Here is a 230,686-nt window from a genome sequence, read left to right on the forward strand (position 1 = left end):
TAAGACCAGATGACAACAGGATGAGCGCCGCCGAGAAGGAATTCGAGAACAGCATCCGGCCGCGGGAGATCATGGATTTTTCCGGGCAAGACCAGATCATCGAAAACCTCAAGGTGTTCATCAAAGCGGCGAAGATGCGCGACGAAGCGCTCGACCACATTCTTTTCCACGGCCCTCCCGGGCTGGGGAAAACAACGCTGTCGCGCATCGTGGCCAATGAGCTCGGTGTGAACATCCGCGAAACATCCGGCCCCGTCATCGAAAAACCCGGCGATCTTGCCGGCCTCCTCACCAACCTCGAGGAGCGCGATGTGTTGTTCGTAGACGAAATTCACCGCCTCAGCACCGTTGTGGAAGAATATCTCTACTCCGCGATGGAGGATTACCGGATAGACATTATGATCGATTCGGGCCCCAACGCGCGGACGGTCCAGATCAACCTGCACCCTTTCACACTGGTAGGCGCCACCACGCGTTCCGGCCTCCTCACCGCCCCGCTGCTCAGCCGTTTCGGCATCAAAAGCCGCCTGGAATATTATAATTCGGAAACGCTGCAACGCATCCTCTGGCGCGCCGCCGGCCTCCTCGGCACCAAGATCACTTCCGACGCCGCGTCCGAAATCGCCCGCCGCAGCCGCGGCACCCCGCGTATCGCCAACGGGCTCCTGCGCCGGGTGCGGGATTTCGCACAGGTAATGGGCAACGGCGTCATCGACCTCGGCATCGCACAGTTCAGCCTCAAAGCCCTGAGCGTAGACGAATACGGCCTCGATGAAATGGACAACCGCATCCTTTCCACCATCATCGATAACTTCAAGGGCGGCCCCGTCGGCATCACCACCATCGCAACGGCGGTGGGCGAAGAAGCCGGGACCCTCGAGGAAGTGTACGAACCATTCCTCATCCAGGAAGGATTCATCAAACGCACGCCCCGCGGCCGCGAAGTAACGGAAAAAGCCTACCATCACCTCGGTCGGAACCCCAATAGCCGGGGATCGCAACTTCTCTTCTAATCAATTCATTATCAAACGAATAAAAAAGGCCGATCGAACGTTCAACCGGCCTTTTCACATAATATATATTGGCGTCAGTCTTTCACCACGAGGCGGAAACCGTTGCCATGGATGTTCACGATCTCGATATTGGAATCGTCTTTCAGGTACTTCCGCAATTTGGCGATATACACGTCCATGCTGCGGCCATTGAAATACGTATCGCTGCCCCAGATTTTCTTCAGCGCCACTTCGCGGGGAAGGAGGTCGTTCTTGTGCTCGCAAAGCATGTGCAGCAGCTCGTTTTCCTTGGGCGACAGCGTATGCGAATCACTGCCTTTGACGAGGGTGCGCAGGCGGGAATTGAAGTGGTATTGCCCGATGCGGAACTCGAACTGTTCTTCTTCCTTGCTGTTCAATTCCTGGTTGCGTTTCAGGATGGCTTTGATTTTGAGGAGGAGCAGCTCAGAGTCGAAGGGTTTGGAAATATAATCGTCGGCACCCAGTTTATAACCCTGGATGATATCTTCCTTCATGGTTTTGGCGGAGAGGAAAAACAGGGGAATGTCGGGGTCTACGTCCCGGATCTCTTCCGCCAGTTTGAACCCGTCCATATTGGGCATCATGATGTCGAGCAGGCAAATGTCGAACTTGTCCCGGCGGAAGGCTGCCAGCGCGAGGATGCCGTCCCTGCAAAGCTCTACGTCGTAATCGTTGAGTTCCAGGTAGTTCTTTAATACCATTCCGAGGTTGGTATCATCTTCGGCGAGCAGGATCTTGGGTTTGCGTTCTTCCATATTTGAAATAGATTGAGTCAGAAACAAATATAACAGATAAAGACCATTCCGGTTCGGGCTTTAACGTTTCTTTACGAGTGAAGTCAGGGCCCAGCGGAGGTTGGTGAAGCTGATCATGTCTACTTTGATGCTGCCGACGGAAATGGGGGAATCCACGCGGAGGGGGATTTTATTGCCGTCGTCGCTCACCCATACGGTCATTTTTTCGCCGCCTTCGAAGATGGTGCCTTTGATGAGGAGGGGTTTGAACTTGATGGCGCGGAAAGTGCCGTAGCGGGTTTCCACCTGTTCTTTGCCCATGTACCGGATGTAAATGTCGAACACTTCATCGTCGAGGAACATGGAGAAGGGGATTTTATCGCCGGGTTTGTATTTGTTGAAATCGATGTTGCGGGCGTAATAGATGGAGGAGATGACGTCCTGGATGCAGGCGGGCACCTTGAAGTTGCCGAGCGTGCTGGTGGCGATATTGGTTTCGCGGTTGAAGACGACGTTGTTGTATTTCTTGTAGCCGCCTTCGTTGATGTTGCGGATGAAACGCATGGGCAGCATGGTGGCGGTGTCGATATAGCTTTCGTAGCGGTCGCGGACTTTGAAGAACCAGTCGTACGAGCGATACGTTTTCCCGTCGCCTACAACGTGGTAGGCGTCTCTCCCGTTATACTTTTCGAGGGTGGTGGTGAAGGTGGCTTCCCCGGCGCCTACGTAAACGCTGCCGAGGTTATAGAACACTTTGAGGGTGAGGGTTTCGCTGGCCTTGAACGCCGTGTTGACGGTACCACAGAAGTTTTCCTGCGCCCTGGGGGAGGCGGGGTAAAACAACAGGCCGCATAGCAACAGTAAAACATACTTCATCGATCGTTCGCTATTTATCTCTGAAAATCTTCACGCCGAGGAGCAACACGGCACCGATGGCGGCAGGCAGCACCAGGTTGATAAGCCAGATCGCCACCGTGGCGGCCAGTATGCCGGCCGCATTGGCGCTCAGGAGGCCCAGGAAGTGGAGGCTGACACTGCCCCGCAAGCCGATTTCCGCTATGGCTACCGTAGGGATCGCTGCCATGACCAGGTAGATCACACTGATCATGAAAAACCCTTCCCACCACACAAATGCAACTCCCAACGCATATAATAAAATCAAATACTGTGCCGTAAACACGATATACCGGATGGCACTCAAATACAGCAGGGTCCTCAATTCCGAGGGAGAATACCGGACAATCACCATGATGAAAACCTTCACCTTCCGCAGCCACTTCACCCGGTCTACCAGCGAAACGACCCATCGTAACCGAAAATAAAGGAATAAAACGGTGACACAAACCCCTATGAGTAAAGCAAGCGTTAATTTTTCCCTAAAACCCGGTCCAACGGCCGGCAATCCTTCCACATCGAACCGGTATATATAAAATATGGAGCCCGCCAGTCCGAAAAGCAGGGTGGCGATGATCTGTGAAAAGCTGCCCACGATGGTGGCGGCGATGGATTTGAGCTTGCTCGCATTGCTGAGGTACAGCATCCGGCCGCCGTATTCCCCGATGCGGTTGGGCGTGCTTACCGACACGGACACCCCGGTCAGGATAGCCCCGAAGGCCCGCCGGAACGGCACTTCTTCGAGCGGGCGCACCAATATCTGCCACTTCCGCGCCTCGATCCCCCAGTTCACCAGCATCATCCCTATCACCATCAGCAAAAGTACCCAACCCCTGTCGGCCACGATCTCCTGAATGTGCACCCAGGCCGCCGGCAGATTGTCCTGGTGCCGGATTTGCCTGATGATCGCAAAGGTTAACCAGGTGAAGAGCGCCCCGCCGAGGACGTAATTGAGGATTATTTTGGTACTTTTGTTCAGACTTCGTCGAATTTTTGGCAAAAATAGGCTCCGCTTGGCAAACAATACAAAAATAATTCTCGGGATAGACCCCGGGACCATCATCATGGGCTACGGCCTGATCGCTGTAAAAGGCCAGCACGCGGAGATCATCAAGATGGACGTTCTCAAGCTCAATCCTAAAATCGATCACTACGAAAGGCTCCGGAAAATCCACGATCGCATGAACGAAATCATCCGGGAGCACAAACCAGTTTGCTGCGCCATCGAGGCGCCGTTCTTCGGCAAAAACGTGCAGTCTATGCTCAAACTCGGCCGTGCCCAGGGCGTGGCCATTGCCACGGCGATGCAGGCGGGGCTTACGGTTGCGGAATATTCCCCCAAGAAAGTGAAGCAATCGATCACCGGCAACGGCAATGCTAACAAGGAGCAGGTGTGGCAGATGCTGCAACGCATCCTCAAGTTCACCGAAGTGCCCGAATACCTGGATGCCACAGACGCGTTGGCGGTTGCCGTCTGCCATCATTTCCAGGATTCCAGCCCGCTCGTAACCACCGGTAAATCAAAAGGCTGGGAGAAATTCCTTCAGCAGAATCCCGAAAGGCTCTCCAGACCCTGATGCAAATTGAACATAATCCCGCCGGCCGATGTTTGTTAATTGAGAAATTGTACTTATTTTGAACTGAAATAAGGCTGAATAGCGCCCTGAACTAGTACCGCGGGGCGCCTACAAGTGTTACTAATGAAATTTTTTACCTTTTATCACCCCTAATTTTTTTCGTAGATGGATACGAAGGCTAGAATTTTACTAGTGGAGGATGATTATAACCTGGGTGCTATAACCAAAAAACGTTTGGAAGAATCCGGATACGAGGTGACCCATTGCTCTGATGGAGAAATAGCCTGGAAAACGTTTCAAAAAAGCCTGTACGATATATGTCTGCTCGATGTGGTGATGCCCAAGAAAAACGGCTTTGAACTGGCCCGGCAAATACGGCAGAAGAACGATCTGATCCCTATTCTCTTCCTCACTTCCAAGTCGCAGGACGAAGATAAGATCAGCGGTTTCAAACATGGCGCGGACGATTACGTGACCAAACCTTTTTCCATGCAGGAGCTGCTCCTGCGTATCGAAGTTTTCCTGAAACGGACACGGCCCCTCAATGCAGACAAACGCTCCACCTATACCGTCGGCAAAACGACGTTCGACTATGGCGAGCTGAAACTGATGGACAGTTCCGGCAAGCTAAAGGCGAGCCTTACCCAGAAGGAGGCCGATCTTTTGAAGTTTTTCTGCGAGAATGCCAACAAGACCCTTAAAAGGGAAGAAATCCTGTACCACGTGTGGGGGAAAGACGATTATTTCCTCGGTAGAAGCATGGACGTGTTCATTACTAAAATCCGCAAACATTTTGTCGACGACAAAGACGTGAAGCTGGAAACGCTGCACGGCATCGGGTTCAAGTTCTACGTTCCGACCCTTTAAGCGTTACGCTCCAGTTCCGCTACGATTTTTTCCTGGATCGCCTTCAGTTCTTCAGGCTGCAGTTTCAGCTTGGGGCGGGTGAAATTGAGATCGTCGGCCGAGTTGATCGGTACGAGGTGAAGGTGCGCGTGCGGCACTTCGAGGCCCATAACGCTGATGCCTACCCGGTTGCAGGGCACCACGGCTTCGATGGCTTTCGCGATGGGGCGGGCGAAGAGCAGGTACTCCGCCAGGTACGCATCGTCTACATCAAAGAATTTGTCTACTTCCGTTTTGGGGATGACCAGGGTGTGGCCTTCCATCATGGGGAAGATGTCGAGGAACGCGTAAAACTTGTCGTTTTCCGCGATTTTATAGCTCGGAATGTCTCCTTTGATGATTTTTGAGAAGATGGTCATGGGATGGGTCACTTTTTGCTCGGTATAAAGCTACAATATTTGGCATAAAAAAAGGCCCCCGCGCGCGGGGGCCTTTTCTATTATCGCCGCCGCTCTTACACGGTGATGTGGTCGATTTTGAAACGGAGCTTGCCGTTGGGGGCCGTAACATCGGCTTCCTCGCCTACTTTCTTGCCCAGCAGGCCTTTGCCGATGGGGGAAGTAACGGAGATCTTGCCGAGTTTCAGATCGGCTTCCTTCTCGGAAACCAGCTGGTAAGTGATGGTTTTCTTATTCGCGAGATTGGTAATGGTCACTTTACAGAGGATAGACACTTTGGAAGTATCGATATCACCTGCATCCACCACGCGCGCCGTTGCGATGGCGTTTTCCAGCGTGGCGATCTTGGCTTCGTGAAGACCCTGTGCTTCTTTGGCTGCGTCGTATTCCGCGTTTTCTTTCAAATCCCCTTTCTCACGCGCCTCCGATATCGCACGCGCAATCTCCGCCCGTCCTTTGGTCTTGAGTTGCGTCAGCTCATCTCTCATCTGGTCAAGGGTCTCTTTGGTAACGTAATTTACGCCAGACATACCTGAATGTTTTAGTTGTATAGAAAAAAATTAACGCCCTCACTTGCGCAAAGACGTCAATCCGGTATCAGTATTGCAAATATAACTTTTTTTCGTTCGGAACCCTCCCCCTATCAAATATTAAAATGCTTAATATGGAGGGTTTCCCATATGCTACAAGCCCAGTTTTTCCAGCACCACTTTCGCCATTTTGATGCTCGCTTCATGGCTGTAGCCGGCGATGTGCGGGGTCAGCACCGCCCGCGGGTGCGCCAGCAGGAACCTGAACTCCGCCTGCTCCGTTTCGCTGAACGTGTCCAGCTTTTCGTTCTCCAGCACGTCGAGCGCCGCGCCGGCGAGGGCACCGCTTTCCAGGGCTTTCACCACATCGGCTGTTTTCACGACTTTCCCGCGGGAAGTATTGAGCAGGTATACGGGTTTGTGGAAAGATTGGAAGAAGGACATGTTCCCCAGATGCCGGGTTTCTTCCGTGAGCGGCAGATGCAAACTCACGATGTCTGCCTCCCGGAAAATGGCTTCCAGCGAAGCTTCCTGCACGAATTCGTCGCCGAAACCGCTTTTGTATTTATCGAAAGCGAGGATTTTCATGTCGAACCCGCGGAGCCGTTTCGCGAAGGCGCCGCCGGTATGGCCGTAACCAATGATGCCGACGGTTTTGCCGCCCAGTTCCCAGGCCCGGTTGCCGTCGCGCTCCCAAATGCTGTTGCGCAGTTCGAGATTGCTTTTCAAAAGATTATGCATGAGCATGACCAGCATGCCCACGGCCTGCTCGCCCACGGTATCGCGGTTGCCTTCGGGGCTGCTCGCCAGCCGGATGCCTTTCTCCGCGGCATATGCCGTATCGATCAGCTCCATCCCCGACCCCAAACGCCCGATCCATTCCAGCTGCGTGGCCCGGTCGAGCATCGCTTTGTCTACCTTGATCCTTGTGGTCACGATCAGCCCGGAAGCCGTATGGATGGAGGCCGCCAGCTCGTCGTAGGTGATGGAAGGCCGGTAGTCGACCGCAAAGCCCTTCTCCTGTAATTCATTGATCAGATATTCGTGTACTTTGGCCGTGATGATTACTTGCTTGCTCATATCATGTGTTCGGTGAGGGCTACGAAATCAGCTACTGTAAGCTCTTCCGCGCGTTTCGTAAATATGGGTTCCTGTAAATATTCTTTTTTGAACAGTCCTTTCAGGGGGTTGCGCAACTGCTTGCGGCGCTGGCCGAAGGCGGTTTTCACCAGGAGGGTGAATTTCTTCCAGTTCTTCACTTCGTACGGCGTTTCGAGCCGCGTGCAGCGGATGACGCCGGATTTCACTTTCGGCGGCGGGTTGAAGCAGTTTTCGTGCACATCGAACAGGTATTCGATTTTGTACTCCGCCTGCAGCAATACGCTGAGGATGCCGTATTCCTTGTTCCCGTGCCCCGCCGCGATGCGCTGCGCCACTTCTTTCTGGAACATGCCTACCACGAGGGGCACCTGCTCCTTCCAGTCCAGCACGCGGAACATGATCTGGGTGGAGATGTTGTAGGGGAAATTGCCGATGATGGCGAACGGCCCGGTGAAGGGGGCGGCCATTTCCAGGAAGCTTTCGTTGATGAGCTTGCCCTGGATGGCGGGGAATGTTTTTTCGAGGAACTGGACCTTTTCCGTATCGAGTTCCACGGCTTTGAAGCTGATTTCCGGTACTTCCAGCAGGTATTTGGTGATGGCGCCGGCACCCGGGCCCACTTCCAGCAGCTGCATCCCCGGTGTAACGGGCAATGCCTCCACGATCTTGCGGCACATGTTCTCGTCTTTGAGGAAATGTTGGCCTAATGACTTTTTCAGCGTATACATGGAACAGAATAAGCTGCAAATTTAAGGAATCCCCGGCAGTTTGCCCCCGGGGGCCTATCTGTCAACTTTAACACGTATATTTGTTGGATATTTCGTTTACTCATGAGCTCAGCAAACGCACATACGCCCCGCCCGGTAATCGGGATCTCCGCGGGAGACCTGAACAGCATCGGCCTGGAGATCATCATCAAGACTTTTGCCGACAGCCGGATGCTTGAATTGTGCACCCCCGTGGTTTTCGCTTCCAACAAAGCGATCAATTTCTATCGAAAACTGCTCAACGAGAACAATTTCAATTACCAGAGCATCAAGGATTTCAGCAAGCTGAACCCCAAGCAGGTGAGCGTTTTCAACTGCTGGGAGGAAGAAGTCCAGATCACGCCCGGCGTTCTGAACGAAACCGGGGGTAAATACGCGGCCCGCTCCCTCGCGGTAGCCGTGGAAAGCCTCAAGGCCAAACAGATCGAAGGCCTCGTGACCGCTCCCATCCATAAAAAGAACATCCAGTCCAAGGATTTCGACTTCACCGGCCATACCCCCTACCTCCGCAACGCCTTTAACAGCAAGGATGTCCTCATGTTCATGACGGCAGACAATATGCGCGTGGGCCTGCTCACCGAGCACGTTCCCGTTTCGGAAGTCGCCAAATACGTGACCAAGGAAAATATCCTCGCCAAGATCGCCATGATGAAAGACAGCCTCGTGCGCGATTTCGGGATCGACAATCCGCGCATCGCCGTGCTGGGCCTCAATCCGCATGCGGGAGACGAGGGCCTGATCGGCAACGAGGAAATCCAGCACATCGCCCCGGCCATCCGCGAAGCCAAGCAGCGCGGTACTTTGACCTTCGGCCCCTACAGCGCAGACGCATTCTTCGCCCGCGAAATGTACACGAAGTTCGACGGCGTGCTGGCCATGTATCACGACCAGGGCCTCATCCCCTTCAAATCCCTCGCCAGCGGCGAAGGCATCAATTACACCGCAGGCCTCCCCATCGTACGTACCTCGCCCGATCACGGCACCGCCTTCGATATCGCAGGTAAAAACGTGGCAGACGAAGCATCATTCCGGCAAGCCGTTTATTCCTGCCTCGACATCATCGCCCAGCGCAAGGAATACGCGGAAAACACCCGCAATCCCCTGAAGAAAACGGAGATCGCTTCGGAAAGAGGCGCCGTATAATCAGAGGTAAAACGCGATCATCTCCAAAAATCCTTCCCCGTCTTCGTAGAACAGCTCATTGCGGCCGTTCAGCTTGAATTCTATGTCCTGCAGCGAGTCTACGCCCGCCACATCGCCGTGCAGCAGCTCCACCAGCCGGAAAATCTCCCGGCGCTCGTAGGGGTACATCTTTCCCCCGATAAAATTTTCCATCCGCGCCATCAAATCGCGCAACACCGGCCTTTCGGCCGCCGGCACTTTATGTTCGGGCAACAGGTAGTCCATCAGCACCACGTTCGTCTTGTTCGGCGTCCGGAAAGCCTGCATGGTGTTGAGGAACAGTTCGTCGGGAATATAGTGGATAATACCCTCGAAGATGACGAGGGCGGGTTGTTCGGTAGAATACCCCGCATCCCGGAGTTTATCCAGCAGATGCAGGGTATCCGTTATATCCGCCTGAATGAAATGCAGGGCAGGTTCGCCCGGCAGCAGCCGGGCATACAGCGAGGATTTCACGGGCATATGCACCGCGTCCACTTCATAAATCCGGCTGATGGCCTGGCGGTGGTGCTCCAGCAACCAAAGCGATATCGGGTCGAGGCCGGCGCCGAGAATACAAACCTGGACGGGCTTGCCGTCTTGCAGATACGTTTCCAGCAAATGGCGGATAAATCGCTTGCGGTACAATACCACCGTGGAGAAATGCGGCCAGGCGCCCTGGATCCCGGAAGAGAGCTCCCGTACGTCGCCGAAATCGAGCAGGTCGTAATATTGACCGGCGATACCGGAGTCGTACAAAGACCGGGTTTGCAGCAATACGAGCGCAGAAGTGGGCGCCACTTTCAGTTTGTGATCCAGCAGTTCCATCGCGTGCCTTTTAAGGTTTCTAAACCGCCCCGGGCGGACGTTAAAGATACCACGCAACGCTGCATCGGCCCGTCAGTCGTAAATTTCAGGACTTCCCGCCGGTATGGAAATAAGATTTGATGGAGCGAATGTAATTCTCGAAAGCCGCCGATCCTTTTTCGGTGACGCGGCAAATGGTTTGGGGGTAATTATCCTTGAACTGCTTCGTGACTTCGATGTATTCCGCTTCCTTCAGCTTGTTGATCTGCACGCTGAGATTCCCCGCCGTGGCGTTGGTCAACTCCTTCAGTACGGTAAATTCCGCTTCTTTCTCCCGCATCAGCACCGACATCACTGCCAGCCGCAACTGCGAGTGCAAAACCGGGTCCAGTTCTTTAAACACGTTTCACGATTGTTTGGATTACAAAAATTTACGGGCGGAATATGCGCTTCCGCCCGTAAAATATAAAAAATCAAGGCATTTTCAGTAACTCCTTCGTATACACTTCGCCCCAGCGCGGCGCGATGTCGCTTTCCGGTTTGAAGGCCGTGAATTTCTGCAATGCAACGTTCAGCAATTCTTTCCCTTTCGATTTGCTGCCGCCGAAAGCTTCGGGCGTGAACATGAGGTTTTGGCCCTGCAGCAAATACACGCGCGGGTTTTCGGGGTTCTGCGTCTTCGCTTTTTCCAGCAGTTCGGCAGATTCCGTGCCGAATCTGGCGCCCCGCGTCATGGGGTCTACCGCGATGCGGGAAACGGCGATGAGCGACAGCAGGCACGACAATTCGGAATCCTCACCTTTCAACGCCACGGCCTTTTCGGCCAGCAGTGCGGCTTTGTCGGAAATGGGGTCCACCTTGGTTTTGTCCTGCGTCATGAAAGCTTCGTTCACCAGGCAATAAGCGGCATAATAATACGGCAGCCATTGGGTTTGCTCCGCGTTCGCGATGCGCTCGAAGGTGTTGCTGAGGGCGTTGAGCGACGCGGGATTGAAGGTGCTGGCACTGTCCAGCAGACTTACCTGTTGCTTCATGGCGGCCTGGTAACGGTCTTGCGCATTGGCCGTAGCAACGGCGAAGAACAGTAAATAGGCGAGAATGGATTTCATATTTGAATATTGAGGGTTGATGATGAAATTATTGACGGTCGATCATTTCCTGCCGGCGGTCGATGCCGAAGCTCATGAACATGCCCAGGTAAAAGAACCTCGGCGCCATGGGCCCTACCATGCTCCTGCGCATCTTGTCCGACGAATAGCGCCAGCCGTATTGCTGTTCGTTCCCGATCACGTTTGACATGGTGAACACGAATACCGTGAACGCCTTGCCGACGGTGGTCAGGTAGTTGACGTTGATGCCGAGCGTGTTGAGGTTACGCGTGCGGTCGGTCATGAACTCGCTTTGCGGGCGGTTCGGATTGTAATACGGCCGCCCCGTCGCAAAGGTGTAGGTGGCGCCCAGGTTGAGCATCCAGTCGGGGATGAAATGTTTGTATACCAAAGTGGCCGTATGTTCCGCCGCGAAATCGGGCTGTACTTCGTACGGGAAATTCAGGTGATCGCGCTTGGTATCGAGCCAGGAGTAGGAAATCCAGTAATCGGCGTTTTTGATGAGTTTTTTATCGCGCCAGAAAAGTTCCGCTCCTTTCGCATAGCCTTTACCGTTATTGTTGTAGGAAGGAACGGTTTTGATCAGATCGTGATATTGTTTATAGAATACTTCCGTCCGGAATACGCGGAACTGGGAAATATGCTGATAGCTGGCGATGTAGTGCGTGGCGCGCATGTAGCCGAGGTTATGATCGAATCGGAGGTACTGCGGCTCCGGCTTCTGGTAAAACTCGCCGTATGCCAGGGCCACCTGGCTTTTGGCGTCGAGTTTATAGGCGAGCGATGCGCGCGGCGCGATGTTGGGGGACCGCAGCAGCGAGGAATATTCGTAGCGGGTGCCGAGGCGGCCCACGAACCTCGGGGTGATGTACACGTCCGCTTCTGCGAAAGACGCGGTATAGCTGTCTACGAAATCGGCTTCGAGGTTATTGAATTTCGAGGCTTCCGTTCCGTATTGATATTCGCTGCCGAGGCGGAGCACGGAGAATTTGCCGAGGTTTTTCGACAGCATGGCGCGGAACTGCGAAAGATCCTGGCGGGTCTTGATGCGCGTGGGCTCCGGTTGCTTGCCGAGCGTATCCATGGTGATGCGGTCGCGGTTGGTGCTGTAGGAAGTGCCGAGCTGGATCTTCCAGCCGTTGCCCAGGCTTTCTTTCCAGGAAACGTTGGTGTAGACGAACTGGTTGTTGAGGCGGAATTCTTCCTTCGACCCGGGATACTCCAGACTTTCGCCTTTAAATCCGAACCGCCCGGCGGTGCCCATGACGAAGATTTTCAGCATGCCGTTTTTCGAGGTTTTGATGCGGTAGTTGCCGGATGCGTTCAGGTATTCGGGCGCCACCACGGGCTCCTGTTTCTGCTTCATGATCTTGAAGTAGGGCCAGAGATTGGTGTAGTCCATTTCGAAGCCGTAACCTTTCTTTTTGTCTTTCGACAGTTTATCGATGCCGACAGACGGCCCCACAGACCCGAGGCCCACGGTGTAGGAGGAGCGTTCCGGCAGGTCGATGGATTCGAGGACGAGCGCGGAGCTGAGGCCCTGGCCGTATTGCGCGGAATAGCCGCCGCTGCTGAAGGTGGTGCCTTTGAAGAGGAATGGCGAGAACCGGCCGCGCGCTGCGAAGTCGGGCATACCGCTGGAGAAAGGGTTGCGGACGAGCATCCCGTCTATAAAGGTTTGTGTTTCGTACCCGGTGCCCCCGCGCACGAAGAGGCCTTCCTTCTCGCCTACCTGCTGCGCTCCGGGCAGGGTTTTGAGCGCGCTCACGATGTCTGCGTTGGCGCCGGCGGTGGTCACGATATCAAGGGGCTTGAGGACGGTGTTCTTCTTTTCGTCGCTGGCTTCGAAGCTGCCGGCCGAAATGGTGACCATTTTCAGTTCGTTCACGGTTTCTTTCAGGACGAGCAGCAGGGGTGCGCTGGAGGAAAGGTCCGTTTTTACTTCGATGGAAGCGAAGCCGGCGAGTGTGGCGGTGATGAGGCGTTCGCCCTTTTCGGAAGTGGTGAAGGAGAAGCTGCCGTCTTTGGCGGACGTGGCGCCGTCGTAACTCCCGACCAGGGAGATGTTCACGCCTGCCAGGGGCTTCTTGCGGGCGTCGGTCACTTTACCGGTGACCACGGTCTGCGCCTGCATCGCCAGGGGGAACAACAGGCAAACCAGGGGGAGGAATAGCTTGTACATATAAGGTTAGGTCAGAATGATGGATCAAAACTAATTTAGTTTACATTATAAATCAAACTATTTTTCAAATTAAATTACATGTTAAAACATATATCTGCCGGGCAGAACGGTGCGGACGAAGGGAGTGACACAACGGCGGCCGGGCCAGTATTCCAGCCGCCGGCCCACGATCATTCGCTTCCTTTCCATCGTCGCTCCACGAAATTATCGATGGGTTTTGACATACTTAAATGTTGATTTTCGATAAGGATTCCTTTCGTATGCGCACGCGGGAATGGTACAGGACTGTTGACCGACGGGTGTTGATGTGTACCTGGCGTCAGTCGGTTTCCGATGGATGTTGACAAATAAATTCCATCCGCGGACCGCGGATGGAATCGCCGGAAACCCGGTACCCGTAAAGCTGTAAATAAAATCATTTCACCGCGCGCGGCCGGAACTGATCGGCTTTGATGTTTTCCAAATGTTGCCTGCCCCACTCCACCATCGCCTGCACCACGGGGTCGAAAGACTGGCAATATACCGTGACGCGGTAATCGGTATTATCCGTATCGTCGTTCAGCTCGCGGACCACGATCTTATTAAGCTCCAGATGCTTCAGTTCCCGGCTGAGCATGCGCGGTGTGATGCCGGGGATGCTGCGGAGGATGTCGGAAAAGCGGGTGTGGCCCTGCGAAAGCGAGAGCATGATGAGCAGGCGCCATTTGCCGCCGATGACGTAAATAGTGTCCATCAGGTAGCGGGTATCGTCGGGGGTGGGCGTGCGGTGGGTCATGGTATTTTGTTAGGTAAATGATACGCGTGTTTACGGGGCGTTACGGCTTTCGCCCTGCCGGTGATTTTGCCCCACCAGCCTTTCAGCGGCCAGAGGATCTTTTGTTTGAACATGGAAACATCGGCCAGGTAGTATTCTCCTTTCGCCTGCCAGAGAATGTATTTCAGTTCGTAATCGGAAGGCATTTCGGGGAAGGCGCGGTTCAGGGCCAGGATGGTTTCTTCGGCAAGATACTCAAAATTCAGCGCGGGGGTGACGCGGGCTTTCCATTTGGCGGTGCCGGTTCCGGCATTGAAGAAAGCGTGCTGGACGCCGGGCTCCACGGTAAAGGATTCCCCTGGCTGCAGGATGAGCTTTTTCCCATCGGCATACAGGCCCAGCGTGCCTTCTACCGCTTCGAAGTACTCATGCTGCTTCGGGTGGGTGTGCAACGGGGGGCCAGGCTTGCCTTCAGGCAGGGTGACGAGGAATTCCGCATACGCGCCGTTGGTTTCTTTACCGGAGGTGAGGAGCTGCACGGTTTCGCCGGTGGGTTTCATGGTGATGATCTTCCGGCTGGAGATCCGGTCTCCGGAAGTCTGCGCCGCTGCGGGGATGGCGAAGAGCAGGGCGGAAAGTAATGATTTCATTTTTCGTCGTTGTTTCGGGCAAAGCTACTGCGCAGACGAAAGCGTTCGGGAGTTGGTATCATCGATGATACGGCGGGAAAGCGGAAGTGTGCGACGCAACGGCGGATGAAAAATGAACGGAAGATGACGACAAAAAAAGCCCTCCGCAAGCGGAGGGCTTTTAAAAACTATATGCTCAATGGCTTAGGCGAAGCGGGGCTTCAGCTCGTCGGCCAGTGCAACCATTTTCTTGATGCCTTCTTCGGGCAGGTTACCTTTCTTGAATTCGCCGAGCACTTCGGGCAGGCGAACTTCCATTTCGTGCAGGAAGGCGTCCTGGAAAGCGGCTACGTTCTTCACGGGCACTTCGCGGAGCAGGCCGTTGGTACCGAGGTAGATGATCGCTACCTGTTTCTCCACGGAGAACGGGCTGAACTGCGGTTGTTTCAGGATTTCCACGTTACGGGCACCTTTGTCCAGAACGGATTTGGTAGCCGCATCGAGGTCACCACCGAATTTGGAGAAGGCTTCCATTTCGCGGTACATCGCCTGGTCGAGTTTCAGGGTACCGGATACTTTCTTCATCGACTTGATCTGGGCGTTACCACCTACGCGGGATACGGAGATACCTACGTTGATCGCAGGACGGATACCGGCGTTGAACAGGTTGTTCTCGAGGAAGATCTGTCCGTCGGTGATGGAGATCACGTTCGTGGGGATGTATGCGGATACGTCACCAGCCTGTGTTTCGATGATCGGCAGGGCGGTCAGGGAACCACCGCCTTTCACGAGGTGCCTGATAGACTCGGGGAGGTCGTTCATCTGTTTGGCGATATCGTCTTTCGCGATCACTTTCGCGGCGCGTTCGAGGAGACGGCTGTGCAGGTAGAATACGTCACCGGGGTACGCCTCACGTCCGGGAGGACGGCGGAGCAGCAGGGACACCTCACGGTAAGCTACGGCTTGTTTGGACAGGTCATCGTAAATGATCAGCGCCGGGCGGCCGGTGTCGCGGAAGAATTCACCGATGGCAGCGCCAGCGAACGGAGCGTAGAACTGGAGGGGGGCCGGATCGGCAGCGGAAGCTGCAACGATGGTGGTGTAGGCCATGGCGCCGCTTTCCTGCAGCGTTTTCATCACACCGGCAACGGTGGATGCTTTCTGACCGATGGCTACGTATATGCAATACACGGGTTTGCCCGCGTCAAAAAATTCTTTCTGATTGATGATGGCGTCGATGCAGATGGCGGTTTTACCGGTCTGGCGGTCACCGATCACCAGCTCACGCTGGCCGCGGCCGATGGGGATCATGGCGTCGATCGCCTTGATACCGGTTTGCAGCGGTTCCTTTACCGGTTCGCGGTAGATTACACCGGGAGCTTTACGTTCCAGGGGCATTTCGTACAGTTCGCCGGAGATGGGGCCTTTACCGTCGATCGGTTCGCCGAGGGTGTTCACCACGCGGCCAACGAGGCCTTCGCCCACTTTGATGGAGGCGATCTGGCCGGTGCGGCGAACGGTGTCACCTTCTTTGATAGCGGTGGATTCACCCATCAGTACCACACCCACGTTGTCTTCTTCCAGGTTCAGCGCGATTGCTTTTACCCCGTTCTCGAATTCCACGAGTTCACCGGAGCGAACGTTGTTCAGGCCATATACACGGGCGATACCGTCACCCACCTGCAGTACCGTGCCTACTTCTTCCAGTTCCGCGGAAGCGTTGAAGTTGCTCAGTTGCTGGCGAAGTATCGCCGAAATTTCATCTGGTTTAATATCAACCATCGTTATGATTTTTTAAAGAGTCGTTAAGGTTTATTGTTATAACGACAACAGCTTTGCGGTTACGCAGCGGCTGCTGTTAAATTGCTTGGTTAGCGGATTTCAGAAACGTAAATGTTCTTGAGGAACTGTTTCTTGATATCCTTCAGGTCGCGCAGTACGGAAGCGTCGAACAGTTCGTTGCCGGTTTCGAGGACGAAGCCGCCGATCAGTTCGGGGTTTACTGCTGTTTCCAGTTCTACTTTGCGGCCGGCGGAGGTTTCCACCTTGTCGCGGATGAGGTTCAGCAGCTGCGCATCGAGCGGAGCGGCGGAAGTCAGTTTCACGCGAACGATGCCTTTGAGGGCATTGTACTGCTTTTCGAACTCCCCGGTGATCTCGGCCAGCACGCTTTCGCGGCCTTTGAGCGTTACCAGGCGGATGAACGCGGAAGTGATGCCGCTGATCTTACCGTCGAGGATGGCGCCCATGATCTTGATCTTCTTATCGGCCTTGATGATGGGGCTGCGGAGCAGCGCAACCACGTCGGCATTGCTGCGGGTGATGGACTGGAGCAGGAGCATGTCGCCATGTACGGCTTCCAGTTCGTTCTTGGCCACCGCCAGGTCGATCAGCGATTTCGCATACCTGTTTGCTAAACGGGGATTCTGCATATTCTTTTATTCAGCCGTTTTAATTAGTTCAGTTTGATTTCGCCGGCCAGTTGCTTGATGTAAGCTTCCTGGTTGGTTTTGTCGGACAGCTCTTTGCGCAGCACTTTTTCCGCTACTTCGATCACGAGGGTGCCTACCTGGTTTTTAACGTCGGTGAGGGCGGCCATTTTCTGGTTCTCGATGGCTACGGAAGCTTCCGCGATGATTTTTTTGGCTTCGGCCTGTGCTTGTTCCTTGGCTTCGCGAATGATCTGCTCTTTGGCGTCTTTCGCTTCTTTCAGGATAGCGCTGCGTTCGGCTTTCGCCTCGGCCAGCACATGTTCGTGCTCGGCTTTCATTTGCGCCATTTCCTCTTTCACGCGCTCAGCGGTGGCGATGGAGTCGGAGATGGAGTCTTCCCTTTCTTTCAGAACTGCCAGGATAGGCTTCCAGGCAAACTTCACGAGGATCCACAGAACGATCAGGAAAATGATGAAAGAGATGGTGAATAAGCCTAATTGAGGCATCAACAAATCCATATATAGTAATATTTATGCGTTGAGATTGTTCGGAAAATTGAATTTACTGCATCTTTTGCCCTTTGCGCCAGATGCAGTAAAAAGTTTCTGCGATTACAGTACTACCGCCAGCAGACCCGCGATAACGCCGAACAGGGCAACACCCTCTACCAGCGCCGCAGCCAGGATCATGTTAGCACGGATGTCGTTAGCAGCTTCGGGCTGACGAGCGATGGATTCCAGCGCGCTCTTACCGATGTTACCTACACCGATACCAGCTGCGATAGCAGCAATACCAGCACCAACAGCACCACCAGCTTTAGCCAGGCCAGAAGCGGATTCAGCAGCCTGCATCATTACAGTTAAAAGTTCCATGATGAATTGTGTATTTGAATTTTAGATTAAACGTTGTTATTAATGGTGATGACCGCCCTGGTGTTCCATGGCCTGACCGATGAATACAGCGGTAAGGTTGGCAAAGATGAACGCCTGGATGAAAGCCACCAGCAGTTCCAGCATCATCATCACGATGTTGAACACGATCGTAATGGGCAGGAAGCCGTAACCGGCAACTTTATTCAGCGAACCGAATATGAACACGAGGGAGATAATGCTCAGGATGATGATGTGACCCGCCAGGATGTTGGCGAAAAGTCGGATCATGAGGGAAACCGGCTTGGTGAACACACCGATCAGCTCCACCGGCGCCAGGATGATCTTTACACCGCCCGGTACGGGAGGGTTGAAGATATGCGCCCAGAAGTGACGGTTCGTAGCCGCCATCATCGCGATGAAGGAAATCAGCGCCAGCGCCGCCGTTACCGCGATGTTACCGGTTACGTTGGCAGAACCCGGCAGCAGGCCCAGCAGGTTGTTGATGAGAATAAAGAAGAAGATGGTCAGGATGAAAGGAACGTACTTTTCACCTTTCGCGCCCGGGATGTTGGGGCGTACCACTTCGTCGCGCATGAAAATGATCACCGGTTCGATGAGGCTCTGGAAGCCTTTCGGCGCCTGGCGGTGGCCACGTACGCGGTAAGCCTTGGCTACGTTGAGCATCAACACCACCAGGAGCACCGCTGCAAAGAGCATGGACGCAATGTTCTTGGTGATGGACCAGTCGTAGATCTTCTGGCCGGTCGGATTGTCGTTCGCATCCACCTCGATGATGCTGCCTTCAGGATACTGGGCGGCGGTCAGGTGGTGAGACTCGAGGTAATGCGCGTCCACCAGGCGGTACCCGTCGTGCGCGTCGTGCCCGTGGTGGAACTTGGAGGAAGAAAACATCGAAACGCCACGCACCGGGTTATAAATAATAACCGGCAGCGGAGCGGTCAGGTGAAAATCGCCCACGTCCAGCAAGTGCCAGTCGTGCGCATCCTTCACGTGTCCGAGGATGACTTCCTTCGCATTAAAACCTTTCTTTTCTTCATGGCCGTCTGATGCTTGGGCCGTGGTAATTGTGCCGGAAACGGTGATGAAAAACACCGTTATCAGGGCTACCAGCTTATATTTGAACCGATTCAAGGAAAACACAGTTTTCTGAAATTTTGTGCAAAGGTAACCGATTTTATATTAAATAGTATGAGGCATCAAAAAAACTGACGAGGATCATATCCACATACCCCGGTACTCCCAACCCATTCATTATCAATCCAAAAAAGGAAAGGGCACCCCGGCCCGGGGTGCCCTCCTACTTCTTTGCGTACCGCTTGATGGTATTTTACCACCAGGCAGGCGTAGTAGCGTTATTTGAAGGAAATGTATTTCTGCTCCTTCTCTACGATCTTATTAAAAAAAGATTTCATACCTGCAAAGGCAGCCGGTGCGATCTCCGCCCCGGTATCCGCCTGGAACGTCCGCGTCACTTTCAACCGACCCGGCGCCACCTTCTCATAAACGATCCCGTACCGCATCCCCTGGAACTGCTCTTCCATGTTCCCCGGCACCTGGTCAAACACCTTCCCTTCCGGCAACTCGATCGTCAACTCCGTCACATATTTATCGGTATTCTCATAAGACCAATATTGGAAAGGGTATTTCCGTTCTTCATCCGTAAAAATGTTCTGCGTGGCCACCGCTTCCATGAACGCCGGGCGCAGCATGCTGAAATCCCCAACGTTCACCACTTCGTTCTTAACAACGAAGTCGCAGCTCCAATGCACCGTATCCGAATCGCTTTCCAGGTTGCGGAACGCATATTTGCCCAGTTCAACGTGGTTCTTGAAACCATACCCCGCGTGCTCCCGGACCGTTTCGCGCTCCTCATCTGGCGCCTTGTGCAGGTAACGCTCGCGGAAAATAGCGGCCAGGTTGCCGGTGGCTTCACAGCTGGTATTCACCTGCACATCGGTCGATTGGATCTTCACATGCACCTTCCGGGTAAGCGTGGTGTTGGATTTGCCACCGGAAACGGATTGCAGCGACGCGGGCTGTTTTTCGTATTTATAAGGCACACTCAGCATCTGCGCCATTTTCACCGTTTGCGGCAGGGTGCCGAAAGGCAGGTAGCGGTCGGTCAGTTCCAGGAAATTATCCTTCCCGTCTGCCTGGTACTGCACGATGCAATGGTTGAATTCCATGCTGGGCAACGAAATACCCTGCGTACCGTTGTTGCGCGTATTCACCAGCACCAGGTTCGCGGGCAGGTCGGCCTTATGCGCGAAGGCCAGGAAAAGGGCGCTCATGTCCTTACAATCTCCCAGGCGGGTGGCCAGCGTTTTCCCGGCGCGCTGGGGCACGTAGGCGCCCTGGCGGAACGAGACGGAGCTATAACCGATATTCCCCTCAATATATTGATAAATCCTCCGGGCCTTTTCCGTGGCCGAAAGCCCGGCAGCGCCCTTCGGGAACACTTCGCTATAGGCCATGTTCAGATCGTAATCTTCGCGGCTTTGCATGCGGGTGATGTCGCTGTACCATTCGCTGATGTCGTTCCAGGATTTCACGGTGCTCACGGTCAACACTTCCCCGAAGTCGCCCAGCGAAGGCATATACGGCTCGGATTTGAAGGCGGGCACATTACTGCGCTCCCAGGTGTAGAGCTTGAACTCGTCTGCCTGCCTGATGTCTGGCTTGAACCCGGGGTTATTGCGCAGGTTGTATTGCAGCGGCACGCCTTCCGCACAGAGCACGCTGTAGCGGGCGTATTTGGTAGGCACATTGGCGGAGAAATAAAAATCGTCCCAGAATTCGCGGCCCATGCGGCCGATGCCGTAGCTGTTCACTTTATAGTGATAGAAAATCGCATCGCCCGGCTCCAGCTTCGCATATACCACCTGGTTCTGGTACGTTTCAGCGGGGATCTTGCTGCCGTTGGCTTTCACCACTTCGGCTTTCAGGATCGTCATATTGTCGTACACGCTGTTATAGGGCAGGCTTAGCTCCTTCCAGCTTTCGATCCCGCTGTTGTTGCGCACGTATACCGCGGTTTTCACTTCGCGCTCGCTGGCGCCGTCGGCATACAATACCACATTCTTCTCGTCGAAGATATAGCTGGAAGCATAGGCGGTATCCGCCGGCTTCTTCAATGCTTCCTGGATGCGGGCATAATGGTCGCCGCCGGCGAAATAGGTGAACACGTCCTTCTTCCCTTCCAGGGTACGGATCTGGCGGCGGTAATTATCCATCCCCGCATGCAGGGCCAGCGCCTTCCTGAAGTATTCCAGCGCCTTGTCCGTTTTGTTCTGCTGCAGATAGCTATAGGCAATATCTCCGGCCGCTTTATGATAGTACGGGGAGTTGCTGCGCAGCTTTTCCAGGTACGTGATGGCGGAATCGTACTGCTGGCGCGAGAAATAATAGCCGGAGATCTTTTCGTAAGGGTTCATCGAATACCCGGCAAAATCGAACATCTTCCGGTAGATGGCTTCCCCTTTTTCCAGCTCGCCCTTGCTCATGTAAGATTTTATCAAACGGTTGTACAGCTCTTCGTTGTAATTGTCTGCCAGGTACTTTTCCATCATGTCGATGGCCAGGTCGGGCTTGCGGTCCATTTCGGAAGCTTTGTAGCAAAGCATGGACAGGATCTGCACTTCGTCCGGGAACGCTTTGTGGCCTTCTTCGAGCAGGAGGAACATGCTGTCCAGCTTTTCCTGGTAGGCGATGGCCGTGATACGCTTCACCATGGTGCTGGCGGTTTTCCGGCCGATGATCTTATCCATTTTATCGATCATCGCCACTGCCCCGTTATAATCTTTTTCTTCCAGCAGGCGGTCCACCTCCAGGTTCATGATCCAGTAGTTGCCTGGCAGCATCGTTTTCAGCTTTTCCAGTAATTCGCGCAGTTCGGTGGTGTTGTGGCCGCCGTTCAGGTTGATGTAATACTGGAGCAGCAGGAGCCCGCAATCCGGGTACTTTTTCAGGACGGGCTGCAGCACGGCCTTTGCCTTATCATACTCCGCGTTACGGGCGTAAACGCAACCCAGGAGCAGGGGGTTGACGAGGTCTGCGGGCTTTTTGGCGATCAGGTCTTTGAAATATGCTTCCGCGAAATGGGGAATGAGTTTTACCGGCGCGGTGGCCTCGTCTTTCCGGTAATCCTTCGGCTCGCTGACGCTCTTCAATCCCGCAACAGAATTGAATTTATCGTCGGTGAACCTTACGAGGAAGTTCGACCGGGCGCCGGCTCCCGTATAACCGAGCTGTACCAGCACGCGGTTATATCCTTTGTTGAGTTTGCAGCGTACTTTCCAGTAATCGAGCTCCGTCACTTTTTCTTCCGGTTCGCCTATGAGCTGGCGGTCGTTCAGCCAAAGCTTGAAAGCGCCGCTGCCGCCGAGGCAGAGGATCACCTCCTGGTCGGCCGGCGATTCCACGAAAGTCTGCATATACCCGATGCCGCTGGCGGCATTGAAGTACATGAAGGGGAGCACCCATCCCTGCTGGCTTTCGACGGCAGGGGTGAACCAGTCGATGGTGGTATTGTTGTACGCGTTAAACCCTTTGCCTTTCGCTACTTCGGTGATGGGGCCGTAGGGCTTGTCGAACCCGCTGCCGTTGATATTATCGAAGGCGCCCACGTACTGCCAGTTGAGGATGCTTCCCATTTTGGGATAAAGCTGGCTGGCGAGGGCTGTTTTGTTGCTGAACACATAATGCGCGCTTTTAAAATAGTTGGCAGCGGCGCGCATGGAACCGTTGAAGGCGGGGTTTTCCAGCACATAGTCCACATTGGCGAGCCGTACGGCGTCTTTCTTGCCGTAGCTGCCCAGCACCCCGTCATTGAACCAAAGGGCGTACCAGTAAGGATTGGGATCGCTGAACCGGCGTGCGGGATTGTTGTGCTTTGAAATGATGTCTTCGCCGAAACCTTCGTTGTTTTCCAGCAACATCAGGGTGGCGAGCGCGCTATTGCGGCTTTCGCTTTGGTTGACGGCCTTTTGCAGGAGGGCTTTTGCTTTCGCGAAGTCGTTCTTCAGGATCGCCTCCCAGGCTTTTTCATAATCTCCGGCGTATGCGGCCGCGGGCGCCAGGGCCCAAAACAGGCATGCTAACAAACAGCCATGCAATTTTTTTCTCATGGTACAGGGTATGGGATTTAAATATTGGGGCAAAGATAAATAAAATTGTCAGGCTGTATTCGCAGACGCCTGAAACTGCATCATATACAGCTTGTGGTAGTACCCTTCCAGCTTCAGCAGTTCCTCGTGCGTACCCGCCTCCCTGATCTCGCCTTTGTCCAGCACGATGATCTGGTCGGCCTTGCTGATGGTGCTCAGCCTGTGGGCGATCACGATGGCCGTTCTCCCGGCGATCAGCTTATCGATCGCATGCTGGATGAGCATTTCCGACTCGGTGTCTACGGATGATGTGGCTTCGTCGAGGATCAGCACCGCTGGGTCGTACAGCAGTGCGCGGATGAACGAAATGAGCTGGCGCTGCCCCAGCGAAAGGGTGCTGCCGCGCTCCATCACCGGGTAATCGTACCCGCCGGGCAGCTGCATGATGAAATCGTGCATCCCGATAAGCCGGGCCGCCCCTTCTACCTGCTCGCGGCTGATATTGGGGTTCCGCAACGTAATATTTTCGAAGATCGACCCGGAAAACAGGAACACATCCTGCAACACCACCCCTATCCGGCTGCGCAGCTCCGCCAGTTTGTAATCTTCCAACTTCACCCCGTCGATCTCTATCGTGCCTTTCTGGATTTCGTACAGCCGGTTGAGAATGCTGATGATGGTGGTTTTCCCGCTGCCGGTATGCCCCACCAACGCGATCGTTTGCCCGGTTTTGGCGTGGAAACTCACGTCTTTGAGCACGTACCGGTCGTCTTTATACGCAAACCACACATGATCGAATTTGATATCGCCTTTCATGTTGGCCGCCGAATGCGTTCCGTTGTCGGGCATGTATTCGTCGCTGTCCAGCACCTTGAACACCCTTTCACTGGCTACCATCCCCATTTGCAGGGTATTGAACTTGTCGGCCAGGATGCGGAGCGGGCGGAACAGCATGTTCAGGTACATGATGAACGCGATCATCACGCCCTGCGTCACTTCATAATTCAGTACCATGTTGGCGCCCCACCACACCATGAGCCCTAGCGAAATGGCGAGTATGATTTCCACCACCGGGAAAAACACGGAATAGGCGAAAATGGCGTCGATATTGGCTTTGCGGTGATCTTTATTGATGACGCGGAACTTCCCGAACTCGCGGTTCTCGGCCGAAAATGCCTGCACCACCGTCATGCCGGTAATATGCTCCTGCACGAACGCGTTGAGCGCCGCCACGGCATTGCGCACCCGATGGAACGATTTGTTCACCGCCTCCTTAAAGAAGTACGTGGCCAGGATCAGCACAGGGAACGGGCTCAGGCTCACGAGCGTCAGCCGCCAGTCTTCGGCGAACATCACGCCCAGGATCGCCAGGATCATGAGCACATCTGCCACGATGGAAATAATCCCTTCCGAAAAAATATCGTTGATCGCCTCAATGTCGTTGATGGTGCGCGTCGTGAGCGTGCCGATGGGCGTACGGTCGAAGAATCCCAGGTTCAGCCGCACCACTTTCCGGTACACGGCCACCCGCAGGTCTTTGATCACGGATTGCCCCAGCCAGTTGGTGATGTAGCTGAAGAAAAAGCGGACCGCCGTTTCCACGATCAGAATCCCGATCTGCACGAAAGTGATGATCATCAACATCTGCGCCCACTGGTTCGTGATGTACTTATCGACCGTTTGCTGGATGAGCCAGGGCCTCACCGGGGAGATGAGCGCCAGCAGCACCGTCAGGAACATCGACAGGTAAAAATAGCGCCGGTAGGGCCTTGCAAAGGAGAAAACGCGGTTCAGCAGACTGACATCGAAAACCTCTTTGGTCTTGTCTTTATTCATCTCTGTAAAAATAAACGGTAATTCCCAAAACGCAAAAAAGGGAGCCAGGCTCCCTTTTTCACAATCAGTTTTCGTCTTTCATCACCTGCCGGTAGGCCTTGATGAAGATGGCCCCGAGGTTTTTATGCGGCGGAACGTAGTCGTCGAACAGCGCCTTGTTGGCCCCCTCGCCCGCAAACTTGCGGCTGAGGCCGGCCCACATCTGCACCCAGTCTACATTCTTGCCGGCGCGTACCACATCTTCCAGGCTGCGGATGATGGGCTCGTTCACCCAGCGGGTACCCACCTGTTTCGAGGAAATGATGTGCGCTTCGGGCGCTTTTTCCAGTACGGTCGCCAGGTTGTGGTAACCGCCGCAGGAACCCAGCACTACGATCCTCGCCGTGCTCTGCAGGTTATCCAGCGTGGTGTTCACATGGTAACTATGGCCGCGGTGGATGAATATGGTGGGATGGATGTCTTTCTCGTCGAGGAACTCTCCCAGCTTCTCGATCGCCGTTTTATCTTCCGGCTCTTTCAGCGGATTGTTGGCGAAAATGGTGGTGGGCTTGCCTTTGGCGGATGTGATGGTCGTCCAGTACGTATTCTTCGTCACGTTCCACTCCCCTTTCGGGAAATTCCCCATGAAGCTGGCGTAAGAACTGATCCCGTCTTCATCCCCGTAGAAAAACACCTGCTGGTAAATGCGGCCGCTGTCGCTGGGCAGCGTGGCGAATTCCACGTAGTTGATGGGAGGCAGCTGGAGCTTGGAGCTCATGTCAGACGCCCAGGAGCTGTCGCTGCCATGCCCGTCTTCCGTGAAAATGCTGTTGAGGAGGGAGTAAATGGTAACCCCGCGCTTGTCGTGCTTTTGCTGTACGAACGACAGGTTTTTCCGCACCTCTTCGCGGAGGAAGTCCAGCAGTTTGGGATCGCGGATGGAGCCGAAGGAATTGGCCACGTCCACGGCATCTTCCAGGTCTTCCGTTTTTTCGAGGCTCCGCACGAATTTCACCATGAGGTAGTTGGCGTTTTCGGGGTCCATCGATTTGAGGAAGTTGTCAAGCGTATTGAAACCCGCCGCCATGGCGATGAATTTCTTGAAACGGTCGAAGCTCACGAGCATGAGGAGGCTGTCGCCCCGCGGCGGTTTCATGCGCAGCATCATCTGATCGTACAGCCCCATTTTCGCGGCGTTGGTGTAGCTGGAGGTGTATAATTCTTCCTGTCCGTTGATAATGAGGTAATACAGTTCTTCGGGCGTAAAATCTTTCACGATGCGGAAGCGGACGGCGTGCCCTTCTTCGTGCAGGTCGTTCACTTCGCGGATATACCGGAGCGATTTCGCCTTCATGTTTTCCTGCATAGCCTTGAGGCCCAGGATGTTGGCACCTTCCGCGCGTTTTTTCTGGAGCACGATGGAGGTGTGGACCATGAGGCGGAAATAGGTATCGTCGTTGGCTACTTTGCTTTCCAGTTCGGAAAGGGTGGCGGAGCCGTCGAGGAGTTGGTCGATGAAGGGCAGCAGTTTGGTGGACTGGCTGCTTTTGCCGATGGCGACGATCTGCTGCACGAGGGGGTCCTGGTTGCGGCGGATGGCGCTGGCGGTGGGGGTGTAGGAAGTGGCGTAGGTGAGCACCTGGTTGGGGTACTTTTTAGCCACGGCGGCCACGATGGTGTCTACGACGGGGTAGTCGAGATAGGGGCCGAGTTTGGGCATGATCTCTTCGAGATTCTTGAACGCGAACTTGGAGAACATTTCCGCACGGGCCTCTTTGTAGCCGGGGTTTTCCTGGAATGCGTCGATCGTGCGCTCGCCGGCTTCGAAGCTCAGCGTCCGGGCGATGGGGTAAATGCTTTTCCCCTTGATGTCTGCCTGCATCATCTGGTGATACGCCTGCAGCATGGCGGGCGCCTCTTCGGCGTCGATGCGGTTATATGCGCGCTTGACGTTGTAATCGCGGAGGGTTTGGTGGAGGCCGGAAAGGTATTTTACTTTCAGGCGGTGGTCCAGAGACGTATCCAGCTCAATTTCCTGCTGCATATCGTCTACCAGTTTGGTAAGGGCGCTGGTGACCTGGAGGTTCATGTTTTCGTCGTCGCCGACCTTCACGTAACCGTCCTGTTTGCCGTCCAGCTTGTCGGCGTTTACCTGCTCCTTGTCGATGTTATCATGGAAGCCTTGCCGGTTGATGGGGATCTGAACTTTCTGACCATAGCTCCAACCACTGTACACAATGCCTAAAGATATGATTAGTAATGCTTTTTTCATATTGATGTGTTACTCCTATGCTATACTGCAAATTTACTACCAATTATAGTAGATAAGCAATCCCATCGCAGGCATACCGAACAATTTATATGCGTTTTATGTTAAATATCTGAACTGCAACCCGGTATCATGGCCGATCTCCATTTTCCGGGGCTTGAATTCTTTTTGATGGGCGGCGGAAAGGTCTGCCGGATTGGCGGGCGATCGGGCCCGAAAAGGGGCAAAAAGCGTAAATTGCAGGCGGATAAACGATTTCAGACGGCGAAATTAACAATTACATAATGTTATCTTTTCATGAATCGGGAAAGGGCTGATTAATTTTGTGCCGTCTTTAAACACCCAAATTATGTTGATGGAACCAGCAGTAGCAGTAGGAAAAATTCTGGTAGTAGACGATGAGGCGGATATCCTCGAGATCATCAGTTACAACCTGAAAAGCGCGGGTTACGAAACGGTGACGGCGAAAGACGGGCTCGAAGCCATCCAGAAGGCCAAGATCTTCCGTCCGGACCTGATCATGCTGGACATCATGATGCCCAACAAGAACGGGATCGACACCTGCCGCGAGCTTCGCCGGCTGCCGGAGTTCAAAGAAACCATGGTACTGTTCCTCACCGCGCTCAACGATGAAAAGAGCGAGATCGAAGGGCTGAACATGGGGGCAGACGATTACATCGCCAAGCCCATCAAGCCCAGGCTCCTCGTTTCCCGCATCAACGCCCTCTTCCGCCGGCTCAACAAAACGGAAGAACAGCAAATCCACCTGGGAGACCTCATCATCGACCGCGAAAAATTCACCGTCACCTATAAAGGCACCGAGATCATCCTCGCAAAAAAGGAATTCGAGCTCCTTCAACTCCTCGCCTCCAAACCCGGCCGCGTGTTCCTCCGCAACGAAATCCTCAACCAGGTCTGGGGTACGGAAGTGATCGTGGGAGACCGCACCATCGACGTGCACATCCGCAAAATCCGCCAGAAACTGGGCGTAGACCTCATCACCACCGTAAAAGGCGTAGGCTACAAATTCGAACTGTAATAACATTCCCAACCCACCCGAACTTCCCGTATCCGCACCTCTGTGGCCACCGGCACCGTGATTTATGGCATCTACCTCTACAAGTAAAAAATTTAGCTTAATTTCCAGCTATCACAATCTATCCGCTCTCTGGAGTATGCTGAAAGCCAAAAACCTGTCGCCACAGAAACTAGCCGCCTTCACTGCTTTCATCCTGTCGGTCGTAATGGCCCTCGGATGCCTGTTCATCGGCGCCACCCTCAAACAAACGCTCCTCGCGCTCGGCCTCACCTTTATCGTGGCCTATTTCCTCTATCTCTACACCTTGCAGAACTTCATCTACCGAAAGATCAAGCTCATCTACAAGTTCATTTACCAGACAAAGGCCTCCAAGCGCGAAGAATTCTTCAATAAAAACATCCTGCCCCTCAAAACCATCGAGGAAGTAAGCGAAGACGTGGAAAAATGGGCCTCGCAGAAAAAGGAAGAACTGGAAAACCTCCGCCGCAACGAAGCTTTCCGGAAAGAATTCCTCCTCAACCTGTCCCACGAACTGAAAACCCCCATCTTCGCCGTGCAGGGATACATCCATACCTTGCTGGACGGCGCCCTGGAAGACCCCAACGTCAATAAGGACTTCCTCAAGAAAGCGACCAAGAACATCGACCGCCTCTGCCGGCTGATCGACGATCTCGATGAAATCTCCAAGCTCGAAAGCGGGGAAATGACTATCAACAAAGAACAATTCGTTATCCAGGACCTCATCCGCGATGTGTTCGACACCCTTTCCATCAAAGCCCGGCAGAAAGATATCAAGTTCGGTATCAAGAAAGGCTGCGAAGCGCCCGTGCAGGTTTATGCCGACAAGGAAAAGATCCGGCAGGTGCTGATCAACCTCATCGAAAACTCGGTGAAATACGGCAAAACGGAAGGACAAACCATCGCCAGCGTATACAATATGGACGGGAATCGCGCGCTCGTGGAGATTTCCGACAACGGGATCGGCATGGCCGAAGAGCACCTCCCCCGCGTGTTCGAACGTTTCTACCGGACAGACCGTGCCCGCAGCCGAGACATCGGTGGTACCGGCCTGGGACTCGCCATCGTAAAGCATATCGTGGAAGCGCACGATCAGACGATCAACGTGCGCAGCAAGGTGGAAGTAGGTTCCACTTTCGGATTTACCCTGGAACTGGGCCGCGAGAACCTGCTGTAACTTTCTTCATTTAATGTCCGTTTCAATGGGGAACAACCAAACAATTACCCCTCATGAAACACATGCTTTTGTTGTTGCCGTTGATGGCAACCATTATTTTTTCGGCTTGCAAAAAGGACAAATCCCCCAACTATGAAGGTACCCCCAATGCCATCAGCGGAGAATGGAAAATAGACGCGTCCGCCATGCAGTTCACTTCAGATGCCATCCTCCCGGAATGGGGATTCGGTACGGATCACAAGTATGAAAGGAAAGGCGGTACGAAATCCGCGCCCCTCCACGAAAAGGGAACGTATACTTTCGGCCCCGGCCCTGCCGACGGCCTGATCCTCACGCTGAAACCCAACGGTGGCAATAGCTACACCATCAGCGTTTCCGAGCTCACCGCAAAATCGGTCAACTTCAGGGAAACGGCAGACGGGCCTACGAACACCTTCCTCCGGAAATAGCCGGCCACCGCGCTCATTTCGCAGCAAATACTGCCCAGATACCGGTTTCCGGGGCCCGGATGTAACTTTCCGGCCCCGGAAGCCGTTTCGCACATATCAACCAAACAAAACACCCCTCATGAAACACATGATCCTGTTTTTGTCGCTCGCTGCTTCCGTTATTTTCACTTCCTGCAAGAAAGACAAGGCCCCCAATTACGGAGGAGCGCCAAACGCCATTAGCGGCCATTGGGTTTTAGACGCCGGATACATGCAATACCCGGCCGGCACCATCCTCCCGGAATGGGGATTCGGCACGGATTACAAATATGAAAAGAAAAGAGGCCTGGCATTTGCGTCGGCAACCGAGCAGGGAACTTATTCATTAGCGCCCGGCCCGGCCAACGGCTACACCCTCACCTTAAAGCCCCGAAATGGCAACAGTTACACCGTCACCGTTACCGAGATCTCGGCGAAATCCGCCTACTTCAAGGAATCGGCAGATGACCCTACGTTCATTTATCTCCGCAAATAGACCGGCGGCGGCAATTTTGCAGCAACGATAGACAGTCAAGCCTTTCCAGGTCCAGGAAGTAAATTCCACCACCGAAAGCCGTTTATAAAACTATCCACCTAATAATTCCCTTATGAAACAGCTTTTCCTTTTCCTCCTGATGGCTGCCGGCATGGCGGCCGCATCCTGCAAAAAAGACAAGAAACCCGCACCGGCACCGGATTATAACGGTACACCCAATGCCGTGAGCGGCGTTTGGTCGATGGATATTTATACCCTTAGCTCCATCGCACCCTTCCAGTACGACTACGGATTCGGTACCAATAACCTTTACGAAAAGGTGACCGGCTCATCGACCGATAAAAAAACAGAGAAAGGAAGTTACACGCTCACGCCGGTTACAGGCACACCGGGCGCATATACCATTCATTTACAGCCGGTTACCGGCAGTGCATATACGATCAGCGTAACGGAACTTACCGAGACCTACGCTATTTTTGAACAATCGCAGCCATACACTAAATTCGGGTTCAGAAAAATCCCCCGTCGATGAAAAAATCCCTGATCGCCTGTGCCCTCCTGGCCACCACGCTCTTTGGCGCGTGCAAGAAAGACAAATACACCGGCGTCGAATTCGGCGGCACCGCCAACGAAATCTCCGGCGAATGGATGATGAACCCGGTCACCGTTACGGGAGATCCCGCGTCTACCGTGGTCCCCAAATACCAGTTCGGCACCAATTCCAGGTACTCTTTCGTACAGGGCCTGCATACTTTGCCCAAGACGGAAACCGGAAAGTATATGGTGATACAGCGGCCGCCCATCGGTTTTTACGTGGTGGTCTTCACCCCTGATAACGGGGCGGAATACAATGTGGAGCTACATCTCCAGTCGCCCGACGTGGCTATGTTCGGCGCGCGGATGTTCCATCGTTTAAAATGATCAGAAGCGGTACTGGATACGGGTGGTAAACACGTTGTCGGGGATATCGCCCTCGAACCCGTCGATGGAAGTGCTTTCGTTCCAAACGCGGTCGTACCAGATGGTGGCTTTCATGTTTTCGTTGAAGTACAGCACATACCCGAAGCCGAAGGTATCGAAACGGATATCTGCGGGCGTGAGGTATTTTGAAGCGGCGTCGCCGATCTGGCGGCCTTTTACGCTGCGGTTGGGGTCGTACCAGTCGTATTTCATCACGAGTTGGTGTTTGGGGCTGCCGAGGTGCTGGAGGAACGAGAAATAGGCGCCGTCGAACGGCCGGATGTACAGGGGCGCGAAGGCACCGGATTTCTCCATGGGGATCGTTCCGGGCGTTTCGGTATCCAGCGCTGTGGAGGTTTGGGTGCCGCGGATGTATTCCGCACGGAACTGCGTACTGCCGCGCCCTTTGCCGTTGGGGACCACGAATTGCGCATCGCCGCCGAAATATTGCCGGGGGGCGATAACGCCCACATTATGGGCGCTCGAATCCACGGAGAAGTCTTTCTTCCCCCTTCCATCGTATAAATTTTGTTGGTAAACTGCTCCATCCCGCCGTACAGGATGCTGCCGCCGAAGGAAAGCAGCCAGCCGGCCGAATTGACGGGCCGCGGCTTCATGGCCACCCGGGCGATGAGGTCTTTGTGGCTGTCGAAGTCCGACGGGCCGGAGAGGCCCTGTCCGTTAAACAGGCCCACATCTACTTTCAGGAAATGCAAGGGGTGGGATTTGGCGCGCGGCTCGAAGGTGAGCATGCCGCCCATATCGCGCTCGCTGCGCATCAGGATCTGGCTCATCCGCCCGCGCTCGGGCGCCTCGCGGTCGCCGGAGGAAAGGTTCACCTCGTACCCGAACGGCCGGGCGAACATACCCATCGTGAGCGCCATCACGTCCCACTGGCCATCAAACAACCGGCCCCAGAAGTCGCGGATGTTCACGCCGCGCTCGGTGCCGTCGAACTGGAACACGAACTGTACCGTGGGCAGGTCCCGCTTGTTGAAGTGGGCGTAATCGAACCGCACACGGCCGCGGCGGAGCATGAACCTGTTGTCTGACTGTTTATTGAAATCCCCGCCGGAATAGCTTTCTATGCCTTTATGCGATGCGTACTGGAACTGGGGCTGCATGTACCCGCTGATCCGCAGGTGATCGTACCGTTTATAAATGGAAATCATCCCCTTCCCCAGTTCGGTCGTGGTGTCGATCATATCCATCAGGAACTGGGCTTTCGCTGAAAACGCAGCCGTGCTGAGAAATAATGCCAGGAAACCTGTCCGAACGATTGTGCGCATTGCCTTCATCGCGCAAAAATACGGAACCGGATACAGCAAACAAAACGCCCGGGCGGCTGCCCGGGCGCTGTAGATTATAACGATTCGACAGATGCGTGATTAGTACGCCTGCTGACCAGGGTTGAAGTTGGTCCAACCTGCGATCCAGTTGTCGGTACCGAAAGCACCGCGGAAAGTCTCGGTTTTGATACCGGTTGCAGCCTGGAAGGTGCCTTTCAGGGGCTCGGAACCGGTTTTGGGCAGGAAGTTGGGGTTAGCCAGGTTGAACGGATCGGTGAGGCCAACTGCGTCTGCGGAAGCCGCTACGAAGTTATATTGGTTGGCAGCGGTAGCCAGGTCGCGCAGCATGCCGATACCTTCGTTGATCATGGCAGTGCGGTCTGCGCTGGGCATGGGATCAGCAGGGTATTTGTTCCCGGTCAGGAAACGCGCGGTAGCTGAGTCGGTGCTGAAGGGTTTGGCTACAGCGTAAACGATGTTGTTCTGCCATTTGCTCACACCATTCTTGTAATCGTTCCAGCTGGCGGAAGATTCGATAGAGAAACCGCCTTTCTGGTTGCCGAGGAGGATGGAGTTCACGAAAGTGAAATTGGTCGCTCTTCTCCAACGGTTGCCCAGGTTGTGGTTAGAGAGGGTGCCGGTGGCGCCGTTGGGGCCAATGATGGTCATATTGGAAATTACCGGGTGTGTACGGGGAGTTGCGGTGGTACCGGAACCGTCGTTGTCGCACTCGATACCGTTACCAGCATCTCCGGGGTCAACGAAATCGGGTTTGCGGAGCGCAACAGCGTACTGAACGGTGCCGCGGTAACCGAAGTCGAAATCGAAATCATCGTCTGCAGTGGCGAAAGCAACCAGGTGAGTGGGGCTAACGGTACCGCCGAAGAATTCGAAGGCATCGTCGTTAGCGAAAGCAGTCATTACGTGATCGATTTTGGTGCCGCTACCTACAGCGCCCAGGGTGAGGGCGTTGATCTCGGAGTTAGGCTGTGCTGCGATACCAGCGTATTCGATACGAACGTATTGGAGGATACCGGAGTTATCGTTATCATCGTTGCCACCGTAGTAGCGGCCAACACCGCCTTCGATCTGGGGATCGGTGCTGCGGTTGGTCTTGGCTTTACCGAGGATGATGATGCCACCCCAATCGCCGGGGTTACGCTGGCCGGGGGCTTTACCGGAAGTAAACACGATAGGTTTCTGGGCGGTACCGGTCGCGAAGATTTTCGCGCCGCGCTCGATGATCAGCGCGCCTTTTTCAGTAATATCGCTTTTGATCACGGTGCCTTCCTGGATGGTCAGCGTTTTTCCTTCAGGAAAATAAACGTAACCTTTCAGCGTCCATACTTTATCATTGGTGAGGGTCTTGCTCTCGGTTTGAACACCGCTCAGAACGGTTTCTACAACGGGCGTCAGATCATCATCATCGCCATCATTATTACGGCAGGAAGAGAGCGCTATCGCTGTACCTAAAGTAAAAGCAAGGAATTTTACAAGTTTCATTCGAACAGATTTTCAGTGATTGAATTGCAGTGCAAAAGTGCCTTCGTTATGTTATGCGTACTTTAACACGGCGTTATGAAATTGTTACTGTATCGTCGTATTATTTATTCTTTCCCAAACCGAACTGGTAAGTGAAATTCAGCGAAATGTTCGTACCAGGGCGGAGCGTGTTGATAATCTGGTCTACGTTCTTGCTGTACGCCTTCTTGTTGTCGTTGTTCTGATAGAAGATCAGCTTCTGGTTCAGCAGGTCGCTCACGTTCAGGCGCAGTTCACCTTTCTTGTTCATGATCTTTTTACCGATCTGAAGGTCGATCAGATCGCGGCCTTTTTCGTAAATGTGCTCATACCCATCGAAGCCTACGAGGTAAACGCGCTGCCCCATTTTGTTGTACAGCAGTCCGAAAGCGAGGTCGGTTTCAGGATTCACGTACTGGAGGCCGGCGTTGACCAGATAAGGGCTCTGGCCCTGCAGGCCGCGCTGCGACAGCGTTTCAGATGCAATACCCTGAAGGTCTACTGAAGAGTGAATGTAGGAGAAGTTTGCAAATGCGGTGGTATTGGCGAAGAAAGGCTCGCTGGACATGAAATCCAGCTTCTTGCGGAACTCCAGCTCAAATCCGTACGACTGTGCGCTGGGCACGTTCTGGAACAGGATCTGGCGGCGGTTGGGCGTAGAACCCGGGTCAACGATCTGCTCGATCGCGTCTTTGAAGTGCTTGAAGAACACGGAAGCCGTGATAGCCTCTCCTGCACCGGGGTACAGCTCGTAACGGAGGTCAGCGTTGGTGATGAGGCCGCGCTTCAGGTCGGGGTTACCGATCATGGAGCTGAAGGTCACGAAATCGTAGAAGGAAAAGTAGCTCAGCTCGCGAAGCTCAGGACGGGATACCGTTCTGCTGCCGCTCAGGCGGATATTGGACTTCTCGTTCACCGCATAAGAAATGTTGGCGCTGGGCAACACGTCAAAGAAGGTAACATCCTGTTTTACGCGCTTGCCGGAGAAATCGGCGGTGCGAATGAACTGGTAGTACGATTCGCCACGGGCGCCCCATACCACACGTACCTTATCACCGATCTTGTTGTCGAACTGCACATAACCAGCCACGAGGTCGGAAGTAGCTTTGTATTTGTCTGAGTTGTTCGTGATCTCTTCGATACGGAGGCCATTCTCGCGAATGTTGGCGGGAGCGAAAATCTGCCCCGGCTCCATCGACAGGATCGACTGGTCGTAACCGGTCTGGTTGGCGGCATATCCGAGAACGCGTGCGCTGAAGTCGCGCTCGCGGTACAGTTTCTGGCCACCGAGCTTCACGCTTTGTTTAACACCGGCGATGTTAAAAGGAGCGGTCAGCGATCCCATCGCGCCTACGCCATATTCTTCCAGGTTCGACCAGAAGCGGGATACGTTACGGGCCACGGAGTTCACGGGGATCATGGCTTCGTAGATATTCTTGCTTTCGTTCAGCTTATAGGTCAGCACCTTCATGTCGGGCTGGTCGCGGTTGGTCAGCGAGTAGTTTACGTTCCAGTCCAGTCTCCAGTCGCGTGCGTTCAGCTTGTGGTTGCCTTCGAGCTGGGAGTTCAGCATCGTTTTGATCGTCAGGTCCTGGCCGTAAGCTTTCAGGTCGCCGATGTCGGTGCTGTTACCGGAGCGGTAGATATAGTTGTTGTCGAGGATGCGGTTGAAGATATTCTTGAAGGAAATCTTGTTGTTGCGTTTCACGTAAGTGAAGTTGGCGATGGCGCCGAGGCTGGTGTTGTATTTGTACAGATCTTCCGCGAAATTGATGCTGCGCACTTTCCCGTCCTCATAATCCGCTCGCTCACCTTTCTGGATGTTTTCGGAATTCCGGTAGGTAACGGAAATGATGCTGCCGAAAGAACCATCTTTTTTCAGGCGGATGCGATTCCCCCAGGTAACCTGGTAGTTCTGCGCAGGCAATGCTTTCCCCTGGTCGGAAACCGCCCAGTTGTTCTTGAATTCGCGGCTCAGCGACAGTTTCTGATCGAGGTTGAGCGCGCTGTATTTTTGTCTGGATGAAGGGAAGGAATTCGGCAGTTCGCGCAGGCCGTCGTCGAACGTCAGCCAGTCGGTTTTACCACGCTCCATGCCCTGGGTTTCCTTGAAAGTGGTCTGGCTGTTGTAGCCGAGGCCGATATTGAAGGAGATGAAATTTTCGGTAGGGATATCCTTTGTATATACCTGGACCAGGCCACCGGCGAAGTCGGCGGGCATCTCGGGAGATGCGGTCTTGTTGATAATGATGTTATCGATCAGGTTGGAAGGAATGAGGTCGAAGGAGAAGGCCTTACGGTCCGGCTCGGTGCTGGGCAGCATGGCGTTGTTGATGGTGGCGGTATTGTAACGGTCGTTGAGGCCGCGTACGATAATATATTTGTTATCCTGGATGGATGCGCCGCTCACGCGTTTGAGCACTTCTGAAGTATTGCGGTCCGGGCTGCGGCGGATGCTTTCGCCGGAGATGCCGCTGGAAATGCTGGGGTTGTTTTTCTGGGCAACGAAGAGGGCGTTGATGGTTTCCTGTTTGTAGGAACCGCGGATCACCACTTCCTGCAGGTCTTTGGATTTGGGCTCGTCCAGCGCGATGTCGAGGTTGGCGGTTTGCCCGGCCTTTACCACCACGTCTGCGATAGATTTGGTTTGGTAGCCCATGTATTTGAAGTCGAGCGTATAAGTGCCGGGAGCCACCTGGATGAGGTAGCGGCCTTCTACGTCGGTCACGGCGCCTTTTGAGGTATTCTGTACCATCACTGTCACACCGATCAGCAGTTCGCCCGTTTTCTTGTCAGTCAGTTTCCCGGTAATTTTCCCGGACCCGTCCTGCGCGAAAGAAGGAAGGCAGGCGATGCATAAAATCCCGATAATTTGTACAGCAGTAATAATGCGTTTCACGTATTTGTGTGTTGATTACGGCCGCAAAACTACCATGGTCGAATTATGCCAATGTTAAGCCAATATTACCAGAATGTTAATTGTTAAGGAATCATTAAAAAATCATTAACGATGCCCCCGAAGCGCGGTGGATAAGGTTTTCAGCCGCAAAACCGTTTATATGGCGGGGTTTCCGCCCTGGCGCAGGAGCCATTCGATGGAGAGGTCGACGCCGCGGGCGGGCGGTTTTTCGGAACAGGGCGGCAGTTGGAACAGCCGGAGGCTTTTATTCATGAAGGGTTTGGAATCCTGGTTGCACAGTTCGATGGAAAAATGGAATTTTTCTTCGACTTCTTCTTCGAACTCGCGGAGGCTGAGGGTTTCGTCTATAGGGAATTCGATCATGTCCTCTTCTTCGAGGCCGGCTTCACGAAGGGTATTAAAACCGTTTGCCAGGGTATGACGGATATACACCGCGGCGTTGCAGTGGAGGAGCCGCTGTATCTGCATCTGTAACAGGGATATCGTCATGAGTGGGTGTAGCTTGAGCGTCTTCATCTAGTATTCGGATCGGTTACGCAAACTTATCCGTTCAGGGTTACCTGAATATTAAGCAAACGTTATAAATGTGTGAAAATTAACGTGTGAAGGAAATCGAGCGGGCCACGGCGCTCCATTCGAGCTGGAGGGTTTCATCCTCTTCCTCCACCACCGGCGCTTTCTTTTCGGCGTGGCGGTACAGGTCCCACCGCCCTTCCGTGTACTCCAGGGCGGTGAGGCTCTCTACCCAGTCGCCCGAGTTGAGGTACGTCACCGTCCGCCCGTTCACCTGTTCTTCGCGGATCACGGGTTGGTGGATATGGCCGCAGCAGACTACGTCTATTTCCTTGTCTGCCGCGATTTCCACCACCGTCTGCTCGAAATCGGAGATGAATTTGACGGCCTGTTTCACGCCGGCTTTCACTTTCTGGGAGAACGACATTTTTTCGCGGCCCATTTTCTCCAGCATGTGGTTTACGAGGCGATTGAGGATGATGAGGAGGTCGTACCCTTTTCCACCGAGCTTGGCGAGCCATTTGGAGTTTTTCATGGTAACGTCGTACACGTCGCCATGGAAGAACCAGTGCTTCTTTCCGTCTACATCCAGGATTAATTTATTGTCTATCAGGAAGTTACCTAATCCGAACCCGGCATATTTGCGGAGGGCTTCGTCGTGGTTGCCGGTGAGGTAATAGACATCGGTGCCTTTGCCCATCATTTTGAGGATGCGGCGGATGACTTTGGTGTGGGATTTCGGGAAGTAGCGTTTGCTGAACTGCCAGATGTCGATGATATCGCCGTTGAGGATGAGGATCCTGGGCTGGATGGAGTCCAGGTATTGGGCGAGCTCTTTTGCGTGACAGCCGTAGATTCCGAGGTGGACGTCGGAAATGACTACAATATCCAGTGGTCGTTTGTCTGACATTTGTTGGTTTATGGGCGCTTTTTCAACTTTTTTACATAAAAAATGTTAATTATATGATTGAGCTGAAAGGCGCCAGGATTCTATCACAAAGGAAAAAATGCTATATTACTTTCATATTAATTCAATGTTACCAAAACATTAATTCTCTTTTTTTCTGGCGCCATTTCTTTTAGAAAACTAATTTTGCGGCAAATTTTCAACAAACACAAACATTTATGGGAGGCTTTAATTCTATTGTGAAACTGTTCATGCCGAAAGACAGGGTGTTCTATTCACTTTTCGAAGATGTGGCGGCGAACCTGGTGGAAATGGGTAAAGTGCTGGTGGAGCTGGTGGAAACCAAGGACCCGGTGATCCGGAAAGATAAAGTAGTCCTGATCGAGCGGCTGGAGCACAAGAACGATGACCTGACGCATCGCATATTTGTAGAATTGGGGCAGAACTTCATTACGCCTTTCGACCGGGAAGACATTCACTATCTCGCCTCTACGCTGGACGATGTGGCGGATTACATCCATGGTTCGGCCAAGCGTATCGACATGTACAAAGTGGTGGAAATCAATGACAGTGTTCGCAAACTGGCTGATCTGATCAACCAGGGCGTGGCGGAGCTGGCCAAAGCGATCCCCGAGCTGCGCAACATGAACAATATGCGGGCCATCACGGATGCGTGTGTGAAGATCAACAGCCTGGAGAACCATGCCGACGATATTTACGACCGTGCGATCGCGGATTTGTTTGAGCAGGAAAGCAATGCGGTGGAGCTGATCAAGATGCGCGAGATCTATCAGGCGCTGGAAATCGCTACCGACAAGTGCGAAGATTCCGCCAACGTGATAGAAACCATCATCATTAAATATGCTTAGCCGCTAATCCCGACAGCTCATGACATTTCTGGTAGTCATCATTATACTGGCATTTATATTCGATTACATAAACGGGTTCCACGATGCGGCCAATTCCATTGCCACGATCGTGTCCACCAAAGTACTGACGCCGTTCCAGGCGGTGCTGTGGGCCGCGCTCTTCAACTTTGCGGCGTTCTTCGTTTCCAAATACATTTACGGTGAGTTCAAGGTGGGCAATACCATCGCCAAATCCGTGTTCGAGGAGTTCATTACCCTGAAGGTGATCTTTTCCGGACTGGTGGCGGCCATTACCTGGAACCTGCTGACCTGGTGGTACGGCATCCCGTCCAGCTCCTCCCACACGCTGATCGGCGGGTTTATCGGGGCGGCGGTAGCTAACGCCCATGGGTCCTTTGCCGTGATCAACTTTTCCAAAGTATTGCCTACGGTGTATTTCATCGTGCTGGCTCCTTTCATCGGCATGGTGGTGGCATTCATCATTACCGTGTTCATCGTCAACGTCTCCAAACGGGCCAATCCGTACCGTGCGGAAAACTGGTTCAAGCGCCTGCAGCTGGTATCTTCCGCCGCATTCAGCCTTGGCCACGGCGGTAACGATGCGCAGAAGGTAATGGGTATTATCGCCGCGGCGATGGTGGCCCATGGCAGTATCGGTCATTTGAAAGACGTGCCCGACTGGGTGCCGTTCGCCTGCTTTACGGCCATTGGCCTGGGTACGCTGAGCGGTGGCTGGAAGATTGTGAAAACGATGGGTACCCGCATCACCAAGGTGACGCCGCTGGAAGGGGTGAGCGCCGAAACGGCGGGTGCGATCACGCTGTACATGACCGAAAGCCTCGGTATCCCGGTGAGCACCACGCATACCATTACCGGTTCCATCATCGGGGTGGGCGCCACCAAACGTCTTTCGGCCGTGCGCTGGGGGGTGACGGTGAACCTCCTCTGGGCCTGGATCCTCACGATCCCCATCAGTGCAGCCCTGGCCGCGGTGGTGTTCTTCATCGTGAACTTCTTCGTGAAATAAGATTTTCGATCCCTAAATAGAAAAGCCGCCTTCCCGGGCGGCTTTTTTTATGGCCCCGGCTTTTTTTCATGACAGTTCCGCATGACAAATCCCCGACCCAGCGGTGCCCCGGCCCTGCAAAACGGGCGAAGGTGCGTTAGATAATTGCATTAAATCCCAAAATATTAGGGGGAATCCATTTGGTTCGACTATTTTTGTGCCTCCAAAAACCTGATTTTTAAGCCATGAAAGGAATTATTCTGGCAGGGGGCTCCGGGACCCGGCTCCACCCCATCACCTACGCGATCAGCAAGCAGATCATGCCCGTTTATGATAAACCGATGATCTATTATCCCCTTTCCACCCTTATGCTGGCTGGGATCCGGGAAATTCTCATCATCAGCACCCCGCACGATCTTCCTGCCTTTCAACGACTTTTCGGTGATGGCAGCCATATCGGTCTTCAGCTTTCCTATGCGGAGCAACCCGAGCCCAACGGCCTGGCACAGGCGTTCGTCATCGGCCGGGAGTTCATCGGGAAAGATCCCGTGGCCCTGGTGCTGGGAGATAATATCTTTTACGGCGCAGGCCTCGGCGGCCAGCTGGCCAACAACACGGCCCCCGTCGGCGGCATCGTTTACGCCTATCATGTGGCCGACCCCGAGCGTTACGGCGTGGTGGAATTCGACAGCAATATGAAAGCCGTTTCCATCGAAGAAAAGCCGGCAAAGCCGAAATCCAGCTACGCAGTGCCCGGGCTTTACTTTTACGACAACGAGGTGGTGGAGATCGCCGCCAACCTGAAACCCAGCGCCCGCGGAGAATACGAGATCACAGACGTCAATAAGGTATACCTTGAAAAAGGCCGCCTGCAGGTGTCTATCCTCCCCGTGGCACGGCCTGGCTCGATACCGGCACCTTCGATTCCCTTATGCAGGCTTCCCAGTTCGTGCAGGTGATCGAACAACGGCAAGACATCAAGATCGCCTGTATAGAAGAGATCGCCTGGCGGAAGGGCTTTATCGACAACGAACAGCTCCAAAAACTCGCGCAACCGCTGTTGAAAAGCGGTTACGGCACATATTTGATGAATCTGATTAAATAAACGTTATTCTGTATGCAGAAAGTCCTTGTTACGGGCGGTTGCGGATACATTGGGTCCCATACCATCGTAGATCTGATCAACAACGGCTTCGACGTGGTATCGGTCGACAGCAACATTCGCAGCTCCACAAAACTCCTGGAAGGTGTAGAAAAAATCACGGGCCGGAAGATCCGCAATTATAAAGTGGACCTTTGCAACCTGGAAGACACGAACGCAGTTTTCCACGAAAACCGCGACATCGTGGGCGTTATCCACTTCGCGGCCCTGAAAAGCGTCGGCGAATCTGTAAACGAGCCGCTGCTGTATTTCCAGAACAACCTGACCTCCCTCATCAACGTACTGAAATGCATCCGGGAATTCAACGTTCCCAACTTCGTATTCTCCTCTTCCTGCTCCGTGTACGGCAACGCTACCGATCTGCCCGTGGTGGAAACCACCCCGCTCGGCGAGGCCCAGAGCCCCTACGCGCGCACCAAGCAGATGGGCGAACAGATGATCGAAGACTATAGCCGGGTGAACGCGACCAACAGCATCCTGCTGCGCTATTTCAACCCCGTAGGCGCGCATCCCTCCGCACTGATCGGCGAATTGCCCATCGGCAAGCCCGACAACCTCGTGCCGGTGATCACGCAGACCGCCATCGGAAAAATTCCGAAACTGACCGTTTTCGGGACCAAATACAACACCCGCGACGGCTCCTGCATCCGCGATTACATCCATGTGATGGACATTGCCAACGCCCACACCAAGGCGCTGCAATACCTCATCGAAAAACGCAACGCCGGCAACCTGGAAGTTTTCAACCTCGGTACCGGGAACGGTGTTACCGTGCTGGAAGCCATCCAGGCGTTCGAGAAAGTGTCTGGCATGAAGCTGAATTACGAACTGGGCCCCGAGCGCCCGGGAGACGTGATCGCCATCTACGCTAACAATAATAAGGCGAAGACCCTGCTGGGCTGGGACCCGCAGATCACCATCGAAGACTCGATCCGCACGGCCTGGCAATGGGAAGTTGCGCTGCGCGACCGTGTTTTACAGAATTAATTTATTTTATTTTCTAGCTTTGCGACACAAATTTCTGGCATTATGGTAAAAGACATACAAGTACTGAACGAGAAGGAAACCCGCGGCGGATTCGGCGAAGGTATCCTCGAAGCAGGCAGAAGGAACCCCAACGTGGTAGCCCTCACGGCAGACCTGGCCGGCTCCCTGAAACTGCAGGCGTTTATCAAGGAATTCCCCGACCGCTTCGTACAATGCGGTATCGCGGAAGCCAATATGATCGGTGTGGCCGCAGGTATGACCATCGGCGGCAAAATCCCCTACACTACCACTTTTGCCAACTTCTCCACCGGCCGCGTGTATGACCAGATCCGCCAGTCGGTCGCCTATTCCGGCAAAAACGTGAAAATCTGCGCATCCCACGCCGGCCTCACCCTCGGCGAAGACGGTGCTACCCACCAGATCCTCGAAGATATCGGGATGATGAAAATGCTCCCGGGCATGACCGTCATCGTTCCCTGCGATTTCAACCAGACCAAAGCCGCCACGATCGCCATCGCCGATTACGAAGGCCCCGTGTACCTGCGCTTCGGCCGCCCGAAATGGCCCAACTTTACGGCGGAAGACCAGGATTTCCAGATCGGAAAGGCCCAGGTCCTCAACGAAGGCACCGATATTACCCTCTTTGCCTGCGGGCACCTCGTATGGAAGTGCGTGGAAGCCGGCCGCATCCTCGAAGAGAAAGGCTATAGCGTGGAACTCATCAATATCCACACCATCAAGCCGCTCGACGAAGCCGCCGTTATCAAATCCATCACCAAAACCGGCTGCGCCGTTACCGCTGAAGAACATAACGTGCTCGGCGGCCTGGGAGATTCCATCGCGCAGGTAGCAGCCCGTCACAACCCCATTCCCATCGAATACATCGGTACCAACGATACTTTCGGGGAAAGCGGCTCGCCCAAAGACCTCCTCAAGAAATATGGCCTGGACACTCCCCAGATCGTAGCGGCGGCAGAGAAAGCCATCGCCCGGAAAAAGGGATAAAATTCATAGAAGCGTTAAACCTTCGGCGGAAAAAACCATCTTATAGGTGGTTTTTTCTGTTTTTACAGCAAACCCGGACCACGGATTATGGTTATATTAGTTCAATATACCGCATGCTCCAACGGTAACCGCTCATTAGACAACCGCCTATGGCTGTAACGCAAGAAGATAAAGAATTACTGGCGCTATTCGGGCACCCGGACACACGGGAGAAAGGTTTCACCCTCATCGTCAGGAAGTATCAGGAAAGGCTCTACTGGCACATCCGCCGCCTCGTCATCGATCATGACGATGCGAACGACGTGCTGCAAAACGTGTTCATCAAAGTCTGGAAAAACCTCGACAATTTCCGGGAAGACGCGCGGCTCTACACCTGGCTCTACAAAATCGCCACCAACGAGTGCCTCACATTCCTCGACAGCCTCAAGCGGAAAGCCGCCATATCCCTGTCTGACGTGGAATCCGGCCTCAGCAACAAACTCCAGGCAGATCCCAATTACGATCCCGCAAAGATCGAATGGAAACTGCAAAACGCCATCCTCAGCCTGCCGGAAAAACAACGCACCGTTTTCAGCTTACGATATTACGATGAAATGCCATACGAGGAAATGAGCCGCGTGCTCGACACCTCCGAAGGCGCCCTAAAAGCCTCGTATCATCATGCCGTCAAAAAAGTGGAAGAATTCCTAAAAAATAATTGAAATTAAACCATTCGCCTGCCGGATGGTCTCAAATATGTATGTCGCAAAAAGGAAAAGATATCGCTGATGAACTGAACCAGGTGGCTCCCCACCTGCCCGAAATGGGCGGGATGCCGGATTTCTACCTGCCGGACGACTATTTTGCGCAGTTCCCGAAACACCTCCTCAAACGGATGCGGGAAATGGACGGGCACGACGAAGTGACGGAAGAACTGGAAGCCATCGCTCCCTTCCTCGCCCAGCTGCCCCGCAAAACAGCCCCCTTCCACACGCCCCACGGGTATTTCGAAGGGCTCGACCGCGATATGATCCAGGGCAGCGGCAACGAGCCCGTTACCAAAGTGGTTTCCATCAGCAAAAGGATCCGGCTGTTCAAACGCTGCCTCGCCGCCGCAGCCATCGCCGGTGTAGTGGTGGTTTCCGCCATCTGGGGCGCCAAACAATGGACCGGCAACTCCATCGACCGCGAGCTCGCACAGATCAGCGACCAGGAAATCGTAGATTTTCTCCAGTTCCGGTCCGATGAGTTCGACGATGATAATATATTTGCGAACGTATCTTTCGAAGAAAGCATGCCATCCGTGCTGCCGGAAGACCTGAGCAATGAAGAAATTGAAATCCTGCTGGAAGACAACCTTTTGCAGCAGACACAGTTAAATAATTGATAACCAGATGAAACGGATCAAGTTGATTGGGGTATTGTTCGGATTCATCCCCATTTTCATGCTATCGGCTTTAGCCGTGCGCTCGCAGGACGCGCCAAAGGAATCGGGGGAAGATAAAGTGAAATCCCTCGAAATCCTCTACATCTCCCGCGAACTGGACCTCACACCCGAAGAAGCCCAGAAATTCTGGCCGGTTTACAAGCAATATTCGCATGAAGTGAATGACCTGATCTCCGAACGCCGGAAAAAATCGAAAGAGCTCAAAACCAAACCGCGGACCGACGAAATGGCGAACGAAGCCCTCGACCGTGAACTGGGTTTCGAGAAACGCATGCTCGACATCAAAACGAAATATAAAGGCGAATTCCTCAAAGTACTGCCCGCCAAGAAAGTCTCCGGGCTTTACCGCGCGGAAAGGGAATTCCGCTCGATGATGATCCGCCAGCTCAAGGAGCGCCGCGAAAACCGGGCGATCAATAATCCGAAAGGAAACAAACACCGACCATAAAAAAAGCCCTCCGTTCCGGAGGGCTTTTCGTTTTTATTGTTCCTTATAGTGGGCTCTCACTTCCTTCACCTTCCCATTTCCATCCACCACCATCATCTCGGCCGCCAGGCGGTTACCAACGCTTTGGTAATACAGCGTCACGGAATCCACGCTTTCGAGCACATGGTAGAGATCGAAGTGCAGCTCCGGATAAGCCACTAAAGCCCTTTCAAAATAGGCTCTCAGCGCGGCTTTACCGGTAATACGGCCAGAGGGGTCGTTGTTGATGCGCTTGATGAACGGCGAATAGAAAACGATGTCGTCGGCATAGTGTTCCATGATGGCGTCGAGGTCGTGGTTGTTCCACGCCTGCACCCAGGCTTCTGCTAAATGGTTCATATTTGGAATTTTGTGGTGGGTTGTTTCGTATCGTGATAGAACAAAAACGTCCAGTCGCCGGCCTTTCCGCGTTCCATATACTCCTGCCGCAACTCGCTCGCACGCTTGCCGTCGTAATCATATTTGGCTACGAAGCGGCTCCGCATCTGGGAAATCTGCGGCGCTTCGTCTCCCCCGAAAAATACTTTGTCTTCCCCGTCATCTACCAGGAAAACCTGGTGGTAAGGGCAATGCCCGCCCGACCATTCATAATGGATATACCCGTCTATCGTGCCTTTCCCTTCGGTAAACACCACATTGTCCCGCTGTGCGAGGAGGTCAAAATCTTCTTTGTGGTAGGATTTGCCGTCGTTCGCGAAAGCGTAATCCAGCTCGGGTTTGGACACGTAATAAGTGGCGTGGGGGAAGCTCAGGCTGCGTTCGCCCGTTACGGGATCGGTGGAAATGACGCCGCCGGAATGGTCTTTATGCAGGTGGCTCATGAGCACCTTGGTCACTTCCATGGGATTGATCCCGTTATCGATAAGGTTTTGATGCAGTTGTAAAATACCGTCGGGATTGCGGAACCCCAGGCCCGTGTCCATCAACAGAATATCCCGGTCCGTTATCACAAGGAAAGGCTGGATCTCTACCAGCAACGAACCGGCAGGGCGGTCTTTGAGCTGGTCTTTCCGGTCGTCGAAGGGTACAAATTGCTTGGTTCCGTCTACTGTAAAGCTTCCTTCCGAAAGCGGGATAATGCGTGCCATTATACAAATGTAACGATTATGCCCTATCGCAGTACCATCTGCCGGTCTGCATCGAGGCGCAGCATGATGAAGATGAGCATGGTGAACGTCATGAGCGACGAACCGCCGTAACTCACCAGTGGCAAGGGAATCCCGATCACCGGCGCCAGACCGATGGTCATCATGATGTTGATGGCCAGGTGGAAAAAGATGATGGAAGCCACGCTATAGGCATAGACGCGACTGAAGGTACTTCGCTGTCTTTCGGCGATGAAGATGATCCGGAAGAGCAGGGAGACGTAAATCCCCAGGAATATGATACTGCCGACAAAGCCGAAGTCTTCGCCGATGGTACAGAAAATGAAGTCGGTAGATTGTTCCGGCACGAAATCGAACCGGGTTTGGGTGCCTTTGAGGTACCCTTTCCCCCAGAACCCGCCCGAGCCGATGGCGATCATGGACTGGCGGGTGTTGTAAGTGGCCTTGGGGTCGTTTTCCTGCCCCAGCATCACATAAATACGGCGCACCTGGTAATCTTTCAGCACATTGGTGAACACGAAAGGCACCACGTACATGACGAATGAGGCGCAGAACGCCCAGATACCGATGATCAGCGCCAGGCGCGATTTGTTCCTTCTGATCTGGAAGCGGTTGAAATATACGACCAGCGCGGCTACGCCGGTGAAAATGTAGAGGAGGATGAACTTGTCGACCAGCAGGGCGCTCAACACCAGCACGATCCCCGAGAAAGCGATCACGAGCAGCACACCGGGCAGCCCTTCGCGGAACATCACGAGGAAGAACGCGAAATACACGAGCGCAAGACCGGTTTCATCCTGCAGAATGATGATCCCCAGCGGCACCAGTACCATGGCCACGGCGATGAGCCGCGATCGGAGCTTGGTGAAATCCGTTTCCATCGCCGATATGTATTTCGCCAGGGCCAATGCGGTACATAGTTTGGTGAATTCCGCGGGCTGGAACCGGAAACCGCCCAGTTCGAGCCATGAGTTGGAGCCTTTCACCCCCGTTCCTATGGCCAATACCACGAGCAGCAGCAAAATACCGAAGGCGTAGAAAAGGTTGGCAGTGGCGGTGAAGAATTTGGAGTCGGTGAGCCAGATACCTGTTGCCAGTACGATAGACACGCCAAACCACAATACCTGCCTGGCCCAGTTTTTATTCTGGTGCAGGAGGTTTTGGATCACCTGGTCGCCCTCCCGGTATTCCGCGGCGAATATCGCCAGGAAGCCGATGAATACCAGTGCGAGGTACATCCCGAGAACGGGCCAGTCGATGCCTGCGGTCAGTTTCGCTTGTGAGCGGTTCATGTTATGGGTTTGCGCGTTTTGTTTTTAGTGTCCTGTAATTTTCCGCATGATCACGGCTCCTTCGGCGCCAGCGTATTGCACGCTGTTGAGGGAGTCGAGCTTCGATTTATTCTTGATTTCCGACGAGAACGTATTTGTTTCCAGCATCCTTTGCAAGATAGGCCTACGTTTCGCAGAAATAGTATCCGTCAGGTATTTTTCCATGAGAATGCTGGCGATGGGCACGGCGTAGGTGGAGCCGAACCCGGCATTCTCTACTACTACGGCGATAGCGATCTTCGGATTATTTTTCGGTGCGAACGCCACAAACAACGAGTGATCTTTCAGTTTCACCATTTTTCCGTCAACGCGCGTCGTATTCTCCGCCGTTCCGGTTTTTCCGCACACTTCAATCCCTTCGATCTGGGCGCCACGGGCCGTACCATGGGTCACCACATCTCCCATGCCGTCTACTACAGACTGGAATGCCGCGCTCGAAATATGCGCCACCGAGTGTTTTTCCTTATACTTTTTCAGCTTGTCGGACTTATCGTTGTCGATAGATTGAACGAAATGCGGAATATAATACCAGCCGCGGTTGGCGATGATGCACATTGCGTTGGCAAGCTGAATGGGCGTTACGTTGAGTTGCCCCTGTCCCATACCCACATACATTTCGGAGCAGGAATTCCAGACACCGCGATACACGCGGTTCATACGGGCCGTATCCGGTACGATACCGGGTTTTTCGGATGGAATGTCGACCCCGATCCTCCGGCCAAGCCCCATTGCGTAGAGGTATTCCACCCATTTGGCTTGCCCGTTTTTGGTGCCGCCCCATTTCTTGTTATCGACAGACAGGCGGTAAACATGCATGAAATAACTGTTGCAGGAATTCGCCAGGGCGGTCCGCATATTGGCGGCGTGACCTGGGTTGCTGTGGGTACAGCGGGAGAAACGGCCGCAAAGTCCGTACCCACCATGGCAGGGGAACCCGAATTCCGGGCCGATCACACCTTCGTCCAGTGCAATTAGCCCTGTGATGGGCTTAAAGGTAGAGCCCGGGGGATAATATGCCTGGATAGGCCGGTTGTACATCGGCTTCACGGTGTCGTTGAACAGAATGCCCAAGTTACGGGCCCGGTAGGCCCCTGAAAGCAGATTCGGATCAAACGAAGGCCCGCTCACCATAGCGAGGATCCCGCCGGTGGAAGGGTCGATTGCCACGATGGATCCGATCTTTCCTTTCATCATATTTTCTCCCAGTACCTGCAATTCTATATCCAGCGACAACCGCAGGTTTTTGCCCGCTATGGCCGCCGTATCAAAGATACCTCCTTCCAAAGCGCCTTGCGGCCGGTTCAGATTGTCTTTTACCAGGTACTGAATACCGCGTTGTCCCATCAAAATATCTTCATACGTACTTTCCAGCCCCGTCATCCCGATATAATCCCCCTGCTGGTAAGCACCGTATTTGCCGGTGGTATCGCCTAGCATATTGGGCGAAATTTCGCTGATGTACCCGAGGAAGTTGGCGCCCACGCCGTAGGGGTACGAGCGCACGGGGCGCTGAACCAGTTCGAAGCCGGGCTGGAAGAGGTACATACTTTCCTGGAGCTTGCCGTACATGTCGGGCGAAAGCAGGCTGGCGAATACCGACGGGCGGCGGGGCCCTTCGCGGTTCCGCGCCACCTGGATGCGGCGGTTGAATTCCTTCATGTCGATATTCAGGATTTCGCACATGTATGCCGTATCGATCCCTTTAACGTTGATAGGCGTTACCATGAGGTCGTACAGCGCCTCGTTGCGCATCACGGCTCGGCCATGACGGTCGTACACGATGCCGCGGCTGGGGTAGATCACCTTGCGAAGGTGGGCGTTGGCGTCTGCCAGTTTGGAATATTTCGTTTCCACGACCTGCAGATAAAACAGTCTCGCCACGATCACCAATACGGTGCCGAGCATGATGAACTGGATGACGCGCCTCCTGGACTGATTAAAAACGGACATGGCAGGTTCCTGGATTTATGACTTTTATGGCTCCCTATTTCCTGCTGAAAAACAACAGTTCGTAGATCAGGATCAGCAACAAACTGGCTGTGGTAGACAACAAGATCTTCGTCAACAGGTACAGGGGATCAGCAAAACTGAAAACGGACAAACAAAAATACGCGATGTGATGCAAAAGGACCATCACGGTCACATAAATCGCGAACTGGGAAATGCCCATCGTGGTAACGGAGGGCGTGCGCTGGGGGCCTTCGAAGCCGCCCTGCGGGCTGAGGATGTTGAGCACGAACGGGCGCAGGTAAGCGATGAATACGCAGGCTGCGGCGTGGATGCCCATGGAATCGGAAAACATGTCGAGCGTGAGGCCGAGCAACAGGCCCAGGAACTGGAGCGCCGGGCGGGGGATGTTGAAGGGCAGCAGCAGGATGAAGAGCATGTAGAGGTAAGGGTTCACCATCTGGTGCACGAGTATCCGGTCCAGCACCAGTACCTGGAACAGGATCAGCAAAATGAATCGGATGATATTTCTTAACAGTATGCTCATTTCAACATTTTGCGTGTCGAATCCTCCAGCCGCTCCTGCTCGTCGCGCAGCAGGTTCTCGATGACGTACACGTATTGCAGGTTGTAAAAATTAGTGGCCAGTTTGAGGCGGATGGTAAACGAGGTGCTCGCTTTCTCGCCGACGTAAAAGGTGTCGATGTACCCGATGTTCATGTTTTCGGGGAACACGGCCGAGAAGCCGCTCGTCACCACGGTATCGCCCTTGTGCAGCTTGGCGCTGCGGGGCACGTCCTTCATCGTCACATGCCCGCCGTCGTACCCGTCCCAATACACCGTTCCGATCTCGCCGGAGTTTTTGAGGCGGGAGCTGAAGCTGAAGGAAGAGGTGCTGCCGCTGGATTTGGTGAGCAGGGAGATGATCACGGCATAGTTTTCCGAAGCCGTTCTCACCACGCCTACCACGCCGTTAGGCCCGATCACGCCCATGTTGGGGCGGATACCGTCTTTGGAACCGCGGTTGATGGTGATGAAGTTGACGGGCTTGTTGACGGAGTTGTTCACGACTTTGGCGCTGCGGTAGAGGAACTTGCGGACCTCCGTGCTGAGGAGCTTGCGGGCCGTATCGTTGGTAAATTTCCGGAGGGTGTCAAATTTCACCTGGGAAGCCGTGTCTTTTTCCTCGAAGCTGGTAGGCAGTTGCTGGAGCAGCGCGAGGTTTTCCGACACGAGGCTGTCGTTGGTGGATTTGAGGTGGAAATAATACTGGATATCGTTGTAGCGGGTGTACAGTTTGCCGGAGACGCCGTTGGCGGAATTGAGGTAAACGGTACGTTGGAAATTATTGGTCCGGAAAACGAAAATCAAGCAAATCACTTCCAGCAGCAAAAACAGAAAGAAGTTGAAGTACCGCCGTAAGAAAATGATCAGATTGCGCACTGGATACGAGTCTAAGGATTCCGGATATCATCCCGGCATGCCTGGGGCAAGCCGGGATGTGTTTTTTTATTGCATCAGGAAAGGATACTTGCCGATGTGTTTCAGGGCAATGCCGGTGCCTCTTACTACCGCGCGCAGCGGATCGTCTGCTACATGAACGGGCAGTTTGATCTTCTGGCTCAGGCGCTTGTCCAGCCCGCGCAACAGGGCGCCACCGCCGGTGAGGTAAAGGCCGCGGCGGTAAATATCCGCTGCCAGCTCGGGCGGGGTGGTTTCCAGTGCTTTCAGGATGGCTTCCTCGATCTTGAAGATCGACTTGTCCAGCGCTTCGGCGATTTCCTGGTAAGATACCATGATCTGTTTGGGGATACCGGTCACAAGGTCGCGACCGTTCACGGGGATGTCGTCCGGTGGATTGTCCAGCTCTTTCAGGGCAGACCCGATCTGGATCTTGATCTGCTCTGCCGTGCGCTCACCGATGAGCAATGAGTGGTAACGGCGAAGGGCTTCCATGATGTCGGCCGTAAATTCGTCGCCCGCGATGCGGATAGACTGGTCGCACACGATCCCTGCGAGGGCGATCACGGAGATGCCGGTAGTACCGCCTCCGATGTCGATGATCATGTTACCGACCGGTTCTTCCACGTCTATACCGATACCGAGGGCCGCAGCCATCGGTTCGTGGATGAGATACACTTCCTTGGCACCCGCCTGCTCCGCAGAGTCGCGCACCGCGCGTTTCTCCACTTCCGTGATGGACGACGGGATGCAGATCACCATCTTCCAGCTCGGGGCGAACAACGGCTTCTTGGGATAAACCATCTTGATCAGCTCGCGGAGCATCCCCTCTGCCGCATTAAAGTCTGCGATCACACCGTCTTTCAGCGGACGGATGGTGCGCAGGTACTCGTGCGTTTTTTCGTGCATCATCATCGCCTTCTTGCCTACGGCAACGATCTTTCCACTGGCCCTTTCTATAGCCACGATGGAAGGTTCGTCTACCACCACCTGATCGTTATGAATGATCAGTGTATTGGCGGTACCGAGGTCAATTGCAATCTCCTGAGTTAAAAAGTTAAAGAAGCCCATTGTTTGATACGGTCAAAAATATTTGAATGCAAAAATGAATAATTCTAACGAATATACGATGCAATTATTGGATTATTCAAGAAGTTCAGCGGAAATAAATAAAAGAAATGCTATATGCATATTTTCGCTATCCGTGAACCCTGTACGACGAATTACTTAGCTGAATTCATACCCAATGTCGCGACGATAATACTTGCCCCCGAATGAAATGCTGTCGGCAGTCTCCCTGGAATGCGCCAATGCCTGCTGCAAATCGCTTGCCAAAGATGTGATGGCGAGCACGCGGCCGCCGTTGGTAACCGTTTTTCCGCCATCGGCTTTCGAGCCAGCGTGGAAAACGATCTGATCGGCCGTGGGAGCGGGAATGCCGGTGATCTCCTTACCTTTTTCGTACGCTTCGGGGTACCCTCCGCTCACGAGCATGATGGTAGCCGCGGCGCGCGGATCTTCGGTGATGGTCACTTTATCGAGCTGCCGTTCCTTCACGGCGGTGAAGAGCTCCAGCAGATCGTTCTGCAGCCTGGGCATTACGACTTCCGTTTCGGGGTCGCCCATGCGGCAGTTGTATTCGATAACGAAGGGGTCGCCCTCCACGTTGATCAGTCCGAAGAAGATGAACCCTGGGTAAACGATGCCTTCGGCGGCCAGTCCGGCCACGGTAGGCCGCACCACGCGGTCTTCCACTTTTTTCATGAAACCCGCGTCTGCAAAGGGAACGGGCGAAATGGCGCCCATGCCGCCGGTGTTGAGGCCGGTATCACCTTCACCAATTCGTTTGTAATCCTTGGCGGAGGGGAGCAGTACGTAATGCTGGCCGTCGCTCAAAGCGAAGGCAGACATTTCAATGCCGGTGAGGAATGCTTCCACGACCACCTTTTTGCTGGCGTCGCCGAATTTGGCGGATTTGATCATCTCGGTATATTCGGCGATGGCTTCCTCGTGCGAGGCTGCGATCACGACGCCTTTGCCCAGTGCGAGGCCGTCGGCCTTCAGTACCACGGGGAGGGTGTGAGCGGCGATATAGGCGAGGCCTTCTTCGAAGTTGGTTTCGCTGAATTCGCGGTAAGCAGCGGTGGGGATGTTGTGGCGGAGCATGAACTCTTTGGCGAAGGCCTTGCTGCCTTCCAGGCGGGCTCCGGATTTGGAGGGGCCGATCACGGGAATGTGCTGCAGGGCAGGGTCTGCGCCGAAGAAATCGTAGATGCCCAGTACCAGGGGCTCTTCGGAGCCGGGCAGGAGCAAATCGATCTGTTTATCGATACAGAAGGCTTTGATGCCTTCGAAATCGGAGACGGAAAGGTTGACGTTTTCGCCATAGGCGGGCGTTCCCGCATTGCCGGGGGCGATGTAAAGCTTCGTACATGCAGGACTTTGAGCCATCTTCCAGGCCAGGGCATGTTCCCGGCCACCGCTACCTAACAGTAAAATGTTCATAATGGATTGAGACGTAATATATGAGGAGATTCCCTGCGCTCCGGCGAAACCTTGCGCGCGCGGAAATTTTTGCAAAGTAAGGTCAAAAAAACCGGTTTTTGGACGCGATAGTCCGAATTTCTTTATATTGCCTGATTAATTGAACTGTAACTGTATATTTTTTATTCAAAACTAACCATTTATGAATCCATCAGCTGTTGCGCTGGAGTCGGAGCCCCTGCAGAAGAAGGGACATCCGAAGGGTCTCGGTGTGCTGTTTGCTACCGAGATGTGGGAACGATTTAACTTCTATGGGATGCGGGCCCTGCTCTCGCTGTTCCTCGTAAATGCACTGGCTTTCTCTGATGCGGACGCATCTATTATTTATGGCGGCTTCCTCGGCCTGAGCTATCTCACGCCCATGCTCGGCGGATACATCTCCGACCGCTTCCTCGGCAACCGCAACTGCATCCTCCTCGGCGGCCTCATCATGTCTATCGGCCAGTTACTGCTGTTCTTCAGCGGCTGGATGTTCGAGGGCAACGTAGACACCGCCCGCGGCATCATGTGGCTCGGCCTCTTCGTGATCATCATCGGCAACGGCTTCTTCAAACCCAACATCTCCTCCATGGTAGGCCAGCTCTATCCGAAAGGAGACTCCCGCCTGGATTCCGCTTTCACCATCTTCTACATGGGCATCAACGTGGGCGCGTTCCTCGGCATGACCATCTGCCCGCTCCTGGGAGACGTTACCATCAACGAAGGTGAGCGCACCATCCAGGTAGCTTCCGCCTTCAAATGGGGCTTCCTCGCCGCCGGCGCAGCCATGTTCCTCGGCACCGTTCTCTTCTTTTACCTGAAAGATAAATACGTAGTTACGCCCGACGGTAAAGCCGTAGGCGCCAAACCTAAATTCACCAACCAGGCCGTTCAGGCCGGCGGCGAAGCGGAAAAAGCACACTTCACCTCCAAAGCCATCGGCATCGCCGTGGCCCTGCTGGTCATCCTCTTCTTCGCGATCCACTACCTTTCCCTCGATCCCAATGTAACGGTCCAGAACCCCATCAAGGTATGGGTATACCCGTTCATTTACGCAGCAGGCATCAGCCTGGCAGTGCTGATCATGACAGACAAGTCCATCACCAAAATCGAGCGCGACCGTATCCTCGTGCTGTACGCAGTGGCTTTCTTCGTGATCTTCTTCTGGGCGTGTTTCGAACAGGCGGGCTCATCGCTCACCTTCATCGCGAGCTACCAGACAGACCGTCGCCTTTTCGGATGGGAAATGCCGGCCAGCTTCGTGCAAAACGCCAATTCCGCGTTCATCATCATATTCGCCTTCCCCATGAGCTTCCTCTGGTCGTGGCTGCAAACGCGCAAAATGGAGCCTATCTCCCCCGTAAAACAGGCCATCGGCCTGGCTTTGCTGGCGCTTGGCTCCCTGATCATCGGGCTTTCGGTGAAAGGGCTCGGCCAAACCGAGAAACTGGCGGTAATCTGGCTGATCGTGATGTACCTGTTCCACACCATCGGCGAGCTTTGCCTGTCTCCCATCGGCCTTTCGCTCGTGTCGAAACTCGCTCCGCTCCGTTTCTCGAGCCTGCTGATGGGCGTTTGGTTCATCGGCAACGCATCCGGTTACGCGCTGGCGGGCACCCTCGGCACCCTGCTCCCTCCTACCGGCAACAAGTTCCAGGACGCGGCCAAGGCCGGGATCGACCTGCAAGGCATCCTCGACAAAACCATCACGCCCACGGTGGAGCAGCTTTCCCAGCTGAAATCGCTCAACATCCCGGCGCATTACCCCCAGTTCCTGGGCTTTACCATCCATAACCTGTATGAATTCTTCATGGTAATGGTAATCCTCCCCGGCGCTGCTTCCCTGCTCCTTTTCCTGATCTCCGGGATCCTGAAAAAAGGAATGCACGGCGTACGCTAATAAAATACCGTCGACAGACGTTTATACCCTTTCAAAAGGAGCAGGCATTTCCCCTGCTCCTTTTTTACTTATATTTAGGCCAAAACTGATATATATCTAACTGCTTATGTCGTCGAAATTCAAACCTTTCGTTGCCCCCGAAGTTAAAATGAAGGAGCTGACGCTCAAGTCGATCCTCCTCGGATGCCTGGCCGGCATCATCTTCGGCGCCGCCACCGTTTACCTGGCTTTAAAGGCCGGGCTCACCGTATCGGCATCTATCCCCATTGCGGTGATCGCCATTACGTTGGGCCGGAAGTTCTTCAAAACCACCATCCTGGAGAACAATATCATCCAGACCACCGGTTCTGCGGGCGAATCGATCGCGGCGGGCGTGGTGTTCACTTTGCCGGGGTTCCTCTTCCTTTCCGCGGGCGAAATGGGCATCAGCAGCGGTGAGAAATACTTCGATTACCTGACCATCCTCGTACTGGCCATTTTCGGCGGGTTGCTGGGCACCCTGATGATGATCCCCCTGCGGCGGTCGCTCATCGTAAAAGAGCACGAAACCCTTCCCTACCCGGAAGGAACAGCCTGCGCCTCTGTACTGAAAGCGGGGGAAAAGGGCGGCACATTCGCCAAAACGGCTTTCATCGGGCTGGGCGTGGCTTTGCTGTACGCGATGCTGCAAAAAGTGCTGCATGTGATCGCCGAAACGCCGGCCTACATGACCAAACAGGCCAATAAAATCTTCCCGTCCGCCAAGCTTTCCGGAGAAATCACGCCCGAATATCTCGGCGTAGGCTATATCATCGGCCCCAAGATCGGCGGCGTACTCGTGGCAGGCGGCGTGCTCGCATGGCTGTGCCTCATCCCCCTGCTGGCATCCCTCATCCCGGGAGACATTGTAGCCGCGCAGCTCGTGAAACTCGGCATGCTGGCCAATCTCCAGACTCCAGGCGGCCCCGGCGCACTGGGACCCCGCTGCCCATTCGTTCAACGACTGGTCGTCTGCCATCTACCAGGCATATGTGAAGCAAATCGGCGCAGGAGCCGTTGCGGCAGGCGGTTTCATCACCCTGCTCAAAACCATCCCCACCATTATCTCCTCGTTCAAAGACAGCCTCGGTTCCCTGAAAGAAAAAGGCGCCACCGGCGAGGTGCCCCGTACCGAAAAAGACCTTTCCTTTAAATATGTGATCATCGGCAGCATCGTACTGATCCTGCTCATGGCGCTTTTACCGCAGCTCCCGGGCGAATCTATCCTCAACAAACTGCTGGTAGGCCTGCTGGTCGTGATCTTCGGCGCGTTCTTCGTGACCGTGAGCTCCCGCATCGTAGGGCTGATCGGCAGCAGCAACAATCCCATTTCCGGGATGACGATCGCCACCATCATGGGCACCTGCCTCATTTTCATCGCAGTGGGCTGGACAGGCAAAATCTATGAGCCCATGGCCCTCGTCGTAGGCGGCATGATCTGTATCGCAGCGGCCAATGCCGGCGCTACTTCGCAGGATTTGAAAACCGGTTACATCGTGGGCGCCACGCCGCGCAACCAGCAGATCGCCCTGTTCGTGGGCGCGATCGTTTCGTCGCTGGTGATCGGCTGGACCGTCCACTACCTCGATACGCCTACCAAAGCCATGATGGACCAGGGCATTACCCACGCCATCGGCTCCCCCACTTACGCTGCGCCCCAGGCTACGCTGATGGCGACCCTTATTAAAGGTATCCTCGGCGGCGACCTCGACTGGCAGTTCGTGCTCGTGGGCGTGTTCATCGCCATTACGCTGGAACTTTGCGGCGTGAAATCCCTCTCATTCGCTGTGGGCGCTTATCTCCCGCTGTCTACCACCCTTCCCATCTTTATCGGCGGCGCGATCCGCGGGCTGGTTGACTGGAAACAGAAGCGTTCCGGCGTTCAGCTTTCGGCCGAAGAGGAAGAACTGGGCAAAGGCAATCTCTTTGCTACGGGGCTCGTGGCCGGAGGTGCGGTAGCCGGGGTGATCGTGGCCATACTTTCGGTGAACGACGGCATATCCGCCACGCTTGCGAAAGTGAGCGCGCACGAAGGGCTCGAGCGGGCGCTCGGCGCGGGTGGGTATCAGCTGCTGGGCGTGCTGTTCTTCGCCGCAATGGGGTATATGCTGTATCGCATCGGTCGTCAGAAACAGGTTTCTATTGATAAACTCTAAAATACCCGATCCTATGTCCTATTCCACCACAACCCTCGCCCTGCTCGGCGTCCTGCTTTTCAGCGCAGGTTGCAGCAGCGATAAAGATGTGGAGCCCGAGCGCAGGTTCATCTCGTTCCAGATGAACGGAAAAATTATGCTTTCCGAACAGCGGAACATGGTGTATTATGTGCCCGGCGACAAGTCTGACACCGACCCCACGAACGATAAAGCACAGATGCTCATCCAGGGCTACACTTACGATAAGGATGCGGTGCTGATCCACATCATGGGAGACGATGTGGTGATCAAGCCCGGTGTTTACACCAACACCCAGCCCGGCAACGCGTTCACGATCGAGAAATTCCCGACTATGGAATTCATCCGGGCCGATGAAACCACCGGCAACTGGCGCGTCACGATCCACCAGGTTAAAGATAACCCGGTGATCGGGGAGTTCAGCGGAACGGCGGTGTCTATGGATAATGGAACGATCCACCAACTGACACGCGGCTACTTCAAGCTGAAATGCCAGACAAACGGGCCGGCCATACATTAATCCGGATATCAGATTTTCATGATAAAAAAATCCCCCATCGTTTTACACCGATGGGGGATTTCCATTTTCAGGCAACGCGCTCCGATGGCGTGATCCGCAGCTCCACCAGCCGGTTTTGCCGGATCAGCCGGATAAATTGGAACTGACCGATCTTGTCGCGGTCCAGCAGGCGGAAAAGCCCGTCAGACGTTTCCACCGGCTGGTCGTTGAACGACACTACGATGTCTCCGTCTGCTACACCGGCCTTGTTAGCCGGCCCGTTCCTTTCCACCCCGGTCACGAAGAGGCCGGATTTGTTTTTCAGTTCCAGTCCGCTTCTCAGTTTGGGCACCAGGTTCACCTGTTGCAACATCATCCCGAGGTATGCTCTCGACACCTTTCCGTTTTTCATCAGTTCCGCCGCGATCAGACGCGCCGTATCGATGCTGATGGCGAAGCAAAGCCCTTGCGCACCGCGGATCATCGCGGTGTTGACGCCTACCACTTCACCACGGTAATTGATGAGCGGGCCGCCGGAGTTGCCGGGATTGAGGGCCGCATCCGTCTGGATAAGCCCGTCGATCGTACGGCCGTTCTCACTACTCAGCGAGCGCCCGAGGGCACTGACCACGCCCGTAGTTACCGTGTGCTGAAATCCCATGGGGTTGCCGATCGCGATCACCAGCTGACCGATCTGCAGGTCAGACGCGGCGCCCAGTTGCGCCGGCTGGAAGTCGAAGGCGGTCGATTTCAGTATGGCGATGTCGGTATCGGGATCTTCCCCGGCCAGCGTGGCAGGGTATACCGAACCGTCGTGCAGCATCACATTGAAATAACTCCCCTTATGCACCACATGGGAATTGGTGAAGAGATAACCGTCGGACGAAAAGAAGAATCCCGATCCCGTTCCGGTCACTTGCCTGTTGGCATCCAGCCGTTCTATTTTGACGACCGATTTGCCGGCGGCTTCCACCGCCTGATGGATGATCTGGGAAAATGCATCCATAAAACCTCCTTGTTTAGGGTTTCATCCCTTCCAAAAACAAGCCACATCGAAATCCGGCCAAATTGACAGCGAATTCGAAGATGCGAAGGTCATAACTGGTAAATCCGGTCCATGCACACCCATTTTTCATTGCCGCTGGCCCAGGGCAGGGGCTGCTGGTATTTCCACATGAGCTGCTCCCATTCCTGCACATGCGGATTGGCAGCGTCGCGGGCGGCTTTTTCCTCATTGCGGAAATCGTCCAGGGTTTCCATGATCATGAACAGGCGGTTGCCGGTGCGGTAGATTTGCATGTCTACGATCCCGGCGTCCAGGATGCTTTTACGTATTTCGGGCCAACCGTTTTCGGCTTTGTGCCAGTTTTCGTATTCGGCGATGAGGGCCGGATCGTTTTTCAGATCGAGGGCGAAGCAGTGTCTTTTCATATGTCAGGTTCGTAAAGATGGGTTTCCGCAAAATGTTTATCGATGAGGTTTTCCGTCGCCATTCTTTCCCAGCATGCGGGTGGAATGCTGGTTTTCAGGATATCGACCTGGCTACCCGCGCGATAATCCCGCGTCATGTTCAATGCGATGGAACGCACGCCCGGGGCGCTTTTCGCAAAAGCGACGCAGGCTGCCGCCGGAAGGATGCCGAATTCCCGGCAGACGGCGTGCATCTTTTCGCGCCAGCGGTACAACTCCGAATGGGTTTGCGGCGACACCCGGCGGTAATTGTAAAAATCCTGTCCCGTTAAAAATCCGCCGTTGAAAACCGCCGCGTTGATGACGGGAATCCCCTGCGCATCGAGCTGCCGCATGAATGCCACGAGCTCCGCAGGATGGTGATGCATCGTGAAGCTATTGGCGATCATGACCCAATCCATCTCCACCACTTCGCAAATCTCCCTCACCACCGTCCAGTCTTTCGACCCGATCCCCACGCCGGCAACACTTCCTTCCCGCTTCAGGTCTTTGAGCGCCTCGTAGGCAGACAGCACATCTCCGAACCGCCGCGCACGGTCGGCCGGGGAAACGGCCGCCGCGAGGTATTCGTCTGGATCGTGGACAGACACCCAGCCCGCCCGGTACCCGTTCAGCAGGGTGTTCCCCTGTTCGTAACAGGCCACGATCCCATCGTAATCGATCCGCTGCACGGCATCGTGCTCCAAATTTTTCCAGACGCCTGGCTCGAAAGATGGCTCCTTTCCCTTCAGGGCCGTCCGGTACCAGCCGAGCTTGTTGCTGATAACGACTTCCCCGGGATGGGTGCCCTGTTTCCGCAGTCCTTCGCCCAGCATTTCCAATGCCAGGCCCGCGCCATACTTGCCGGCGGTGTCAAAAACCAGCGGGCCCGGGGCCACACGAACGCATTCTTCCACAATCTGCCACTTCGTTTCGGAAGGCCACGCTTCGTAAAGGTTCCCCAGGCCGCTGGTGCCGAAGATCAGCTCCGGCATCGGACATTTCTCTGTGCTTATCATACAAACTTCTTCGTGCTTATCATACAAACGAATGGATGCTTATCATACAAACAATGCAGGGTAGCCGCGGATCAGTAATCCGGGTTTTGTTTCAACGCCGGCGTATTCCGGTCGATTTCCGTTTGTGGAATGGGCCAGAATTGATATTTGTCTTCATATTTCAGTTTGATGTTCGGCGCGAGCGGATTGGCGACGAAGCCGTTCAGCTTCGCCGTAGCGATGCCCCAGCGGCGCAGATCGAAATACCGGATACCTTCCAGTGCAAATTCCACCCTGCGTTCGTGGCGAACCCGGTCGCGCATCTGCGCCTGCGTGAGGTTTGCGGGCAGCCCGGGCATTCCGACACCCGTCCGCGCCCGTACTTCGTTGATTTGTTTATATACCGATGCATCGGCACCCACGGCTTCGTTCTGTGCTTCGGCGTACATCAGCTTCACGTCGGCGAAGCGCAGCAGCACGAAGTCATTATCGACGAGCGTGCCCGTGGTAGGGTCTTCCAGGCCGGGCGGAAACCATTTCCGCGGCGGATAAAACCCTTCGATCCAACCGTCCATCCCCGGCGTGGCAACCGCCAGCTCGCCGGTAAACGGCCAGCCCTGCGCTTTCGTATCTCCCGGGAAGAACCAGGTCATCGTTTTGCGCGGATCGCTGGCTTCATATTCGTTGATGAGGTCCTGGGTGCCGAGGTAGCCCTTCCAGCGGTGCATGGGCGCCACCAGCGGCACGTCCTGGTGCGCGATGTTGGGCAACAGGTATTTCACGGAAAACATGATTTCCTTGCTGCTGTTCTGCGCCGGCTTGTAAAAATTGGCGAGGTAATCGTCGTTGAGGGAAAATTTATTCCCGTCGATGATCTCCTTAGCCAATGCGGCCGCTTCCGCGTACTTCTTCCCGAACAACAGCGCCCGTACTTTATATCCCTGCGCCGTTCCCTTCACGGCATGGCCGGTGGAATAGCCTTCATCGGGTAGTCCGGCGATAGCCAGGTCGAGATCTTCCTGCACGAAAGCGAGCACTTCATCGCGGGTGGATTTCGCCATGACCGTATTATAATCGATGGTAAAAGGGTCCGCCTTCACGATGGGCACATTGCCGTACAGCTGCGCCAGCCAGAAATAGTTGAAAGCACGCAGGAAGTAAGCTTCCGCCTTATAACGCTTGAGCTTGTCGCCGCTCAGCACCTTGTCCACATTGGCGAGGAAGTGATTGGCGGCAGCGATCGCCTTGTAGTTATTTTCGTAATAACTCCGCACATAGGCGCCGGTGTTGGGCGTAAGCCCGGAGCTGCCGGCGCTTCTGCCGCCGCCATAGTCGTGCTGGCCGTACGCGTCGTCGGAATAGGTATCCCAGGCGAACACGTAATATTGCGAGCAAGCCCAGTTGCCGCCCGGCATGTACAGGAAATTGTACAACCCCGTCAACGCGAAATCCGCATCCGCAGCCGATTTCCAGAAAATGGACGCCGGCAGTTTATCCGTAGGCGTTACATTCAGGTCTTTACACGCACCGAACGCAAGGATGCAACCTATCGAGATGTATATTTTTTTAATGATGCTTTTCATGATGGAAAATTTAATGGCCCAGGAATCAGAATTGTACGGACGCGCCGAAGGTGAATGTCCGGATCTGCGGATACGTTACGTACAGCCCGTCGCCGGCACGTTCCGGGTCGAGCCCGGGATAATCGCTGATGGTAAACACATTGTCTGCCGCGAAATACACCCGCAGCGATTTCATGGCGGCCTTGTCCGTTAACCGCGCCGGCAGCGTGTATCCCAGTTGCAGGTTCTTCAACCGCAGGAACGATGCGTCTTTCAGGAAATAGGTGGAAGGATAGCCCTGTACGGGCGCATATCCGTCTGCCATATAGATTTTGGGCATCGTGGTGGAGGGATTGGTGGGCGTCCAGCGGTTGCGCCAGTCGGTGGTTGGCATCGACCCCTGGCGGAAGGGCTCCGCGCCCCAGCCATTCACATAGATTTTCTGCCCCTGGGAGCCATACAGCATGGCGCTGAAGTCGAACTGTTTCCAGTTGAGCCCCAGGTTGGCGGTGTACTGGAAGGAAGGATATTTCCCCTGCACGTACGTCCGGTCGGCGTCGCTGATGATCCCGTCGCCGTTCACGTCTTTGATTTTCAGATCGCCGGGACTGGGCGTGATGGGCTGTTTGGGCGAGCGGTCGATTTCGGCCTGGTTCTGGAAGATGCCGTCCCAGATATAGAGGTAATATTCGTCGAGGGGTTTGCCTTCCTCCCGGATTAGATTGCCGTTGATTTCGCGCTTCCCGTATTTCTCCAGCGTATTCTTATATGCCTGGAAGTTGCCGCCGGCGAAGAAGGACAGGTCTTTGGTGATATGCCCCCTGTACTGCGCGCCCACTTCCACCCCTTTGTTACGAACGGAACCGTTGTTGATCAAAGGCGCCTCCATCCCCAGCCACAGCGGGATTTGCGCCTGGCGGAGAATGTCGAACGTGTTTTTGTTGAACCAGTCGAAGGTGAGCGACAATTTATTATCGAACGCCGTGAGGTCGGCGCCAATGTCCAGCACCTGCGTGGTTTCCCAGGTGAGCGTGGGCTCAACGATCATGGCGGAATTATATCCGGGTATTACCTTTCCGTCGAACGCGTAATCGCGGGCGGTGAGGGTAGACTGGTAAGGATACAACCCGATGTTCTGGTTGCCCAGTTTGCCCCAGGAGCCCCGCAGCTTCAGGTCGTTTATCCAGCTGACGTCTTCCAGGAACGATTCCTTCGAAATCCGCCATCCTGCGGAGAAAGAGTAGAACAATCCCCAGCGGGTATCTTCCGGCAGCCGCGACGTTCCGTCGTAACGGATGCTCGTCCCGAACAGGTATTTATCCTGGAAATCGTAATTGGCATTTCCATAAAACGACCGGATGGCCCATTCAGACGAAGTACCGGAATTGGTCATGCCCGGCTTGGGGCCTGCGTCCAGCTCCTTCAGGAAATTGGTCGTGTATTGCAACCGCGAGCCCGCGATATTGCTGGCCTTGTTGTATTCCTGCTGGTAACCCGCCAGTGCAGACAGCGTATGGTCCCCGAAAGTTCTCCGGAAGTTCAGCTGGCTGTAATACACGCCGTACACGTTATCCGTCCTTCTCGCGTCATAGCCCAGCGGCCCCACGTCCAGCTGGCCGGCGGTGGTCATATCGCTATAATAGAACATTTCCACGACCGGACGGAAATCGCTGAACTTGAATGCGTCAAAATTGCCACCGGCACGGTTTTCCCAGGTGAGGCCCTTGAGGATTTCCACGTCCAGCGAAATATTGCCCTGCACATAATAGTCTTCGCTTCGCGCGCGCACGTTCTCGCCCACGATGGCGGGAATATTCTTGTTGCCCTGCTCGTTGGAATAGGCCTTTTTGATCCAGCGGCCGTCTGGCGCCCGGGGCGGGTACAGGGGTGATTGCGCGAGGGTCGACAGGAAACTGTCGTCTGCGCCTTGCCGCGGATTGAGTTTGTTGCTGTAATTAAGGAGGATATTGGTCCCCAGCGTCACGCGCTTGTTCACTTTCGACGAGAGGCCGAGGTTCACGGTATATTTCTTGAATTCGAACCCGATCATCGTTCCCGGCTGGTCGGTGTACCCGATACCGAGGTTGTAGGTGGTATTGTCTTTACCGCCGGCCATGTTCAGGTAATGGTTTTTCGTGTATGCGGTCACGAAGAGATCGCCGAGCCAGTCGTGGTTCGGGTATTTCACCCGGTCGGTAGCGTTTTCGTACAGATCGATCTGGGCCTGGGTGTAGATGGGCTGCCTTCCGGAGTTGGCGGACGCTTCGTTGGAAAGGCGCATGTATTCGGCGGAGTTCGTCACTACGTCGGGGAGGCTCGTGGGGTTGGAGATGCCGAGGTTGAAATTGTACGTCAGCGAAAATCCGCCGTTTTTGCCTCTTTTGGTTTTGATGACGATCACGCCATTTGCGCCGCGGGAGCCGTAAATAGCTGCCGACGCCGCGTCTTTGAGCAGGCTCACCGATTCAATATCGTTGGGGTTGAGCGAAGCGAGGCTCCCCGGCAGTCCGTCCACGATCACCAGCGGATCGTTTCCCGCGCCGCTGAAAGTGCTCACACCGCGGATGCGCAGATTGATTTTTTCCGCGCCCGGCTCCCCCGATCCCTGTACCACCTGCAACCCGGGCAGTTGCCCTTGCAGCAAGGCCGTGGGATTGGTGGCGATGCGCTTGTTCAGGTCTTCGCCGGAAACAGTGACCACGGCGCTGGTGAGCTTCCGCTTCGACTGGGTACCGTACCCCACCACTACTACCTGGTTGAGTTGCTGATCGGCCGATTCCAGGGCAATGGCGAGCATCGACTGCCCGGCGATCTTCACTTCCTGCGAAGCATACCCGATCGCGCTGACGAGCAGCGTCCCGTTGGCCGGTGCGTTGATGCTGAATTCTCCTTTCTGATTGGTTTGCGTGCCGATGGCGGTGCCCTTCAGCTGGACGGTCACCCCGGAAATGGCCGAATCCGCGGCCGTGACGCGGCCCCTGACGGTTTGTTGTGCAGCAAGTTGCAGCGTGGATAGCAGGATACCACACAACATGGCCCATCTGAGCCGTATGACGGGTACATGCATGAAAATGCCGGGAGGAAAGATCCTCCGTAAAAGTTTGTTCATAACGTTCGATTTTGGTAAAGAAAGGAAGACGTGGATGTCAAAAGTTTTCCCATCCGGCCTGAAAAAGACCGGTCAAATCCATATTGTATATTTCCGACTTGATATTTTTTGAAACGATTACACCACGGCCCCTTCGATCTTCAGCGCAAAAGCCTCCTTTCCGGGCGCCTGTGCCGGCAGTTCCACTTCCAGCCCGCGGTCACTTTGATGGAAAACCAGTTCCCCTTCATGCCCCAGCAGTTTCACGGACGACACTTTCCCTTTGCCCGCAAGACTTTTTACGAGCGTTTTGCCTCCATCCGGCCAGCCCAGCAAAATGGCGTACAGCGTTGTCCCTTTTTTGGTGAAGCGGATATCCTCCGCTGTAAACGGCTTTCCTTTTCCCTCGTTGAAATTCCCCGCGGTGTTCGATGCGGCCGATTCGGTAGCCGCTCCTTCGCCGAAAACCGTCCATGGCCGGGTGCCGTAGATCGCTTCTCCGTTTACCTGCATCCATGCGCCGATCGCTTCCACGATCGCGCGCTCCTTTTCGTCGATGGTGCCATTTCCGCGGACGGGCACGCTCAGCATGAGGTTACCGTTTTTGCTCACCACATCGGCCAGCGTGTGGATGACGGTTTTGGCGGATTTGTAACGATCGTTTTCATACACCCGCCGGTCGTAATGCCAGCCGCCGATGCAGGTATCCGTTTGCCAGGGCAGCGGCTCAATGGCGTGACTTTGCCCCCGCTCGATGTCCCACACCATGCATTTCCGCTGTTCCGCATTCAGCCCTTTGCCCGTGAGCACCGCTTCCAGCCTGCCGTTCTTTTTGATACTGCGGTTGTAAAGGTTGGCGGCGATGCGCAGCCCCACATCGCTGACGGGCCACAGCGGCAGCACGGAATCATCGAAGTAAACAAGCGCGGGATCGTAGTTTTCGATAAGCGCCATCGTGCGCTTGTAGAATTTTTCGGCATAGGCTTTCGAGGGAACGGATGCACCGTCCTGCCAATCCCATTTCTTCAGATGATCGCCGCCCGGCTGGCTCAGGGAATGGTTTTGGGCGTACAGTTCCTGCGGGTCCAGTCCATCCCACCACTGCCCTTTTCCGTCGGCGGCGGTAAGCTTGCCGTCGTAGGGCACGCCGGCGAGGGGACCGTTCTTATCCGCCTTTTGCGCGGCTTCGTACCACGTCCAGGCATGGGAAGCATGCACGCTCACACCGAAGGCGAGCCCGTGTTCCCGCGCTGCGGCGGCCCATCCGCCAACGATGTCTTTGTGAGGGCCTACGCGCGTGGCGTTCCATTTTTGATACTTATTGGGATACAGATCGAGATTATCAGTGATGATTGGCCATGGCCACGAAGAACTTCGCGCCGGCTTTTTTGTAGAGGCCCAGTAGTTCGGAAGGGTCCCATTTTTCCGCTTTCCATTGGCGGATCACGTCTTTGAAACCGAACTTCGAAGGATGGCCGTATTTTTCGCAGTGATATTTGTAAGTGGCGCTGCCTTCGTGGTACATGGATTGCGCGTACCAGTCGCCGTACTCCGGCTCGCATTGCGGGCCCCAGTGCGCCCAGAGGCCGAACTTCGCGTCGCGGTACCAATCGGGGACCGCGTAATTGGACAGCGAATCCCAGTTGGGCTGGAACGGGGCTGCGGAAGCGGGAGACAATACCCCGGAGAAACCCGCCGCACGGCCGACAACGCCGGAAAGCAATAACGAGGGAATACCGGCGAGCGCGCCCTTGACCAATGTCCTTCTATTCATATCAGTTCGATACTTGGATAACGTGAAATGGTGACGTTCCAAACTTACGACCGATCCTCCCCCGAAAACTTGCCTCAAACGGACTTTTTTTTGTATAAATCCGACCTTTTGCTAATTTTTTAATCCTACTTTAGCAGCGATAAGCCGCTCCGATATGATCCAACGAAAATTCCAGCACACTTTCACTCTATTGAATGTAGACCGCGTACAGCTCGATGCACGATGGAATTACCAGCACGTCATCAGTCCATATTACCGGATTTATTATATCCACGACGGCGACGGCTCCCTGTCGGGCGCAGGTGGAACGGTGACGCTGGAGCCAGGGTTCCTCTACATCATCCCCAGCTTTACGTTGTGCAATATGCGGTGCGACAGCCATCTCGACCAGTATTTCGTCCAGTTTTTCGAAGATTCGACGGACGGGATTTCCCTTTTCGCGCAGCAGCGCAGCATTTTGAAAGTGGCGGCAACGGAAATGGATGGATTATTGTTCAACCGCCTCCTGGAAATCAATCCCGGCCGGGGCATCAACCGGTCCGACAATCCGAAAGTGTATGAAAAAGACGTGTATTACCGGGAGTACCAGGAACTGAACAACCTCCAGAACATAGCGGTGTCTATGGAAACGCAGGGCATTCTCTGGCAATTGACGGCCAGGTTCCTCAGCCAGCACGCTACAGACGGGCAGGAGGCAACGCCCATCCCGGGGAAACTCGCCGAAACGCTGGACTACATCGCCCTTCACCTGCATGCAGAACTGACGGTCAATTTCCTCGCATCCCGCGTGAACCTGCACCCGGATTATTTCTCACGTCAATTCAAAGCGTTTACCGGTACCCGCCCCCTCAACCACATCCACGAAAAACGGATCGAACGGGCGCAATATTTAATGGCCACCACGCGGCTGAGTTACGCCGAAATCAGCGCCCAGCTGGGGTTTGGCGATATCTCCCATTTCTCGAAAGCCTTCCGGAAATCGACGGGCATGGCGCCGAGAGACTACCGGAAACAGCTATACCTCGTGGGCTTCCATCATCACCCGAAAAATATATCCGAATAGCCGCGCGATGGGTTTCCGATTGCCGTAAATTGCATACCTAAACCCATCTCCTACCATGCGTTCCTACATCATTTCCGCCACCATCATCACCCTCATGGCTTCCTGCGCCGGCAACCCGAAACAGCCTGCGGCAGACAGTCTCACCGTATCCGCGACCTCCACGTCGCCCACCACCGATTCCCTCCGCCAGCAAATCTCCGCCATCGCCGCGGAAGCAAAAGGTATCGTTGGTGTCGCCATTCAGAATTTTACGACCGGAGACACGCTCACGCTCAACGACACCGCCCGCCTCCCGATGCAAAGCGTCTTCAAATTCCCCATCGCCATGGCCGTCCTCAAACAGGTAGACGAAGGCAAACTGACGCTCGAACAAACCCTCCCCGTTACGCCCGACGATCTGTTCGAAACCTACAGCCCGCTGCAAGACAGCTTCCCGAAAGGCACGAAAGACAAAACCATCGCCAACCTCATTTACCTGATGGTAGCCAAAAGCGACAACATCGCCTGCGACGTGCTCATCCGGAAAGTTGGCGGCTGCAAAGTGATCAATGATTTTGTGCATGGCCTTGGTGTAAAAAATATCGAGATCGTACTAACGGAAGAAGAAATGAACGGCCCTGGCACCGGGTTTGACCTGCAGTTCAAAAACTGGGCGAATGCATCCGCCTATTCCCAATTGCTGGACATCCTCCGAAAAGGCACGGCGCTTTCCAAACCCAGCAACGATTTCCTCATGAATACGATGCTCGCTACCACCACCGGCAAAAACCGTCTGCCCGGCCTGCTGCCCGCCGGCACACCGGTTGCGCACAAAACCGGATCGGGCAGCACGAAAGACGGTTTGGTTTCCGCTACCAACGACGCCGGCATCATCACCCTTCCCAACGGCCAGCTGCTGGCGGTTTCCGTGTTCGTTTCCATGAGCGCGGCAGACGAAGCCACCCGCGACGCCGTGATCGCAAAGATCGCCAAGGCGGCGTACGATCATTATTCCAAATAGTTGATTTACATACACACGAAGGCCTCCCGCAAACGCAGGAGGCCTTTTTCTTTTTTGGGTTTTATACGCGGTTAGATGAAGGATAAATGCTCGTAGGATTGCTGCAGGATGGCGGCATCGTCTGCCCCCAGCCATTTCTTCAGCAGCGTGGCGTACACCGATTTGAAATCGACCTTGAATTGCAGATCGCCGTCTTTCAGGTCGGTAAGGTTGGGGCCGTCGTTAAGGATGCCTTTCTCCTTCAGGCCACCGCCCACGAGGAACATATTGTTCGCCGTTCCGTGATCGGTACCGCCGCTGGCGTTCTGCGCCACCCGCCGTCCGAATTCGCTGAAAGTCATGACCAGCACGTCTTCGAACCGGTGGTTCTTCTTCAGATCGGCCACGAACGGCGCCAGGGCGTCACTGAGTTGTGAAAACAGCCGCTGCTGCTGGTTCTGCTGGCCAACGTGCGTATCGAAACTGCCATGGGAAACGTAATACACGCTCGTGTTGATATCCGTCATGATCAGCTCGGCGATCGTTTTCATGTTTTTCCCCAGCTCCGTGTTCGGATAACTTTCCTTGCTTTTGTACGTTTTGAACTGCTGCTGGATATACCCGGCGGAGGAAATGGTTTCCGCCATGGTTTTGTAGAGGTAATCGACGTTGTGATGCTCGTCGTCGTGCTGCTGTTTAGCGAGCAGGTCACGGAAATATCGGTCGTTGCTGGCGCCGTACAACCTTTGCGGATCGGTGAGGGCCAGCCCCTTCACATCGTTACCTTTCAGCGCAAGGCTGAGGGTATCGTCTATTTCGAGGGCTTGCGTGGGCTTGTCGCAGCCTTTGCATTGCGCGTCGAGGAAACGGCCGAGCCAGCCCGTGCCCCAGTAATCTTTGGAATCGCTGGCGCTTTGCCAGATGTCCATACTGCGGAAGTGGGAACGGTCGGGATTGGGGTAGCCTACGTTGTTGAGGACGCCCAGCGAACCGTCGTCGTACAGGCTTTTGAAGGTTTTGAGGGCGGGATGGATGCCCAGCTCGTCGTTCAGGGCGAGCGCATCGTTTCTCCGGATGCCCAGTTGCGGGCGGAGCTTGTAGTAAATATCGTTGCGGTAAGGGACAACGGTGTTGAGCCCGTCGTTGCCGCCGGAGAGCTGAACCACTACCAGGACCTTATTGCCCGGGGGCACGAAATTCCCCTGTTCCATGGCTTTGAGGAATTTGGGCAGCATGAGGCTGGCCGATGCCAGGGAGCCCACTTGTAAAAAACGACGTCTGTGTATTAGCATGTTACGGTCCGTTTCTTTGTTAGCACATTTGGTACTCCGGCGTGCTCATCACGTCGATCGTTACCGTTTTGATGTAATTCTCGCGCGAGGAGGCGTCGGAATATTTTTCCAGCAATGCCCTGTCGATGCCTTTGCTCCGCACCAGCAGCGACTGCGCGATGGATTCCGCCAGTTCTTCCCGCTTCACTTCCTTGAACCCATCGAGGTACGGCTGCCAGTCTACCTGCGCGTTCACGCGGCGGGCATACTGTTTTTTCAGCAGTTCGTTCACCTGCATCGTCATTTTGTAATTCTGGCCTTCGCCCATTTCAGGGGTGATTTCTTTCGGGCGGATGTTGAATTCCTGCGAATACAAAATGATCTGTGGCACGCGGAGGCGGAACATAAGGCTGGAGCTGTCTATCCAGTTCCTCCCGCCCGGCCAGCCGGCTACGTTCGGCGGATAGAAAAGCGTTTGCCCCAGTACCCGCTGGAACACCAGCATGGCTTCTTCCTGCTCGAAGCGCATGGGCACGGCGCGGCGCAGCCCTACGATGAGCTCTACCGGCGATTTGATCCTGCTGCCCACGATGCTGTCGTCGTAAAACCAGTCGGCCATGAAAATATGTTCCATGAGCGCGCGCAGATCGTACCCACTGCGGTAGAATTTCTCCGCCAGTTCGTGTTCATGCGCTTCGTTGCCGTTTTCGTGAACGAAGTAGCGGTATATTTTTCCGGAGATGAATTTTGCGGTCTGTTTTTGTTCGAGGAGGATGTTGATGACGTCGTCCCCATTATAATTCCCCGTTTTCCCGAGGATGGTTTTGGGGCCGTCGTCGTGCACGTTTTTCCGGAACTGGAATTCGCCCATATCGTTGTATCCCCATCCCGTGAACGCCCTGGCGGATTCTTTCACGTCTTTTTCCGTGTAATTTCCGCGGCCGAGGGTGAAAAGTTCCATCACTTCCCGCGCGAAATTCTCGTTGGGCCTTTGTTTGCGGTTTTGCTGGTTGTTGAGGAAGCCCAGCATGGCGGGGGATTTGGACACTTCGCTGAGGAGCGTCCCGAAATTCCCCAGGCCGTGGCGCCGGATGGTGTCGAGCAACTGCTGGTTAAAAAGGACGTTCTGCGTTCTGCAGGCAAAATGCCCGTGCCAGAACAGCGCCATTTTTTCCCGCAGCGGATGATCGCTGGTGATCATGGCGTGCGACCATAAAACGTTGAGATCTTTGATGCCGTCTGTATTGAGGCGTTGTACCATTTTGCGCTCTTCCGCGCCCATATTGCGCTGGCGCCGGTAGTCGGGGAGATCGGTTTCGTCCACCACGCGGATGGGCGACGGGGCATCTGAGGGGCCGAGGATGACTTTACGCACCACTTCCTTCCGCCGCTTTTTCATCCAGGACCTGATCTCGGGAAGGCCTTCGCCGAAACCGGCCCTCCAGCCCAGGTGCTGCATTTGTGTCTGTAATGGAACAACTGGCATAAACGGAAAAATTTAAGGTAAGACGGGCAAGCAACGGTCAAAGTTTAACCGGCATCGCCGCAACCGCTAAAAATTTCGCAAATACCGTTCCACCCTGTCAATACTGGGCCATAGTGGGGTCGATTTCGCAGGCCCAGGCATGGATGCCGCCCGTCACGTTGTACACGTCCCGGAACCCGGCCTGCAACAGCAATTCGGCCGAAGCGCGGCTCCGTATCCCGTGGTGGCAGATCATCGCCACCGGCGTTTCCCGCGGGAGGTTCGACAAAGACGCCGCCACCCGCCGCAGCGGAATGTGCACCGCCCCTTCGATATGGCAGTATTCCCATTCGTCGCGCTCGCGGACGTCTATCAATTGAAAATCACGGCCTTCGTCCAGCCAATCCTTCAATTCCTGTACGGAAAGGAGCTGGAGCGTGCGGGCGTCGCAAACGGAGTTGCCGTAGCTGTCCTCCAATGCGGTAATATCATGATTGCCGGGTTGCGGCTGGAAAGTGAAGACCTGGTGCGTATTATCGAGCAACTGGATGGTCAGCAGCTGGTTGGCGAGCGGCTCCCCGATGCCGGTGAGCACTTTCACCGCTTCCGAAGCCTGGTAGCAACCGATGATGCCGGGCAACACACCCAACACGCCCACATCGTTGCAATCGGGCGCATTTCCCGGTTCGGGAAAAAGACAGCGATAGGTACCACTGCCGTTGTGGTTCAGTACGCTCACCTGCCCTTCGTACTGGAAAATGGAACCGTAAATGAAAGGTTTTTGGAGGATGACGCAGGCATCGTTGATGAGGTAGCGCGTCCCGAAGTTATCGGAACAATCCACCACCAGGTCGTACTGCGCCACGATGCCGAGCGCGTTGGCAGTGCTGAGATAATGCGGATGCGGGGTAAAAACGGTGTCGGGACTGAGGGCGCTCAACCGGCTGATAGCCGCGCCGATCTTCGGTTTCCCTTCATCGGCCGTGGTATAGATCACCTGTCGCTGGAGATTGGTGACGGAAACGGTATCTTCTTCCGCGATCCCGATCCGGCCCACGCCCATGGCGGTGAGATATTGCAATACCGGCACACCGAGGCCACCGGCGCCAACCACCAGCACGGATGCGTTGCGCAGCATGTCCTGCTTCTCGGGGCCGAAGCCTTCCAGCCTGATCTGTCTGTCGTAGCGATTCATTTTCCCTCCGTTTTTCTCCCTTAAATTTCGTGAATTTTTCTATTTCAAACCAGCCCTGATCTGATCCCACGTTGCTTTCAGCGGAGCGGGAACGGCGGGTTCGGGGTTAGACAACTTTTCCTGTACGTATTCCGCGCGGCGCTCCAGGTCAGGATGCGAGCTGAGCCATTCGGAGGGCGCGGAGCCGCCGCCCTGGCCGAGCGTTTTGAACAGGAGCACGAACCCGTTGCCGGGGATTTCCTGGTTTTTGAGCATGCTCAGGCCGTTGAGGTCGGCTTCCTTTTCGAGCCGGCGGGAATATTCCAGGTTCTTCAGCGAGCTGGCGTTTTCCACCAGTACCGCGCCGATGCCGGTGACGTCGCCGAAAATGAGGCTTACGGCGGTGAAGGTGCCGAGGCTCTGCATGAGCGAGCGGGTGGTATGGCGGAGGTTGACGTGCGAGCTTTCATGCGCCAGCAGCGCCGCCAGCTCTTCAGGATGCTGCATGCGCTTGAGCAGGCCGCTGTACACCACGATGTGGCCGCCGGGAACGGCGAAAGCGTTCGTTTGGTCGAAATCCACCACCGTAATTTGAATGGGATAGGGGGATTTCACGCCCATCTGTTTGTAAAATTTATTGACCTGTTCGGTTTGTTTCGGCAGGATTTTATATTCGGCGATGAGCGATTTATACGCTTCCTCCCCCATCGATACTTCGTATTCCACCGGCAGCGCGTTGGCCGCTTTGCCGGCCAGCCACGGAACGATCCATACGAACGCGGCCACGATCAGCCCCAGGATGATGAGCCCCGTCGTGAAAAAGGTGACCCAGGCAGTGGGGAAATTGCGGCGTTTCTTTTTCATCTGCACATCCACTTCGGCAGCGAATTCGCCGTTGGGAACGATCAGCGTTTGAAGGGGAAGGCCGGTGTGATGGAGCACGCAGCCGCCGGGGCGCTCTTCGCCCCGCACCACGTTTTCCCAGTACCAGTGCACGATGCGCGGATTGCCGTGGGCGTCTTTCAAATGGATTTCGATACGTTTGTTCGTAACTGTGATGTCTGCACCCTGGATATGGTCGGGCGTTTCATAGGAGTAATAACCCTGAAAAGTTTTCATCGGTCTTGTATGGGTTTGATACGTTTGCTCATGACCACCAGGTCTACCAGCGAACCATCCGGCTGGATGATACCGCCGGGGATGCGGCCATGTTCTGTAAAATTGAAATTCCGGTACAGCTGGATGGCCCGTTCGTTATTGGCCAGCACTTCGAAATGGACCACTGCGATGCGGGGATGCCCTTCCGCCCATCGGATGGCCGATGTCAGCAACCGCCGTCCGATGCCCATGTTCCAGTATTTATGCAACACCGCGATGCCCAGCAGCGCCATATGGTGCTGCTTGCGCGTGCGGCCCTGGTTGAGGCTCACCATCCCGGCGATCTCCCCTTCCACATCGGCCACCAGGAACAGGTTGTTCGGATTGTCGATGTAAGAACGGATGAACGCCTCTTCCTTCGCCAGGTTGTACAGCAGGGATTCTTCGTGGGTGTACAGCAGGAAATCCGTTTCCCGCGTAACCGTTTGAAAGGTCGTCAAACAAGCTTGCGCATCCATGACCTGGGGAGGACGGATGATCAGTTGTTTGCCATTGGGAAGGAAGTGTCGCATTCCCGCAAATATAAGGTACAGGTCTGGCTTCCGGGCATAAAAAAGGCGGCTTTTCGGCCGCCGGTCCATTACATACGGAGAGGGATCAGGATGCTTTGGCGTGCTTGGTTACGAACGCCAGCACATCGGATTTCTGATCGTCGTTCAGCTTTGCTTTTTTCGCCATCCGGTCGATGATGCCGGGCCATTTTTCGGCGGTCTTCATTTCAGGGAGTCTGTAATTGTGGCATTTCGCGCATTTCTCGCGGAAGATCGCCTTTCCCTGGGAATCTTCGTACTTGGCGAACGCGGCGTCCACCTTGGCTGTATTGCTGGGGTTGAGGCCACCGGCACATCCCCATAACACAACGGTGATGAGTGATAACTGGATGAGTGTTTTCATAATTTGCATGTTTGACCTGTTGACAAGTTAAGTATTTTTTTCTGTAACGGATCAACGCACTTTAACGAAGCGCGCGCCGAACTGCCGTTTCCCGTCTTCATACACGCCGATCCAATAATTGCCGGCGGGGAGCCCGCCCAGGGGAATTTCCTGCTGGAGGCTTTCCATCCGCAGGCTTTTCCGCACCCGGCCCTGCATGTCCGTCACTACGATCTGCTGCCCGCGCAGCCCTTTCGCCAGGAGCCTTATCCATTCGCCGGCGGGGTTCGGGAAGAGGATGTATTCTTCGGCGCCGGTAACCGCCACGGGCACTGCGTCTGTCAGAATTCTACGGCCATTCGCCAGCTCCAGTTCTGCATAATAATATACGATCCCTTGCGGCGGCCGTTCATCCGTTGCCGCATATACGAAACCATTCCCCGGCGTTGCACTTCCCAACACCATTCCCTGTCTGAACCAGCGGATATTCCGCAAACCGACGGGCGTTCCCAGCTCCAGCTGCAATTGCACGGCCCCGGCAGCATCCAGATCGGCCGTAAAATTGCGGACGTAGCAACCGGGCGCGTTGGCGGAAAAGCGATGCGCCGCGCTGCGGGCGCCTTCCTGTTGCGCAACGGCGCTCACGGCTACGATGCCCGAAACAACCGTAGATGGACGGAAAGCGAATGTCGTATCCACTGTTTCGCCAAGCAGACGGTAAGCATCGTTCTCCAGCGCGTAAACCCGGTACCGGGAAGCGCCCGGGGCCGCGGCCCACCAAACCAGGGCGCTGTCTTCGCAGATGAAGCCGGTTGCGGGCCGGAGGCGCGGCGCTACCAGGAATTGCGGGCCCGTGAACGATTTCCCGGCAACATCCATCCGCAATTGCATGGGCCCGAATGCCGGGGGCGTTTCCCACCCCACCTGGCCTTCTTCCACATTCAGTACGTTGGCCAGCGGCTGCCAGTTGCCCGAATCTCCCTGCCGGTAAAAAATTTTCCCGGGGCCGCCGATGTTCGTACTCCAGCGCAACGTAGCCCGTGCGCGGGCATCCAGCGTTTCGGCGAAGGCGGGCGCGTCCCATTCGAAATAATTGTCGGGTATCCATTGCCAGGCCAGGGCGAAGGTTTGCAGGCCGCTCACTTTGCGGCCCTGAACGTGAATGGTCAATCCACCGGCAGCAGACCGTGCCTGTACCTGCTCGGTATTGTTGAGGCTGTCGCGACCGGGGATCGCGGTGCGGGTAAGACTATCCTTATGCGGAAACGCGGAAAGCGTCCAGGGACCGAAGCGGTTTCCCGCCGCGTCGGTCAGCCACAGGTCGAGGTCGTTGGTGAGGGCGCGGGCGCTGTTGGCCGGCGCTTCCAGGTCGGTGTACCGCATCGTCACGCGGAGTGTTCCCGTTCCTGCCGGAACAGGCATCTGGAAGGCATTCCCTTGCCCCACGCGCCCTGTGGCGTACCTTCGGTCAACGACCGTTCTCGCCGCGGCGCGCGCGTCCACCGCACCAAAGCCTGTAATAAAATCGGGGCCCGGCGCACCGAGGTCTGTGGCGGAATTGATCAGCACGGCGGCCATGAGCGCAGCGGAAGGCGCAGCGCCCGATTGCAGCCGGAATTGTTCCTGCAGCAGCAGCCCGATCCCCGACACGAGCGCCGCCGCGTCGGAGGTGCCGCCTTCACCATACGCCACCAGTTCCGGCTTAATACGCCCGTCGAAAGCGGGGCCCCTGCTGCTGCGGGGGCTGCGGTACGGTTCCCGTCCGTGGCTCCGATCACCAATATGTTTTTCGCTTGTTTGAAACTTCCGCTCAGGTTGGCGAAACCCGTCAAGCCGGCATAAATACCTTCCGCCGGCGCATCCGTACCAATATTCCCGGATGAAAAAACGTGCAGGAAAGTATCCAGTTCCCTGACCTGCGCATCATATGCCACCGCCTCCAGTCCGTAGTAATTTTCGATACCGGTCCCGTAGGAATGGTTCTGGGCGTGGATTTGCAGCGTGGAGAAAATTCCGGCATCGTCTGGCAACAGGCGCGAAAAATCCGAAGAAGCGATCATCGCGCGGGGTGCGGCCCCGAGTGATCCGGGGCCACTGTTGCCGTTTCCGGCGATGAGCGTGGCCATGAGCGTGGCGTGCGTTTCCGTGCGCGCAGGTTCGCCGCCATGGCGTATATGCCGGGGATGGAGATCGATATCGAGCGTATCGTACAACGTTTCCTTCAATGAAATCCGCATGCCATTTCCGCGAAGGGCGGGCATTTCGGCATGGAGGGCGTTGACGCGGTCAACAGACAGGTCGGCATTCGCGGAAGCGGATTCCGTATGGGGATGGCGGAGCACATCGGCCAGGTGCAACCGCGGATCGGCGGCGAATGCGGGCCAGTCTTTCACGGCGATCCTTATCTCATAAACGTTTGCGGCGGCTTGACGGAGGACGTGCGCCGTTCCGGCTGCATCGGCAATAAGAGTAACACTATCCTGATCGTGCAAAGCATAAAGCCGGTCTATCAACTTCGTTGATGCTTTCCAGTTATGATTCGATGACCAGATCAGGACGGTTGAATCGGGGAGCAGTTTGCTGACGATATGGTACCTGGGGTGGAGGGATTTTATCCATCCCCAACTATCCAGTACCGATTGTTCCGGAACGTTAGGAAACCTGACGAGAAAGAACCCGCCATCCGGTGCTCCCTGCCGGGCGGATGCAGTCATCGCAGTGCCGGAAGCGTATCGCTGCACGATGCGGCTTTCCTGCGCCGGTAGCCGCAAATGCAATATGGCGGCCATTATGGCGACGAGCGATAAAATCCGGGAAACATAACGGGCGGACATATATCTAATCTATAATTTTTTTCTGCGTGAAAAAAAATACCTATTATTGGAACATCGAAAAGCCCAGATCTGAACGAAGAGCATAACAAGAGCAATCTGTATTAACCGAATCTTAACGAGCACATTTATTCCGTTAAACGCTACGTCCTCCGTATTTTATTGAACATCTAAAAAAAACCTGTATAGAGAGCATCCTTAACAGCATATTGTAAACGTGCCGCGCCATTGTGTGCGTGCCATTGCATTGTTGATAGCCCGATGAAAGGGAGCCCGGATTCCGGACAGGCCTTTCCATGCTCCATTTAACGATATTCATTTTTAATTCCAAAATCTACAAAATCTAAACTTCCATGAGAAAGAACACCATTGCAGCCCTGCTACTGGGCGCCACGTTCGCCTTCATTGTTTACGCCTGTAAGAAAGATGGGGCTCCCCAGCAAAAGGACACGGAGCCCGTTCCGCAAGATGTGATCGCCAAAATCAAGGCCCTCGGCTTTTCATCGTCCGGCGTTCGCGCAGCGGAAGGCGGATGGCTGGTAGAAGGCGATATCCTGCTGACCGCCGAAAATCTCAGCGAGGCCTCCACATCGGCCAATCTGCGCATCGCTGAAACAGAACAGTACCGAACGAACAACCTGGTAAAAAGCCTGCCACGCCAGATCACTGTTAAAGTGATGGACCTGGGCCCGGCCTTCGTTTCCGGCGCCGATCTCGCCATTGCCCGCTATAATGCGCAAAACCTGCAGCTCACTTTCCGCCGGATCACCAGCGGCAAGGCAGACATTACCATCAAAGGCTTCTACCAGGGCCCCAGCGGCGGTTTCATCACACTCGGCTCCGCAGGTTTCCCTACCCGCAACGGCAGCCCGTACAGCACTATTTCCATGAATACGCACGAACAGGCTTATGGCGCCAACCCGAACGTAGACTACGTTGGTTCCGTGATCCAGCATGAAATGGGCCACTGCATCGGCTTCCGCCACACCGACTATATGAACCGCGCATTCAGCTGCGGTGCCAGCGGCGCAGGCAACGAAGGCGCCTCCAATGTAGGGGCCGTTCACATCCCCGGTACGCCCACCGGCCCCGACGCAGCGTCCTGGATGCTCGCCTGTTCCAACGGCGGCAACCGCACCTTCAACGCCAACGACATCGTGGCGCTCAATTACCTGTATTGATCTTTGCCGCATAAAAAAAGCGCACGGAAACATTCCGTGCGCTTTCGCTTTGATGAGAGAAAAATCGCCTACGCGATCCTGTCTCCCCCGAAATATTTATGCAGTACTTCCGGCAGCAAAATGCCGTCGGCCGACTGGTTATTTTCGAGCAATGTAGCCATGATACGCGGGCACGCCAGCGAGCTGCCATTCAGCGAATGCACCAGCTGGTTCTTGCCGTTTTCGTCTTTGAAGCGCACCTTCATCCGGTTGGTCTGGAACGTCTCGAAGTTGGAAACGGACGATACTTCCAGCCATTTTTCCTGCGCGGCGGACCATACCTCGAAATCGAACGTCTGCGCGGAACCGAAGCTCATATCGCCACCACAAAGGTTGAGGATGCGATAAGGCAGTTGCAGGCTCTGGAGCAGCTTTTCCACATGTGCCACCATTTCCTGCAGCGTATCGTACGATTTGTCGGGATGCACGATCTGCACCAGCTCCACCTTTTCGAACTGGTGAAGGCGGTTGAGGCCGCGCACATCTTTTCCGTAAGACCCGGCTTCACGGCGGAAACAGGGGCTGTAGGCCGTGATTTTCACCGGCAGCTCCGACTCCTTGAGGATCTCGTCGCGGAAAACGTTGGTCAGCGGTACTTCCGACGTGGGGATCAGGTAGAAGTTGTCTTCCGGCATGTAGTACATCTGGCCTTCCTTATCGGGCAGCTGCCCGGTACCGTATGCCGATGCTTCGTTCACCAGGAACGGCGGCAGGAATTCCGTATAGCCGTTGGATGTATTGAAATCGAGGAAATAGCTGATGAGGGCGCGTTGCAGGCGGGCTCCCTTGTTCTTGTAGAAGGGGAAACCGCTGCCGGTCACCTTATTGCCCAGCTCGAAATCGATCAGGTCGTATTTTTTGGCCAGGTCCCAATGGGGCACTGCGCCTGCGGCCAGGGTGGGGATATCGCCACCACGGCGCACTTCCACGTTGTCTTCCGCCGTTCTGCCTTTGGGAACGTCTGCCCCGGGCAGGTTGGGAAGGCGGACGAGCGTGTCGTGCAGCAATTTCTCCGTCGCGCGCAGCTGCTCGTCGATGGGCCCAAGCGCCTGCTTGAAGGCGGCCACCTCCTGCTTGCGAGACTCCGCGCCCGACTTATCGCCTGATGCCATGAGCTTCCCGATCTCTTTTGATGCGGAATTCACCTTGGCTTGCGTTTCATCGTAATCGAGCGTCAGCTTCTTGCGCTGATCGTCAAGCGCCAGTACTTCGTCTACGACGGCAGCCGCGTCCGCGAAATGCTTCACGGCCAGCCTTTCCAGTACCAGCTCTTTGTTTTGACGGATAAATTGTACCTGTAACATTTTAATATGAATATTGAAATTTGGACAAAGATAACGGGGTTCTCCCTTAACTCAAATATTTCCCCACGATAGGCACCCTTCGCCCGATCCCGAAGGCTTTGGACGACACCCGGATAATGGGGCAGAACTGGTTCCGCTTGTATTCGTTGGTGTTCACCATTTTCAGGGTGCGCGCCACCAGCGCCTCGTCGAACCCTTGCGCCACGATCTCCTTCGGCCCCTGCCGCCGCTCAATATACTGATACAGGATGCGGTCCAGTATCGTATAATCCGGCAAACTGTCGGAATCCTTCTGGTTGGGCCGCAATTCCGCCGAAGGCGCCTTATCGATGATATTCACCGGGATGATCTCCTTTTCGCGGTTGATGTACCGCGCCAGGGCATACACCTGCATTTTGTACAGGTCCCCCAGCACCGAAAGCCCCCCGGCCATATCGCCGTACAAGGTCCCGTAACCGGTAGACAGCTCGCTCTTGTTGCTCGTGTTCAGGAGTATATACCCGAATTTATTGGCCAGCCCCATCAGCAGGTTCCCCCGGATGCGGCTTTGCGTGTTCTCTTCCGCCACATTGAACGGCAGCCCCTTGAAGTAAGGTTCCAGCGTCTCCAGGAAATTCTCGTAAATATTGTTGATGCGGATGATGTCGTACGGATTGTCGAGGTTTTTCGACAGCGCCACGGCATCGTCTACCGAATGTTCCGTACTGTAGGGCGACGGCATGAGGATGGCGCGGACGTTCTCCTTGCCCAGGGCTTCCACCGCCAAAGCCAGCGTCACTGCGCTGTCGATCCCGCCGGAAGAGCCCAGGATAGCCTGTTTGAAGCCCATCTTCCTGAAATAATCGCGGATACTGAGCACGATCGCCTGTTTGATCCGGGCGATATTATGGTCGAACACCAGCTCCTCCATCACGGAATTGGGCGTAGTGGGCGTTTCGGGATTGGGTTTCTTCTTGCCCAGCGCATCCAGCTCCACGCCGGCCATATCTTCCTCGAAAAAGGCCAGCTGCTTGATGATCTGCCCTTCCGCGTCGAACACCATCGATCCGCCGTCGAAAACGATCTCCGTCTGCGAGCCCACCGTATTGCAGTAATACATCGGCAGGCCGTACTTTTTCACATTTTCGCGGATGATCTCCCGGCGGCTTTCGTCGTGGTCGTAATCGAACGGCGAGGCAGACAGGTTGATCATCACGTCGGGATTTTGCAGGATGAGCCGGTCCATGGGGCAAATCCGGTACAGCGGGTTATCGCCGAGGTTCCAGATATCTTCACAGATCGTTACGGCCAGCTTCTTTCCTTTGAAGGGGATGACGTTCCATTCGAACGCCGGCTCGAAGTAGCGGTATTCATCGAACACATCGTACGTTGGCAGCAGCGTTTTCTGCACCACCTGCTTGATTTCGCCTTCGTAGAGGAAAAAAGCGGCATTGAAGAGGTCTTTCCCTTCGCGGTGGGGATTGCGCTGCGGACCGCCCACCAGCACGGCGGTTTTGAGCGTATGTTTGCGGATTTCGTCGATAGCGGCGTAGCTCCGGGCGATAAAGTCTTCGAACTCCAGGAAATCCCTCGGCGGATATCCGCACACGCACAGTTCGGAAAACACGACCAGGTCGGCCCCGCGGGCTTCCGCGGCGTGGATGGATTCGATGATACGGGCCGTATTGGCCTCGAAGTTGCCGATATGGTAATTCTGCTGGGCGAGGAAAATATTCATCCGTACTTTTTTGTCTGGCAAATGTACGGACTAAACAGGGTTAAAAATAAACCCCGAGCCGCAAAATGAAGCTATTGCCCGTTACGCGGCCATCGTTCCACTTGCCGTTCCGGGTGATGTCCACGAAATTATTCTGGTAATTGATGCCCACCACGCCGGTCAGTGTTTCCGTGAGCGGATATTCGACGCCCGCGCCCAGGAGCATTCCCGCCGAAAATGGCTGTATCTGCCGGAGGACGCTCAATTTGTCGAACCGCTGCATGTTGCTGATCACATTGGCGCGTGCGCGGATGGGCATGCCCACGAAACCGCCGAACTGGCCGTAGAAGTCGAACCCTTTGGCAGTGGCGGTTTTGAGCTTAAGTGCCACCGGCACTTCGATGTATTGCAGGCGGATGTCATATTCCGAAGATGCGGAACGGAAGTCGGACAGGCCTTTCCCGGCCTCGTACTGCATCACGCTGCCGAAGTGCGTCACCTGCACGCCGGTAGCCAGGGCATAGCGTTCCTCGTCGTCGATGAACCAGTCGGCCAGGACGCCGTAGCTAAAGTAAAAACGGCCGATGTTGCGGGTTACGCCGGCTTCCTGCGGATTGAGGAACGACGCGCCGGGATCGATTTTGAATCCGAAACGCACCTTCCGCCCGGTTTTTTCGGACATGCGGTCACTGAAAGACTGTGCAGAAAGCGATGCGGCCGATGCGAGAAGCACCACAGCCATCAGAAAGGATTTCCGGAATACGTTGCGAAACAATATTTTTACCATCTCTAAAGTTATTATAGGCGATGCAAAGTTACCTGAAAATACATTCCCTGTCTATCCTGATCCTCACAGTCGCCATCATGGCGGGTTGCGGACGAAAAAAACAGATCCCCGACGTCAGCCACATCCCCATCACGGTGAAGATAGAACGGTTCGACCGGGCATTTTCCGGTATTGATACCACTAACGTCGCAACGGGCGTAAAATTGTTGCAGGAAATGTACCCGGGTTTCATGAACGACTATCTTTCGCATATCCTCTACCTTCCCAACACCGGCGATTCCGCTGCATTAACGCGTTCCGTTCATGATTTCCTCGCCAATAAAGACATCCGCGCGTTGAACGACTCCGTGGGCGCGCATTTCGCCGATATCCGGCCGCTGGAACAGGAACTGACGCAAGCTTTCCGCCTGGCGAAATATTACCAACCGAAGTTCCGCGCGCCCCAGGTGCTCACGTTCATTTCCGCCGTCAACAATTTCGGTGCCGTCACGATCGATTCGGTGCTGGGGATCGGGCTAGACATGTATATGGGCGCGGATTTCAACGTGTACAAGCTGGTGCCCGACATGCCGGAATACATGGTCCGCCGCTTCACCCCCGAAAACATACCCGTCAATGTCATGACCGTGCTGTACCAGCAGCTGGACGCGCCCCGCGAAGGCGCTTCCCTGGCTGAGCAACTGGTATACCTCGGCAAGCAGCAATATTTCCTGGAGCAGGTGCTGCCGGAAACGGACGCGCACATCCGCATGGGCTACACGAGCGGGCAAATGAAATTCTGCGAAGAAAACGAGCAGATGATCTGGCAATATTTCGTGGAGAACAAATTACTGTATAACCGTGAAGGACAAACGATCTCACGGTATATCGGTGACGGGCCATCGACCCAGGGCATGCCAGCCGAGGCGCCGGGTAAAATAGGCGCATTTACCGGGTACAGGATCGTACGGGCATTCATGGAGCGCCATCCGGAATATACATTGGAAAAACTCATGGGCACGCAGGACGCGATGCTCATCTTCAACGGGGCCAAATACCGGCCCTAGTTCATTTTGAACGGCACTACCATCTGAAACTCGGGGATCTTCACATCGAAGAGCTTCTTGTTCAGCTGGTTTTCCATTTGATACGTGCCGTACATTTTACCGATTTCCGTGCGGAGATTGGAGCCGGAAACATATTGATAGCTTTCGCCCGGTGCGAGCAGCGGTTGCACACCTACCACGCCTTCCCCTTCCACTTCGCGGTGCGAGCCGTTGGAATCGATGATATACCAATGGCGGCGCAACAGTTTGATGGGGAAGGTATTGTTATTTTCGATGGTGATACGGTAAGCGAACATGAACTCACTGCCGATCGGATTGGAGTAATCCGGCTGGTAAAACGTTTCCACGCTTATCGTGATTCCCTCTGTGACCTTCTTAACCATATTAATCAGCCTTTACCGTAAAAATAAGGAAAATAACCGCGTTGCAACATTTTTTATCCCCACCCCCTTCGTTTTAACGAATCTTTATCGTATCTCCACCCCTTCCAGCTCCCGCGGATTGGCTTCCGCCAGCCGGGCGTCCCTTTCGTACGGGATGTTGTAATAGCCATACCGGCGCCAGTCGCGCACGTAGCGCCAAAGGAACCGCCAGAAGCCGGCTTCCCGGTACTGGCGCACGTGCCGCACTTCATGCCGCACCCACGCCGTATTGGCCAGGAACCGCTCCCGGCTTACCCCATGCAGGTGAATGACGTTCCCGAAAACGATCGCGATATTGCCCGAGCCCATCTTCCAGGCGGCTATCCGCGCCACCATGGAGCCTTCCCGGATACGGCATTTCAATGTTGACATATCCGCAATTTAACGGCTTCGGGCCAAAAACAGCACAATCGTACCCATTCACTTCCCATTAACGGCCTTAACGCCCGCCCAGCGAGAACCGGCGCGAAATATTGAAGCCCCAGCGGAACTGTCCATGCGTCCAGGTGCTCACCGTTTCAGGGATGAACTGGTTCTCCAGGATGGCCGTGGCATTCGTGAAATTCAGGTGGAACACGTGCCCGCCCGTTTCGATCTCCACGCCCACGCCCAGCGAGTTGTAGAACTTCGTGCCGCGGGACTCGTAATAATCCTTGCTTTCCTCGTCGCGGAACGAATAAAAGTAATCGGCCACCAGCGCCACGCGCTTGCTGAACCGCAGCCTGCCGCCCAGCCCCATGGCGAACATGTTGTTCATGTCCTTGAAACCCACGCGGTTACGATGCACGAACGAGGGCAGCAGCGCCAGGCTCACCATTTCCCCGAACTTCCGGGAAATCACCACCTGGGCCACGGCGCTCCCGCGGTCGGAGAATTTGTCGAAATAATTGGGATCGGCCTTGTCCGGACTGCTTTTCATGGACGACACCACCGCGTTGGCGAACAGCGTAACGCCGACCGGCACGCGGTTATCGTGCGTTTGCTGCAGCAGTTTGAATTTGCCCAAAACCTCCCACATCTGCGAGAAGTTGCCGCTGCCCTTGGAACGGCTCAGGCCGGCCGTGAGGCGGTCGGTAATGCCGTATTCGAAGGCGATGCGGATGTCTGTAGAATTATCGAGCCCGAAAAAGGTGGACGAGCCGCCGCCGGAGCCGCCCATGTCCCCGAAACGGTGCGCCACCCGGAAGTCGAGGTCGCCCTTGGCCAGGGTTTCGTTCGACTGCCCGTTGATGATGCGGGTGCTTTTGAAGGTGGAAGTCACGGGATCGCGGCGGACGGAGTCCTTCCCGAAAATGGCGCCCAGATCGTCTTGCGCCATGGCCGCCGGGGCCGTGAGCAGAAGGGCGGTGATCAAGCGGAGATGCAACATATTCGCTGGTTTGAAGCTTTTTAGATTAAGGTTTGACGGCCGGTTGATATTGCGCGCTCATGGTCACTTCCACCACTTCCGCGATATTTTTTACCACCAGGCTCGGGATTTTGATGTTATGATCGGCCACCCGCACGTTGAACTTCGCTTCGGCGGCCAGATTACCGCCCGAAACCGTGATGGTGCCGGACACGCGGTAGGATTTGGTGACGCCGTGGATCTGAAGGTCGCCCTCCACTTCCGCCGGCCAGGTGCCGTCTTTGGTGAGGTCTGTGGTGCCGAGGACCTTCCCTTTGAATTCGGCGTACGGGTACTTCTCGCTTTCCAGGTAATTCTCGTTGAAGTGCTCCTGCATCATCTTCTTTTTAAACTGGAACGAGGTGATGGGCACTTTGAAATAAATGACGCGCGTGGCGGGATTGATGGCCGATACGCCCAGGGTGCTCACGGCCTCGATATCTTCCAGCGGTGCGCTGGAGAAGAAACGGAGGCGCACGGAGCGGCACGACTGTACATCCTGCGCCGCCGCCGAAATGGCGAGACCGAGGAAAGCGATGATGACGAAAATGCGTTTCATGCGTGGCTGTTTTGGTGGATCAATCCGGCATTCCCTTGTTTACCCAGCAGGCGATGGAATCGCGCACGGCTTTAGGCAGCGGGGGATAGCCCTGGCTTTGCGGCATATCGGCGCCGGCGCCGGTAACGCGGAACGTCCATGATGCGCCGTTGGCGGAAATGTAACTTTTCAGTTTGGCCGGCGTGGAAAAATCGGCGTTCAGCGGCGATCCCGTGCCGGGATGGCAGTTGCGGTTGGTGCAATTCTGCTGAACGATCTCGTACATCCGGGCGGTGGTGACGTTCACGGTGGAGCAATCGGCGCTGGTAGTGGGCTCCGGCGCCTGTTCAGACGTACAGGCGGCCAGGATGCACAGGGCCAGCAGCGCCGGCATCGTCCATAAATGTTTCCTGCGTTTGCGCATAAGTTGACGGGTTTGCATAGCGTTAATTACGGGTTCGGGCCTTCATAGGTTGCCTGCGAAAGATAATAAAGAAAATGAGGGCCATCATTCCTTATTTTTGTACGCAAATCAGCAACACGTGAATATCGAACAGCTATATACCATCTACCGCCAGCACCCTTCCGTGCAAACAGACACGCGCCAGCTCAAATCCGGCGATATCTTCTTTGCCCTGCGCGGCCCCAACTTCAATGGTAACCAGTATGCCGACGCGGCCCTGGCATCCGGCGCCAGCTTCGCGGTGGTCGACGATCCTGCGTTTTTCACCCAGCCGGAAAAGATGATGCTGGTGGATGATGCGCTGGCGGCCCTGCAGGCTTTGGCAAGGCATCACCGCCGGCAGTTCTACATTCCGTTCATCGCCATTACCGGCACTAACGGCAAAACCACTACGAAAGAAATGCTCCGCACCGCACTGGGCGCCGCATATCGTACATACGCCACCGAAGGCAACCTCAACAACCATATCGGCGTGCCGCTGACGCTGCTGCGCATCCCTATGGACGCGGAGATGGCCGTGATCGAAATGGGCGCCAACCATCGCCACGAGATTGCCGCATATTGCAAAGTGGCGGAGCCTACGCACGGGATCATCACCAACATCGGAAAGGCCCACCTGGAAGGGTTCGGCAGCGAAGAAGGCGTGCGCCTGGCCAAGGGCGAGCTGTACGACTACCTCCGCGAAAACGGCGGCACCGTGTTCGTCTGCAAGGATTATCCCTACCTGGTAGAAATGAGCAAAGGCATCGGCACGGTGATCACCTATGGTCACGATCCGGCCGATTTCGCCGGCGCGCCCTTCCCCGGGACCGCCCTGCTGGAGCTGGAATCCGTGGGCGCGGGGCATGTGCGCACCCAGCTCGTAGGCGCTTACAACTTTCCGAACGTCATGGCCGCCATCGCCGCGGGGCTCCATTTCAAGGTGCCGGCAGAAAAACTGCGCGCCGCACTGGAAGCCTACGCCCCCTCCAACAACCGCTCCCAGGTCGTGAAAAAAGGTACCAACACCTTCGTGATGGACGCTTACAACGCAAACCCCTCCAGCATGAAAGCCGCCGTGGAAAACTTCGCGGGGCTCGATGCGAAGCAGAAAGTACTCCTCCTCGGCGCCATGAAGGAACTGGGGCCCGACAGCGAAAAGGAACACCAGGCACTGGCCGACCTTCTCCAACTGAGCCACTGGAAAGCCGTTGTGCTCGTAGGAAAGGAATTCTCCAAAACCCAGCACCCCTACATCTGGTTCGAAACGGCCGATGAAGCCCGCACCTGGCTGGAACAGCAACAGTTCCAGGACACCCACATCCTCGTAAAAGGCTCGCGGAGCGTGGGGATGGAAAAAGTAGTGAACTGAGTTTACTTCCCCGCGGGCAACTTCCTGAACATTTCCGCCATAGTGGCCGGATCGATGGCCTCCATATCCGGCAGCCGCAAGGATTTCACCATCTTCGCGGTTGCCGTTTTGTATTTGATGAAATGTGCCGTTTTCAGATGACTTTCGTATGCTTCGCGGCTGGCGTAGATTTCAAGAATCCGCACCTGCGCGGGCCGCGCCTTGTCGAACATCGGGAAAATGGCGATAACGCCCGGCTCCAGCTTTATGGAAGCGGCCGCTTCTTCGGCAAGGATCGCCTTATAGGCCGGTAAAGAAACGGAATCGATTTCCAGTTCGGCGATGCGCACCATCATACGCTGCTGGGCGGCTACGGTCGTTCCCGTTAGCAGGAAAAACATCAGGGCGATAAAAACAGGACGGATCATAGACAACATTTTTTTTAGCGGGAAACAGGTAACGGAAATTAATGTAATCCCTACACTATTCCTCGATCCCCCGCGAAAAAGCCGAAGTGTGCGACGCAACGGCGGCCGGGATTTTTACCGAAGCCGGCTACCTGAACAAACGTCCGGAAACATTCACGGATGCGGTAAAAAAAGAAACCTGCGAGTTAAAAAACCCACAGGTTTTCATAACCTATGCCAACTTTAGAGTATTGTGATGAAGCCTGAGCGGCTTGCATTTGTGCTGTGTTATACCATTATCAACGCGCGACAAAATAAAAGGTTTAAATACCGCCATTTTTTTCGCGCTTTTTTTATAACAGGCTGATTTCCTTCTATTCGGTCCGTTCCTGTGTTAACTCCACCAGCACGCCATTCGTGCTTTTGGGATGAAGGAAACATACCAGTTTGTTATCTGCCCCCGGTTTGGGCTCGGCAGACAGGAGCTCGAAACCTTCGCTTTGCAACCGGGCCATTTCGGCGCGGATGTCTTTCACTTCAAAAGCCAGGTGATGCACGCCTTCGCCCTTTTTTTCGAGGAATCGGGCGACGGGGCTGGCGGGAGATAACGCTTCCAGCAGCTCGATCTTTGTTTCGCCCTGGCGGAAAAACGCGGTAGACACGCCTTCGGAGGCGATTTCCTCGGTTTTGTAGCATTCCGCGTTCAGCAGTTTTTCGAACAGGGGAACGGAAACGGCCAGCGATTTCACGGCGATGCCGATGTGCTCAACTTTTAACATAGCGGTGTATGATTTAATGCCCGGAAAGATGACCCTGCGGTTACCCGCGGCCCGGGCGGTTCCGGGTAAAAGTAGAACTTAAACCGTAATTTTGCATAGATGCAGACACTGCCCGTTTACCTCGACAACAACGCCACCACGCCCTGCGACCCGCGGGTGCTGGAAGCCATGCTGCCCTACTTCACCACCCATTTCGGCAATGCCGCCTCCCGCGCGCACGCCTGGGGATGGACGGCCGAAGAAGCGGTACAGCAGGCGCGCGAGGAAGTGGCCGCGCTCATCGGCGCCGAGCCCCAGGAAATCGTGTTCACCTCCGGTGCCACCGAGGCCCTCAACCTGGCCCTCAAAGGCGCTGCCGAAGCATATGCCGTAAAAGGGAAACACTTCATCACCCTGCAAACCGAGCATAAAGCCGTGCTCGACACCTGCCGCCACCTCGAAAAACTCGGTGCGGAAGTTACCTACCTGCCGGTAGACGGCCGCGGGACCGTAAACCCCGACGACCTCAAAGCCGCCATCCGGCCAGACACGGTGCTGGCCGCCGTGCTGTACGCCAACAACGAAACGGGCGTTATCCAGCCCATCGCCGATATTTCGGGGATTTTGGGGGAACACGGGGTGCTGTTGCTGACCGACGCCACGCAGGCCGCGGGCAAAATACCCCTGGACGCCACCAGCGAAGGCATCGGGATGCTGGCATTGTCGGCCCACAAGCTGTACGGCCCCAAGGGCGCGGGCGCATTGTTCGTCCGCCGCAGATCGCCGCGCGTGCGGCTGGCGGCGCAGATGGACGGCGGCGGCCACGAGCGCGGGATGCGTTCCGGTACCCTGAACGTGCCGGGAATCGTGGGCCTGGGCAAGGCCTGCGCCATTGCGGCCGACGAAATGGCAGGCGAAGCCCTCCGGATGGCGGCGCTCCGCGACAGGCTGGAAAAAGCGCTGATCGAGAAAACCGGGGCCCGGGTAAACGGCGAAGGCGCCCCCAGGCTGCCGCACGTCAGCAACCTGCAGTTCCCCGACGTACGGGGGGCCGACCTCCTGCGCGGGGTAACCCGGGAAATAGCCGTATCTTCGGGTTCGGCATGCACTTCCGCCAATCCCGAGCCCAGTCATGTCCTGATGGCGATGGGGGTTTCCGAAGAACTGGCACATTCTTCGCTCAGGTTTGGATTGGGAAGGTTTACGACCGAAGCGGACGTAGACCGTGCCATTGAGACAGTCAACCATACCGTGCGCTCATTGCACGCAATATATAACCAGTAAATACGGATAAGATGATCTATATCAGTGATAAAGCCAAGCAAAAAGTGGATGCGCTCCGGGCCGAAGGGACCCTGGGCGAGGATTACTTCCTGCGCGTGTCCGTTGTGGGCGGAGGATGCTCCGGCCTCAGCTATAAACTCGATTTCGACAACGAAACCAAGCCGAAAGACCAGGTTTTCGAAGATAAAGGCATTAAAGTGGTGACAGACCTGAAAAGCTTCCTGTACCTCTGCAATACCGTCCTCGAATTCTCCGAAGGGCTCAACGGGAAAGGGTTTTACTTCAATAATCCCAACGCTTCCCGCACCTGCGCCTGCGGCGACAGCTTCGCCGTGTAAGGTTTCGGCACACACATTCGCAATCCAGCCGTCCGGTTCCCTGTAACCGGACGGCTTTTTTATTGAATCGTTTACGGATGATTAAAAATTCAAATATTGTGGAAACGTAATTGAATTATATTTGCTTCCGTCATGTATGCCATTTTCAAGAAAGACATCCACCAATTTTTCAGCAGTATCACGGGGTATGTAGCCATCGTTTTGTTCCTGCTCGCCAACGGACTGTTCCTGTTCATTTTCCGGGACACGAGCCTCCTCGAGGCCGGGTACGCCGACCTGGACGGGCTTTTCGAGCTGGCGCCCATGATATTCCTCTTGCTGATACCCGCCATCACCATGCGCAGTTTATCGGACGAGTACCGCAGCGGCACCATGGAGCTACTGAGCACCAAGCCGGTGACGCCCTGGCAGATCGTTTGGGGTAAATACTGGGCCTGCCTGCTCATCGTGGCCATTGCGCTCGTGCCCACGGCCGTGTATTACCTCGCCATTTCGCAGCTGGCCGCGGCGGGAAACGGGCCCGATACCGGCAGCATCCTGGGGTCTTACCTGGGGCTTTTCCTGCTGGGGAGCGTGTTCACCGCCATCGGGCTCTGGGCCTCGTCTGTCACCGCTAACGCCGTGGTAGCCTTCCTGGTGGCCATCTTCACCTGCTACATCCTCTACACCGGGTTCGATGCCCTCAGCAAACTGGCGGTATTCGAAGGCGGGGCGGATTATTACCTCGCCATGGCCGGCATCCGCTATCATTATACTTCCATCAGCCGCGGCGTGATAGACACGCGCGACCTCGTGTATTTCGCCAGTGTGGCCGGACTGATGTTATATCTTACCAAAATATCGCTGGAAAGGAAAATCTGGCAGGGTTGATTATGGAACTAACGAGAAAGGACAAACGAAAACAATACCTGAAACGGACGCTGGGGCTCCTGGCTGTGATCGTGGCCATTAACGCGGCGGCAGGGTTCCTCCATACCCGGTTCGACCTCACCGCCGAGAAGCGCTATACCCTCGCCCCTTCCACCCGCGATCTCCTCCGCCGGCTCGACGCGCCCGTTCAGATCGAAGTATATCTCAAGGGAAAATATCCCGCCGGCTTCCGCCAGCTGTCTAACGCCACGCGTGAGCTGCTCGAGGAATTCCAGCAGTTCGGCGGCAACAACGTCCGCTTCAGCTTCCTGAACCCCGGCTCCGACCTCCCCGATTCCATGCGCGCCGCTTTCCAGGATACGCTCATGGCACGGGGCATCCTGCCTTTTAACCTGCAGGTGCAGGACGACGGGAAGGATTCCTACGCCGAGAAGCTCATCTTCCCCGGCGCCATCATCAAATACAAAGACCGCGAAACGGCCGTCAACCTCCTGAAAAGCCAGGGCGGCATGGACCCCATGCAGGCGCTCAACAGCTCCGAAGCCCTCCTCGAATACAAATTCGCCAACGCCATTTACCAGTTGCAGCAAAACCATCGTCCACTCGTGGGCTACATGCTCGGCCATGGCGAACCGGAAGGCCCCGAAGTCTACGACGCGCTGAAAACGCTGCATGAACTGTATGAAGTGGATACCGTCAACCTCGCCACCACGCCTGCGATCCCCGACGAGTTCGACGCGCTGCTGTTCGTCCGCCCTACGCAGACGTTTACCGACGCCGACAAACTGAAGATCGACCAATACGTGATGCAGGGCGGCAACATCGCCTGGTTCCTCGATAACCTGACCGCTTCCACCGACAGTCTGCGCGGGCGCGATTTCGTGGCGTTCGACCGCAATCTCCAGCTGGAAGACCTGCTGTTCAAATACGGCGCGCGGGTGAACCCCGATCTTATCCAGGACCTCCGGGCAGACATTATCCCGCTCGTGGTGGGCAACATCGGCGACAAACCGCAGATCCAGCCTGTGCCGTTCCCTTACTTCCCTTTGCTTAATTCCACCAACGGCCATTCCATCGTCAAAAACCTGGACCTGGTGATGAGCCGCTTCGCGGGATCGGTGGATACGATGGCGGGAGGCGACATTCATAAAACCGTGCTGCTCACCTCGTCGGAACATAGCCGGCTGGTGCGCAGCCCTGTGCAGATCACGCTCGAAAGCGTGCAGCAGCAGCCCAATCCGCGGGAGTTCAGGATGCGGAACGTTCCGGTGGCCGTGTTGCTGGAGGGGCGTTTTTCGTCGCTGTTCCGCCACCGGATCGGCGTGGAGGGGCAGCGGCAGTGGGAAACCTCGGCCCACAGGCCTTTCCGGCCGGAAGCGGATACCGCGGGCAGGATGATCGTGGCGGGAGATGCAGACCTGGTGCTGAATGCGGTGACGCGGAAAAGCGGCCCGCTGCAAATGGGGGTCAACGAGTTCAACCCGGATTACCAGTTCGCCAATAAAGAATTTTTCCTCAACGGGATGGATTACCTGGCCAGCAAGAGCCCTGTCATGGAAACCCGCAACAAGGAGCTGACGCTCAGGCTGCTGGACGGTGAAAAGGTGCGCCGCGATAAAACGAAATGGCAGATCATCGCATTTGCCGTGCCCATCGGGGCCGTATTGCTGTTTGCCATGGCGTTCCAGTACTTCAGGCAGCGCAAGTATGCCAGATAAAAGCTGCCGGAATCCATTATCTTTGCCATTCATTAAATTTTTCCGCTTTACATGACACCGCAACAATGGACGTATGCAGTTTTCGGGATTGTGATCGTTCTGGCCCTGATCTTCGACCTGGGGTTATTAAGTAAAAAAGGTGAAGTAATGTCCATCAAAAAGGCGCTCCTCCAAACCTGTTTCTGGGTGGCGCTGTCTATGGGCTTCTGTGCATTTATCTGGTACGAAGACGGCTCCCGCCTGGCGGTCGAATTCCTCAGCGCGTACCTCATGGAGTGGTCGCTTTCCATCGACAATATTTTCGTTTTCATTCTCATATTCGGGTTTTTCAAGATCAAGGAAACCAGTTATGCGCGGGTGCTGCTCATCGGTATCCTCATGGCCATCGTGTTCCGCGCCATTTTCATTACCGTGGGCGTGGCCCTCATTGCCCAGTTCGGCTGGATCCTGTACATTTTCGGCGCGTTCCTTGTATATACCGGCGTCAAGATGTTCATGGTAGACCAGCACGAAGAGTTCAAGCCGGAAGAGAATTTCGCGTACCGCATCATGCAGAAGTACCTGCGGATCTCCAACCAGCCGAATGTCGACAAGTTCACCATCAAGCAGAACGGCAAAGTGTATTTCACGACGCTGACCGTGGTAGTGGTGATGCTCGCGTTTACCGACATCGTTTTTGCGCTGGATTCCATTCCGGCCGTATTCGCCATTTCAAAAGAACCGCTTGTGGTATATACATCCAACATTTTCGCCGTGCTTGGCCTTCGCTCCCTCTTCTTTTTGCTGAGAGGTGCGGTAGACAAGTTCGATTACCTGCAGCAGGGCATCGCCATCGTGCTGGTATTCATCGGTCTGAAAATGCTGGCGGAAATCTGGCATTTCAAACTTCCTGTTTGGGTATCGCTCGTAGTGATCGTGCTTTGCCTGGCAGGTTCCATTGTGTATTCCATACTGTTCGACAAGAAATTACCGGTTAAACCGACCGAGTCCAAAGAGAGTTAGTTGATCCGAACTGAAAGCGCCCGTACATGAGAGTCTGCGGGCGCTTTTCGATTAAAACCATATAACATTGTATACAGCAGAGAGTATCAGTAAGATCCTGAAGGGAGAATTGTTGCAACAGACCGGGCATCCGGAGATCGAACACATTTTGCTGGACAGCCGGAAATTGCTTGTTGCCGAAACATCCTTGTTCATTCCCCTTGTGAGCGAACGCCGCAATGCACATCAGTACATCGATGATCTGTACAAAAAAGGCGTCAGCAATTTCGTGGTCAGCGAGCCCATCGCCCAGGGCCTCTACCCGAAAGCGAACATCATTTTAGTGAAAAACACCCTGCAGGCGCTCCACGCCCTCGTGGCATGGCACCGCCAGCAGTTCAACATTCCCGTGATCGGCATCACCGGCAGCAACGGAAAAACCATCGTCAAGGAATGGCTGTACCAGCTGCTGGAAAAAGACAATAACATCGTCCGCAGCCCGAAAAGCTACAACTCGCAGATCGGCGTGCCCCTGTCTGTCTGGCAGATGAAACCCGAGAACGACCTCGCCATTTTCGAAGCCGGCATTTCACAGCCCGGCGAAATGGTGAACCTCGAAAAGATCATCCGCCCCACCATCGGTATTTTCACCAATATTGGCGAAGCCCATAACGAAGGCTTCCTCAACATCCGCCAGAAAGTGAACGAAAAGCTCGTGCTGTTCACCCGCAGCGATGTGCTGATCTATTGCAAGGATTACCTCGCGCTCAACGAATGCGTCAACAATTTCCATAACCTCGTGGGCAAACGCGAGATCGAAAACGCCCTGCAGCTCCTCACCTGGAGCCGCAAGACAGACGCCGATCTCCGGATCATTTCGGTCGACAAGAACGATAACCACACCCGCATCGATGCGCTGTACAAATCGGAGCCGGTCTTCATCCGCATTCCTTTTGTGGACGAGGGCTCCATCGAAAACGCCATCCATTGCTGGGCGCTCATGCTGTACCTGGGCAAGCCGCAGGAAACCATCCAGGAGCGGATGGACCACCTCGGCAACATCGCCATGCGGCTGGAAATGAAGCAGGGCATCAATAACTGCTCCATCATCAACGACAGCTACAACTCCGACCTCGGATCGCTCGCCATTGCCCTGGAATTCCTCCAGCAGCAGCGCCAGCATCCTACCAAAACGGTCATCCTGAGCGATATCCTGCAATCCGGGAAAAGCGAAGGCTCGCTGTACGAAGAAGTGGCCGGCATGCTGGAAAGCAAAGGCATCAGCAAGCTCATCGGCATCGGGAAGAATATCTCGCGCGAGAAGAAAAGCTTCGCGCGGGTGAAGAGCGAGTTTTACGCCAGCACCGAAGAATTCCTCCAGCAGGTGAACACCGCGGATTTCCAGAACGAGTCCATCCTCGTGAAAGGCGCCCGTGTATTCCAGTTCGAACGGATCGGCAAACTGCTGGAACAGAAAGCCCATCAAACCATCCTCGAGATCAATCTTACCGCGCTGGCGCACAACGTGAAAGCGTACCAGTCGATCCTCAAGCCCGGCACCCGGCTCATGGCCATGGTGAAAGCCTTCGCCTACGGGAGCGGCAGCTTCGAGATCGCCAACCTGCTGCAGTTCCACGGCATCGATTACCTCGCCGTGGCGTATGCCGACGAAGGCGTGGAGCTTCGCCGCGCCGGCATCACGCTGCCCATCATGGTGATGAACCCCGAGCCCAGCAGCTTCGACGCCATTTTACAGTGGAACCTGGAGCCCGAACTGTATTCCATGCATCTGCTGGAATTGTTCGAGGAATCCGTCCGCTATGCGAATAAATCCAATTACCCCGTGCACATCAAGCTGGACACGGGCATGCACCGCCTGGGCTTCGAGCAGCAAGACATCCCCGCGCTGGCGCTGCGGCTCAATGCCGAAGGGCTTTTCAGGGTACAGTCCATCTTCAGCCACTTCGCCGCCAGCGAAGACCCGAAGAAAGACGATTTCACCAACACGCAGTTCGACCGGTTCCAGAAAATGAGCCATTCGCTCCAGCAGCAGCTGGGGTACCCCGTCATCCGCCACATCGCCAACAGCGCGGCCATCCACCGCCTGCCGCAGATGCAGCTGGATATGGTAAGGCTCGGGATCGGGATGTACGGGGTAGACAGCGCCCATGATTTCCAGGACAAACTGCGAAACGTCAGCACCCTGAAATCCACCGTGGCGCAGGTGAAGCGCATTCCCAAAGGTGACACCGTCGGTTACGGCGCCACCTGGCAGGCCAAAGCGCCCTCGCTCATCGCTACCGTGCGCATCGGGTACGCAGACGGATATATGCGCGCCCTGGGCAACGGGAACGGGAAAATGCTCATCCGCGGGAAACTGGCACCTGTGGCCGGCGTCATCGCGATGGACATGCTCATGCTCGACGTAACCGGCATCCCCGACGTAGCGGAGGGCGACGAAGTGATCGTGTTCGGAGAAGGCCTGCCCGTGGAAAACGTGGCGAAATGGGCCGGCACCATACCTTACGAGATCCTGACCGGAATTTCCCAACGCGTGAAACGGGTTTATTTCCAGGAATAGCAGTGGAGGGGGGCAACTTTGAAATAATACATTATTTTTGGAAAAATTTGAAGTTTTGAAGTATCGTCACATTGTATGGATCGTGATCGGGATCCTTTTCATAGACCAGGTTTTGAAGTTTTGGATCAAGACGAATATGGCGCTGAACGAGAGTTTCCCCATTTTCGGGAGCTGGTTTCAGATTCATTTCATTGAAAATGAAGGGATGGCATATGGCCTGAAGTTCGGCGGCGAATTCGGAAAGATCGCCCTCACCATGTTCCGCCTCATCGCCGTGATCGTGGGCTTCTTTTATATGAAGCGGCTCGTGCGCGAAAAATACCACAGCGGCCTGCTCGTTTGCGGTGCGCTGATCCTGGCGGGCGCTGCGGGCAACCTGATCGACAGTATGTTTTACGGACTCATCTTTTCCGACAGCACGGATCTGACGGTAGCACAATTCCTTCCCGAAGGCGGCGGCTACGGTACTTTCCTGCACGGGAACGTAGTGGATATGCTTTATTTCCCCCTGTTCAGCGGTAATTTCCCGGAGTGGATGCCGTTCTGGGGCGGCGAACATTTCATTTTCTTCCGTCCGATCTTCAACATCGCCGATGCCGCTATTTCGGTGGGCGTGATCGCGATCCTCATCTTCCAGAAGCGATTCCTCCACAAGCCGGGCGACGAGAATCAGAAGCCCGTCGGAACGCAACCCGCGCTGGACGATACCGTAGCATAAATTATCCGAGTATTATATATTTCAAAGGCCGCTCCTCCGGGATGCGGCCTTTTTTTGTTACCGTTTTTGGGGAAAATCACTCCTTGACGGGTGCGGTTTAGGCGCAGCGGCGGTAAGCCGGGGACCTACCGGCTGCGGGGCGGACGCGGCGAGCCCATCCTGAAACCCTTTCCCATGGCCGATTTAAAAAATTCCTTCCCTCCTTTCTTGCAAATTTCCAATTTCCCATCTACATTTGTCTACAATTCCTATAGACTAATAGTATTTATCAAGCCAAAAACTATATGAAAACAGTTTACAATCGCCTCCGACTCTTGCTCGCCTTGCCCCTGCTGCTGGTTGCGCTTTTTGCCAGCGGCCAGGAAAGCAACATCGTGCAGATATCAGGTAAGGTAAAAGACCAGACCACCGGCGAGGCCATTCCCGGCGTCAGCATACAGGTAAAAGGCACCATCGCCGGCACCACTACTGACAATAGCGGGAACTTCGTCCTGAAATCCCGCCTCAAATTCCCCTTTACGCTCGTGTTCTCCAGCCTCGGCTTCCAATCGCAGGAATTCGAAGTAACCGGCACCGGTTCCCGGCTCGACATCGGGCTGGCCACCCAAACCCTCCTGGGCAAGGAGGTAGTGGTAACCGCATCGCGCGTGGAGGAAGAAGCCCTCAAATCGCCCGTGGCCATCGAAAAACTCGATATCCGCGCCATCAAGGAATCGCCCGCGCCCAGCTTCTACGATGCCCTCGAAAACGTGAAAGGCGTGCAGATGACCACATCCAGCCTCACGTTTAAAGTCCCCAACACCCGGGGCTTCAACATCCCCAATAACTTCCGCTTCATGCAGCTGGTGGATGGTGTAGACATGCAGGCCGCCACCCTCGGCGTGCCCCTCGGCAACGCCATCGGCCCCACCGAGCTCGACATCCAGAGCGTGGAAATCACACCCGGCGCGGCTTCCGCACTGTACGGCATGAACGCCATCAACGGTATGGCCAACCTTCAGACGAAAAGCCCCTTCCTATATAAAGGCCTCAGCGTTTACCAGAAAATCGGCGTGAACCACGTAGACGGGATCGATTATGACCCCAGCGTGCTCACGGAAACCGCTATCCGCTACGCCCACGCCTGGAAAGATAAAGTCGCGTTCAAGGTGAACGTCAGCTACCTCCGCGGCACAGACTGGCGCGCCAGCACCGCCAAAGACCAGAACGCCGCCGCCAACAGCCGCTTCCCCGCGCTCAACGGCGCCGCCAACAACCCCGCGTACGACGCCTGGAACAAATATGGCGACGAAAATAACAACAACGTTTCCGTAGGCGTGACGCTGAACGGCAAGAACGAAACCTTCAACGTTCGTCGCACGGGTTATTGGGAAAAAGACCTCGTAAACCCCACGGTCGAAAATATCAAAGCCGACCTGGGCCTGTACTGGCGCATCACGCCGAAGGCGGAACTGAGCTATACTTACCGTTTCGGTGAAATGGATGGCCTCTTCCAGCGCGGGAACAAGATCCAGCTGGACGGTGTGAAAGTGCAGAACCATAAACTGGAACTGCGCGGCGCGGATTATTTCGTTCGCGGATATGTAATGCTGGAAAATACCGGCAACTCCTACAACCTCAAACCCCTGACCGACAACCTCGACCTCACCAATAAAAGCAACAACGCCTGGAGAGACGCCTTCAAAGCCAAACTCCAGTCGGAAATCAACGCCGGCACCGAGCTCGCCGAAGCCATGCGCCGCGCGCGCTCAACCGCCGACCAGGGCCGCGTTCAGCCCGGAACACCCGAGTTCGACGCCCTGAAACAAACCATCATCGGCATCAACAACTGGGACCACGCCGCCGCGGTTGCCGGAGCGCCCGCCACCGGCGGCGCCTGGCTCGATCAGCATAGCCGCGTGTATCACGTGGATGCCCAGTGGGACCTTAGCCGCCACGTAAAACTCTTCAACCTGCTGGTGGGAACAGACGGCCGGCTATACGAAGTGATCCCCGACGGCAATAACTTCGTCGACTTCACCAAACCCGTGAAAGAAAGGACCACACCGGGCGGGAAGAACGTCCACTACAAGAAATTCGGCGGCTTCGCGCAGGTGAGCAAAACTTTCTTCGAAGACAAACTGAAGCTGGTAGGCTCCATCCGCGTAGATTACAACCCCGAGTTCGATCCCAAGATCAACCCGCGCCTGGCGGCCGTTTACACCCTTGCGCAGAAACATAACTTCCGCGCCAGCTGGCAGAACGGCTTCCGCTTCCCCGCGCTGTTCGAAGCACTTTCGTTCGTAAACAACGGCAACGTGCGCCGTGTGGGCGGCCTTTCCTATATCAACGATGGATTGGGCTACCTGGAGAATTCCTACACCCTCGCCTCCGTAAACAACTTCAACAACGCCGTGAACAAAGACGTGGCTGACGGGCTTTCCGCCAACGACGCCGCCCTGAAAAACAAGGCACTGCTGGATATCACCGCGCTCAGCCCTACCCGTCCCGAGCGTATCAACTCCTTCGAAGTAGGGTACCGCAGCGTGCTGCTGGGCAATAAATTCGTGGTAGACGCGGATGCGTATTACAACCGGTACGACGGCTTCCTCGGCCAGGTGGAAGTAGCGGTGCCGGCAACGGATAAAGTGGGGACAGACGCTTCCGTGCTGGACATGCTCGCCGCCAACCGCAGCAAGCAAACCCGCTACCGGGTGTATACCAACGCCAAGAATACCTACGACAACTACGGCGCATCGCTGGGTCTGACGTACAATTTCTACAAGAAATGGACCGTTGCCGGTAACCTGAATTACAACGACATCGTCGACAACAAGGAAAAAGACGTGTTCGCTACCGGGTTCAACACGCCCGATTGGGTGAGCAACATCAGCTTCGGCAACCGCGAGCTGCTGAAGAATTTCGGGTTCAACGTGGTGTGGCGCTGGCAGAACACGTTCTATTGGGAAAGCCCGCTGGCCAATGGAGATGTGCCGGCATTCAGCACGGTAGACGCCCAGGTGAACTATCGCATTCCCAAGGCGAAAACCACCATCAAAGTGGGCGGTTCCAACCTGTTCAACCACCGCTATATCCAATACGCGGCGGGCCCGACCATCGGTGCTTTATACTACGCATCCTTCACCATCGAAGGCCTGCTGACCAAATAACTGAAGGCGCGCCGCAGCCTGCTGCGGCCGCTTTACCATACTATTGGAAACCCTGTTACACAAAAACCAACCTGTCCGGCGGAGGCCTCAGCGGCCTCCGCCTTTTTTAGAATTAAGGACAGAAATATTTGGATAAACCGTGGATTACTTCTATTTTTAGTCCACAATTCCTGTAGACTTAATTAATAATTAGTCATGTCGCATAATGAGGTGATCGATAAGGCGGAACAGCGTGTAGCTACCGATGCCACCCAGAAAGTGCTCATAGACCTCGTGAACGAGGACAATAAAAAGAGTTACTGGATATGGGTGACGATCGGGCTGTCTATCCTGGCGGTGGCGGCCGGCCTGTGGTTCACGTATCACTATGCCATTTCGCTTGATGCGCAGACGCGGATTTCGCAGACCGTACAGGATATTTTCACCAGCAAGCTCCTGTTTTTCATGGGCGTGGGGCTGATGGCGCAGATGATCGACGGGGCATTGGGCATGGCGTACGGCGCCACGTCTTCTTCTCTCCTGCTGGGTTTGGGCGTGTCTCCGGCCATGACGAGTACCAGCGTGCATGTGGCCGAAGTGTTCACGACGGGCGCCAGCGGCATCGCGCATTTCAAGCTGGGCAACGTCAACAAGAAATTATTCCTGCATCTCCTCATCCCGGGCATGATCGGCGCTATCGCAGGCGCATGGCTGCTTTCGGACGTAATCGACGGCGATGTCATCAAACCTTTCATGAGCGCATACCTCATGATCCTCGGCGTGCTGATCCTCCGCAAGGCACTGCAGAAACGCAAGCCCAAGAGCAAGACCAAGCGCCTCGGTCCGCTGGCGTTTTTCGGCGGTTTCATGGATTCCATCGGCGGAGGGGGCTGGGGCCCGATCGTAACCTCCACCCTGCTCGCGAAAGGCCGTACGGTGAATTACACCATCGGTTCAGTGAATGCGGCGGAATTCTTCATCGCCGCGTCCAGCGCGGGAACACTGCTTTTCTTTAACGGGGTAGACAGCTGGCAGGTGATCATCGGGCTCATCCTGGGCGGTGTGATCGCATCTCCCTTTGCTGCCATCCTCGTCAAAAAAATGAAGCGCAAGCCGCTCATGATCATGGTAGCCATACTGGTGATCGCGATGAGTTTGCGCACGATCATCCTCACCATCATGAAATAGCCTGATTCTTTACGAACATAAAAAAAGGTTGTCCGCATCTGCAGACAACCTTTTTCTTTTATCGTTCGGTTTCGCTTATCCGAGTTTGCCGACCATATTGGCGGGGATCACCCAGGCGTCGAATTCTTCGGGCGTTACGTAACCCAGTTTCACGGCCATTTCCTTCAGTGTGGTGCCTTCCTTGTGCGCTTTCTGCGCGATCTCGGCGGCTTTGTAGTAACCGATCTTCGTGTTGAGGGCGGTTACGAGCATGAGGGAATTGTCTACGTGCTTTTTGATGTTTTCCTCGATGGGCGCCAGGCCTTCCGCGCACTTGTCGTTGAAGCTTACGCAGCCGTCGCCCAGCAGGCGTGCAGAGTGGAGGAAGTTATAGATCATCATGGGTTTGAAGACGTTCAGTTCGAAGTGGCCGGTGGCGCCGCCGATGTTGATGGCCACGTCGTTCCCGAGCACCTGTGCGGCGATCATGGTGAGGGCTTCGCACTGGGTGGGGTTCACTTTACCGGGCATGATGGAAGATCCGGGCTCGTTGTCGGGGATGAAAAGCTCGCCGATGCCGGAGCGGGGGCCGGAGCTGAGCATACGGATGTCGTTGGCGATTTTCATCAGGCTAACGGCTACCGTTTTCAGCGCGCCGTGCGCTTCCACGATGGCGTCGTGCGCAGCGAGGGATTCGAATTTATTTTCTGCGGTCACGAAAGGCAGGCCGGTGAGTGCGGCGATGTGTTTCGCTACGTTCACGTCGTACCCGTCGGGCGTGTTGATGCCGGTACCAACGGCGGTGCCGCCGAGCGCCAGTTCAGACAAGTGGGGCAGCGTGTTGTTGATGGCGCGCAGGCCATGGTCCAGCTGGGAAACGTATCCGCTGATTTCCTGGCCCAGCGTGAGCGGCGTGGCGTCCATGAAATGGGTGCGGCCGATCTTCACGATGTGCATGTATGCCTTCGCTTTGGCGGCGAGGGTGTTGCGGAGTTTGGTGATGCCGGGGATGGTTACTTCCACGAGCATTTTATACGCCGCGATGTGCATGGCGGTGGGGAAGGTATCGTTGGAGGATTGTGATTTGTTCACATCGTCGTTCGGATGCAATACCTTGTCTTTATCGGTGAGCTGGCCGCCGTTGATGACGTGTGCGCGGTAAGCTACCACTTCGTTCACGTTCATGTTGGATTGGGTGCCGGAGCCGGTTTGCCAAACCACGAGGGGGAATTCGTTATCGAGTTTGCCTTCGAGGATCTCGTCGCACACTTTACCGATGAGCTCGGCCTTTTCGGCGGGCAGTACGCCGGCGTCGCGGTTGGTGAGGGCGGCGGCTTTTTTCAGGTAAGCGAAGGCTTTGATGATTTCCTTCGGCATTTTGTTAATGTCCTGGGCTATCCTGAAGTTGTCGATGGAACGTTGGGTTTGTGCCCCAAAATATGCGTTGGCAGGCACTTTCACCTCGCCCATCGTGTCTTTCTCTATCCTGAAATCCATAATACTTGAAATTTTGGACCGTAAAGTTACAGAACCTGCGGTTTATTCTCCTTTGAAATTGGGTTTACGTTTCTGGATGAAGGCGGAAGCGCCTTCGGTGAGGTCTTTGGTGGCGAAGCAGGCCCCGAATTCGGTGATTTCCGTCTCGAACCCGTTTTCATCGTATTTGAAGTAGGTATTGACGCATTTGATGACGCGCGCCACGGCCAGGGGCGCTTTTTCGCGGATTTTGGCCAGCTGTTCGCGGGTTTTGGGCAGCAGTTCTTCCGGGGAGGTGACGTGGTTCACGAGCCCCCATTTCAAGGCTTCATCCGCCGAAATCATGTCTCCCGTGAGCATAAGCTCCAGGGCTTTCCCTTTCCCGATGAGGCGCGTCAGCCGCTGGGTCCCGCCATACCCGGGAATGATCCCCAGGTTCACTTCGGGCTGCCCGAACTTCGCATTGGCGCTCGCCAGCCGGAAATGACAGGCCATGGCCAGCTCGCAACCGCCGCCCAGCGCAAAACCGTTCACCGCCGCCACAATGGGCTTTTGGCAATCCTCGATCCGCTGGAAAATGGTATGCCCCTTCTTCGCCAGCTCCATCCCCTGCTCGGGCGACAATTCCAGGAACTCGGAAATATCCGCCCCGGCGATAAACGCCTTGGGCCCGCTGCCGGTGATTATGGCCGCATACACGTCTTTGTTCTTGTATACTTCGTCCACCGCCAGCGCCAGGTCGTGCATCACCTCGCGGTTCAGGGCGTTGAGCTTGTCCGGCCGGTTGATCGTGATCTCCAAAATGCCGTCATTGATTTGCGTGCTAAGGGTTTTGTACATATGGCAAGATGTTTTGTTTCGGTATGATCCGGCTAATTTAAGCCTAATGAAGGGATACGGGAAATAAAAAAGGCGCCGCCCTAATGGCAGCGCCTTTCTCTATTGTTGGCTAATATATTGTTAATCAACTATTTCCGTTCTTTTCTCGATAATCACCTTCGTGCCTTTGCGATACTCGGTAGTAGTGGTGGTGGTGTGTTTGTTATGCGTTTTGGTTTTGATCCCAAAATTATAGCTCAGCGTCACGAACATCAGATTGGCTTTCAAGTCCTTATACGGTTGCGTCTTCACACCGTCCCTCGTTTCGGTAAAATCCTTGTTGAAAAAATTGTTCAGGTAATACTGTCCTTTCACCCCGAATGCGGAACCGAAACGGAAACCGGCGAAGAGCGACGGCATGAACAGGTCCGTCCGGTCGCTGAACCATTCGTTGAACTTGGATTTCTTATCGCCGTCGAGGAAATATTTCTCCTTATAATTGAATGCCAGGTCGTATTCCCCACCGAAGTAGAGGAAGGTCCCGCTGCGGAGGTCGCCTATTTTCAAACCTACGGGCACGCCCATCGTATATACCCGCTGCTTCAGTTTTACATTGTCGCTCGGCTTGGTGATCAATCCTATATTTTTGATATTCAATCCACTAAATATACCGATATTATTATTAAAGTCGTAGTTGTAGTTGGTGCCGATGTTGAAGAAAACCGTGAACCGGGGGATGTTTCTCATCCGTTCGTCGTTCAGTTTCACATTGGCGAAGGATAGCAGCGGACCGTTGCCGCCGGCTGTGATGTACCCTTTACCCGGTTTCGGGGGTGCGTAGATGTGGAAATGGAAGCTTACCTTCTTTTTGGTCTCGGTTTCTGTTTTCACGATGGTCGTGTCTCTGGTAGTGGGCGTGGTGTCTTCCTGGGCACGGAGAGTGGTTGCGGAGGCGGTAAGGGCCAGGCACAGTGTTGTGTAGCGGACAATTTTCATGATGGTTTCAACTTTACTTGGTTAAGGATGGGGACAGCCGCTTATCATCCGGCCGGGCTTTCCGTTTTGGTTGCCCCGGAAAGCCATCGTTATGCTGCCGTCCGTAAAGAAGACGAACGTGTTTGTGAAAAGTTTCAAAAAATTTAAAATTCCCTGTGCTCCCGCGTCCAGCTATCTATATAGTCGGCAATTTCCCGGGTATGGGTGCCGGGCGGGAAGAGTTTTCCCACGCCGAGGGCGTACAGTTCCTGCATATCCGTGTCCGGGATGATGCCGCCGCCGGTCAGCAGCACATCGTCCATCCCTTTTTCCTTCATCAGGGCGATGATTTTCGGGAATACGGTCATGTGCGCGCCCGACAGGATGCTTACGCCGATGGCGTCCACGTCTTCCTGCAAGGCTGCATTCACTACCATTTCCGGCGTCTGCCGCAGTCCGGTATATATCACTTCCATCCCCGCATCGCGGAGGGCGGAGGCGATCACCTTGGCGCCGCGGTCGTGGCCGTCGAGCCCAACTTTGGCTACCAGTACGCGAATGGGACGTTGATTCGGGTTGACCATAATTCCTATAATTGGATTGTAAATGTAGTATTTTCCCCGAAAGTGCGGCAAAAGCGTGTTTTCAATTATATTACCTTTGCAATTCGGATAAACTGCCAAATATGAGCGAAGAAAGATCACTGAATTTTCTGGAACAGATCGTAGAAGAAGACATTGCCAAGGGCATAAACAGCGGGCGGGTGCTCACGCGCTTCCCTCCCGAGCCTAACGGCTACCTCCATATCGGCCATGCCAAAAGCATTTGCCTCAATTTCGGGCTGGCGCAGAAATACGGCGGCCAGACCAACCTCCGTTTCGACGACACCAACCCCGTTACGGAAGACACGGAGTATGTAGACTCCATCAAGGAAGACATCCAATGGCTCGGTTTCCAATGGGCCAAAGAGTTATATGCGTCCGATTACTTCGAACAGTTATATCAATACGCCGTGGAGCTTATCAAGAAAGGCTTCGCGTATGTAGACGATTCCTCCGCCGCCGAGATCGCCGCGCTGAAAGGCACGCCCACGGAGCCGGGGAAAGACAGCCCCTACCGCAACCGCAGCGTGGAGGAAAACCTCCAGCTCTTCGCCGACATGCGCGCCGGCAAATACCCCGACGCGGCCAAAACGCTCCGCGCCAAGATCGACATGGCATCCCCCAACATGCACATGCGCGATCCTATCATGTACCGCATCAAACATGCGCATCACCACCGCACCGGCGACGCCTGGAGCATCTACCCCATGTACGACTTCGCGCACGGGCAGAGCGACAGCATCGAAAATATCACCCATTCCATCTGCACGCTGGAATTCATCCCGCACCGGCCGCTGTACGACTGGTTCATCCAGCAGCTGGACATTTTCCCGTCCCACCAATACGAATTCGCCCGGCTGAACCTCAGCTATACCGTGATGAGCAAGCGCAAGCTGCTGCAGCTGGTGAACGAAGGCATCGTGCGCGGATGGGACGATCCCCGCATGCCCACGATCGCTGCGTTCCGCCGCCGCGGCTACACGCCGTCGAGCATCCGCACCTTCGCGGAAAGGGTCGGGATCCAGAAGCGCGACAACATCATCGAGCTCGGGCTGCTGGAATTCTGCATCCGCGAAGAGCTGAACAAAACCGCGCCGCGCGTGATGGCCGTGCTCGACCCGATCAAACTGGTGATCACGAGCTATCCCGAAGGGCAAACCGAGGAACTGCAGGCAGAAAACAACCCGGAAGATGCGGCCGCCGGCCATCGCAACGTGACCTTCAGCAATACGCTGTGGATCGAGCGGGAAGATTTCATGGAAAATCCGCCCAAGAAGTTCTTCCGCCTCGGCGTGGGGCTCAAGGTGCGCCTGAAATACGCTTACATCGTGGAATGCACGGGCTTCGACAAGGATGAGAACGGCAACGTGACCACGGTTTACGCCACCCATATCCCCGAAAGCAAATCGGGTGCGGAAGGCAGCGCCATGAGCGTGAAAGGTACCATCCACTGGCTGAGCGCGGCACACGCCAAAACGGCCGAAGTTCGTTTGTACGACCGGCTTTTCACCGTGGAAAACCCGGCTGGCGCGGAAGGCGATTTCAAAGACCTCATCAATCCCAATTCCCTCGAAATCATCGAAAAGGCCTACATCGAGCCGTTCCTGGCCGATGCGAAGCCCGGCGAGCGGTTCCAGTTCCTGCGGAAAGGGTATTTCGTGGCCGACGTCGAGTCTACGCCCGGAAAACCCGTGTTCAACCGCACGGTAACGTTGAAAGACACCTGGGCCAAAGAAGCCAAAAAAGCATAACCGGACTTCACCGAAATAGAAAAAGGCCATCCACTGCGGATGGCCTTTTCGTTTATGCGGTCGTGTTATACTATTTCAGCATTTCCAGCGCGATCATGATACGGTCTATCGTTTCATTTTTGCCGATGGTAGCGGCGATATCGAATACGGGAGGGCCGAATTTCCCACCGCAAAGCATGATGCGGAAAGGCAGTTGCAATTCTCCCGGCTTGATGCCTTTGGCGGCGGCCAGCGCCTTGAAACCTTCTTCCAGCGCGGCGGCGGAGAAGTCTTCCTGGCTGAGCAATGCGGCAGTCCATTCTCCGAAGAAAGCCTGTTTGTCCGCATTCCACTTGGGTTTCACGGCATCGAGGTCATATTTTTCGGGGCGGATGAAGAAAAAGAACCCATGGTCCCAGATTTCATTCACGAAATGGCAACGCTCCTTTACCATGCCGGCGATTTTTTCCGCGTAATCCGCATCGGCCGATACGCCCTTCGCTTCCAGCACGGGGAAGAGCAGCGCGGCGAGGCGGTCGTTCGGTGTGCGCATGATCCATTCGTGGTTGAACCATTTCGCCTTGTCGTAATCGAACTTGGCGCCGCCTTTGTGGACGCGGGAGATGGAGAATTTTCCGATCAGTTCCTCGATGGTAAAGATTTCCTGTCCGGAGCCATCGTTCCAGCCGAGCATGGCCAGCATATTGATGAACGCTTCGGGGAGGAAGCCATTTTCGCGGAAGCCACGGGTGAGATCGCCGGTTTTGGGATCGGTCCAGTTCATGGCGTAAACGGGAAAGCCGAGGCGGTCGCCGTCGCGCTTAGACAGTTTACCGTTGCCATCGGGCTTCAGGATGAGCGGAAGGTGCGCCCATTGCGGCATTTCGTTGCCCCATCCCAGGTATTGCCAGAGCAGGATATGCACCGGGGCGGAGGGGAGCCACTCTTCGCCACGGAAGGCGTGGGTGATCTTCATGAGGTAATCGTCGACCACCACGGCCAGGTGATAGGTGGGCATTCCATCGGCTTTCAGCAGCACTTTATCGTCAACGATATTGGTCTGGAAGGTAACGTCTCCGCGGATCATGTCGGTGAACGTCACTTCCTCGTTTGTCGGCATTTTGATGCGGATGACGTGGGGCGTCCCTTTATCGAGGAGGGCTTTCACTTCGGCCGCTTCCATATTGAGCGAGTTGCGCATGTGGCCGCGGATGGCGTGGCCGTATTGCGGGGAATGGTTGCCGCGGGCACGTTCCACTTCCTTCATGGCTTCCAGCTCTTCGGGGGTGTCGAACGCGTAATAGGCGTTACCGGAGGCGACGAGCTGTTCGGCGTACTGGCGGTACAGGGGTTTGCGCTCGGATTGGCGGTATGGGCCGTATGGGCCGCCTTTCAGGGGGCTTTCATCAGGCTCCAGCCCGCACCAGCGGAGGCATTCCACGATATATTCCTCGGCGCCGGGCACAAAGCGTGTCTGGTCCGTGTCTTCGATCCGGAGGATAAACTCACCGTTGTGGTGACGGGCGAAAAGATAATTGAACAGCACCGTGCGTACGCCGCCGAGGTGAAGTCCGCCCGTAGGGCTCGGCGCAAAGCGCACCCTTACTTTATTGTGACTCATACGGCGCAAAAATAATAATTTCGGGGCAGGGAACGATCACGCTAATCCGCTTAACATGTTCTATTTTACGAAAACACCCGGCTTTCTGAAGTCGCTCTACAAAAGCTGCACCTGGAATTTCTCGCCTGCCGTACCGGCGGTGTACCTGACGTTCGACGATGGCCCGCATCCCAAAGCCACGCCTTTCGTGCTCGAACAGCTGAAAAAATACGATGCGAAGGCCACGTTTTTCTGTATCGGGAAGAATGTGGTGGAGCATCCTGCCATCTACCAGCAGATTTTGCTGGACGGGCATGCGGTCGGCAATCATACCCATAACCACCTAAATGGCTGGAAAACGGCTACAGACAAGTATCTCGCCAATATCAAGGAAGCGGCGCAATACATCCGTACCAAGCTGTTCCGTCCTCCGTACGGCCGGATTTCACCGTTCCAGATCAAGGAGTTGAAGAAGGAATACCAGATTATTATGTGGGACGTGCTCAGCGGGGATTTCGACACGGAGATCACGGGCGAGGCCTGTGTCCAGAATGTGGTGTTTAAGCTACAACCCGGTTCCATCGTGGTTTTTCATGATAGTGAGAAGGCCTGGGACCGGATGAGTTATGCGCTGCCGCGGGTGCTGGAACACTGTAAGCGCCAGGGCTGGGAGGTGAGGGCGATCGTGTAGGGGGAGATATTGTAAACGGCAACGCCGCATGCCCGGGAGGGTCATGCGGCGTTGCTATTATCGGGCCCGATTACGGGTTACAGGGTAATTTCCTTGGTTTTGTCGCCTACGGTGAGGGTGGCTTTTTTGTCGCACTCGCCGTTGCCGTAGTTCAGTTTGCCGCTGTGGCCGTTGAGGGTAACGGTTACTTCGCCAGACTGGATCCAGGGGCAGATGAGGCCGCGTTTCAGCGGGGTGGTGATGGCTACGGTAGCGGTTCCCAGGCTGTCTTTCAGCAGGGCGTTCCCAGTGATCTCGAACAGATCATCTTTCGTGTCTACCGTGTTGTTGTCTTTATATTCTACCGTGCGGGTGCCGCTGTAGGTGGCGGTGTAGCCGTTGGGATAGGTCACTTTGCCGTCGGTTACCGCGTAAGTGAAGGTTTTCTTCGCGGAGAGCCAGCTGGTGGTGGTAATAACAACTGTGCCTTCCACCTTGATGCCGTTCACGAAATAGTTTTCGAAGGTAACGGTGGCTTTGGCGTCTTGCAGCCAGAGGATGCTGGTGAGCTTGATTTTGAGTTTGCCTTTGCGGGTGATGCCGCGGCCGTCTGTACAACCGTTCTCGAAATCGATCGTGAGCGTTTTGGGATAGGTGAGCACATCGCCCGGTTCGGCGGTGAAAACGCCGTAGCAAACGTTCGGATTGGGATCGGTGTCTGCCTGTTCCGGCGCCTTACGGCCCCCGGGAGGCAATTCGCGGCGGTTATAGTCGATCGATGCGTTGAACACATCTTCATATATGGCGTTGACGTTGGCTTCGGAAACAGCGGCGGAGATGGTGTTGTTGTCTTTCTTGTCGTCTGCCCCGGATTTGGCGTCATCTTTCTTGCAGGCGAAGAAAATGGTGATGGCGCCGATGGCGAGCGCAGTAACAGACAGCACCTTGTTCGTGTTAAAATAGTGTTTCATCGTAGGAGGTTTTTTTATAGGTATTGGCATAGTGAGACTTACCTTTGACGGACGGTTTGCCTCAAATATTAAATTTTTCTCGAAATTAAAGATAAACAATTAACTGAAAAAAACAATATATAATGAACTGGATTGACACGCACGCCCATTTATATTCCGATAACTTCGACTCTGACCGGCCGGAGATGGTGCAGCGCGCCATCCGGCAGGGGGTTGGGACGATGTTGCTTCCCAATATCGACGAAGATTCCATCGGGGTGATGCTGGCGCTGGAAGCGGCTTTCCCGGAACATTGCCTTCCCATGATGGGGTTGCATCCCGTTTATGTGAAAGAAAACGTCGAAGAGCAGCTGGCTATTGTGCGGAAGTGGCTGGAAGCCCGGAAATTCTGGGGCGTAGGGGAAATCGGGCTGGATTTTTACTGGGATAAGTCGCTCCAGGAGCAGCAATACCACGCTTTCCGCAGCCAGATCCAAATGGCGCTGGAGTTCGACCTTCCTATCGCCATTCACAGCCGGGAGGCCACGCGGGCCTGTATCGACGTGGTGAAAGAGCTGCACGACGGGCGGCTTACCGGCGTGTTCCATTGTTTCTCGGGCACGCGCGAGGAGGCGGAGGAGATCATCGGCCTGGGGTTCTACCTCGGCATCGGCGGCGTGGTCACGTTTAAAAAGTCGGGCCTCGACGCCATTGTGGCACAAATCCCCCTCGAGCACATCGTCCTGGAAACCGATGCGCCCTACCTGGCGCCTGTCCCCTATCGCGGCAAAAGGAACGAAAGCAGTTACATTCCGCTGATCGCGCAGACGGTCGCAGATGTAAAAAATCTAAAAATTGAGGATGTGGCTTCGATTACCACTGCCAATGCACAACAATTATTCAAAATGCTCTAACTGATTCCGCGGTACATTTGCATGCAATTCCATAGCATTACATGACGAAGATTCTCATCATCTATACCGGGGGCACCGTGGGGATGATTTACGACGAAAAGACGACCGCGCTGCGGCCCATCGGTTTTAACGAGATCAGGAACAATCTTCCCGAGCTTTACCGGATGGGAATTGATTTTTACGTGTACGCATTCAATCCGCCGATGGACTCATCGGATATGCATCCCGAAGTATGGTCTGAGCTGGCCGGTATTATCGAAGACCGGTATGAGCGATACGATGGTTTCGTGATCCTGCACGGTTCCGATACCATGGCGTTTACCGCGTCGGCGTTGAGTTACATGCTGGAGAACCTTTCCAAGCCCGTGATCCTCACCGGCAGCCAGTTACCGATCGGCAAGATCAGGACAGACGCCAAGGAGAACATCATCACCGCCATGGAAATCGCCAGCACCAAGGCGAACGGGCATTGTATGGTGCCGGAAGTCTGCATTTATTTCGACTTCATGCTCTTCCGCGGCAACCGCGCCAAGAAGTACAACGCCGAAAAATTCGAAGCGTTTTATTCCATGAACTATCCCGCGCTCGCAGAAGCCGGTATCGATATCAAGTACAAGCAGAATTTCATGCTTCCCGCGCCCACGAAGGAGTTGAAGGTGCACAAAAGCATGGACAACAACATCGGCGTGCTGAAGATTTTCCCCGGCATCACCCGCCGCGCGGTGGAAGCGATCGTGAACACGCCCGGCATGCGGGGCCTGTTGCTGGAAACCTTCGGCAGCGGCAACGCCACCACGCAATCCTGGTTCACCGAATGCCTGCAGAAAGCGGCAGACAAGGGGATCATTATGGTTGACATTACGCAGTGCGACGGTGGTTCCGTGGAGCTCGGCAAATATGAAACGTCGACCCACCTGCAGAAGATCGGCGTAGTGAGCGGGCACGATATGACGTTTGAGGCGGCCACCACTAAACTGATGTTCCTGCTGGGGCAGAACCTGCCGCCCGCAGAGATAAAGCGGCTGCTGGAAGTGCCGCTGCGCGGGGAACTGACGCCTTCTGAGCCGGTGATTGAGTAGCGGCCGGTTTTTGCGGTATCCTTATATTTGCTAAAACCTTCACCATTTAACCATGCAACGCGATTTCAGCAATCTCAAAAGACCACTTCAGCCTATGCCCGAATATATTGCGGAAGCTTTACAGCGCGAGGGGCTGATGGAAAAATACGAAGCCCGGCCAGCTTATCAGCAAAACGATTACCTGTCCTGGATCACCCGCGCCGTTCGCGAAGAAACCCGCGAAAAGCGCCTCCGGCAGATGCTCGACGAGCTGAAGAAAGGCGGGGTTTATATGCGGATGGCCTACAATGGCCAATAAATCCGAAAAATAAATTGGAAAGTTTCAACAAAAGTCTATCTTTGCAACCCTGAATTGAATAATTCAACCGCCGGAGGAGTGCAGGAGTGGTTGAACTGGCACGCCTGGAAAGTGTGTATAGGTGAAAGCCTATCAAGGGTTCGAATCCCTTCTCCTCCGCAAGCTTTAAATGCTCATTGACTTCGGTCTTTGGGCATTTTTGGTTTTAGGGCGTTTCCTGCAACAATACTTCCATATGCCGGTTTCGATTCATCATCCCCCGAACCCGTCCAACATGTCCAGCGAAGGCACGAAAAACAACGTACCTGTTTGCGCCGTACTGAAATCCAGGATCCGGTCGTAATTGCCTGGAGGATTACCGATGAACATATTCGTCAGCATCTTTTCCACGGTTGAAAACGTACTGGCATAGCAAATGAAATAAGTCCCCATTTCATTGGAAGAAACGTTGCCGAATGGCATATTGTCGCGCACGACCTTGAAATCGTCGCCGACATTGGCCAGCGCGATGTGCGAATTTTTCGGTTTCACGTCGTCGTCCATTTCGATGTCATTTTCCTTCGACCGGCCGATCACTTTTTCCTGCTCTTCGACGGGCAGCGATTTCCAGGCGGCGAGATCATGCAGGTATTTTTGTACGAAAAGATAGCTCCCGCCTTTGTAGGCCGAATCCTCCTCTCCTACCACCGCAAAAAATTCACGGTCCGCTCCATGCGGATTCTCCGTTCCGTCCACAAATCCCAGGATAGACCGGCTGTCCCAATACCGGAAGCCCTGCACTTCCACGGCGCAATCAGCGATTTCTTTCATGTGCGCGGAAATGACCGAAGTCATGTCGTAGGCAAGGCTTTTCTCATCCGCCCGAATATGAAAATGCAGGTCGCCCTTTGTGGAAATAGCCGCATGCTTGCTACCGGCAATGGTTTCAAAGTTTTTCAGTTCGCGCGGCAGTGGTTGGGGAAGGCCCAGTTTCAGCCAGGCGTCGTACCCGATCCCCAGCACGCAGCTCGCTTTTGCATCGGGGAAACGGTCGAGGGCGGAATTATTGAGATTGATCACCAGGGCACAGATCCTTCGGAAAACGGCGGTTACTTTTTCCGCCGGAACGTTTTCCCTGAAGTTCCAAACCAGGAACCAGGTATTATTGTTGGGATAGTCGGTAACATTTTGCGTGTGTACGGTCATGGGCAAGTCCGGATTATGCGAAAATGAATGTACGAAAGTATGGGGATTTAAATGGAACATCCTGCCGGGAAACGGCCACTACCAGGCATAAAAAAAGGCCTGTTCGCAACAGGCCCTTTTATGTGGAAAATCCAGATATTGTATTATGCCGCCGACTGATCGTCCACCTCGCCATCGGGCGCATTTTTCTTCACCGAATCGATCCCGCCGTCGCGGCTCGCTTCCGAGGAATATTGCTGGCTGGTGCCGATGATCTGGCCGTTGGCAGCTTTGAGGTTGAAGTAGAATTTCCCGCCGGCGTTCGTTTTCCGCTCGAAACGCTCGTCTTGCCGGGCATTGTTGCGAACGGAATCGATACCGTTCTGACAGGCTGCTTTGGAAGAATATCCTTCGCTGGTGAGGATAACTTCGCCGTTTCCGGCTTTCAGATTGAACTGAAATTCTCCGTTCGATCTTTTGGTGATGACAAATTTACTCATAGGATGTTGTTTTAGTTGATTCGAAAGTTAATAAAAATAAACAATCATTGCTACTGACATAAGGTTGTCTCACCCCATTATTTATTTGCATCAAAATTAGTTCCCATGGAAAAAATGGACCTTGCAAAAAAGTTCAAAACCTATTACAACGCCGTTTCCAAACCGGAAATCGTGGACTTCGGCCCGGCGCAATACCTTTCCCTGACGGGCTCCGGCGACCCTTCCGGCGAAGCGTTCGCCGCCAACATCGCCACCCTCTATCCAGTGGCCTATGCCATTAAATTCCGCTGTAAAACGCGTGAAAACGACTTTACCGTAGCCAAACTCGAGGGACAGTGGTGGTTCGACATGGACGCCCATCCCGGCCTTACGATGGCGGATGCGCCGGCCAGGGTGCCGCGGAGCGAATGGTCGTACCGGTTGCTCATCCGGCTTCCCGATTTCGTAACGGAAGAAGATGTTGCCGCCGGTATTGCCGCGGCGTCGAAAAAAGGGGTAGAAAAAGCGAAAGACGTACGGTTGTTTCGCATGCATGAAGGGAAATCGCTGCAGATGCTGCATAAAGGGCCGTTTAGCCGTGAAGGTGAGTCGCTGCAGGTGATGCATGAGTACATGGTGGCTCAAAACCTTTCCCACAACGGGCTACATCACGAAATCTACCTTTCTGACTTCCGGAAAACCGCCCCGGAGAAATTGAAAACGATTTTGCGGGAGCCGGTCAAATAATTCGATCATCCGCTCCTTCCCGCTGCAGGAGCCAATTTCCCAGTTCCAGTACATTTTGTGGCCTTGCGCCGGGGTCGATCATCCTGGCTGCTGCGGTACAGATTTCGGCGGGCGACATCCCCTGTTCGCGCATGAACCGGATGGAAGTGTCTCCTGCGGATTTGGAGAGTTTGTGGCCCGAAGGGCCTTCCAGCAGGGGGTGATGCCAGAAAACGGTCTGCGGGAACGGATTGGGCGGCAACAGCGACGCGAGATAGAGTTGGCCGAGGGTCGAAGGCAAAAGGTCTTCGCCCCTCACCACCAGGTTTACCCCGAATTGGAGATCGTCGGCCACGGAAGCCAGCTGGTACGCGGGCTCTCCGTTTTTCTTGCGCACCACGAAGTCGTACATGGAAGGCGGTAGCCGCATGGGTGGGCGCTTCTTCCCGATGGATCGCATGGGAATGATCGCATCCGGGCTGGTGATGAGCCGCCAGGCTACGCCTGGTTGATCGAGCGGGATGTTTTTATGGCGGCAGGTGCCTGGGTAGTTGCCGTCTACCAGTTGCGTGCGTGAGCAATCGCAGGCGAAGAGGTGGCCTCCTGCGCGGAGGGCGTCCAGGAATTCGGCGTAGCGCGCCATCCGCAGGGATTGGGACCAGTTGCCGGTGAAGTCTTCCGGATCGCGGGGGCCCTGGTGCCAGGGGATGTGCATGTGGTGGAGGGTATCGAAAATGTCCTGGAGGTACGCGGGGCGGAGGCGGTCGCGGTCGAGATCGTCGATACGGAGGAGGACCTTGGCATGTAAACGGTCTGCCAGAGCAATGGTGGCGGCGAACGACAGCAGGTTGCCCACATGCAGGAATCCGCTGGGCGTGGGGGCCAGTCGGGTGAGGCGGGGTGCCTGGGCGATGTGGGAAGTGTCGGAAAGCGGCATAAAAAAAATGATTTGTAAAATTACGGGACTTGTCGCTATATTTGCAACCCGGTTAACGGAATGGATCGGTAGTTCAGTCGGTTAGAATGCCGCCCTGTCACGGCGGAGGTCGCGGGTTCGAGTCCCGTCCGGTCCGCACGATTTAGAAGAGACCCGCGCTAGGCGCGGGTTTTCTGTTTTTAGTCGAGTATTTAGTCGAGTTCCCTTTTGTTTTCAATGTTCTTTACGGAGGTTAACAATTCATCTGAAATAAATAACATTTACAAACCTGCTTTTTAAATACCTGCTTTAGCATTTCAAAAAGCAGAAGTTCTGCAATACTGCAATACCGCCGTTCTTCCTCGTCGGCTGTGCGGGGATCTTTGTAAAATGCGCCGATGAGGTGCCGTTCAAATACGGCGGCGCTTCCCAGGTTAAGTCCCTTTCAATTACGGTATCGATTTCCTGCTTTCCGATTAACCAGTCAACAATTGCCGAGCTTAAGCCCTTACTGAACGAGGCGCTCCTCCGGGCGCTGGAAATGATGTGCAAAGCTGTCTTCTTCATCATAACATTCTTTGTTTATTTCCATATTGAATGAATATTCCTGATGGGGACACGGATACCCTATATTATTTACTTAATGCATCAGGCGCGGATCTGGCTAATTATTCTATTGATAATCAACATTATCGACTGCACATTTCAGCTAACCCCAATCATTTTGAATTGACCCTGAAATTGCTTAACTTTCAAGTAGTTATAACAACCTCATCTCTCCGTACTTCCTCCTCCACTTTTTTAGCCTTATCCTATACATTCTTCACCTCTAAGAAAATTTCTTTTATGAGAAAGATGTATCTCTTCGCGGTCATTGCATTGGCAACAGCCTGCAATACCGGCACCGACAAAACGAAGTCGGAAGCTGAAAAGGAACCTGTAACCGAACCGGTAAAAAAGGAGGTCGTTAATTATCCTTTCACGCCGGATTACTCTTCCGATTTTGAAATCGGCGATCCCAGGAACGCAATGACGCTCCTCAACATGTACAAGAACTGGGACAACAACACCATGAACAATTCAAAGGACTATTTCGCACAAACAGACACTATGATCTTTTCCGATGGTTCTATGTTTACCGGGAACCGGGACAGTCTTATCCTGATGGCTAACAACGTGAGGCGGCAAATGGGCACGGTGGTTGATTCTGTGCATGCCTGGGTACCGCTCAGGAGCAGGGATCATAATGAGGAATGGGTATTGATATGGACCCGTGAGATTTCAACAGATGCCAAAGGACGGAAATCAACTAAAGAACTGCATGAAATATGGAGGTTTGATAAAGATGGCAAGATCAACCTGATGTACCAATACGAGCAGCAGCCTCCCAAAATGCCGCCTCCTCCGCCGAAAAAGAAATAATTGCATGACAGTGCGCTAACGGCGTTAATTATCAGGCTTTAATGCAGGAAGGTACGGTTGACCGTACCTTCCTCATTCATCCGGTGTAGAAACAGACAGCTTATAATTTTCTTTTTATCCTGAACTGGCCGGATATTTCTTTCTTTGGAGGGTTGTAACTACCATCCTGGTACCATACTTCAGCGGTAAATTTACCCTCCACATAACCTCCAACTGCATCGTACCGTGTAATGGTTACCCCCCGGAAGAATGTTGTAATTCGCAGGTTGGACAGGGCGTTTTGCTGGTAACCCAGTCCCATTCTTCCGTTCCTCCAATGTGCATATAGCTTTGATCGTCATCCAGTCCGTAAGGGTAGGAGCGTTGCCCGAAAGAATCTCCCAACAACCGGATCAGGATAAACTGACCTCCGCTCATTTCCGCATTGATGTAAAAGTTATCCGCTTCCATTTTGAGACATTCATTAGTAGTGCAATCAGCTGATTTGTTTTTGTAGACGATGCCATCCATTGTATAGACCAGGAATTCGTCTTCCATAACAGTCAGGGGAACGGTCAGGATGGCCTGCCTGCTGTAATCTTTCTTCGCCGTATTCCAGACGGGAACGTAAACACTCACCAGCTCCGGGTTTACGGCAGACAGTGCGGTGGGAGCGGTATACAAGCAATTGATACCGTCCGGCTTCAGTTTCCCTGCGCCCGCGCCCATTTTCCATTGTATACGCGGTATCTGCGACCGGATATTGTATTCTACATACGCTCCAATCGGCGGATCTTTTTCCAGCGAGTTAAGCAATATTTCATGATACATCAGCTTTAAATGCGCCTGCTCACCAACTATTAACTCACTGCGATCCGTTTCTATTTTTAGGGATTCAACGTAAGTCCAGTCACTAAAATGGGTGGTATGTGCCGTAAGCGTACGTGCAGCCTCGTCCCTTTCCGTATCCATGACCATCCGGAAGAAGCCGGTCGAATCCTGGTATGCCAGGTGCAGCAGGTCAGGAGCGGTGCCGGCGGTTTCCGATGCCTCGTACCTGAATACAACTATTACCGGCTTTTTGAATTGAATATGCTCCGGCAGTAGTCTGAATGCGTTACGGGATGATCCGGTTAATGTGTTTTCAATGGGTTGAATGCTGAAATTGACGGGTGTGCTGACAGCTCCCGCTGGGATGACCAGTTGCACACCGTTTGCCTGCAATGTACCGCCACCGGTGCCAATGGTTTTGGTTACGGCCGGTCCCACTATGACACCGGCGTTTCTTTTAACCGGTTTGATAACCTGGTCCTCAATTTCAGCCGGCGACTTTTTACAGGCCATGAACAATGAGATGAATGTCAATAAAAGGAATGAATGAATTAGCTTCATAAAATGCGTGCTTGTGTTTTTTTCGGGGTAAATACCGGATGCAAAGGAAAATAAAAGGCGGACAGGTGAAATTTGGTTGATGCGCGAATTGTAACTTCCGATGCCTGAATTGTAATAAACACTGCCGGCATTGTATTTACCATCGGCGCAGTGCCAGCCTTACAAGGGGAAGAGGTTACAAACTATCTTCTTTTCCCTATTTTTGCCGTGACATGGCAAAACAAACCGTTTTCAGTCTGACCAATGCACTGCGTGGCAACAAGCTTACCCGTTATGACGTAAGCGTACTATTTATCGTGTTGCCTTATTACTTTATCATTGCAATGCTCATCTGGGGGAAGGAGTATGTGACCGATCCGGGCGTTTTCCTTACAACCACAGCCATCATATTGGGCGTTTGGCCCGCATCCTGGTTTATACATTCAAAAGCAGGGTACATTATCCGGAGCTTTTTCCTGAAGTAAACCAGACAAGCCCGCGTGTATTGGTAACCCTGGCCATCTTTATACCCATAACCATTTTCATAAACTATCTTATTCTGGTGATGTGTTGCAGTGCGGCAGGGCGGCCGTATATGCCTGAAAAATTCGGTAGCATATCTTTAGCTGGTATAATATTGAATATTATTGCCACCGCTGTATTCGAAGGCACTTACCTGTTAAAGAAATGGAAAGCATCGCTCATTGAAGCCGAGAAGTCAAAGAAGGCCTCCCTGCAAAGTGAGCTGGACAATCTGAAATCACAGGTGAATCCTCATTTCCTGTTCAACTCCCTGAATTCATTATCCGCCCTCATTTCCGAAGACCAGCAGAAAGCAGAAGAATTTTTATATGAAATGTGCAAGGTATACCGCTACCTGCTACAGAACAACGAACATGAGCTTACCGCCATACATGTGGAAGCCGCGTTTCTGAAGTCTTACTATTATTTGCTTAAAACAAGGTATGAATCTGCCATCCAACTGGATATTGACATTCCAGATCAATACAGTAATTGGCAGATCCCGCCTTTCACGCTGCAGATGCTGGTCGAAAATGCGGTGAAGCATAACGTAATTATGGAATCCAATCCCCTTATTATCCAGGTATATACCAACGATAACGAAGAGTTGGTTGTCCGTAATAACCAGCAGGCGAAATCAGTTTCCGTACAGTCTAACAAAATAGGGCTAAAGAACATTCAACGCAAATACCAGCTACTGTCTCAACGCAGTGTTGCCATAGCGCCGGGCGACCAATATTTTACCGTAACGCTTCCCCTGATTAATCCCGCTACTTATGAAAGTAATAATCATTGAAGATGAAAATCTCGCAATTAAAAGACTGATAAAAATGATTGCCGGGACAGACAATAACATTGAAATTATTGCCACGCTCCGGAGCATATCAGAAAGCGTAAACTGGCTGAAAGCACATCCGGCGCCGGAATTGATATTTATGGATATTGAGCTGGCAGACGGGCAGTGCTTCGAGATCTTCAACCAGGTTACAGTGAACAGTCCGGTTATCTTCACTACTTCATACGACCAGTACATGCTGCGGGCGTTTGAAGTGAACAGTCTGGACTACCTCCTGAAGCCTGTAGAACCCGAAAGACTGGTAAAGGCATTAAACAAGCACAAAACCCTTCAGTCACATTATGCCAGTCGAACTTCGCCCAATTTGAACGTTGCCCGGTTGCTGAATGACCTTCGGGAGAACCTTGACAAACATCAGTATCGCAAACGGTTCCTCGTAAAATCCGGGAATAAACTGGTAAGCATACAAACGGAAGATATCGCTTATTTCTTCCGGGAAGGCAGGATCACATTTTTCAAAACTTTCACCAACAGTAAGTATATAACTGATTATACGCTGGAAGAACTGCAGGAAGAAATGCTTGATCCGGCTGATTTCTACAGGATCAACCGCTCAACGTTAGTATCCATAAAATCCGTCAAAACAATAGAGAACTTCCCGGGAAACAGGCTGCACCTGGATCTTGTCCCCGCTTTTGACAAAGATTCCGTTGTAAGCAGGGAAAAGGTATCAGCTTTCAAAGACTGGATTGGCAAATAGCACCGTTCCCATTTAAGCACAGATTTCCACGGTTGGCTCGCTACAACTTACGACTCCGTCATCCTCCTCCTGCGGCTAAGTTTGTAATGAAATAATTTTGCGCATCAACTAACGTGGAAACAAATATGAACAGATTAATCCCGGCTTCAGCATTTGCAGCGTGCTCTTTAATAGTGTTGCTTTTTTCCTGCAATTCAGTTAATAATGATCCCCCCGGCGGAGTGGCTTCAGATTCCGCCGCCCTGGTAAATCGGGGAGCATACCTGGTCACCATCGGGGGATGTAATGATTGCCATTCTCCCAAGCGGATGGGTAAAATGGGGCCTGAAGTAATTCCGGAGACACAACTTTCCGGCTACCCTTCCAGCCGCCCCCTTGCGGCCTTTGACACAGCGCTGGCTAAAAAAGGCATCGCGCAGTTCAATGAAGATATGACGGCCGCCGCAGGGCCATGGGGTATTAGTTTCGCTTTAAATATCACCAGCGATGTAAGCGGCATCGGCAACTGGACCCCTGAGAATTTTAAAACCGCCATGCGGCATGGTAAACTGAAAGGAGCTGAAAAAGGCCGCACACTGCTTCCCCCAATGCCCTGGACAAACTATACGCAAATGACCGATGAAGATCTCAATGCCATATTCAGTTATCTGAAACAAACAAAACCCGTTAAGAACTTCCCCCCGGTACCGCAGCATTTTTAGCAGAAAGGCCTTCGTATGAAGGCCTTTCAACCCGGATTTTGCCGCTTCCCATGAAACTATGTATCTTAGGGCAGCCCCAATCAAACAACTTATGCATACCTTCTTCAGAACCGCGGAACTCACGGATATTAAACAAATGCAGGTAGTGAGGCACCTGGTGAAAGAAAACACCCTCAGCAACCCCGATCTTGTTACGGATAAAGATGTGGCGTATTATATCACCGAAAAGGGGAAGGGCTGGGTTTGTGAGGCTGATAGACAGGTTATAGGCTTCTCCATTGTAGACCTGCAGGAGAATAGCGTATGGGCCTTATTCGTAGACCCGGCTTACGCTGAACAGGGAATAGGAAAGGAGCTGCACCGGCTGATGCTGGAATGGTATTTCCGGCAAACGCAAAGCACGCTGGTACTGGGAACCGCTCCCAATACCCGGGCCGAACGGTTCTACACCCTCCAGGGCTGGTCGCCCGCCGGCAGCTACGCCAACGGGGAAAGCAAGTTCGAACTCACGTACTCCGACTGGGCCCGGCGTAACCCCGCAGAAAGTTAAAATCCCGTAACTTTGCGCCTTTATAAGCGTGTATATGACACGTTCCGTGTGACGATAACCACCAAACCACTACAGTCCAGATTCAAATAACAAACTCCGCTTTCTTCCTATTTGATGATCAGGAAGCAGCTGGCGCTATGGCTGAAAACATCGTCTTTAACCCAAAATAAACGAGAAATCGAATGGGTAGAATAGCTCGCAGCATGATAAACGTGATTCTAGATTAAAGAGACCGCCACAATCTGGTCTCTTTGACTCTCTGAAGGATGAAAATGTATATTCGATTGATACAAAAGTGTTTGACCTATTCTTTTATTTGAATTCAAATTCAAAAGTTCGATAATCGTCCCTCCCAGCCCGCAGAAGGGGACAAATCATGTAAAAAGTGATTGTCCCCTTTTTCGTTTTTTGTCAGATCCCGCTGTAGTTGGGCGATACGGGCGAATAGCGGGTTGATATTTTCGGTTCGATAACCCTGTTTTTTGCGATCGTAGAAAGCTAATAAAGCTGTTTGTTTATTCAAACATTTTAAAATCTCCGTCAGCAGCAAAATAATCTTCTGTATCTTTCATAATGGAAACATATCTTATAACATCATCTTCCACATACATATCATACTCATTGTTTAAATTATAATGATTACAAACCGGACAGATGTCGGTTTCAAGTATCCTGTATACTTTAACCTACAATGCCCCCATGATGCCTATATCATAAGTTCCGATCTCCAACAGCATACTGGTGCTGCCAGGTGTCTCCATACTTAAACTGAGCCTTCGCGTCATATGTATTTTTGCAAACCCTGGCATTATTATTTATTTTACTATCTATTATACTAGCATCGTTTAACCAGACTTTCGACATATGCTAGCCGCTGCTTCCTGCAAACTTTTATGGGTACTTCAGAATCTGCAAGGGTTCTTTATCGCAATGAGGTTATTGCATAATTAAAGATTTCCTTTTTATTGATTGGTACATTTGAGTAACCGTATAACAAATTACCATTCTTTACCTCTTTCCAATAATTTCCTTTTTCATCGGTACCAGTAAAAGAAGCGGTATCAGACATAAATCTTCTATTATAATCGCTCTGTTCCCTATTTATCAGCAACGCATTTAATGTTGCACTCCCAGTGAGGTTAGATATATATATTACTGAAGAATCGGCATACCAGTAACGGTGCTCCTCTCCTTCGCCGCCAGCCGTAATTTTGACTAGCGTTGCCCCCTTAGGAATGCTCAAAACTACTTTTTGTCTTTGAGTACCACTATAATATTCAAATCTCACTTTGTCTGTTTGTTTAATTACTGCACAAGATGTGAAGCAGGTCAAAATAATAAAAGCAATTTTCATTGTATTAAATTTATGTTTACCAACCTGAAGGAACCCATGTCGGAAGAATAGGATTGTTACTAGCATCCAACATTCTAGGTGGCAGTCCTGTAATATTATCAGCATTATCTTGTACACGATAATACTCCCTTAAAGGTAACCTCATTTGTTGCCTCACAATGTTCTCTTTATATGTGGCCTGCCATTCATCGTAATTCAAGCCGTTACTAAGCCTACTTATCTACAACTACCTGATTATTGCGGACCCAAACATGGAAACCATGTGACCTGTCACGCAGCTCATACAAATTTTCCTCTAATGAGTTTAACCATTGCTTGAACTCATTCGCTATTATGGCAGTCAAATCATTTTTTATCCTTTTATATTCAGGCAACGGAACCGCGTGGATACTTATGTTAATTGTTCCTGGAGAGGCGAACTGTCTTTCTTTCTCACCTTTGTAATGCGCGCCGAACAAATAGTCATATCCCTTTCTCGGGAAATAATCAACATATTCGATTTTGGCAATATCAAATTTTGATTCCAGAATTATTTGTTCAAGAAAAGACGACTTCATGGGATATGCCAGCGTTTTCGGCAACTTTGCTTTTTGTATTCTCAGATGCATATAGGGATGAGTTAAACTGGGAGTCTTCTACTAAAATTAGTCAAAATAAAAGTAAGTTCGATAACACGCAAAAGGGGACAAATCATCAAAAAATGATCGTCCCCTTTTTCTTTTCCTTGATGTCTTCGGTTCGATAATCTTTTTTACTTTATCTCTTTCTTCCCAAAACCCGTCTCAATACCAGGAGGATCATCAATCAACGATCCGCCAGCTGCGCGGGGTGCATACGATTGTTTGTTATTTTCCTGCCGCCCTTCCCTTTCCGTTTCCGAATCGGACTGAAGCATCAGCTGCGTTTCATTCGATCCTGAAAAGTAATGCAGCTCCATGGTATACGTTACCGGCTCCAGCTTCCAGTTGCCGTTCTTTACCAGGCTCCCCATCCGCTGGTCTTCCCGCTTTTCGCCTTGCTCCACCATCCACCTTTCCCCTGCCTGGGTGTGATGGTAAGTTTATCGCCGCTCAGCTTCCAGGAACCGGTTTCGTAGACGTACTGTATCTCTTTTGCATACACCGCCCAGTTCTTCATCCGGAACAAATAAGTACCATCACCATAAAATGCATATTCCTTCCTGAAATAACCACCCGAAGGCTGCGGAAACCCATTCGCATAACCACTGGTCTCAATGGTATAGCGGACCCATAAGCCTACAATAGACGCATTGCTACCACTTTGCGCACTTGCAGCCGGACCGGCTTCCGCCGCTTCCGCCAGATCCAGGGAATTCAGCAACGATAGCAGTTCCTGCTGATACTTGTCCGTATTGGTCAACAATACCACACTGGCCATTTTCCCGCCACCGGTTGCCGTCATCAATGTAGCCAGGCCCTTTTGGCCGGCGTCGGTATAGTGGGCCGTTCCGGAAACTACCTCCCAGCCCTTTACCCTTTCGGGGCTCAGCATGCCCGGCTCTTCATTGACCTGAACCGTACCTTTTACCAACTGCGCCCATTCGGCTTTGAAGTTTTCGTTTGCACCTGCCGCCGCCTCCTTTGCCTTCAGTATGATCGCAACGGCATAAGCTCCGGACTGCTTATCAGAAACCGACAATTGCACACCGCCTTCACTTCGCTGCTGCTGCCAACCCTGGGGCATCGTATAGGAAATAACGTCGAAACGTTGCTGCTGCGCAGCGATGGTCGTGCAGGTGAATAGGAGTATCGTAAAAAATAATGCTTCCCTCATATATTCGTTTTGTAAAATTTTCAAAAAAAATGTGCCGGCAATTTCAATCCAGCATTTTCCGCAACGCGGCCAGATCGAAATTTTCCAGGAAATTCTGGAAAAGCCTTGCAGAAAAACCCTCGTCCTTGCCGAGCTCGTAACGAAACTGCACTTCCATGAACAACGGCTTCGTTGTTTGTCCATTCGTGGAAGTGAAATACGCCGGGTTTAAAACATACAATGCCGACGAATACTCGCCTTCCTCATCATAAAACTGCCCGAGATTCTCCAGGCGCTTGTTTGCATCGTAGGTTTTATTGTCGTTGTCTACTACCGCGGGCTTCTGCAGCCAGTCTTCCTTTTTGGCGGACAGCAACTCCTTCAACTTCGCCTTTTTCGCTTCGTACAATTTGGGATAGGCCTGCCTGTCTGCCTCCAGCAACGCTCTTTTTTTCACAGCCCAATCTGCCGTCTCGTTTGCGACGTCTTTCGTCAATTTATCGTGGGCGAAATTGAAATTCGCTTTTTCGATCTCCAGGTATTCCAGCATGTCTTCCAGGTATTGCTTCCTGCTCACCGGGATCAGCAAGGGCACCCCGGGCCGGGTGATCAGATAACGCCGGTCTATCCATTTATAGGCATCCGGCCTGCGCTGATCGTACCTGTCCCCCCTCAACCAGTTTTCCGTAAAACCATCTCCATTGATGATCTTCAGAAAATCGGCGTGCTTGTTTTTATAGTTATTCGACCTGCCGGTAAGCATGATGGATTCAGAAATATATTGGGATACCTTGCTGGGGCTATTCTTCCTGTCGCTTTCAAAATTGGCTCCCATCCTGGCTTCCACCGGGATCTCGTAGCGTAACTGACCGGTGACGGAAAACTCGCCGATACCGCCTGCCTTCGCCCCGATAAAAATGAAAGGATTTATGTCCACCCGCATCACGGTCCTGTATTCATCTACGATCTTAGGCAGATGTTCGGTAACATGGCAAACATATTGGTACACGCCTAACTGATATCCGTACCCGGCAACGTTCAATTTTCCATAGTTGCTGTTGGATGTCCTGGAAAAGCTCACCCTGGCGGCGCATCCCGTGAGTTTAAAATCCCTCCGGCTGGATTCCTCCAGTTTTTCGATGGCGATCAGGGTTTTCAGGATCGCCGCCTTTTCGGCCGCCGTTCCTTTAAGACTGGTGGGGTATTTGGTTTGATTGTGATCGGTATAAATCCCCGCAACTGCATCCGCGGTTTCGCTGCAAGGTACCTGCGGCGCCGTGATCCTGGATCCGTTCTGCGCCACCACAAACTGGCAGCAGAACAAAAACACACCGCAGACGGCAAATAATTTCGTTGGATAGCTATGCATAGTGGTGGTTGTTTTGATTTATTTCCCTATCATTCCCGTACCCTGAATAGCACCTACTCCCGATATAATACTCATCCGTCCTTCCACACCCACAGACCCTGAAGCGGCCGTTCCCAGCAGCCCGGGCTCTTTGATCCCGGGATTACGGAACCCCGATTCAATTTCCGCCCCGGCTTTTACGACCACATCTTTCACGCCCGTCCGGTCTATCTCCACATCAAACCCGCCGCCCACGTTGGCACTCGCTTCCAGCGGACCAATCTTACCACCGGCGCTTACCTTGGGGCCGAAGCTGACCGTACAACTTTTAAACGAATCGCCGAAGCCGGCATGGTCCAGGTCTTGATTGAGCTTGACGCCAATTGCCAGCAGGTTGAAGGAAGTACTCAGGCCGCTGCAGTCGATTTTTATGCTGAACCCCAGGTTCGCAACGCCCAGCGACTGGCTGAATTCACTGTTGATATTGCACCGGGGGTCTTTGAACGTGGCCAGCTTCCCGGCTTTGCCATCACCCGCATCCACACATTCATATCGGGTAACGGATTCATAATTGAAGCCGTTCAACGTCAGCGACAAATCCCGCAGCCACTGCATTTTCAATCCGGCATGAATGCCCGGCAACATTTCAGGGTAGGAAGTATACAGCGCGGAATAGGAAAGTTCGTTCAGCAGTTGTTTATCGGCGTCGAGATACGCTTTGTACAGTTCTTCCATTTTACCGTTGTAAGGTTGCAGGAATTCATTGGCTGCCTTCACCGCATCGAGGCACAACGCTTCATTGTTGGCCGATCCGCCTTGTCCTACGTCCTTCCATTTCTCGTCGATTTTATGCATGGCGTCCTCGTACTTTTTCCGCATGGCGGCGCCTTCTCCGTTCCGGAACTCCGACATCATCCGCAACACGGCCTGCTTTTTCTTTTGCAGGTTTTGCAATACAATATTCTGCCGCGCATTCATTTCTTCAGAAAACATGGGCACCGCCGCAATGGCGAGCGCGCTTTGCTGGCTTACCGATCCGGGATTGTTCACCGCCTGGTTCATGGCGCTCATGAATTGCTTTTGCTGCGCTTCCAGCTGCTTAACCATCCCTTTGTTCGATTCTTCGGTTATTTTCTGCAGGGGCTTCATTTGCTGGTCGATATCTTTTCTGAATTGCTTCCAGACGGGCTCCAGTGCTTTGCATTCTTCCACCGATTTCGGGAACGGCGGCATGGAGAAGCCGCCCAGCTGCAGGAGGTCGTCATTCGTATTGGCGGGCGGGAAACTGTTGTAGTCATTCCCGGTGATGGAATATCCCAGTTGCCTTAGCTTGTCTTTCCGTTCCTGGGTAGCGCCCTGCTTGAAGGCGGCCTTTGCATACGCCATTGCTGCGGTTTTATTCCCGCTGCCCGCCGCGATGAGGCATTTTGTTTCATTGGCTTGCGCATGGCCGGCATTCAATGCCAATGTGCTATCCAGGTATTGGCTGGCCTTTTCCGTTTCGCCCAGGGCAAACCACGCCTGGCCGAGGTTATTCAGGACGGTGGTATTTTTCCGGAACCTGCCGTTCAGGTTATTGAGGATGGGGATGGCCAATTCCGGGGCGCCCGTCATGGTAAGCATGGAGGCATAGTTGCTGAGGTTATCTATATTGCCGGCATCGTTACCGCATACCTGGGCCATGACGCCCAGCGCAATCTGCGTTCGGCCCGCCATCCACAAGGCCGCGGCGGCATTGCCGATTTCGTCGGCGTCCGCCCCTTTCTGTTTCAATGCTGTATAAATTTCACCGGCTTTGTTTTTTGCTGCGGGCGGCATAGCCGCGAAAACGGCGTTGCTCCCTGTGCCGATGAACGCGCCCATAGCGGCGGTTGTGGGGGTCGCGGCAATGGATGCTTTCGATTTGTTCTTTTTGTCGATAGACAGGCCGGCGGATCTCCCGGCCGTGGCCGCATTATCGTTCACTTGCTGGATGGCATTATTCATTTTTGTGCCCGCTCCGAACACGTTCAACATGCTATCGTAGCTTTTTCTGGCCGCGGGGTCCATTTTGGCAAGTTGGGCTGCCAGCTGCTTCTGCGCTTCCGCCAGTTGCTTTCTGTCGGCCTCCATCTGCGCAGGGGAAGGCCTTTGCGCGAAGGCCGCGGAGTTTGCCAGCACGATCAGCAGGAGAAACAGGATTTGCTTTTTGTATTTCATGGTGAGCATTTGAGGTGTATAGACATTTTACGGCCTGGGAGGCACTGGCTGCACTTTACCTTCATCGGCCTGCACGCAGTTTGTGATGTAAATGTAGTTTCGGGTAACGGCTCCCGTTATCATGAAAAAGCATGATTTTCCCCCTTTCAAAAAATCATTAAAAAAGACGAGCGGGCGCTATTCCCCTTTTCCGTAATTTGTAGTTATGGAATATTGTAAACCGGAAGTATGAGAAAATTAATACTGATACTCATTATCTTACAAGCTACTGGCGGCGTCGGGGCATTGGCACAAACCAAATATCTTGACAGTCTGAGGGCAGAAATCGACAAGCATCCTTCCAGAGACACCGCGCGCGTCCGCCTCATTCAACAATACACCCAGAACGCCATCAACGAGAACACCACCCTCCTGTTGCCCTATATCAACGAAATGATTGCCATCAGCAAGGAGAAACACTATCAGAGGGGCTTGCAGATCGCTTACAGTACGCAGGAAATATATTATGCCGATCGCGGAGATTTTCCCATGGCGTTTTTATATGCAGACTCCGCATTCATGGCTTTCCAGGGAGACACATCCAGCGCGGCAATTATCGAAAAAGCGTTCCTCCACCATAACCTGGGCATGGAATGTTTCAAAATCGGGGATTATGATCAATCCATCCACCATTACACCGAGGCAGCAACGGTTCTTGAGGTATATAAACCCCAGGTGGTGTCGGTCGTTTACGATGGTATGGCAGAAGTGTACAACAAACTGTCGCAAACGGAAAAGTCGGTGGAATACGATAAAAAAGCTATCGCTTCCGCCGAAAAAAACGGGAGCCCGGCTGCGGTGGCCGGCAGATACCTAAACTACATCACCCGGCTTCTCGGCAGAAACCAATTCACCGAAGCCGAGATGCTATTGAATAAAGTTGAGCCCGTTGTCAGAAAAAACAACAAGCCCATCCAACTTTTCCTCTTTTGCGAAAGCAAAGGCTCGATATACCAGGAAAAGAAGCAATTCAAGGAAGCCATTGCAAATTTCAAACAGGCGAACGAATATGCATTGGCGATCGACGATAAATACCAGCAACTTGCCATTCTCGGCCCCCTCGCCCAATGCCTCATGGAGGCCGGACAACCTGCCGAGGCCCGGCTATATTTAGACACCCTGTTAAGCAAATCCATTGCCTATCAAATGAAAACATACAGACTGGATGCTTATAAGCTGCTGGCGATGTGGTATCAAAACAGATCGGATTGGAAAACAGCGAACGAATACCTGAATAAAAAGCTCTTGCTGTCAGACACCATCATGTCTGATGAAATGAAAGAACAAACGGCGATGATGGAAACCCGGTTCAAGGTAGCCGGGAAAGACCGGGAGATCAATTCCCTGCAAAAAGAGCGGGAAATCGCGCAACTCCAGCTTCGCCAGAAAAACATCCTCAACTATTTCCTGATTGCCGGAGCGGCGGCTTTACTGGCGATTTCATTGCTTACCTACCGCAACTACCGTAACCGCCAGAAATTGCAACAGGCAAAGATCGACGAGCTCGAAACAGAAAAGCAGCTCACCGCCACCGAAGCCGTGCTGAAGGGAGAAGAACAGGAACGAAGCCGCCTTGCCAAAGACCTTCACGACGGCCTGGGCGGCATGCTCAGCGGCATCAAACATGCATTGAGCAGTATGAAAGGGAATGTGATCATGACACCCGAAAATGCGCAGGCCTTTGAGCGCAGCATAGACATGCTCGATTCTTCCATCCACGAAATGCGAAGGGTAGCGCACAACATGATGCCTGAAATACTGGTAAAATACGGGCTCGATACCGCACTGAAAGACTACTGCATGGAAATTGACAACAGTGGCGTGGTAAAGCTCAGCTATCAATCCATCGGCATGCACGATTTTGCAGCAGATCACACCACGGCAGTCACCATTTACCGTATTGCACAGGAGCTCATCAGTAATGCCGTCAAACATGGCAACGCACAAAACCTGCTCGTGCAATCCCATTATGCCTCGCCGGAAAAGCTGTTTGCACTTACCGTCGAAGACGATGGCCGTGGGTTTGATGTGCAGTCCCTGAAAAATGCCAGGGGGATGGGATGGCATAACATTCAGAACAGGGTCGATTTTTTAAGGGGAAGAATTGATATCAGTACAGGACCAGGCAAAGGAACTTCGGTATTGGTAGAAATAAACGTTTAGCGCCGCCGCCGGCTTAATTCCTGGATTGCATGCAAATAAAGCTGTTCATAGTTGACGACCATTACATGGTAATTGAAGGTATCCGCTCCCTCTTGCAGCAAGAGCCTTCGATAGCATGGCTCGGGCATGCTACCAATGCGGCCAGCTGCATCAGCTTCCTGCAACACCAGCAGCCAGACGTGATATTGATGGACATCAACCTCCCCGACATGAGCGGCATCGAGCTTTGCAGGCGGGTACATGGTATGTATCCCGGCTGCGGGATCCTCGGGCTCAGCACATTCAATCAGCATTCCGTTATCAGGGATATGATCGATAACGGCGCATCGGGATATCTCCTTAAAAACGCCGGTAAACAGGAACTGATGACGGCCATTCTACTCGCCGCCAAAGGAAAAACCTATATGAGCATCGAAGCCAGCGCCAGTTTGAAAGATTCCGAACATCAAATCCCCATTCTTACCCGAAGGGAAAAAGAGATATTGAAGCTCATCGCCGCCGGCCTCACCAATGCGGCCATCGCGGAAAAATTATTCATCAGTATGCCCACGGTAAATACCCATCGCAGAAGCCTCCTCGAAAAGTTCGATGCAAAGAATACGGCCATATTAATCGGGAAAGCGGCCAAAATGGGATTGATCCATGTGGAATAACGGAATTCGGGCTATGTTAAGATCATGCAAAGGGAAATCGAATTACGGCCACAATCCCGGGAAAACCTGCTTCAGCAAAGCAACCAGCAATAACACCCCGATAATCAGCAGTATCAACCATCCCGTTCTCTTTGTCTTCAACTGAAAGGCAACCAGGAAAGAGAGTACGGCAGCAAAAGCGGACACCATTATCGTCCCCCTTCCACAATAATACACGCGCTCCCCGAAGGTTTCCGCCACCAACGTCGGCATGCGGATGAGCTGGAAAGCCAGTTCCGCCCAAAACGCCATCAATGCTCCCTGTACAGTCAGATACCCGATCCCCCTGTCCGGCGCCGCACGCAGTAACCGCTTCTGGAAAAGGATCAATATCAAGACCAGGTAACCGATCAGAACCACTCCATGGATATTGATGGGCGTGGAAGGGATCCGCTCCGGAATGGCGAACGGGGCGAAGAAAAACAGCCACCATTGCACCAGGAGCCCCGCTAACGTAATAAGGGAATACTTGAGTATAAGTTTATTCATAGGTATAAATGTTCCTAATTTTTCCCGCTCGACGCTCTCCCCACAACCCCCGATCCCACCACCACCTCCATTTCTACCCGCTTCCCCGCCATGAGCTTAATGAGCAACCCCGCCGCCTTCGCCCCCATTTCGAACGCCGGCTGCGTCACCGTCGACAGCGAGGGCTGCAACATCCCCGCGATCTCCAGGTTCGAAAAACAGATCACTTTTACATCCTGCGGAATGCGCAGCGACAATTCATTGCAAGCCTGGTAAACCAGCGGCGCCAGCTTCTCCACCGCCGCCACAATGCCATCCGGCCGGTCTTTCCGGCGCAGGAGCCGCTTGATCGCCAGGAGGTTCCGGCGCGGGTCGGCATCGCAGCAAAGCACGTTCTTCGCCAACGGGCGATGGCCGGCTTCGCGGAGCGCGCTTTCGTAGCCGGAAAGCCGGTCTGCACTGATAGACAATTGCGGCGAAAGCCCCAGGAACGCCACCTGCCGGCAACCGTTCTTCAACAGCAGTTGCGTGGCATTGCCTGCACTCGCGGCATCATCGGTAACCACCTTCGGCGCAGGAACATCCGGCAGCACGCGGTCGAACAACACTACGGGAACGCCCTGGTCCATCAACGCCCGGATGTGCGCACCGTTCTCAGTAGTCCCGGAAACGGACATCAGCACCCCGTCTACCCGCCCGCTTTGAAAATCCTTCAGGATGGCCTGTTCGTCTTTATAATCTTCATGCGTCAGGCAAATGATGGAATGGTACCCTTTTTCCTTCGCCACCGCCGCGATCCCGTTGATCGCCAGCGAAAAAAACTATCCGCCACCTCGGGGATCACGATGCCGATGTTCCGGCTCTTCCGCCCGCGGAGACTGCTCGCATAAGGATTCGGCTTGTAATCGAGCCGCGCGGCCAGCTGCAGCACCCGCCGCTTGGTGGCTTCGCTGATCTCATGACTGTCCCGCAACGCTTTTGAAATCGTCGAAACCGAAAGCTGAAGCTCGCGGGCCAGGGCTTTTATGGTGATCTGCTGCATCTTTCTACGAAACCGGTTTCGTAAATAAAGAAAGTGGAAACGTACCCAACCACTTAAAAATAACCGAAATTATGGATGGATTCCACATCTCTCAAACTACAAAAAATTTTGCCATGGGTAACCAGCAACCGTTCAAACCCTCGGAAATCAATCCCCTGAACAACCTCGATGAATGGGAAGACGCCGTCCTCAACCGGTACCCCGACCCAGACAGCATCGCCAAAGATAAAACGACCGACCAATACCGGAATTACGATACCCCGGAACGGGACACCGTCCGCGAGTTCTACCGGCTCAACCATACTTACCAGACCTACGATTTCGTACAGCAGAAACGCGCCGATTATCTCCGGTTCGACAAGAAGGAAATGCCCGTCTGGAAAGCGTTTGACTTCCTCAACGAATTGGTGGACGACTCCGACCCAGACACGGACCTCGACCAGTTCCAGCACCTCCTGCAGACTTCCGAAGCCATCCGGGCAGACGGCCACCCCGACTGGATGGTGCTCGTAGGCCTCATGCACGACATGGGCAAGGTGCTCTGCCTCTTCGGCGAGCCGCAATGGGCCGTGGTAGGCGATACTTTCCCCGTGGGATGCGCCTATTCCGACAAAATCGTGTACCCGGAATTCTTCAAAAACAACCCAGACTACCGCGACGAACGCTTCCAGTCGCCCACCGGCATTTACGAAAAAGGCTGCGGGCTGCGGAATGTGGACATGTCGTGGGGGCACGACGAATATGTGTACCAGATGATGAAAGACTATCTGCCGGAGCAGGGCCTCTACATGCTGCGGTACCATTCTTTCTACGCCTGGCACCGCGAAGGCGCGTACAGCGATCTGCTGGACGGGCACGACCGCGAAATGCTCCGTTGGGTAAAACTCTTTAATCCATACGATCTTTATTCGAAAAACCCCGTACCGCCGGATTGGAAACAGCTGCGGCCCTATTACGAAGACCTGGTGGCCAAATACCTGCCCGCCAACCTGAAATTCTGATTCCTGCCGCAACCACCAAACCCTTTCCACGCGTATGAATAAACTGCAGTTCGCCGACTATGTAGTTTTCTTTATCTATTTCATTATCGTTGCCGCATACGGATTTTACATCTACCGGAAAAAACGTTCCGCCGCCGCCAGCTCGAAAGATTTCTTCCTCGCGGAAGGATCGCTGACCTGGTGGGCGATCGGGGCATCCCTGATCGCGTCCAACATATCGGCGGAGCATTTCATCGGGATGTCGGGCTCGGGTTTCGCGCTGGGACTGGCCATTTCCACTTATGAATGGATGGCGGCGGCCACGCTGATCATCGTGGCGGTGGTGCTCATCCCCATTTACCTGAAAAACAAGATCTACACTATGCCGCAATTCCTCGCGAAGCGGTATAACGACAAAGTCAGCACCGTAATGGCGGTGTTCTGGCTGCTGGTGTATGTTTTCGTGAACCTCACGTCCATCATCTATCTCGGCGCATTGGCCATCACTTCCATTTCGACGATTACGTTCGGATGGTGCATCGCAGGGCTGAGCGTTTTTGCGATCATCGTGACGCTGGGCGGGATGAAAGTGATCGGTTATACGGATGTGATACAGGTGCTGGTATTGATTGTCGGTGGATTGGTGACTACTTATCTGGCGCTGTCGTTATTGTCGGAAAAGTTCGGTTATGACGGGAATATTCTCCAGGGATTGGGCGTGTTGCGGCGGGAAGCGCCTACGCATTTCCACATGATCTTCGACGAAAGCAACCCCTATTACAAGGAGCTTCCCGGCCTGTCTGTACTGATCGGCGGCATGTGGATCAACAACCTGGCCTATTGGGGATGCAATCAATACATCACGCAACGGGCGCTGGGGGCCGACCTGAAAACCGCCCGCAACGGCATTCTCTTCGCCGCTTTCCTGAAACTCCTCGTGCCCGTGATCGCCGTGCTGCCCGGCATCGTGATGTTCGTGCTGCATAAAAACGGCATGTTCCAGCAGGAAATGACCGATGCCGCCGGGCACGTGAAGCCCGACCACGCCTATCCCACGCTCATGAACCTCCTGCCGCCGGGCCTCAAAGGCGTAGCGTTCGCTGCGCTGACGGCCGCCATCGTGGCTTCCCTCGCCGGAAAGGCCAACAGTATTTCCACTATCTTCTCCCTGGACATTTATCAGAAATTCTTCCATAAAAACGCGACCGAAAGGCAACTGGTGCGCGCCGGCAAATGGGCGGTGATCGTTTCCATGGGCATCGCCGCGCTGGTGACCCCGGCCCTGCGCTCCCTCGACCAGGCGTACCAGTTCATCCAGGAATACGTCGGGTTTATTTCGCCGGGCGTACTGGCTATTTTCCTCCTCGGGTTCTTCTGGAAACGCACCACCGCTTCCGCGGCGCTCGCCGGCGCGTTGCTCACCATTCCCATTTCCACCGTCCTGAAATTCCTCCCGAAATGGACGGGCGGGGCGTTCCCGGATTTCCCGTTCCTCGACCGGATGTCTATCACGTTCGGCCTGCTCATCGCTGTGATGGTCGTTATCAGCCTGGCGAAACCCCGGCAGGAAACGGAAACGCCTATCGAGATCGACCGCTCCATGTTCCGCACCACCACCGGCTTCAAAGTGGGCGCGGTCATTATCATCGGAATTCTGGCGGCGCTGTACACGGTGTTTTGGTAACAATTATCATTATTTGAATGCCGTATCCGGCCGATTTTCACCGGATATGATGCCTGCATCCACAAACCGGTCAAAATCCGTCAACTTCATGTTAAATCCCGTAACATCCGCGCCCACGGCCTCCCCTACCTTTGGACCAAACAAAGGTCTATGCGCAAGTTTAACTGGAACGGCGTTTTCCCCGCCCTTCTGACTCCCTTCACTCCGTCCGACGAACTGGACATCGACATGTGGAAAATCAATCTCGCCGCGCAGCTCGATGCGGGTGTAGATGGCATCATCATCGGCGGTTCCCTCGGCGAAGCCAGCACGCTCACCAACGAAGAGAAAAAGCAGCTGTATCAGGCCGCGCGGGATTTTCTGCCGAAGGGTTTCCCCATCCTCGTCAACATCGCCGAACAAACCACCAGCGCCGCCACCGCACTGGCAGCCGACGCCGAGTCCTGGGGCGCAGACGGACTGATGCTCCTGCCGCCCATGCGGTATTACGCAGACAATGCAGAAACGCTCGCTTTCTTTAAAGCCGTTGCATCCGCCACCAGACTGCCGATCATGCTGTACAACAACCCGGTGGACTATAAAATTTTCATCACGCTCGAGATGTTCGAGGAACTGTTGCCTTATCAAAACATCCAGGCGGTGAAAGAATCTTCGCGCGATGTCATCAACATTACCCGTATGATCAACCGCTTCGGCGACCGGTATAAAATCCTCACCGGCGTAGACCCCCTCGCCCTCGAAAGTCTCGTGCTCGGCGCAGACGGTTGGGTGGCAGGACTGGTAGACGCTTTCCCCCGCGAAACCGTGGCCATATTCAGGCTCGTCAAATCGGGAGATATCGCCACCGCACTGAAAATCTACCGCTGGTTTATGCCGCTCCTGGAGCTGGACATTCATCCCCGCCTCGTCCAATACATCAAACTGGCCGCTACCAGCACCGGCATCGGCACGGAAAACGTGCGCGCGCCAAGGCTTCAGCTGCAAGGCAAGGAACGCGAAACCGTTCAGCAAGTCATCGATACCGCATTGGCAACACGCCCCATTTTACCTGACTATCTCAACATCCATGCAAACGCCCAATAGCAACGGCCTTCATCCGTTCCAGGCCGTAAACCCAGCCACCGGCGCGCTGCTCGAAGGCACTTGCTTCCGCGCAACTTCCGCGGATGTGGATGCAGCGATGCATGCCGCCGTTACCGCTTTCGAAGCGTACCGCCGCGCCGGGAAAGATGAAAAAGCCCGTTTCCTCCGAACTATCGCCGAAGAGATCGAATCCGGCGGAGATGCAATAACGGAAAGGGCTTCGGCGGAAAGCGGGCTTCCGCTCACGCGCCTGCGCAACGAGCTCGTGCGCACCACTACCCAGCTCCGGCTTTTCGCCGGGCTCGTGGAAGAAGGTTCCTGGGTACAGCCCGTGATCCATACCGGTCCGCCGGATATCCGCAAAATGCTCGTGCCGTTGGGGCCGGTCGTGGTTTTCGGGGCCAGCAACTTTCCCCTGGCGTTCTCCGTGGCCGGCGGCGATACGGCTTCCGCACTGGCGGCCGGCTGCCCCGTGATCGTGAAAGCACATCCCGCGCACCCCGGCACCGGCGTGCTGGTAGCCGCTTCCATCCAATCCGCCATTGAAAAATGCGGCATGCCGGAAGGTGTTTTTTCCATATTGTTTGATGACGGACATGCCGTTGGCGCAGCGTTAGTGAAACATCCGGCTACGAAAGCGGTCGCGTTTACGGGCTCGCTGAAAGGCGGACTGGCATTGCAAAAGCTCGCAGCCGAACGTGCCATTCCCATCCCGGTTTTCGCGGAAATGGGCAGCATCAACCCTGTTTTGCTTTTACCCGCTGCGCTGGAAAAACGCGCGGCGGAAATCGCCACCCAACTCGCCGGATCGATCACGCTGGGCGGCGGGCAATTCTGCACCAAACCCGGGCTCATCCTCGCTTTGCGGTCGCCTTCCCTCCAGACTTTCACCACCGCGCTGGCTGCTGCCATCCGGGAAACCGCATCCGTGCCCATGCTCACCGCGGGCATCCATCAACATTATCATCAACTTTCCACCGCAACGGCCGCAGCAGATGGCGTGACGCTCCTCGCCGAAGGCGCCTCCGCTTCCGGAACGGTCCACTTCCCCACACGCGCGCGGCTCGCGCAGGTCAGCGCCCGGAATTTCCTTTCCAACCCGCATTTGCAGGAAGAAGTATTCGGGCCGTTCGCGATGATCGTGGTGGCGGAGGATTTGCAAGAACTGCGATCCGCCGCAGCGGTGCTCGGCGGGCAACTGACGGTTACCATCATAGCGGAACCGGACGAGCTGCCTGCGCATGAAATCCTCATTCAGCAACTGGCAGACCTGGCCGGGAGGATCGTCTTCAATGGCGTTCCCACCGGCGTGGAAGTTTGCGCTGCCATGCAGCATGGCGGCCCCTTCCCGGCGAGCACAGACAGCCGCTTCACCTCCGTGGGCCAGGGCGCCGTGGCCCGGTTCGTTCGCCCGCAGGCCTGGCAGAACTGGCCAGACGAACTGTTGCCCGATGAACTGAAATCCGCCAATCCGCTCAACATTATTCGTATCACCGACTTAACCTGTGCAAGAAAATGATATCGAAAACATTCTTTTGTGTAGACGCGCATACCTGCGGCAACCCCGTTCGCCTCGTGGCCGGCGGCGGCCCACTGTTGCAGGGGAACAGCATGAGCGAGAAACGCCAGCACTTCCTCCGGGAATTCGACTGGATCAGGACGGGGCTTATGTTTGAGCCCCGTGGCCACGACATGATGTCGGGCAGCATCCTCTACCCGCCGCACGATCCCGCGAACGATGTGGCCGTGCTTTTCATCGAAACGAGCGGCTGCCTCCCCATGTGCGGCCACGGTACCATCGGCACCATCACCATCGCCATCGAGGAAGGGTTGCTGACGCCGAAAATCCCCGGCACCGTGCGCATGGAAGCCCCCGCCGGCCTCATCATCATCGAATATCAGCAGGAAGGCAGGAAAGTGAAATCCGTTAAACTCCGCAACGTTCCCTCCTACCTCGCCGCCGAAAATCTGCAGATGGAATGCCCGGACCTGGGCATGCTCCGCTTCGATGTGGCCTATGGCGGCAACTTCTACGCCATCATTGACCCCCAGGAAAATTTCCGCGGGCTGGAACATCACACCGCCGCACAACTCGTGGCGTGGAGCCAGGTGATCCGCAAGCGGATCAACGATGCGCACACCTTCGTACACCCGCAAGACGCTACCATCAACGGTTGCAGCCATATCCAGTGGACCGGCGCGCCTATCGACCCCGCATCTTCCGGCCGCAACGCCGTTTTCTACGGAGACAAAGCGATCGACCGGTCGCCCTGCGGCACCGGCACATCCGCCAGGATGGCGCAATGGTTTGCGAAAGGGAAACTCCGGCAGGGTGAGCCCTTCATCCACGAAAGTTTCATCGGCAGCAAATTTACCGGTCGCGTGGAAGCCGTCACCGAGCTCGCCGGCAAGCCCGCCATCGTCCCCTCCATCGAAGGCTGGGCGCGGGTTTACGGGTACAACAACATCCGCATCGACGAGGCAGACGACCCTTACGCATTCGGTTTTCAGGTTATTTAAGTCAATTCCATGGCAGATATCGTTATCATCGGCGGAGGCATCGTTGGGCTGTGCTCGGCGTATTATCTCAACAAAGACGGCCACCGCGTTACCGTGCTCGACAAGGGCGACATTACCGGCAACTGCTCCTACGGCAATGCCGGCATGATCGTGCCCAGCCACTTCGTGCCCATGGCTTCGCCAGGCATGATCAACCGCGGCATCCGCTGGATGTTCGATAGCAAAAGTCCTTTTTACGTGAGACCGTCGTTCAGCCGGGAGCTGATCGGCTGGGGGTTACAATTTATGAGACATGCGAATGCGAAGCATGTGAAACGTTCCGCCGCGCCCCTTCGCGACCTGTCGCTGCTGAGCCATCGGTTGTATACCGAGCTCGCGGCGCAACCCGGTTTCGACGTGGGGCTGCGGCACCGGGGCATTCTCGCTTTCTTCAAAACGGAAAAAACCGGCGAAGAAGAATCGCACCTCGTGGAAGACGCCAGGGCATTGGGTTTGGACATGGCCGTACTGAACCCCGCGGAATGCAAAGCCCTCCAGCCCAGGCTCGAACTGGACGTGCTGGGCGCCGTTCATTACCGCTGCGACAGCCACCTCACACCCATGACGCTCATGGATGCGCTGCAAAAACACCTCGCGGAAAACGGCGTTACCGTCCTGAAGCACCACGAAGTCGACGGTGTGGAAATTGAGAAGGGCGTATTGAAATCGGTACTGGCCGGTGGAAGGAAGTTTACCGCCGACCGGTTCGTGCTGGCGGCGGGGTCGTGGTCGCCGGAGGTGGCGAAAACAATGGGCATCGGCGTTTCGCTCATGCCGGGAAAAGGCTACTCTTTTTTACAGCATAACCCGAACGGGATCGTGGAAGTGCCCGCGCTGCTTTGCGAAGCGCGGGTGGCCGTTACCCCGATGGACGGCCGTATCCGCTTCGGCGGAACGATGGAGCTCGGGCGGATGAACGACAAAATAAACATGAACCGTGTGGAAGGCATCGTGTCTTCCATCCCCGCATATTTCCCCAACCTGAACGTGAAAATGCCCGCTGCCGCGGAAGTCTGGCATGGATTCAGGCCTTCTTCGCCTGACGGGCTGCCTTACATCGGGTTGAGCAAAAAACTGAAAAACCTCGTGCTGGCAACGGGCCACGGTATGATGGGGCTGAGCCTCGGCCCGGCTACTGGATTGGTTGTCAGTCAGTTGGTTACGGAAAAACCCGCTGCTATTTCCCTTTCCGCTTTCTCACCGGACCGATTTTGACCATAACTTACCGGATTTTAACCTGATTTTGGTTTACAAATCCAGGGATGGGGTAAAAAGCGTAAATTAAGAGACGCATTCCGGTTATGAAAGTATTACCATTCACCATACTCTATCCAGATAACAAAAGCGTGATCGCAGAGCGGATCGAGCAGCCGCATTTTTATCCGCATCTCCACCGGCACGACGAGTACCAGCTCACGCTTGTGGAACGTGGCGAAGGCATGCTGCTGGCCGGGAACAATATGCATGCCTTCAAAGCCGGCGACGTTTTCCTTATCGGCAGCAACCTGCCGCACCTGTTCAAAAGCAATCCTGAATTTTTTGCGGCAGACAGTGGAAAATCCATCAAGGCATCGTCATTGTACTTTAACATCAAAGGCACGATTGGCGGGCTTTTCAACCTGCCGGAAATGAAAGTGCTGAAAACATGGCTTCAGGCGAACCAGCATGGTTTTAAAACCGACATTGCGCAGTGCCCGGAATTGCCGAAGCTGATAAAATCGGTGCACGATGCCGTTGGGCTCGATGCGTTGCACCGCTTTCTCGATGTTTTCACTTCGCTGCAAAACCTGCGGCACACCGAGCGGCTGTGCCCTGCGGATTATTCTGCGGACCTGTCTGAAAGCGAGGGCATGCGGCTGGGGAGGATCCTCCATTTCGTCATGCAGCGGTATCATACCCACGTTACGCTCGACGAAGTAGCGGCCGTTGCCTACATGACGCCGCAGGCGTTCTGCAGATATTTCAAAAGACATACGGGCCGCAGTTTCGTGACTTTTCTCAACGAAGTGCGCATCAACGAAGCCTGCAAAAGCCTCACCCAGACCGTGAACCCCGACGGCATTTCCGAAGCGGCTTACAAGGCGGGCTTCAACAGCATCACCAATTTCAACCGGGTGTTCAAAAGCGTGAAAGGCCGTTCACCGCGTGCGTACCTCGCCGAATTCCAATCCGTCAATACTTACCAGGGGCTATAAAAAATCTGACGAAAACGCCGTTCCGGCTGACGAAGCGCACTCATCCCCGCGCCTGACCATCGAAATACGCCCTATCTTTGCCGCGATATAATTATGATTAACCCTACACCTGCAAACCAACGCAACATGAACACGAACATCTACCCAACCATTCCATCCAAACAAATCCGCGCCCGGTTCGACGAATCTACCATCACCGTTTACCAGGCTTACAACCCGGCCATCGCGCAGGCTGCCGTACGCCACCAGACCTTCGTTTCCCCGTTCAAAGCGGAGCGCATGACGTGGATCAAACCATCTTTCCTGTGGATGATGTACCGCTCCGGATGGGCCACCAAAGAAAACCAGGAGCGCATCCTCGCCATCCGGCTCAAAAGAAGCGGCTTCGAGCGCGCACTGGAAAACGCCTGTCTGTCGCACTTCGACGCCAATGTTCACCGCGACCATGAGCAATGGCAAACGCTGGTGAAGAATACGGAAGTCCGCGTGCAGTGGGACCCCGAGAAAAACATCCACCTCGAAGAACTTTCGTACCGCTCCATCCAGATCGGGCTTTCCGGCTCGTCCGTCCGTTCGTATGTAAATGAATGGATCGTGGAAGTGGAAGATATTACGGCGTATTGCCAGACTATCCGGGAGACGCTGACGGCCGGACAAGCGGAGGCCGCTGCGGCCATGCTTCCCGCGGAAATGCCGTATGAATTGCCGCCGGCCACGAAATCCATTATCGGTGCGTTCTGAAAATGAAGAAGCCCGTGCGGCGGCACAGGCTTCAAGGATTATTGCTGGTAATTTATTTTCTTTCTCCGATCGACGTACGCAATTGCTCCGCTAGTTTCAATGTGAGGCAGCGCATACTTTTCTTCATACATCGCCCTCCATCGCTACCATCGCCTTTTCAAGCTTATCAACGTCTACCGTAAAATCGGCCGTGTGCGTTTCCGCGCTGGTGGCCTGGCTTAGCATGTAGTAATATTCGATATCCAATGCAGAGGCCTGGTTGAAGAAGCAGTTGAGGTGCGATTCGCCTTCGTTGCGGATTTCCAGGAGTTGGGTTCCGGGCTGCATGAACAGCATATTGGTGAGCCCTGCGCCGTGGAGGCCCATCAGTATTTTCGTTTCCGACATCAAACGGATTTGTGTGGCGAAATCGTAATCTTCGAAATAATGCACTTCATACCCGTGTTTGGCCATGAGGGCGGTTACTTCGGCTTCGTTGAGGATCCTGCGGCGGATGGCTTTTTTCCGGCTGATGAAAATTTTCCGGAACGGTGTTGCTCCCGGATGCACAAACCGATTGCGCAAACCGTTGATGGCCGATTCGCTGAAATGGCCCGTGGGAGCGGTGTGCGCAGGCAGTACCATTTCCGTTGTACGAACGATGCGGCGGATGCTGTAGTACTCCCACCGGAAACCGAGCATGCGCAGCGATGCTTCCACGTATGGCTTCTCGCGGTAACGCTCCGGCAGCAACACCACGTGCGAACTTTTCAAGCCTTCTACCGCCAGCAGCCGCGTGAGGGCGTCAGACAGCCAATGGTAATATTCCGCGCTCCATTCGTCGGTGATCCAGATGGCTTTTTCCACACGTTTTCCGGGCAGGGCGTACAAATACAGTTTCTTGAACTGCGAAAACCTGGAAAACGGGCGGATGTGGGTGTAATCGTTGGCAAAACGGAATTCAGACGGATTAAAAACCGCGTGTTTGATGACGGCGGCGTGGTGGAGCAGGAGGGTTTTCCGCTGGGGGATTTCCAGGGTAAACGCGCCTTCGAACAACGCTCGGTCTTTTTCATCGTAGTTGCGGGGGATTTTCCGGGTAACAGTAATGGTCCCGGCAGGGCGGGATTGTTTCAGCATGCTGATGGTTTCCATACCGTAAAAATACGATTGCCGGTTGGTACGGCAAAAGAATCATATCATGATAAGTTATGATTTGAGGAACCAGATGCGTGTTACCATGTTCAGCAGCAACACTACGATCAGCAACAGCATCCACCACGCTCTTTTCCGCGTCTTTTCAGGGATGTTTTTATTATTCCTTATCCAATTGATCCCCCAGATGCCCACGGCAACGAAAACAATGGCGCTGGGCACCGCCAGCCAGGGATCGGACAGTACAACCGTGCCCATCATCGACACGAAAAGCAGCGCCGCGATTCCCAGCGCGCCAGCCTGCATCGTCTTCACCGCTGCGCCGGCATCGATGGGATGCAATGCCTGGAGCGCCGCTTCCAGCTCAGGGAGCCGCTCGAGGTAATTAGGTATGTACAGCACCTCGGTGGCAGATTTACCACGGACCACGAAATGCCCCTGTTTAATTTTGCTGATCGACCGGATATCGCGGTGATAAATCCCCTGCATCTCCATCCCGTCCATCTCGCGGATGATCATCGTGTCGGTGATGACGATCGTGAGCGACGCCATGGGCGCCAGTGCTTTTTTCAGCCGCATCCGGTGCCAGATAACCATGGCCACCGCCACAACGGGGAATATGACCAGCTCTATCCGGAATACTTCGGGATCGACGGCATGGTCCATGAAATACATCATACAGAAGGCAAACAATAACGCTACCGACAGGATGCCGATAAACCGGAGAGACATTTTTCGGGCCATGGCTTGCATGGCGGGAGGATTTACTTTGAATTCAGGCACAGGGAGATCGAATTTCCGGCAAGATAATCATTAGCCGTCAATTCGTTCCCGACGGCGCCGGTACCGACATCCATCATGCACTATTTTCGATTGATTTTCAACACGATACAAGTATTTCCATTTCCTTCCCGCCCGGCTTACCTTTGTACCTTATGGGTAGCAATACCTATAGCCCCTGTACACACCAATCGTAATTTTGCTTCAACATGTTGCGCAGCTTATTTTTCCTCCTGCCGGGATTGCTTTTTTCCACCCCGTTTTTTCGGACGCCCCGCGCCCGGGAATCCCGCCGCAAAAGATCGCGTATCCTTTGCTGCTGGAAGATCCGGGGAAGCAGCTTACGATCGCCGACGTAGCCGCGCGCAGCGGGGATTTCAAGCGGTCTGCGGATGCGGTAGCCGTTCCCGGCGCCACTTCCTCGGCATGGTGGGTGAAGTTCGATGTCGAGAATCCGGTGGATGAAACGCTGTATCTCTCCATCGCTTCGGCAGGACTGCAGGAGATCGATCTCTACCATGAAACCATTCCCGGGCAATTCAGTAACGTCCGCTACCGTTCGGGCGCTGCGGGCGACGGGCGCATCATCCAGTCCAACATGCCCCTTTTACCCATGCACGCGCCACCGGCAAAACGCACCACCTATTATCTCCGGGTCACCGGCAACGCCGTGATGCGCCTGCGCATGGAAGTTGCGGCCATAGAATATCACCTCGAAACACAGCACGAAGATGATTTCATCCACGGTATTTTTTACGGCATCCTGTTGGCGCTGATGATCTACAACCTCTTCGCGTTCATCACCCTCCGCGACGTTTCCTACCTGCTATACGTGTTGTACATCCTCTTTTCCGGCCTGTCCACGCTCGTCCTCAATAATTACATCGCCGTCTTTTTCCCCAGCGCACGCTGGCTCAACGAAATGACGACCGTGCTGCCCGGCGGGATGCTGTTCGGCGTGCTGTTTACCAATACTTTTTTACGGGTGAAGGAACATGCGCCGCTGGTGTACAAACTGCGTGTTCCGCTGATGGTGTTCCTCATCGCCATCCCGTTAATGGCCCTGTTCGTATCCTGGCCGGTGATGTACATCGTATTGGAAGCCGCGATCTATATCACCTTCGCATATTGGCTGGCGGCGGGCATTTCGGTGTATGTGAAAGGGTTCAGGCCGGCCGTTTATTTCCTGGCGGGATTCGGATTGCTCATCGCGTTCGGTGTGGTGTATAACCTGCGGGACAACGGATTGCTGCCCGACAACGCATTCACGCGGCATTCGGCACAATTCGGCACGGCGCTGGAAGCGATCATCCTTTCCTGGGCGCTGACCAGCAAGCTGAATTTTTACAAACGCGCGAAAGAAACCCTCCAGCTCCAGGCGATGGAACAAAGCAGCGCGTTCTCCAAAGAAATGATCCGCATGCAGGAACACGAGCGCAAGCGCATCGCGTCGGAGCTGCACGACAGTGTGGGCCAGCAGCTCATCCTCATCAAAAACCGGCTGCTCCTCCTGCGCAACAAAACCGAAAACGATGCGCAGTCCATTTCCGGGGACATCGCCGGGAACGTGGCGGATACCATCCAGGAAATCCGGAATATTTCCTACTCCCTGCGGCCTTACCAGATGGATATGATGGGCCTTACCCAAAGCATCCAGAGCCTGGCAGAAGAAACCGGCGACGGCGCCAACGTTTTGATGGACGCGGGGATCGACAATATCGACCATCTTTTTTCCCCCGAAAACGAAATCAATATCTACCGCATCGTGCAGGAATTGCTGAACAACATGGTGAAGCATTCCGGCGCTACGCGGTGTACCCTGCGCGTGCACCGGGCCGTTTGGCTGATAAAAATCGTGGTGACGGACGATGGGGTCGGTTTCGGGAACGCGAACGAAAACGGCTTCGGCCTGCTGAGCATCCGTGAGCGCGTGCAGATCATGGGCGGCCAGTTCATCATTCATCCCGGCGAGGGCAAGGGCGCGGCGCTCTCCGTCAACATTCCTATTTCGTATCATGAAAACACTTGATATCCTCATTGCCGACGACCATCCGATTTTCCTCAAGGGCCTTCGGGAGGTGATCGAATCCGGCGGCGATTTCCGCGTCATCTACCAGGCCGCCAACGGCCGCGATGCGATAGAAGGCATCCGGTCCAAACGCCCGGACGTTGCCATTCTCGACATCGACATGCCCGAGCTGAACGGGCTCCAGGTGGCGGAGGAAGCTTTGCTCCACCAACCGGAGCTGCCCATCGTGCTGCTGACCATGCACAAGGTGAAAGACGCTTTCATGAAAGCCCTGGAGATCGGCATCATGGGGTATGTGCTGAAAGAAAACGCGGTGGTGGACGTGATCCACGCCATTCATTCAGTAACGGCTGGGAACGCGTATATCAGTCCGGAGATGTCTACTTTCCTGCTTCGGCAAAAGCACAAATCACCGACCGGCGCGGTGGAGATGATGGCCATGCTCACGCCATCGGAATTCCGGATCATCCACCTGGTGGCGGCTTACAAGTCGAGCCGGGAGATCGCCGAGGAGCTGGGCATCAGCGAAAAAACGGTGAGCAACCACCGGATGAACATTACGCGGAAGTTATCGCTTTCCGGGAAAAACAGCCTGTTGCGGTTCGCCATCGAGGCTACGGGCGGGAGCAAGCCGGTGTTTTAGGGGCAGAACAATCTCGGGGGTTGGTTTGTATTAATGGTAACCAAAATTCAAACCCACATGGAAATCAAGTCTTCCACCAAGTACTTTGCGGAAATGATCGGCACGTTCGCCCTGGTATTTTTTGGGTGCGGCGCGGCCGTGGTATCGGGGGTGAGTGCCTCCGGGCCTGCGGGCATCGGGCTGCTGGGGATCGCTTTTGCTTTCGGGCTGGCGGTGCTGGTGATGTGTTACGCGATCGGCGGCATCTCGGGCTGCCACATCAATCCCGCCATTACCATCGCCATGCTGACCGCCGGCAAGATCAAGGCGGCCGACGCGCTGGGGTACATCATCGCCCAATGCATCGGCGCAGTGATCGCCGCATGGGTGTTGTGGACCATCCAGAAAGGGCTTCCCGGCTGGCAACTCGGCGAATGGGCCCTGGGCTCCAACGGCTGGGGAGAAGGGTACGGCGCGGGATATAACACCGCTTCGGCGTTCGTGGCGGAAGCAGTGCTCACCTTCCTCTTCCTTTTCGTGATCTTCGGCGCTACCGGCAAATGGGGCAACGGCACCACCGCCGGCGTAGCCATCGGTCTTACCCTCACCTGCATCCACCTTTTCTGCATTCCCATCACTGGCACTTCCGTTAACCCCGCCCGCAGCCTCGGCCCCGCCATCTTCGCCGGCGGCAACGCTTTATCGCAGCTCTGGCTATTCATCGTAGCCCCCATCGTTGGCGGCATCGCAGCGGCACTCGTTTGGCGCGCGATGGACAAATCCTAAGCATCATTACCCATATAATTAAGTATTACTACCGGTGCGGCAAGGTTCTTGCCGCACTTATTTTTGCTGCCGTACAAAGACCTCAAAACCGCGCGATCATGGTACGGCAGGGATCCGTTATTTACAACCCTTACAACCAGGAGCAGTTCACTTTTCTCCAAACGCACGCCAGCACCGGTGGCGCTTACCTCCAGATCGCCGCAGTGGTAGGCCCTGGCGGCGAAACGGCCTGCGGCGCCCATCGCCACCGCCACCCGCTGCAGGAAGAAAAGTTCATCGTTCATTCCGGCAGCCTGTGGATGCAATCCGGCAACACGGCGCGGTTGTACCACGCGGGCGACCAGGTAGTGATACCGCCCGGCACCGCGCATGCATGGCGCAACGGCAGTCATACGGAACCGCTGCATTTCACGTACGAGATCGCACCGGCCATGCAGTGGGAAAGTATCCTCGAAACATTATGGTCGCTGTCGCAGAAAGGCGCGTTCAACCGCAGGGGCATCCCCTGCTTCCTGCAGCTGGCGGCCACTTTGCACCGCTATCCGGACCATTGCTACATGGCCGGCGTACCGGTCACATTGCAGAAATGGGCGTTCCGGATGTTGGCCTTATTGGCGAAATGGCTGGGGTACCGGCCATTCCACAAGTATCGCGGGGTGGGGGGATTATGATGCAACATGTTTTCCGTCGCACGATAAGTTATTAAAGACGCTTCTATGAAGAGATGGTATGGCTGGAACGTGATCCGGTCTTATCAATGAAGCCGAAACAAGGCCGCGCTGTTTCCAGCGCGGCTCTTTTTTATCATCGTCAAATCGTTTCCTTCACACCGGCCCTTACCGCTTTCGCAGCTTCGACCATATTGCGGAGCGCAGCTTCCGTTTCGGGCCACTTCCGTGTTTTCAGCCCGCAGTCCGGGTTCACCCAGATGTTGCGCGCCGGCAAGTATTCGGCGGCTTTGCGCAGGAGGAATTCCATTTCGGCTATAGACGGCACCCGCGGCGAATGGATGTCGTACACCCCGGGCCCGATCTCGTTCGGGTATTTGAAATCCGCGAAAGCCTCCAGCAATTCCATTTGCGACCGCGACGTTTCGATCGTGATCACGTCTGCGTCCATTTCCGCGATATGGCGGATGATGTCGTTGAAATCGCTGTAGCACATGTGCGTGTGGATCTGTGTTCCGTCCTGCACGCCCGACGCGGAAACCCGGAAGGCGCGCACGGCCCAGTCGAGATACTGTTCCCGGTCGGCCTTACGGATGGGCAAACCTTCCCGGATGGCGGGCTCGTCGATCTGGATGATGCCGATCCCCGCCTGCTCCAGCGCCACCACTTCATCACGGATCGCCAGGGCGATTTGTGCCGTGGTTTCGGAACGGGGCTGATCGTCGCGGACGAAAGACCATTGCAAAATGGTGACCGGCCCGGTCAGCATACCTTTCATCGGCCGCGCGGTGCACGATTGCGCGAACACCGACCAGCGAACGGTCATATCCTGTTCGCGGCTCACGTCACCGAAAATAACCGGTGGCTTTACGCAACGGCTGCCGTAGCTCTGAACCCAGCCATGTTGCGTGAACGCGAACCCTTCGAGTTTTTCCCCGAAGTATTCCACCATGTCGTTCCGCTCGAATTCGCCATGCACCAGCACATCCAGCCCGATATCTTCCTGCAGTCGCACCGTTTCCCGGGTAGCGGATTCCAGCGATCCGTCGTATTGCGCTTGCGTAAGATCGCCTTTTTTGAATGCGGCCCTCAGCGCGCGGATATCCGCCGTTTGCGGGAAAGAACCGATCGTGGTGGTGGGGTACATCGGCAGCCCGAACCTTTGCTGCTGCAATGTTTGCCGATACACGAAGCCGGAAGCCCTCTGCGCATCGCGCTCCGAAATGGCGGCCACGCGCGCTTTCACGGCGGGTTTGTGGATGCGTGTGGATGCGCCCCTCGCGGCGATGGCCGCTTCGTTGGCCGCCAGCAAGGCCGCCTCGCCATGGAATATCCTGTCCAGTTCCGCCACTTCCTGCAGCTTCTGTTTGGCGAACGCCATCCAGGATTTCAGTTCTTCATCGAGCTGCGTTTCCAGCGCCAGGTCGGCCGGCGTGTGCAACAGGGAGCACGACGGAGCAATCATCACCCGGTCTTCCCCTAACTGGCCGACCGCTTTTTGAATGAATGGCAACGAGCGGCGGTAATCGTTTTTCCAGATATTCCTTCCATCGATCACGCCCAGCGACAGCGACATTTTCGGCGGCAGCAGCGGCAGGAGCTGTTCCAGCTGCGCGGGGTCGCGCACCAGGTCGATGTGCAGGCAGCACACGGGCAGCGAGGCGGCCAGTTCCGCATTGTCGCGGAGCCCTTCGAAATAGGTCGTCACCATGGTGCGGAGGCCTTTGCAATGTTTCGCAATCTCCGTGTAGGCGTAATGGTAAGCATCCGCCGCGCCTTCGGGGAGATCGGTGGCGAGGAAGGGCTCGTCCAGCTGCACCCAGGCGGCACCGCGGTCGCGCAGGCGTTGCAGGGCTTCGATATAAACGGGGAGCAGCCGGGGCAGCAGGCTGAGGCGGTGGAACCCGGGTTCTTTTTCCTTGCCGAGCAGCAGGTAAGAAACGGGGCCGATCAGCACGGGTTTCGGTGTGGCGGCGAGCTGGTGCTTCGCTGCGTCGAAGGCGTTGAACACTTTGTTGGAGAAGAGGCGGAAAGACTGGTCTTTCCGGAATTCCGGCACGATGTAATGATAGTTCGTGTCGAACCACTTGGTCATTTCCATGGCGGTGAGATCGAGGCCATGTTCCTGGCATCCGCGTGCCATGGCGAATGCGAGATCGGTTTCGGTGTTCTGCGGCACGTCTGTGACCACGGGCGCGTACCGGTCGGGGATGGCGCCGACGAGCAGCGACATGTCGAGCACATGATCATAGTAACTGAAATCGTTGCAGGGGATGAGGTCCATCCCTGCGGCTTGTTGCAGCCGCCATTGTTCTTCCTGGAGGCGTTGAGCGGCGACGGTCAGTTCCTGGCGGCCGATGCGGCCTTGCCAGTACGCTTCGCAAGCTTTTTTGAGCTGGCGTTGGGCTCCCATGCGCGGGTAGCCGAGGGTGTGTTTCAGCATAGCAAAAACGTTTTTAAGACATTAATGTGGATTAATGCTCCTTACGGTTTTCGTACGCTTTCAGGAAATGTGAGTAGGCATGGAACGGCGGGGCATATGTTGCCCATGACGGTCCCGACCATTGCTTCAAATCGCGAAAGCAAGATCTTTCATAGCGGGCAAGTATCCTGGCTTGTAACATTACCGCCGTTCTTCTCATCCTGTTCAGGTCAGGACAATGAACGCCTTGGGCGGTAACTCTGGCAGTTACTTACAGTTGCGCGACAGCCCGTGATTTGCACACGGTTCCTTTTTAAATCCGGCTTTCGCCGGCTACCACGCTATGGAAAATATGAATTGGGTAAAGAACTCGGGACCAAAGATAGGAATGTCCGCATTCAAAACCTATCAAGCGGGCTTGTTAATGCGCATTAACCAATAAAAACTTTGGCACAGTATGTGCAAATATGGGTCTGACCGGCTTATACCTAGTAGATTGAATATTACCGGAAAGCCATATAAAAGATTCAGACGTATACCTGTATACTCGCCTCTATTTTTATTGAAACTTCCACTTTAGCAGCATGTACCAAACGTACCGTATTATTTGCGGCAGGCTTTCGTATGCCTGCGCTGCAGTGGGTAACAGCGACTCGTATATGAAAAGGATATTGGTAATTGAAGACGATTTGTTAATGATCCATGTAGTAGAGCTGATCATTAAGAAGGAAGGACACCATGCAGATCTGGCATACAACGGAAAAGAAGCGGCTATGTTATTGGGCTCGTATGATTACGACCTGGTGATCGCCGATCTGAAGCTGCCTTTCCCCCATTTAGATGAACTTTCAGCGCAATTGCGCGCCCAGCGCGGGCGGCGTAGTTTGCCTGTTATCATGATACTGCCCGCCTATTTCGTTATGGACAGTATTTCTTCCTGGTTCGGCATGGAAGCGGAAGAAATCATTATAAGGCCTTTCAGTCCACTCGAGTTGACCACAAAAATCCAGGCGCTGTTGAACTGACGCGCCTCTTCTTTCTTTCCTCACCCGGCCCTCCGGTCACGGCTCCCCCAGCAAGTGACCGGCGCCGGTCAGGAAATCCCCACTCCATCTTCATACACCCATTCATTTGTATCATCCACCCCGTACCAACCGGCATCAGGTATTTATACCCGGAAAGGCGGATATTTGCCCCATGGATATTTTTACCATTTCGGTGGACGAGCGCCGCTTCGAAGTGAAGCCTTTCGTGAAAGGCTACGGCATGGCGTTTCATGTGGATACGGGCGACGGGCTGGTGATCTTCGAGCTGGACGAGGAAGACAGCCTCCGCGCCATCTCCCAGGGCCCTACTCCGCCAGATTCCGCGCTGGTAGGCCGCATCGCCGATGCGATCGTGGCGCACTTCGGATGATTTGCCAATATTTTTAGCTACATTTGCTAATGAACTTAGCATTATGATCGCCCTGGTTGACTGCAATAATTTTTACGTAAGCTGCGAAAGGCTCTTCCACCCCGCCGTCCTTCACCGGCCCGTGGTGGTGCTCAGCAATAACGACGGCTGCGTGATCTCCCGTTCCGAAGAAGCCAAAGCCCTCGGCATCCGCATGGGCGCGCCGGCCTTCTTCATGGAAGAAATGCTGGAGCGGCACCAGGTCGCGGTCTTCTCCTCGAATTACACCTTGTACGGCAGCCTGTCGCAGCGCGTGATGCAGGTACTCGCCGGCTTCGTGCCGGAAATGGAGGTCTACAGTATCGACGAAGCCTTCCTCGATGTCGCGGGCCATGCTTCCCCCGCTACACTGGCGGCGGCCATCCGCGCGGGCGTGCTGCACAACGTCGGGATACCCGTTTCCGTTGGCGTGGCGCCCACCAAAACCCTCGCCAAGATGGCCAACCGCGCCGTCAAAAAATCCAAACTGCCCGAAGGCTTCCTCGTCCTCGACTCGCCCGAAAAAACCACGGCCGTCCTCGCCGCCACGCAAGTGGAAGACATCTGGGGCATCGGTGCGCAATACGCCGCCATGCTCCACCAGAAAGGGTTCCACACGGCGCTCGACCTATCCCGCGTGCCCGATGATTTTGCACGGCGGGAACTGACCGTTCAGGGCCTGCGTCTGGTGCATGAGTTGCGCGGCATTCCGAGCATCGGGATGGAAGAATCGGCGCCGGCGAAAAAAGCGGTGTGCGTGGCGCGCTCGTTCGGGCAGTTGCTCACCGAAAAGGACGATATCCGCGAAGCCCTCGCCAATTACGCCGCCGTGGCCGCGCAGAAGCTGCGGGCACAGGGCTCGCGGGCCAGCATCATCCAGGTGTTCGTACAAACGAATAATTTCCGCGGGCAGGACGCGCAATATCACCGCTCCGTGAACCTCCGGCTGCCCGTACCCGCCAGCAGCACGCGGGAGCTCATCCGCCAGGCGCTCCTGGCGCTCGACCGCATCTTCAAGCCGGGGTATAATTACAAGAAAACCGGTATTGTAGCGATGGACCTGGTGCCGGATTCGCAGGTGCAGGAAAACCTCTTCGAATCTACCGATCACGAAAAGGAACGCAAGCTCATGCAGGCGCTCGACGGCATCACGCGGCACTTTGCCGGCAAACCCGTGCTGCGCTTCGCGGTGCAGGGCGGCAACAAGAAATGGGCGCTACGGCAGGAGCGGCTTTCGCCATGCTACACCACGCGCCTGGAGGAAATCATCAAAGCGAAAGCGGAATGAATGACGACATACTTAACAGATACGCCCAATGATGAAAGCAATGACCCAACATAGCGCTACCTGATGCACAACCCGCTCGCCATATTACGGCCCGCGGTGCTGGAAGGGCTCCTGGCAGCGGGGCACCGCTGGTTCGTTAGGCAGCAATACCCCCGCGGCATGCACCCTTCGCTGAAGGCAGCGTTCCTCATTTCGGCGTACCGGAATATCGGGGAAGCACGGGCGCACCTGGAAGCCATCGCCGCCGATCCGCAGCGGCGCGTGTATGACGGGAACGACGCGGCCGACCGCGAACGCCTCTTCACCGCCGCCGCACAACCCGACGGATACGCCATCTACGTGAGCCTGCTCGCCAAACGTAAATGGAGCCCCGATCCCGCAACGGGAGCGGCTATCAAACAGTACGTCCGCGCACATACCAACTGGAAGCCCGACCGGAAGGAAGACCTCCACGTGTCGCTATTCATCCAGTTTGGCGAACTTTTCCTTAATTTGAAAACGAAACAGGAAGAAATCAAAATACCCTTTTCCGACATCGAAAAAACCTGATCCCATGTGTTACGACCTTTCCTTCTCCGCCAGCATCGCCTCCGTGTTCGACTATCTGCCCGAGCTCAAAGACATGGGGCAGCTGGACCTTCACTTCGAGCCCACTTTCCACAAAGTGGCGCAAGCGTACCCCAAATGGCCGGTGGTAGTGCAGGATAACGGGGAATTCAAGCTCAAAAGGTTCGAATGGGGCGTGATCCCCAACTACATGAAAACACCGGAAGAAGTGAAAAAAGGAAGGAAATGGATGGTAAACGCCCGTTCCGAAAAAGTGCTCGACACCAAAGCCTACTGGAACCGCATCCGCAAAAACCGATGCCTCGTTCCCGCCACCGGATTCTTCGAACACCGCGAAGTGCCCGGATGGAAAAATAAAGTCCCCTATTACATCCACGTCAAAGACCGCGATATCTTCTTCATCGCCGGGCTCTACGCCTGGTCGCACCTCCCCGATCCGGAAACCGGCGAAATCCCCGGCACGTTCACCCTCATCACCCGCGAAGCCAACGATGTCATGAAACGCATCCACAACGGCGGCGACAACGCCGGCCGGATGCCGCTCATCCTCCCCCGAGAACTGGAAAAGGAATGGCTGCGCCCCGATCTGACAGACGAAGGCATCAAATCCATCCTCGCTTACGCCATCCCGTCAGACGAGCTGGCGTACTGGACCGTCAACTCCGTCCGCAAAGCGAAGCCTGACGACGAATCCGTCATCGCCGAAACTACCTGGGCCGATCTGCCCGCTTTGTAATTTTCATTGGGAAACTAGCTCGCCCGGATAACGCGCAACGGGAAGGGCGTCTGCTGCCGCGCCTCGCGGATGTATTGATCGATGACGTTATACAGCCGGTCGAATTCGATGGGCTTGATGAGATATTCGTTCACACCCGCGGCTTTGGCTTCGTTCTGCTGTTCGCGGAACGCATCGGCCGAAATGGCGATGACGGGAATATGTTTCAGGTCGGGATCTTTCCGGATCTGGACGATCACTTCGCGGCCGCTCATGCGCGGCATGTGCATGTCGAGGATAATGATGTCCGGATGCACAGCGCGGGCGAGGCGTAGCCCGTCTTCCCCATTTCCCGCGATATGAAGATTGATACCCACGTGTGAGAAAAAGCGTTCCATGATGAGCTGGTTGATCTCACTGTCTTCCATGAGCAGCACGCGCGTTTCCGAGGGGAACGACTGGTATTCCGCCTGTGTTTCCAGCGGGCTGGGGGCTACTTCCATGCCGGCCATGGCGGCTTCTTCCACGAGCGGGAGGGTGACGGTGAACGCGGTGCCCATGCCGGGCGTGCTGCGAACGGAGATGGTGCCACCCATCATTTCGACGATGCGCCGGGTGATGGTGAGACCGAGGCCCGTGCCGCCGTAAGTTTCATGGATGGTAGCATCGGCCTGTTCGAATGGCTGGAAGATGACGCGCTGCTTGTCTTCCGGGATACCGATCCCTTCGTCGGACACGCGGATGCACCAGTGTGCGGGTTCCCGGCGGAAAACGTGGAGCGTTATCTTTTTATTTTCGGGAGAGAATTTGATGGCGTTGCCGAGGAGGTTATTGGCGATTTGGGTGAGATGGAGGCGATCGCCGCAAACGATGCCGGGCAGGCGATTGTCGATCTGCAACTGGATGGCCACGCCTTTGACCTGCGCCGCGTTCTGGTAGATGGTCGAAATGCCGCGGAGCCATTCGCGGAGGTCGAAGGGCTCGGGCTGCACCTGGTCGATCTTTCCGGCTTCGATGCGGGCGAGCTCGAGTACGTTGTTGACGATTTCGAGGAGGCTATGGCCGCTGGTGCTGATGCTTTCGATATAGGCCAGCACGCTCTGCGGGATGCGGTTGCGGTTGTCGGTTTCGTTGAGGAGGAGGTACGTCATCCCGATGACCGCGTTGAGCGGGTTGCGGATTTCGTGGCTGATTTCCCGGAGGAAGGCGGATTTGGCGATATTGGCTTTCTCCGCGGCGTCGCGGGCTTTGGTGAGCTCTTCCCGCGCTTCTTCCAACTGTTTCAATTGCGCGGTGAGCATTTTATCCTGTTCGCGGAGCTGACGGTTGCTGCGCTTGAGGTGCTGGATGGCGTCGTCCATGGCGATGTTGCTGGCCAGGAGATCTTTGGTACGGTCGCTCACCTCCTGTTCGAGATGTTCGTTGTAAGCCGATAGTTTCACGTTCGCCGCTTTCAGTTCGGCTTCCTTGTCGTTCACCAGTTTATTCTTCTCGAGGAGGGTTTCGTTGCGTTTGTGCAGGCGTTTCACGAGGCCGGAGATATTGATCTGGTAGAAACTGATCACCATATAATTGAGGGCCAGCACTACCGACATGATCATCCACCGGAAGATATAGAGCTCGTCCCGCGTCATGGCCATGGGCGTTACCACCTGGAAGTAATAATTGGTTTCGAGGAGGATGAGGCAGGTGAGGATGAGGCAGAGGCAGTACCAGCGCAATTCTTTTTCGTGCGGGGTGCAAATGAGCAGGGGCACCCCGATGAGGAAAAGCCCCAGGAAATGTACCTGCGTACTTTCGCCGAAAGTGGCGCCATAATAGAGCATCACGAGGCAAAACACGAGCATGAGGGTGAACTTGGCCGTGGCGTACCGGCCGATGCGGTTGAATGCGAGCACCGACAAAAAACCGCCTACGAAGCCGAGCGCGGTGTAGAGAATGGACCAGTCGCCCGAGATCCATGCGAGGCTCACGCCACAGAAGGTGCAAAGCAGGGCGGTGATAAAACTGAATGAGTTTACCACCATCAAACGCTTTACATCACCCTCCCGGTGGTCGGGTTGAAGGCCAACACGTTTAATTTTATTGAACCACTCCGTTAACATTCAAAAAACTCTCTTCTATAATTTACGGAATTTTCCCGACAGGCCGGGGTTAAATCTTTTGCGGTACAGCCCTTATCTGCGCCCGGTCAACAGCAACAAGCGATTAACAAATCGCGGTCCGGCAAAAAATTAGCCCGATGAACATCGGGCCAGGGCTGATAACTCTCCAAAATTTATATTGAACTTACTGGTATCGGCGGTCATGGATGCAACGGGAAATTAAGGACACACATCGGTAGGTTTTGTTAAAATATCGTTAACGATGAGGGCTTAAAAATAACAAGTCCGGGGAGATCCCCAGACCTGCTAAATACGCTCCAATTTAACTACATGGAAGAATGTCCCTTTCGGAACACCCCGTCCATGGTTCACCAAAATTAGCGTCGGGCAATGCCAACAGGTGTTAAATGATTGTTATTGACATCGTAAGGAAGACTAACGTGTTTGCATTTTATTAAATTGATAAAGATCAGGGACCGTGCCTGACCCGCATCAGGACAGCCCCCGTTCCGCCATCCTAATTTTGTGCAATTAAAACAACCCTTGGCATGCCGTCAGTCGAAATACTCAGCCGCATTCAGTTCGCCTTCACCATCGCTTTCCATTATATCTATCCGCCGCTCAGCATCGGGTTGGGCGTTTGCCTCGTTATCATGGAAGGCATGTACCTCCGCACGGGGATCAAAATGTATGAAGACATCACCCGTTTCTGGATCAAGATTTTCGCCCTGATTTTCGGGATCGGCGTGGCTACGGGCATCGTCATGGAGTTCGAGTTCGGCACCAACTGGGCCACCTATTCCCGGTACGTGGGCGATATCTTCGGAAGCGCCCTCGCCGCCGAGGGCATCTTCGCTTTCGCCCTGGAATCCGGCTTCCTCGGCATCCTTATTTTCGGCTGGAACCGCGTCTCCAAAGGCGTTCACTTCTTTTCCACCATCATGGTCGCCCTCGGCTCCATGTTCTCCGCCGTATGGATCGTGATCGCCAATTCCTGGCAGCAAACGCCCACCGGCTACGTCATCGAAGGCGAAGGGCTCATGGCCCGCGCCGTGATCACAGACTTCTGGGAAATGGTGTTCAACCCTTCTTCCATGGACCGCCTCTCCCACGTGATCATCGGCGCTTTCCTCGCCGGATCGTTCCTCGTCATGAGCGTGGGCGCCTATTACATCGTCCGCAACCGGTTCGTGGAGCCGGCGAAGGCCATGTTCAAGGTAGGCCTCTCCGTAGCCGTGATCGCCGCACTGGCGCAGCTGTTCACCGGCCACCGTTCCGCCCATTACGTCAGCGAATACCAACCCGCCAAGCTTGCGGCCATGGAAGGGCATTGGGACAGCTCCGCCGTGGCGCCCATGTACCTTTTCGGTTGGGTCGACAATGAACAGGGGAAAACGACGGGGCTCGGCCTGCCGGGGGGCCTTTCCTTCCTCACCCATGGCTCCTTCAGCGCCCCCGTGACCGGGCTGGGCGCCTTCCCGAAAACGGAACGGCCCACCGCGGTGAACTTCGTGTTCCAGAGTTACCACATCATGATCGCTATCGGTATGATATTGATTGCCATGACGTTACTGGCCGTCTATTACCTTTGGCGAAAACGGCTGTTCAACAAAAAATGGCTCATGACCCTCTTCATCTGGGCCGTACTGCTGCCGCAGATCGCCAACCAGGCCGGCTGGTACGCGGCCGAAGTGGGCAGGCAGCCCTGGGTGGTATATGGCCTCCTCCGCACGTCGGACGCGCTGAGCAAAGACGTAAAAGCCAACCAGGTCGTGTTCAGTCTCGTCCTCTTCACGCTCGTGTATACGCTGTTGTTCATTTTGTTCATTTATCTGCTCAATAAGAAAATCCAGCACGGTCCGGCCATGACGCACAACGAAGAAGAGGAAAGCGACGAATTCTCGAAGCGCAATATCAAGCAACTGCAAAACCCCGAACACTAAACACCTCAAAACGCAAGACATGGAAACGATCTTAGGACTGGACCTGCCCACACTTTGGTTCCTCGTCATCGGGGGGCTGATCACAGGCTACGGCGTGCTCGACGGGTTCGACCTCGGCGCCGGGGCGCTCCATCTTTTTTCAATAAGGAAGAAAGCCGGCGCATCGCGCTGAACGCCATCGGCCCGGTGTGGGACGGCAACGAGGTATGGCTCGTGATTGCGGGAGGCGCCCTGTTCGCGGGGTTCCCGCTCGTTTACGGCACCATCCTGTCGATTTTCTACGTACCATTTATGCTGTTCCTCGTGGCATTGATCTTCCGCGCGATCTCGATCGAGTTCCGCAGCAAGGAGCCCATGGCCTGGTGGCGGAAGATGTGGGATGTGAGCTATATGGTATCGAGCACGCTGATCACCTTCCTGTTGGGCCTGGTGCTGGGGAACCTCATCCACGGGCTGCCTATCAACGAAAAACACGAGTTCACCGGCGATCTGCTGTCGTTCTTCAATCCCTACGCCCTACTCATCGCCATTACGACCCTGTCGCTTTTCATGCTCCACGGCGCCATTTACCTCGTCATGAAAACCGAAAACCGGCTCTACGCCAAGCTGACGGTGCTGGTCAACAACTGCAGTAAATTCTTCATCCTCTGCTTCATCCTCTCCTCGATGGTAACGCTGATCTACATTCCGCATATGACCGACGAGTTCAAGAAAAATCCCTGGCTGTTTGCCCTGCCTTTGCTGGCCGTGCTCACCGTGCTCAACATCAAGCGGAACATCGACGCGCGAAAGTATTTCACCGCCTTCGTCTTCTCCAGCTGCATCACGGCTATTTTATTGATCCTCTTTGCCATCGGGCTGTATCCCAACATCGTCATCAGCACCACCAACCCGGCGTACAGCATCAGCATCTACGAAGCCGCATCTTCCCCTAAATCATTGAAAATCATGTTATTGATGGCCGCAATCGGCACGCCGCTCGTCATCTCCTACACCATTTTCGTGTTCTGGACCTTCCGTGGAAAGGTAAAACTCAATGAAATGAGCTACTGACGGGGGTTTCGGGCAAAAAAGAAGCCCCGGCAAGGAATTGCCAGGGCTTTACCATTTAACCTAACTATATGCTGTAACAGCAACTAGTTCCTTGAATATTTTGAGGGGATAACTTGCTCTGTTTATTAGTTAGACGTCGAACTATAAAAATACATGCGTGTTAAAACATCTTTTTTTTAGAAAAGGGGCGAAACCTCCGAATCTTAGTCTTTATGGCAATAAGATGCCTAAAAAGGGTGAAAAGTTTAATGGGGGACTATTTTCCGGGAAAAATTTGTCTTTACATTTGAAGCATGAACCGTATCGACCGTTTAACCGCTATTCTTGTACAGCTGCAGGGGAAGAAAATCGTGAAAGCGCAGGAGATCGCAGACAGGTTTGACATCAGCCTGCGCACCGTTTACCGCGACGTTAAAGCCCTCATGGAAGCCGGCGTGCCCATCGGCGCCGAGGCGGGAACGGGATATTATATCGTGGACGGGTACCATCTGCCGCCCGTGATGTTCGACCGGAGCGAGGCCGCCGCCCTGCTCACCGGCGAAAAACTCATGGAAAAGCACAGCGACCGCTCCAACCACCAGCAGTTCAGTTCCGCCATGCAAAAGATCAGGGCCGTGCTGCGGGGAAGCGATAAGGATTTCCTCGAATCGCTCGACGAAAACATCGCCGTGCTGCACGACCGGCGGAGCAACGACGAACAGGAGTTTCCCAACCGCTTCCTGAGCGACATCCAGGCCGGGCTGGCCAACCAGAAGGTACTGGCCGTGGAATATTACTCCTTTTACAGCGACAGCACCAGTCACCGCGAGATCGAGCCCATCGGTATTTTCCATATGAACAGCAGCTGGCATCTCATCGGCTGGTGCCGCCTCCGCAACGATTACCGCGATTTCCGGGCAGATCGTATCAAGACCCTGCACCTCACCAACCAGGGGTTCGACAAATCGAAACGGATCACTTTACAACAATACATCACAAAGGAATTTGAGGCCGATCCCGACCAACCGAGCCTGATCAAGGTGCGTATTTCGCACGATGTGGCGCGCTGGCTGGGGCAACAGAAATATCATTACGGATTTGTACAGGAAAAGATGGAAGAGAATTACGTGGAGATGGATTTCCTGTACCGCAGTCTTTCCTACTTTGCGCGGTGGCTGCTCATGTTGGGGAAATATGCGGAAATCGTGGAGCCGAACGATCTGAAGATCATCATCCGCCAGCAGATTTCCGAATTAAGCGAACATTACTCCTGACATACCGTTGTCACACCGGCCTGTTTCCTTTGCATAAACGACAGGTATGCAGAAAACAGATCTCAACAAAGAACTTCGACAATATTACCGGGCGCGGTCTACCCCGGAGCTGGTTACCATTGCGCCCGGTCAGTTCCTGACCGTGGAAGGTACGGGCGATTGCCATGCCGGGGAATTCCGTTCCAAGATCAAGACGCTTTTGGCTACGGCGGGCAACGTCCGCAAGATTTCCAAATTGCAGGGCAACGATTTCCGGATGCCCGCGCTGGAAAGTTATTGGTGGGCGAAGAGCGACGAGCCTTTTCCGAACGTTACGGCTACCGAATGGAACTGGAAGCTGGCGATCCAGATGCCGGCCTTCGTGAGCCGGGGCGATTGCCGGCAGGCGGCGGCATTGGCGGGCAACAAGAAGCTCCCTTTCCTCGACGCGCTCCGTTTCGAAGCGATGCCCCCGGCGCTGGCGGTACAGCTGCTGCATACGGGTTCCTATTTCGAAGAGGAAGCTTCCGTGGCCAGGTTGCATCAATACATCCGTCAGCACCACCTGGAAGTGAACGGCGTGCATCATGAAATCTATCTGAACGATCCGGGAAAAACGCCGCCGGATAAACTGAAAACGATCCTGCGGCTGAACGTGAAGGCGGGGTGATTAATGCCGGGGAGTTCGATGGCTTGAGACGCGAGATCATGGAATGACTGGCGTCTTTTTTATTGGAGCGATGTGAAGTTGATTATTTTTCGTCGCCGCCGATGCCGAGGAGCTCGATGGCTTGAGACGCAAGATCATGGAATGACTGGCGTCTTTTTTATTGAAACGATTTGAGGTGATTATTTTTCATCCCCGCCGATGCCGAGGAGCTCGATGGCTTGAGACGCAGCTATCTGGCTGGCGTCTTTTTTATTAAAGGCTTTGCCGGTGCAGATGAGCTCGCCGTCGAGCATGGCGCCAACGGTGAAGATGCGGCGGCCGTTGTCCATCTGTTCTTCGATGAGCTCGAATTCGAGGGTTTTACCGTTTTTGTTGGCCCAGCCGTAGAGTTTGTTCTTGTGGTTCATCTCCACGATCTCGAGGGCTTCCAGGTCGATGTAGGGAACGAGGATGCGTTTGTGGACGAACTGTTTGGTCTGGTTATATCCGCGATCGAGGTAAACGGCGCCTACGAGGGCTTCGAGCGTGTTGCCGAAGATCTGGGAGATTTTGAGGAACGAGTTGTATTTGTCGTAGATCGTGAGTTTGCGGAGGCCCATTTTGATGGCGATATCGTTGAGCTGCTGGCGGTTCACGATTTTGGACCGCATTTCGGTGAGGTAACCTTCGGTTTTGTAGGGGTATTTTTTGAAGAGATAGTCGCCAATAATGGCGCCGAGGATGGCGTCACCAAGATATTCCAGGCGCTCGTTGCTCTCAAGGAATTTCTCCTTGCTGGAACGGTGGCTCAAAGCAACTTCGTACAAAGCCAGATTGCCCGGGTGGAACCCGAGGAGGTTGTAGAGGTCTTTGTACAGTTTCTTTTTCCCGTATAAAATTTTATATAGGAATCCTGGAAGTAGTCTCACACAATCAAGGAACAAATTTTTTGAAAATAACGGAGGCGTTGTGCCCGCCAAACCCGAAGGTATTGCTGAGCGCCGCTCTCACTTCTCTTTTTTGTGCAACGTTAAAGGTGAAATTCAGCTTGGCGTCGAGCTGGGGATCGTCGGTGAAGTGGTTGATGGTGGGAGGCACGAGACCTTCCAGAATGCTCTTGATGATCGTAATGGATTCCACGGCTCCGGCAGCCCCGAGCAGGTGCCCGGTCATGGATTTGGTGGAGCTGATGTTGAGATCGTAAGCAGCTTCTCCAAATACCTGTTGAATGGCCTTTACTTCCGCAATGTCGCCCAGCGGAGTAGAAGTACCGTGTACATTGATGTAGTCGATTTCTTCCGGTTGGAGGCCGGCATCTTTGAGCGCCTGTGTCATCACATTCATGGCTCCGAGCCCTTCGGGATGGGGAGCGGTGATGTGGTGTGCGTCTGCAGATGCGCCGCCGCCGGCGAGCTCGACGTAGATTTTCGCGCCGCGGGCCATGGCATGTTCGTAGCTTTCCAGCACCAGAGCGCCGGCGCCTTCGCCCATTACAAAACCGTCGCGGTCGAGATCGAATGGCCTGGAGGCCGTTTTGGGATCGTCGTTCCTTTCGCTGAGCGCCTTCATGGCGTTGAAACCGCCTACGCAGGGCTCATTGATGATGTTTTCGGAACCACCTGAAATAACAACGTCCGCTTTTCCGTAGCGGATGGTGTACATGGCTTCGATGAGGGCATTGGTGGCGGATGCACAGGCAGATACCACCGAGAAGTTAGGCCCCCTGAAACCATGCCGCATGGATATATGCCCTGCGGCAATATCCAGGATCAGCCGGGTGATCAGGAAAGGACTGAAACGTGGCGTTCCGTCCCCGGAATGGAATTCCTTTAACTCATTCGAGAAGTTGATCATCCCGCCTACACCCGTACCCCAGATCACGCCAACCCTGTCAACATCCACGGAGTTGCGGTCGATTTTCGCGTCCGCAACTGCCTGATCGGCTGCTATGACGGCGGTTTGCGTGAACGGGTCCATTTTGCGCGCGTCCTTCTTATCCATGAATTGGGTAGGATCGAAGTCTTTCAGCTCACAGGCAAAACGGGTCTTGAATTTGGAAGCATCAAACTGCTTGATATAATCAGCGCCCGATACACCGTTCGCCAATCCCTGCCAGAAAGATTCCACGGAATTGCCGAGCGGTGTCAGCGCGCCTAAACCTGTAACGACTACTCGTCTTGGTTGCATTAAAACAGTTCTGATTGTTGGATTATTTTACGTGTTCTTCCAGGTAAGCTACTGCCTGGCCAACAGTGGTGATAGTTTCTGCTTGTTCGTCAGGAATGGAGATGTTGAATTCTTTTTCGAATTCCATGATCAGTTCTACCGTATCCAAAGAGTCAGCGCCCAGGTCGTTGGTGAAAGAGGCTTCAGGAGTTACCTCGGCTTCGTCAACGCCTAATTTGTCAATAATGATCTTTTTAACTCTTGATGCAATGTCTGACATAATTTTAAGTGTTTTTGGTTTAAAACTTGACTGCAAAAATATAATTTTTATTCAATTGCCAAGGATTCGGTGGAATTTTAACCCAGATTTTCCATTTGCTTAACAACAATGAACTCCAAGATAAGCCACAGCATTGAATTACAGCTTTCACCGCATACTCACGGCCAAACATATGACTTCCCTTTTTCATCCTTTAAAACCCCGCTTTCACCCGCTTTTCTCCCCTTTTTTCTCCCATCCCCATCCTCCCTCACCACACCCCGCCTACCCCGGCAACTGCCCTTTTGTCGGTTCCCCCGGAGCCACGCCTCCCATCCCTCCCCATTCCATCACCACTTACCTCAACAACGCATCTCTCATCCCCAAATCCCGCATAATTAGCTGTTACGACATACAAGTTGACCATTCAGCCCCCGATTTCAGCCACTTAACCATATTTAAAACCGGATCGGGAACGCGATAACGTCCAATTATTAAATTTGTCCGGCTTCGAAATCCCTTAACTTGCGAGGGAAGGATTCCACGTCCCGATCCCCGGACCGAAAAACCGCAAGCGGTTACTAAACTTTATATAGACTGAAACATGCGAAATAAGACCTTACGAATTATTATTCTATTCCTGGTTCTGGCTGCTGCCGGCTTCTTTATTTATAAGCTGACTGCAAAAACCGACGCCAAACCCGGCGCGCCATCCGCCGGCGCCCGCCCTGCCGGCAAACCCATCATGGCCGACGCCTATGTCGTGAAACCCGTGAAACTCGACGAAATCATCGAAGCATCCGGCACCCTCCAAAGCAACGAGGAAGTAGAGCTCAAACCCGAGATCACCGGCCGTATCACCAATATATATTTTAAAGAAGGCGTCAAAGTGGCCAAAGGCACCCTGCTCATCAAGCTATACGATGGCGACATCCTCGCCCAGCTCCGCAAGCTCGAGCTCCAGCGCGAGCTCGCCAAAACCACCCTCTCCCGCCAGGAATCCCTCCTCAAGATCAACGGTATCTCCCGGCAAGACGTAGACGTGACCACCAACCAGGTGGCCGCCTACGGCGCAGACATCGAATATAATAAGGCACAGCTCCAGAAAACGGAGATCCGCGCCCCCTTCAGCGGCACCATCGGCCTCCGCAACGTGTCTGAAGGCGCCATCGTAGGCCCCACCACTATTATGACCACCCTCCAGCAACTCGATCCCCTGAAGATCGACTTCGCTTCACCCGAAAAATACCGCAACGCCATCCGTAAAGGCGACCCGGTTTCTTTTTCCGTGACCGGAGACACCGTCCGCTACCGCGGCTCCATCTACGCCATCGATCCCAAGATCGACCTGGCAACCCGCAGCGTGAAAATCCGCGCCATCGTGCCCAATCCCAACGGCACCCTGTTCCCCGGATCGTTCGCCCGCACTTCCATCCAGCTGAAAGACAATCCCAACGCCATTATGATCCCCTCACAGGCCGTGATCCCCGGGACCCGGTTCAAACAGGTGATCGTGGCCGATAGCGGCAAAGCCAAATTCGTGAACGTGGAAACCGGCATCCGTAACGAAAACAACGTGCAGATCACCAGCGGCCTCCAGATCGGGGACACCGTCATCACCACCGGTATCCTCCAGCTGAAACCCGGAATGCCCTTTCAATATAATAAGGTGCAATAGTGCGCTGCCCGAAACAACAGCGGTTCCCAGAACTTAACAACGAAACTCATGAGCTTACCCTCCATATCGCTTAAAAGGCCCGTCCTCGCCATCGTGATGAACATCATCATCGTGATCTTCGGCCTGGTCGGGTTCACCTTCCTCGGGGTGCGCGACTTCCCCGCCATCGACCCGCCGGTGGTGAACGTCCGCACGTCCTACCCCGGCGCCAACTCCGACATCATCGAAACCCAGATCACCGAACCGCTCGAAAAAGCGATCAACGGTGTGGCCGGTATCAAAAATATCTCTTCCCTCAGCTCACAGGGCTCCTCCAACATCACGGTGGAATTTGAGCTGAGCGAAGACCTCGAAGCCGCGGCCAACGACGTGCGCGACAAAGTTTCCCAGGCGCAGCGCAACCTGCCCAACGACCTGGAAGCCCCGCCCGTGGTATCCAAAGCCGACGCCAACTCGGACGCCATCATTTCCATGACCGTCCAGTCTAACACCCGCAACCAGCTCGAAGTCACCGAGTACGCCACCAACGTGCTCCTCGAACGGCTGCAGACCATCCCCGGCGTTTCCGCCATCCAGATCTGGGGCGAGAAGAAATACGCCATGCGCATCTGGATGGACCCCGCGCGCCTTTCCGCCTATTCCCTCACTCCGGGCGACGTACAGCTGGCCCTCCAGCGCGAGAACGTGGAGCTGCCTTCCGGTAAGATCGCCGGCAACGCCACCGAGCTGACCGTGCGCACTTTCGGGCGGCTGGATACGGAAGAGGAATTCAACGAACTCATCATCAAGAACGTCAACGGCGCTGAAATCCGGCTCCGCGACGTGGGCCAGGCCGTGCTCGGGCCGGAAAACGAGGAAACGCAGCTGAAGGAATCCGGCGTGCCCATGATCGCCCTCGCCCTCATTCCGCAACCCGGATCCAACTACGTGGCCATCGCCGAAGAGTTCTATAAAAGATACGACCAGCTGAAGCAGGAGGTGCCGGAAGACATCACCCTCAACATCGCCATGGACAATACCGCCTTCATCAAGAAGAGTATCCATGAGGTGCAGGAAACGCTCATCATCGCCCTCACGCTGGTAATCCTCATCGTGTACCTGTTCTTCCGCGACTGGCTCATGGCCCTTCGCCCGATCGTGGACATTCCCGTGTCGCTCATCGGCGCGTTCTTCATCATGTACATCTGCGGGTTCACCATCAACATCCTCACGTTGCTGGCCATCGTACTGGCTACGGGGCTCGTGGTAGACGATGGTATCGTGGTCACGGAAAACATTTATAAAAAGATCGAGCTGGGCATGCCGCGCATGCGCGCCGCCAAGGAAGGTTCCGAAGAGATCTTCTTTGCGGTGATCGCCACGTCGGTAACCCTCGCGTTCGTGTTCCTCCCGATCATCTTCCTGCAAGGGTTCGTGGGCAGTCTGTTCCGGGAATTCGGGATCGTGGTGGCCGGCGCCGTATTGATCTCGGCTTTCGTATCGCTCACGCTCACGCCCGTGCTCAACGTGAAGCTCGCCCGTAAAACGCACAAGCATTCCTGGTTCTACGAAAAAACGGAGCCGTTCTTCCAGTGGATGGAACGAAGCTACAAGAATACGCTCGCTTCCTTCATTCAGATCCGCTGGTTCGCCTGGGTGATCATTGCGGCCTGTATCGGGATGATATACGTGCTGTTCACCAACATCCAGTCCGAACTGGCGCCGGTGGAAGACCGCAGCACGTTCCGCCTTTCCATCACCACGCCCGAAGGCACCGCCTACGATGCCATGGACCAATACGTGGTAGACCTGGTGAACTTCATGAAAGATTCCATCCCCGAAAAGAAAGTGATCCTTTCCGTGACGGCGCCGGGCTTCTCCGGCGCGGGCTCCGTGAACACGGCCTTCTCGTTCGTGACGCTCCCCGAGCCGAACGAGCGCCTCCGCTCGCAGAAAGACATCGTGAATATGGTAAACCGGAATATGTACCGGTTCCCCCAGGGCAAGGTGTTCGCCATCGAGCAGCAAACCATCCAGGTAGGCCGCCGCGGCGGTTTGCCCGTAGCTTTCGTGCTGCAGAACGTAAACTTCGAGAAACTCTCCGCCGTCATCCCCCGGTTCGTGGAAGAAGCTTCCGCCAACCCGGTTTTCCAGGGCGTTGACGTAGACCTCAAGTTCAACAAACCCGAGCTCCGCATCCACATCAACCGGGCCAAGGCCAGCGAACTCGGCGTTTCGGTGGAAGATATCTCCTCCACCCTCCAACTCGCCCTTTCCAACCGCCGCTTCGGTTACTTCATCCGCAACGGTAAACAATACCAGGTAATGGGCCAGGTGTTCCGCGCCGACCGCGACGACCCCGTAGACCTGCAAAGCATCTACGTCCGCAACGCACGCGGCGAAGCCATCCAGCTCGATAACCTCGTGACCATCGAAGAAGAAACGAGCCCGCCGGTCATCTATCACTATAACCGTATGAAATCGGCCACCATCTCCGCAGGACTTGCCCCCGGCAAAACCATCGGCGACGGTATCGACGCCATGCACGCCATTTACGCCAAACTGGAAAAGGAAAAAGTGATCGACAATTCGTTCGACACCGCGCTGAGCGGCTCCTCGCGCGACTATGCCGAATCCGGCTCCAACACCATGTTCGCGCTGCTGCTGGCACTCATCCTCATTTACCTCGTGCTTGCCGCACAGTTCGAAAGCTGGATCGATCCGCTGATCATCATGCTGACGGTGCCCATGGCGTTTGCGGGCGCGTTCCTGTCGCTGAAGCTCTTCAACCAGACCTGGAACATCTTCTCGCAGATCGGGGTAATTATGCTGATCGGCCTGGTGACGAAAAACGGGATCCTCATCGTGGAATTCGCCAACCACATGCGCGACGCCGGCCGGGAGAAATCCGACGCGGCGATCGAAGGCGCAGTGATGCGCTTGCGCCCGATCCTCATGACATCGCTCGCCATGGCGTTGGGCGCGCTTCCCATCGCGATGAGCCTCGGAGCCGCTTCTACCAGCCGCATCCCGCTGGGGATCGTGATCGTAGGCGGGATCATGTTCTCGCTCGTGCTCACGCTGTACGTGATCCCCGCCGTGTATACCTTCCTCAGCCGCAGGAAGAAGAACACGGAATTCGAAGACGCGGTAACCGATTCGAAAGTACCCGAAGAGGCAGCATCCGCCGCGCACGCCTAAAACCATGCTAACAATGAAACTGAAACAGATATTCTTCTTCATCTCCCTGATCCTCGCCTGCACCGCCACCCGCGCGCAGCAGGTGCTCACGCTGGAACAGGCGATCGACCTGGGGCTGAAAAACAACTTCGATATCCGTATGGCGCGCAACGACGCCGAAGTGTCGGCCAACGATAACGCCTACGCCAACTTCGCCTTCGCGCCGCGCATCAACGGCACCGCCGCTCAAACCTGGACCAACACCGCCACCAAACAGGAATTCGGCAACGGCACCAAACGCGATACCTCCGGCATCAAGAACAAACAGCTGCAGGCGGCCGTCAACCTCAACTGGACGCTGTTCGACGGCCTCAAGATGTTCGCTACGCGCCAGCGCGTTCAGGCCATAGAGATCCTGGGCGAACTAGCCGTCCGCAACCAGGTCGAGAATACCGTCGCCAATATCATCAACAGCTATTACAACATCGCGCAGCAAAAACAGCAACTGCGCGCCCTCGCCGAGCAGATGTCCATTTCCGACGAACGCGTGAAACTTTCCGACGCCAAGTTCCAGACCGGGCTTGCGCCGAAAACGGATTGGCTCCAGGCGAAAGTGGACTACAACGCACAACGTGCCAACTGGCTCCGCCAGCAAACCGTCATCGAGCAAAGCAAAGCCGCGCTCAATCAACTGCTCGCTATCGCCGACGAAAGCGTGAACTACGATGTGCGCGACACTATTCCGCTGAACCTCCAATACACATACGGACAGATCCTGGAAAACGTCAACCAGACGAACCCCCAGCTGCAGATCTCCCGTCAGAACCTGGAAATTTCACGGCTGACGCTGAAGGAAAGAAAAGGGGATTTTTTCCCGGTGCTGTCTTTCAACTCCGCGTATAATTTCAACCAGTCGCGCGCGAGTGCCGCCATCAACCAGTTCAGCCCCGTGTTCAACCAGAACCGCGGCTTCAACTACGGCTTTTCCGCCACGGTGCCCATTTTCAACGGCCTCAACGCACATCGCCAATACAAAGCCGCGAAGCTCGATATCGAATACCAGCAACTCGCCCTCGATAACCAGGCTTCGCTGGTGCAATTGCAACTGCGCAACGCCTACCGCGATTACGAGTACTACAAAATGGCGCTGGAACTGGAACAGGAAAGCGTAGACCTCGCCCGCGAAAACACCATGGTGGCGCTGGAACGCTTCCGGCAAGGGGTTTCCACCACGCTGGAAGTGAAAGAAGCCCAGCAAAGCCTCGAGCTCGCCGCCTACCGCCTCATCCAGGCGCGCTACAACACGAAAGTGGCCGAAACGGAGCTCATGCGGCTCAAAGGCGGATTACTGAAATAATCTCCCAAGCAGATATGAACGAAAAATCCCGTCCAGCTACCGCCGGACGGGATTTTTTATAACGGCAAACGCCCGTCGGCTTGCAGCTGGACGGGCGTTTGCTTATGTTGGAAAATCTTAGTTGGAAGAATCCTTCCTCAATTCGCCGCGCTGTTTTTGCCAGCGTTCGTACGATTGTTTGATGAACAGCAGCAGATCGTATTCCGTGGCGTTCAGCAGGAAGTTGTAAGGCGGGCGGTAGGCGAGCATGAACGAATCCAGCTCGGGGCTTTCCAGTTTGGTGATTTTGGCCACCAGGTCGGGATTGTAGCGGTAGTCGATATGTTTTTCCTCTTCCCAGTATTTGAGCTGTTCGCCGAATTTCTCGCGGCGTTTGCGGGCTTTGCTGGGAACGAGGTAAGTGAGCGCGGTGATGGGGTTAGACGGCAGTGTTTTCAGCACATCCAGCGCGCCGGGGCGCTTGTACCCGAAATAGCGTTCGTATTCTTCGCGGATGGCGAGGGAGTCCTGTTTGTAGATGCGGCCACGGATGTTGATACCCTGGAGCCCCATGATATGGCGCTTCATTTCTACGTTGCGGGTGGCGGAAATGCCGGGCGCCACATAGGCGGTGCGCACGTAGCTGATGCTGGAAAACTCGATAGTGTCTCCCGGCAGCGCCTCGATGTAATAGCGGCCCGTTTCACTGGAGATCGCGCCCATGTTGCTGCGTTTGTTCCAGACGGTAACACCCGGGAGCCCCGTGCGCGTGTCGGCATCGGTGATCATACCCATCAGCCGGACAGCCTGCGCGCTGGCTTCCTGCAGTCCGATCAGGCATAAAACACCCGCCGCCACAGCGTATCTTAACAGAAATTGCTTCATACTATGCTCTCAAATTTAACGTTCCGGGCTCAAATGAAACGTTAAAAATAATTTATAAGCCTGACGCTTTTGACATAATTTCGGGAAACTCCTGAAATTCAAGCCATGGCCCGTAAAATCGTCTTTTCCACGCAAAGGTACCAATATCTCAGGGAGCGGCTGCTCGCCATCGCGCCAGACACCTGGGAACCGGGGCTCCTTTCCATCCGTGATTTCCCCGACGGCGAACATTATCACCGTATAACCTCCAACGTTAGCGGGAAGGAAGTGGTTTTGATCGGCGGAACGATAGACGATAAGGAAACCCTCGAACTGTTCGACATCGCCAACGGCTGTATCCAGTACGGTGCCCTCTGCGTCAACCTCGTCATCCCCTACTTCGGCTATTCCACCATGGAAAGGGCCGTGCAGTACGGGGAGATCGTAAAAGCCAAAACCCGTGCCACGCTGTTTTCCGCCCTGCCCGCCGCCGCCAACGGCATCAGGGTGATCATGATAGATTTACATGTAGACGGAATATCGTATTACTTTGAAAGCAATGTGAGGCCCGTGCATCTGTACGCCAAAAAAATCGTCCAACAGGCGGCGCTGGATATTGCCGGCGGCAAACCGTTCGTATTGGCCAGCACCGATTCCGGCCGCGCCAAATGGGTGGAGTCCCTCGCCAACGACCTTGGCGTTCCCGCGGCATTCGTGTTCAAAAAGCGGATTTCGGGGGAAGAAACGCACGTCACCGCCATCAGCGCCAACGTGCAGGATACGCCCGTCATTATTTACGACGACATGATCCGCACCGGCGGTTCGCTCCTCAACGCCGCGCAGGCGTACCAACAGGCGGGCGCTTCTTCCATCGCCGTGATCACCACCCACGGCATTTTCGCCGGCAACGGCTTCGACCGTATCCGCGACAGCGGCATCATCACGCGGCTCGTTTGCACGGATACGCACCCCAACGCCCTCCAGATCAACGATCCCATGCTGGAAGTGAGGTCTGTGGCGCCGGTGATACTTGAATATTTTAACAGTAATCCAGTATAAATTCATTGCATGTTTACGGAAACCGAATTGTTTGAGCAGTTGTATCGAAGTATGAAGGAAAGCGGGGGACCGGATCTCGTTATCCATGCAGAAAATGAATCATTCGGCCTGGTCAGCATTTTCGAAGCAGCTTATCTGCTCGATTTCAACGCCAGAAAAGCAATATTGATCGATTCGTTTTACGGTAACCCTACCTGCGGCGTACTGGCTGAAAATGGCCACTGGGCTGCCGTTGGAGGGAATGATGGACTGGCCGTCAGCAGAAACGGCACCGTCAACCGTTACCATGGCGTCGGCGTTTTCGACATGCGCCAATCCGGCCCGGAATCCCTGCTGATCCTCGAAGATCCGTGGATGGAAGATGCCGCCATCTGGGAATTCAATGTGCGAACGGCTTTATTGGAAAAAGTCCGCCCGTTCCCCGATTACGCCCGTCAGCCCTACACCGAAAACGTCATTTGGTAAACCTTCGTCCAATGCCCGATATCCGCCTCATCGAATACGGCAGTTGCGACCATCACAGCATGATCGCGCTGCGCGACAAAATCCTCCGCCGCCCGCTGGGCCTCACTTTTTCGGAGGAATACCTGCAACAGGAAATGCACGACATCCTCATCGGCTGCTTCGATGGCGAACGCGTCGTGGGCTGTTGCATCCTCACTCCGGCAACCGCAACTACCGTGCAATTGCGGCAAATGGCGGTAGACGACGATCAGCAGGGCAAAGGCACCGGCAGCCTTGTACTCCGCTTCGCCGAAGAACAGGCGCGGAAAGAAGGGTTCGAAGAATTGATGATGCACGCCCGCGACCTCGCACGGCCTTTCTACGAAAAAAACGGCTATTCCACCCGCGGCGGAATTTTCACCGAAGTAGGCATCGACCATGTCGAAATGTTCAGGAAACTCTGATCAGGATTTGTCTTTCCGGTGATAATCAGGGATCGCGCGCTGCATCAGCTCACGGAATTGCAGGTGCGCTTCGCTGCTCTGGAAAGCACTCGTGGGAATGAGGAAGAAACTCCGTTTGTCGCGGTAGAGATAGAAAAATGAATCCGTTTCCACGATCTGGTTGAAATTGCGCCACGACAGCTGGCGTTCTCCCACGCCGGTCTGGATGGCCATTCCTTCATCGTTATAATGCAGGCGGATGTTATCCCTGAAAGTGGCGGCTTTATTGTAAGTGGAAACGGGGAGCAGGTACCAGAACGCCCAGCCCAGGACCAACATCATGAGCACGATCCCCAGCATGGCGTTGAAATTCACCAAACGAAACACGTATCCGATCACGGTTGCCAATAGCAATATGATCAGGGCATTGCGAAAAACCTTGATTTCGCCCCTGCGTAAAAAATGGAACCGTAATGCATTGATAACTTCTTCCCTGTTGTAGGTAAACTGGAGCAGATGCATTAAACGAACTTACGAAATTATTTCGAAGCCGTCAAAGGCATCGGGCTGTCGAGATCGTCGCAAGTGGATACAGGCGCGGTTTTGCGGGTTTTGCTGGCCGTGCGCTTGTCGCTCAGATCATCTTCGTTGAGACCGGGGAAGTTTTTCTTGATGAATTGCATGTATTGTTGCAGGACTTTCGGGTCTACCTTGAAAGGCGCAACGATTTGGTCTTTCGGATCCAGCTTGAGGGAAGGATCGTTCTGAATGCGGGTTTCGTTCTGTAAATACCACTTATAAAGGTCTACCATGGCCTTGTTCATTTCCAGCTCGTCTACTTTCTCCACTTTCGACTGCGGAACGGTCCACAGGATCTCCTCCAGCCTGTTGCTCGATTTGGCTTTGGCGGTGGCAGCGGTTACGGTAGCGCCCTTTTCGGTCTTGTCGCCATTATTGGCAGACTTGTCGCCGTTATTGGTAGTCTTATCGCCGTTGTGGGCGAACGCGGCGGATGAAACCACCGTTCCGATTGCCAACATAAACAACAGCTTTTTCATAAGGGTAATAGTTTAATGACCTAAAAATACAAAATAACTGGTGAAATAAAAGCCCTTTTGACGAATCCCCGGTTTTCCGGTACAAACAGCACTTGTCAAGCTACCAACATCCTTTTGGGCCTTTCATCAAAAAGACGAACCGCTGCAAGAAAAGTTGCAGCATTCCCCGAATTATTTTTTCAGGTCTTTGGCCGCCACTTCAAATTTCCCCAGCACCTGGCCGTTCCGGTCCACGAACTCCACCTGCATCCTGCGATCGTCTTGCGGCCCTAACACCTTGATCCTGCTGTAGTTCTGCGTCACCACCAACGTTCCCGCCACGCGGATCGGGCTGTTCACTTCGATGCCCGAAGGGGCGGCTTCGCCGGACGTGAGGGGAGAATTCGTGATGTCGTACAGGGGATAATTGCCCGGACGGTCCATTTTTACGACCTCGGAATGGTGCCTGTCGCCCGTGAGGAACACGATCCCGGGGATGTTCACCTCGTTCAGCCAATCCATAAACGATTGATACTCAACCGGAAAATGATGAAAACTGTCCCACCGGGAATACACGTTCAGCGCCTGGCTGCCGGTAGCCACCACCTTGAAGCGGGCATTGCTTTGCAGCAGGGCGTTGCGGAGCCATTCCATCTGCTCGTCCCCGTACATTTTCTTTTCCGCGTTCGGTTTGCCGCCGATGCTGTCGGGCATCCGGGAGCCGCTGGAAAAGTAGCGCCCGTCCAGCAGGAAAAAGTCTACGTCATTGAAACTGAACTGGGTATAAATACCTTTTCCATCCCGGCCGAAGGTGGGATTGGGCCAGTAATCCATGAACACGGCGCGGCTTTCGTCGCGGAAAATATAGGCTTTGCTCGCATCGTTCGGCCCGAAATCATGATCGTCCCAGGTGGCGTAATGCGGCATGGCCGACAGGAAAGGCTGGAGCACGGGCAGGGAGCGGTCGCGGTGCGCGCGGTAGGCCAGCCCGGGCGCGGAATGGTAATCCACTTCACGGGTGTACCAGTTATCGCCCAGCCAGAGCATGAAATCGGCTTTTTCCCTGGCCATCGTGAGGAAGATGGAGGAATCCTTGCCGTAGGGCTTGCCCGGCCGGTCGAACCCGTCTTCGTTGAAATACGCGCAAGAGCCCGTCAGGAATGTAAAATCGGGCGCGGGCATGCGGTATTGCCAGAGGGTTTTGGTTTTGAAGGACGACCTTTTGGCCGGGATTTTATCTATTACCACCTCGTATTCGTATTCCGTGGCGGGATCGAGGTTGACGAGCTGCAGTTTGACGGGGAGATACGTTTTATCGGATTTCCCGGTCCAGTTCTGGGAACGCGCGCGGCCCTCCTGCCCTTTCGGCCAGAACCGGATGGCCACCTGCTTCACCGTGGGCGCCACTTCCACCCAAACGATGGCGTCGCGCAGTTCTACGGACCCGGTCATGGGGCCGGCCACGAGACCTTTATGCTGGGCGATGACGGAACAAGACAAGAAAAGGGCGAAGAGGATGCAGGGGATAGCGCGCATGGAAAGCAGGTTTAGGTCACCAAATATAACCCTCCCGCCCCGTTAATGATTTGGAATTAGAATAATTTTACGTGAAATGGAAGCATATCTCAACTGGAGCGGAGGGAAAGACGCGTCTTTCGCCCTCTGGCAACTGCAAAAGCAGGGAAATATTCAGGTCAGTGGTTTGTTCACGACCCTCAGCGCCGCCTACCGCCGTGTTTCGATGCACGGGGTGCAGGAACGGTTGCTGGACGAGCAGGCGCTGCGGACGGGCATTCCGCTGAAAAAGGCATATCTCCCCGAAAACGCGTCGATGGAAGATTATAACGGGATCATGACCGAAGCGCTGGAAAGTTACCGGCAGGCGGGGATCAGCCGGGCGGTGTTCGGGGATATTTTCCTGGAAGATTTGCGGGCTTACCGGGAATCGCAGCTGGCAAAGGCCGGGATGGAAGGAATTTTCCCGCTTTGGAAGCGCGACAGCCTGGAGCTGGCGAAAGATTTCATTGCGTCGGGGTTCAGGGCGGTGATCGTTTGCGTGAACGACCGGTATTTGCCGGCATCGTTTGCCGGGCGGGAGTTCGACGCGGCTTTCCTGGAAGATTTGCCGGATAATGTGGACCCTTGCGGGGAAAACGGGGAATTCCACAGTTTTGTGTACGACGGCCCTATATTCCATGAGCCGGTGCCTTTCCAAATGGGCGAAACGGTGACGCGGACGTATGCACCTGCGCGCAATAACGACGATTGTTATAAAAAAGAGGATTCGGAAAAGGACGATGCGCCTCCTGCCTGGGATACCCGCTTTCATTTCCGCGAGTTGCATCCTGTAGGTTAACTTATTACCACCGCATAAAAAAACAAAAGCAATGGAAAAATCCATTGCTTTCGAGAGTCATTTACTGTGCAAGAAGATTCTCGCGGTGTAGGAATATTTGGTTTTTCATAGGACAGTAACCATATAAAAAATTAATACTTTAACAAATATAAAATAAATTAAATAACTACAATCGGTTTCCGTTTAATATTCGATTTCGACAAAAAAGCGCCAGAAAAATGAATATTTTGAAATTGGAGGGCGTTTTTTTAAACGGAATTCAAGAAAAAATAACCCGCTGGACAAAAACGGTTTTGCACCCCCTGCCGAAATGTTAATGAAAGGATGCCTCTTTGGGTAAAATGACCAGTATCAATACCTCCGGAAAATTCTCACATATGTAACGCGCGCAACTAGCCGCCGGCGGTACCCATCCACCGACTTCAAATTATCAAGTACAAAGCTTTCATTCCCAACATCGGTTGCTAGAATGTTCCTGGTTAACGGGCCCAACTTTCAATTCACTGCGGCGAAACTGCAGCGGAGAATCCGGCGAAAGCAAATGACGGAAAAATGAACGTGTCGTATTTCGAACACAGGTGTGACAAAAAAATTCCGCACGCGGCGAAACCGCATTTTTGCGCTTGAAATCTTAAAGAAATGTGAAAACGAAAAGAGAAAGCGTCGAACTGCGAAACCCGCAGCCTTCAAGGGTTTGAAAAGAAAAAGGGCACTTAGAAAAGCGCCCTCAATTTGTTACTATCCTATGAAAACCCTATTTGTATACAAAGGTATATCGATGTTAACTTTATTTGAAATTTTCAGCGGTGAATAACAAATAATTAACAAAGTATCAGCATTATTTATACTTGTCAAACCCACTACCATGGCCGGTTTCATCATGCGGCCACATTTCACCGGAACGCCGATTCTTGTTAAAAAGTCCTGAATGAATCAGCTACAACCCATGCTATTTCCGCAATTCAGGCATTTGTAGCATGTGCCGGAACGAACCGTTATGTGCCCGCAGGTGTTACATGCCGGCGCATCGCTCTGCATGCTGCGCATGTATTCCTGGGTACCGCCTTCGCTCCCCGCAGCCGCCACAGGCTGCGCTTTGGCCGATTTCGGTGCCGGCGCTTCCGGCTTGTTGCCCACGATCCGCACGTTCGACAGCGCGGGCTTCGCCGCCGGCGCGGCAGGCGCTTCGTCCCACTCGTCTTCGCCCGTATTGCCCGGTGCATCGAGGATGTGGACGAGGTCCGTGCGGCCGAGGTACTCGTATCCCAACACACGGAAAATATAATCGATCAGCGAAGTAGCCGAACGGATGTTCGGATGGTCTACCATTCCGGCGGGCTCAAACCGCGTAAACACGAACTTGTCCACAAACTCTTCCAGCGGCACGCCATACTGCAATCCCACGCTCACCGCGATGGCGAAGCAGTTCATGAGGCTGCGCAATGTGGAACCCTCTTTCGCCAGGTCCACGAAAATCTCGCCCAGCGTACCGTCGCCATATTCGCCGGTGCGCACGAAAATCGGCTGACCGCCCACTTTCGCTTTCTGCGTAAACCCACGGCGCTTGGCCGGCAGCGTTTTGCGCTCCACGATCCGCGACAGCGCGCGTTTCAGCGAAGTGTCCGTGCTCGCGGTCATGCGCTTGTTCAGTTCTTCCAGCAGCTCGTCGATCGTGAGCTGGTTCATATCGATGATCTGCGCGGTTTCTGCTGCAGGCGCTTCCGCTTCGGTGGATTTTTTCTTTTTGTCGCTCTTGTTGCTCAGCGGCTGGCTCAGTTTGGAACCGTCGCGGTACAGCGCGCAGGCTTTCAAACCCAGTTCCCAGCTCAGTTTATAGGAATCCGCGATTTCTTCTACCACGGCCTCGTTGGGCAGGTTGATGGTTTTGGAAATAGCGCCGGAAATGAACGGCTGCGCCGCGGCCATCATCCGGATATGCCCGTGGGGATGGATGTAGCGTTCGCCTTTTTTCCCGCATTTATTGGCGCAATCGAAAATCGGCAGATGCGCCTCTTTCAGGTAGGGCGCGCCTTCCACCGTCATCGTACCACAAACGTAATCGTTCGCCGCTTCGATCTGTTCGTCGGTAAATCCGAGCTCGTGCAGCAGGCTGAATTCCATATTGAAATACTGCTCCGGCGTGAAGCCCAGTCTTTGCAGGCATTCCTCACCGAGCGTGTACACGTTGAAAACGAATGCGATATCGAAAGATGAGGCTACTGCGGTGTCGAGTTTTTTCAGCTCGTCGCTGATAAAACCTTTTTCGCTGAGGGTTTGCGGGTTGATGTAAGGCGCGCCGCCGAAGCTGCCCGTCCCTTTTGCATAATCCACGATCGCCTTCACTTCATTGTCTTTGTAACCGAGGTTCCTGAGCGCTGTGGGAATCGATTGATTGATGATCTTGAAGTATCCGCCGCCCGACAGTTTTTTGAATTTCACCAGCGCGAAATCGGGTTCCACACCGGTGGTATCGCAATCCATCACCAGGCCGATCGTACCGGTGGGTGCGATCACGGTGGCTTGCGCGTTGCGGTAACCGTATTGTTCGCCCAATTGCACGGCGTCGTCCCAGGCTTTGGTGGCCGCCGTGAGCAGGTAATCCGGGCAGAAGCGCGCGTTGATCCCCTGCGGCCGGATCTCGATCCCTTCGTACGCCTCGATGGCATCGTAAGCAGCGGCGCGGTGGTTGCGCATCACGCGTAGCATGTCCTGTTTATTCTCTTCGTATTTGGGGAAAGCGCCGAGGTGCCCGGCCATTTCGGCGGATGTTTTATAGGATACGCCGGTCATGATCGCCGTGATCGCCCCCGCGATCCCGCGGGCCTCTTCACTGTCGTACGCGATTCCACTTACCATGAGCATGCTGCCGAGGTTGGCGTACCCCAGCCCCAGGGTGCGGTACTGATAGCTCAGCTCCGCCACCTCTTTGGAAGGGAATTGCGCCATGAGCACGGAAACTTCCAGCACCACGGTCCACAGCCGCACCGTGTATTCAAAACCTTTCACATCGAACCGGCTGGCGTCTTCATCGAAGAACCGGCGAAGGTTCACCGAAGCCAGGTTGCAGGCGGTATTGTCGAGGAACATGTATTCCGAACAGGGGTTCGACGCGTTGATGCGGCCGCCCTGCGGACAAGTATGCCATTCGTTGATCGTGGTGTCGTATTGCGTTCCGGGGTCGGCGCAGCGCCAGGCCGCGTAGGCGATCTGGTTCCATAAGTCGCTGGCTTTCACCGTTTTCATCACTTTCCCGTTGGTTCTCGCCGTGAGGTTCCAGTCGCCATCGGCTTCCAGGGCATGGAAGAAGCTGTTGGGGATGCGGACGGAGTTATTGGAGTTCTGGCCGGAAACGGTTTTGTAGGCTTCGCCTTCGTAATCGGAGGCGTAGCCGGCGTTGATGAGGGCGCCGACTTTCTTTTCCTCTTCCACTTTCCAGTTGATGAAATTGAGGATTTCGGGGTGGTCGAGGTCTAGGCAGACCATTTTCGCGGCGCGGCGGGTGGTGCCGCCCGATTTGATGGCGCCGGCGGCGCGGTCGCCGATTTTGAGGAAGCTCATGAGGCCGGAGGAGGTGCCCCCGCCGCCGAGTTTCTCGCCTTCTCCGCGGATGCGGGAGAAGTTGGTGCCTACGCCGGAGCCGTATTTAAAGATGCGCGCTTCGCGGACCCAGAGGTCCATGATGCCGCCGTCGTTCACCAGGTCGTCGTCCACGCTCAGGATAAAACAGGCGTGTGGTTGCGGCCGTTCGTATGCGGAGGTGGATTTCTGGAGTTTTTCGGTTTTGGGGTCCACGAAATAGTGGCCCTGCGGTTTGCCCTTGATGCCGTAGCTTTCGTAGAGGCCGGTGTTGAACCATTGGGGGGAATTGGGCACGCAGGCCTGGTTGAGCATGCAATACGCCAGTTCTTCGTAGAAAACCTGTGCATCGGCGGGTGAGGCGAAGTAATCGTATTTTTCGCCCCAGGCGCGCCAGCAGTTGGCCATGCGGTGGATCACCTGGCGAACGGAGGTTTCGCGGCCGGTGGAGCCATCGGGCTGGGGAACACCGGCTTTCCGGAAGTATTTCTGGGCGAGGATGTCGGTAGCGATCTGCGACCAGCCCTTCGGTACTTCCACATTATTCATTTCAAAAACTACATCGCCTCCCGGGTTGCGGATCACGGAAGAGCGCAAATCATACTCGAACTGATCGAAGGGGCTCACGCCTTCGCGGGTAAAATGCCGTGAAAACGCAAGACCACCGGTCTTTTTTACTTGATTTTTCATGCCCTAGAAAATTTTTAACAGGATTAAACAAAACTGGTTTTTCGACTCTTTGGTGTGGGATAACTAAGTTACCGTACAATGGTACACAAACGAGTTTTTGTTTTGCACAGCTTGTGGAAAAGCCTCCATTAACAAAAACGGCAGCAAGGGTGTTGATATTTCACTGTTTTTGGGGCGAAGTCAATTGCAAAATCAATACCATGCATATTTATTTCACCCTGTCCTTATTACGAAAAATTGTATACATTTGCGACAACCGGAACAATGCATTATTTAATGTACAGAAAAATATACAATTCCTTTATCGAGAGAAAGGCAAAGGGTACAAAGTCATTCGCTGTTCTGATCGATCCGGATAAGGTTACACCTGAAGGGATCGCAGATTTGGCGGGCAAATGCACGGAATCGAAGGTAGATTACATCTTCCTGGGCGGCAGCCTGGTGATCACGGACCATCTCGATGATGTAGTCCAGCAGATCAAGGCGAGCTGTGACATTCCGGTGATCCTGTTTCCCGGAAGCCCCTCCCAGGTGTCTCGCTATGCAGACGCACTGCTGTACCTTTCCATGATCTCGGGCCGTAATCCGGAACTGCTGATCGGCCAGCACGTGGTATCTGCTGCCGCGGTGAAGAAAAGCGGGCTGGAAGTTATTTCCACCGGTTATATGGTGATCGACGGCGGCGCCCCCACTACGGTTTCCTACATCAGTAACGCCACGCCCATTCCGGCAGATAAGGACGATATCGCGATGTGCACGGCCATGGCGGGCGATATGCTCGGCATGAAAGTGATTTATATGGACGCCGGTTCCGGCGCCCGCAAGCCTATCACGGAAAGCATGATCCAGCGGGTGAGCAGCCAGGTGGAAGTTCCGGTGATCGTGGGCGGAGGTATCCGCACCGCAGAAAAAGCATATCTGAATTGTAAAGCCGGCGCCGATATCATTGTTGTCGGAAACGCCATCGAAAAAGACGCGTCCCTCATCCGGGAAATCGCTGATGCCGTTCACAGCGCCCCTGTAAACGCCGCCCGTTAACCCCCTGGCTTATCAAGCCAATACGTTTCAGCCGCTCAAATTATCCCTCTATCAAAATTTTTATTGATCCCCGCAAGATTTGTGTAAAAAACTTGCAGAGGTTTAATATCTTGCATCCCGAAACCAACCAGACCATTTTTTTAGATTATTTCGGCCCTGAATAAGCGGCGATGTGGACGTGAGCAATGTTTATTAGATTCATTCAAGGCCGACGCTTTTCATCCGCCCTGTTTGTGTGTATTTATACCTAACACAAGCATATCCAGAGAATTTATTACAGTACGCGTAACGTAATCTGTCCAGGTCATGGTTCGGCTATGGCATTACTATGGTTTTTTCGGCCGTAAGGCCTTTTTTCATAAGCATAATTTAAATAAAAGCGGGCTGCCTTCTCCAGGGCAGCCCTTTCCTTTAAATACTCCGTCCAATTGTCCGAAGCATTAGACCGGCAAAACATTCCCGGGTTTAACCGAAAAAGGGCGAAGGAAAAATAATTTCCATCGCCCTTCCCAAAAGGTTTATCCAAAAGCCCTACAGGCTCATCATTTCCTTGAATTTCACCGCCTGCCTGCGGCTCACTTCGATCTTCTCCCCGCCGCGCATTTCCAGCAACAGCCCGCCGTTGAAATACGTATCTATCCGCTCGATCATGCGCAGGTTCACGATATGTTTACGGTTGGCGCGAAAGAACACGCGCTCGTCCAGCCGCTCTTCCAGTGCATTCAACGATTTGAGGATCAATGGCTTATTGGTTTCGAAATACACGCGGGCATAGTTGCCGACGCTTTCGAACAGCCTGATTTCCTGCAATTTGACGAACCAGCAGCGGTCGCCGTCTTTCACGAACACCTGGTCGGCTTCTCCGAGGATATTGCGGATCCCGGAGGCGGAAGCGATCCTTTCTTTTTCATCCGCCTGGTGGAGCTTGTGGATGGCATCGGCCAGCCGCTTCGGCTCGATGGGCTTCAGCAGGTAATCCAACGCATTGTATTCGAACGCTTTAAGCGCGTATTCGTCGTACGCGGTGGTGAAGATCACCTGGGGCGTTCTTTCCAGTTCGGCCAGCAGATCAAAGCCGGTCTTGTCCGGCATCTGGATGTCGAGGAAAAGCAGATCGGGCCTGAGCGATTCGATCTTTTCCATCCCGTCTTTCGCATTTACCGCTTCACCTACCACCACGATCTCGGGATGGTCTGCCAGCAGCTTTTTGAGTTCGCTCCTGGCCAGTCGTTCGTCGTCTATGATCAAAGCTTTTTTCATACTGTCAAAATTGGTTGACGATTTTATAATAGCGGCATGAGCACTTTGGCTTCTACCGTTGCGTGATCGATGTTTTTGATGTCGAAGGAAGCTCTTTTCCCGAAGAGGATCCCCAGCCGCTGGCGGGTGGAAGCGAGGCCGAAACCTCCGCCGTTCTGCTGTTTTTCGACGATTTGCCCGGTGTTGCGGATGGTGATCTCGTGGCACATGTCGTGGACATGGGAGCCGATGAGGATCAGGCCGCCGTTCACCTCGCGGGAGATGCCGTGCTTGATGGCGTTTTCCACGAGGGTTTGCAGCATCAGCGGGGGCACCGGGAGCTCGAGGGTTTCCGGATCGATGTCGTACTGCACTTTCAACCGCTCCTCGAACCGGATATTTTCCAATGCAAGATAATCTTTTACGATGCTCAGTTCGTTTTCCAGGCTCACGGTTTCGGCCTTATCCGCCTGCATCGAGTTGCGGAGGATGTTGCTGAGCTCGGTGATAGCCGTTCTGGCGCGGCGCGGATTTTCGTCCACCAGCGCGCGGATACTGTTCAACGCATTGAAAATGAAGTGCGGATTGAGCTGGCTCTTGATCGTCTTCAGTTCGAGCGTGCGCACGGTAGTTTCCAGCCGGAGCTGGTTCAACTGGGAATTACGGCTTTCCTCCACATAATGCCAGAGGAAATAGATCACGGCCCAAAGCGTAATAAAGGTGGTCTGCTGCAGGAAGGTCCGCAGCCAGTTGTCATAGAAATCCACCTCGAAATGGGAGTGGTTCATGGCGTAATAGAAGCCGCTCAGGATGAAAGAATCGATCGTGGCGCACACCACACTCCCGAAAAAGAAGTAAATGGCCACGCTTTCGAACGGCTTTTCGATCCATTTGTATTTGACGATAATAGCCCGGAAACCATGCGTGATGGCAATGCCCAGGAGCGCGGTGGCGAGCATGTAAGGCGGCATCCACCACTCCATTTTGTCCATCGAAACGGCCACGAAAAAGTAAAGAAAGGCACACGCTCCCCACCCGAGTATCTGGCACCACCAATATTTAGACAAGCGTTTTAACATTCAGTAAAAGTTAGCAAAGTCCTGCGATAAAACCTGCTTCTTCCAAAAATACCAAGCAGCACCGCGCGCCGAAACCCAATTATTACCAATGGCGGTTTAAGCGGTTAAATGGGCCAAAGCGCCAATCCCCTCCACCGGCGGCGCTCCTGACCGAAATGACAATCCCATCAAGACAAAAATTTACATATAAAATTGATTCTCAATATCATAAGCCCTGTCCGGCTCCAAAAAGCTTCGGATAGCATCAAAAAAGTGCTGACGGTGAATGGATTTGTGCGGCGGATGGGCCGAAAAATGCGGCAGAACATGTATTTTTGGGCATTAAACCCAAAAGGTGATATGGAAATTACGGCAGGTCAATTACTGAGCCAGATCGAGTACCCGTCCGATCTGCGGAAACTGAACAAGGAGCAACTGCACCAGGTGTGCGACGAGCTGCGCCAGTTCATCATTGACGTCGTGAGCGTTCACGGCGGCCATTTCGGTGCCAGCCTGGGCGTGGTGGAACTCACCGTTGCGCTCCATTATGCTTACAACACGCCGTACGACCAGCTCGTGTGGGACGTGGGGCACCAGGCCTACGGCCACAAGATCCTCACCGGCCGTAAAAGCGTTTTCCATACCAACCGCAAATACAAAGGCATAGCCGGGTTCCCGAACCGCGGAGAAAGCGAATACGACACCTTCGGCGTAGGGCACTCCTCCACCTCCATCGGCGCCGCGCTCGGCATGGCCATCGCTTCCGCCAACAAAGGCGAGCACGACCGCCAGCACATCGCCGTGATCGGCGACGGCGCCATGACGGCCGGTATGGCTTTCGAAGCCCTCAACCACGCCGGCGTGTCCAATGCCAATGTGCTCATTATCCTCAACGACAACTGCATGTCCATCGATCCGAACGTGGGCGCGCTGAAAGAATACCTGACCGATATCACCACTTCCCAGACTTACAACAAGCTCCGCGACGATGTCTGGAACCTGCTCGGGAAACTGCCCATCGGCAAAAGATTTACCCGCGACATGGCCTCCAAGCTCGAAGCCAGCGTCAAAGGCATGGTAACCAAATCCAGCAACCTGTTCGAAAGCCTCAACCTCCGGTATTTCGGGCCGATCGACGGGCATAACATCACCAAACTGGTAGATACCCTGCAAGACCTGCGCAACATCCCCGGCCCCAAGCTGCTGCATGTGCGCACCGTGAAAGGGAAAGGCTACGCGCTGGCGGAAAAAGACCAGACCAAGTGGCATGCGCCCGGACTGTTCGACAAAATCACCGGCGAGATCTTCAAAAAGGCGATCGAAACGCCGCAACCTCCCAAATACCAGGACGTATTCGGCCACACCATCATTGAACTGGCCGAAAAGAACGATACCATCATGGGCATTACGCCCGCCATGCCTTCCGGCTCCTCCCTGAAATGGATGATGGAGAAAATGCCGCACCGCGCCATAGACGTAGGCATCTGCGAACAGCACGCCGTAACGCTCTCCGCCGGCCTGGCCACCCAGGGCATGAAAGTGTATTGCAACATCTACTCGTCGTTCATGCAACGCGCGTACGACCAGGTGATCCACGACGTAGCCATCCAGAACCTGCCCGTGGTGTTCTGCCTCGACAGGGCGGGGCTCGTGGGGGAAGACGGCTACACCCACCATGGCGCGTACGATATTCCCTACATGCGCTGCATCCCGAACCTCATCGTGAGCGCGCCCATGAACGAGGAAGAGCTGCGCAACCTCATGTATACCGCCCAGTTGCCGACCACCGTCAACCCCTTCGTGATCCGCTACCCGCGCGGCGAAGGCGTGATGCCCGACTGGCGGAGGCCTTTCGCTCCCGTTAAGATCGGCACCGGCAGAAAAATACAGGACGGCCGAGACGTAGCCATCCTTTCCTTCGGCCACCCCGGTAACTATGTAACCGAGGCCATGAAGGAACTGATGACCGACGGCCTGCAGCCTGCGCATTACGACATGCGGTTCGTGAAACCCCTCGATACGGAGATGCTCCACGAGATCTTCCAACGCTTCGACCGGGTGATCACCGTTGAAGACGGCGCCCTGCAAGGCGGCTTCGGCAGCGCAGTGCTCGAATTCATGGTGGATAACGAATACAAGGCAGACGTGAAGCGCCTCGGCATCCCCGACCGCCTCGTAGAACATGGCAAACCCGCCGAACTGCAACGCGAATGCGGGTACGATGCAGCCGCCATCGCATCGGCCGTCCGCGCCATGATTGGCAGCAAAATTTCCGTTCAAACCAGCTGATAAAGGCCGTCTTGGCGCCCGGAGCACCGGGCGCCGCATTGCACCATGCGCGACCTCTACATATCACTTCGCATTACGCACACCATCCGCGAAACGCCGGACACGTACACCTACCGCTTCGAAAGCGCGGACGGGAAACCCGTGAAATACCGCGCCGGACAATTCCTCACCTTCCTCGTGGAGCTTCACGGTACGGAATACAGGCGGTCTTACTCCCTCAGCACCACGCCGGGGATCGATGATCACCTGGCCGTAACGGTCAAACGCGTGACCAACGGCGCCATTTCCCGCCACATCATCCGCCACTGGCAGGTGGGCGACGTCGTGACCTCGCTCCTGCCTTCCGGCCGGTTCGTGCTCGACAGCCAGCCCGATTCCGCGCGCGACATCCTTTTGCTGGGGGCCGGCAGCGGCATCACGCCCCTGTTTTCTCTCCTGCAGCAGGCGCTGTACGAAGAAAAGGCATCGCACGTTACGCTGATCTACAGCAACCGGAACGAGGAAAGCGCCATCTTCCGCGATCGCATACTGGCGCTGGAAACCCGCTTCCCCGAGCGGCTGACCGTAGTCTGGATCTTCAGCGACCCGGTAGACGCGGCGCCCGGCATCCGGCGGATGAACAACCTCATTCTCGAATCCATCGCGCCCAAACATTTGCGGCATCCCCGCGGATCGGCGCTTTTTTATATCTGCGGGCCGGCCGAATACATGCGCATGGCCCAGTTTACCCTCACTTTCATGGGCTTCCGGCCCGATCAGCTCCACAAGGAAAATTTTGTGGTGAATACCGACGCGAAGATCGCGCGGGTGGCCGTGCCAGAAGATACTTCCATCAAACAGGTGCGGCTCCTGCATAGCGGCGTGGAGCAGACGTTGCCCGTGCCCGGGAACGAGACCATCCTCCATGCGGCGCTCCGCCAGCATGTGGCGCTGCCATACAGTTGCAAGGGCGGCGTTTGCGGATCGTGCATCGCTACCTGCACCAGCGGAAAGGTCTGGATGTCTGTCAACGAAGTGCTGACTGAAAAAGAGCTTTCCAAAGGCATGGTCCTCACCTGCACCGGGTACGCCCAAAGCGACGACGTTACCCTCGAATGGTGACAAGCAAGTTTGCGTACAATCCGCGCCGGGATTGAATCTTGGCTGGTATCTGTAAAATGGCTACCTTCCGTTAAATTCATGTGATGCGCTTACCTGCCCTGAAAATCACGGGCATACTGGCGGCAGCCGGCCTTCTCTGGGGGATGGTATACCGGCCGCTCCGCATGTTGCTGGCGGATTGGTTTCCGGGCAGCGATGCGGGTATCATTTTGTTTTTCGTTTTCCTCGTTATTTCCTGTTCGATCGTTTTTGTGGCTGCGCGATGGATGTTCCGTTCCGCCGAATCCCTGCATGCGCCCTATCGCCAGTTTTTCAGCGAGCATCCGGTGCCGATGTGGGTGTATGAATGGGGAAGCCTGCGGTTCCTCGCGGTGAACGATGCGGCGGTTAAAAAGTATGGTTATTCGCAGGAAGAATTTGCGTCCATGACCTTGCACGACATCCGCGATCCCGCCACCATTCCGGAATTGATGGAAGATGTAAAGCGGACCGATACCACCATTTCCTACCGCGGCATCTGGCAGCACCGGCGTAGGAACGGGGAAACGTTTTACGTGGAGCTCCACTCCCGCCCCACCCTTTTCCAGGGCAAACAGGCGCGCATCGTCATGGCGCTGGACATCGACGCGGAAGTGCGGCAAATGATCGAAGCGAGGGATATCAGCTCGCGGTACGACCTCCTGGCCCAGGTAACACCGGATTACGTTTATTACTACGATATCAAGCAGAACCGCATCGCCCGGAACCACGGTCCCGTCACACTTTTCGGCTACCGCGATGCAGACGTCGGCGATACGATGGAATGGTGGCAGGAAAGGGTACATCCGGAAGACCTGCCCAACGTCATGCAACATTTCGACATTACCTGCACGCTTTGCAAAGACAGGCTGGAAGCGCGGTACCGATTCCGTTGCGCCGACGGCCATTACAAATACGTGTACGACCGCGGGTATATCATCTATAACGAACAGCGCCAGCCCATCCGCGTCATCGGCGTGATGCAGGACGTAGACGAAAGCACGCGGCAGAAACAGGAGATCGAGCTGCTGAGCCTCGTGGCGAGCCACACCGCCAACAGCGTTATCATCCTCGACGCACGGGGCCGGATTGAATGGGTGAACGAAGGTTTCCGCATCATGACCGGTTACCTGCAAGACGAAGTGAATGGCAAACTGGTGAAAGAGGTCCTGTCTGGCCCAGACACCGATCCCGCCACGGTATTGCAGATCGAAGATCAAATGGCGCGCGCATCCGCGTTCAACATCGAAATCCTCAACTACAAAAAGAACGGCGCGCATTACTGGGTGAAATCCGACGTTACGCCCGTACTCAACGCCCATGGCGAGTTACAGCAATACATCCTCATCCAGACAGACATTACGGAACGGCGCACGTTCATGCAGCGCCTGCAGGAAAACAACGATACGCTGCACGAAATCGCGCGGATCAATTCACACGAAATCCGCAAGCCCGTATCGTCTATCCTGGGCATCATGTCGATGTTCGATCTCGATAAAAATGAGCCGGGCCTGAACAACAGGCTGCTGGCCATGTTGCGGGAATGCAGCACGGAACTGGACGCAATGCTGCATAAGATACAGGACAAGCTGCGCCAGACGAATCACCGGTAATATGACGGGGTTTAATCGTACGATTCGAACCGGTGGAACTCACCGGCCAATTCATTGTGGAGTTTATGGAATACCTGCATGCGGTCTTGCAGGCTGTTAATGTCGTCTACAGGCCTGTCGTGATGCACGATGGCGGGGTTGCCGTAACCCATGTGCTTGGCGGACTGCTTCAGGTCGTGGTACATTTCGTCGGCTACTTCGAGCTGCCGGATAAACTGGTTCTGGAAATGTTCGATCGCCATGGATCTTTCATTATTGGCTTGCGGCGAGGTGGCGATTTCCTGTAGTTTGCCGCGCATGGTACGTAAGCTGGAACGTACGTTATCTACTTCTTCTTTCCAGGTCGAGAACTGTGCCTGGATGTCTGTTGACTGTGCTGGTACTTCCATGATATATTGATTAAAGTGACAGGATGACGATTGTGCGCATCATAAGCCCTGCTTTTGTTTCAATATCCCATTCAGATCAATCTTACGCTCAGGTCTAATTTACGGAGAATTTGGGTTCGGGGAACGAAAAACCCGGTGGATTTTTTCCACCGGGCGGGTATTTTATGTGAATTCGGATCATGCGAGCATGGGCACGTCCATCAGCAGCAACTGCGCGTCTTCGGATGTTGCAACATCGAGATGGGCGTAATCTTCCACCGCAATGGCGTCGCGCGGGGACAGGGTTTCGCCGGCGGCGGTAACGGTGCCGCTGATGACGAACAGGTAAAGGCCGTTTCCTTCTTTTTTGGGGGAATAGCTGAATGCCTGCCCTTTATCGAAGTTCCCGAGCGAGAACCAGGCATCCTGGTTCATGGGGAGGCCTTCTCCCGTTCCCTCGGGCGAAACCACTACCTGCAGGCGGTTGTGCCGGTCTGCGGGGTCGAAGGTTTGCTGGTCGTACCGCGGGGCAACGTCGCGTTTTTTCGGGAAAAGCCAGATCTGGAGGAATTTCACAGGATCGGTTTTGCTGGCGTTGAACTCGGAGTGCTCCACGCCGGTGCCGGCGCTCATGATCTGGACGTCGTTATGATTGATGATCTTGTGGCGGCCCGTGTTGTCGCGGTGCTCGAGGGCGCCGCTCAGCGGGATGCTCACGATCTCCATATTATCGTGCGGATGCGCCCCGAAGCCCATGCCGCCTTTCACGGTATCGTCGTTCAGCACGCGCAGCGCGCCGAAATGGATGCGATCTGGATTATAGTACCCGGCGAAGCTGAAAGTGTGGCTGGATTGCAGCCAGCCGTGATTGGCGAAGCCGCGGGAATCTGCACGGTGGATGGTCGTTTTCATATCTTGATTCTCCTTTTTTCTTTCCACAAATTTCCGAAAAAACATGCTCCGCAGCAATGGACGAGATGGCGCAAAAGGTGGACTATTTTTCCCGGAAAAGAAAGCCGGGCGCAGTTTTCACAACCACGCCCGGCTATTCGGCAAGATGTAACGGAAACGCTTATACGAGTTTCGCTTCCATCGTGATGTTGGTGTTGAGCAGTTTGGAAATCGGGCAGTTCGCTTTTGCGTCTTCCGCGAATTCCTGGAACTTGGCTTCGTCCAGGCCGGGCACGCTCGCCGTTACGGTGAGGTGGATGCCGGGGATGGCGCCGCCTTCGAAGGTTACGGCCGCTTTGGTGTCGATGTTGCCGGGGGTGAAACCTGCGCCGGAGATCACGAAGCTGAGCTTCATGGTGAAGCAGCCTGCATGCGCGGCGGCGATCAGTTCTTCGGGGTTGGTACCGATACCGGATTCAAAACGGCTGAGGTAGGAATATTGGGTATCTTTCAGCACGCCGGAGTCGGTAGATACGGTGCCATTGCCTTCTTTACCAGTGCCTTTCCAGTTTGCGGTTGCGGATCTTTTCATTTTGATGAGTTTATTTAGGGTGAAATGTTTCGCCAGGGAATAAAATTAAGGAATCCAGATTAAAAAAACCGGGCGAATTGCTCCGCCCGGTTTACCTAAACCCCCAAACAACCTGTATGTTACACTAATTCCACGAAATCTTCCAGGGGCTTTCTCACTTTCTTCGCATGCTGCATACCGTCTTCTTCCGCGCGGAATCCAATCGCCGCTACTACTACCGTCCGCAGGTTCTTTCCTTTCAGTCCTAATATCTCATCGTATGCAGCCGCATCGAACCCTTCCATGGGGCAGGCGTCTATGCCTTCTACCGCACTGGCCGTCAGCAGGGTGCCCAGGGCCAGGTAGGCCTGTTTGGACGTCCATACCGCGGCGGCATCTTCACTTAGGCGGCTCACCGTGCCCTTCATGACATTTTCAAATCCTTCCAGTTCGTTCCGCTGCAGATTCCGGGCGCCCGCAATGCGATCAATGTAGTTGTTCACATGTGCATCCTTCAGCTCGTCGTACCGCGCAAAGATCACGAGGTGCGATGCGTCCGTTATCTGCGGCTGGTTCCAGGATACGGCTTTCAGCGCTTCCCGCACCGCGGGGTCTTTCACCACAATTACCTTGTAAGGTTGCAGGCCGTAGCTGGATGCAGACAGCCGGGTAGCCTCAAGGACCCTCTCCAACTGCGCTTCATTCAATTTCTTCGTAGGATCGAACTTTTTAACGGCATAACGCCAGTTCAGTTTCTCGAGGATATCCATCGTCAGTTCCTTTATATTTTAATTATGCTTGTTTGATGATTTGCACCGCAGCGATCAGGCGAACTTCGTCGCTCACCACCAGGCCACCGGCTTCTGTAGTAGCCGACCAGGACAGGCCGAAATCTTTACGGTTGATTTTGCCGGTCAGCTCGAAACCTGCTTTGGTCTGGCCATACGGGTCGATCGTGATGCCGGAATATTCTACGTTCAGGGCCACCGGTTTGGTAACGCCACGGATGCTCAGGTCGCCTTTCAGGACGAAGGAGTCCGCATCGATTTTTTCAACGCCGGTAGACGTGAAGGTCAGTTTCGGATGATTGGGCGCATCGAAGAAATCGGGGCTCTTCAGGTGCTCGTCGCGCTGCGAATTCTTGGTGCTGATGCTGTTCACATCGGCTTCGAAGCTGATGGTAGCATCGGTAAAGTCGTCTTTGGTAGCGGTCACCGTACCGTCGAACTGTGCGAAGTGGCCGGTTACGTTGGTGATCATGAGGTGTTTTACTTTGAATTCAACTTCGCTGTGCGCGGGGTCAATTTTCCAGGTTGCCATTGTGTGTAAGTTTTTAAGTTGTTGATGAATGATAAGTTCGGTTTAGAAATTGTTGTTAGTTCAGCCGGCCCATTTTGCCGTTGTTATAATCGTCGATCGCAGTGATAATTTCTTCCTTGTTGTTCATGACGAACGGACCGTAAGCGAAGATGGATTCGCGGATGGGCTCGCCGTTCAAAACGAGCAGCGTGGCGTCTTCTTCCGCTTTTACGGTGATCGTTTCCCCGGCCTGTTCGAATACCGCGACCTCTACCGCTTTGGCGGCATGCGTTCCGTTGATGGTTACCGCACCTTTCAGGACTACGATGCCGGTATTAAAACCGTCGGGCAGTGTGAGGGTGGTTTCCGTTCCGGCGGTGAGCCGTATATCGAACAAGTTGATGGGCGTAAAGGTTTTTGCGGGACCGTTAACGCTGTCTAAATTCCCTGCGATGACGCGGGCGTAGCTGCCGTTGCCGAGGTCTGCCACGGGGATATCGGCGTTTAAGATCGACTGGTACCCGGGTTTATCCATTTTATGGGCTTTGGGCAGGTTTACCCAGAGCTGCGCCATTTCGAGGATGCCGCCGTTGCGGGTAAATTCACTTTCGTGCTTTTCTTCATGGACGATGCCCGAAGCGGCGGTCATCCATTGCACATCGCCGGGGCCGATTTTGCCGCTGTTGCCGCCGGAGTCCCGGTGCTGGAGGGCGCCCTGGTAGGCGATGGTCACGGTTTCGAACCCCCTGTGCGGGTGCTCTTCCACGCCGCGCGGCGTTTCCGAAGGCGCGAAGTAGTGAGGGGCCGCATAATCCAGCAGGAAAAACGGGCTCAACTGCTTGCCGATCATCTTGTTGCCGCCGGGGAAAAGGTTCTGGACCTTAAACCCGTCGCCAACCATGTGCGGCTGCGCGCCTTGATAAACATGTGCTACTTGCTTGGTGGTGTGTGTCATATTGCCTCCTTTAAAAGACAACACAAAATTACATGTTGTAACATCTATTTGAAATGGATAGAATGATGTAATCGGTGGACTTTTTTCGACCGGATCACATCTACATAACAATCAACACTTTACGAAAAAAGGACTACGCTTTTGCAAGTTCCTTGAATTCCGACGGAGTTTGGTTGGTGTATTTCTTGAAAAAGCGGGAGAAATAGTGGGGATCTTCAAACCCCAGGGCGTAGGCGATCTCTTTGGCCGTGAGATCGGTGTTATAGAGATACCGCTGCGCTTCGAGGATCACGCGGTTGCGGATATGCTCGCCGGCGGTGATGCCAGACAGCTGTTTGCTGATCTCGTTGAGCAGCACGGGTTTGATATGGAGTTGCGCGGCATAGTCGCTCACGTTCTTCAGCTCTTTATACCGTTGCTCGATGAGGCCTTTGAACGTCATGAACAGGGCGCTGTTGTGTTTCGACTGGTATTCCGGCGTGAGGGAAACGGGCTTGGGCGCGTTCCTGCTGGCGATGATGAGGAAGTATTGCAGCAGGTTGCGGAATGCAGAATGGTAATTGGCGCGGCGCGAGGTCACTTCTTCTTCCATCCGCTGGATCATCCAGTCGATTTCCTTTTCCACTGCCGGATCGGTGATGGGCACCACGGAACTGAACGCGTCGTTCACGAAAAGCCCGGTCTTAACGGGGTCCATGTCCGAAGAGCCGGCCGGGCACATCATACAGTTATGGAAAGCGATCATGTAGCCGTCGATCTTTTCCGAAGATTTAAGCTGATGTACCTGCCCGGGCGCGAGGAAGAACAGGGTGTTCTTTTTCACGGTGTGGGTCACGGTGTCGATGGTATGGGTCAGCTCTCCTTTTTTGATCCAGTAGATCGTATAGAAATCATGGCGGTGCGGAGCTTCCTGGTGCTCGAAGAACACGGGTCCGAGGCTGCACAGGTGCGACACGCTGAATTCCTGCGGATCGTCGGACGCACGGGCGTATTCGCCCAGGTTCACCACTTCTATATGTTCTTTCTTGCTTGCCATAATTCGCTAATCTTCAAAAACCACGGTTTCTTCTTCCGGGCGGTCGGCCGGGTCTACGTATTCGATGATAAAATTATTTCGGCCTTCGCCCACCATGATGGACAGGTATTTGGCCTGCACCAGTTCCAGCATGCCGAGGAACAGGAAGATGGCATGAACGCGGTCTTTACAATGGTCGAACATCTTTTCGAAAGCCATCGTTCTTTCCCCGCGCGCCAGGTCCATCATGTATTCGCGGCTGCCTTCCATGGTATAATCGTATTTGTATACCACGTGCTGCGGCTTGTTGCTGCGCTCTTTGACGCGTTGCATCACCTTCTCGAAGGTTTTGGTCAGCTTGAAAAGCGTGAGCGTCTGCACTTCGGAGCCTTCGCTCGTCAGTTCCCCGATTTCCGCCAGTTCTTTCTGGATGTTGCCGCGCTTCATCGCCAGCATACGGTCTGCCTCCTTCTCGGCCAGCTCCACCGCCGCGGCTTTGTAACGCTTGTATTCGAGGATCTTGTCTACCAGCTCCTGCCGCGGGTCGATCTCGTTCCCCGCCGCATCCACCTCCTTGCGCGGCAACAGCATTTTCGCCTTGATGCGCATCAGCGTGGAAATGAACAGGATGAATTCGCTCGCCAGCTCGATGTTGAGCTGCTCCATATGGTGGATATAGTCCAGGAAGTCGTTCGTCAGCTTCGTAATCGGAATATTATATATGTCCAGCTCGTCGCGTTCGATGAAAAACAGCAACAGGTCGAAGGGGCCTTCGAACTCGGGGAGACTGATCTTGTAAATATTCTGGTCACTCATAATTAAACAATAAAACCTGCCGGGAAGTACCGACAGGTTTATCAAAAATAACAAAAATCCGGGAGATCAGAACTTGGCCGTCAGCCCCACGCCCAATGTCTGCTTTATCTGCAGCCTGGGGCCCATGATGCCGGTTTCCTTGTTCTCGAAAACCCGCACGTCGTCGTCGTAAATCATGTCCCAGGAAATATTGGCACTAATCAACTTATTGACTTTCAACGCGATAACGTTCGTCCAGAACACGTCGATATTACCGGGATTGTGTTTGTAGTTGGAAAACAGCTCCAGTTTCGACTTATACGTCATGTTCTTGGCGAACTCCTTATTATAATTAGCGGTAACATAGGCGCCGAACTCGCTTTTCACGTGTTTGCCGGTATCTACGCCGTAAGCGCCTTTATCTGACAGAAACTGGTCTCTCACCACGATCCACCTGCCGGTGAACGGCGACATGAACAGCGAAAAATCCTTGTTGGGCATCCAGTCTATACCGGGCGACAGTACGATGTAAGCCGGCGCGAAGAAGGTGGAAGTGAATTCCCGGGTGGAGTCTGTGGGGTAAATATAACCGTCAGACAGCTGGGTGCGGAGGTTGAAGAGCCCGCTCAGGTACCAGTTCCGGCCGATATCGTAGCCATATTTGGAGGTGAGGTCGAACCGGTCGTCGCTCTTCCGGTTGCCGAGGCTGGTGGTGTTCACGTAGCCGTAGGCGAGGTCGAGGTTGTTATCCCAGGAATGGCGGCCTTTTTTATAGTTCGCGAAAACATTGAAAGTGCCAAGGAGGGAGAGCGAAAGTTTATCGCCGCCCGCCGCCCAGTTGGAAAGCGAGCCCTGGTTAAAGGTGAGCCCGAAAGATCCGCCTTTGAACCAAAGCCGGCCGGTGGTATCTTTTTCGGTGGTCTTGATGCCTTTGACGGATTCTTCCCGCAATTTCTTGAAAGATTGGTCTTGGGCATGGAGGGCGCCGCCACAAAGGATCAGGGCCAGGAGGAAACAGGAAAAATGCTTCATGGTTACTGTCGGTTGAATACATTACAGCAACGGTTGACCGGGAACAACCGGTCAACCGTCTATTTTACAGAAATAAGATTATTGTTTTTTGAGCTCGTCGCGGATTTCCATAAGGAGCTGTTCGGTAGGCGTAGGGCCTGCGGGAGCGGGGGCTTCTTCGGGTTTCTTCATGCGGTTGATGGCCTTGATCACCAAGAACAATACAAATGCGACGATAAAGAATTCCACCAGCGCCTGTATGAACAGCCCGTACTTCAATTCTGCCGCGCCCACTGTAATGGATTTTGCCTTGAAATCGACGCCTTGCAGGAGAATTCCCACGATCGGCATAATGATGGCATCCACCAGGGAGTTGACGATCTTCCCGAAGGCGGCGCCGATAACAACACCGACAGCCAGGTCGATCACGTTACCCTTCATGGCAAAGGCTTTGAACTCACTGAAAAAAGACATACACAAGGTTTTTGAAGGTTAAGAAAGGGTTGAAATCCAGTGCAATTTTACAGAATTATGGTTTGACATCCTCATTATTTTTGACTTTCGGCAACTTCGGGAACTTCATTTTGAGGGACTTCAGTGTATCCCTCACCGTTTTGGCGATGAAGTATTCCTTGTACCAGTTATGATCCGCGGGCACGATGTACCAGGGGATTTTATTGCATTCCTTAAACACGTCTTCATACGCTTTCTGGTACTTTTTGAACAGTTTCGCTTCCGCGAAATCCTTCTCGTTGTACTTCCACATCTTCCGCGGGTCTTGCGTCCGCTCTTCGAGCCGGGCCATTTGCGCTCCCTGCGAAACGTGGAGGTAGAATTTGAGGATGTGCGTGCTGTTATGGTCGCGGAGGAGTTTTTCGAAATCGTTGATGGCGCCGAACCGCTTGGTGATCACGTCGTCGTCTACCCATTTATGTACCCGCTGTACGAGCACATCTTCATAATGCGACCTGTTGAACACCTGGATCGTTCCCTTTCCCGGAGCGTGCTGGTGGATGCGCCAGAGGAAGTCGTGGTCCATCTCCTGCGCGGTGGGCGCCTTGAAGGGCGTAACCACCACGCCCATGGGGTTCATGGTGCCGAAAACGTCGCGGACCACGCCGTCTTTCCCGCTGGCGTCCATTCCCTGGAGCACCACGAGCAGGCTGTGCTTGTGCTCCGCGTACAGGAGGTTCTGCAATTCGTCGAGGTCTTTGAGGATGGTTTGCATTTCCTCCTTAATTTGCTCCTTGTCGGCTTTTTTCGGAGCGGTGGTCGGGATGTCGGCTAGTTTGATGGATGGCATATCGCTATTTTTTCTTAATATACTTTAACATCGGCACAATTCGGAATCGGTACCTTTGCTGCACTATGGACCAACGCGTATTGAACTGGGGGATCTTCCTGCTGCTATCGCTCACCTGGGGCAGCTCGTTCATCCTCATGAAACTGGGACTGGCTTCGTTTTCCCCCTACCAGGTGGCCAGCATCCGGCTGATATCGGCCGGGGCGGCCCTGTTACCGTTTTTCTTCCGGTTCATCCGGCAAACGCCCGCGTCCAAAATACCCGTGATCATTTTGTCCGGTTTATTAGGTAACGGAATTCCGGCGTATTTGTTCTGTATCGCGGAAACGCGGATAGACAGTTCGCTGGCCGGCATGCTGAATTCCTTCACGCCGGTGTTCGCCCTCATCTTCTCGCTCGTCCTCTTCCATTCGCCTGTTTTGAAGCGGCAGGTGCTGGGGCTGATGATCGGGTTCGTGGGTGTGATCCTCCTCTTTCTCGTGAAGGGCGTAGACGCGAATGCGTACTGGTATTACGGCTTCCTGGTGATCCTGGCCACGGCGTGCTACGGGCTCAATATCGCGCTGGTGCATCATTACCTGAAAGAATTCCAGAGCCTGCAGTTGGTTTCGATTTCCCTGTTTTTCATGGGGCTCTTCGCGTTGCCGGTCTTGCTCCTGAGCGATTTCAGCGCCACTTTCCAGGCAGCAGAGCGGCCATGGATGAGCCTTGCGGCCAGCTGCACACTGGGTTTGGTCGGTACGGGCGTGGCGTCTCTCCTGTTTTACCAGCTGATCCGTTCTGCGGGCGCCATTTTCGCCAGTATGGTAACGTATGGGTTGCCGGTAGTGGCCATTGGATGGGGGTTCGTGGCCGGAGAAGCCATCAGCGGATGGCAGGTGCTCTGCCTGGGCGTGATCATGGGCGGTGTGTACCTCGTCAACCGGAAATAAATCTTTCCCGACGTTCATAAAAAAAGAGACAGGCCGCAACCTGTCTCTTTTCAAATATCTGAAGCATGGCGGTTAAATGGCCATGATTTCTTTGTCTTTCAATGCGCAATGCTTGTCTACCAGTACGATGTGCTTGTCCGTCAAATCCTGAACGTCGGCTTCCGCATCTTTGGCGGTGTCTTCGCTGAGACCGTCTTTCTGCAGTTTTTTGATGGCTTCGATGGCGTCGCGACGGATGTTGCGCACGGCAACTTTGGCGTGTTCGCCCTCTCCGTTCACTTTTTTCACCAGTTCTTTACGGCGCTCTTCGGTCAGCGGGGGGAGGAAGAGGCGGATGATCAAACCGTCGTTCTGCGGGTTGAGACCGATATTGGAAGCGATGATCGCTCTTTCGATGGCTTGCAGCATGTTTTTCTCCCAGGGTTGAACGGTGAGGGTGCGGGCGTCCGCAACGGCAACGTTGGCAACCTGGTTGAGGGGGTGGGTGCGCCGTAATAGTCTACCGTGATACCGTCGAGGATCACAGGATTGGCTTTACCGGCACGTATTCTTGTGAGCTCTGCTTCCAGGTGGGCAATTGCTTTCACCATGGAATCTTTCGCGTCGTCCAGGATTAAATTAAGTTCGTCTTGCATAAGAATATTTACTTAAAGTGCTTGCAAACCTACATGAAATCTTTTAATCGTCAAAGGGAAAGACGATGCGTTGGCCGTTGGCAAGCGGGGTGCGGCGGTTATTTGTCCTGCATGACGGATTCAGTGGGCACCCGCAGAATTTTGGATTTGGTGGTGGCGGGCTGCGGCTCAACAGGTGCAACTTCTGCGGCGGCGGCGAAGGCGATGGCGGCGGCGGCTTCCGAAGCGGCGATCTCTTTGCGGCGTTTCAGGTAGAAGAGGACGGAGGTGCCCCCCAGTGCCAGGCTCCCGACGAGGAACAGCAGCACCGTGGTGCCGAGGCTTTGCAGGTTATATGCGAGGAGAATGAAACCGATGTTGGATACCACGGCGATGCCGGTGGCCTGGCGATGGTTCAGCCCCAGGGCCAGCATGTAGTGGTGGATGTGGTGACGGTCGGCCGTGAAGGGGCTACGGCCGCGGGCCATACGGATGGTGAATACCCGGAGCGTGTCGAACAGGGGAATGATCAGCACGGCGAAAGCGATCGCCGGAACTGCCTGCAGGGGAACTGCGCTGGCGGGGTTGCCGGCCACATCGATGAATTTAACGATGAGCGTCGCGTTCACAAGGCCAACCAGCAGGGAGCCGGTGTCGCCCATGAAGATGCGCGCGGGAGAAACATTGTAGATGAGGAACGCGGCGAGGCCTGCAGCCAGGGAGAAACCCATCACGGCATACAGCATTTCGTGCGCGAAAAGGAAGTAAGCACCCAGCACGGCAGACACAACCAGCCCGATGCTGCCCGCCAGCCCGTCGATCCCGTCGATCAGGTTAAAGGCGTTGATGACTACGATAAAAGTGAAATAAGTAAGGAGGAGGCTGAAGTGGAAAGGAAGCTCGCCGATCCCGAGGAAGCCATACATATTGGATATATGCAGGTTGCCCAGGTAAATGATGGCAAATGCCGCCACGAGCTGGCCTACCAGTTTCTTAACGGGAGACAGGCCGACCAGGTCGTCCTTCATTCCCACGAAAAATATTACGAAGAAAGCGGCCAGCAGATATTGCAAGGGGAAATTCTCCTTGGCAGGTACACACACGGCAGACGCCAGTATGAACCCGGCAAAGAATCCCAGGCCACCTAATGTGGGGATTCGTACTTTATGCGATTTGCGCTCGTCCGGTTCGTCATATAGATGCTTCAGTTCAGCTACCCGGATCAACACCGGGATCGCAAAGTAGGTTATAACGAAACTCAGGATAGTTGCGATAATTACATTCTCCATACGGGGGGTTGTGGTGCAAAGATATTGAATTCAGTGAAATGTGTATCAAGAAATTTTGAGGCCCGACTTCCCCCTTTTTTAAAAATTCAGATAATCACTGAAAAAGCGGGGAATTTCTTATTACTTTTGCGAAGCTAAAAACGCCAATTATCATGCCAGAACTGAAAGATATAGCCACACAGATCAGGCGGGACATCGTAAGGATGGTGCACGCCGTACAAAGCGGCCACCCCGGCGGTTCGCTCGGTTGCACCGACTTTTTCACGGCCCTGTATTTCAAGGTCATGGAACATCAGCCCGTGCCCTTCGAGATGGACGGTAAAAACCAGGACCTGTTTTTCCTTTCCAACGGTCACATTTCTCCCGTCTTCTACAGCGCACTCGCCCGCTCCGGGTACTTCCCGGTGCCCGAACTGGCTACTTTCCGCAAGCTGGACAGCCGCCTCCAGGGCCACCCCACTACCCACGAACACCTCCCCGGTATCCGCGTAGCGTCCGGCTCCCTCGGCCAGGGCCTCAGCGTTGCCTGCGGCGCCGCCCTCACCAAAAAACTGAACAACGATCATAAAGTCGTTTATTCACTCCATGGCGACGGCGAGCTCCAGGAAGGCCAGAACTGGGAAGCCATCATGTTCGCCGCCCACCACAAAATCGATAACCTCATCGCCACCGTTGACTACAACGGCCAGCAGATCGACGGCCCCACCGATAAAGTAATGAGCCTCGGCGACCTCGAAGCCAAATTCCACGCCTTCGGCTGGAGAGTCCTCTCCATGAACGGCAACGATATGGACGACGTGGTAGCTACCCTTCAGAAAGCCAAAAGCCTCACCGGCAAAGCACAACCCATCGTGATCCTCATGACCACCGTAATGGGCGCCGGCGTTGACTTTATGATGGGCTCGCACGAATGGCACGGCATCGCTCCGAACGACGAGCAGCTGGCCAAAGCACTCGCCCAGTTGCCCGAAACCCTCGGCGACTACTAATAGTTTTTTACCATCCGTAAAATAGGAAAGCGTACCCTCGGGTACGCTTTTTTTATGGGCTTGCGTTGGCGCAATATCGTATGCGAGTATGTTAAAGTGACAAGTCAGGTCGCCTTCAATGAAATCACCTGCCGCGCCGCACGGTGGGCCGGGTACCAGCTCGCCAGCGTTCCGATCACCACGATCGTTACGGCCACCAGCAGGAAATCGTTCAGGTGCATTTCAACCGGATAGGCATCGATGAGGAAAGTACCGCCGCCGAGCTTCACCAGGCCGAAGTATTGCTGCACCAGGCAAATAATAATGGCCAGCCCGAACCCGACTACCGTTCCGGAACCCGCGATCATCAGCCCCTCGGCCAGGAATATCCTCCGGATGGTGGCGGTCCTGGCGCCCATGGCTTTAAGGATCGTAATGTCTTTCTGCTTTTCTATCACCAGCATCGACAGTGAGCCGATCATGTTGAAGGCCGCGATAACGAGGATGAAACTGAGGAATACGTACGTCAGCCATTTTTCCACCATCATTACATTATATATGGTAGCGTGCTGCTCCATGCGCGTCTGGATCTGCACCCCTTCGCCCAGGAGCGCCTGCAGCGCGCGCTTGACCTTTCGCTCACCCGCACCCGGCGCCATGGCCACTTCGATGGCCGAGACCTCGCCCGGTTGCATATCGAGCATCCGGCGGAGGAACCCGATGTCCACCAACACGTATTTACTATCGAACTCCTGTTGTATCGCGAATGAGCCCGCGGGGTACGCGGTACCGGAAACGACCGACTGGTCGGGCATCAGCGGGTTGAACGCGGCATCGTCGCGCCGCGGCATATAAACGGTAATGGGCACACGGCTTTTCTCCACATCGAGCCCGAGCGACATTTCCACGCCAAGGCCCAGTACGGCCTGCGGCCCCGTTTCATCTTTCAGGCTGTATTCGCCGCTCACCAGTTTGTCTTGCACATGCGCCACTTTGGTGAAATCATCGTCCACACCTTTCACCACCGCGATGGTTTGCTTGGTGCCGTTGCGCACGACCGCTTTTTCTTCGACGGTAGACGAAATGCTCGCCACACCGGGCACGGCGGCGATCTGTTTCAGCTGGTCTGCCGTAAGCACGAAGGTTTTGCCGCTGTCAGGGACGATGCGGAAGTCGGGATAGAAAGATGAGTACAATGATTTGACGAGCCCCGTGAAGCCGTTGAACACGCTGAGAACGGTGATGAGCGCGGCGGTGCCGACGGCGATGGCGCCCACGCTCACCCATGCGATGATATTGATCGCCGTGGTGGATTTTCGGGCGCGGAAATATCGTGCAGCGAATTGCCAGATCATGCGAAAAGATGGACGGGATTAGGGTTTCTGCTTTTTATCGTCTTCGTTGATCTTTTTGAACAGTTCTTCCATTTTGAAAACATGATCGAGCGTATCGTCCAGGAAGAAAGTCAGTTCCGGCACGCGGCGCAATTGCTTCGCGACGCGGTTGCCCAGATCGCGGCGGATCTCGCCCATGCGCTCGTTCATCCGCGCCAGCATTTCAACCGGCGCCTTGATCTGGAACATGCTCAGGTAGACGCGCGCTTCCAGCAAATCCGGCGTCATCTTGACAGAAGAAATGGAGATCATGCCGCCTTCCGTCACGTTGAAGCCCATGCGATTGAAAATATCGCTGAGCTCTTCCTGCACCAGCTGTCCTACCTGCTTTTGTCTTTTAGTTTCTTGCATATATACACCGTTTAAGCTGAACCATCCATGCTCCTAAAGCGTGAAGTAACGTAAAATTAGCCTTTTTTGGTGGTTCCCGCGCCATGCATAGCGCCATTGTGGTATCATTTTTGGGGCAAGAGGCTGCCAAAAGGCACTGTAATTGTTCACAAAAACCATTATTGACGCCTATGATTTCTGTAGTTATTCCTGTGCTCAACGAGGGCGCAACGATCAGACAGGTCATCAAGACCATCAAAAAAACATCCCGACCTATCGACATTATCGTAGTTGACGACAACTCCACCGATAATACCGTAGACGAAGCCCTGAAAGAACGGGTGCGCGTCATCACCAGCAGCCAGCGCGGGAAAGGTATTTCCATGCGCGAAGGCATGATGGCCGCGAAACATGATATCATCATGTATGTGGACGGCGACATTCTCACCTATCCGGACGCCCTGGTGGAAATGTTGACCGACGCAATCGTGAACGACGAAGCCGATTTCACCAAATCTTATTTCGAACGGCAGGCAGGCCGCGTAACGCAGCTGGTGGCCAAGCCGCTGCTGAGTATCCTCTTCCCCGAGCTCGCGCATTTCAACCAGCCGCTCAGCGGGATGATCGCCGCGCGGAAAGACATGCTGCAGCAGGTCCATTTCGAGAACGACTATGGCGTAGACATCGGGTTGCTGATAGACATGCACCTGATGGGCGCGCGCATCCGCGAAGTGAACATCGGCCGGCTCGAGAATGCGATGCAGACCTGGGAACAGCTGAGTAAGATGAGCCGTGAAGTGAGCCGCACCATTCTGAAAAAAGCGGAAAGCATTCCCCAGCAAAACCTTGAAACGCTGGGCAACATCAACATCATCCGCGAGCAGATGGAATATTCGATCCTCGAATCCATCGACAAGCTGCAGAAGATGGTGATCTTCAATCTCGACGAAACGATCTTCCGCGAAAACTACCTGTATTCCGCCGCTGTGGCCTTTGAGCAGGAGGAGTCGCTCGTGCAGGTGCTGCAACATTATACCGATCCGTTGTCGGTGCTCACGCGCAGCGCGGCGCTCTTCCAGGGCAGGAACCTGGCGGAACTGCTGGAGGTGGCGGATAGTATTCCCGTGACGCCGGACATCCGTCATGTCATCCGTGAACTGAAGCGGCGCGGGTATATCTGTGGTTTGATTACGGACGGGTTCGAATGTGTGGCCAACCACATGAAAAACAAGCTGGGCGCCGATTTCGCGTTCGCCAACAGGTTGCACCTGGTGCATAGCGTGGCTACCGGCGAGATTACGGTGCCGGATTATTTCATCTCCGGGAAGAACGGCAGTGCGCAGTATTGCAAAGGCAATATCTTGCGATACATTTCCGACAAATACCACATCCAGTCGCAGAACATTATTTACGTCGGCAACGGCGAGACCGATGGCGACCTGTTGCAGGATGCGGGCATTGGTGTGGCGTACCATCCACAATATGTAGAAACGGCTACGATGGCCGATAAGGTGATCGAAGACAATTGTATGGCACCGTTGCTGGACATTGCGCAGGCGAGCCCCGACAAGGTGAAGAAGCGTTGGCCGACGAAGAGCCAGGCGTTGAACATTGGATTGGGAGGTTTGGCGGCGCTGGCGACGGCGGGATTGGTGTACCTGGCTGCAAAGCAGGTGGGCAAAGCGTTTCGGCGGACGGAAGATTGTGATGAGAAGGCGTTGAAACCTGCATAGTAAAAATCAAAAGGTATATAAACCACGAGCTCCTCCGTTTATTCGGAGGAGCTTTTTTTATCCTCCGATTTTCGGAGATATTCTCTTCCCGCACTGAGATTTCCTCGCCCTTTTTCTCAGGTTATGGTTTCGTTCGTCATTAGTTTCGTGTTGTTGATTTTGATGACGCTTATCATCATAACATGGGATTATTTTATCAGTGGGGGCCGTGATCTCGCGGCCCCGAACCCTTTGCAGTTCCATAACTCGATCCATAAATTGGCCCTGCACAAATAGCGATTCTTGTTGTGTTTGGGTTGTAACAGAAGTATGAACAGGGGCCATTCTTTTGGGTGGCCCATCATCTTATTACCATGTGGATGATTGACGTGTGTGCGATAACGTTAATTTCTGTTCCTGGTGTTTCAATACAGCCTGTAACTACCATTGTGTTTTCAGCTGATAGGTGAAACTGCATTTTTTGATTTGTGGGATGAGTGGTTGTTGGATGCAAGTAATAGATGGACGGTGGCATGAATGTTAGTGTGGAGTGTATGTAGAATGCAAGACATTGATGGACAGCGGCATGGAAGATAGCGTGGAGAGGATGTTGGATGCAAAACATAGATGGGCGGAGGCATAGAAGATAGCGTGGAGAGGATGTTGGATGCAAGTCGTTGATGGGCAGTTGCATGGATGATAGCGTGTAGTAAATGTTGGATGCAAGACATTGATGGGCGGAGGCATGGTTGATAGCTCGGAAAACTAACAGGCAAAAACATGGCGGTCATTTCCTAACGGTCAAATAATCTTTGAAGTCAGGAGAATCCGTGATGCAGCGTTTGCGTTCTGCCATTACACAAAGTCAGACTAAGTTCGTTCAAATACTTCGATTGGTTGGATGCGGTTGCAGCTGGTTGACGAAGTACGACATAGTTGTATTTATTCCTTTTTGAAATGGTTGTTCGCTGTAAAAGAAACCCGAACAGGTCGATTTGCGGAAGGATAGACCACCATACCAACTGGGGTAATGCAGGAGCTATATGATGGGCGCAACCCAACTGTCAAGTAATCCTTGACGGTTCAAATGTTTCAACATGGCGAGGGGTTATTTCCTGTTGATAAAATTGGATACAGCAGTTCGAACTTACAAGAAATACTTGTGGGCTCGCGAGAGCGGTTACTGCTGCCAAGGAGCAGGGGCAAACAAAAAGGCCGTCCTGAACGGACGGCCTTCCATTATTTTTTGCTTGACGGTTATTTGCTTTTGGCGAGTTTCGCTTCGATGCTGAGGGTCGCGTGCGGAACTGCTTTCAGACGTGCTTTTTCGATGAGCTTGCCGGTTTCGCGGCAGATGCCGTAGGTTTTGTTTTCGATACGCACGAGAGCTTTCTCGAGGTGGTCGATGAACTGGATCTGGCGGCTTGCCATCTGGTTGAGCTGCTCGCGTTCCTGGGAACCGGAGCCGTCTTCCATACTCATGTATTTGTTTTCGGTATCATCGGTGCCTGCTTCGTCCTTACGGGTGATCAGGCCCTGGAGGAACACCAGTTCTTTTTTGGCGGCTTCCAGTTTTTTGAGGATGATTTCCTTGAACTCCTGCAACTCGGGATCGCTATAACGATATATCGGACCTGTGGGCGCTTCGGGCTGATCGAGCACGGATTTGGTGAACTCCGGCACGTATGTTACCGCTTTGGCGGAGGAAGAACGGGTGCTTCCGGCGGAGCGGGAAGTCGTTTTTCCAGCAGGTTTCTCAGCAACCCGTTTCGCAGGTTCTTCTGCTTTGGCCTTTTTAACCGGCTCTTTTTCTGATTTTTCCTGTTTGCTCTTTGCCATTATATCTACTTTTTCTACGGGTTTAGCAATAATCGGCCCAGTCTGCGCAACCGGGGTTTTGGCCGCCGGCGCTTTCTTGGTTTTGGGTGCAGGTACCGGTACCGCTTTCACGGTTACGGCCTTCACTGATTTTTTAACGGGAGCTTTCGCCACAACAGCGGGCTTTTTGGCAACAGGAGCAGGCTTAACTGCCGTCTTCTTCACCGGAGCCGCAGCTTTTTTGGCAACAGCAGCGGGCTTTTTAGCCGGCACTGCTTTCTTGGAAGAGGTTGCTTTTGAAGTAGTTACCTTCACAGCCGGTTTCTTGGCAGCAGCTTTCTTCGGAGCGGGCTTCACTACTTTCGCCGCGGGTTTCTTCGCTGCCGCCTTCTTCGGCGCAGCAGCCGGCTTCTTTTTGGCAGGCGCCGCTTTGGCTGCAGCCTTCTTAGGTGCCGCCGCTTTCTTCGCTACCGCTTTTTTCGCAGGAGCCGCCTTCTTGATAGTCTTACCAGCAACCTTCTTCTTTGTTGCCATGGGATTAGCTTTTTTGTTAACTAATACGTTGAATTTAAATTCGTTAACTTCTACCTCCGTACCTTCCTGTAATTGCGGCACTATTTCCAAGCTATCTGCCAAAATTTCCGTGCAAATATAGTCATTAAAGTTCATTAACGCCGATTTCAAGGACGGAACATCTGGTACTTTGACACTGATACGGTCAGTTAACTCAAAACCACTATCCTTCCGTATCTTCTGAATGCGGTTCACCAGCTCTCGCGCATTGCCCTCGTCCATTAATTCAGGTGAAATGGTGATATCCAGGGCCACGGTTAACATACCTTTATTCGCTACTGTCCAGCCTGGAATATCTTCGGAAATGATGTCTACATCCGTCAAACCGATCGGAATGTGCTCATTATCAATACTCAAGCCAAATTCCCCGGACTTTTCCAGCGAGGCAATGTCGTGCTGCGTCATTTCGCCGATCGCACCTGCCACCGCCTTCATCCTGGCACCCATCCGGGTACCGAGGGATTTGAAGTTCGGCTTAATCTTTTTCTTGATAAACCCTTCCGTTTCTGTAAGATACTCAATAGTTTTTACATTCACTTCACTTTTTATCAAGTGCTCCACCAGCGCGATCTGGTCTTTCATATGGGCATCCGTAACCGGGATCAGGATCTTCTGCAAAGGCTGCCGAACCTTGATATTGGTCTTCTTCCGAAGGCTGAGCGCCAGCGAAGATATATCCTGCGCCAACTGCATCCTTTCCTCCAGTTCCGCATCCACCGCAGATTCGTCTACCGCGGGGAAATTGGACAGATGCACCGATGCCTCCGGACGTAAACCGCTGACACTGTTCAGGTTACGATACATCCAATCGGAGAAGAACGGGGAAACCGGCGCCATCAGCTGCGACACCTTCTCCAGGCATTCGTACAGCGTCTGGAACGCACAGATCTTGTCGTGCTCGTACTCCCCTTTCCAGAACCGGCGGCGGCAAAGCCTTACGTACCAGTTGCTGAGGTGCTCGTCCACGAATTCCTGCACGGCGCGGCCCGCCTGGGTGGGCTCGAAATCGTCCAGACTCTCCGTCACCCGCTTCACGAGCGAATTCAGCACGGAAATGATCCAGCGGTCGATCTCGGGGCGGTCTGCCAGCGGGATGTACTGCTCCTGGAAGCGGAAACCGTCCAGGTTCGCGTACATCGCAAAGAAGTTATAGGTGTTGTACAGGGTACCATACAGCTTGCGCTGTACTTCCTTGATACCCTCCACATTGAATTTCATGTTATCCCAGGGCGATGCATTGGTAATCATGTACCAACGGGTGGCATCTGCGCCATATTGGTCGATCGTCTGGAACGGATCTACCACGTTGCCGAGGCGCTTGCTCATTTTGTTGCCGTCTTTATCCAGCACCAAACCATTGGAAACCACGGTTTTATAAGCCACGCTATCAAACAGCATCACGCCCAGCGTATGCAGGGTATAAAACCATCCCCGCGTCTGGTCCACGCCTTCGGCGATGAAATCCGCCGGGAAAGCGAGCCCTTTATCTATATTATCCTTGTTCTCGAACGGGTAATGCCATTGCGCATACGGCATGGCGCCCGAATCGAACCACACGTCTACCAGGTCCGGTTCCCGATACATGGGCTTGCCCGTGGGGCTCACCAGCACGATGTCGTCCACATAAGGCTTATGCAGATCGAGAATACCGTCGTGCAGGTATTTCTTGTTCACATCTCCGCCCAGCACTTCATTGGCTTTGCGGATCCCTTCGTTCAGTTCGGCGATCGACCCGATGCAGATTTCCTCTGTACCGTCTTCCGAACGCCAGATCGGCAGTGGCGTGCCCCAGTAGCGGCTGCGGCTGAGGTTCCAGTCCACCATATTCTCCAGCCATTGGCCGAAACGGCCGGTGCCGGTGGCCGCCGGTTTCCACTTGATGGTCTTGTTCAGCTCCACCATGCGGTCTTTCATGGCCGTGGTGCGGATGAACCACGCGTCCAGCGGGTAATAGAGTACGGGTTTGTCCGTTCTCCAGCAATGGGGATAGGTGTGTTCGTATTTTTCTACGCGGAAAGCGCGGTTTTCTTTCTTCAGCTTTACGGCGATATCTACGTCTACGTCCTTATAATCGGCTTCGTTGATGTAGTTTTTCACGTAACGGCCGGAGAATTCGCCGACATTATCGGTGAATTTGCCCTGGCGGTCTACCAGTGTGAGGATGCCGATGCCGTATTTTTTACCGACGCGATTGTCGTCTGCACCAAACGCGGGCGCGGTATGCACGATGCCGGTACCGTCTTCGGTGGTCACGAAATCGCCCAGCAGCACGCGGAAGGGGTCGCCTTCTTCGGGTTGCGCGAACGGCAGCAGTTGCTCATAACGGATGTTTTCGAGCTGGCGCCCTTTAAAGTCGGCGATTACCTGCCAGGGGATGATTTTATCTTCCGGTTTCCAGGCGTTGAAGTCCCCGTTCAGTCCTTCGGCTTTGAAATATTTGCCGGCGAGGTCTTTGGCCACTACCACGTTGATGGGGAGGTGGGTGTAGGGGTTGAAGGATTTGATGAGTTGATAGTCAATGTTTTCGCCGACCGTGAGCCCGAGGTTGGACGGGAGGGTCCAGGGCGTGGTGGTCCAGGCGAGGAAAAACACTTCTTCCCCGGCGCCGGCGGCGTCGAAGAGGAATTGCGACTTATCGGAGGGCAGGGCTTTGAACATGGCCACTACCGTGGTATCTTTTACGTCTTTATAGGTGCCGGGCATGTTCAGCTCGGCGGAGCTGAGGCCGGTGCCGGCGGCGGGGGAATACGGCTGGATGGAGACGCTTTTATAGAGCAGTCCTTTTTTATAGAGCTGCTGGAGGCACCACCAGAGGGTTTCGATATAATCGTTCTCGAAAGTGATGTAAGGGTGTTGAAGATCAACCCAATATCCCATTTTTCGGGTGAGCTCTTCCCAGACGTCTTTATATTTAAGTACTTCCTTGCGGCAGGTTTCGTTATATTCTTCGATGGAGATTTTTTTCCCGATGTCAACCTTCGTGATGCCGAGCATTTTTTCGACGCCGAGCTCTACGGGGAGGCCATGGGTGTCCCAGCCGCTTTTGCGTTTCACCTGGTAGCCTTTCATGGTTTTGTAGCGGCAAACGAGGTCTTTCAGGGAGCGGGAAATCACGTGATGGATACCAGGGAGGCCGTTGGCGCTCGGGGGGCCTTCATAAAAAACGAAAGGGATGGCGCCGTCGCGGTTGGAGACGCTTTTTTCGAAGATCTGGTGCTGTTCCCATTCCTTCCGGATTTCCTGTTCTATTTGCGGTAAATTCAGCTGGTTATATTCCTGATATTTGCTGGCCATATTCAATACCCCACCTGGTTGTTAATGAATGGATTTTAAAATTCTGCGAAGTTACGAAAATAGGCGGAGGATTCCCTGTGGGCCTGCCGCTCATAAAAAATAATGGAATTTTGAAAAAAATGACGGCGAAATTGGGTAATTTACAATAAACTGTACTTACTTTGCGTTTTTGGCAAGGTTTTGGTACTGAAAGAGAAGACCGTATAACAGAGAAAAACCATATCTTTTATGAAAAGAGTAACGTTACTTCTTTGCGCTGCTATCTTCACTTCCAGCATAGCGTTTTCGCAACAGAAATCCACCAAAAAATCCAAGACCACAGCTAAGAAAGTAGAGGCTCCTGCGCCCGTAAAATCGGCATTTGAGCAAAATGCTCAGTATGCAGGCACTACAGACGCGGCATGGGTGAAAACATCCGGCGGCAATTGGATCGCATCCTTTAGCAGGGACAGCGTGAAGACCGCAGTAGAGTATAACGCCGAAGGAGCCTGGGTGGCTACCCGCAGCGAATACCTGAACGGAGCTGTGCCCGAAACAGTTTTGGGAACTTTGAAGAACAAATATCCGTCTGCCGTTGTTAAAGAAGGGTGGAAAATCGAAAGAGCGGATGTTGCATCTTATTACAAAGTAAGCATCGAAGAAAATGGTGCTGCCAAAACAGTACTGATGAACGATGCTGGCACTATTGTTGATTAGTACTACTTACAACACATAATTAAGTATTTCATAGGTATAGGGATAAATAGGACAGACCCTGCTCTTTTGGGCGGGGTTTTTCTTTTCCTGCAATTGAAAGATTGCTTTCTCTCACAATCAAGCCTGTAAAGGGGATTGATGACTGACGTTCGAGGTAGGCCATTTGACAGACCGCATAAAAAAGGCTGGCTTTCAGCGGACGGAGATTCCCACCGAATAGATAATCCTTCCAACAAAATTGACCGCAGTAAAAATGCGCCTCCCAAGGATTTAATTTCCAGCGGATTGCAAAAACTTCCAACACGTAAGCCCACAAAGGAATTGGCGCTGTCATGCCTTGATCATTCTTCATGCTGATATGACAGAAGCGTCAACAAATGACGCTGATGTTAATCGGATTAACTTTTCCAGCGAAAAGAAATTCCCTCCAACACGTAAGCCCACAAAAGGAATTGGCGCTGTCATGCCTTGATCCTTCCTCCCGCTGATATAACGGCAGCGTAAACAAATGACGCTGATGTTAATCGGATTAACTTTTTCCTACGAAAAGACATCCCCTTCAACACGTAAGCCTACAAAGGAATTGGCGCTGTCATGACATAAAACCTTCCTCCCGCTGAAATGACAAAAGCGTAAGTAAATGCACTGATGTTACCCGGATTAACTTTTCCAACGAAAAGACATCCCCTCCAACAAGTAATCCCACAAAAGGAATTAGCACTGTCATGACGAGATTTCTCCTCCCGCTGATATGACAGCAGCTTTAAGTAAATACAGATTAACCCTTCAAACGAATACCATATCCCCTCCAACCAGAAAGCCCCAAAAAAGCACAAGCCTCTCCCATTCCCGCCAACACCAAATCGGGAAACACCCCACGCATCACAACCCCACAAAGCAGTTCAACCACCCACAACCTTCCCATCCCCCCAACTGTTATTTCTCCAAAACGAAACATATGCGTAACCTCCTCCCAGCCTGCACCCTGGCTATCCTGGCAGCCGCTTGCAACACCCCCTCCAACCCCTCAAACCTCCAGGCCAAAATCGACTCCCTCGAAAATGAATTACAATCCTACCGCGCAGAAAAAGCCCTGGTCGATCAACACCTCACCCGGTTCGACTCGCTCGACTTCGTCTTCTACAGCAACCAGCAATGGCCCGATTTCGCCATCAGCCACGCACACGACATCGTGGCGTATTACCCCGACGGCAGCAAAACCACCGGCCTCGCACCCCAACATATCGACATGCTGAAACCCATGTTCGTGTTTGCGCCCGACACCAAAATCAAACAACATCCCGTCCGCTTCGGCAGCGGCGAATGGACCGCCGTCATCGGTGAAATGGAAGGCACTTTTTCCGCGCCCATGCCCATCGGCAACGGAAAATCCATCCCGCCCACCGGCAAGAAATTCAAATTGTCCATGGCCACGATCGGTAAATGGAAAGACGGGAAAATGACCGAAGAATATCTTTTCTGGGACAACCAGGCCTTCATGCAACAAATCGGTCTCGGGCAAAAATGACCCGCAGGAATAAACAACTGTAGACAAATTTCACGGTAGTCCGCAAAATTCTACGATCGTTCCACAGCCGGCGCCAACAAGAAAAAAGCCGCTACAGAAAAGTAACGGCTTTATGCAAATTACGGTGGAAAAACTTACGGACGGCGGCTCCCGCTCTTTGTCGTGAGTGGTGTTTGATAAGGAGCCGCATTAATGGCTTTACTAACCGCAAGCCTTCCCGATTTAGGTCAAATCTGATAAGGAAGCTTATGAGGTAACCGGATCGATATCCAGTAACGTGATACAAAGATGCATCGATCTTCGTCAAACGAAATATCGGATCGGGAAAAGAATTGATCGTACCGGGAAAAACGAATTAGCGAAGGAGTAACTCACAGGGTTTCAGGCCTGTATGCTTCTTGAAAGCGGTAGAGAAATGTGAAATGCAGGAATATCCCATCATCATGGCCACTTCCGAAACGGACATCCCTTTTTCATACAGGAGACCGCGGGCCTTTTCCATTCTTTCCTTCTGGAAATAATCGTAGATGGTGGTGCCGTACATGGCTTTAAAGCCTTTTTTGAGGTAACATTCGTTCATCGCCACCTTGCGCGCCAGCTCACGGATGGTAATGGGGGCGTCCAGTTGCTCCAGGAGGATGGTGCGCGCCTTTTCGATCTTGGAGCGGTCTTCCATCTGCGTCAGGAAACGGCAACCGTAACGCTCTTCCGTATCGTTCTGGATGAACTGGTCGGAACTGAAAAGCAACAGCTCCAGGGATTTGCTCTGCAGGAAGATGTTCTTCAACACCCCTTCATAATTATGGTGCACCATCTGCTCCAGCACGTTTTTCGACTTCGTGCAGGGCTGGATGGTTTTCATGAAAGGCTTGCGCGATTGCAGCTCGAACAGCGTGCTGTTCGTATTGCTTTTCTGTAAAGACTGGATGAACCCGGGATGGAAACGCACCGTGATCAGATCGATCGAAGGCAGTTTATCGCTCGCGCAATCCGCCGCTTTATGCCCTTCGGCACAAACCCGGTCGTTACAGTTCGGGCGCTGGCAATACTTGTTCCCCGCCACGCAGTACCGCAGTTCGATAGCCGCGCTCTTCCCGCGCTTGGCGGGCTGGTACACCACCATCGCCACATCTTCCACAGGAAGCGGACGATCGTATACATACCGTTGCAGGGTGTAATCAAGACAATCAGGAACGGCGACCGATTCGGACACCGCCAGCTCCAGCTGGTCACTCATGGCAGGCTGCGCCATCGCCAATTGTAATATTTCCTGTATTTCTTTCATGTAAAGCCGGACAAAAGTAACGAATGATTGTTATTATCGCATCAGGCTGACAAAGTCCTTACAATTCCAAGACCTTACCCGGGGAATTGGTATACCTTTAGCAACAGTAGATTACGCATGAAGAAATCCTGGAAAATCATTCTATTCGTAGCCGGCGCCCTGGCCGTAGCACTGCTCGCCGGCGGATGGTACCTCGGCACGCATTGGAAAAAACTGCTCGATGCGGAATTGCGGAGATACGTGACCGAAGGGTCGGACAGCCTCTATACCCTTGCCTATGGCAAGATCCACCTGAATGTGCTCACGGGCAGCGTGGCCATCGATCATGTGGTGCTCCTCCCCGATTCCGCCGTTTACGACCGGCTCGTGCACGAACAACGCGCCCCGGAAGTGCTGTACAACGCCAGACTGGGCCGGGTACAGGTGACGGGACTGAAAATCTGGCGGTATTTCCTGCATAAAGAGGTGGATGCCAGATCGTTCCGGCTCCGCGACCCGGAACTGACCATCGTGCACGACATGCGCAGCAACGATACCACGCCGCGGCGGAGCTTCTACGAATCCGTGTCGCGCTCCATCCGGAATTTCCGCATCGGGGAGATCGAATTGGCCAATACCAGCCTGCTTTTCACGCAAATCCGGAAAGACAGTAGCCGCAAGATCACGAAACTCGGTAATCTCGACGTGGTATTACGAAATCTCGCCATCGACTCCATCAGTCAAAACGACCTGACGCGGGTGCTGTATGCGCAGGATTTTACCGTGGGGCTCCGGAAATGGGAGTACCGGACGGCCGACAGCCTGTACTGGATGCGGCTTTCCAATATTTCCTTCAATGCCGTGGCCAAACAGTTGACCGTGGCCAGCTTCCAGCTCGATCCCCGGTACAGCAAATCCGAATTCGACAAAAGGATCGGCACGCAAAAGGATCGTTTTCAATTGACTTTCAATAACATAGTTGCAGATGGCGTACTGCTCCGCCACATCCTTCAGCAGGAGGCGGTTATCCGCAAAGCGAGCATCGACGGCGGGGAACTGCATGTTTACCGTAACCGGGGGCTTCCCATGCCGCCTGGCGATCTGCTCGGCAAGTTTCCCAACCAGCTGCTCATGAAGCTGGAGCTGCCTTTGCGGATTGATACGCTCACGGCGCAGGGCGTGCAGGTGAGTTATTCGGAGGTGAACCCGGGCAACGGGCAAACCGGCGTGGTGGAGTTCCACCAGGCGGGGGGCACTTTCCGCAATATCACGAACGTGGATTCCATGGTGCAGAAAAATCCCCACGCCACGGTAGACCTTCACGCCATCCTCATGCGGACCGGCAAGCTGAAAGCGCATTTCGATTTCGCGCTGGGGAACGATGCGGGTGCTTTTGCCGTAAGCGGGAAACTGAACGATATGGACGGCAGGGAGATGAACGCGGCTACCAAACCGCTGGGCGAGGTGTCTATCCGTTCAGCAAAAATCCGGGAGCTGGAATGGCATATCCGGGGCAATGAGCGTTCGGCCGCGGGCACGCTCACCATGCGATACGACGATCTGAAGATCGATTTCCTGAAAGATATCGTGGCGAAAGGGAAGAAACGGAAAAAAGGGCTGGTGAGCCTCATCGCGAACCTGATGGTGATCCAGAACGAAAACCCTTCGCCGGGGCAGCCTTTGCGGACAGCAAAGCCCAAATTCACGAGAGACCCGCAGAAATCGTTCTTCAACCTCGTCTGGAAGACCATTTTCACCGGCATCAAGGAAACGGTGCTGACCGATATGGCCGCCGGGTTGTAGACTGCAGTTTCCACCGACTATCCACACCCCTCAAATTAGCCTTGTTTTTCATGGAAATTAGCCTGATTTTCCGTATTTTTGCTGGATATTCAACGGATTTGTTCAAAAAAGATTTTCAGCTAAAAATATGAGTGAAGAATTAGTGCAAGCACCGCCTGCTACCAGCAATTACGGCGCCGATAATATCCAGGTATTGGAAGGGCTGGAAGCCGTGCGCAAACGCCCCGCCATGTATATTGGCGACATCGGTGTCAAAGGTTTACACCATCTTGTATACGAGGTGGTAGACAACTCCATCGACGAAGCCCTGGCCGGATATTGCAAGAACATTGATGTAACCATTTGTGAAGACAATTCCATCCGCGTAAAGGACGACGGCCGTGGCATCCCCACGGGCATGCACCAGAAAGAACAGCGTTCCGCGCTGGAGGTGGTGATGACCGTACTGCACGCCGGTGGTAAATTCGATAAAAACACCTACAAGGTGTCTGGCGGTCTGCACGGTGTGGGCGTATCCTGCGTGAACGCATTGAGCGACCCCCTGCATGTGACCGTTCACCGCGAAGGCAAGATCTTCGAACAGGAATACAGAATGGGGCACCCCCAGTATTCGGTACGGGAGATCGGCACGAGCGATATTACCGGGACGACCGTTCATTTCAAACCGGACGCCACCATTTTCACCGAAACGGTATATAACCGCGAAACCCTCGCCGGGCGCCTCCGTGAGCTGGCTTTCCTGAACCGCAACATCCGCATCACGCTTAACGACGAGCGCGAGAAAGACGAAAACGGCAACATCTTCAGCGAAACCTTCTTCAGCGAAGGCGGTATCATCGAGTTCGTGCAGCTGATCGACAAGAACGGCCGCCGCAACCCGCTGCTGCCCAACCCGATCTATATCGAAACGCACGACGCCAACGCCAATGTGGCGGTGGAAGTGGCCATGCTCTACAACGATTCGTTCAACGAGCACATCTTCTCCTACGTTAATAATATCAATACCATCGAAGGCGGTACCCACGTAGCCGGCTTCCGCAGGGCCATCACCCGCGTGTTCAAGTCGTACGGCGATAAGAACAAGCTGTTCGAGAAATCGAAGGTGGAGGTGACGGGAGACGACTTCCGCGAAGGGCTGTCCTGCATCGTGAGCGTGAAAGTTCCCGAACCGCAGTTCGAAGGCCAGACCAAAACCAAGCTCGGCAACTCCGACGTAATGGGTATCGTGGACTCCGCGGTAGCCAACGTGCTGGACGCTTACCTGGAAGAACATCCCAAGGAAGCCAAGCAGATCATCAACAAGGTGGTGCTCGCCGCCCAGGCCCGCGAAGCCGCCCGGAAAGCCCGCCAGATGGTACAGCGCAAGAGCGTGATGACCGGCAGCGGCCTCCCCGGCAAACTGGCCGATTGCTCCGACAACGATCCCAACAAATGCGAGCTCTTCCTCGTCGAAGGGGACTCGGCGGGTGGTACGGCCAAACAGGGCCGTAACCGTAACTTCCAGGCCATCCTGCCGCTGCGCGGTAAGATCCTGAACGTGGAAAAAGCCCTCGAGCACAAAATCTACGAGAACGAAGAGATCAAAAATATCTTTACGGCGCTTGGCGTAACCATCGGTACACCCGACGACGATAAAGCCCTCAACCTCAGCAAACTCCGTTATCACAAGCTGATCATCATGACGGATGCCGACGTGGACGGAAGCCACATCGCCACCCTCATCCTCACCTTCGTATTCCGCTACATGCGCGAAATGGTGGAGCAAGGGTATGTATACCTCGCTCAGCCCCCGCTGTACCTCGTGAAGAAAGGCAAGGAATTCCAGTACGCCTGGAACGAAGAACAGCGCAAGGCGGCCGTTACGCGGCTGGCCGGCGGCGGTAAGGAAGACAGCGTGACCATCCAGCGATATAAAGGTTTGGGTGAGATGAACGCCGAACAGTTGTGGGACACCACGATGGACCCGGACGTTCGTACGCTGAAACAGGTGACGATCGACAATCTCCCGGAAGCCGACCGCATCTTCACCATGCTCATGGGCGACGAGGTACCCCCGCGCCGCGAATTCATCGAATCGCACGCCAAATACGCAAAAATCGACGCGTAACCCGCTCGGTATTAATATCTTGCAGAAAGCGGCCGTTCCCCTTCAAAAGGAACGGCCGCTTCGTTTTCCCCCATCTTTCCCACCAATACAAATTTTTATTTATAATTAATTTTGATAATGTGTTTTTCCGGTGTATATTGCATCCGCTAGCATCACCTGTACCAAAGAAACGTATACCTATGAAAATCGCAAGCACGCTGCCGGCCCTTGGCATAGCGGTGGCCCTTTGCCTCACCGCCTGCAAGAAGAAAGATATTTTCGAGGACAACCGCAGCCAGGGCACCATGTCGATGAAGCTCGACGGGCAGGTGCTCACCGTTTCCAAACAACTCACCGGCAGCCTGTACGATACGGCCAACGACGTGATGAGCCATCTCATCGTGAGCGGTATGACGGAAGACAACCAGCTTCTGACCGTCAACGTCGCGTTTCCCAACAAACAACTGAAAACCGGCACCTACGAACTGAACACTTTCCGATACAACACCATCGGCTGGATGCAGCGCCTCAGCGACGCCATCGGTTATTCCGCGGTGGACCTCGAGTACGGCGCCAGCGCCATCATCAAGATCGAATCCATCAGCGAATCTAAAGCGAAAGGCACTTTCAGCGGTGTGTTGATCCACGATGTGGACGAAACCAAAAAGAAAGTAGTTTCCGAAGGCAGATTCGAGGTTTCGCTCATCAAATACACGAAGTAATTTTCTGAAAAACCATCGCACCATACGTGTCCTATTTATCCCAACTTACCTGACTTCGGCAAGAGGCCGTTAGTAGCAAAATAGACTGAAAAGACAGTTAAAAACGACAGTAGAATGTAGACCGCGTCATACGTCATCCGGCGTCAGTGACCAAACCATCAAGACATGAAAAGGGCTCCAGGTGACGACCGGGAGCCCTTTTTCTTTTGCGTTGTTTTAGTTTCGCGTTATTATTTGATCCCCCATACGGCACGCACTTCCGCACGGATCTTGATGGTTTTGAAATCGATGTTGGAATCGGGCGCACCGCCTGCAGCATCGTAAGCGGCAGTTTTGCGGACCATCATATTCGCCATTTCAGGACGAACGTCGCTGTACTGATCGGTGTTGAATTCCTGGATCTCGATCACACCGGCGAGGTTTTCACCGATAGCGGCTACCAGGTATTCCGCTTTTGCCTTGGCGGCTTTCAGCGCTTCGATCTTCACCTGTTTGCGGTATTCTTCCATTTTGCTGCTGCTGAAAGAAGCTACGTTCGCGCTTTCGATGCCTTCTTCATCCACAGCGGCGAGGATGCCGTTGATTTTGTCGAGGCGGGTCAGTTTCAGGCGATACTGTTTGCGGGCCATGAAATCGGGCGCATCTTTCTTCTTTTTCCACCACTGGTCATAGTTATAACCGAATACGTTGGCGATGGTGAAATCACCTTTCGCGATACCAGCGGCTTCCACGGCTTTCTGGAGTTTTTGTTCCAGTTCGGTGATGGATACCTTCTGCGTTTTGTTCTTCATGTATTCGCGCAGGGTGATGTTGAAATAGATCTCGTCGGGCGTGATCTCGATTTCGGCGCTGCCGTTCACTTCGATCTTTTTTACCGGGGGCTTGTTGTCGGTAGTCTGTGCAAAGGAAGTTGCTGTCATAACAAGGGCCATTAAAAGTACGGTTAATCTTTTCATTGCTTTCAGTTTTAAATTCACCAGCAGGATGCGGGGCATGGATGTGTTTCCATATGCTTGTGCCGGCTTTAACTTTTCTTTAAGTTTTAGTCAGGTAAAATGTTTTTGTGTGCCGGTGTAACGTATAAAACAAAGATATGTTACAAAAGTTCTTAACTCCGCGCGTCGGTCATTTTGCGGAGGAAGTCGTGCAGCTTGGTCATGGAGTCTATCCTGTCTACGATGAGCATGAAATTCTTGCCTACCTGTTTCAGGCGTGCGTTGTTGGTGCGCGTCTGGATGTAGTGCAGGATATGCTGGAACGTGGGCGATTCGAAGTAGGGGCTGTCCGGGTTATTGATGAAATAACAGCGGAGGGTTTCTTCCTTGAGGATCATTTTCTCGAAGCCCAGTGCAATGGCCATCCAGCGGCAGCGGATGGTGGTATACAGATCGTGTACGGGTTCCGGTGCGGGCCCGAAGCGGTCTTCCAGCCCGGCGGCGAATTCCTGTAGTTTGGACTCCTGCGTGATATTGTCGAGCTCCTGGTAGAGGTTCAGTCTTTCCTGGATGCTTTCGATATACGTGTCGGGGATGAGGATTTCGAGGTCGGTATCGATGGTAGTATCGGAAACGTAATCTTTCTTTTCTTCCAGCTGGTCTTTGAACAGGTCTTTGAAATCGGTTTGCTTGAGCTCGCGGATGGCTTCGTCGAGGATTTTCTGGTACATATCGAACCCGATCTCCGCGATGAAGCCGCTTTGTTCGCCGCCCAGGAGATTCCCGGCGCCGCGGATATCGAGGTCGCGCATGGCGATCTGGAAGCCGGAGCCCAGTTCGCTGTGTTGCTCCAGCGTCTGGAGGCGTTTGCGGCTGTCTGCCGGCAGCGTGCTCATCGGCGGCGCCATCAGGTAACAGAACGCTTTCTTATTGCTTCTGCCCACACGGCCGCGCAGCTGGTGCAGATCGCTCAGGCCGAAGTGATGGGCGTTGTTGATGATAATGGTATTGGCGTTGGAAATATCCACCCCGCTTTCCACGATATTGGTACAAACCAGCACGTCGTACTTGCGGTCGATGAAATCGAGGATCACTTCTTCCAGCTTATGCCCTTCCATCTGCCCGTGCGCCGTGGCGATGCTCAGGTCCGGGCAAAGCTCCTGGATGAGGCCGGCCATTTCGCGCAGACCGTTTACCCGGTTGTGGATGAAATACACCTGGCCACCGCGCTCCGTTTCATAATAAATGGCGTCGCGGATCTGCTCTTTGTCGAACACGAGCACTTCCGTTTCGATGGGCTGGCGGTTGGGCGGCGGGGTATTGATGATGGAAAGGTCGCGCGCGCCCATGAGCGAGAACTGCAACGTCCTCGGGATAGGCGTGGCCGTTAGCGTGAGCGTATCCACGTTCACTTTCATCGTTTTCAGCTTTTCCTTCGCCGTAACGCCGAATTTCTGTTCTTCGTCCACGATCATGACGCCGAGGTCTTTGAACTTCACTTCCTTGCCGAGCAGCGAATGCGTACCGATGATGATGTCTACCTTTCCTTCTTCCAGTCTTTTCAGCGTTTCCTTCTTCTCCTTGGCGGATTTGAAACGGTTGATGTAATCCACCGTGCAGGGGAAATCCTTCAACCGCTCGGAGAACGTTTTCCAGTGCTGGAACGCGAGGATGGTGGTGGGCACGAGCACGGCGGCCTGTTTGCCGTCTACCACGGTTTTGAATGCGGCGCGCACGGCTACTTCGGTTTTGCCGAAGCCCACGTCGCCGCAAACGAGGCGGTCCATCGGCGAGGGGGATTCCATGTCGCGCTTCACGTCGGCCGTGGCTTTAGACTGGTCTGGCGTGTCTTCGTAAATGAACGAGGCTTCCAGTTCGGTTTGCAGATAGGTATCCGGCGTATGCTGGAACCCTTGCTGCGCTTTGCGGGCGGCGTAGAGCTTGATGAGGTCTTTGGCGATGTCCTTTACTTCGGTTTTCGCTTTTTCCTTCAGTTTCTCCCACGCGTCGCTGCCGAGTTTATTGACTTTGGGCGTAACGCCTTCCTTGCCGGTGTATTTGCTGATCTTGTGCAGTGAGTTGATGTTCACATACAGCAGATCGTTGTTTTTATAGATGATACGGATCGCTTCCTGCATCTTCCCGCCCACTTCGATTTTCTGCAAGCCGGAATATACGCCCACGCCGTGATCGATGTGGGTCACGAAATCGCCGGACTGCAGTTCCTGTAAAGTTTTCAGCGTAATGGCCTTGTTCTTATTGTAGGCCTGCTTCACTTTGTATTTATGGAAGCGCTGGAAGATCTGGTGATCGGTATAGCAAACGATTTTCAGACCCGGGTCCACGAACCCTGCGCTGATGGGCACCGGGATGGGATAGAAAAGAAAATCGGCTTTGAGGTCTTCGAAAATGCTGCGGAGCCTTTCGAGCTGCCGCGGGTTTTCCGCGAAGATGAACAGCGCGGTTTTGGCGGCGTTCTGGGCGGAAAGGTCTTTGATGAGCAGATCGAACTGGCGGTTGAAAACGGGTTGTTCCATCGTCCGGAACGCGATTTCCTGCACGCCGGCCGGTACCTTTTCGAAATTGAAGTGCGCCCCGAACACCACGCAATGGCGCTGCAGCAGGTCGTTCATGAGCACATCCGCCTTCGAGAAGTCTGCTTCATACAGCTGAATGGCTTCGTCGTCGCTCACGTCTGTGGCGCGGCCGGATTGCAGCCAGTCGTCGAGCCGCTGTTCCATCTGGTTCAGTACGCCCTGTACGTAAGCGGGGTCTTTGATCCAGACGGTGGTGTTTTCCGGGAGGAATTCCGTGAGCGACATTTTCTGGTGCGTGGTGGCCCGGGTGTCCATATTGGCGATGAGGGTCACCTGCATGAGCTTGCGCTCGGAAAGCTGGGATTCGGGGTCGAACAGGCGGATGGAGTCTACCTCGTCTCCGAAGAGTTCCATGCGGTAGGGCTTGTCGTTCCCGAAGGAATATATGTCCAGGATGCCGCCGCGAACGGCGTATTGCCCGGGCTCGTACACGAAATCGGTGCTTTCGAAGCCCCATTCCACGAGTTTGGCGAGGAGCTCGTCTACCTTGAGGTTTTCGCCGACTTTGACAGACACCATGTTGGTGTTGTACGATGTGTTGCCGGCTACCTTTTCGAAGATGGCTTCGGGGTAGGTGACGAGCACTTTCTTGTGGGGCTGGGGCCCGGTGAGCTTCATGAGGGCTTCCGTCCGCAGCATGCTGTGGCTGCTGTTGAAGTCGGAAAAGACGCCGGTTTTCTTGAACGAATCGGGGAAGTAGAAGATATCCAGCGCCTGGGAAAGATGTTCCAGGTCGTTATGGAAATAAGCGGCTTCTTCCTTGTCGTTCAGGATGATGAGGTGATTGGCGTCTGAGCTGTTGCGGTGGGCCACTGCCACGAAGGCGGCGGCGCTGCCGGTAAGGCCCGTGAGGTGAAAATAGCGGGGCGCGGGCATGAGGGTCCCGTCCGCCAGTGATTTCAGGCGGGGATCACGTTCAAATAATTGTAATACTCCCTGCAAATTCATGAAGGATGCAAAGATAAGGCATTTTCAAGTTTTCTGCTTCCCTTGGGTCAGGGATATGCCCGGCACCGGGCGAACATTCCTACATTCCCCCGTAAACCGGAAAAAAAGCGTAATTTATGTGAAATGGCTTTACTCATCTTGCAAAAAACCTTCATACATGCTCGAACAATGGTATACCGGCGTGGTAACGAAGATTGTGAACGAGACGTATAACACGCGTAGATATTGGATCCACATCCCCGAAAAGGAAGCATTCCACTTTAAGGCCGGGCAGTTCGTGACGCTGGATTTGCCCATCCACGAAAAGAAAAACAAGCGCTGGCGGAGTTATTCCATCGCCTCCCACCCCAACGGTTCCGCTGAAATAGAACTGGTGATCGTGTTACTGGAAGGCGGCGCCGGCACCACTTATATTTTCAATGAAATCAGAGAAGGCAGCGAGCTGACGCTCCGCGGGCCGCTGGGCAATTTCGTGCTGCCCGAATCGCTCGACCGCGACATTTTCCTCATCTGCACGGGCACGGGCATTGCGCCGTTCCGGTCGATGGCCAAGTTCCTGCACAAAAACGACATCGCGCATCCGGATATCCATCTTATTTACGGTTCGCGGTTCGAGAAGGATATTTTGTACAAAGACGAGATGCGCGCCCTTGCCGCAGAGATGCCCGGTTTCCACTACCACCCTACCCTTTCGCGGGAAGACAATCCGGAATGGACGGGCCACCGCGGCTATGTTCACCAGGTATACGAGGAGTTGCTGGCCGACCGCCGCCCGGCGCATTTCTTCCTTTGCGGCTGGAAAGCGATGATCGACGAGGCGCGGCAGCGGATACAGGCGATGGGGTACGACCGGCACGATGTTCACCTGGAACTGTACGGTTGATTTTACCGGGATTGGGATTATTTTTGCTTCAGGTTAGTTTTTATCGCGAGCGGGTTGATTATCGCAAGACGGTTTGAATTTTCGCGACACCAAAATCCGTTTATCGCAAGACGGTTTCCATATCGCAGGGAACGGTTGATTTATCGCATAAAAAAAGGCGCCTCCGACCGGAGGCGCCTCGTTATTTTTCGGACGGATCAATTAATCCATCATAGCTTTCATGACCATTTCCTTCACGGCGGTGAGCGGGATGCGTTCCTGCTCCATGGAGTCGCGGTGGCGGATGGTTACCGTACCGTCTTCGATCGTCTGGTGATCTACGGTCACGCAGAACGGCGTACCGATGGCATCCTGACGGCGATAGCGCTTACCGATGGAATCTTTCTCTTCGTAGTAGCAGTAGAAATTCTTTTTGCAATCTGCGATGAGGCTTTTCGCAATTTCAGGCAGCCCGTCTTTTTTGGTCAGCGGGAATACGGCCAGCTTGATGGGAGCCAGCTTCGCGGGGAACTTCAGCACCGTGCGGGTATCCGGTTTTTCAGGAGTACCCACTTCCTGCTCTTCATACGCTTCCGAAAGCACCATGAAGCAGCAGCGGTCCAGACCGATCGAAGTTTCGATCACGTACGGAACGTAGTTCTGGTTGATCTCGGGATCGAAGTACTGGAGCTTCTTGCCGGAGAATTTCTGGTGTTGCGACAGGTCATGGTTTGTACGGGAATGGATACCTTCCACTTCTTTGAAACCAATGGGGAAATCATATTCGATATCCACCGCCGCTTTAGCGTAGAAAGCCAGCTTAGGGTGATCGTGGAACTGCAATTTCGAGTTATCGATGCCCAGCGACTTATGCCATTTCAACCGCTCTTCTTTCCAGTAAGCATACCATTCGTCTTCCGTGCCAGGGCGGATAAAGAACTGCATCTCCATCTGCTCGAACTCGCGCATGCGGAACACGAACTGGCGGGCAACGATCTCGTTACGGAACGCCTTACCCACCTGCGCGATACCGAACGGGATTTTCATACGGCCCGTTTTCTGCACGTTCAGGAAGTTCACGAAAATACCCTGCGCCGTTTCCGGGCGGAGATACACTTTATTATCGTCTTCGTTGTCGGACGCAACGGCGCCGAACTCGGTGGAAAACATGAGGTTGAACTGGCGAACGTCTGTCCAGTTAACGGTCCCGCTCACGGAGCATTTGATCTTGTTATCCTCGATCAGCTTTTTCAGGCCGGCGAAATCGTCTTTGGAAATAAGGCCCTCCATTTCGGCGATCAGGGCTTTGCCCGCTTCCGCGTCCAGCGTTTCGGCGAACCCTTCGATCAGGTGGTCTACGCGGTAGCGCTTCTTGCTGTCTTTATTATCGATCATCGGGTCGGAGAAGTTATCTACGTGCCCGGAAGCTTTCCAAACCGTGGGGTGCATGAAGATCGCCGCGTCGATGCCCACGATGTTTTCATGCATCTGGGTCATGGAACGCCACCAATAGTCGCGCACGTTTTTCTTGAGCTCCGCGCCGTACTGACCGTAGTCGTACACCGCGCTCAGACCGTCGTAAATTTCGCTCGACGGGAAAATGAAACCGTATTCTTTACAGTGCGAAATGATCGCCTGGAACTTGTTCTGATCTGTTGCCATAGTCGCGCAAAGATAAAATCCTATTTTGAAACAACGTATTATATTAATTCATCACACGTTAGCCTTTCAGCTTTTCATTGTCTTTATGCCGGGTGGCGTCTCGTGTGGTTTTTTTCTCGAAATTCTGTTCCAGCGCCGCGGTGAGGTCTACACCGGTCTGGTTGGCCAGGCACATCACCACCCACAGTACATCCGCCAGCTCGTCTGCCAGGTTTTTATCGCGGTCGGAGGGTTTGAACGATTGGTCGCCGTACTGGCGGCTGATGATCCGGGCCACTTCGCCGACCTCTTCGGTGAGGATGGCCATGTTGGTGAGTTCGGAAAAGTAGCGGACGCCGGTGGTGTTGATCCATTGGTCTACGCGCTGCTGGGCTTCCTGGATGGTCATTTATTCTCGGTTTTTAGTATCGATGATGATGGTGACGGGCCCGTCGTTCACCAGGGAAACCTGCATATCCGCCCCGAAGCTGCCGGTGCCGATGGGCTTTCCGAGGTCGGCTTCCATCCGGGCGATCATGCTTTCGTAGAGCGGGATGGCGGTGTCGGGTTTGCTGGCTTTGAGGTAGCTGGGCCGGTTGCCTTTTTTGGTGGATGCGTGGAGGGTGAATTGGGAAACGAGGAGGACGTCGCCCCCGGTTTCGAGGGCGCTGCGGTTCATGACGCCGTTTTCGTCGTTAAAAACGCGGAGGTTGACGATTTTGGCGCTCAGCCACGCAATATCTTCCGGCCCGTCGGCGTCTTCTATACCCAGCAGCACGAGGAGGCCTCCGCCGATGGCGGATTTCACTTCCCCGCCGATGGTAACGTCTGCCCGGGACACCCTTTGGATCACAGCTCTCATAAAATATTCTTCGAAGCGTTTACATTTGCGTTAAAGATAAGGAATGTGTTATGCTTGACGTGACTCCAGAGATAAAATTCAAAACCGCCCGCAGCGGCGGCAAGGGCGGCCAGAACGTAAACAAGGTGGAAACGATGGTGGAAGGGTACTTCCACATCGCGGAATCCGCTATTCTGACCGACGAGCAGAAAGCCCTCCTGCTGCAAAACCTCGGCAGCAAACTGAATGCCGACGGCCTGCTGCAGGTAAAATCGCAGACCGAGCGCTCGCAGCTGGGCAACAAAGGGGAAGTGATCCGAAAAATGAACGCCCTGCTGGAAAAAGGGCTCTTTGTCCCGAAAACCCGCAAAAAAGTGAAGCCGACGAAAGCCATGAAGGAAAAACGCCTCCAGTTCAAGAAACGGCTCAGCGAAAAAAAACAGAACCGCCGCCCGGGAACGGGGCGCGACTATTAATACGATTCTTATTTTTGGATTAAAACCGACGCTTTGGGAAATATCAAGAAACTGGCCGGCGCAACGATCTGGTACGGCGTTCCTACCATTGTACACCGATTTTTAGGGTTCATTCTCCAGCTCTTCCTCACGAGCGTGTTCCCCGCGGAGAAGTTCGGGGAGGTGGGGCAATTGTACGCATTCATCCCGTTTTGCAATATTATTTTCACCTACGGCCTGGAAACCAGCTATTTCCGGTTTACGCAGTCGGTGGAGAAAGACCGGCTTTTCAACACCCTGAACGTTTCCATGATCGTGAGCACCATCCTGTTTTCGGGGATATTGCTCATCGGTTCGCCGGTGTTGGCAGACGGTTTGGGCTTCCCCGGCCGGGCAGACCTCGTGATGCTGGCCACGGGCGTGCTTTTCTTCGACACCCTCACCACGATCCCTTTCGCCAGGCTCCGCCAGGAAGGCCGGCCGCGCAAGTTCGCCGCCGTGAAACTGGCGACCATCGTTGTACAGATCGTTCTGACCGTTTTTATCCTCAAATACGCGCCGAAGCTCCATGCCCAGGGGCACCTGTCCTGGTACAACCCCGACCGTGGCGTGGAATATTTCGTGATCGCCAACATGATCGCCAGCGCCTGTTCGCTGCTGTTCCTGTCCAAAGAGTTCAGCACTTTCCGCTGGAAGTTCGATAAAACCCTCTGGAAGGAGGTGATCCGCTACAGCTGGCCCCTCATCGCCATCGGCCTCGGCGGCATGATCAACGAAATGCTGAGCCGGCTCATCTTCCCGCAGGTATACCCCGCCAGCCGCGAGGTATCTATGAGCCTGCTGGGTATTTTTTCGGCCAACTACAAGCTGGCGGTGCTTATTACGATCAGCATCACTGCGTTCCGGATGGGCGCGGAGCCGTTTTTCTTCAACCAGAGCGACCGGAAAGACGCGCCGCAGACCTATGCACGCGTCATGAAATACTTCACGATGTTCATGGGGGCGGCTTTCCTCGTGGTGGCCCTGTTCCTCGATATCTGGTCGTGGCTCATTACCCGGGGGGCCGATAAATCGTATGCGGAAGGGCTCCATGTGGTGCCGGTGCTGGCCATGGCCACGGTGTTCCTGGGGATTTACTACAACCTCACGATCTGGTATAAACTGACGAACCGCAACCTGATGGGCGTGTGGATCACGATGGGCGGGGCCTTGGTGACGATCGTCCTCAATATCTGGTGGATCCCGCAGTTCAGCTATACGGGCTCGGCCTGGGCTACATTTGTTTGTTACGCGTCGATGATGACGGCTTCGTACCTGCTCGGGCAGAAATATTACCCGGTGCCGTACGAGGTGCCGAAGGTGCTGGGGTACCTGGGCCTGGCGGCTGCGCTGTATGTGCTGCATGATTATATCAAGGCGCAGGGGCTGGGGTTCTGGCCCGTTCATATCGCCGCCGTGGTGGAATTGGGTGTATACCTGGCCGTTATCGCCTGGTCGGAAAGGAAAGACATCGCCCGGCTGCTGTCACGCAAGGCGGGTTGAGGGGTCTTCCGGAACGAAGGGGTTATGCACCTTCTCGAACCCGATCGTAGTTTCGGGACCGTGCCCGGAATACACCACCGTTTCGTCGGGCAACTTGTACAGTTTTTCCCGGATGCTGCTGGCCAATGTTTCAAAATTACCTCCGGGGAAGTCGGAACGACCAACACTCTGTTTAAATAACACATCTCCTGCGATCACGAAATGTTGCTTCGCGGAATAGAACGAAATGCTTCCGGGGGAATGGCCGGGGGTGAGGATCACTTCCAGTTCATCGTCTCCCAACGTCACTTTATCACCCTCTTCCAGGTAACCCACCGGCTCGGGGCTGGGCTCGAAAGGGATGTTGTACATCATCCCGGATTGGGGGGAACGGTCGAGCACCACCTGGTCTAACCGGTGGATTTCCGGCCCTTTCCCAAACATTTTCTGGACCAGCCTGTTGCTGAAGATATGATCGAGATGGCAGTGGGTATTGAGTAACCGGGCCACTGTCAGCTCATTTTCGGCCATAAACCGGAGGAACCCGTCCCGCTCTTCCTGATAATAAAATCCGGGGTCTATAATGATACACTGCTTTTTTTCGTTAATTAGTACGTATGTATTCTCCTGAAAAGGATTCACCGTGAAGCACCTGATTTCAAACATTGTTGACGTTTTTTACTAATTTTAATTCGCAACACAATATTATCAATACTTTCCGTATGAACCGATTTATTACCAGGTCAATTATTCCATGCTTATGCCTATTGATCGGATTTGTTGTTAACGCCCAGGCGCAGACGAATACCGTGGAATTTGGCCAGAACCGGGTACAGTACAAGAACTTCAAGTGGCGGTTCTATACGACCCGGCACTTCAACACGTACTTCGCCCAGAACGGCCTCGAGCTCGGCAAGTACGTGGCCCAGTGCGCGGAAAGGGAATTGCCCCAGCTGGAGGAGTTCATGGAATTCACCTTCCGGCAGAAAGTCAACATTATTGTGTACAACAACTTCGCCGAATTCAAGCAATCCAACGTCGGGATCGGGGTAGAATGGCAGAATACGGGCGGGGTGACGAAGCTCGTCGGCAATAAGCTCCTCGTTTACTTCGACGGCGACCATGCCAACCTGCGCCGCCAGATCCGCCAGGGCATCGCCCGGGTCATGCTCGAAACCCTCCTCTTCGGTGAAGATATCGGCGAATTCGCCGGCAACGCCGTGCTCATCGATTTCCCCAACTGGTTCACCGACGGGTTCATCGCATACGCCGCCGAAAACTGGAACCCCCAGCTCGACGATCAGCTGAAAGCCGCCCTCAACTCCGGAAAATACAACACCTTCAACCAGCTTACGTTCGACAAGCCCCTGCTGGCCGGCCAGGCGTTCTGGTATTACGTGGAAAGCAAGTACGGTAAAGACGCCGTCCCTTACCTCATGTACATCACCCGCATCAACCGCGGCCTCAAAAAAGGCTTCGAACAGGTATTGCACATGAAACCCAAAGCCGCTCAGGCCGATTTCATGATGTGGTGGCGCAAACGCTTCCAGGAAGACGGGCGCCGCCGCCGCCAGGTGACGCGCGGTACGGGCGTGATTTCCAACGAGATCGGTAAAAAAGACTACTACCGCTACGCCCCCAATCCCAAAAACTCCATGTACGCCGTGGTGGAATACAGCAAAGGCACCTACAAAGTGAAGATCAACCTGGGATGGAGCACCAACAAGGTACTGCTGAAAAGCGGCGTCAAACAGCTCACGTCCAAACTCGATCCCAACTATCCCCTGCTGGCCTGGAACCATAAAGGCAACCGGCTCGCCGTGGTATACGAACACGAAGGCAAAACCCGCCTC

The 230,686-nt window shown here is 54.2% G+C and carries 209 protein-coding genes, 2 tRNA genes, 4 pseudogenes and 1 riboswitch (2 of these 216 running past the window's edge); of the genes and pseudogenes, 97 read left to right on the plus strand and 118 right to left on the minus strand.

Features of this window, described 5'->3' with window-relative positions; all coding sequences use genetic code 11:
• Positions 1–1,013, plus strand: partial view of a Holliday junction branch migration DNA helicase RuvB gene (gene ruvB, locus WJU22_RS02095; protein WP_341841642.1) — the 3' portion only. The gene continues 16 nt to the left of window position 1, outside the view; only the last 1,013 of its 1,029 coding nucleotides appear in the window; its start codon lies beyond the left edge, outside the window; its stop codon occupies positions 1,011–1,013.
• A 74-nt stretch (positions 1,014–1,087) separates the two neighbouring features.
• On the opposite strand, the gene WJU22_RS02100 is transcribed toward ruvB, so the two are convergent.
• Genes WJU22_RS02100 through WJU22_RS02110 form a run of 3 tightly spaced genes read right to left on the minus strand, consistent with a single transcriptional unit; the run spans position 1,088 to position 3,662 of the window.
• Positions 1,088–1,789, minus strand: a complete 702-nt coding sequence (locus WJU22_RS02100) for a response regulator transcription factor (protein WP_341841643.1) — start codon at positions 1,787–1,789, stop codon at positions 1,088–1,090.
• A 60-nt stretch (positions 1,790–1,849) separates the two neighbouring features.
• On the minus strand, positions 1,850–2,644 hold the full coding sequence (locus WJU22_RS02105; RefSeq protein WP_341841644.1) for a DUF3108 domain-containing protein: 795 nt from the start codon (positions 2,642–2,644) through the stop codon (positions 1,850–1,852).
• Positions 2,645–2,654: 10 nt separating this feature from the next.
• Positions 2,655–3,662 carry a lysylphosphatidylglycerol synthase transmembrane domain-containing protein gene (locus tag WJU22_RS02110; RefSeq protein ID WP_341841645.1) on the minus strand — a complete coding sequence of 336 codons (1,008 nt, stop codon included), beginning with the start codon at positions 3,660–3,662 and terminating at the stop codon, positions 2,655–2,657.
• Between the two features lie 13 nt (positions 3,663–3,675).
• Here WJU22_RS02110 and ruvC point away from each other — a divergent pair, with 13 nt between their 5' ends.
• Positions 3,676–4,239, plus strand: a complete 564-nt coding sequence (gene ruvC / locus WJU22_RS02115; protein ID WP_341841646.1) for a crossover junction endodeoxyribonuclease RuvC — start codon at positions 3,676–3,678, stop codon at positions 4,237–4,239.
• Positions 4,240–4,473: 234 nt separating this feature from the next.
• Positions 4,474–5,106, plus strand: a complete 633-nt coding sequence (locus tag WJU22_RS02120; protein ID WP_341841647.1) for a response regulator transcription factor — start codon at positions 4,474–4,476, stop codon at positions 5,104–5,106.
• Here WJU22_RS02120 and WJU22_RS02125 read toward each other — a convergent pair.
• From WJU22_RS02125 to rsmA, 4 genes are all read right to left on the minus strand, one after another.
• Complete coding sequence (locus WJU22_RS02125) at positions 5,103–5,504, minus strand: HIT family protein (RefSeq protein WP_126244242.1); 402 nt, start codon at positions 5,502–5,504, stop codon at positions 5,103–5,105. The two genes, WJU22_RS02120 and WJU22_RS02125, sit on opposite strands and share 4 nt — an antisense overlap.
• 95 nt (positions 5,505–5,599) lie before the next feature.
• The gene (greA, locus tag WJU22_RS02130) at positions 5,600–6,073 is read right to left on the minus strand and encodes a transcription elongation factor GreA (RefSeq protein ID WP_341841648.1); all 474 of its coding nucleotides are present in this window, start codon (positions 6,071–6,073) and stop codon (positions 5,600–5,602) included.
• 153 nt (positions 6,074–6,226) lie between these two features.
• Positions 6,227–7,153: an NAD(P)-dependent oxidoreductase gene (locus WJU22_RS02135; RefSeq protein WP_341841649.1), complete on the minus strand. Its 927-nt coding sequence runs from the start codon at positions 7,151–7,153 to the stop codon at positions 6,227–6,229.
• Positions 7,150–7,902, minus strand: a complete 753-nt coding sequence (gene rsmA / locus WJU22_RS02140) for a 16S rRNA (adenine(1518)-N(6)/adenine(1519)-N(6))-dimethyltransferase RsmA (protein ID WP_341841650.1) — start codon at positions 7,900–7,902, stop codon at positions 7,150–7,152. Before rsmA ends, WJU22_RS02135 begins: the two co-directional genes overlap by 4 nt.
• A 102-nt stretch (positions 7,903–8,004) precedes the next feature.
• Here rsmA and pdxA point away from each other — a divergent pair, with 102 nt between their 5' ends.
• Positions 8,005–9,084, plus strand: coding sequence for a 4-hydroxythreonine-4-phosphate dehydrogenase PdxA (pdxA, locus tag WJU22_RS02145; RefSeq protein WP_341841651.1), 1,080 nt, complete (start codon positions 8,005–8,007; stop codon positions 9,082–9,084).
• Here the strand turns inward: pdxA and WJU22_RS02150 are convergent, their stop codons facing one another.
• The 14 genes from WJU22_RS02150 to WJU22_RS02215 form a co-directional block, all read right to left on the minus strand.
• Positions 9,085–9,930 (minus strand): class I SAM-dependent methyltransferase, encoded by an 846-nt coding sequence (locus tag WJU22_RS02150; RefSeq protein WP_341841652.1) that lies wholly within the window; start codon positions 9,928–9,930, stop codon positions 9,085–9,087. It abuts the gene before it with no gap.
• A gap of 85 nt (positions 9,931–10,015) precedes the next feature.
• Complete coding sequence (locus WJU22_RS02155; protein WP_341841653.1) at positions 10,016–10,312, minus strand: transcriptional regulator; 297 nt, start codon at positions 10,310–10,312, stop codon at positions 10,016–10,018.
• Positions 10,313–10,382: 70 nt separating this feature from the next.
• On the minus strand, positions 10,383–11,018 hold the full coding sequence (locus tag WJU22_RS02160) for a hypothetical protein (RefSeq protein ID WP_341841654.1): 636 nt from the start codon (positions 11,016–11,018) through the stop codon (positions 10,383–10,385).
• 28 nt (positions 11,019–11,046) lie between these two features.
• Positions 11,047–13,200, minus strand: a complete 2,154-nt coding sequence (locus WJU22_RS02165; protein ID WP_341841655.1) for a TonB-dependent receptor — start codon at positions 13,198–13,200, stop codon at positions 11,047–11,049.
• A 415-nt stretch (positions 13,201–13,615) separates the two neighbouring features.
• Positions 13,616–13,975 (minus strand): helix-turn-helix domain-containing protein, encoded by a 360-nt coding sequence (locus WJU22_RS02170; protein ID WP_341841656.1) that lies wholly within the window; start codon positions 13,973–13,975, stop codon positions 13,616–13,618.
• Positions 13,972–14,604 carry a cupin domain-containing protein gene (locus WJU22_RS02175; protein WP_341841657.1) on the minus strand — a complete coding sequence of 211 codons (633 nt, stop codon included), beginning with the start codon at positions 14,602–14,604 and terminating at the stop codon, positions 13,972–13,974. The genes WJU22_RS02170 and WJU22_RS02175 overlap by 4 nt, the downstream gene beginning before the upstream one ends.
• A 183-nt stretch (positions 14,605–14,787) precedes the next feature.
• Positions 14,788–16,365, minus strand: a complete 1,578-nt coding sequence (atpA, locus tag WJU22_RS02180; RefSeq protein WP_341841658.1) for a F0F1 ATP synthase subunit alpha — start codon at positions 16,363–16,365, stop codon at positions 14,788–14,790.
• Between the two features lie 89 nt (positions 16,366–16,454).
• The gene (gene atpH / locus WJU22_RS02185) at positions 16,455–17,015 is read right to left on the minus strand and encodes an ATP synthase F1 subunit delta (RefSeq protein ID WP_341841659.1); all 561 of its coding nucleotides are present in this window, start codon (positions 17,013–17,015) and stop codon (positions 16,455–16,457) included.
• 23 nt (positions 17,016–17,038) lie between these two features.
• The gene (gene atpF / locus WJU22_RS02190; protein ID WP_240646548.1) at positions 17,039–17,521 is read right to left on the minus strand and encodes a F0F1 ATP synthase subunit B; all 483 of its coding nucleotides are present in this window, start codon (positions 17,519–17,521) and stop codon (positions 17,039–17,041) included.
• Positions 17,522–17,626: 105 nt separating this feature from the next.
• Positions 17,627–17,887 (minus strand): ATP synthase F0 subunit C, encoded by a 261-nt coding sequence (gene atpE, locus WJU22_RS02195; RefSeq protein ID WP_126244254.1) that lies wholly within the window; start codon positions 17,885–17,887, stop codon positions 17,627–17,629.
• A gap of 39 nt (positions 17,888–17,926) precedes the next feature.
• Positions 17,927–19,048 carry a F0F1 ATP synthase subunit A gene (atpB, locus tag WJU22_RS02200; protein ID WP_423737227.1) on the minus strand — a complete coding sequence of 374 codons (1,122 nt, stop codon included), beginning with the start codon at positions 19,046–19,048 and terminating at the stop codon, positions 17,927–17,929.
• A 212-nt stretch (positions 19,049–19,260) separates the two neighbouring features.
• A complete protein-coding gene (locus WJU22_RS02205) occupies positions 19,261–23,034 on the minus strand; it encodes a DUF3857 domain-containing protein (protein ID WP_341841661.1) in 3,774 nt (1,257 codons plus the stop codon).
• Positions 23,035–23,082: 48 nt separating this feature from the next.
• Positions 23,083–24,849: an ABC transporter ATP-binding protein gene (locus tag WJU22_RS02210; protein WP_341841662.1), complete on the minus strand. Its 1,767-nt coding sequence runs from the start codon at positions 24,847–24,849 to the stop codon at positions 23,083–23,085.
• 64 nt (positions 24,850–24,913) lie between these two features.
• The gene (locus tag WJU22_RS02215; RefSeq protein WP_341841663.1) at positions 24,914–27,100 is read right to left on the minus strand and encodes a hypothetical protein; all 2,187 of its coding nucleotides are present in this window, start codon (positions 27,098–27,100) and stop codon (positions 24,914–24,916) included.
• A gap of 129 nt (positions 27,101–27,229) precedes the next feature.
• On the opposite strand from WJU22_RS02215, the gene WJU22_RS02220 reads away from it, so the two are divergent.
• The 7 genes from WJU22_RS02220 (at position 27,230) to WJU22_RS02250 (ending at position 31,215) form a co-directional block, all read left to right on the plus strand.
• Positions 27,230–27,382 (plus strand): hypothetical protein, encoded by a 153-nt coding sequence (locus WJU22_RS02220; RefSeq protein WP_341841664.1) that lies wholly within the window; start codon positions 27,230–27,232, stop codon positions 27,380–27,382.
• A gap of 70 nt (positions 27,383–27,452) precedes the next feature.
• Positions 27,453–28,136 carry a response regulator transcription factor gene (locus WJU22_RS02225; protein WP_164714088.1) on the plus strand — a complete coding sequence of 228 codons (684 nt, stop codon included), beginning with the start codon at positions 27,453–27,455 and terminating at the stop codon, positions 28,134–28,136.
• Between the two features lie 136 nt (positions 28,137–28,272).
• Positions 28,273–29,331 (plus strand): sensor histidine kinase, encoded by a 1,059-nt coding sequence (locus WJU22_RS02230; protein ID WP_341841665.1) that lies wholly within the window; start codon positions 28,273–28,275, stop codon positions 29,329–29,331.
• 53 nt (positions 29,332–29,384) lie between these two features.
• Positions 29,385–29,780, plus strand: a complete 396-nt coding sequence (locus WJU22_RS02235; protein WP_341841666.1) for a hypothetical protein — start codon at positions 29,385–29,387, stop codon at positions 29,778–29,780.
• Positions 29,781–29,898: 118 nt separating this feature from the next.
• Positions 29,899–30,294, plus strand: coding sequence for a hypothetical protein (locus WJU22_RS02240; RefSeq protein ID WP_341841667.1), 396 nt, complete (start codon positions 29,899–29,901; stop codon positions 30,292–30,294).
• A gap of 112 nt (positions 30,295–30,406) precedes the next feature.
• Positions 30,407–30,826 (plus strand): hypothetical protein, encoded by a 420-nt coding sequence (locus WJU22_RS02245; protein ID WP_341841668.1) that lies wholly within the window; start codon positions 30,407–30,409, stop codon positions 30,824–30,826.
• On the plus strand, positions 30,823–31,215 hold the full coding sequence (locus WJU22_RS02250) for a hypothetical protein (RefSeq protein ID WP_341841669.1): 393 nt from the start codon (positions 30,823–30,825) through the stop codon (positions 31,213–31,215). Before WJU22_RS02245 ends, WJU22_RS02250 begins: the two co-directional genes overlap by 4 nt.
• On the opposite strand, the gene WJU22_RS02255 is transcribed toward WJU22_RS02250, so the two are convergent.
• The 6 genes from WJU22_RS02255 to WJU22_RS02280 all read right to left on the minus strand — a co-directional run bounded on the left by WJU22_RS02255 (position 31,216) and on the right by WJU22_RS02280 (position 38,407).
• Positions 31,216–31,569 (minus strand): hypothetical protein, encoded by a 354-nt coding sequence (locus tag WJU22_RS02255; protein WP_341841670.1) that lies wholly within the window; start codon positions 31,567–31,569, stop codon positions 31,216–31,218.
• A complete protein-coding gene (locus WJU22_RS02260) occupies positions 31,467–32,543 on the minus strand; it encodes a hypothetical protein (protein WP_341841671.1) in 1,077 nt (358 codons plus the stop codon). The genes WJU22_RS02255 and WJU22_RS02260 overlap by 103 nt, the downstream gene beginning before the upstream one ends.
• A 99-nt stretch (positions 32,544–32,642) precedes the next feature.
• A complete protein-coding gene (locus WJU22_RS02265) occupies positions 32,643–34,046 on the minus strand; it encodes a hypothetical protein (RefSeq protein ID WP_341841672.1) in 1,404 nt (467 codons plus the stop codon).
• Between the two features lie 100 nt (positions 34,047–34,146).
• On the minus strand, positions 34,147–36,963 hold the full coding sequence (locus WJU22_RS02270) for a TonB-dependent receptor (protein WP_341841673.1): 2,817 nt from the start codon (positions 36,961–36,963) through the stop codon (positions 34,147–34,149).
• Between the two features lie 156 nt (positions 36,964–37,119).
• A complete protein-coding gene (locus WJU22_RS02275) occupies positions 37,120–37,473 on the minus strand; it encodes a hypothetical protein (protein ID WP_341841674.1) in 354 nt (117 codons plus the stop codon).
• A gap of 106 nt (positions 37,474–37,579) precedes the next feature.
• Positions 37,580–38,407 (minus strand): UDP-2,3-diacylglucosamine diphosphatase, encoded by an 828-nt coding sequence (locus tag WJU22_RS02280; protein WP_341841675.1) that lies wholly within the window; start codon positions 38,405–38,407, stop codon positions 37,580–37,582.
• Between the two features lie 215 nt (positions 38,408–38,622).
• On the opposite strand from WJU22_RS02280, the gene WJU22_RS02285 reads away from it, so the two are divergent.
• From WJU22_RS02285 to WJU22_RS02320, 8 genes and pseudogenes are all read left to right on the plus strand, one after another.
• Entirely contained in the window at positions 38,623–39,273 is a 651-nt protein-coding gene (locus WJU22_RS02285; RefSeq protein ID WP_126244265.1) for a DUF47 domain-containing protein, read from the plus strand.
• 19 nt (positions 39,274–39,292) lie between these two features.
• Positions 39,293–40,300 carry an inorganic phosphate transporter gene (locus WJU22_RS02290; RefSeq protein ID WP_341841676.1) on the plus strand — a complete coding sequence of 336 codons (1,008 nt, stop codon included), beginning with the start codon at positions 39,293–39,295 and terminating at the stop codon, positions 40,298–40,300.
• A 224-nt stretch (positions 40,301–40,524) separates the two neighbouring features.
• A pseudogene (gene rfbA / locus WJU22_RS02295) lies at positions 40,525–41,384 on the plus strand (glucose-1-phosphate thymidylyltransferase RfbA).
• A 12-nt stretch (positions 41,385–41,396) separates the two neighbouring features.
• Entirely contained in the window at positions 41,397–42,428 is a 1,032-nt protein-coding gene (gene galE / locus WJU22_RS02300; RefSeq protein ID WP_341841677.1) for a UDP-glucose 4-epimerase GalE, read from the plus strand.
• Between the two features lie 42 nt (positions 42,429–42,470).
• Positions 42,471–43,433, plus strand: coding sequence for a transketolase family protein (locus tag WJU22_RS02305; protein ID WP_341841678.1), 963 nt, complete (start codon positions 42,471–42,473; stop codon positions 43,431–43,433).
• A 149-nt stretch (positions 43,434–43,582) separates the two neighbouring features.
• Positions 43,583–44,134: an RNA polymerase sigma factor gene (locus WJU22_RS02310; RefSeq protein ID WP_341841679.1), complete on the plus strand. Its 552-nt coding sequence runs from the start codon at positions 43,583–43,585 to the stop codon at positions 44,132–44,134.
• Positions 44,135–44,172: 38 nt separating this feature from the next.
• Positions 44,173–44,799: a hypothetical protein gene (locus WJU22_RS02315; protein WP_341841680.1), complete on the plus strand. Its 627-nt coding sequence runs from the start codon at positions 44,173–44,175 to the stop codon at positions 44,797–44,799.
• A gap of 58 nt (positions 44,800–44,857) precedes the next feature.
• Entirely contained in the window at positions 44,858–45,307 is a 450-nt protein-coding gene (locus WJU22_RS02320; protein ID WP_341841681.1) for a hypothetical protein, read from the plus strand.
• 33 nt (positions 45,308–45,340) lie between these two features.
• On the opposite strand, the gene WJU22_RS02325 is transcribed toward WJU22_RS02320, so the two are convergent.
• From WJU22_RS02325 to purD, 8 genes are all read right to left on the minus strand, one after another.
• Positions 45,341–45,685, minus strand: coding sequence for a nuclear transport factor 2 family protein (locus tag WJU22_RS02325; RefSeq protein WP_341841682.1), 345 nt, complete (start codon positions 45,683–45,685; stop codon positions 45,341–45,343).
• Positions 45,682–46,434, minus strand: coding sequence for an MBL fold metallo-hydrolase (locus WJU22_RS02330; RefSeq protein WP_341841683.1), 753 nt, complete (start codon positions 46,432–46,434; stop codon positions 45,682–45,684). The genes WJU22_RS02325 and WJU22_RS02330 overlap by 4 nt, the downstream gene beginning before the upstream one ends.
• A 23-nt stretch (positions 46,435–46,457) precedes the next feature.
• Positions 46,458–47,744, minus strand: a complete 1,287-nt coding sequence (gene rodA / locus WJU22_RS02335) for a rod shape-determining protein RodA (RefSeq protein ID WP_341841684.1) — start codon at positions 47,742–47,744, stop codon at positions 46,458–46,460.
• A gap of 24 nt (positions 47,745–47,768) precedes the next feature.
• Entirely contained in the window at positions 47,769–49,733 is a 1,965-nt protein-coding gene (gene mrdA / locus WJU22_RS02340; RefSeq protein WP_341841685.1) for a penicillin-binding protein 2, read from the minus strand.
• 34 nt (positions 49,734–49,767) lie between these two features.
• Entirely contained in the window at positions 49,768–50,277 is a 510-nt protein-coding gene (locus WJU22_RS02345; protein WP_341841686.1) for a rod shape-determining protein MreD, read from the minus strand.
• Positions 50,274–51,173 (minus strand): rod shape-determining protein MreC, encoded by a 900-nt coding sequence (gene mreC / locus WJU22_RS02350; protein WP_341841687.1) that lies wholly within the window; start codon positions 51,171–51,173, stop codon positions 50,274–50,276. The genes WJU22_RS02345 and mreC overlap by 4 nt, the downstream gene beginning before the upstream one ends.
• Before the next feature lie 66 nt (positions 51,174–51,239).
• Entirely contained in the window at positions 51,240–52,262 is a 1,023-nt protein-coding gene (locus tag WJU22_RS02355) for a rod shape-determining protein (RefSeq protein WP_126244279.1), read from the minus strand.
• 156 nt (positions 52,263–52,418) lie between these two features.
• Positions 52,419–53,696 (minus strand): phosphoribosylamine--glycine ligase, encoded by a 1,278-nt coding sequence (gene purD, locus WJU22_RS02360; RefSeq protein ID WP_341841688.1) that lies wholly within the window; start codon positions 53,694–53,696, stop codon positions 52,419–52,421.
• A gap of 181 nt (positions 53,697–53,877) precedes the next feature.
• Between purD and WJU22_RS02365 the strand changes: the two genes are divergently transcribed.
• The 4 genes and pseudogenes from WJU22_RS02365 (at position 53,878) to WJU22_RS02380 (ending at position 58,326) form a co-directional block, all read left to right on the plus strand.
• Positions 53,878–55,614 carry a peptide MFS transporter gene (locus tag WJU22_RS02365; RefSeq protein WP_341841689.1) on the plus strand — a complete coding sequence of 579 codons (1,737 nt, stop codon included), beginning with the start codon at positions 53,878–53,880 and terminating at the stop codon, positions 55,612–55,614.
• A gap of 148 nt (positions 55,615–55,762) precedes the next feature.
• Positions 55,763–56,416 (plus strand): annotated as a pseudogene (locus tag WJU22_RS02370) (OPT/YSL family transporter); the annotation flags it as partial.
• Between the two features lie 208 nt (positions 56,417–56,624).
• Positions 56,625–57,788, plus strand: a complete 1,164-nt coding sequence (locus WJU22_RS02375) for an OPT family oligopeptide transporter (RefSeq protein WP_341841690.1) — start codon at positions 56,625–56,627, stop codon at positions 57,786–57,788.
• 13 nt (positions 57,789–57,801) lie between these two features.
• A complete protein-coding gene (locus WJU22_RS02380; protein ID WP_341841691.1) occupies positions 57,802–58,326 on the plus strand; it encodes a hypothetical protein in 525 nt (174 codons plus the stop codon).
• A gap of 67 nt (positions 58,327–58,393) precedes the next feature.
• Here WJU22_RS02380 and WJU22_RS02385 read toward each other — a convergent pair whose 3' ends face one another.
• The 7 genes from WJU22_RS02385 to WJU22_RS02415 all read right to left on the minus strand — a co-directional run bounded on the left by WJU22_RS02385 (position 58,394) and on the right by WJU22_RS02415 (position 67,176).
• Positions 58,394–59,311 (minus strand): S1C family serine protease, encoded by a 918-nt coding sequence (locus tag WJU22_RS02385; protein WP_341841692.1) that lies wholly within the window; start codon positions 59,309–59,311, stop codon positions 58,394–58,396.
• 89 nt (positions 59,312–59,400) lie between these two features.
• Positions 59,401–59,736 carry an L-rhamnose mutarotase gene (locus tag WJU22_RS02390; protein ID WP_341841693.1) on the minus strand — a complete coding sequence of 112 codons (336 nt, stop codon included), beginning with the start codon at positions 59,734–59,736 and terminating at the stop codon, positions 59,401–59,403.
• Positions 59,733–60,773, minus strand: coding sequence for an aldo/keto reductase (locus WJU22_RS02395; RefSeq protein ID WP_341841694.1), 1,041 nt, complete (start codon positions 60,771–60,773; stop codon positions 59,733–59,735). The genes WJU22_RS02390 and WJU22_RS02395 overlap by 4 nt, the downstream gene beginning before the upstream one ends.
• A 71-nt stretch (positions 60,774–60,844) precedes the next feature.
• A complete protein-coding gene (locus WJU22_RS02400) occupies positions 60,845–62,335 on the minus strand; it encodes a RagB/SusD family nutrient uptake outer membrane protein (protein ID WP_341841695.1) in 1,491 nt (496 codons plus the stop codon).
• Between the two features lie 25 nt (positions 62,336–62,360).
• Positions 62,361–65,423 carry a TonB-dependent receptor gene (locus WJU22_RS02405; protein ID WP_341841696.1) on the minus strand — a complete coding sequence of 1,021 codons (3,063 nt, stop codon included), beginning with the start codon at positions 65,421–65,423 and terminating at the stop codon, positions 62,361–62,363.
• A 117-nt stretch (positions 65,424–65,540) separates the two neighbouring features.
• On the minus strand, positions 65,541–66,755 hold the full coding sequence (locus tag WJU22_RS02410; RefSeq protein WP_341843752.1) for an alpha-L-fucosidase: 1,215 nt from the start codon (positions 66,753–66,755) through the stop codon (positions 65,541–65,543).
• Positions 66,745–67,176 (minus strand): alpha-L-fucosidase, encoded by a 432-nt coding sequence (locus tag WJU22_RS02415; protein ID WP_341841697.1) that lies wholly within the window; start codon positions 67,174–67,176, stop codon positions 66,745–66,747. The genes WJU22_RS02410 and WJU22_RS02415 overlap by 11 nt, the downstream gene beginning before the upstream one ends.
• A gap of 154 nt (positions 67,177–67,330) precedes the next feature.
• On the opposite strand from WJU22_RS02415, the gene WJU22_RS02420 reads away from it, so the two are divergent.
• Both WJU22_RS02420 and bla read left to right on the plus strand, forming a co-directional pair.
• Positions 67,331–68,239, plus strand: a complete 909-nt coding sequence (locus WJU22_RS02420; RefSeq protein ID WP_341841698.1) for an AraC family transcriptional regulator — start codon at positions 67,331–67,333, stop codon at positions 68,237–68,239.
• Between the two features lie 55 nt (positions 68,240–68,294).
• A complete protein-coding gene (gene bla, locus WJU22_RS02425) occupies positions 68,295–69,239 on the plus strand; it encodes a class A beta-lactamase (RefSeq protein ID WP_341841699.1) in 945 nt (314 codons plus the stop codon).
• Positions 69,240–69,310: 71 nt separating this feature from the next.
• Here the strand turns inward: bla and WJU22_RS02430 are convergent, their stop codons facing one another.
• The 8 genes and pseudogenes from WJU22_RS02430 to WJU22_RS02465 all read right to left on the minus strand — a co-directional run.
• On the minus strand, positions 69,311–70,510 hold the full coding sequence (locus tag WJU22_RS02430) for a DUF1501 domain-containing protein (RefSeq protein WP_341841700.1): 1,200 nt from the start codon (positions 70,508–70,510) through the stop codon (positions 69,311–69,313).
• A 19-nt stretch (positions 70,511–70,529) separates the two neighbouring features.
• Positions 70,530–71,975, minus strand: coding sequence for a DUF1800 domain-containing protein (locus WJU22_RS02435; protein ID WP_341841701.1), 1,446 nt, complete (start codon positions 71,973–71,975; stop codon positions 70,530–70,532).
• Positions 71,976–72,072: 97 nt separating this feature from the next.
• Positions 72,073–73,149 (minus strand): ThiF family adenylyltransferase, encoded by a 1,077-nt coding sequence (locus WJU22_RS02440; RefSeq protein ID WP_341841702.1) that lies wholly within the window; start codon positions 73,147–73,149, stop codon positions 72,073–72,075.
• A gap of 39 nt (positions 73,150–73,188) precedes the next feature.
• Positions 73,189–74,247 (minus strand): M48 family metallopeptidase, encoded by a 1,059-nt coding sequence (locus WJU22_RS02445; protein WP_341841703.1) that lies wholly within the window; start codon positions 74,245–74,247, stop codon positions 73,189–73,191.
• Positions 74,244–74,798 (minus strand): GNAT family N-acetyltransferase, encoded by a 555-nt coding sequence (locus tag WJU22_RS02450; protein ID WP_341841704.1) that lies wholly within the window; start codon positions 74,796–74,798, stop codon positions 74,244–74,246. The genes WJU22_RS02445 and WJU22_RS02450 overlap by 4 nt, the downstream gene beginning before the upstream one ends.
• Positions 74,799–74,883: 85 nt before the next feature.
• Positions 74,884–75,180 (minus strand): hypothetical protein, encoded by a 297-nt coding sequence (locus WJU22_RS02455; protein ID WP_341841705.1) that lies wholly within the window; start codon positions 75,178–75,180, stop codon positions 74,884–74,886.
• 51 nt (positions 75,181–75,231) lie between these two features.
• Positions 75,232–76,737 (minus strand): T9SS type A sorting domain-containing protein, encoded by a 1,506-nt coding sequence (locus tag WJU22_RS02460; RefSeq protein ID WP_425165452.1) that lies wholly within the window; start codon positions 76,735–76,737, stop codon positions 75,232–75,234.
• Positions 76,726–77,993 (minus strand): annotated as a pseudogene (locus WJU22_RS02465) (S8 family serine peptidase); the annotation flags it as partial. The pseudogene WJU22_RS02465 and the gene WJU22_RS02460, both read right to left, overlap by 12 nt.
• A gap of 350 nt (positions 77,994–78,343) precedes the next feature.
• Between WJU22_RS02465 and WJU22_RS02470 the strand changes: the two are divergent.
• Entirely contained in the window at positions 78,344–79,171 is an 828-nt protein-coding gene (locus WJU22_RS02470; protein ID WP_341841706.1) for a M57 family metalloprotease, read from the plus strand.
• Positions 79,172–79,239: 68 nt separating this feature from the next.
• Here the strand turns inward: WJU22_RS02470 and serS are convergent, their stop codons facing one another.
• The 3 genes from serS to WJU22_RS02485 are packed head-to-tail and all read right to left on the minus strand — an operon-like array spanning position 79,240 to position 82,952.
• Entirely contained in the window at positions 79,240–80,514 is a 1,275-nt protein-coding gene (gene serS, locus WJU22_RS02475; RefSeq protein ID WP_341841707.1) for a serine--tRNA ligase, read from the minus strand.
• Between the two features lie 46 nt (positions 80,515–80,560).
• A complete protein-coding gene (locus WJU22_RS02480; RefSeq protein ID WP_341841708.1) occupies positions 80,561–82,231 on the minus strand; it encodes an NAD+ synthase in 1,671 nt (556 codons plus the stop codon).
• Positions 82,232–82,271: 40 nt separating this feature from the next.
• The gene (locus WJU22_RS02485; RefSeq protein WP_341841709.1) at positions 82,272–82,952 is read right to left on the minus strand and encodes a porin family protein; all 681 of its coding nucleotides are present in this window, start codon (positions 82,950–82,952) and stop codon (positions 82,272–82,274) included.
• 65 nt (positions 82,953–83,017) lie between these two features.
• Between WJU22_RS02485 and WJU22_RS02490 the strand changes: the two genes are divergently transcribed.
• Positions 83,018–84,043: a hypothetical protein gene (locus WJU22_RS02490; RefSeq protein WP_341841710.1), complete on the plus strand. Its 1,026-nt coding sequence runs from the start codon at positions 83,018–83,020 to the stop codon at positions 84,041–84,043.
• On the opposite strand, the gene apaG is transcribed toward WJU22_RS02490, so the two are convergent.
• The 5 genes from apaG to WJU22_RS02515 all read right to left on the minus strand — a co-directional run bounded on the left by apaG (position 84,040) and on the right by WJU22_RS02515 (position 86,814).
• Positions 84,040–84,390 carry a Co2+/Mg2+ efflux protein ApaG gene (gene apaG, locus WJU22_RS02495; RefSeq protein WP_341841711.1) on the minus strand — a complete coding sequence of 117 codons (351 nt, stop codon included), beginning with the start codon at positions 84,388–84,390 and terminating at the stop codon, positions 84,040–84,042. The genes WJU22_RS02490 and apaG overlap by 4 nt on opposite strands.
• A 120-nt stretch (positions 84,391–84,510) precedes the next feature.
• Positions 84,511–84,837, minus strand: a complete 327-nt coding sequence (locus WJU22_RS02500; RefSeq protein WP_341841712.1) for a DUF4157 domain-containing protein — start codon at positions 84,835–84,837, stop codon at positions 84,511–84,513.
• Positions 84,838–84,904: 67 nt separating this feature from the next.
• Entirely contained in the window at positions 84,905–85,834 is a 930-nt protein-coding gene (locus WJU22_RS02505) for a DUF5777 family beta-barrel protein (RefSeq protein ID WP_341841713.1), read from the minus strand.
• A gap of 25 nt (positions 85,835–85,859) precedes the next feature.
• A complete protein-coding gene (locus tag WJU22_RS02510; RefSeq protein WP_341841714.1) occupies positions 85,860–86,411 on the minus strand; it encodes a YceI family protein in 552 nt (183 codons plus the stop codon).
• A 19-nt stretch (positions 86,412–86,430) separates the two neighbouring features.
• Entirely contained in the window at positions 86,431–86,814 is a 384-nt protein-coding gene (locus WJU22_RS02515) for a hypothetical protein (RefSeq protein ID WP_341841715.1), read from the minus strand.
• Positions 86,815–86,932: 118 nt separating this feature from the next.
• Between WJU22_RS02515 and WJU22_RS02520 the strand changes: the two genes are divergently transcribed.
• Positions 86,933–88,204, plus strand: a complete 1,272-nt coding sequence (locus tag WJU22_RS02520) for a UDP-N-acetylmuramoyl-tripeptide--D-alanyl-D-alanine ligase (RefSeq protein WP_341841716.1) — start codon at positions 86,933–86,935, stop codon at positions 88,202–88,204.
• Positions 88,205–88,206: 2 nt separating this feature from the next.
• Here the strand turns inward: WJU22_RS02520 and WJU22_RS02525 are convergent, their stop codons facing one another.
• Positions 88,207–88,611, minus strand: coding sequence for a putative quinol monooxygenase (locus WJU22_RS02525; RefSeq protein ID WP_341841717.1), 405 nt, complete (start codon positions 88,609–88,611; stop codon positions 88,207–88,209).
• A gap of 353 nt (positions 88,612–88,964) precedes the next feature.
• Positions 88,965–89,369, minus strand: coding sequence for a methylmalonyl-CoA epimerase (gene mce, locus WJU22_RS02530; protein ID WP_341841718.1), 405 nt, complete (start codon positions 89,367–89,369; stop codon positions 88,965–88,967).
• Positions 89,370–89,468: 99 nt separating this feature from the next.
• Between mce and WJU22_RS02535 the strand changes: the two genes are divergently transcribed.
• The 9 genes from WJU22_RS02535 to WJU22_RS02575 all read left to right on the plus strand — a co-directional run bounded on the left by WJU22_RS02535 (position 89,469) and on the right by WJU22_RS02575 (position 102,154).
• Entirely contained in the window at positions 89,469–90,632 is a 1,164-nt protein-coding gene (locus WJU22_RS02535; protein WP_341841719.1) for a cysteine desulfurase family protein, read from the plus strand.
• A gap of 11 nt (positions 90,633–90,643) precedes the next feature.
• Positions 90,644–90,970, plus strand: a complete 327-nt coding sequence (locus WJU22_RS02540; RefSeq protein ID WP_126244307.1) for a HesB/IscA family protein — start codon at positions 90,644–90,646, stop codon at positions 90,968–90,970.
• 132 nt (positions 90,971–91,102) lie between these two features.
• Entirely contained in the window at positions 91,103–91,840 is a 738-nt protein-coding gene (gldF, locus tag WJU22_RS02545; protein ID WP_341841720.1) for a gliding motility-associated ABC transporter permease subunit GldF, read from the plus strand.
• A 2-nt stretch (positions 91,841–91,842) separates the two neighbouring features.
• Positions 91,843–93,558: a gliding motility-associated ABC transporter substrate-binding protein GldG gene (gene gldG, locus WJU22_RS02550; protein WP_341841721.1), complete on the plus strand. Its 1,716-nt coding sequence runs from the start codon at positions 91,843–91,845 to the stop codon at positions 93,556–93,558.
• Positions 93,559–93,609: 51 nt separating this feature from the next.
• Positions 93,610–94,560, plus strand: a complete 951-nt coding sequence (locus WJU22_RS02555; RefSeq protein WP_341841722.1) for a TerC/Alx family metal homeostasis membrane protein — start codon at positions 93,610–93,612, stop codon at positions 94,558–94,560.
• Positions 94,561–94,627: 67 nt separating this feature from the next.
• Positions 94,628–97,120 (plus strand): bifunctional UDP-N-acetylmuramoyl-tripeptide:D-alanyl-D-alanine ligase/alanine racemase, encoded by a 2,493-nt coding sequence (locus WJU22_RS02560; protein WP_341841723.1) that lies wholly within the window; start codon positions 94,628–94,630, stop codon positions 97,118–97,120.
• Positions 97,121–97,175: 55 nt separating this feature from the next.
• Positions 97,176–97,838: a lipoprotein signal peptidase gene (locus WJU22_RS02565; RefSeq protein ID WP_341841724.1), complete on the plus strand. Its 663-nt coding sequence runs from the start codon at positions 97,176–97,178 to the stop codon at positions 97,836–97,838.
• Between the two features lie 284 nt (positions 97,839–98,122).
• Positions 98,123–100,987 carry a TonB-dependent receptor gene (locus WJU22_RS02570; protein WP_341841725.1) on the plus strand — a complete coding sequence of 955 codons (2,865 nt, stop codon included), beginning with the start codon at positions 98,123–98,125 and terminating at the stop codon, positions 100,985–100,987.
• 195 nt (positions 100,988–101,182) lie between these two features.
• Positions 101,183–102,154 (plus strand): sulfite exporter TauE/SafE family protein, encoded by a 972-nt coding sequence (locus WJU22_RS02575; RefSeq protein WP_341841726.1) that lies wholly within the window; start codon positions 101,183–101,185, stop codon positions 102,152–102,154.
• Positions 102,155–102,229: 75 nt separating this feature from the next.
• Here the strand turns inward: WJU22_RS02575 and fumC are convergent, their stop codons facing one another.
• From fumC to WJU22_RS02595, 4 genes are all read right to left on the minus strand, one after another.
• Positions 102,230–103,630, minus strand: coding sequence for a class II fumarate hydratase (gene fumC, locus WJU22_RS02580; protein ID WP_341841727.1), 1,401 nt, complete (start codon positions 103,628–103,630; stop codon positions 102,230–102,232).
• 42 nt (positions 103,631–103,672) lie between these two features.
• Positions 103,673–104,449 (minus strand): enoyl-CoA hydratase/isomerase family protein, encoded by a 777-nt coding sequence (locus WJU22_RS02585; RefSeq protein ID WP_341841728.1) that lies wholly within the window; start codon positions 104,447–104,449, stop codon positions 103,673–103,675.
• A 120-nt stretch (positions 104,450–104,569) separates the two neighbouring features.
• Entirely contained in the window at positions 104,570–105,424 is an 855-nt protein-coding gene (locus WJU22_RS02590) for a hypothetical protein (protein WP_341841729.1), read from the minus strand.
• A 143-nt stretch (positions 105,425–105,567) separates the two neighbouring features.
• Positions 105,568–105,987 carry a cobalamin B12-binding domain-containing protein gene (locus WJU22_RS02595; RefSeq protein WP_341841730.1) on the minus strand — a complete coding sequence of 140 codons (420 nt, stop codon included), beginning with the start codon at positions 105,985–105,987 and terminating at the stop codon, positions 105,568–105,570.
• A 101-nt stretch (positions 105,988–106,088) separates the two neighbouring features.
• Between WJU22_RS02595 and WJU22_RS02600 the strand changes: the two genes are divergently transcribed.
• Entirely contained in the window at positions 106,089–107,756 is a 1,668-nt protein-coding gene (locus WJU22_RS02600; protein ID WP_341841731.1) for a glutamine--tRNA ligase/YqeY domain fusion protein, read from the plus strand.
• A gap of 70 nt (positions 107,757–107,826) precedes the next feature.
• Here the strand turns inward: WJU22_RS02600 and gltX are convergent, their stop codons facing one another.
• On the minus strand, positions 107,827–109,356 hold the full coding sequence (gltX, locus tag WJU22_RS02605) for a glutamate--tRNA ligase (RefSeq protein ID WP_341841732.1): 1,530 nt from the start codon (positions 109,354–109,356) through the stop codon (positions 107,827–107,829).
• Between the two features lie 55 nt (positions 109,357–109,411).
• Here gltX and WJU22_RS02610 point away from each other — a divergent pair, with 55 nt between their 5' ends.
• Positions 109,412–110,026: a polysaccharide deacetylase family protein gene (locus WJU22_RS02610; protein ID WP_341841733.1), complete on the plus strand. Its 615-nt coding sequence runs from the start codon at positions 109,412–109,414 to the stop codon at positions 110,024–110,026.
• 77 nt (positions 110,027–110,103) lie between these two features.
• On the opposite strand, the gene WJU22_RS02615 is transcribed toward WJU22_RS02610, so the two are convergent.
• Complete coding sequence (locus WJU22_RS02615) at positions 110,104–110,976, minus strand: hypothetical protein (protein ID WP_341841734.1); 873 nt, start codon at positions 110,974–110,976, stop codon at positions 110,104–110,106.
• Between the two features lie 122 nt (positions 110,977–111,098).
• Here WJU22_RS02615 and WJU22_RS02620 point away from each other — a divergent pair, with 122 nt between their 5' ends.
• The 4 genes from WJU22_RS02620 (at position 111,099) to WJU22_RS02635 (ending at position 113,405) form a co-directional block, all read left to right on the plus strand.
• Positions 111,099–111,869 (plus strand): TatD family hydrolase, encoded by a 771-nt coding sequence (locus WJU22_RS02620; protein ID WP_341841735.1) that lies wholly within the window; start codon positions 111,099–111,101, stop codon positions 111,867–111,869.
• Between the two features lie 41 nt (positions 111,870–111,910).
• Positions 111,911–112,948 carry a type I asparaginase gene (locus tag WJU22_RS02625; RefSeq protein WP_341841736.1) on the plus strand — a complete coding sequence of 346 codons (1,038 nt, stop codon included), beginning with the start codon at positions 111,911–111,913 and terminating at the stop codon, positions 112,946–112,948.
• 52 nt (positions 112,949–113,000) lie between these two features.
• The gene (locus WJU22_RS02630) at positions 113,001–113,246 is read left to right on the plus strand and encodes a YdeI/OmpD-associated family protein (protein ID WP_341841737.1); all 246 of its coding nucleotides are present in this window, start codon (positions 113,001–113,003) and stop codon (positions 113,244–113,246) included.
• Positions 113,247–113,318: 72 nt separating this feature from the next.
• Positions 113,319–113,405, plus strand: a tRNA-Ser gene (locus tag WJU22_RS02635).
• 93 nt (positions 113,406–113,498) lie between these two features.
• Here the strand turns inward: WJU22_RS02635 and WJU22_RS02640 are convergent.
• Both WJU22_RS02640 and WJU22_RS02645 read right to left on the minus strand, forming a co-directional pair.
• Positions 113,499–114,431 carry a Dyp-type peroxidase gene (locus tag WJU22_RS02640; protein WP_341841738.1) on the minus strand — a complete coding sequence of 311 codons (933 nt, stop codon included), beginning with the start codon at positions 114,429–114,431 and terminating at the stop codon, positions 113,499–113,501.
• Positions 114,432–114,574: 143 nt separating this feature from the next.
• Positions 114,575–114,910 (minus strand): YegP family protein, encoded by a 336-nt coding sequence (locus WJU22_RS02645; protein WP_341841739.1) that lies wholly within the window; start codon positions 114,908–114,910, stop codon positions 114,575–114,577.
• A 105-nt stretch (positions 114,911–115,015) separates the two neighbouring features.
• Here WJU22_RS02645 and WJU22_RS02650 point away from each other — a divergent pair, with 105 nt between their 5' ends.
• Positions 115,016–115,636, plus strand: a complete 621-nt coding sequence (locus WJU22_RS02650; RefSeq protein ID WP_341841740.1) for a GyrI-like domain-containing protein — start codon at positions 115,016–115,018, stop codon at positions 115,634–115,636.
• On the opposite strand, the gene WJU22_RS02655 is transcribed toward WJU22_RS02650, so the two are convergent.
• Positions 115,629–116,552: a glutamate--tRNA ligase family protein gene (locus tag WJU22_RS02655; RefSeq protein WP_341841741.1), complete on the minus strand. Its 924-nt coding sequence runs from the start codon at positions 116,550–116,552 to the stop codon at positions 115,629–115,631. The two genes, WJU22_RS02650 and WJU22_RS02655, sit on opposite strands and share 8 nt — an antisense overlap.
• 62 nt (positions 116,553–116,614) lie before the next feature.
• Between WJU22_RS02655 and WJU22_RS02660 the strand changes: the two genes are divergently transcribed.
• A tRNA-Asp gene (locus WJU22_RS02660) sits at positions 116,615–116,688 on the plus strand.
• 152 nt (positions 116,689–116,840) lie between these two features.
• Here WJU22_RS02660 and WJU22_RS02665 read toward each other — a convergent pair.
• Complete coding sequence (locus WJU22_RS02665) at positions 116,841–117,101, minus strand: hypothetical protein (RefSeq protein WP_341841742.1); 261 nt, start codon at positions 117,099–117,101, stop codon at positions 116,841–116,843.
• A gap of 27 nt (positions 117,102–117,128) precedes the next feature.
• Between WJU22_RS02665 and WJU22_RS02670 the strand changes: the two genes are divergently transcribed.
• Positions 117,129–117,953 (plus strand): hypothetical protein, encoded by an 825-nt coding sequence (locus WJU22_RS02670; protein ID WP_341841743.1) that lies wholly within the window; start codon positions 117,129–117,131, stop codon positions 117,951–117,953.
• A gap of 234 nt (positions 117,954–118,187) precedes the next feature.
• Here WJU22_RS02670 and WJU22_RS02675 read toward each other — a convergent pair whose 3' ends face one another.
• A complete protein-coding gene (locus WJU22_RS02675; protein ID WP_341841744.1) occupies positions 118,188–119,324 on the minus strand; it encodes a hypothetical protein in 1,137 nt (378 codons plus the stop codon).
• Between the two features lie 397 nt (positions 119,325–119,721).
• Here WJU22_RS02675 and WJU22_RS02680 point away from each other — a divergent pair, with 397 nt between their 5' ends.
• The 4 genes from WJU22_RS02680 to WJU22_RS02695 all read left to right on the plus strand — a co-directional run bounded on the left by WJU22_RS02680 (position 119,722) and on the right by WJU22_RS02695 (position 122,632).
• Positions 119,722–120,621, plus strand: coding sequence for a sensor histidine kinase (locus WJU22_RS02680; protein ID WP_341841745.1), 900 nt, complete (start codon positions 119,722–119,724; stop codon positions 120,619–120,621).
• Positions 120,602–121,381, plus strand: coding sequence for a LytTR family DNA-binding domain-containing protein (locus tag WJU22_RS02685; protein ID WP_341841746.1), 780 nt, complete (start codon positions 120,602–120,604; stop codon positions 121,379–121,381). Before WJU22_RS02680 ends, WJU22_RS02685 begins: the two co-directional genes overlap by 20 nt.
• Positions 121,382–121,506: 125 nt before the next feature.
• Entirely contained in the window at positions 121,507–122,082 is a 576-nt protein-coding gene (locus WJU22_RS02690; protein ID WP_341841747.1) for a diheme cytochrome c-553, read from the plus strand.
• A gap of 91 nt (positions 122,083–122,173) precedes the next feature.
• Positions 122,174–122,632 carry a GNAT family N-acetyltransferase gene (locus WJU22_RS02695; RefSeq protein ID WP_341841748.1) on the plus strand — a complete coding sequence of 153 codons (459 nt, stop codon included), beginning with the start codon at positions 122,174–122,176 and terminating at the stop codon, positions 122,630–122,632.
• 922 nt (positions 122,633–123,554) lie between these two features.
• Here WJU22_RS02695 and WJU22_RS02700 read toward each other — a convergent pair.
• The 6 genes from WJU22_RS02700 to WJU22_RS02725 form a co-directional block, all read right to left on the minus strand.
• Positions 123,555–123,986 (minus strand): hypothetical protein, encoded by a 432-nt coding sequence (locus WJU22_RS02700; protein WP_341841749.1) that lies wholly within the window; start codon positions 123,984–123,986, stop codon positions 123,555–123,557.
• A gap of 212 nt (positions 123,987–124,198) precedes the next feature.
• Positions 124,199–124,594 carry a hypothetical protein gene (locus WJU22_RS02705; RefSeq protein ID WP_341841750.1) on the minus strand — a complete coding sequence of 132 codons (396 nt, stop codon included), beginning with the start codon at positions 124,592–124,594 and terminating at the stop codon, positions 124,199–124,201.
• Positions 124,595–124,737: 143 nt separating this feature from the next.
• Positions 124,738–124,923 (minus strand): hypothetical protein, encoded by a 186-nt coding sequence (locus WJU22_RS02710; RefSeq protein WP_341841751.1) that lies wholly within the window; start codon positions 124,921–124,923, stop codon positions 124,738–124,740.
• A gap of 38 nt (positions 124,924–124,961) precedes the next feature.
• Positions 124,962–125,780: a hypothetical protein gene (locus tag WJU22_RS02715; protein ID WP_341841752.1), complete on the minus strand. Its 819-nt coding sequence runs from the start codon at positions 125,778–125,780 to the stop codon at positions 124,962–124,964.
• 43 nt (positions 125,781–125,823) lie between these two features.
• Positions 125,824–127,128, minus strand: coding sequence for a hypothetical protein (locus WJU22_RS02720; protein WP_341841753.1), 1,305 nt, complete (start codon positions 127,126–127,128; stop codon positions 125,824–125,826).
• An 18-nt stretch (positions 127,129–127,146) separates the two neighbouring features.
• Complete coding sequence (locus tag WJU22_RS02725; RefSeq protein WP_341841754.1) at positions 127,147–129,306, minus strand: hypothetical protein; 2,160 nt, start codon at positions 129,304–129,306, stop codon at positions 127,147–127,149.
• 228 nt (positions 129,307–129,534) lie between these two features.
• Here WJU22_RS02725 and WJU22_RS02730 point away from each other — a divergent pair, with 228 nt between their 5' ends.
• The gene (locus WJU22_RS02730) at positions 129,535–131,508 is read left to right on the plus strand and encodes a tetratricopeptide repeat-containing sensor histidine kinase (RefSeq protein ID WP_341841755.1); all 1,974 of its coding nucleotides are present in this window, start codon (positions 129,535–129,537) and stop codon (positions 131,506–131,508) included.
• A gap of 29 nt (positions 131,509–131,537) precedes the next feature.
• A complete protein-coding gene (locus WJU22_RS02735; protein ID WP_341841756.1) occupies positions 131,538–132,161 on the plus strand; it encodes a response regulator transcription factor in 624 nt (207 codons plus the stop codon).
• Positions 132,162–132,203: 42 nt separating this feature from the next.
• Here WJU22_RS02735 and WJU22_RS02740 read toward each other — a convergent pair whose 3' ends face one another.
• The 3 genes from WJU22_RS02740 to WJU22_RS02750 are packed head-to-tail and all read right to left on the minus strand — an operon-like array spanning position 132,204 to position 133,710.
• Positions 132,204–132,689, minus strand: coding sequence for a hypothetical protein (locus WJU22_RS02740; RefSeq protein ID WP_341841757.1), 486 nt, complete (start codon positions 132,687–132,689; stop codon positions 132,204–132,206).
• A 14-nt stretch (positions 132,690–132,703) separates the two neighbouring features.
• Positions 132,704–133,456: a substrate-binding domain-containing protein gene (locus WJU22_RS02745; protein WP_341841758.1), complete on the minus strand. Its 753-nt coding sequence runs from the start codon at positions 133,454–133,456 to the stop codon at positions 132,704–132,706.
• The gene (locus WJU22_RS02750; RefSeq protein ID WP_341841759.1) at positions 133,417–133,710 is read right to left on the minus strand and encodes a LacI family DNA-binding transcriptional regulator; all 294 of its coding nucleotides are present in this window, start codon (positions 133,708–133,710) and stop codon (positions 133,417–133,419) included. Before WJU22_RS02750 ends, WJU22_RS02745 begins: the two co-directional genes overlap by 40 nt.
• Before the next feature lie 113 nt (positions 133,711–133,823).
• Here WJU22_RS02750 and WJU22_RS02755 point away from each other — a divergent pair, with 113 nt between their 5' ends.
• The 8 genes from WJU22_RS02755 (at position 133,824) to WJU22_RS02790 (ending at position 142,952) form a co-directional block, all read left to right on the plus strand.
• The gene (locus WJU22_RS02755) at positions 133,824–134,711 is read left to right on the plus strand and encodes an inositol oxygenase family protein (protein ID WP_341841760.1); all 888 of its coding nucleotides are present in this window, start codon (positions 133,824–133,826) and stop codon (positions 134,709–134,711) included.
• Between the two features lie 34 nt (positions 134,712–134,745).
• On the plus strand, positions 134,746–136,374 hold the full coding sequence (locus WJU22_RS02760) for a sodium/sugar symporter (RefSeq protein WP_341841761.1): 1,629 nt from the start codon (positions 134,746–134,748) through the stop codon (positions 136,372–136,374).
• 150 nt (positions 136,375–136,524) lie between these two features.
• Positions 136,525–137,457: a dihydrodipicolinate synthase family protein gene (locus tag WJU22_RS02765; RefSeq protein ID WP_341841762.1), complete on the plus strand. Its 933-nt coding sequence runs from the start codon at positions 136,525–136,527 to the stop codon at positions 137,455–137,457.
• The gene (locus tag WJU22_RS02770; RefSeq protein ID WP_341841763.1) at positions 137,441–138,976 is read left to right on the plus strand and encodes an aldehyde dehydrogenase (NADP(+)); all 1,536 of its coding nucleotides are present in this window, start codon (positions 137,441–137,443) and stop codon (positions 138,974–138,976) included. The genes WJU22_RS02765 and WJU22_RS02770 overlap by 17 nt, the downstream gene beginning before the upstream one ends.
• Positions 138,973–139,977: a 4-hydroxyproline epimerase gene (locus WJU22_RS02775; protein WP_341841764.1), complete on the plus strand. Its 1,005-nt coding sequence runs from the start codon at positions 138,973–138,975 to the stop codon at positions 139,975–139,977. Before WJU22_RS02770 ends, WJU22_RS02775 begins: the two co-directional genes overlap by 4 nt.
• Positions 139,978–139,986: 9 nt before the next feature.
• Positions 139,987–141,231, plus strand: coding sequence for an NAD(P)/FAD-dependent oxidoreductase (locus WJU22_RS02780; protein ID WP_341841765.1), 1,245 nt, complete (start codon positions 139,987–139,989; stop codon positions 141,229–141,231).
• An 86-nt stretch (positions 141,232–141,317) separates the two neighbouring features.
• Positions 141,318–142,211: an AraC family transcriptional regulator gene (locus WJU22_RS02785; protein ID WP_341841766.1), complete on the plus strand. Its 894-nt coding sequence runs from the start codon at positions 141,318–141,320 to the stop codon at positions 142,209–142,211.
• Positions 142,212–142,337: 126 nt separating this feature from the next.
• The gene (locus tag WJU22_RS02790; RefSeq protein WP_341841767.1) at positions 142,338–142,952 is read left to right on the plus strand and encodes a DUF4291 domain-containing protein; all 615 of its coding nucleotides are present in this window, start codon (positions 142,338–142,340) and stop codon (positions 142,950–142,952) included.
• A 123-nt stretch (positions 142,953–143,075) separates the two neighbouring features.
• Here the strand turns inward: WJU22_RS02790 and WJU22_RS02795 are convergent, their stop codons facing one another.
• Both WJU22_RS02795 and WJU22_RS02800 read right to left on the minus strand, forming a co-directional pair.
• Positions 143,076–144,071, minus strand: coding sequence for a glycosyltransferase family 61 protein (locus tag WJU22_RS02795; RefSeq protein WP_341841768.1), 996 nt, complete (start codon positions 144,069–144,071; stop codon positions 143,076–143,078).
• A gap of 69 nt (positions 144,072–144,140) precedes the next feature.
• Entirely contained in the window at positions 144,141–144,839 is a 699-nt protein-coding gene (locus WJU22_RS02800) for a hypothetical protein (protein ID WP_341841769.1), read from the minus strand.
• A 340-nt stretch (positions 144,840–145,179) separates the two neighbouring features.
• Between WJU22_RS02800 and WJU22_RS02805 the strand changes: the two genes are divergently transcribed.
• From WJU22_RS02805 to WJU22_RS02820, 4 genes are all read left to right on the plus strand, one after another.
• A complete protein-coding gene (locus tag WJU22_RS02805; protein ID WP_341841770.1) occupies positions 145,180–146,895 on the plus strand; it encodes a sensor histidine kinase in 1,716 nt (571 codons plus the stop codon).
• Positions 146,882–147,538 carry a response regulator transcription factor gene (locus WJU22_RS02810; protein ID WP_341841771.1) on the plus strand — a complete coding sequence of 219 codons (657 nt, stop codon included), beginning with the start codon at positions 146,882–146,884 and terminating at the stop codon, positions 147,536–147,538. Before WJU22_RS02805 ends, WJU22_RS02810 begins: the two co-directional genes overlap by 14 nt.
• 57 nt (positions 147,539–147,595) lie before the next feature.
• A complete protein-coding gene (aqpZ, locus tag WJU22_RS02815; protein WP_341841772.1) occupies positions 147,596–148,303 on the plus strand; it encodes an aquaporin Z in 708 nt (235 codons plus the stop codon).
• 98 nt (positions 148,304–148,401) lie between these two features.
• Entirely contained in the window at positions 148,402–148,974 is a 573-nt protein-coding gene (locus WJU22_RS02820; RefSeq protein ID WP_341841773.1) for a cupin domain-containing protein, read from the plus strand.
• A gap of 139 nt (positions 148,975–149,113) precedes the next feature.
• On the opposite strand, the gene metE is transcribed toward WJU22_RS02820, so the two are convergent.
• A complete protein-coding gene (gene metE, locus WJU22_RS02825) occupies positions 149,114–151,414 on the minus strand; it encodes a 5-methyltetrahydropteroyltriglutamate--homocysteine S-methyltransferase (protein WP_341841774.1) in 2,301 nt (766 codons plus the stop codon).
• 140 nt (positions 151,415–151,554) lie between these two features.
• A riboswitch (cobalamin riboswitch) is annotated at positions 151,555–151,750 on the minus strand.
• A 302-nt stretch (positions 151,751–152,052) separates the two neighbouring features.
• Here metE and WJU22_RS02830 point away from each other — a divergent pair.
• From WJU22_RS02830 to WJU22_RS02850, 5 genes are all read left to right on the plus strand, one after another.
• Entirely contained in the window at positions 152,053–152,418 is a 366-nt protein-coding gene (locus WJU22_RS02830) for a response regulator transcription factor (RefSeq protein ID WP_341841775.1), read from the plus strand.
• A gap of 172 nt (positions 152,419–152,590) precedes the next feature.
• Positions 152,591–152,809, plus strand: coding sequence for a hypothetical protein (locus WJU22_RS02835; RefSeq protein WP_341841776.1), 219 nt, complete (start codon positions 152,591–152,593; stop codon positions 152,807–152,809).
• Positions 152,810–152,852: 43 nt separating this feature from the next.
• On the plus strand, positions 152,853–154,115 hold the full coding sequence (locus WJU22_RS02840; RefSeq protein ID WP_341841777.1) for a Y-family DNA polymerase: 1,263 nt from the start codon (positions 152,853–152,855) through the stop codon (positions 154,113–154,115).
• A gap of 63 nt (positions 154,116–154,178) precedes the next feature.
• Entirely contained in the window at positions 154,179–154,664 is a 486-nt protein-coding gene (locus WJU22_RS02845) for a hypothetical protein (protein WP_341841778.1), read from the plus strand.
• A gap of 4 nt (positions 154,665–154,668) precedes the next feature.
• On the plus strand, positions 154,669–155,418 hold the full coding sequence (locus WJU22_RS02850) for an SOS response-associated peptidase (protein WP_341841779.1): 750 nt from the start codon (positions 154,669–154,671) through the stop codon (positions 155,416–155,418).
• A 14-nt stretch (positions 155,419–155,432) separates the two neighbouring features.
• On the opposite strand, the gene WJU22_RS02855 is transcribed toward WJU22_RS02850, so the two are convergent.
• Positions 155,433–157,424 carry a hybrid sensor histidine kinase/response regulator gene (locus WJU22_RS02855; protein WP_341841780.1) on the minus strand — a complete coding sequence of 664 codons (1,992 nt, stop codon included), beginning with the start codon at positions 157,422–157,424 and terminating at the stop codon, positions 155,433–155,435.
• A 626-nt stretch (positions 157,425–158,050) separates the two neighbouring features.
• Between WJU22_RS02855 and WJU22_RS02860 the strand changes: the two genes are divergently transcribed.
• The 5 genes from WJU22_RS02860 (at position 158,051) to WJU22_RS02880 (ending at position 162,400) form a co-directional block, all read left to right on the plus strand.
• Positions 158,051–159,445 carry a cytochrome ubiquinol oxidase subunit I gene (locus WJU22_RS02860; protein ID WP_341841782.1) on the plus strand — a complete coding sequence of 465 codons (1,395 nt, stop codon included), beginning with the start codon at positions 158,051–158,053 and terminating at the stop codon, positions 159,443–159,445.
• Between the two features lie 19 nt (positions 159,446–159,464).
• Complete coding sequence (locus WJU22_RS02865) at positions 159,465–159,617, plus strand: hypothetical protein (protein ID WP_341841783.1); 153 nt, start codon at positions 159,465–159,467, stop codon at positions 159,615–159,617.
• A 14-nt stretch (positions 159,618–159,631) separates the two neighbouring features.
• Positions 159,632–160,498 (plus strand): cytochrome d ubiquinol oxidase subunit II, encoded by an 867-nt coding sequence (gene cydB / locus WJU22_RS02870; RefSeq protein WP_341841784.1) that lies wholly within the window; start codon positions 159,632–159,634, stop codon positions 160,496–160,498.
• Between the two features lie 293 nt (positions 160,499–160,791).
• A complete protein-coding gene (locus WJU22_RS02875; protein ID WP_341841785.1) occupies positions 160,792–161,751 on the plus strand; it encodes a YafY family protein in 960 nt (319 codons plus the stop codon).
• Between the two features lie 46 nt (positions 161,752–161,797).
• The gene (locus WJU22_RS02880; RefSeq protein ID WP_341841786.1) at positions 161,798–162,400 is read left to right on the plus strand and encodes a GyrI-like domain-containing protein; all 603 of its coding nucleotides are present in this window, start codon (positions 161,798–161,800) and stop codon (positions 162,398–162,400) included.
• Positions 162,401–162,579: 179 nt separating this feature from the next.
• On the opposite strand, the gene rnc is transcribed toward WJU22_RS02880, so the two are convergent.
• Genes rnc through WJU22_RS02895 form a run of 3 tightly spaced genes read right to left on the minus strand, consistent with a single transcriptional unit; the run spans position 162,580 to position 164,825 of the window.
• Complete coding sequence (gene rnc, locus WJU22_RS02885) at positions 162,580–163,308, minus strand: ribonuclease III (protein WP_341841787.1); 729 nt, start codon at positions 163,306–163,308, stop codon at positions 162,580–162,582.
• 4 nt (positions 163,309–163,312) lie between these two features.
• Positions 163,313–164,566 (minus strand): beta-ketoacyl-ACP synthase II, encoded by a 1,254-nt coding sequence (gene fabF / locus WJU22_RS02890; protein ID WP_341841788.1) that lies wholly within the window; start codon positions 164,564–164,566, stop codon positions 163,313–163,315.
• A 22-nt stretch (positions 164,567–164,588) separates the two neighbouring features.
• Positions 164,589–164,825, minus strand: a complete 237-nt coding sequence (locus WJU22_RS02895) for an acyl carrier protein (protein WP_012788038.1) — start codon at positions 164,823–164,825, stop codon at positions 164,589–164,591.
• A gap of 583 nt (positions 164,826–165,408) precedes the next feature.
• On the opposite strand from WJU22_RS02895, the gene WJU22_RS02900 reads away from it, so the two are divergent.
• The 3 genes from WJU22_RS02900 to WJU22_RS02910 are packed head-to-tail and all read left to right on the plus strand — an operon-like array spanning position 165,409 to position 170,998.
• Positions 165,409–166,482, plus strand: a complete 1,074-nt coding sequence (locus tag WJU22_RS02900; protein WP_341841789.1) for an efflux RND transporter periplasmic adaptor subunit — start codon at positions 165,409–165,411, stop codon at positions 166,480–166,482.
• 48 nt (positions 166,483–166,530) lie between these two features.
• On the plus strand, positions 166,531–169,662 hold the full coding sequence (locus WJU22_RS02905; RefSeq protein ID WP_341841790.1) for an efflux RND transporter permease subunit: 3,132 nt from the start codon (positions 166,531–166,533) through the stop codon (positions 169,660–169,662).
• A 13-nt stretch (positions 169,663–169,675) separates the two neighbouring features.
• Positions 169,676–170,998, plus strand: coding sequence for a TolC family protein (locus WJU22_RS02910; protein WP_341841791.1), 1,323 nt, complete (start codon positions 169,676–169,678; stop codon positions 170,996–170,998).
• A 117-nt stretch (positions 170,999–171,115) separates the two neighbouring features.
• Here WJU22_RS02910 and WJU22_RS02915 read toward each other — a convergent pair whose 3' ends face one another.
• Positions 171,116–171,862, minus strand: a complete 747-nt coding sequence (locus tag WJU22_RS02915) for a carboxypeptidase-like regulatory domain-containing protein (RefSeq protein ID WP_341841792.1) — start codon at positions 171,860–171,862, stop codon at positions 171,116–171,118.
• Positions 171,863–171,967: 105 nt separating this feature from the next.
• Between WJU22_RS02915 and prs the strand changes: the two genes are divergently transcribed.
• The 3 genes from prs to WJU22_RS02930 are packed head-to-tail and all read left to right on the plus strand — an operon-like array spanning position 171,968 to position 173,808.
• Positions 171,968–172,900: a ribose-phosphate diphosphokinase gene (gene prs, locus WJU22_RS02920; RefSeq protein ID WP_341841793.1), complete on the plus strand. Its 933-nt coding sequence runs from the start codon at positions 171,968–171,970 to the stop codon at positions 172,898–172,900.
• 9 nt (positions 172,901–172,909) lie between these two features.
• The gene (locus WJU22_RS02925; RefSeq protein ID WP_341841794.1) at positions 172,910–173,365 is read left to right on the plus strand and encodes a hypothetical protein; all 456 of its coding nucleotides are present in this window, start codon (positions 172,910–172,912) and stop codon (positions 173,363–173,365) included.
• A gap of 11 nt (positions 173,366–173,376) precedes the next feature.
• Positions 173,377–173,808, plus strand: coding sequence for a GNAT family N-acetyltransferase (locus tag WJU22_RS02930; protein WP_341841795.1), 432 nt, complete (start codon positions 173,377–173,379; stop codon positions 173,806–173,808).
• On the opposite strand, the gene WJU22_RS02935 is transcribed toward WJU22_RS02930, so the two are convergent.
• From WJU22_RS02935 to WJU22_RS02945, 3 genes are all read right to left on the minus strand, one after another.
• On the minus strand, positions 173,809–174,309 hold the full coding sequence (locus WJU22_RS02935) for a YcxB family protein (protein WP_341841796.1): 501 nt from the start codon (positions 174,307–174,309) through the stop codon (positions 173,809–173,811). It lies immediately after the preceding gene.
• 17 nt (positions 174,310–174,326) lie between these two features.
• Positions 174,327–174,827, minus strand: a complete 501-nt coding sequence (locus WJU22_RS02940; protein ID WP_341841797.1) for a hypothetical protein — start codon at positions 174,825–174,827, stop codon at positions 174,327–174,329.
• Between the two features lie 189 nt (positions 174,828–175,016).
• Entirely contained in the window at positions 175,017–176,360 is a 1,344-nt protein-coding gene (locus WJU22_RS02945; RefSeq protein ID WP_341841798.1) for an alkaline phosphatase D family protein, read from the minus strand.
• A 76-nt stretch (positions 176,361–176,436) separates the two neighbouring features.
• Between WJU22_RS02945 and WJU22_RS02950 the strand changes: the two genes are divergently transcribed.
• On the plus strand, positions 176,437–177,180 hold the full coding sequence (locus WJU22_RS02950) for an ATP-binding protein (protein ID WP_341841799.1): 744 nt from the start codon (positions 176,437–176,439) through the stop codon (positions 177,178–177,180).
• Between the two features lie 933 nt (positions 177,181–178,113).
• On the opposite strand, the gene WJU22_RS02955 is transcribed toward WJU22_RS02950, so the two are convergent.
• The gene (locus tag WJU22_RS02955) at positions 178,114–181,446 is read right to left on the minus strand and encodes a vitamin B12-dependent ribonucleotide reductase (protein WP_341841800.1); all 3,333 of its coding nucleotides are present in this window, start codon (positions 181,444–181,446) and stop codon (positions 178,114–178,116) included.
• 276 nt (positions 181,447–181,722) lie between these two features.
• Here WJU22_RS02955 and WJU22_RS02960 point away from each other — a divergent pair, with 276 nt between their 5' ends.
• Positions 181,723–182,484, plus strand: a complete 762-nt coding sequence (locus WJU22_RS02960; RefSeq protein WP_341841801.1) for a geranylgeranylglyceryl/heptaprenylglyceryl phosphate synthase — start codon at positions 181,723–181,725, stop codon at positions 182,482–182,484.
• Positions 182,485–183,015: 531 nt separating this feature from the next.
• On the opposite strand, the gene WJU22_RS02965 is transcribed toward WJU22_RS02960, so the two are convergent.
• Entirely contained in the window at positions 183,016–183,744 is a 729-nt protein-coding gene (locus WJU22_RS02965; protein ID WP_126244464.1) for a LytR/AlgR family response regulator transcription factor, read from the minus strand.
• A 23-nt stretch (positions 183,745–183,767) separates the two neighbouring features.
• Positions 183,768–184,790 carry a sensor histidine kinase gene (locus WJU22_RS02970; RefSeq protein WP_341841802.1) on the minus strand — a complete coding sequence of 341 codons (1,023 nt, stop codon included), beginning with the start codon at positions 184,788–184,790 and terminating at the stop codon, positions 183,768–183,770.
• Positions 184,791–185,141: 351 nt separating this feature from the next.
• Between WJU22_RS02970 and dxs the strand changes: the two genes are divergently transcribed.
• The 3 genes from dxs (at position 185,142) to WJU22_RS02985 (ending at position 189,802) form a co-directional block, all read left to right on the plus strand.
• Positions 185,142–187,070, plus strand: a complete 1,929-nt coding sequence (gene dxs, locus WJU22_RS02975; RefSeq protein WP_341841803.1) for a 1-deoxy-D-xylulose-5-phosphate synthase — start codon at positions 185,142–185,144, stop codon at positions 187,068–187,070.
• 45 nt (positions 187,071–187,115) lie between these two features.
• On the plus strand, positions 187,116–188,171 hold the full coding sequence (locus WJU22_RS02980) for a ferredoxin--NADP reductase (protein ID WP_341841804.1): 1,056 nt from the start codon (positions 187,116–187,118) through the stop codon (positions 188,169–188,171).
• 83 nt (positions 188,172–188,254) lie between these two features.
• Positions 188,255–189,802 carry a PAS domain S-box protein gene (locus WJU22_RS02985; protein WP_341841805.1) on the plus strand — a complete coding sequence of 516 codons (1,548 nt, stop codon included), beginning with the start codon at positions 188,255–188,257 and terminating at the stop codon, positions 189,800–189,802.
• 11 nt (positions 189,803–189,813) lie between these two features.
• On the opposite strand, the gene WJU22_RS02990 is transcribed toward WJU22_RS02985, so the two are convergent.
• The 11 genes from WJU22_RS02990 to WJU22_RS03040 form a co-directional block, all read right to left on the minus strand.
• Entirely contained in the window at positions 189,814–190,191 is a 378-nt protein-coding gene (locus WJU22_RS02990; RefSeq protein WP_341841806.1) for a hypothetical protein, read from the minus strand.
• Between the two features lie 177 nt (positions 190,192–190,368).
• On the minus strand, positions 190,369–191,082 hold the full coding sequence (locus WJU22_RS02995) for a pirin family protein (protein ID WP_341841807.1): 714 nt from the start codon (positions 191,080–191,082) through the stop codon (positions 190,369–190,371).
• Between the two features lie 160 nt (positions 191,083–191,242).
• On the minus strand, positions 191,243–191,653 hold the full coding sequence (locus WJU22_RS03000) for an OsmC family protein (RefSeq protein WP_341841808.1): 411 nt from the start codon (positions 191,651–191,653) through the stop codon (positions 191,243–191,245).
• 119 nt (positions 191,654–191,772) lie between these two features.
• Positions 191,773–192,402: an NAD(P)H-dependent oxidoreductase gene (locus WJU22_RS03005; RefSeq protein WP_341841809.1), complete on the minus strand. Its 630-nt coding sequence runs from the start codon at positions 192,400–192,402 to the stop codon at positions 191,773–191,775.
• A 22-nt stretch (positions 192,403–192,424) separates the two neighbouring features.
• Positions 192,425–192,952, minus strand: coding sequence for a YceI family protein (locus tag WJU22_RS03010; RefSeq protein ID WP_341841810.1), 528 nt, complete (start codon positions 192,950–192,952; stop codon positions 192,425–192,427).
• Positions 192,953–193,007: 55 nt separating this feature from the next.
• Entirely contained in the window at positions 193,008–193,886 is an 879-nt protein-coding gene (locus tag WJU22_RS03015) for a pirin family protein (protein ID WP_341841811.1), read from the minus strand.
• A gap of 133 nt (positions 193,887–194,019) precedes the next feature.
• On the minus strand, positions 194,020–194,922 hold the full coding sequence (locus WJU22_RS03020; protein WP_341841812.1) for a helix-turn-helix domain-containing protein: 903 nt from the start codon (positions 194,920–194,922) through the stop codon (positions 194,020–194,022).
• A gap of 6 nt (positions 194,923–194,928) precedes the next feature.
• A complete protein-coding gene (locus tag WJU22_RS03025) occupies positions 194,929–195,717 on the minus strand; it encodes a segregation and condensation protein A (protein ID WP_341841813.1) in 789 nt (262 codons plus the stop codon).
• 66 nt (positions 195,718–195,783) lie between these two features.
• Positions 195,784–196,728, minus strand: coding sequence for a DUF3078 domain-containing protein (locus WJU22_RS03030; RefSeq protein ID WP_341841814.1), 945 nt, complete (start codon positions 196,726–196,728; stop codon positions 195,784–195,786).
• 78 nt (positions 196,729–196,806) lie between these two features.
• Positions 196,807–197,181: a large-conductance mechanosensitive channel protein MscL gene (gene mscL, locus WJU22_RS03035; protein WP_341841815.1), complete on the minus strand. Its 375-nt coding sequence runs from the start codon at positions 197,179–197,181 to the stop codon at positions 196,807–196,809.
• 55 nt (positions 197,182–197,236) lie between these two features.
• Positions 197,237–198,010, minus strand: a complete 774-nt coding sequence (locus WJU22_RS03040) for a PPK2 family polyphosphate kinase (RefSeq protein ID WP_341841816.1) — start codon at positions 198,008–198,010, stop codon at positions 197,237–197,239.
• A 65-nt stretch (positions 198,011–198,075) separates the two neighbouring features.
• Here WJU22_RS03040 and WJU22_RS03045 point away from each other — a divergent pair, with 65 nt between their 5' ends.
• Positions 198,076–198,942: a DMT family transporter gene (locus tag WJU22_RS03045; protein ID WP_341841817.1), complete on the plus strand. Its 867-nt coding sequence runs from the start codon at positions 198,076–198,078 to the stop codon at positions 198,940–198,942.
• Between the two features lie 72 nt (positions 198,943–199,014).
• On the opposite strand, the pseudogene frr reads toward WJU22_RS03045, so the two are convergent.
• A pseudogene (gene frr, locus WJU22_RS27235) lies at positions 199,015–199,577 on the minus strand (ribosome recycling factor).
• Between the two features lie 98 nt (positions 199,578–199,675).
• Complete coding sequence (locus WJU22_RS03055) at positions 199,676–200,845, minus strand: MraY family glycosyltransferase (protein WP_341841818.1); 1,170 nt, start codon at positions 200,843–200,845, stop codon at positions 199,676–199,678.
• Positions 200,846–200,997: 152 nt separating this feature from the next.
• Here WJU22_RS03055 and WJU22_RS03060 point away from each other — a divergent pair, with 152 nt between their 5' ends.
• Complete coding sequence (locus WJU22_RS03060; RefSeq protein WP_341841819.1) at positions 200,998–201,834, plus strand: transketolase; 837 nt, start codon at positions 200,998–201,000, stop codon at positions 201,832–201,834.
• A gap of 104 nt (positions 201,835–201,938) precedes the next feature.
• Here the strand turns inward: WJU22_RS03060 and WJU22_RS03065 are convergent, their stop codons facing one another.
• Both WJU22_RS03065 and rbfA read right to left on the minus strand, forming a co-directional pair.
• On the minus strand, positions 201,939–203,168 hold the full coding sequence (locus WJU22_RS03065; protein ID WP_341841820.1) for an FtsX-like permease family protein: 1,230 nt from the start codon (positions 203,166–203,168) through the stop codon (positions 201,939–201,941).
• A gap of 18 nt (positions 203,169–203,186) precedes the next feature.
• Positions 203,187–203,558 carry a 30S ribosome-binding factor RbfA gene (gene rbfA / locus WJU22_RS03070; protein WP_341841821.1) on the minus strand — a complete coding sequence of 124 codons (372 nt, stop codon included), beginning with the start codon at positions 203,556–203,558 and terminating at the stop codon, positions 203,187–203,189.
• Positions 203,559–203,728: 170 nt separating this feature from the next.
• Here rbfA and WJU22_RS03075 point away from each other — a divergent pair, with 170 nt between their 5' ends.
• A complete protein-coding gene (locus WJU22_RS03075; protein ID WP_341841822.1) occupies positions 203,729–205,270 on the plus strand; it encodes a glycosyltransferase in 1,542 nt (513 codons plus the stop codon).
• Between the two features lie 1,236 nt (positions 205,271–206,506).
• Here WJU22_RS03075 and ileS read toward each other — a convergent pair.
• Complete coding sequence (gene ileS / locus WJU22_RS03080) at positions 206,507–210,934, minus strand: isoleucine--tRNA ligase (protein ID WP_341841823.1); 4,428 nt, start codon at positions 210,932–210,934, stop codon at positions 206,507–206,509.
• A 228-nt stretch (positions 210,935–211,162) separates the two neighbouring features.
• Between ileS and WJU22_RS03085 the strand changes: the two genes are divergently transcribed.
• Positions 211,163–211,630, plus strand: coding sequence for a PepSY-like domain-containing protein (locus WJU22_RS03085; protein WP_341841824.1), 468 nt, complete (start codon positions 211,163–211,165; stop codon positions 211,628–211,630).
• Positions 211,631–211,658: 28 nt separating this feature from the next.
• Here WJU22_RS03085 and WJU22_RS03090 read toward each other — a convergent pair whose 3' ends face one another.
• Complete coding sequence (locus tag WJU22_RS03090) at positions 211,659–211,982, minus strand: hypothetical protein (protein ID WP_341841825.1); 324 nt, start codon at positions 211,980–211,982, stop codon at positions 211,659–211,661.
• A gap of 606 nt (positions 211,983–212,588) precedes the next feature.
• Between WJU22_RS03090 and WJU22_RS03095 the strand changes: the two genes are divergently transcribed.
• Complete coding sequence (locus tag WJU22_RS03095) at positions 212,589–213,158, plus strand: ester cyclase (protein ID WP_341841826.1); 570 nt, start codon at positions 212,589–212,591, stop codon at positions 213,156–213,158.
• A gap of 355 nt (positions 213,159–213,513) precedes the next feature.
• Here the strand turns inward: WJU22_RS03095 and WJU22_RS03100 are convergent, their stop codons facing one another.
• Positions 213,514–214,443 (minus strand): helix-turn-helix domain-containing protein, encoded by a 930-nt coding sequence (locus tag WJU22_RS03100; protein ID WP_126244490.1) that lies wholly within the window; start codon positions 214,441–214,443, stop codon positions 213,514–213,516.
• Positions 214,444–214,560: 117 nt separating this feature from the next.
• Between WJU22_RS03100 and WJU22_RS03105 the strand changes: the two genes are divergently transcribed.
• From WJU22_RS03105 to WJU22_RS03115, 3 genes are all read left to right on the plus strand, one after another.
• On the plus strand, positions 214,561–216,225 hold the full coding sequence (locus WJU22_RS03105; protein WP_341841827.1) for a hypothetical protein: 1,665 nt from the start codon (positions 214,561–214,563) through the stop codon (positions 216,223–216,225).
• A gap of 127 nt (positions 216,226–216,352) precedes the next feature.
• Positions 216,353–218,332: a DNA topoisomerase (ATP-hydrolyzing) subunit B gene (gene gyrB, locus WJU22_RS03110; protein WP_341841828.1), complete on the plus strand. Its 1,980-nt coding sequence runs from the start codon at positions 216,353–216,355 to the stop codon at positions 218,330–218,332.
• Positions 218,333–218,511: 179 nt separating this feature from the next.
• Positions 218,512–219,033, plus strand: coding sequence for a hypothetical protein (locus WJU22_RS03115; protein ID WP_341841829.1), 522 nt, complete (start codon positions 218,512–218,514; stop codon positions 219,031–219,033).
• Between the two features lie 230 nt (positions 219,034–219,263).
• On the opposite strand, the gene WJU22_RS03120 is transcribed toward WJU22_RS03115, so the two are convergent.
• Both WJU22_RS03120 and mfd read right to left on the minus strand, forming a co-directional pair.
• Positions 219,264–219,989 (minus strand): SIMPL domain-containing protein, encoded by a 726-nt coding sequence (locus WJU22_RS03120; protein WP_341841830.1) that lies wholly within the window; start codon positions 219,987–219,989, stop codon positions 219,264–219,266.
• A gap of 152 nt (positions 219,990–220,141) precedes the next feature.
• Positions 220,142–223,513, minus strand: a complete 3,372-nt coding sequence (gene mfd / locus WJU22_RS03125) for a transcription-repair coupling factor (RefSeq protein ID WP_341841831.1) — start codon at positions 223,511–223,513, stop codon at positions 220,142–220,144.
• 157 nt (positions 223,514–223,670) lie between these two features.
• Between mfd and WJU22_RS03130 the strand changes: the two genes are divergently transcribed.
• Positions 223,671–224,396: a ferredoxin--NADP reductase gene (locus WJU22_RS03130; protein ID WP_341841832.1), complete on the plus strand. Its 726-nt coding sequence runs from the start codon at positions 223,671–223,673 to the stop codon at positions 224,394–224,396.
• Positions 224,397–224,597: 201 nt separating this feature from the next.
• On the opposite strand, the gene WJU22_RS03135 is transcribed toward WJU22_RS03130, so the two are convergent.
• From WJU22_RS03135 to dtd, 3 genes are read right to left on the minus strand one after another with little or no spacing between them, the layout of a single operon-like run.
• Positions 224,598–226,037: a glycine--tRNA ligase gene (locus tag WJU22_RS03135; protein ID WP_341841833.1), complete on the minus strand. Its 1,440-nt coding sequence runs from the start codon at positions 226,035–226,037 to the stop codon at positions 224,598–224,600.
• A gap of 58 nt (positions 226,038–226,095) precedes the next feature.
• Positions 226,096–226,425 (minus strand): nucleotide pyrophosphohydrolase, encoded by a 330-nt coding sequence (locus WJU22_RS03140; protein WP_341841834.1) that lies wholly within the window; start codon positions 226,423–226,425, stop codon positions 226,096–226,098.
• Complete coding sequence (dtd, locus tag WJU22_RS03145; RefSeq protein ID WP_341841835.1) at positions 226,426–226,878, minus strand: D-aminoacyl-tRNA deacylase; 453 nt, start codon at positions 226,876–226,878, stop codon at positions 226,426–226,428.
• A 50-nt stretch (positions 226,879–226,928) separates the two neighbouring features.
• Between dtd and arfB the strand changes: the two genes are divergently transcribed.
• Positions 226,929–227,333 (plus strand): alternative ribosome rescue aminoacyl-tRNA hydrolase ArfB, encoded by a 405-nt coding sequence (gene arfB / locus WJU22_RS03150; RefSeq protein ID WP_341841836.1) that lies wholly within the window; start codon positions 226,929–226,931, stop codon positions 227,331–227,333.
• Between the two features lie 33 nt (positions 227,334–227,366).
• A complete protein-coding gene (locus tag WJU22_RS03155; protein WP_341841837.1) occupies positions 227,367–228,854 on the plus strand; it encodes a lipopolysaccharide biosynthesis protein in 1,488 nt (495 codons plus the stop codon).
• On the opposite strand, the gene WJU22_RS03160 is transcribed toward WJU22_RS03155, so the two are convergent.
• Positions 228,837–229,499 carry an MBL fold metallo-hydrolase gene (locus WJU22_RS03160; protein WP_341841838.1) on the minus strand — a complete coding sequence of 221 codons (663 nt, stop codon included), beginning with the start codon at positions 229,497–229,499 and terminating at the stop codon, positions 228,837–228,839. The genes WJU22_RS03155 and WJU22_RS03160 overlap by 18 nt on opposite strands.
• Before the next feature lie 101 nt (positions 229,500–229,600).
• Here WJU22_RS03160 and WJU22_RS03165 point away from each other — a divergent pair, with 101 nt between their 5' ends.
• Positions 229,601–230,686 carry the 5' end (the start) of a hypothetical protein gene (locus WJU22_RS03165; protein WP_341841839.1) on the plus strand. The gene runs 2,253 nt beyond the window's last position, so 1,086 of the gene's 3,339 nt are visible here — the first part of the coding sequence; it begins with the start codon at positions 229,601–229,603; its stop codon lies off the right edge, out of view.

Source organism: Chitinophaga caseinilytica (assembly GCF_038396765.1).
GTDB classification, from domain to species: domain Bacteria; phylum Bacteroidota; class Bacteroidia; order Chitinophagales; family Chitinophagaceae; genus Chitinophaga; species Chitinophaga caseinilytica.

Coding starts and splice junctions, on each gene's coding strand:
- WJU22_RS02430 (WP_341841700.1), bottom strand. CDS start 70,510: ATGCTAATACACAGACGTCGTTTTTTACAAGTGGGCTCCCTGGCATCG.
- WJU22_RS02800 (WP_341841769.1), bottom strand. CDS start 144,839: ATGCAAGCCATGGCCCGAAAAATGTCTCTCCGGTTTATCGGCATCCTG.
- WJU22_RS02990 (WP_341841806.1), bottom strand. CDS start 190,191: ATGGAAGTACCAGCACAGTCAACAGACATCCAGGCACAGTTCTCGACC.
- WJU22_RS02435 (WP_341841701.1), bottom strand. CDS start 71,975: ATGCCAGTTGTTCCATTACAGACACAAATGCAGCACCTGGGCTGGAGG.
- WJU22_RS02965 (WP_126244464.1), bottom strand. CDS start 183,744: ATGAAAAAAGCTTTGATCATAGACGACGAACGACTGGCCAGGAGCGAA.
- WJU22_RS02860 (WP_341841782.1), top strand. CDS start 158,051: ATGCCGTCAGTCGAAATACTCAGCCGCATTCAGTTCGCCTTCACCATC.
- WJU22_RS02160 (WP_341841654.1), bottom strand. CDS start 11,018: ATGAAATCCATTCTCGCCTATTTACTGTTCTTCGCCGTTGCTACGGCC.
- WJU22_RS02265 (WP_341841672.1), bottom strand. CDS start 34,046: ATGAAACTTGTAAAATTCCTTGCTTTTACTTTAGGTACAGCGATAGCG.
- WJU22_RS03105 (WP_341841827.1), top strand. CDS start 214,561: ATGAAGAAATCCTGGAAAATCATTCTATTCGTAGCCGGCGCCCTGGCC.
- greA (WP_341841648.1), bottom strand. CDS start 6,073: ATGTCTGGCGTAAATTACGTTACCAAAGAGACCCTTGACCAGATGAGA.
- mfd (WP_341841831.1), bottom strand. CDS start 223,513: ATGAATTTGCAGGGAGTATTACAATTATTTGAACGTGATCCCCGCCTG.
- WJU22_RS02275 (WP_341841674.1), bottom strand. CDS start 37,473: ATGACGATATCCCTGTTACAGATGCAGATACAGCGGCTCCTCCACTGC.
- WJU22_RS03160 (WP_341841838.1), bottom strand. CDS start 229,499: ATGTTTGAAATCAGGTGCTTCACGGTGAATCCTTTTCAGGAGAATACA.
- ileS (WP_341841823.1), bottom strand. CDS start 210,934: ATGGCCAGCAAATATCAGGAATATAACCAGCTGAATTTACCGCAAATA.
- WJU22_RS02700 (WP_341841749.1), bottom strand. CDS start 123,986: ATGAAAATTGCTTTTATTATTTTGACCTGCTTCACATCTTGTGCAGTA.
- WJU22_RS02830 (WP_341841775.1), top strand. CDS start 152,053: ATGAAAAGGATATTGGTAATTGAAGACGATTTGTTAATGATCCATGTA.
- WJU22_RS03115 (WP_341841829.1), top strand. CDS start 218,512: ATGAAAATCGCAAGCACGCTGCCGGCCCTTGGCATAGCGGTGGCCCTT.
- galE (WP_341841677.1), top strand. CDS start 41,397: ATGCAGAAAGTCCTTGTTACGGGCGGTTGCGGATACATTGGGTCCCAT.
- WJU22_RS02460 (WP_425165452.1), bottom strand. CDS start 76,737: ATGGCCGCCGTGCTGATCAATTCCGCCACAGACCTCGGTGCGCCGGGC.
- WJU22_RS02385 (WP_341841692.1), bottom strand. CDS start 59,311: ATGGATGCATTTTCCCAGATCATCCATCAGGCGGTGGAAGCCGCCGGC.
- WJU22_RS02540 (WP_126244307.1), top strand. CDS start 90,644: ATGATCTATATCAGTGATAAAGCCAAGCAAAAAGTGGATGCGCTCCGG.
- WJU22_RS02420 (WP_341841698.1), top strand. CDS start 67,331: ATGATCCAACGAAAATTCCAGCACACTTTCACTCTATTGAATGTAGAC.
- WJU22_RS03030 (WP_341841814.1), bottom strand. CDS start 196,728: ATGAAGCATTTTTCCTGTTTCCTCCTGGCCCTGATCCTTTGTGGCGGC.
- WJU22_RS02785 (WP_341841766.1), top strand. CDS start 141,318: ATGAAAGTATTACCATTCACCATACTCTATCCAGATAACAAAAGCGTG.
- WJU22_RS02455 (WP_341841705.1), bottom strand. CDS start 75,180: ATGAAAACACTCATCCAGTTATCACTCATCACCGTTGTGTTATGGGGA.
- dtd (WP_341841835.1), bottom strand. CDS start 226,878: ATGAGAGCTGTGATCCAAAGGGTGTCCCGGGCAGACGTTACCATCGGC.
- WJU22_RS02585 (WP_341841728.1), bottom strand. CDS start 104,449: ATGTACAAAACCCTTAGCACGCAAATCAATGACGGCATTTTGGAGATC.
- WJU22_RS02850 (WP_341841779.1), top strand. CDS start 154,669: ATGTGTTACGACCTTTCCTTCTCCGCCAGCATCGCCTCCGTGTTCGAC.
- arfB (WP_341841836.1), top strand. CDS start 226,929: ATGCTTGACGTGACTCCAGAGATAAAATTCAAAACCGCCCGCAGCGGC.
- WJU22_RS02650 (WP_341841740.1), top strand. CDS start 115,016: ATGGAAAAAATGGACCTTGCAAAAAAGTTCAAAACCTATTACAACGCC.
- pdxA (WP_341841651.1), top strand. CDS start 8,005: ATGAGCTCAGCAAACGCACATACGCCCCGCCCGGTAATCGGGATCTCC.
- WJU22_RS02400 (WP_341841695.1), bottom strand. CDS start 62,335: ATGAAAAGCATCATTAAAAAAATATACATCTCGATAGGTTGCATCCTT.
- WJU22_RS02775 (WP_341841764.1), top strand. CDS start 138,973: ATGATATCGAAAACATTCTTTTGTGTAGACGCGCATACCTGCGGCAAC.
- atpH (WP_341841659.1), bottom strand. CDS start 17,015: ATGCAGAATCCCCGTTTAGCAAACAGGTATGCGAAATCGCTGATCGAC.
- purD (WP_341841688.1), bottom strand. CDS start 53,696: ATGAACATTTTACTGTTAGGTAGCGGTGGCCGGGAACATGCCCTGGCC.
- WJU22_RS02610 (WP_341841733.1), top strand. CDS start 109,412: ATGTTCTATTTTACGAAAACACCCGGCTTTCTGAAGTCGCTCTACAAA.
- WJU22_RS03055 (WP_341841818.1), bottom strand. CDS start 200,845: ATGGAGAATGTAATTATCGCAACTATCCTGAGTTTCGTTATAACCTAC.
- WJU22_RS03005 (WP_341841809.1), bottom strand. CDS start 192,402: ATGGATATCCTCGAGAAACTGAACTGGCGTTATGCCGTTAAAAAGTTC.
- WJU22_RS02730 (WP_341841755.1), top strand. CDS start 129,535: ATGAGAAAATTAATACTGATACTCATTATCTTACAAGCTACTGGCGGC.
- WJU22_RS02985 (WP_341841805.1), top strand. CDS start 188,255: ATGCGCTTACCTGCCCTGAAAATCACGGGCATACTGGCGGCAGCCGGC.
- WJU22_RS02675 (WP_341841744.1), bottom strand. CDS start 119,324: ATGAAGCTAATTCATTCATTCCTTTTATTGACATTCATCTCATTGTTC.
- WJU22_RS02280 (WP_341841675.1), bottom strand. CDS start 38,407: ATGTCAGACAAACGACCACTGGATATTGTAGTCATTTCCGACGTCCAC.
- rodA (WP_341841684.1), bottom strand. CDS start 47,744: ATGAACCGCTCACAAGCGAAACTGACCGCAGGCATCGACTGGCCCGTT.
- WJU22_RS02355 (WP_126244279.1), bottom strand. CDS start 52,262: ATGGGCTTCTTTAACTTTTTAACTCAGGAGATTGCAATTGACCTCGGT.
- WJU22_RS02940 (WP_341841797.1), bottom strand. CDS start 174,827: ATGTTGGCAATCGGAACGGTGGTTTCATCCGCCGCGTTCGCCCACAAC.
- WJU22_RS02820 (WP_341841773.1), top strand. CDS start 148,402: ATGGTACGGCAGGGATCCGTTATTTACAACCCTTACAACCAGGAGCAG.
- WJU22_RS02600 (WP_341841731.1), top strand. CDS start 106,089: ATGAGCGAAGAAAGATCACTGAATTTTCTGGAACAGATCGTAGAAGAA.
- WJU22_RS02725 (WP_341841754.1), bottom strand. CDS start 129,306: ATGAAATACAAAAAGCAAATCCTGTTTCTCCTGCTGATCGTGCTGGCA.
- mce (WP_341841718.1), bottom strand. CDS start 89,369: ATGTTAAAAGTTGAGCACATCGGCATCGCCGTGAAATCGCTGGCCGTT.
- WJU22_RS02415 (WP_341841697.1), bottom strand. CDS start 67,176: ATGAATAGAAGGACATTGGTCAAGGGCGCGCTCGCCGGTATTCCCTCG.
- WJU22_RS02930 (WP_341841795.1), top strand. CDS start 173,377: ATGCCCGATATCCGCCTCATCGAATACGGCAGTTGCGACCATCACAGC.
- WJU22_RS02150 (WP_341841652.1), bottom strand. CDS start 9,930: ATGGAACTGCTGGATCACAAACTGAAAGTGGCGCCCACTTCTGCGCTC.
- mrdA (WP_341841685.1), bottom strand. CDS start 49,733: ATGTCCGTTTTTAATCAGTCCAGGAGGCGCGTCATCCAGTTCATCATG.
- WJU22_RS03025 (WP_341841813.1), bottom strand. CDS start 195,717: ATGAGTGACCAGAATATTTACAAGATCAGTCTCCCCGAGTTCGAAGGC.
- WJU22_RS03130 (WP_341841832.1), top strand. CDS start 223,671: ATGCTCGAACAATGGTATACCGGCGTGGTAACGAAGATTGTGAACGAG.
- WJU22_RS02510 (WP_341841714.1), bottom strand. CDS start 86,411: ATGAAACGCATTTTCGTCATCATCGCTTTCCTCGGTCTCGCCATTTCG.
- WJU22_RS02440 (WP_341841702.1), bottom strand. CDS start 73,149: ATGAATCGCTACGACAGACAGATCAGGCTGGAAGGCTTCGGCCCCGAG.
- WJU22_RS02735 (WP_341841756.1), top strand. CDS start 131,538: ATGCAAATAAAGCTGTTCATAGTTGACGACCATTACATGGTAATTGAA.
- WJU22_RS02925 (WP_341841794.1), top strand. CDS start 172,910: ATGTTTACGGAAACCGAATTGTTTGAGCAGTTGTATCGAAGTATGAAG.
- WJU22_RS02165 (WP_341841655.1), bottom strand. CDS start 13,200: ATGTACAAGCTATTCCTCCCCCTGGTTTGCCTGTTGTTCCCCCTGGCG.
- WJU22_RS02310 (WP_341841679.1), top strand. CDS start 43,583: ATGGCTGTAACGCAAGAAGATAAAGAATTACTGGCGCTATTCGGGCAC.
- WJU22_RS02330 (WP_341841683.1), bottom strand. CDS start 46,434: ATGGCACGCATTATCCCGCTTTCGGAAGGAAGCTTTACAGTAGACGGA.
- WJU22_RS02445 (WP_341841703.1), bottom strand. CDS start 74,247: ATGAAAACTTTTCAGGGTTATTACTCCTATGAAACGCCCGACCATATC.
- WJU22_RS02225 (WP_164714088.1), top strand. CDS start 27,453: ATGGAACCAGCAGTAGCAGTAGGAAAAATTCTGGTAGTAGACGATGAG.
- WJU22_RS02380 (WP_341841691.1), top strand. CDS start 57,802: ATGTCCTATTCCACCACAACCCTCGCCCTGCTCGGCGTCCTGCTTTTC.
- WJU22_RS03135 (WP_341841833.1), bottom strand. CDS start 226,037: ATGGCAACAGATCAGAACAAGTTCCAGGCGATCATTTCGCACTGTAAA.
- WJU22_RS02865 (WP_341841783.1), top strand. CDS start 159,465: ATGGAAACGATCTTAGGACTGGACCTGCCCACACTTTGGTTCCTCGTC.
- WJU22_RS03045 (WP_341841817.1), top strand. CDS start 198,076: ATGGACCAACGCGTATTGAACTGGGGGATCTTCCTGCTGCTATCGCTC.
- WJU22_RS02835 (WP_341841776.1), top strand. CDS start 152,591: ATGGATATTTTTACCATTTCGGTGGACGAGCGCCGCTTCGAAGTGAAG.
- WJU22_RS02555 (WP_341841722.1), top strand. CDS start 93,610: ATGACACCGCAACAATGGACGTATGCAGTTTTCGGGATTGTGATCGTT.
- WJU22_RS02715 (WP_341841752.1), bottom strand. CDS start 125,780: ATGAGGGAAGCATTATTTTTTACGATACTCCTATTCACCTGCACGACC.
- WJU22_RS02250 (WP_341841669.1), top strand. CDS start 30,823: ATGAAAAAATCCCTGATCGCCTGTGCCCTCCTGGCCACCACGCTCTTT.
- WJU22_RS02535 (WP_341841719.1), top strand. CDS start 89,469: ATGCAGACACTGCCCGTTTACCTCGACAACAACGCCACCACGCCCTGC.
- fabF (WP_341841788.1), bottom strand. CDS start 164,566: ATGCAACCAAGACGAGTAGTCGTTACAGGTTTAGGCGCGCTGACACCG.
- gldG (WP_341841721.1), top strand. CDS start 91,843: ATGGAACTAACGAGAAAGGACAAACGAAAACAATACCTGAAACGGACG.
- WJU22_RS02690 (WP_341841747.1), top strand. CDS start 121,507: ATGAACAGATTAATCCCGGCTTCAGCATTTGCAGCGTGCTCTTTAATA.
- WJU22_RS02230 (WP_341841665.1), top strand. CDS start 28,273: ATGCTGAAAGCCAAAAACCTGTCGCCACAGAAACTAGCCGCCTTCACT.
- WJU22_RS02505 (WP_341841713.1), bottom strand. CDS start 85,834: ATGTTGCATCTCCGCTTGATCACCGCCCTTCTGCTCACGGCCCCGGCG.
- fumC (WP_341841727.1), bottom strand. CDS start 103,630: ATGGATTTCAGGATAGAGAAAGACACGATGGGCGAGGTGAAAGTGCCT.
- WJU22_RS02240 (WP_341841667.1), top strand. CDS start 29,899: ATGAAACACATGATCCTGTTTTTGTCGCTCGCTGCTTCCGTTATTTTC.
- WJU22_RS02765 (WP_341841762.1), top strand. CDS start 136,525: ATGCGCAAGTTTAACTGGAACGGCGTTTTCCCCGCCCTTCTGACTCCC.
- metE (WP_341841774.1), bottom strand. CDS start 151,414: ATGCTGAAACACACCCTCGGCTACCCGCGCATGGGAGCCCAACGCCAG.
- WJU22_RS02525 (WP_341841717.1), bottom strand. CDS start 88,611: ATGATCCGTCCTGTTTTTATCGCCCTGATGTTTTTCCTGCTAACGGGA.
- mscL (WP_341841815.1), bottom strand. CDS start 197,181: ATGTCTTTTTTCAGTGAGTTCAAAGCCTTTGCCATGAAGGGTAACGTG.
- rsmA (WP_341841650.1), bottom strand. CDS start 7,902: ATGTATACGCTGAAAAAGTCATTAGGCCAACATTTCCTCAAAGACGAG.
- WJU22_RS02405 (WP_341841696.1), bottom strand. CDS start 65,423: ATGAACAAACTTTTACGGAGGATCTTTCCTCCCGGCATTTTCATGCAT.
- bla (WP_341841699.1), top strand. CDS start 68,295: ATGCGTTCCTACATCATTTCCGCCACCATCATCACCCTCATGGCTTCC.
- gyrB (WP_341841828.1), top strand. CDS start 216,353: ATGAGTGAAGAATTAGTGCAAGCACCGCCTGCTACCAGCAATTACGGC.
- WJU22_RS03095 (WP_341841826.1), top strand. CDS start 212,589: ATGCGTAACCTCCTCCCAGCCTGCACCCTGGCTATCCTGGCAGCCGCT.
- rbfA (WP_341841821.1), bottom strand. CDS start 203,558: ATGCAAGAAACTAAAAGACAAAAGCAGGTAGGACAGCTGGTGCAGGAA.
- WJU22_RS02960 (WP_341841801.1), top strand. CDS start 181,723: ATGTACAGAAAAATATACAATTCCTTTATCGAGAGAAAGGCAAAGGGT.
- WJU22_RS02810 (WP_341841771.1), top strand. CDS start 146,882: ATGAAAACACTTGATATCCTCATTGCCGACGACCATCCGATTTTCCTC.
- WJU22_RS02995 (WP_341841807.1), bottom strand. CDS start 191,082: ATGAAAACGACCATCCACCGTGCAGATTCCCGCGGCTTCGCCAATCAC.
- WJU22_RS02100 (WP_341841643.1), bottom strand. CDS start 1,789: ATGGAAGAACGCAAACCCAAGATCCTGCTCGCCGAAGATGATACCAAC.
- WJU22_RS02945 (WP_341841798.1), bottom strand. CDS start 176,360: ATGCGCGCTATCCCCTGCATCCTCTTCGCCCTTTTCTTGTCTTGTTCC.
- WJU22_RS02485 (WP_341841709.1), bottom strand. CDS start 82,952: ATGGCTGTGGTGCTTCTCGCATCGGCCGCATCGCTTTCTGCACAGTCT.
- WJU22_RS02880 (WP_341841786.1), top strand. CDS start 161,798: ATGCAGAAAACAGATCTCAACAAAGAACTTCGACAATATTACCGGGCG.
- WJU22_RS03040 (WP_341841816.1), bottom strand. CDS start 198,010: ATGCCATCCATCAAACTAGCCGACATCCCGACCACCGCTCCGAAAAAA.
- WJU22_RS03100 (WP_126244490.1), bottom strand. CDS start 214,443: ATGAAAGAAATACAGGAAATATTACAATTGGCGATGGCGCAGCCTGCC.
- WJU22_RS02305 (WP_341841678.1), top strand. CDS start 42,471: ATGGTAAAAGACATACAAGTACTGAACGAGAAGGAAACCCGCGGCGGA.
- WJU22_RS02245 (WP_341841668.1), top strand. CDS start 30,407: ATGAAACAGCTTTTCCTTTTCCTCCTGATGGCTGCCGGCATGGCGGCC.
- WJU22_RS02135 (WP_341841649.1), bottom strand. CDS start 7,153: ATGAGCAAGCAAGTAATCATCACGGCCAAAGTACACGAATATCTGATC.
- WJU22_RS02795 (WP_341841768.1), bottom strand. CDS start 144,071: ATGCTGAAACAATCCCGCCCTGCCGGGACCATTACTGTTACCCGGAAA.
- WJU22_RS02395 (WP_341841694.1), bottom strand. CDS start 60,773: ATGATAAGCACAGAGAAATGTCCGATGCCGGAGCTGATCTTCGGCACC.
- WJU22_RS02950 (WP_341841799.1), top strand. CDS start 176,437: ATGGAAGCATATCTCAACTGGAGCGGAGGGAAAGACGCGTCTTTCGCC.
- WJU22_RS02695 (WP_341841748.1), top strand. CDS start 122,174: ATGCATACCTTCTTCAGAACCGCGGAACTCACGGATATTAAACAAATG.
- WJU22_RS02645 (WP_341841739.1), bottom strand. CDS start 114,910: ATGAGTAAATTTGTCATCACCAAAAGATCGAACGGAGAATTTCAGTTC.
- WJU22_RS02105 (WP_341841644.1), bottom strand. CDS start 2,644: ATGAAGTATGTTTTACTGTTGCTATGCGGCCTGTTGTTTTACCCCGCC.
- WJU22_RS02595 (WP_341841730.1), bottom strand. CDS start 105,987: ATGGTCAACCCGAATCAACGTCCCATTCGCGTACTGGTAGCCAAAGTT.
- WJU22_RS02655 (WP_341841741.1), bottom strand. CDS start 116,552: ATGCCGCTTTCCGACACTTCCCACATCGCCCAGGCACCCCGCCTCACC.
- WJU22_RS03060 (WP_341841819.1), top strand. CDS start 200,998: ATGCCAGAACTGAAAGATATAGCCACACAGATCAGGCGGGACATCGTA.
- WJU22_RS02590 (WP_341841729.1), bottom strand. CDS start 105,424: ATGAAAATTGTCCGCTACACAACACTGTGCCTGGCCCTTACCGCCTCC.
- WJU22_RS02875 (WP_341841785.1), top strand. CDS start 160,792: ATGAACCGTATCGACCGTTTAACCGCTATTCTTGTACAGCTGCAGGGG.
- WJU22_RS02740 (WP_341841757.1), bottom strand. CDS start 132,689: ATGAATAAACTTATACTCAAGTATTCCCTTATTACGTTAGCGGGGCTC.
- WJU22_RS02170 (WP_341841656.1), bottom strand. CDS start 13,975: ATGACCCACCGCACGCCCACCCCCGACGATACCCGCTACCTGATGGAC.
- WJU22_RS02755 (WP_341841760.1), top strand. CDS start 133,824: ATGGGTAACCAGCAACCGTTCAAACCCTCGGAAATCAATCCCCTGAAC.
- WJU22_RS03085 (WP_341841824.1), top strand. CDS start 211,163: ATGAAAAGAGTAACGTTACTTCTTTGCGCTGCTATCTTCACTTCCAGC.
- WJU22_RS02980 (WP_341841804.1), top strand. CDS start 187,116: ATGCGCGACCTCTACATATCACTTCGCATTACGCACACCATCCGCGAA.
- WJU22_RS03120 (WP_341841830.1), bottom strand. CDS start 219,989: ATGAAAAGATTAACCGTACTTTTAATGGCCCTTGTTATGACAGCAACT.
- WJU22_RS02790 (WP_341841767.1), top strand. CDS start 142,338: ATGAACACGAACATCTACCCAACCATTCCATCCAAACAAATCCGCGCC.
- WJU22_RS02900 (WP_341841789.1), top strand. CDS start 165,409: ATGCGAAATAAGACCTTACGAATTATTATTCTATTCCTGGTTCTGGCT.
- aqpZ (WP_341841772.1), top strand. CDS start 147,596: ATGGAAATCAAGTCTTCCACCAAGTACTTTGCGGAAATGATCGGCACG.
- WJU22_RS02480 (WP_341841708.1), bottom strand. CDS start 82,231: ATGAATATTTTCCTCGCCCAGCAGAATTACCATATCGGCAACTTCGAG.
- WJU22_RS03075 (WP_341841822.1), top strand. CDS start 203,729: ATGATTTCTGTAGTTATTCCTGTGCTCAACGAGGGCGCAACGATCAGA.
- WJU22_RS02845 (WP_341841778.1), top strand. CDS start 154,179: ATGCACAACCCGCTCGCCATATTACGGCCCGCGGTGCTGGAAGGGCTC.
- atpF (WP_240646548.1), bottom strand. CDS start 17,521: ATGCCTCAATTAGGCTTATTCACCATCTCTTTCATCATTTTCCTGATC.
- WJU22_RS02215 (WP_341841663.1), bottom strand. CDS start 27,100: ATGAAAAAAGCATTACTAATCATATCTTTAGGCATTGTGTACAGTGGT.
- WJU22_RS02255 (WP_341841670.1), bottom strand. CDS start 31,569: ATGGAGAAATCCGGTGCCTTCGCGCCCCTGTACATCCGGCCGTTCGAC.
- WJU22_RS02285 (WP_126244265.1), top strand. CDS start 38,623: ATGGGAGGCTTTAATTCTATTGTGAAACTGTTCATGCCGAAAGACAGG.
- WJU22_RS02490 (WP_341841710.1), top strand. CDS start 83,018: ATGCAAAGTTACCTGAAAATACATTCCCTGTCTATCCTGATCCTCACA.
- WJU22_RS02450 (WP_341841704.1), bottom strand. CDS start 74,798: ATGCGACACTTCCTTCCCAATGGCAAACAACTGATCATCCGTCCTCCC.
- WJU22_RS02515 (WP_341841715.1), bottom strand. CDS start 86,814: ATGCGCAAACGCAGGAAACATTTATGGACGATGCCGGCGCTGCTGGCC.
- WJU22_RS02935 (WP_341841796.1), bottom strand. CDS start 174,309: ATGCATCTGCTCCAGTTTACCTACAACAGGGAAGAAGTTATCAATGCA.
- WJU22_RS03015 (WP_341841811.1), bottom strand. CDS start 193,886: ATGACACACACCACCAAGCAAGTAGCACATGTTTATCAAGGCGCGCAG.
- WJU22_RS03000 (WP_341841808.1), bottom strand. CDS start 191,653: ATGAAAAGATCCGCAACCGCAAACTGGAAAGGCACTGGTAAAGAAGGC.
- WJU22_RS02720 (WP_341841753.1), bottom strand. CDS start 127,128: ATGCATAGCTATCCAACGAAATTATTTGCCGTCTGCGGTGTGTTTTTG.
- WJU22_RS03010 (WP_341841810.1), bottom strand. CDS start 192,952: ATGGCAACCTGGAAAATTGACCCCGCGCACAGCGAAGTTGAATTCAAA.
- WJU22_RS03140 (WP_341841834.1), bottom strand. CDS start 226,425: ATGACCATCCAGGAAGCCCAGCAGCGCGTAGACCAATGGATCAACACC.
- gltX (WP_341841732.1), bottom strand. CDS start 109,356: ATGAGTCACAATAAAGTAAGGGTGCGCTTTGCGCCGAGCCCTACGGGC.
- WJU22_RS02905 (WP_341841790.1), top strand. CDS start 166,531: ATGAGCTTACCCTCCATATCGCTTAAAAGGCCCGTCCTCGCCATCGTG.
- WJU22_RS02620 (WP_341841735.1), top strand. CDS start 111,099: ATGAACTGGATTGACACGCACGCCCATTTATATTCCGATAACTTCGAC.
- prs (WP_341841793.1), top strand. CDS start 171,968: ATGGCCCGTAAAATCGTCTTTTCCACGCAAAGGTACCAATATCTCAGG.
- WJU22_RS02770 (WP_341841763.1), top strand. CDS start 137,441: ATGCAAACGCCCAATAGCAACGGCCTTCATCCGTTCCAGGCCGTAAAC.
- WJU22_RS02670 (WP_341841743.1), top strand. CDS start 117,129: ATGAATATTCCTGATGGGGACACGGATACCCTATATTATTTACTTAAT.
- gldF (WP_341841720.1), top strand. CDS start 91,103: ATGTATGCCATTTTCAAGAAAGACATCCACCAATTTTTCAGCAGTATC.
- WJU22_RS02615 (WP_341841734.1), bottom strand. CDS start 110,976: ATGAAACACTATTTTAACACGAACAAGGTGCTGTCTGTTACTGCGCTC.
- WJU22_RS02365 (WP_341841689.1), top strand. CDS start 53,878: ATGAATCCATCAGCTGTTGCGCTGGAGTCGGAGCCCCTGCAGAAGAAG.
- atpE (WP_126244254.1), bottom strand. CDS start 17,887: ATGGAACTTTTAACTGTAATGATGCAGGCTGCTGAATCCGCTTCTGGC.
- WJU22_RS03065 (WP_341841820.1), bottom strand. CDS start 203,168: ATGATCTGGCAATTCGCTGCACGATATTTCCGCGCCCGAAAATCCACC.
- WJU22_RS02325 (WP_341841682.1), bottom strand. CDS start 45,685: ATGAACCATTTAGCAGAAGCCTGGGTGCAGGCGTGGAACAACCACGAC.
- WJU22_RS02630 (WP_341841737.1), top strand. CDS start 113,001: ATGCAACGCGATTTCAGCAATCTCAAAAGACCACTTCAGCCTATGCCC.
- WJU22_RS02210 (WP_341841662.1), bottom strand. CDS start 24,849: ATGAATAAAGACAAGACCAAAGAGGTTTTCGATGTCAGTCTGCTGAAC.
- WJU22_RS02895 (WP_012788038.1), bottom strand. CDS start 164,825: ATGTCAGACATTGCATCAAGAGTTAAAAAGATCATTATTGACAAATTA.
- WJU22_RS02665 (WP_341841742.1), bottom strand. CDS start 117,101: ATGATGAAGAAGACAGCTTTGCACATCATTTCCAGCGCCCGGAGGAGC.
- WJU22_RS02315 (WP_341841680.1), top strand. CDS start 44,173: ATGTCGCAAAAAGGAAAAGATATCGCTGATGAACTGAACCAGGTGGCT.
- WJU22_RS02570 (WP_341841725.1), top strand. CDS start 98,123: ATGAAAACAGTTTACAATCGCCTCCGACTCTTGCTCGCCTTGCCCCTG.
- WJU22_RS02175 (WP_341841657.1), bottom strand. CDS start 14,604: ATGAAATCATTACTTTCCGCCCTGCTCTTCGCCATCCCCGCAGCGGCG.
- atpA (WP_341841658.1), bottom strand. CDS start 16,365: ATGGTTGATATTAAACCAGATGAAATTTCGGCGATACTTCGCCAGCAA.
- WJU22_RS02625 (WP_341841736.1), top strand. CDS start 111,911: ATGACGAAGATTCTCATCATCTATACCGGGGGCACCGTGGGGATGATT.
- WJU22_RS02390 (WP_341841693.1), bottom strand. CDS start 59,736: ATGAAAAGACACTGCTTCGCCCTCGATCTGAAAAACGATCCGGCCCTC.
- dxs (WP_341841803.1), top strand. CDS start 185,142: ATGGAAATTACGGCAGGTCAATTACTGAGCCAGATCGAGTACCCGTCC.
- WJU22_RS02290 (WP_341841676.1), top strand. CDS start 39,293: ATGACATTTCTGGTAGTCATCATTATACTGGCATTTATATTCGATTAC.
- WJU22_RS02780 (WP_341841765.1), top strand. CDS start 139,987: ATGGCAGATATCGTTATCATCGGCGGAGGCATCGTTGGGCTGTGCTCG.
- WJU22_RS02575 (WP_341841726.1), top strand. CDS start 101,183: ATGTCGCATAATGAGGTGATCGATAAGGCGGAACAGCGTGTAGCTACC.
- WJU22_RS03020 (WP_341841812.1), bottom strand. CDS start 194,922: ATGGCAAGCAAGAAAGAACATATAGAAGTGGTGAACCTGGGCGAATAC.
- WJU22_RS02500 (WP_341841712.1), bottom strand. CDS start 84,837: ATGTCAACATTGAAATGCCGTATCCGGGAAGGCTCCATGGTGGCGCGG.
- WJU22_RS02955 (WP_341841800.1), bottom strand. CDS start 181,446: ATGAAAAATCAAGTAAAAAAGACCGGTGGTCTTGCGTTTTCACGGCAT.
- WJU22_RS02260 (WP_341841671.1), bottom strand. CDS start 32,543: ATGCGCACAATCGTTCGGACAGGTTTCCTGGCATTATTTCTCAGCACG.
- WJU22_RS02235 (WP_341841666.1), top strand. CDS start 29,385: ATGAAACACATGCTTTTGTTGTTGCCGTTGATGGCAACCATTATTTTT.
- WJU22_RS02840 (WP_341841777.1), top strand. CDS start 152,853: ATGATCGCCCTGGTTGACTGCAATAATTTTTACGTAAGCTGCGAAAGG.
- serS (WP_341841707.1), bottom strand. CDS start 80,514: ATGTTACAGGTACAATTTATCCGTCAAAACAAAGAGCTGGTACTGGAA.
- WJU22_RS02750 (WP_341841759.1), bottom strand. CDS start 133,710: ATGCAGCAGATCACCATAAAAGCCCTGGCCCGCGAGCTTCAGCTTTCG.
- WJU22_RS02855 (WP_341841780.1), bottom strand. CDS start 157,424: ATGGTGGTAAACTCATTCAGTTTTATCACCGCCCTGCTTTGCACCTTC.
- WJU22_RS03090 (WP_341841825.1), bottom strand. CDS start 211,982: ATGAAGAATGATCAAGGCATGACAGCGCCAATTCCTTTGTGGGCTTAC.
- WJU22_RS02470 (WP_341841706.1), top strand. CDS start 78,344: ATGAGAAAGAACACCATTGCAGCCCTGCTACTGGGCGCCACGTTCGCC.
- WJU22_RS02205 (WP_341841661.1), bottom strand. CDS start 23,034: ATGAGAAAAAAATTGCATGGCTGTTTGTTAGCATGCCTGTTTTGGGCC.
- WJU22_RS02910 (WP_341841791.1), top strand. CDS start 169,676: ATGAAACTGAAACAGATATTCTTCTTCATCTCCCTGATCCTCGCCTGC.
- WJU22_RS02760 (WP_341841761.1), top strand. CDS start 134,746: ATGAATAAACTGCAGTTCGCCGACTATGTAGTTTTCTTTATCTATTTC.
- WJU22_RS02220 (WP_341841664.1), top strand. CDS start 27,230: ATGGCCGATCTCCATTTTCCGGGGCTTGAATTCTTTTTGATGGGCGGC.
- WJU22_RS02345 (WP_341841686.1), bottom strand. CDS start 50,277: ATGAGCATACTGTTAAGAAATATCATCCGATTCATTTTGCTGATCCTG.
- WJU22_RS02320 (WP_341841681.1), top strand. CDS start 44,858: ATGCTATCGGCTTTAGCCGTGCGCTCGCAGGACGCGCCAAAGGAATCG.
- WJU22_RS02640 (WP_341841738.1), bottom strand. CDS start 114,431: ATGACCGTACACACGCAAAATGTTACCGACTATCCCAACAATAATACC.
- WJU22_RS02915 (WP_341841792.1), bottom strand. CDS start 171,862: ATGAAGCAATTTCTGTTAAGATACGCTGTGGCGGCGGGTGTTTTATGC.
- WJU22_RS02125 (WP_126244242.1), bottom strand. CDS start 5,504: ATGACCATCTTCTCAAAAATCATCAAAGGAGACATTCCGAGCTATAAA.
- WJU22_RS02685 (WP_341841746.1), top strand. CDS start 120,602: ATGAAAGTAATAATCATTGAAGATGAAAATCTCGCAATTAAAAGACTG.
- WJU22_RS02705 (WP_341841750.1), bottom strand. CDS start 124,594: ATGCATCTGAGAATACAAAAAGCAAAGTTGCCGAAAACGCTGGCATAT.
- WJU22_RS02710 (WP_341841751.1), bottom strand. CDS start 124,923: ATGGAGCTGCATTACTTTTCAGGATCGAATGAAACGCAGCTGATGCTT.